Annotated in this window: 221 protein-coding genes, 6 tRNA genes and 2 pseudogenes (1 of these 229 cut by a window edge); 122 read left to right on the forward strand and 107 right to left on the reverse strand. The window is 62.7% G+C overall.

What is annotated here, in order from left to right:
• Nucleotides 1-142 precede the first annotated feature (142 nt).
• A complete protein-coding gene (locus tag P7F60_RS18995; RefSeq protein ID WP_277919255.1) occupies nucleotides 143-1333 on the forward strand; it encodes a cystathionine beta-lyase in 1191 nt (396 codons plus the stop codon).
• A 60-nt stretch (nucleotides 1334-1393) separates the two neighbouring features.
• On the opposite strand, the gene P7F60_RS19000 is transcribed toward P7F60_RS18995, so the two are convergent.
• The gene (locus tag P7F60_RS19000) at nucleotides 1394-2551 is read right to left on the reverse strand and encodes an FAD-dependent monooxygenase (protein ID WP_277919256.1); all 1158 of its coding nucleotides are present in this window, start codon (nucleotides 2549-2551) and stop codon (nucleotides 1394-1396) included.
• Nucleotides 2552-2564: 13 nt separating this feature from the next.
• Nucleotides 2565-2813 (reverse strand): zinc-finger domain-containing protein, encoded by a 249-nt coding sequence (locus tag P7F60_RS19005; RefSeq protein WP_277919257.1) that lies wholly within the window; start codon nucleotides 2811-2813, stop codon nucleotides 2565-2567.
• Nucleotides 2814-2981: 168 nt separating this feature from the next.
• Here P7F60_RS19005 and P7F60_RS19010 point away from each other — a divergent pair, with 168 nt between their 5' ends.
• From P7F60_RS19010 to P7F60_RS19045, 8 genes are all read left to right on the forward strand, one after another.
• Nucleotides 2982-3767, forward strand: coding sequence for an alpha/beta hydrolase (locus P7F60_RS19010; protein ID WP_277919258.1), 786 nt, complete (start codon nucleotides 2982-2984; stop codon nucleotides 3765-3767).
• A gap of 209 nt (nucleotides 3768-3976) precedes the next feature.
• Nucleotides 3977-4801, forward strand: coding sequence for a serine O-acetyltransferase (cysE, locus tag P7F60_RS19015; RefSeq protein ID WP_277919259.1), 825 nt, complete (start codon nucleotides 3977-3979; stop codon nucleotides 4799-4801).
• Nucleotides 4802-4969: 168 nt separating this feature from the next.
• Nucleotides 4970-5173, forward strand: coding sequence for a DUF3126 family protein (locus tag P7F60_RS19020; RefSeq protein WP_277919260.1), 204 nt, complete (start codon nucleotides 4970-4972; stop codon nucleotides 5171-5173).
• Nucleotides 5174-5545: 372 nt separating this feature from the next.
• Nucleotides 5546-5893 carry a phasin family protein gene (locus P7F60_RS19025; RefSeq protein ID WP_277919261.1) on the forward strand — a complete coding sequence of 116 codons (348 nt, stop codon included), beginning with the start codon at nucleotides 5546-5548 and terminating at the stop codon, nucleotides 5891-5893.
• A gap of 264 nt (nucleotides 5894-6157) precedes the next feature.
• Entirely contained in the window at nucleotides 6158-6511 is a 354-nt protein-coding gene (clpS, locus tag P7F60_RS19030; RefSeq protein ID WP_277919262.1) for an ATP-dependent Clp protease adapter ClpS, read from the forward strand.
• A gap of 10 nt (nucleotides 6512-6521) precedes the next feature.
• Nucleotides 6522-9050, forward strand: coding sequence for an ATP-dependent Clp protease ATP-binding subunit ClpA (gene clpA, locus P7F60_RS19035; protein WP_277919263.1), 2529 nt, complete (start codon nucleotides 6522-6524; stop codon nucleotides 9048-9050).
• A 65-nt stretch (nucleotides 9051-9115) separates the two neighbouring features.
• Nucleotides 9116-9865, forward strand: a complete 750-nt coding sequence (locus P7F60_RS19040; RefSeq protein WP_277919264.1) for an AzlC family ABC transporter permease — start codon at nucleotides 9116-9118, stop codon at nucleotides 9863-9865.
• Nucleotides 9862-10197 carry an AzlD domain-containing protein gene (locus tag P7F60_RS19045; RefSeq protein ID WP_277919265.1) on the forward strand — a complete coding sequence of 112 codons (336 nt, stop codon included), beginning with the start codon at nucleotides 9862-9864 and terminating at the stop codon, nucleotides 10195-10197. The genes P7F60_RS19040 and P7F60_RS19045 overlap by 4 nt, the downstream gene beginning before the upstream one ends.
• On the opposite strand, the gene P7F60_RS19050 is transcribed toward P7F60_RS19045, so the two are convergent.
• From P7F60_RS19050 to P7F60_RS19065, 4 genes are read right to left on the reverse strand one after another with little or no spacing between them, the layout of a single operon-like run.
• Nucleotides 10194-10613: an HIT family protein gene (locus tag P7F60_RS19050; RefSeq protein WP_277919266.1), complete on the reverse strand. Its 420-nt coding sequence runs from the start codon at nucleotides 10611-10613 to the stop codon at nucleotides 10194-10196. The two genes, P7F60_RS19045 and P7F60_RS19050, sit on opposite strands and share 4 nt — an antisense overlap.
• A gap of 20 nt (nucleotides 10614-10633) precedes the next feature.
• Nucleotides 10634-11815 (reverse strand): GNAT family N-acetyltransferase, encoded by a 1182-nt coding sequence (locus P7F60_RS19055; RefSeq protein ID WP_277919267.1) that lies wholly within the window; start codon nucleotides 11813-11815, stop codon nucleotides 10634-10636.
• The gene (locus P7F60_RS19060; protein ID WP_277919268.1) at nucleotides 11812-12543 is read right to left on the reverse strand and encodes a glycerophosphodiester phosphodiesterase; all 732 of its coding nucleotides are present in this window, start codon (nucleotides 12541-12543) and stop codon (nucleotides 11812-11814) included. Before P7F60_RS19060 ends, P7F60_RS19055 begins: the two co-directional genes overlap by 4 nt.
• Complete coding sequence (locus tag P7F60_RS19065; RefSeq protein WP_277919269.1) at nucleotides 12540-13010, reverse strand: RidA family protein; 471 nt, start codon at nucleotides 13008-13010, stop codon at nucleotides 12540-12542. Before P7F60_RS19065 ends, P7F60_RS19060 begins: the two co-directional genes overlap by 4 nt.
• 115 nt (nucleotides 13011-13125) lie before the next feature.
• Between P7F60_RS19065 and P7F60_RS19070 the strand changes: the two genes are divergently transcribed.
• From P7F60_RS19070 to P7F60_RS19140, 15 genes are all read left to right on the forward strand, one after another.
• Nucleotides 13126-13953, forward strand: coding sequence for a cell envelope integrity EipB family protein (locus tag P7F60_RS19070; protein ID WP_277919270.1), 828 nt, complete (start codon nucleotides 13126-13128; stop codon nucleotides 13951-13953).
• 192 nt (nucleotides 13954-14145) lie between these two features.
• Nucleotides 14146-14913, forward strand: coding sequence for a 30S ribosomal protein S2 (gene rpsB, locus P7F60_RS19075; protein ID WP_277919271.1), 768 nt, complete (start codon nucleotides 14146-14148; stop codon nucleotides 14911-14913).
• 324 nt (nucleotides 14914-15237) lie between these two features.
• Nucleotides 15238-16164 (forward strand): translation elongation factor Ts, encoded by a 927-nt coding sequence (tsf, locus tag P7F60_RS19080; RefSeq protein ID WP_277919272.1) that lies wholly within the window; start codon nucleotides 15238-15240, stop codon nucleotides 16162-16164.
• Between the two features lie 105 nt (nucleotides 16165-16269).
• Nucleotides 16270-16992, forward strand: a complete 723-nt coding sequence (pyrH, locus tag P7F60_RS19085) for a UMP kinase (RefSeq protein ID WP_277919273.1) — start codon at nucleotides 16270-16272, stop codon at nucleotides 16990-16992.
• Between the two features lie 60 nt (nucleotides 16993-17052).
• Nucleotides 17053-17613, forward strand: a complete 561-nt coding sequence (gene frr / locus P7F60_RS19090) for a ribosome recycling factor (RefSeq protein WP_277919274.1) — start codon at nucleotides 17053-17055, stop codon at nucleotides 17611-17613.
• Nucleotides 17614-17655: 42 nt separating this feature from the next.
• A complete protein-coding gene (locus tag P7F60_RS19095) occupies nucleotides 17656-18402 on the forward strand; it encodes an isoprenyl transferase (protein WP_277919275.1) in 747 nt (248 codons plus the stop codon).
• Nucleotides 18399-19235, forward strand: a complete 837-nt coding sequence (locus P7F60_RS19100; RefSeq protein ID WP_277919276.1) for a phosphatidate cytidylyltransferase — start codon at nucleotides 18399-18401, stop codon at nucleotides 19233-19235. The genes P7F60_RS19095 and P7F60_RS19100 overlap by 4 nt, the downstream gene beginning before the upstream one ends.
• A 33-nt stretch (nucleotides 19236-19268) precedes the next feature.
• Nucleotides 19269-20393 carry an RIP metalloprotease RseP gene (gene rseP, locus P7F60_RS19105; RefSeq protein WP_277919277.1) on the forward strand — a complete coding sequence of 375 codons (1125 nt, stop codon included), beginning with the start codon at nucleotides 19269-19271 and terminating at the stop codon, nucleotides 20391-20393.
• Nucleotides 20394-20599: 206 nt separating this feature from the next.
• On the forward strand, nucleotides 20600-22942 hold the full coding sequence (gene bamA / locus P7F60_RS19110; RefSeq protein WP_277919494.1) for an outer membrane protein assembly factor BamA: 2343 nt from the start codon (nucleotides 20600-20602) through the stop codon (nucleotides 22940-22942).
• A 50-nt stretch (nucleotides 22943-22992) separates the two neighbouring features.
• On the forward strand, nucleotides 22993-24054 hold the full coding sequence (gene lpxD / locus P7F60_RS19115) for a UDP-3-O-(3-hydroxymyristoyl)glucosamine N-acyltransferase (RefSeq protein WP_277919278.1): 1062 nt from the start codon (nucleotides 22993-22995) through the stop codon (nucleotides 24052-24054).
• Entirely contained in the window at nucleotides 24047-24514 is a 468-nt protein-coding gene (gene fabZ / locus P7F60_RS19120) for a 3-hydroxyacyl-ACP dehydratase FabZ (protein WP_277919279.1), read from the forward strand. Before lpxD ends, fabZ begins: the two co-directional genes overlap by 8 nt.
• Nucleotides 24511-25329 (forward strand): acyl-ACP--UDP-N-acetylglucosamine O-acyltransferase, encoded by an 819-nt coding sequence (gene lpxA, locus P7F60_RS19125; protein ID WP_277919280.1) that lies wholly within the window; start codon nucleotides 24511-24513, stop codon nucleotides 25327-25329. Before fabZ ends, lpxA begins: the two co-directional genes overlap by 4 nt.
• A gap of 5 nt (nucleotides 25330-25334) precedes the next feature.
• The gene (gene lpxI, locus P7F60_RS19130; protein ID WP_277919281.1) at nucleotides 25335-26213 is read left to right on the forward strand and encodes a UDP-2,3-diacylglucosamine diphosphatase LpxI; all 879 of its coding nucleotides are present in this window, start codon (nucleotides 25335-25337) and stop codon (nucleotides 26211-26213) included.
• A gap of 1 nt (nucleotide 26214) precedes the next feature.
• A complete protein-coding gene (gene lpxB / locus P7F60_RS19135) occupies nucleotides 26215-27372 on the forward strand; it encodes a lipid-A-disaccharide synthase (RefSeq protein WP_277919282.1) in 1158 nt (385 codons plus the stop codon).
• Nucleotides 27373-27420: 48 nt separating this feature from the next.
• Nucleotides 27421-27825 carry a YqaA family protein gene (locus tag P7F60_RS19140; protein ID WP_277919495.1) on the forward strand — a complete coding sequence of 135 codons (405 nt, stop codon included), beginning with the start codon at nucleotides 27421-27423 and terminating at the stop codon, nucleotides 27823-27825.
• 6 nt (nucleotides 27826-27831) lie between these two features.
• Here the strand turns inward: P7F60_RS19140 and P7F60_RS19145 are convergent, their stop codons facing one another.
• The 4 genes from P7F60_RS19145 to P7F60_RS19160 form a co-directional block, all read right to left on the reverse strand.
• Nucleotides 27832-28530, reverse strand: a complete 699-nt coding sequence (locus tag P7F60_RS19145; RefSeq protein ID WP_277919283.1) for a dimethylsulfonioproprionate lyase family protein — start codon at nucleotides 28528-28530, stop codon at nucleotides 27832-27834.
• Nucleotides 28531-28694: 164 nt separating this feature from the next.
• The gene (locus P7F60_RS19150; protein WP_277919284.1) at nucleotides 28695-29432 is read right to left on the reverse strand and encodes a FadR/GntR family transcriptional regulator; all 738 of its coding nucleotides are present in this window, start codon (nucleotides 29430-29432) and stop codon (nucleotides 28695-28697) included.
• 54 nt (nucleotides 29433-29486) lie between these two features.
• Nucleotides 29487-32537: an FAD-binding and (Fe-S)-binding domain-containing protein gene (locus P7F60_RS19155; RefSeq protein ID WP_277919285.1), complete on the reverse strand. Its 3051-nt coding sequence runs from the start codon at nucleotides 32535-32537 to the stop codon at nucleotides 29487-29489.
• Nucleotides 32538-32704: 167 nt separating this feature from the next.
• Nucleotides 32705-32780: transfer RNA gene (locus tag P7F60_RS19160), tRNA-Lys, on the reverse strand.
• Between the two features lie 187 nt (nucleotides 32781-32967).
• Between P7F60_RS19160 and P7F60_RS19165 the strand changes: the two genes are divergently transcribed.
• Together P7F60_RS19165 and P7F60_RS19170 are read left to right on the forward strand one after the other, a co-directional pair.
• Nucleotides 32968-33717 carry a cytochrome c biogenesis CcdA family protein gene (locus P7F60_RS19165; protein ID WP_277919286.1) on the forward strand — a complete coding sequence of 250 codons (750 nt, stop codon included), beginning with the start codon at nucleotides 32968-32970 and terminating at the stop codon, nucleotides 33715-33717.
• A gap of 38 nt (nucleotides 33718-33755) precedes the next feature.
• On the forward strand, nucleotides 33756-34718 hold the full coding sequence (locus P7F60_RS19170) for an AEC family transporter (RefSeq protein ID WP_277919287.1): 963 nt from the start codon (nucleotides 33756-33758) through the stop codon (nucleotides 34716-34718).
• Here the strand turns inward: P7F60_RS19170 and P7F60_RS19175 are convergent.
• The gene (locus tag P7F60_RS19175; protein ID WP_277919288.1) at nucleotides 34695-35897 is read right to left on the reverse strand and encodes a UbiH/UbiF family hydroxylase; all 1203 of its coding nucleotides are present in this window, start codon (nucleotides 35895-35897) and stop codon (nucleotides 34695-34697) included. The two genes, P7F60_RS19170 and P7F60_RS19175, sit on opposite strands and share 24 nt — an antisense overlap.
• 321 nt (nucleotides 35898-36218) lie before the next feature.
• Between P7F60_RS19175 and pcsA the strand changes: the two genes are divergently transcribed.
• Genes pcsA through P7F60_RS19205 form a run of 6 tightly spaced genes read left to right on the forward strand, consistent with a single transcriptional unit; the run spans nucleotide 36219 to nucleotide 42673 of the window.
• Nucleotides 36219-36947, forward strand: coding sequence for a phosphatidylcholine synthase (pcsA, locus tag P7F60_RS19180; protein WP_277919496.1), 729 nt, complete (start codon nucleotides 36219-36221; stop codon nucleotides 36945-36947).
• Nucleotides 36948-36951: 4 nt separating this feature from the next.
• Nucleotides 36952-37938, forward strand: coding sequence for a quinone oxidoreductase (locus P7F60_RS19185; RefSeq protein WP_277919289.1), 987 nt, complete (start codon nucleotides 36952-36954; stop codon nucleotides 37936-37938).
• Nucleotides 37939-37998: 60 nt separating this feature from the next.
• Nucleotides 37999-39555: an ABC transporter ATP-binding protein gene (locus P7F60_RS19190; protein ID WP_277919290.1), complete on the forward strand. Its 1557-nt coding sequence runs from the start codon at nucleotides 37999-38001 to the stop codon at nucleotides 39553-39555.
• Nucleotides 39545-40636 (forward strand): ABC transporter permease, encoded by a 1092-nt coding sequence (locus tag P7F60_RS19195; RefSeq protein ID WP_277919291.1) that lies wholly within the window; start codon nucleotides 39545-39547, stop codon nucleotides 40634-40636. Before P7F60_RS19190 ends, P7F60_RS19195 begins: the two co-directional genes overlap by 11 nt.
• 1 nt (nucleotide 40637) lies before the next feature.
• Nucleotides 40638-41555 carry an ABC transporter permease gene (locus tag P7F60_RS19200; protein ID WP_277919292.1) on the forward strand — a complete coding sequence of 306 codons (918 nt, stop codon included), beginning with the start codon at nucleotides 40638-40640 and terminating at the stop codon, nucleotides 41553-41555.
• A gap of 44 nt (nucleotides 41556-41599) precedes the next feature.
• Entirely contained in the window at nucleotides 41600-42673 is a 1074-nt protein-coding gene (locus P7F60_RS19205) for a BMP family ABC transporter substrate-binding protein (RefSeq protein ID WP_277919293.1), read from the forward strand.
• Between the two features lie 67 nt (nucleotides 42674-42740).
• On the opposite strand, the gene gph is transcribed toward P7F60_RS19205, so the two are convergent.
• Nucleotides 42741-43415: a phosphoglycolate phosphatase gene (gph, locus tag P7F60_RS19210; protein ID WP_277919294.1), complete on the reverse strand. Its 675-nt coding sequence runs from the start codon at nucleotides 43413-43415 to the stop codon at nucleotides 42741-42743.
• A gap of 189 nt (nucleotides 43416-43604) precedes the next feature.
• Here gph and rpiA point away from each other — a divergent pair, with 189 nt between their 5' ends.
• The 5 genes from rpiA (at nucleotide 43605) to P7F60_RS19235 (ending at nucleotide 48486) form a co-directional block, all read left to right on the forward strand.
• Complete coding sequence (rpiA, locus tag P7F60_RS19215) at nucleotides 43605-44303, forward strand: ribose-5-phosphate isomerase RpiA (protein ID WP_277919295.1); 699 nt, start codon at nucleotides 43605-43607, stop codon at nucleotides 44301-44303.
• Between the two features lie 14 nt (nucleotides 44304-44317).
• Nucleotides 44318-44872 (forward strand): DUF2059 domain-containing protein, encoded by a 555-nt coding sequence (locus tag P7F60_RS19220; protein ID WP_277919296.1) that lies wholly within the window; start codon nucleotides 44318-44320, stop codon nucleotides 44870-44872.
• A 111-nt stretch (nucleotides 44873-44983) separates the two neighbouring features.
• Nucleotides 44984-46369, forward strand: coding sequence for a glutathione-disulfide reductase (gor, locus tag P7F60_RS19225; protein WP_277919297.1), 1386 nt, complete (start codon nucleotides 44984-44986; stop codon nucleotides 46367-46369).
• Nucleotides 46370-46524: 155 nt separating this feature from the next.
• Nucleotides 46525-47901: a 3-deoxy-7-phosphoheptulonate synthase class II gene (locus P7F60_RS19230; protein ID WP_277919298.1), complete on the forward strand. Its 1377-nt coding sequence runs from the start codon at nucleotides 46525-46527 to the stop codon at nucleotides 47899-47901.
• 165 nt (nucleotides 47902-48066) lie between these two features.
• Nucleotides 48067-48486 carry a GFA family protein gene (locus tag P7F60_RS19235; protein ID WP_277919299.1) on the forward strand — a complete coding sequence of 140 codons (420 nt, stop codon included), beginning with the start codon at nucleotides 48067-48069 and terminating at the stop codon, nucleotides 48484-48486.
• 12 nt (nucleotides 48487-48498) lie between these two features.
• Here the strand turns inward: P7F60_RS19235 and P7F60_RS19240 are convergent, their stop codons facing one another.
• Both P7F60_RS19240 and P7F60_RS19245 read right to left on the reverse strand, forming a co-directional pair.
• On the reverse strand, nucleotides 48499-49473 hold the full coding sequence (locus P7F60_RS19240) for a hypothetical protein (RefSeq protein ID WP_277919300.1): 975 nt from the start codon (nucleotides 49471-49473) through the stop codon (nucleotides 48499-48501).
• Nucleotides 49474-49632: 159 nt separating this feature from the next.
• Nucleotides 49633-51474: an LTA synthase family protein gene (locus P7F60_RS19245; RefSeq protein WP_277919497.1), complete on the reverse strand. Its 1842-nt coding sequence runs from the start codon at nucleotides 51472-51474 to the stop codon at nucleotides 49633-49635.
• Between the two features lie 296 nt (nucleotides 51475-51770).
• On the opposite strand from P7F60_RS19245, the gene P7F60_RS19250 reads away from it, so the two are divergent.
• Together P7F60_RS19250 and P7F60_RS19255 are read left to right on the forward strand one after the other, a co-directional pair.
• The gene (locus P7F60_RS19250; protein WP_277919301.1) at nucleotides 51771-52595 is read left to right on the forward strand and encodes a hypothetical protein; all 825 of its coding nucleotides are present in this window, start codon (nucleotides 51771-51773) and stop codon (nucleotides 52593-52595) included.
• 118 nt (nucleotides 52596-52713) lie between these two features.
• Entirely contained in the window at nucleotides 52714-54222 is a 1509-nt protein-coding gene (locus tag P7F60_RS19255) for a GGDEF domain-containing protein (RefSeq protein ID WP_277919302.1), read from the forward strand.
• 184 nt (nucleotides 54223-54406) lie between these two features.
• Here P7F60_RS19255 and P7F60_RS19260 read toward each other — a convergent pair whose 3' ends face one another.
• Both P7F60_RS19260 and P7F60_RS19265 read right to left on the reverse strand, forming a co-directional pair.
• Nucleotides 54407-55570 carry a DUF2865 domain-containing protein gene (locus tag P7F60_RS19260; RefSeq protein ID WP_277919303.1) on the reverse strand — a complete coding sequence of 388 codons (1164 nt, stop codon included), beginning with the start codon at nucleotides 55568-55570 and terminating at the stop codon, nucleotides 54407-54409.
• Nucleotides 55571-55794: 224 nt separating this feature from the next.
• Entirely contained in the window at nucleotides 55795-58125 is a 2331-nt protein-coding gene (locus tag P7F60_RS19265) for an NADP-dependent malic enzyme (protein WP_277919304.1), read from the reverse strand.
• A gap of 216 nt (nucleotides 58126-58341) precedes the next feature.
• Here P7F60_RS19265 and P7F60_RS19270 point away from each other — a divergent pair, with 216 nt between their 5' ends.
• Entirely contained in the window at nucleotides 58342-59163 is an 822-nt protein-coding gene (locus tag P7F60_RS19270) for a UDP-2,3-diacylglucosamine diphosphatase (protein ID WP_277919305.1), read from the forward strand.
• A gap of 175 nt (nucleotides 59164-59338) precedes the next feature.
• Complete coding sequence (locus P7F60_RS19275; RefSeq protein ID WP_277919306.1) at nucleotides 59339-60529, forward strand: MFS transporter; 1191 nt, start codon at nucleotides 59339-59341, stop codon at nucleotides 60527-60529.
• On the opposite strand, the gene dgcA is transcribed toward P7F60_RS19275, so the two are convergent.
• A complete protein-coding gene (gene dgcA, locus P7F60_RS19280; RefSeq protein ID WP_277919307.1) occupies nucleotides 60499-61482 on the reverse strand; it encodes an N-acetyl-D-Glu racemase DgcA in 984 nt (327 codons plus the stop codon). The genes P7F60_RS19275 and dgcA overlap by 31 nt on opposite strands.
• A 188-nt stretch (nucleotides 61483-61670) precedes the next feature.
• Here dgcA and P7F60_RS19285 point away from each other — a divergent pair, with 188 nt between their 5' ends.
• From P7F60_RS19285 to P7F60_RS19300, 4 genes are all read left to right on the forward strand, one after another.
• The gene (locus P7F60_RS19285) at nucleotides 61671-62825 is read left to right on the forward strand and encodes an MlaE family lipid ABC transporter permease subunit (RefSeq protein ID WP_277919308.1); all 1155 of its coding nucleotides are present in this window, start codon (nucleotides 61671-61673) and stop codon (nucleotides 62823-62825) included.
• A gap of 8 nt (nucleotides 62826-62833) precedes the next feature.
• Nucleotides 62834-63685, forward strand: a complete 852-nt coding sequence (locus tag P7F60_RS19290; RefSeq protein ID WP_277919309.1) for an ABC transporter ATP-binding protein — start codon at nucleotides 62834-62836, stop codon at nucleotides 63683-63685.
• Between the two features lie 6 nt (nucleotides 63686-63691).
• On the forward strand, nucleotides 63692-65062 hold the full coding sequence (locus tag P7F60_RS19295) for an MlaD family protein (RefSeq protein WP_277919310.1): 1371 nt from the start codon (nucleotides 63692-63694) through the stop codon (nucleotides 65060-65062).
• 74 nt (nucleotides 65063-65136) lie between these two features.
• A complete protein-coding gene (locus tag P7F60_RS19300; protein WP_277919311.1) occupies nucleotides 65137-65745 on the forward strand; it encodes an ABC-type transport auxiliary lipoprotein family protein in 609 nt (202 codons plus the stop codon).
• A 68-nt stretch (nucleotides 65746-65813) separates the two neighbouring features.
• Here the strand turns inward: P7F60_RS19300 and P7F60_RS19305 are convergent, their stop codons facing one another.
• The 4 genes from P7F60_RS19305 to P7F60_RS19320 form a co-directional block, all read right to left on the reverse strand.
• Nucleotides 65814-66146: a hypothetical protein gene (locus P7F60_RS19305; RefSeq protein ID WP_277919312.1), complete on the reverse strand. Its 333-nt coding sequence runs from the start codon at nucleotides 66144-66146 to the stop codon at nucleotides 65814-65816.
• Nucleotides 66147-66362: 216 nt separating this feature from the next.
• The gene (locus tag P7F60_RS19310) at nucleotides 66363-66905 is read right to left on the reverse strand and encodes a hypothetical protein (protein ID WP_277919313.1); all 543 of its coding nucleotides are present in this window, start codon (nucleotides 66903-66905) and stop codon (nucleotides 66363-66365) included.
• A gap of 155 nt (nucleotides 66906-67060) precedes the next feature.
• The gene (locus tag P7F60_RS19315) at nucleotides 67061-68116 is read right to left on the reverse strand and encodes a TIGR01620 family protein (RefSeq protein ID WP_277919314.1); all 1056 of its coding nucleotides are present in this window, start codon (nucleotides 68114-68116) and stop codon (nucleotides 67061-67063) included.
• Nucleotides 68113-69582: a YcjX family protein gene (locus P7F60_RS19320; protein ID WP_277919315.1), complete on the reverse strand. Its 1470-nt coding sequence runs from the start codon at nucleotides 69580-69582 to the stop codon at nucleotides 68113-68115. The genes P7F60_RS19315 and P7F60_RS19320 overlap by 4 nt, the downstream gene beginning before the upstream one ends.
• Nucleotides 69583-69782: 200 nt before the next feature.
• Between P7F60_RS19320 and gyrA the strand changes: the two genes are divergently transcribed.
• Nucleotides 69783-72542 carry a DNA gyrase subunit A gene (gene gyrA, locus P7F60_RS19325; RefSeq protein ID WP_347276876.1) on the forward strand — a complete coding sequence of 920 codons (2760 nt, stop codon included), beginning with the start codon at nucleotides 69783-69785 and terminating at the stop codon, nucleotides 72540-72542.
• Between the two features lie 155 nt (nucleotides 72543-72697).
• Here gyrA and P7F60_RS19330 read toward each other — a convergent pair whose 3' ends face one another.
• From P7F60_RS19330 to P7F60_RS19340, 3 genes are all read right to left on the reverse strand, one after another.
• Complete coding sequence (locus P7F60_RS19330; RefSeq protein WP_277919316.1) at nucleotides 72698-72832, reverse strand: hypothetical protein; 135 nt, start codon at nucleotides 72830-72832, stop codon at nucleotides 72698-72700.
• A 49-nt stretch (nucleotides 72833-72881) separates the two neighbouring features.
• On the reverse strand, nucleotides 72882-73046 hold the full coding sequence (locus tag P7F60_RS19335) for a hypothetical protein (RefSeq protein ID WP_277919317.1): 165 nt from the start codon (nucleotides 73044-73046) through the stop codon (nucleotides 72882-72884).
• A gap of 166 nt (nucleotides 73047-73212) precedes the next feature.
• The gene (locus P7F60_RS19340; RefSeq protein WP_277919318.1) at nucleotides 73213-73383 is read right to left on the reverse strand and encodes a hypothetical protein; all 171 of its coding nucleotides are present in this window, start codon (nucleotides 73381-73383) and stop codon (nucleotides 73213-73215) included.
• 183 nt (nucleotides 73384-73566) lie between these two features.
• On the opposite strand from P7F60_RS19340, the gene coaD reads away from it, so the two are divergent.
• The 8 genes from coaD (at nucleotide 73567) to P7F60_RS19380 (ending at nucleotide 78724) form a co-directional block, all read left to right on the forward strand.
• On the forward strand, nucleotides 73567-74067 hold the full coding sequence (gene coaD, locus P7F60_RS19345; RefSeq protein ID WP_277919320.1) for a pantetheine-phosphate adenylyltransferase: 501 nt from the start codon (nucleotides 73567-73569) through the stop codon (nucleotides 74065-74067).
• A 46-nt stretch (nucleotides 74068-74113) separates the two neighbouring features.
• Nucleotides 74114-74686, forward strand: coding sequence for a peptidylprolyl isomerase (locus P7F60_RS19350; protein ID WP_277919321.1), 573 nt, complete (start codon nucleotides 74114-74116; stop codon nucleotides 74684-74686).
• Nucleotides 74687-74722: 36 nt separating this feature from the next.
• Nucleotides 74723-75238 carry a peptidylprolyl isomerase gene (locus P7F60_RS19355; RefSeq protein WP_277919322.1) on the forward strand — a complete coding sequence of 172 codons (516 nt, stop codon included), beginning with the start codon at nucleotides 74723-74725 and terminating at the stop codon, nucleotides 75236-75238.
• Nucleotides 75239-75337: 99 nt separating this feature from the next.
• Nucleotides 75338-75787 carry a DMT family transporter gene (locus P7F60_RS19360; protein ID WP_277919323.1) on the forward strand — a complete coding sequence of 150 codons (450 nt, stop codon included), beginning with the start codon at nucleotides 75338-75340 and terminating at the stop codon, nucleotides 75785-75787.
• Nucleotides 75788-75791: 4 nt separating this feature from the next.
• The gene (queA, locus tag P7F60_RS19365; RefSeq protein WP_277919324.1) at nucleotides 75792-76877 is read left to right on the forward strand and encodes a tRNA preQ1(34) S-adenosylmethionine ribosyltransferase-isomerase QueA; all 1086 of its coding nucleotides are present in this window, start codon (nucleotides 75792-75794) and stop codon (nucleotides 76875-76877) included.
• Nucleotides 76874-78004 (forward strand): tRNA guanosine(34) transglycosylase Tgt, encoded by a 1131-nt coding sequence (gene tgt / locus P7F60_RS19370; RefSeq protein WP_277919325.1) that lies wholly within the window; start codon nucleotides 76874-76876, stop codon nucleotides 78002-78004. Before queA ends, tgt begins: the two co-directional genes overlap by 4 nt.
• Nucleotides 78005-78140: 136 nt before the next feature.
• Entirely contained in the window at nucleotides 78141-78395 is a 255-nt protein-coding gene (locus tag P7F60_RS19375) for a hypothetical protein (protein ID WP_277919326.1), read from the forward strand.
• 11 nt (nucleotides 78396-78406) lie between these two features.
• Nucleotides 78407-78724 (forward strand): plasmid stabilization protein, encoded by a 318-nt coding sequence (locus tag P7F60_RS19380; RefSeq protein WP_277919327.1) that lies wholly within the window; start codon nucleotides 78407-78409, stop codon nucleotides 78722-78724.
• A 72-nt stretch (nucleotides 78725-78796) separates the two neighbouring features.
• Here P7F60_RS19380 and P7F60_RS19385 read toward each other — a convergent pair whose 3' ends face one another.
• A complete protein-coding gene (locus tag P7F60_RS19385) occupies nucleotides 78797-80011 on the reverse strand; it encodes an NADP-dependent isocitrate dehydrogenase (RefSeq protein ID WP_277919328.1) in 1215 nt (404 codons plus the stop codon).
• A 223-nt stretch (nucleotides 80012-80234) separates the two neighbouring features.
• Here P7F60_RS19385 and P7F60_RS19390 point away from each other — a divergent pair, with 223 nt between their 5' ends.
• The 4 genes from P7F60_RS19390 (at nucleotide 80235) to murI (ending at nucleotide 84487) form a co-directional block, all read left to right on the forward strand.
• The gene (locus tag P7F60_RS19390) at nucleotides 80235-80774 is read left to right on the forward strand and encodes a hypothetical protein (RefSeq protein WP_277919329.1); all 540 of its coding nucleotides are present in this window, start codon (nucleotides 80235-80237) and stop codon (nucleotides 80772-80774) included.
• On the forward strand, nucleotides 80774-82801 hold the full coding sequence (locus P7F60_RS19395; RefSeq protein ID WP_277919330.1) for an FUSC family protein: 2028 nt from the start codon (nucleotides 80774-80776) through the stop codon (nucleotides 82799-82801). Before P7F60_RS19390 ends, P7F60_RS19395 begins: the two co-directional genes overlap by 1 nt.
• 71 nt (nucleotides 82802-82872) lie before the next feature.
• On the forward strand, nucleotides 82873-83703 hold the full coding sequence (locus tag P7F60_RS19400) for an RNA methyltransferase (protein ID WP_277919331.1): 831 nt from the start codon (nucleotides 82873-82875) through the stop codon (nucleotides 83701-83703).
• A complete protein-coding gene (gene murI / locus P7F60_RS19405; RefSeq protein ID WP_277919332.1) occupies nucleotides 83672-84487 on the forward strand; it encodes a glutamate racemase in 816 nt (271 codons plus the stop codon). The genes P7F60_RS19400 and murI overlap by 32 nt, the downstream gene beginning before the upstream one ends.
• Here murI and P7F60_RS19410 read toward each other — a convergent pair.
• Complete coding sequence (locus tag P7F60_RS19410; RefSeq protein ID WP_277919333.1) at nucleotides 84484-85695, reverse strand: GNAT family N-acetyltransferase; 1212 nt, start codon at nucleotides 85693-85695, stop codon at nucleotides 84484-84486. The genes murI and P7F60_RS19410 overlap by 4 nt on opposite strands.
• A gap of 181 nt (nucleotides 85696-85876) precedes the next feature.
• Between P7F60_RS19410 and P7F60_RS19415 the strand changes: the two genes are divergently transcribed.
• The 7 genes from P7F60_RS19415 to P7F60_RS19445 all read left to right on the forward strand — a co-directional run bounded on the left by P7F60_RS19415 (nucleotide 85877) and on the right by P7F60_RS19445 (nucleotide 92132).
• Entirely contained in the window at nucleotides 85877-86512 is a 636-nt protein-coding gene (locus P7F60_RS19415; protein WP_277919334.1) for a LysE family translocator, read from the forward strand.
• 16 nt (nucleotides 86513-86528) lie between these two features.
• On the forward strand, nucleotides 86529-86900 hold the full coding sequence (locus tag P7F60_RS19420; RefSeq protein ID WP_277919335.1) for a GFA family protein: 372 nt from the start codon (nucleotides 86529-86531) through the stop codon (nucleotides 86898-86900).
• 94 nt (nucleotides 86901-86994) lie between these two features.
• Nucleotides 86995-88506, forward strand: coding sequence for an ATP-binding protein (locus P7F60_RS19425; RefSeq protein WP_277919336.1), 1512 nt, complete (start codon nucleotides 86995-86997; stop codon nucleotides 88504-88506).
• 205 nt (nucleotides 88507-88711) lie between these two features.
• Nucleotides 88712-89329 (forward strand): 30S ribosomal protein S4, encoded by a 618-nt coding sequence (rpsD, locus tag P7F60_RS19430; protein ID WP_277919337.1) that lies wholly within the window; start codon nucleotides 88712-88714, stop codon nucleotides 89327-89329.
• A 90-nt stretch (nucleotides 89330-89419) separates the two neighbouring features.
• Nucleotides 89420-90349: a glutaminase gene (locus P7F60_RS19435; protein ID WP_277919338.1), complete on the forward strand. Its 930-nt coding sequence runs from the start codon at nucleotides 89420-89422 to the stop codon at nucleotides 90347-90349.
• An 87-nt stretch (nucleotides 90350-90436) separates the two neighbouring features.
• On the forward strand, nucleotides 90437-91321 hold the full coding sequence (gene ttcA, locus P7F60_RS19440; RefSeq protein WP_277919339.1) for a tRNA 2-thiocytidine(32) synthetase TtcA: 885 nt from the start codon (nucleotides 90437-90439) through the stop codon (nucleotides 91319-91321).
• Nucleotides 91311-92132: an inositol monophosphatase gene (locus tag P7F60_RS19445; protein WP_277919340.1), complete on the forward strand. Its 822-nt coding sequence runs from the start codon at nucleotides 91311-91313 to the stop codon at nucleotides 92130-92132. Before ttcA ends, P7F60_RS19445 begins: the two co-directional genes overlap by 11 nt.
• 66 nt (nucleotides 92133-92198) lie before the next feature.
• Here P7F60_RS19445 and P7F60_RS19450 read toward each other — a convergent pair whose 3' ends face one another.
• The 7 genes from P7F60_RS19450 to P7F60_RS19480 form a co-directional block, all read right to left on the reverse strand.
• Nucleotides 92199-93404 (reverse strand): multidrug effflux MFS transporter, encoded by a 1206-nt coding sequence (locus P7F60_RS19450; RefSeq protein WP_277919498.1) that lies wholly within the window; start codon nucleotides 93402-93404, stop codon nucleotides 92199-92201.
• A 129-nt stretch (nucleotides 93405-93533) separates the two neighbouring features.
• Entirely contained in the window at nucleotides 93534-93869 is a 336-nt protein-coding gene (gene grxD, locus P7F60_RS19455) for a Grx4 family monothiol glutaredoxin (protein ID WP_277919341.1), read from the reverse strand.
• Nucleotides 93870-94014: 145 nt separating this feature from the next.
• On the reverse strand, nucleotides 94015-94572 hold the full coding sequence (locus P7F60_RS19460; protein ID WP_277919342.1) for a hypothetical protein: 558 nt from the start codon (nucleotides 94570-94572) through the stop codon (nucleotides 94015-94017).
• Between the two features lie 97 nt (nucleotides 94573-94669).
• Complete coding sequence (locus P7F60_RS19465) at nucleotides 94670-94903, reverse strand: BolA family transcriptional regulator (RefSeq protein WP_277919343.1); 234 nt, start codon at nucleotides 94901-94903, stop codon at nucleotides 94670-94672.
• 18 nt (nucleotides 94904-94921) lie between these two features.
• Entirely contained in the window at nucleotides 94922-97159 is a 2238-nt protein-coding gene (gene purL / locus P7F60_RS19470) for a phosphoribosylformylglycinamidine synthase subunit PurL (RefSeq protein WP_277919344.1), read from the reverse strand.
• A gap of 201 nt (nucleotides 97160-97360) precedes the next feature.
• A complete protein-coding gene (locus tag P7F60_RS19475; protein ID WP_277919345.1) occupies nucleotides 97361-97930 on the reverse strand; it encodes an acyloxyacyl hydrolase in 570 nt (189 codons plus the stop codon).
• A gap of 95 nt (nucleotides 97931-98025) precedes the next feature.
• Nucleotides 98026-99441 (reverse strand): PLP-dependent aminotransferase family protein, encoded by a 1416-nt coding sequence (locus P7F60_RS19480; RefSeq protein WP_277919346.1) that lies wholly within the window; start codon nucleotides 99439-99441, stop codon nucleotides 98026-98028.
• A gap of 94 nt (nucleotides 99442-99535) precedes the next feature.
• On the opposite strand from P7F60_RS19480, the gene P7F60_RS19485 reads away from it, so the two are divergent.
• Nucleotides 99536-99817 (forward strand): DUF1127 domain-containing protein, encoded by a 282-nt coding sequence (locus tag P7F60_RS19485; RefSeq protein ID WP_277919347.1) that lies wholly within the window; start codon nucleotides 99536-99538, stop codon nucleotides 99815-99817.
• A gap of 107 nt (nucleotides 99818-99924) precedes the next feature.
• On the opposite strand, the gene P7F60_RS19490 is transcribed toward P7F60_RS19485, so the two are convergent.
• The 5 genes and pseudogenes from P7F60_RS19490 to purC form a co-directional block, all read right to left on the reverse strand.
• Nucleotides 99925-100335, reverse strand: a complete 411-nt coding sequence (locus P7F60_RS19490; protein ID WP_277919348.1) for a hypothetical protein — start codon at nucleotides 100333-100335, stop codon at nucleotides 99925-99927.
• Between the two features lie 35 nt (nucleotides 100336-100370).
• On the reverse strand, nucleotides 100371-101042 hold the full coding sequence (gene purQ, locus P7F60_RS19495; RefSeq protein WP_277919349.1) for a phosphoribosylformylglycinamidine synthase subunit PurQ: 672 nt from the start codon (nucleotides 101040-101042) through the stop codon (nucleotides 100371-100373).
• A pseudogene (locus P7F60_RS19500) lies at nucleotides 101039-101295 on the reverse strand (hypothetical protein). The gene purQ and the pseudogene P7F60_RS19500 overlap by 4 nt, the downstream one beginning before the upstream one ends.
• Before the next feature lie 17 nt (nucleotides 101296-101312).
• Complete coding sequence (purS, locus tag P7F60_RS19505) at nucleotides 101313-101555, reverse strand: phosphoribosylformylglycinamidine synthase subunit PurS (RefSeq protein ID WP_277919350.1); 243 nt, start codon at nucleotides 101553-101555, stop codon at nucleotides 101313-101315.
• 17 nt (nucleotides 101556-101572) lie between these two features.
• Nucleotides 101573-102337 (reverse strand): phosphoribosylaminoimidazolesuccinocarboxamide synthase, encoded by a 765-nt coding sequence (gene purC / locus P7F60_RS19510; RefSeq protein WP_277919351.1) that lies wholly within the window; start codon nucleotides 102335-102337, stop codon nucleotides 101573-101575.
• Nucleotides 102338-102717: 380 nt separating this feature from the next.
• Between purC and P7F60_RS19515 the strand changes: the two genes are divergently transcribed.
• Nucleotides 102718-103032: a DUF1476 domain-containing protein gene (locus P7F60_RS19515; RefSeq protein WP_277919352.1), complete on the forward strand. Its 315-nt coding sequence runs from the start codon at nucleotides 102718-102720 to the stop codon at nucleotides 103030-103032.
• A gap of 47 nt (nucleotides 103033-103079) precedes the next feature.
• Here the strand turns inward: P7F60_RS19515 and P7F60_RS19520 are convergent, their stop codons facing one another.
• From P7F60_RS19520 to P7F60_RS19545, 6 genes are all read right to left on the reverse strand, one after another.
• The gene (locus P7F60_RS19520; RefSeq protein ID WP_277919499.1) at nucleotides 103080-105290 is read right to left on the reverse strand and encodes a GGDEF domain-containing phosphodiesterase; all 2211 of its coding nucleotides are present in this window, start codon (nucleotides 105288-105290) and stop codon (nucleotides 103080-103082) included.
• A gap of 454 nt (nucleotides 105291-105744) precedes the next feature.
• A complete protein-coding gene (locus P7F60_RS19525; RefSeq protein WP_277919353.1) occupies nucleotides 105745-106299 on the reverse strand; it encodes an alpha/beta hydrolase in 555 nt (184 codons plus the stop codon).
• A gap of 41 nt (nucleotides 106300-106340) precedes the next feature.
• On the reverse strand, nucleotides 106341-107645 hold the full coding sequence (gene purB / locus P7F60_RS19530) for an adenylosuccinate lyase (protein ID WP_277919354.1): 1305 nt from the start codon (nucleotides 107643-107645) through the stop codon (nucleotides 106341-106343).
• Nucleotides 107646-107721: 76 nt separating this feature from the next.
• Nucleotides 107722-108165, reverse strand: coding sequence for a hypothetical protein (locus P7F60_RS19535; protein ID WP_277919355.1), 444 nt, complete (start codon nucleotides 108163-108165; stop codon nucleotides 107722-107724).
• A gap of 56 nt (nucleotides 108166-108221) precedes the next feature.
• Nucleotides 108222-108899 (reverse strand): ribulose-phosphate 3-epimerase, encoded by a 678-nt coding sequence (gene rpe / locus P7F60_RS19540; RefSeq protein WP_277919356.1) that lies wholly within the window; start codon nucleotides 108897-108899, stop codon nucleotides 108222-108224.
• A 55-nt stretch (nucleotides 108900-108954) separates the two neighbouring features.
• Nucleotides 108955-110043 carry an ABC transporter substrate-binding protein gene (locus tag P7F60_RS19545; RefSeq protein ID WP_277919357.1) on the reverse strand — a complete coding sequence of 363 codons (1089 nt, stop codon included), beginning with the start codon at nucleotides 110041-110043 and terminating at the stop codon, nucleotides 108955-108957.
• A gap of 203 nt (nucleotides 110044-110246) precedes the next feature.
• Here P7F60_RS19545 and P7F60_RS19550 point away from each other — a divergent pair, with 203 nt between their 5' ends.
• The 7 genes from P7F60_RS19550 to P7F60_RS19580 are packed head-to-tail and all read left to right on the forward strand — an operon-like array spanning nucleotide 110247 to nucleotide 115931.
• The gene (locus tag P7F60_RS19550) at nucleotides 110247-110741 is read left to right on the forward strand and encodes a flavin reductase family protein (RefSeq protein ID WP_277919358.1); all 495 of its coding nucleotides are present in this window, start codon (nucleotides 110247-110249) and stop codon (nucleotides 110739-110741) included.
• A gap of 24 nt (nucleotides 110742-110765) precedes the next feature.
• A complete protein-coding gene (locus P7F60_RS19555; RefSeq protein WP_277919359.1) occupies nucleotides 110766-111686 on the forward strand; it encodes a MoxR family ATPase in 921 nt (306 codons plus the stop codon).
• A 7-nt stretch (nucleotides 111687-111693) separates the two neighbouring features.
• Complete coding sequence (locus P7F60_RS19560) at nucleotides 111694-112941, forward strand: VWA domain-containing protein (RefSeq protein ID WP_277919360.1); 1248 nt, start codon at nucleotides 111694-111696, stop codon at nucleotides 112939-112941.
• Between the two features lie 11 nt (nucleotides 112942-112952).
• Nucleotides 112953-113279 (forward strand): XdhC family protein, encoded by a 327-nt coding sequence (locus P7F60_RS19565; protein WP_277919361.1) that lies wholly within the window; start codon nucleotides 112953-112955, stop codon nucleotides 113277-113279.
• Nucleotides 113279-113980, forward strand: coding sequence for an XdhC family protein (locus P7F60_RS19570; RefSeq protein WP_277919362.1), 702 nt, complete (start codon nucleotides 113279-113281; stop codon nucleotides 113978-113980). Before P7F60_RS19565 ends, P7F60_RS19570 begins: the two co-directional genes overlap by 1 nt.
• Nucleotides 113977-115611, forward strand: a complete 1635-nt coding sequence (locus P7F60_RS19575) for a molybdopterin-binding/glycosyltransferase family 2 protein (RefSeq protein WP_277919363.1) — start codon at nucleotides 113977-113979, stop codon at nucleotides 115609-115611. The genes P7F60_RS19570 and P7F60_RS19575 overlap by 4 nt, the downstream gene beginning before the upstream one ends.
• Before the next feature lie 2 nt (nucleotides 115612-115613).
• On the forward strand, nucleotides 115614-115931 hold the full coding sequence (locus tag P7F60_RS19580) for a TfoX/Sxy family protein (RefSeq protein WP_277919364.1): 318 nt from the start codon (nucleotides 115614-115616) through the stop codon (nucleotides 115929-115931).
• 155 nt (nucleotides 115932-116086) lie between these two features.
• Here P7F60_RS19580 and P7F60_RS19585 read toward each other — a convergent pair whose 3' ends face one another.
• From P7F60_RS19585 to bcp, 5 genes are all read right to left on the reverse strand, one after another.
• A complete protein-coding gene (locus P7F60_RS19585; RefSeq protein WP_277919365.1) occupies nucleotides 116087-116506 on the reverse strand; it encodes an NUDIX domain-containing protein in 420 nt (139 codons plus the stop codon).
• 30 nt (nucleotides 116507-116536) lie between these two features.
• Nucleotides 116537-118036: a DEAD/DEAH box helicase gene (locus P7F60_RS19590; protein ID WP_277919366.1), complete on the reverse strand. Its 1500-nt coding sequence runs from the start codon at nucleotides 118034-118036 to the stop codon at nucleotides 116537-116539.
• Between the two features lie 229 nt (nucleotides 118037-118265).
• Nucleotides 118266-119558 (reverse strand): M23 family metallopeptidase, encoded by a 1293-nt coding sequence (locus tag P7F60_RS19595; protein ID WP_277919367.1) that lies wholly within the window; start codon nucleotides 119556-119558, stop codon nucleotides 118266-118268.
• Nucleotides 119559-119661: 103 nt separating this feature from the next.
• A complete protein-coding gene (locus P7F60_RS19600) occupies nucleotides 119662-120486 on the reverse strand; it encodes a ferritin-like domain-containing protein (protein WP_277919368.1) in 825 nt (274 codons plus the stop codon).
• The gene (gene bcp, locus P7F60_RS19605; RefSeq protein ID WP_277919369.1) at nucleotides 120483-120956 is read right to left on the reverse strand and encodes a thioredoxin-dependent thiol peroxidase; all 474 of its coding nucleotides are present in this window, start codon (nucleotides 120954-120956) and stop codon (nucleotides 120483-120485) included. The genes P7F60_RS19600 and bcp overlap by 4 nt, the downstream gene beginning before the upstream one ends.
• A 192-nt stretch (nucleotides 120957-121148) precedes the next feature.
• Between bcp and P7F60_RS19610 the strand changes: the two genes are divergently transcribed.
• Nucleotides 121149-124508 carry a DUF3971 domain-containing protein gene (locus P7F60_RS19610; RefSeq protein ID WP_277919370.1) on the forward strand — a complete coding sequence of 1120 codons (3360 nt, stop codon included), beginning with the start codon at nucleotides 121149-121151 and terminating at the stop codon, nucleotides 124506-124508.
• Nucleotides 124509-124571: 63 nt separating this feature from the next.
• Here P7F60_RS19610 and tyrS read toward each other — a convergent pair whose 3' ends face one another.
• A complete protein-coding gene (gene tyrS / locus P7F60_RS19615) occupies nucleotides 124572-125825 on the reverse strand; it encodes a tyrosine--tRNA ligase (protein ID WP_277919371.1) in 1254 nt (417 codons plus the stop codon).
• A 142-nt stretch (nucleotides 125826-125967) separates the two neighbouring features.
• On the opposite strand from tyrS, the gene P7F60_RS19620 reads away from it, so the two are divergent.
• Complete coding sequence (locus P7F60_RS19620) at nucleotides 125968-127179, forward strand: anhydro-N-acetylmuramic acid kinase (RefSeq protein ID WP_277919372.1); 1212 nt, start codon at nucleotides 125968-125970, stop codon at nucleotides 127177-127179.
• Nucleotides 127180-127303: 124 nt separating this feature from the next.
• Here the strand turns inward: P7F60_RS19620 and P7F60_RS19625 are convergent, their stop codons facing one another.
• Nucleotides 127304-127981 (reverse strand): alpha/beta hydrolase, encoded by a 678-nt coding sequence (locus P7F60_RS19625; RefSeq protein ID WP_277919373.1) that lies wholly within the window; start codon nucleotides 127979-127981, stop codon nucleotides 127304-127306.
• Between the two features lie 217 nt (nucleotides 127982-128198).
• On the opposite strand from P7F60_RS19625, the gene P7F60_RS19630 reads away from it, so the two are divergent.
• From P7F60_RS19630 to sufA, 9 genes are all read left to right on the forward strand, one after another.
• The gene (locus tag P7F60_RS19630) at nucleotides 128199-129365 is read left to right on the forward strand and encodes a cysteine desulfurase family protein (protein ID WP_277919374.1); all 1167 of its coding nucleotides are present in this window, start codon (nucleotides 128199-128201) and stop codon (nucleotides 129363-129365) included.
• Nucleotides 129366-129511: 146 nt separating this feature from the next.
• The gene (gene sufB / locus P7F60_RS19635) at nucleotides 129512-130981 is read left to right on the forward strand and encodes a Fe-S cluster assembly protein SufB (RefSeq protein WP_277919375.1); all 1470 of its coding nucleotides are present in this window, start codon (nucleotides 129512-129514) and stop codon (nucleotides 130979-130981) included.
• Nucleotides 130981-131361 (forward strand): nucleotidyltransferase domain-containing protein, encoded by a 381-nt coding sequence (locus tag P7F60_RS19640; protein WP_277919376.1) that lies wholly within the window; start codon nucleotides 130981-130983, stop codon nucleotides 131359-131361. The genes sufB and P7F60_RS19640 overlap by 1 nt, the downstream gene beginning before the upstream one ends.
• A complete protein-coding gene (locus tag P7F60_RS19645; protein WP_277919377.1) occupies nucleotides 131358-131777 on the forward strand; it encodes a HEPN domain-containing protein in 420 nt (139 codons plus the stop codon). The genes P7F60_RS19640 and P7F60_RS19645 overlap by 4 nt, the downstream gene beginning before the upstream one ends.
• Before the next feature lie 30 nt (nucleotides 131778-131807).
• Nucleotides 131808-132563: a Fe-S cluster assembly ATPase SufC gene (sufC, locus tag P7F60_RS19650; RefSeq protein ID WP_277919378.1), complete on the forward strand. Its 756-nt coding sequence runs from the start codon at nucleotides 131808-131810 to the stop codon at nucleotides 132561-132563.
• 25 nt (nucleotides 132564-132588) lie between these two features.
• Entirely contained in the window at nucleotides 132589-133863 is a 1275-nt protein-coding gene (gene sufD / locus P7F60_RS19655; protein WP_277919379.1) for a Fe-S cluster assembly protein SufD, read from the forward strand.
• Nucleotides 133864-133876: 13 nt separating this feature from the next.
• Nucleotides 133877-135118: a cysteine desulfurase gene (locus P7F60_RS19660; RefSeq protein ID WP_277919380.1), complete on the forward strand. Its 1242-nt coding sequence runs from the start codon at nucleotides 133877-133879 to the stop codon at nucleotides 135116-135118.
• A gap of 12 nt (nucleotides 135119-135130) precedes the next feature.
• Complete coding sequence (locus P7F60_RS19665; protein ID WP_277919381.1) at nucleotides 135131-135511, forward strand: SUF system Fe-S cluster assembly protein; 381 nt, start codon at nucleotides 135131-135133, stop codon at nucleotides 135509-135511.
• Between the two features lie 104 nt (nucleotides 135512-135615).
• Complete coding sequence (sufA, locus tag P7F60_RS19670) at nucleotides 135616-136002, forward strand: Fe-S cluster assembly scaffold SufA (protein WP_277919382.1); 387 nt, start codon at nucleotides 135616-135618, stop codon at nucleotides 136000-136002.
• 12 nt (nucleotides 136003-136014) lie between these two features.
• On the opposite strand, the gene P7F60_RS19675 is transcribed toward sufA, so the two are convergent.
• The 15 genes from P7F60_RS19675 to P7F60_RS19745 form a co-directional block, all read right to left on the reverse strand.
• The gene (locus P7F60_RS19675; protein ID WP_277919383.1) at nucleotides 136015-136638 is read right to left on the reverse strand and encodes a GntR family transcriptional regulator; all 624 of its coding nucleotides are present in this window, start codon (nucleotides 136636-136638) and stop codon (nucleotides 136015-136017) included.
• Between the two features lie 123 nt (nucleotides 136639-136761).
• Nucleotides 136762-137967 carry an ABC transporter permease gene (locus tag P7F60_RS19680; RefSeq protein ID WP_277919384.1) on the reverse strand — a complete coding sequence of 402 codons (1206 nt, stop codon included), beginning with the start codon at nucleotides 137965-137967 and terminating at the stop codon, nucleotides 136762-136764.
• Entirely contained in the window at nucleotides 137957-138691 is a 735-nt protein-coding gene (locus P7F60_RS19685) for an ABC transporter ATP-binding protein (RefSeq protein ID WP_277919385.1), read from the reverse strand. The genes P7F60_RS19680 and P7F60_RS19685 overlap by 11 nt, the downstream gene beginning before the upstream one ends.
• On the reverse strand, nucleotides 138688-139974 hold the full coding sequence (locus P7F60_RS19690) for an efflux RND transporter periplasmic adaptor subunit (protein WP_277919386.1): 1287 nt from the start codon (nucleotides 139972-139974) through the stop codon (nucleotides 138688-138690). The genes P7F60_RS19685 and P7F60_RS19690 overlap by 4 nt, the downstream gene beginning before the upstream one ends.
• Before the next feature lie 347 nt (nucleotides 139975-140321).
• Entirely contained in the window at nucleotides 140322-141155 is an 834-nt protein-coding gene (locus tag P7F60_RS19695; RefSeq protein WP_277919387.1) for an MBL fold metallo-hydrolase, read from the reverse strand.
• Nucleotides 141156-141159: 4 nt separating this feature from the next.
• Nucleotides 141160-141939, reverse strand: a complete 780-nt coding sequence (locus P7F60_RS19700; RefSeq protein WP_277919388.1) for a TatD family hydrolase — start codon at nucleotides 141937-141939, stop codon at nucleotides 141160-141162.
• Nucleotides 141940-141953: 14 nt separating this feature from the next.
• Nucleotides 141954-143510, reverse strand: coding sequence for a methionine--tRNA ligase (metG, locus tag P7F60_RS19705; RefSeq protein WP_277919389.1), 1557 nt, complete (start codon nucleotides 143508-143510; stop codon nucleotides 141954-141956).
• Between the two features lie 87 nt (nucleotides 143511-143597).
• A complete protein-coding gene (locus P7F60_RS19710; protein WP_277919390.1) occupies nucleotides 143598-144611 on the reverse strand; it encodes a DNA polymerase III subunit delta' in 1014 nt (337 codons plus the stop codon).
• Entirely contained in the window at nucleotides 144608-145294 is a 687-nt protein-coding gene (gene tmk, locus P7F60_RS19715) for a dTMP kinase (protein WP_277919391.1), read from the reverse strand. Before tmk ends, P7F60_RS19710 begins: the two co-directional genes overlap by 4 nt.
• A gap of 119 nt (nucleotides 145295-145413) precedes the next feature.
• On the reverse strand, nucleotides 145414-146571 hold the full coding sequence (locus tag P7F60_RS19720; RefSeq protein ID WP_277919392.1) for a D-alanyl-D-alanine carboxypeptidase family protein: 1158 nt from the start codon (nucleotides 146569-146571) through the stop codon (nucleotides 145414-145416).
• Between the two features lie 80 nt (nucleotides 146572-146651).
• Nucleotides 146652-147707: a septal ring lytic transglycosylase RlpA family protein gene (locus tag P7F60_RS19725; protein WP_277919393.1), complete on the reverse strand. Its 1056-nt coding sequence runs from the start codon at nucleotides 147705-147707 to the stop codon at nucleotides 146652-146654.
• 315 nt (nucleotides 147708-148022) lie between these two features.
• Nucleotides 148023-149510, reverse strand: a complete 1488-nt coding sequence (gene tig, locus P7F60_RS19730; protein WP_277919395.1) for a trigger factor — start codon at nucleotides 149508-149510, stop codon at nucleotides 148023-148025.
• A 188-nt stretch (nucleotides 149511-149698) separates the two neighbouring features.
• A tRNA-Leu gene (locus P7F60_RS19735) sits at nucleotides 149699-149783 on the reverse strand.
• Between the two features lie 114 nt (nucleotides 149784-149897).
• Nucleotides 149898-150467, reverse strand: coding sequence for a GDYXXLXY domain-containing protein (locus P7F60_RS19740; protein WP_277919396.1), 570 nt, complete (start codon nucleotides 150465-150467; stop codon nucleotides 149898-149900).
• Entirely contained in the window at nucleotides 150464-151567 is a 1104-nt protein-coding gene (locus P7F60_RS19745) for a DUF2157 domain-containing protein (RefSeq protein WP_277919397.1), read from the reverse strand. Before P7F60_RS19745 ends, P7F60_RS19740 begins: the two co-directional genes overlap by 4 nt.
• Before the next feature lie 753 nt (nucleotides 151568-152320).
• Here P7F60_RS19745 and P7F60_RS19750 point away from each other — a divergent pair.
• The 3 genes from P7F60_RS19750 (at nucleotide 152321) to P7F60_RS19760 (ending at nucleotide 153258) form a co-directional block, all read left to right on the forward strand.
• Complete coding sequence (locus P7F60_RS19750; RefSeq protein ID WP_277919398.1) at nucleotides 152321-152467, forward strand: DUF1127 domain-containing protein; 147 nt, start codon at nucleotides 152321-152323, stop codon at nucleotides 152465-152467.
• Nucleotides 152468-152772: 305 nt separating this feature from the next.
• On the forward strand, nucleotides 152773-152916 hold the full coding sequence (locus P7F60_RS19755) for a DUF1127 domain-containing protein (protein ID WP_277919400.1): 144 nt from the start codon (nucleotides 152773-152775) through the stop codon (nucleotides 152914-152916).
• A 144-nt stretch (nucleotides 152917-153060) separates the two neighbouring features.
• Entirely contained in the window at nucleotides 153061-153258 is a 198-nt protein-coding gene (locus tag P7F60_RS19760; RefSeq protein WP_277919401.1) for a hypothetical protein, read from the forward strand.
• Between the two features lie 66 nt (nucleotides 153259-153324).
• On the opposite strand, the gene P7F60_RS19765 is transcribed toward P7F60_RS19760, so the two are convergent.
• Nucleotides 153325-153522 (reverse strand): hypothetical protein, encoded by a 198-nt coding sequence (locus tag P7F60_RS19765; RefSeq protein ID WP_277919402.1) that lies wholly within the window; start codon nucleotides 153520-153522, stop codon nucleotides 153325-153327.
• Nucleotides 153523-153644: 122 nt separating this feature from the next.
• Between P7F60_RS19765 and trmFO the strand changes: the two genes are divergently transcribed.
• Complete coding sequence (trmFO, locus tag P7F60_RS19770; protein WP_277919404.1) at nucleotides 153645-155060, forward strand: methylenetetrahydrofolate--tRNA-(uracil(54)-C(5))-methyltransferase (FADH(2)-oxidizing) TrmFO; 1416 nt, start codon at nucleotides 153645-153647, stop codon at nucleotides 155058-155060.
• A gap of 4 nt (nucleotides 155061-155064) precedes the next feature.
• Here the strand turns inward: trmFO and P7F60_RS19775 are convergent, their stop codons facing one another.
• The 4 genes from P7F60_RS19775 to yajC all read right to left on the reverse strand — a co-directional run bounded on the left by P7F60_RS19775 (nucleotide 155065) and on the right by yajC (nucleotide 157217).
• The gene (locus P7F60_RS19775; RefSeq protein WP_277919405.1) at nucleotides 155065-155523 is read right to left on the reverse strand and encodes a hypothetical protein; all 459 of its coding nucleotides are present in this window, start codon (nucleotides 155521-155523) and stop codon (nucleotides 155065-155067) included.
• A gap of 69 nt (nucleotides 155524-155592) precedes the next feature.
• Complete coding sequence (locus tag P7F60_RS19780; RefSeq protein WP_277919406.1) at nucleotides 155593-156444, reverse strand: phytoene/squalene synthase family protein; 852 nt, start codon at nucleotides 156442-156444, stop codon at nucleotides 155593-155595.
• Nucleotides 156444-156830 (reverse strand): Mth938-like domain-containing protein, encoded by a 387-nt coding sequence (locus P7F60_RS19785; RefSeq protein WP_277919407.1) that lies wholly within the window; start codon nucleotides 156828-156830, stop codon nucleotides 156444-156446. The genes P7F60_RS19780 and P7F60_RS19785 overlap by 1 nt, the downstream gene beginning before the upstream one ends.
• Nucleotides 156831-156869: 39 nt before the next feature.
• Nucleotides 156870-157217, reverse strand: a complete 348-nt coding sequence (gene yajC / locus P7F60_RS19790; protein ID WP_277919408.1) for a preprotein translocase subunit YajC — start codon at nucleotides 157215-157217, stop codon at nucleotides 156870-156872.
• Nucleotides 157218-157438: 221 nt separating this feature from the next.
• Between yajC and P7F60_RS19795 the strand changes: the two genes are divergently transcribed.
• Nucleotides 157439-158305, forward strand: coding sequence for an ATP-binding protein (locus P7F60_RS19795; RefSeq protein ID WP_277919409.1), 867 nt, complete (start codon nucleotides 157439-157441; stop codon nucleotides 158303-158305).
• 124 nt (nucleotides 158306-158429) lie between these two features.
• Complete coding sequence (locus P7F60_RS19800) at nucleotides 158430-158765, forward strand: hypothetical protein (RefSeq protein WP_277919410.1); 336 nt, start codon at nucleotides 158430-158432, stop codon at nucleotides 158763-158765.
• Nucleotides 158766-158826: 61 nt separating this feature from the next.
• On the opposite strand, the gene P7F60_RS19805 is transcribed toward P7F60_RS19800, so the two are convergent.
• The 13 genes and pseudogenes from P7F60_RS19805 to P7F60_RS19865 form a co-directional block, all read right to left on the reverse strand.
• Nucleotides 158827-160458 carry a peptidoglycan DD-metalloendopeptidase family protein gene (locus P7F60_RS19805; RefSeq protein WP_277919411.1) on the reverse strand — a complete coding sequence of 544 codons (1632 nt, stop codon included), beginning with the start codon at nucleotides 160456-160458 and terminating at the stop codon, nucleotides 158827-158829.
• Between the two features lie 136 nt (nucleotides 160459-160594).
• Complete coding sequence (locus P7F60_RS19810; protein ID WP_277919412.1) at nucleotides 160595-161248, reverse strand: protein-L-isoaspartate(D-aspartate) O-methyltransferase; 654 nt, start codon at nucleotides 161246-161248, stop codon at nucleotides 160595-160597.
• Nucleotides 161245-162009, reverse strand: coding sequence for a 5'/3'-nucleotidase SurE (gene surE / locus P7F60_RS19815; RefSeq protein ID WP_277919413.1), 765 nt, complete (start codon nucleotides 162007-162009; stop codon nucleotides 161245-161247). Before surE ends, P7F60_RS19810 begins: the two co-directional genes overlap by 4 nt.
• Nucleotides 162010-162019: 10 nt before the next feature.
• Nucleotides 162020-163303, reverse strand: coding sequence for a serine--tRNA ligase (gene serS, locus P7F60_RS19820; RefSeq protein ID WP_277919414.1), 1284 nt, complete (start codon nucleotides 163301-163303; stop codon nucleotides 162020-162022).
• Between the two features lie 109 nt (nucleotides 163304-163412).
• Entirely contained in the window at nucleotides 163413-164234 is an 822-nt protein-coding gene (gene tatC, locus P7F60_RS19825) for a twin-arginine translocase subunit TatC (protein WP_277919415.1), read from the reverse strand.
• Nucleotides 164235-164425: 191 nt separating this feature from the next.
• A pseudogene (tatB, locus tag P7F60_RS19830) lies at nucleotides 164426-164710 on the reverse strand (Sec-independent protein translocase protein TatB); the annotation flags it as partial.
• A 57-nt stretch (nucleotides 164711-164767) separates the two neighbouring features.
• The gene (locus P7F60_RS19835; protein ID WP_277919416.1) at nucleotides 164768-164962 is read right to left on the reverse strand and encodes a twin-arginine translocase TatA/TatE family subunit; all 195 of its coding nucleotides are present in this window, start codon (nucleotides 164960-164962) and stop codon (nucleotides 164768-164770) included.
• 434 nt (nucleotides 164963-165396) lie between these two features.
• Nucleotides 165397-166113 carry an SMC-Scp complex subunit ScpB gene (scpB, locus tag P7F60_RS19840; RefSeq protein WP_277919417.1) on the reverse strand — a complete coding sequence of 239 codons (717 nt, stop codon included), beginning with the start codon at nucleotides 166111-166113 and terminating at the stop codon, nucleotides 165397-165399.
• A gap of 8 nt (nucleotides 166114-166121) precedes the next feature.
• Nucleotides 166122-166922, reverse strand: coding sequence for a ScpA family protein (locus tag P7F60_RS19845; protein WP_277919500.1), 801 nt, complete (start codon nucleotides 166920-166922; stop codon nucleotides 166122-166124).
• Nucleotides 166923-166987: 65 nt separating this feature from the next.
• Complete coding sequence (nagZ, locus tag P7F60_RS19850; protein WP_277919418.1) at nucleotides 166988-168001, reverse strand: beta-N-acetylhexosaminidase; 1014 nt, start codon at nucleotides 167999-168001, stop codon at nucleotides 166988-166990.
• 78 nt (nucleotides 168002-168079) lie between these two features.
• Entirely contained in the window at nucleotides 168080-170902 is a 2823-nt protein-coding gene (locus P7F60_RS19855) for an SPOR domain-containing protein (RefSeq protein ID WP_277919419.1), read from the reverse strand.
• Nucleotides 170903-171121: 219 nt separating this feature from the next.
• Nucleotides 171122-172882, reverse strand: coding sequence for an arginine--tRNA ligase (gene argS / locus P7F60_RS19860; RefSeq protein WP_277919420.1), 1761 nt, complete (start codon nucleotides 172880-172882; stop codon nucleotides 171122-171124).
• Nucleotides 172883-172949: 67 nt separating this feature from the next.
• Entirely contained in the window at nucleotides 172950-174167 is a 1218-nt protein-coding gene (locus P7F60_RS19865; protein WP_277919421.1) for a deoxyguanosinetriphosphate triphosphohydrolase, read from the reverse strand.
• Between the two features lie 206 nt (nucleotides 174168-174373).
• Between P7F60_RS19865 and erpA the strand changes: the two genes are divergently transcribed.
• Both erpA and xth read left to right on the forward strand, forming a co-directional pair.
• Nucleotides 174374-174709 (forward strand): iron-sulfur cluster insertion protein ErpA, encoded by a 336-nt coding sequence (gene erpA, locus P7F60_RS19870; protein WP_277919422.1) that lies wholly within the window; start codon nucleotides 174374-174376, stop codon nucleotides 174707-174709.
• Nucleotides 174710-174822: 113 nt separating this feature from the next.
• The gene (gene xth, locus P7F60_RS19875; protein ID WP_277919423.1) at nucleotides 174823-175614 is read left to right on the forward strand and encodes an exodeoxyribonuclease III; all 792 of its coding nucleotides are present in this window, start codon (nucleotides 174823-174825) and stop codon (nucleotides 175612-175614) included.
• 35 nt (nucleotides 175615-175649) lie between these two features.
• Here the strand turns inward: xth and exoR are convergent, their stop codons facing one another.
• Nucleotides 175650-176447 carry an exopolysaccharide production regulator ExoR gene (gene exoR, locus P7F60_RS19880; RefSeq protein ID WP_277919424.1) on the reverse strand — a complete coding sequence of 266 codons (798 nt, stop codon included), beginning with the start codon at nucleotides 176445-176447 and terminating at the stop codon, nucleotides 175650-175652.
• A 249-nt stretch (nucleotides 176448-176696) separates the two neighbouring features.
• On the opposite strand from exoR, the gene P7F60_RS19885 reads away from it, so the two are divergent.
• Nucleotides 176697-176894 carry a hypothetical protein gene (locus P7F60_RS19885; protein WP_277919425.1) on the forward strand — a complete coding sequence of 66 codons (198 nt, stop codon included), beginning with the start codon at nucleotides 176697-176699 and terminating at the stop codon, nucleotides 176892-176894.
• A gap of 125 nt (nucleotides 176895-177019) precedes the next feature.
• Here the strand turns inward: P7F60_RS19885 and P7F60_RS19890 are convergent, their stop codons facing one another.
• Nucleotides 177020-178168 (reverse strand): outer membrane protein transport protein, encoded by a 1149-nt coding sequence (locus P7F60_RS19890; RefSeq protein ID WP_277919426.1) that lies wholly within the window; start codon nucleotides 178166-178168, stop codon nucleotides 177020-177022.
• 96 nt (nucleotides 178169-178264) lie between these two features.
• Here P7F60_RS19890 and P7F60_RS19895 point away from each other — a divergent pair, with 96 nt between their 5' ends.
• Nucleotides 178265-178576 carry a hypothetical protein gene (locus P7F60_RS19895; protein WP_277919427.1) on the forward strand — a complete coding sequence of 104 codons (312 nt, stop codon included), beginning with the start codon at nucleotides 178265-178267 and terminating at the stop codon, nucleotides 178574-178576.
• Here the strand turns inward: P7F60_RS19895 and P7F60_RS19900 are convergent.
• The 5 genes from P7F60_RS19900 to P7F60_RS19920 all read right to left on the reverse strand — a co-directional run bounded on the left by P7F60_RS19900 (nucleotide 178573) and on the right by P7F60_RS19920 (nucleotide 183781).
• Complete coding sequence (locus tag P7F60_RS19900) at nucleotides 178573-181416, reverse strand: valine--tRNA ligase (protein WP_277919428.1); 2844 nt, start codon at nucleotides 181414-181416, stop codon at nucleotides 178573-178575. The two genes, P7F60_RS19895 and P7F60_RS19900, sit on opposite strands and share 4 nt — an antisense overlap.
• A gap of 138 nt (nucleotides 181417-181554) precedes the next feature.
• Complete coding sequence (locus P7F60_RS19905; protein ID WP_277919429.1) at nucleotides 181555-182445, reverse strand: DUF2497 domain-containing protein; 891 nt, start codon at nucleotides 182443-182445, stop codon at nucleotides 181555-181557.
• 200 nt (nucleotides 182446-182645) lie between these two features.
• Complete coding sequence (locus tag P7F60_RS19910; RefSeq protein WP_277919430.1) at nucleotides 182646-183314, reverse strand: protein-L-isoaspartate O-methyltransferase; 669 nt, start codon at nucleotides 183312-183314, stop codon at nucleotides 182646-182648.
• A 163-nt stretch (nucleotides 183315-183477) separates the two neighbouring features.
• Nucleotides 183478-183552, reverse strand: a tRNA-Asn gene (locus tag P7F60_RS19915).
• A gap of 154 nt (nucleotides 183553-183706) precedes the next feature.
• Nucleotides 183707-183781, reverse strand: a tRNA-Asn gene (locus P7F60_RS19920).
• A gap of 248 nt (nucleotides 183782-184029) precedes the next feature.
• On the opposite strand from P7F60_RS19920, the gene P7F60_RS19925 reads away from it, so the two are divergent.
• Nucleotides 184030-184230: a hypothetical protein gene (locus P7F60_RS19925; protein ID WP_277919501.1), complete on the forward strand. Its 201-nt coding sequence runs from the start codon at nucleotides 184030-184032 to the stop codon at nucleotides 184228-184230.
• 134 nt (nucleotides 184231-184364) lie between these two features.
• Nucleotides 184365-184438: transfer RNA gene (locus P7F60_RS19930), tRNA-Cys, on the forward strand.
• Nucleotides 184439-184553: 115 nt separating this feature from the next.
• On the opposite strand, the gene msrA is transcribed toward P7F60_RS19930, so the two are convergent.
• Nucleotides 184554-185081, reverse strand: a complete 528-nt coding sequence (gene msrA, locus P7F60_RS19935) for a peptide-methionine (S)-S-oxide reductase MsrA (RefSeq protein ID WP_277919431.1) — start codon at nucleotides 185079-185081, stop codon at nucleotides 184554-184556.
• A 185-nt stretch (nucleotides 185082-185266) separates the two neighbouring features.
• Between msrA and P7F60_RS19940 the strand changes: the two genes are divergently transcribed.
• The 8 genes from P7F60_RS19940 to P7F60_RS19975 all read left to right on the forward strand — a co-directional run bounded on the left by P7F60_RS19940 (nucleotide 185267) and on the right by P7F60_RS19975 (nucleotide 192156).
• Nucleotides 185267-185443: a hypothetical protein gene (locus tag P7F60_RS19940; protein ID WP_277919432.1), complete on the forward strand. Its 177-nt coding sequence runs from the start codon at nucleotides 185267-185269 to the stop codon at nucleotides 185441-185443.
• 225 nt (nucleotides 185444-185668) lie between these two features.
• Nucleotides 185669-185854 (forward strand): hypothetical protein, encoded by a 186-nt coding sequence (locus P7F60_RS19945; protein ID WP_277919433.1) that lies wholly within the window; start codon nucleotides 185669-185671, stop codon nucleotides 185852-185854.
• 90 nt (nucleotides 185855-185944) lie between these two features.
• Nucleotides 185945-187387 (forward strand): deoxyribodipyrimidine photo-lyase, encoded by a 1443-nt coding sequence (locus tag P7F60_RS19950; RefSeq protein WP_277919434.1) that lies wholly within the window; start codon nucleotides 185945-185947, stop codon nucleotides 187385-187387.
• Between the two features lie 135 nt (nucleotides 187388-187522).
• Entirely contained in the window at nucleotides 187523-188782 is a 1260-nt protein-coding gene (locus P7F60_RS19955; RefSeq protein ID WP_277919435.1) for a cyclopropane-fatty-acyl-phospholipid synthase family protein, read from the forward strand.
• Nucleotides 188783-188917: 135 nt separating this feature from the next.
• Complete coding sequence (locus tag P7F60_RS19960; RefSeq protein WP_277919436.1) at nucleotides 188918-189955, forward strand: cysteine synthase A; 1038 nt, start codon at nucleotides 188918-188920, stop codon at nucleotides 189953-189955.
• Between the two features lie 6 nt (nucleotides 189956-189961).
• On the forward strand, nucleotides 189962-190699 hold the full coding sequence (locus P7F60_RS19965) for an alanyl-tRNA editing protein (RefSeq protein ID WP_277919437.1): 738 nt from the start codon (nucleotides 189962-189964) through the stop codon (nucleotides 190697-190699).
• 36 nt (nucleotides 190700-190735) lie between these two features.
• Entirely contained in the window at nucleotides 190736-191602 is an 867-nt protein-coding gene (gene sseA / locus P7F60_RS19970) for a 3-mercaptopyruvate sulfurtransferase (RefSeq protein WP_277919438.1), read from the forward strand.
• Nucleotides 191599-192156 (forward strand): GNAT family N-acetyltransferase, encoded by a 558-nt coding sequence (locus P7F60_RS19975; RefSeq protein WP_277919439.1) that lies wholly within the window; start codon nucleotides 191599-191601, stop codon nucleotides 192154-192156. The genes sseA and P7F60_RS19975 overlap by 4 nt, the downstream gene beginning before the upstream one ends.
• On the opposite strand, the gene P7F60_RS19980 is transcribed toward P7F60_RS19975, so the two are convergent.
• Both P7F60_RS19980 and P7F60_RS19985 read right to left on the reverse strand, forming a co-directional pair.
• On the reverse strand, nucleotides 192157-192792 hold the full coding sequence (locus P7F60_RS19980; protein WP_277919440.1) for an exopolysaccharide biosynthesis protein: 636 nt from the start codon (nucleotides 192790-192792) through the stop codon (nucleotides 192157-192159).
• Nucleotides 192793-192924: 132 nt separating this feature from the next.
• The gene (locus P7F60_RS19985; protein ID WP_277919441.1) at nucleotides 192925-193188 is read right to left on the reverse strand and encodes a hypothetical protein; all 264 of its coding nucleotides are present in this window, start codon (nucleotides 193186-193188) and stop codon (nucleotides 192925-192927) included.
• A 199-nt stretch (nucleotides 193189-193387) separates the two neighbouring features.
• Between P7F60_RS19985 and P7F60_RS19990 the strand changes: the two genes are divergently transcribed.
• The 6 genes from P7F60_RS19990 to P7F60_RS20015 all read left to right on the forward strand — a co-directional run bounded on the left by P7F60_RS19990 (nucleotide 193388) and on the right by P7F60_RS20015 (nucleotide 200028).
• Nucleotides 193388-195280: a peptidylprolyl isomerase gene (locus P7F60_RS19990; protein ID WP_277919442.1), complete on the forward strand. Its 1893-nt coding sequence runs from the start codon at nucleotides 193388-193390 to the stop codon at nucleotides 195278-195280.
• 26 nt (nucleotides 195281-195306) lie between these two features.
• Nucleotides 195307-196323, forward strand: coding sequence for an anthranilate phosphoribosyltransferase (gene trpD / locus P7F60_RS19995; protein ID WP_277919443.1), 1017 nt, complete (start codon nucleotides 195307-195309; stop codon nucleotides 196321-196323).
• A 6-nt stretch (nucleotides 196324-196329) separates the two neighbouring features.
• Entirely contained in the window at nucleotides 196330-197145 is an 816-nt protein-coding gene (trpC, locus tag P7F60_RS20000) for an indole-3-glycerol phosphate synthase TrpC (RefSeq protein ID WP_277919444.1), read from the forward strand.
• A 2-nt stretch (nucleotides 197146-197147) separates the two neighbouring features.
• Nucleotides 197148-197642, forward strand: coding sequence for a cyclic pyranopterin monophosphate synthase MoaC (moaC, locus tag P7F60_RS20005; protein WP_277919445.1), 495 nt, complete (start codon nucleotides 197148-197150; stop codon nucleotides 197640-197642).
• On the forward strand, nucleotides 197639-198865 hold the full coding sequence (glp, locus tag P7F60_RS20010) for a gephyrin-like molybdotransferase Glp (RefSeq protein WP_277919446.1): 1227 nt from the start codon (nucleotides 197639-197641) through the stop codon (nucleotides 198863-198865). Before moaC ends, glp begins: the two co-directional genes overlap by 4 nt.
• Before the next feature lie 116 nt (nucleotides 198866-198981).
• A complete protein-coding gene (locus tag P7F60_RS20015) occupies nucleotides 198982-200028 on the forward strand; it encodes a restriction endonuclease (protein WP_277919447.1) in 1047 nt (348 codons plus the stop codon).
• Between the two features lie 248 nt (nucleotides 200029-200276).
• Here P7F60_RS20015 and P7F60_RS20020 read toward each other — a convergent pair whose 3' ends face one another.
• The 4 genes from P7F60_RS20020 to P7F60_RS20035 form a co-directional block, all read right to left on the reverse strand.
• A complete protein-coding gene (locus P7F60_RS20020; protein WP_277919502.1) occupies nucleotides 200277-201914 on the reverse strand; it encodes a CTP synthase in 1638 nt (545 codons plus the stop codon).
• Between the two features lie 140 nt (nucleotides 201915-202054).
• Nucleotides 202055-202474: a preprotein translocase subunit SecG gene (gene secG, locus P7F60_RS20025; RefSeq protein WP_277919449.1), complete on the reverse strand. Its 420-nt coding sequence runs from the start codon at nucleotides 202472-202474 to the stop codon at nucleotides 202055-202057.
• A gap of 98 nt (nucleotides 202475-202572) precedes the next feature.
• The gene (gene tpiA, locus P7F60_RS20030) at nucleotides 202573-203343 is read right to left on the reverse strand and encodes a triose-phosphate isomerase (RefSeq protein ID WP_277919450.1); all 771 of its coding nucleotides are present in this window, start codon (nucleotides 203341-203343) and stop codon (nucleotides 202573-202575) included.
• 331 nt (nucleotides 203344-203674) lie between these two features.
• Nucleotides 203675-204553: an alpha/beta hydrolase gene (locus P7F60_RS20035; protein WP_277919451.1), complete on the reverse strand. Its 879-nt coding sequence runs from the start codon at nucleotides 204551-204553 to the stop codon at nucleotides 203675-203677.
• A gap of 194 nt (nucleotides 204554-204747) precedes the next feature.
• Here P7F60_RS20035 and parE point away from each other — a divergent pair, with 194 nt between their 5' ends.
• A complete protein-coding gene (gene parE, locus P7F60_RS20040) occupies nucleotides 204748-206808 on the forward strand; it encodes a DNA topoisomerase IV subunit B (RefSeq protein ID WP_277919503.1) in 2061 nt (686 codons plus the stop codon).
• Between the two features lie 309 nt (nucleotides 206809-207117).
• Nucleotides 207118-208293, forward strand: a complete 1176-nt coding sequence (locus P7F60_RS20045) for an AI-2E family transporter (RefSeq protein WP_277919452.1) — start codon at nucleotides 207118-207120, stop codon at nucleotides 208291-208293.
• On the opposite strand, the gene P7F60_RS20050 is transcribed toward P7F60_RS20045, so the two are convergent.
• Nucleotides 208294-209409 (reverse strand): DUF2336 domain-containing protein, encoded by a 1116-nt coding sequence (locus P7F60_RS20050; RefSeq protein ID WP_277919453.1) that lies wholly within the window; start codon nucleotides 209407-209409, stop codon nucleotides 208294-208296.
• A 209-nt stretch (nucleotides 209410-209618) separates the two neighbouring features.
• On the opposite strand from P7F60_RS20050, the gene P7F60_RS20055 reads away from it, so the two are divergent.
• On the forward strand, nucleotides 209619-210506 hold the full coding sequence (locus P7F60_RS20055; protein WP_277919454.1) for an aldolase/citrate lyase family protein: 888 nt from the start codon (nucleotides 209619-209621) through the stop codon (nucleotides 210504-210506).
• Nucleotides 210507-210526: 20 nt separating this feature from the next.
• Here the strand turns inward: P7F60_RS20055 and P7F60_RS20060 are convergent, their stop codons facing one another.
• Nucleotides 210527-211111, reverse strand: a complete 585-nt coding sequence (locus tag P7F60_RS20060; protein WP_277919455.1) for a nitroreductase — start codon at nucleotides 211109-211111, stop codon at nucleotides 210527-210529.
• 101 nt (nucleotides 211112-211212) lie between these two features.
• Between P7F60_RS20060 and P7F60_RS20065 the strand changes: the two genes are divergently transcribed.
• Nucleotides 211213-212193 (forward strand): hypothetical protein, encoded by a 981-nt coding sequence (locus P7F60_RS20065; protein WP_277919456.1) that lies wholly within the window; start codon nucleotides 211213-211215, stop codon nucleotides 212191-212193.
• Nucleotides 212194-212228: 35 nt separating this feature from the next.
• On the opposite strand, the gene P7F60_RS20070 is transcribed toward P7F60_RS20065, so the two are convergent.
• Nucleotides 212229-213065, reverse strand: a complete 837-nt coding sequence (locus tag P7F60_RS20070) for a lysophospholipid acyltransferase family protein (RefSeq protein ID WP_277919457.1) — start codon at nucleotides 213063-213065, stop codon at nucleotides 212229-212231.
• 246 nt (nucleotides 213066-213311) lie between these two features.
• Complete coding sequence (thrS, locus tag P7F60_RS20075; protein WP_277919458.1) at nucleotides 213312-215312, reverse strand: threonine--tRNA ligase; 2001 nt, start codon at nucleotides 215310-215312, stop codon at nucleotides 213312-213314.
• 272 nt (nucleotides 215313-215584) lie between these two features.
• On the opposite strand from thrS, the gene P7F60_RS20080 reads away from it, so the two are divergent.
• A tRNA-Glu gene (locus P7F60_RS20080) sits at nucleotides 215585-215659 on the forward strand.
• Nucleotides 215660-215711: 52 nt separating this feature from the next.
• Here the strand turns inward: P7F60_RS20080 and yidD are convergent.
• The gene (yidD, locus tag P7F60_RS20085) at nucleotides 215712-216104 is read right to left on the reverse strand and encodes a membrane protein insertion efficiency factor YidD (protein ID WP_277919459.1); all 393 of its coding nucleotides are present in this window, start codon (nucleotides 216102-216104) and stop codon (nucleotides 215712-215714) included.
• 5 nt (nucleotides 216105-216109) lie between these two features.
• On the reverse strand, nucleotides 216110-216556 hold the full coding sequence (locus P7F60_RS20090) for an iron-sulfur cluster assembly scaffold protein (RefSeq protein WP_277919460.1): 447 nt from the start codon (nucleotides 216554-216556) through the stop codon (nucleotides 216110-216112).
• A 282-nt stretch (nucleotides 216557-216838) separates the two neighbouring features.
• On the opposite strand from P7F60_RS20090, the gene folE reads away from it, so the two are divergent.
• The 3 genes from folE to P7F60_RS20105 all read left to right on the forward strand — a co-directional run bounded on the left by folE (nucleotide 216839) and on the right by P7F60_RS20105 (nucleotide 219015).
• Nucleotides 216839-217453 carry a GTP cyclohydrolase I FolE gene (gene folE / locus P7F60_RS20095; protein ID WP_277919461.1) on the forward strand — a complete coding sequence of 205 codons (615 nt, stop codon included), beginning with the start codon at nucleotides 216839-216841 and terminating at the stop codon, nucleotides 217451-217453.
• A 36-nt stretch (nucleotides 217454-217489) separates the two neighbouring features.
• Nucleotides 217490-217954 carry a phosphoribosyl-AMP cyclohydrolase gene (gene hisI, locus P7F60_RS20100; protein WP_277919462.1) on the forward strand — a complete coding sequence of 155 codons (465 nt, stop codon included), beginning with the start codon at nucleotides 217490-217492 and terminating at the stop codon, nucleotides 217952-217954.
• 104 nt (nucleotides 217955-218058) lie between these two features.
• Nucleotides 218059-219015: a patatin-like phospholipase family protein gene (locus P7F60_RS20105; protein WP_277919463.1), complete on the forward strand. Its 957-nt coding sequence runs from the start codon at nucleotides 218059-218061 to the stop codon at nucleotides 219013-219015.
• A 52-nt stretch (nucleotides 219016-219067) separates the two neighbouring features.
• Here P7F60_RS20105 and P7F60_RS20110 read toward each other — a convergent pair whose 3' ends face one another.
• Nucleotides 219068-219502 (reverse strand): CBS domain-containing protein, encoded by a 435-nt coding sequence (locus P7F60_RS20110; protein ID WP_277919464.1) that lies wholly within the window; start codon nucleotides 219500-219502, stop codon nucleotides 219068-219070.
• A 227-nt stretch (nucleotides 219503-219729) separates the two neighbouring features.
• On the reverse strand, nucleotides 219730-220467 hold the full coding sequence (locus tag P7F60_RS20115; protein ID WP_277919465.1) for a rhomboid family intramembrane serine protease: 738 nt from the start codon (nucleotides 220465-220467) through the stop codon (nucleotides 219730-219732).
• A gap of 294 nt (nucleotides 220468-220761) precedes the next feature.
• Here P7F60_RS20115 and P7F60_RS20120 point away from each other — a divergent pair, with 294 nt between their 5' ends.
• Together P7F60_RS20120 and P7F60_RS20125 are read left to right on the forward strand one after the other, a co-directional pair.
• Nucleotides 220762-221376, forward strand: a complete 615-nt coding sequence (locus P7F60_RS20120; RefSeq protein ID WP_277919466.1) for a PAS domain-containing protein — start codon at nucleotides 220762-220764, stop codon at nucleotides 221374-221376.
• Between the two features lie 128 nt (nucleotides 221377-221504).
• Nucleotides 221505-222113, forward strand: a complete 609-nt coding sequence (locus P7F60_RS20125; protein ID WP_277919467.1) for a PilZ domain-containing protein — start codon at nucleotides 221505-221507, stop codon at nucleotides 222111-222113.
• A gap of 15 nt (nucleotides 222114-222128) precedes the next feature.
• Here P7F60_RS20125 and P7F60_RS20130 read toward each other — a convergent pair whose 3' ends face one another.
• Nucleotides 222129-222437: a hypothetical protein gene (locus tag P7F60_RS20130; protein ID WP_277919468.1), complete on the reverse strand. Its 309-nt coding sequence runs from the start codon at nucleotides 222435-222437 to the stop codon at nucleotides 222129-222131.
• Nucleotides 222438-222621: 184 nt separating this feature from the next.
• Here P7F60_RS20130 and P7F60_RS20135 point away from each other — a divergent pair, with 184 nt between their 5' ends.
• A protein-coding gene (locus P7F60_RS20135) for a transglutaminase-like cysteine peptidase (protein ID WP_277919469.1) crosses the window boundary here: on the forward strand, nucleotides 222622-222743 show its 5' portion. The gene runs 496 nt beyond the window's last position; 122 of the gene's 618 nt are visible here — the first part of the coding sequence; its start codon is at nucleotides 222622-222624; its stop codon lies beyond the right edge, outside the window.

Consider the following 222743-nt stretch of genomic DNA (forward strand, 5'->3'; position numbering starts at 1 on the left):
TGCCCTGCCTAGATCTCGCGCCTTTCGATGGAATAGCCAGCGGAGTTCGCAAAACGGACAGCGGCAAGAAGGGGTTGACCAGGCGGGGGCCGGGGCTCAAAGATGGCGGCGCAAGGCCCACACCAACAAGCAGATTTTATTGATGAACGATCATGACAGCGCCAAGCAGGACGCGGGAATCAATACGCGCCTGTCTCATATCGGCCCCAATCCGCGCGATTTCCACGGTTTCGTGAACCCGCCGGTGGTCCATGCCTCCACCGTGCTTTTCCCCGATGCCCGCACGATGGAAAACCGCGCCCAGAAATACACCTACGGCACGCGGGGCACGCCGACCACGGATGCGCTCTGCGAAGCGATCGACGAACTGGAAGGTTCTGCCGGAACGATCCTCGTGCCCTCGGGCCTTGCGGCGGTCACCGTTCCCTTTCTTGGCTTCCTGTCGGCTGGAGATCATGCGCTGGTCGTCGATTCGGTCTATTTTCCGACGCGGCATTTCTGCGACACGATGCTGGCGCGCCTCGGCGTCACCGTCGATTATTACGATCCGGAAATCGGCGCCGGTATCGAGGCGCTGATGCGGCCGAACACGAAGCTGGTTCACACAGAGGCGCCGGGTTCCAACACCTTTGAAATGCAGGATATCGGCGCCATCTGCGCGGTCGCTCACCGGCATGGCGCCGTCGTCAGCATGGATAATACCTGGGCGACACCGATCTATTTCAAACCGCTGGATTTCGGCGTCGACATTTCCATACACGCCGCAACGAAATATCCGTCTGGCCATTCGGATGTGCTGTTCGGCACGGTCTCTGCCAATGCCGCCCATTGGGAGCGGCTGCATGACACGCAGATCACGCTCGGCACCTGCGCCTCGCCGGATGATTCCTACCAGATCCTGCGTGGGCTGCGCACCATGGGCATCCGTCTGGAGCGCCATCAGCACAGCGCGTTGGAACTGGCCGCTTGGCTGGAAGGCCGCGACGATGTCGCCGCCGTGCTGCATCCGGGCCTGCCGAGTTTTCCGGGCCATGCCATCTGGAAGCGGGATTTCAAGGGCGCCAGCGGCATCTTTTCCATCGTGCTGGAAGGCGGCGCGCCGGATCGGCACAAGGCGAAGGCGCATGCCTTCCTCGATGCGCTGCGCTATTTCGGCCTCGGCTATTCCTGGGGCGGCTTCGAAAGTCTCGCCGTGCATGTCGGTCTTGGCGACCGCCGCATCCGTAAGGCGCCGGCGGAGGGACCGGTGCTGCGTCTGCAGATCGGCCTCGAAGATATCAAGGATCTAAAGGCGGATCTGGAGCGGGCATTGTCTGCCGCAGCGGCCGTCTGACGCATTTCCAGGAGAGTGGGAGGCGGTTTCCCGTCCGGGAAATGCGACGATACAGACGTGTCACCACTCGGCACGATACTCGTAGATCCAGTCGAGATCCGCCGCCACCTCGTGCGGCGGACGCAGCTTGAGGACGAGGTTGCGGCCAAGCGCCAGCGGGCCGCGCACATGATAGACGAAGCGGTTGAACGCGCCGCGCTTGCCGATTTTCTTGACGCGCGGCTTGCGTTTGGTGGCGAAGGCGCGGATGGCGTCGGCCGGCGCCTGCATGGCCAGTGCCAGCGCCAGTTCATAGGCGTCCTCGATCGCCATCGCCGCCCCTTGCGCCGCAAACGGGGTCACGGCATGGGCGGCGTCGCCGATCAGGATCGTGTCGCGGCTGTTGCTCCAAGCGCCCTCGGGCATTTCATAGAGCGGCCACAGGCGAGGCTGCTCGATTCCGTCGATCATCGCACGGATGCGCGGATGCCAAGCGCGAAACGCATGGCTGAGTTCGGTGCGGTTCACGACGCCATGATCCCAGCCCTTGCCGGGATCGCGGCCATGGGCGATGGCCACCAGATTGACATGGCCGCTGTCCTTCAACGGATAGGCGACCAGATGCGAGGCGGGGCCTAGAAACGCCGTGACTTTATCCCGTTCGATGAAGTCAGGCGCTTCCTCCTGTGGCAACAGCATCCGCCAGGCGATGTTTCCGGAAAAGCGGGCAGGTTCCGCCCCGGCGATCCGCTGCCGGACAACTGACCAGACGCCATCGGCGCCGATGACCACATCCGGGGCGCGGCCGCAGATCGCCTCGAACGCTTCCATTGAGGGCGAGTCGATCCGCTGTCCGGTAACGAGCCGGCAGAGCTGCTGCGCCGAGACGGCGGCCAGAAGCGTCTTTTGCAGGGTCGCGCGATGCAGCACGCCATAGGGAGCCTGCCAGCGCTCGCGGGCAAAGCTGCCGAGCGGAACCTCGGCAATCGAGGAAAGGCGGGTGCCGGAGCGCAGGCGGATACTCTCGGGCTCTAGCCAGACAGACTGCAACGCGCGCAGCACGCCAAGGCGTTCGAGAATCCGGGTGGCGTTCGGCGAGAGTTGCAGGCCCGCGCCGACCTCTGTCAGTTCCGCGGCTTGCTCGATGACGGTCGAAGCGATGCCGCGCTGCGCGAGGGCAAGCGCCACGGTGAGACCCGCGACACCCGCGCCGATGATGGCGACATGCTCGATCGACATGGCTCTTCGCGGATCAGGCTGCCTTGAACTGGAAAATGCAGCCGGCCGGAACCGTTTCCGTGGCCTTCAGAGAGGGGGTGTAGCGATACAGCGTTGAGCAATAGGAACAGACCTTTTCGACCTCGTCGCCCATGTCGATGAAGATATGCGGATGGTCGAAGGGAATGGATGCGCCCGTGCACATGAATTCCTTGACGCCCACTTCGATTGCGCGATAGCCGCCGTCATTCTGGAAGTGAGGAATTGCGTGTCCGCCCGCCATGATCAAGTCTCCAATGCAGTCGTTCGATTTGCGGCGGACCTTATCCGCCTTCGCGGCAAATGTGTAGCCGCATCTTGTCACTGGCGGGTGAGATTTGTGGGCGAGGCGGGGTTCACCGCCGCGGGGCGATCCCTTATGGTCGCGGCGCCGAAAAACAACGAGAGATCCATGAATATCGACCCGCCGCCGTTTTCGAGTTTCGTCCATGACGGGCTGAGCCTGTCCTTCTTCGACGCGGGCGATCCCGTCGGGCCGCCGGTGCTGCTCATCCACGGCTTCGCCTCCAGTGCCAGCGTCAACTGGGTCTATCCCGGCTGGCTGAAGACGCTGGGCGACGCCGGTTACCGGGTGATCGCCCTCGACAATCGTGGCCATGGCGGGAGTGACAAGCCGCATGACCCAGCCGCCTATCACGTACCGTTGATGGCCGGGGACGCGGCCGCGCTGCTCGATCATCTCGGCCTGCCGGATGCGCATGTCATGGGCTATTCGATGGGCGCGCGCATCTCCGCTTTCCTCGCGCTCGGCCATCCGCACCGGATCCGCTCGCTGGTATTCGGCGGCCTTGGCATCGGCATGGTCGACGGAGTGGGCGATTGGGATCCGATCGCCGACGCGCTGATGGCGCCCTCCATCGACAGCGTCGCCCATGACCGCGGCCGCATGTTCCGCGCCTTTGCCGACCAGACGAAGAGCGACCGGCTGGCGCTCGCCGCATGCATCCGCACCTCGCGCGACCTGATCACGCCGGAGGAAATCGCCCGCATCGACGTCCCCACCCTGATCGGCGTCGGCACGAAGGACGACATCGCCGGTTCGCCGCAAGAACTGGCGGCGCTGATGCGCGATGCCCGGGCGCTCGATATCCCCAATCGCGACCATATGCTGGCGGTCGGCGACCGGGTCTTCAAGAAGGCGGTGCTGGACTTCTATGCCGGATTGGAAGCAGCCTGAGGTGTTTCATGCTCGTAAACATCCGGTCCACGCCAAATTTGCGCGGCATCTGGCCTTGTGCGGGAAATGCCGTATATAATAAAGCCATTCCGGCACGCTGAGGCGGTCGATCGCCGGATTTGCGTGAAAACAAATGTAGGAGCAGGGAAGGTGACGGAAGTCTCACCGGAAACGCTTCGATGCCCCGACGGGAAACGAGGAGACCGATAATGGTCGCAGTCACCGATGCTCGCAAGAACGAGCAGGTCCAGCCCATGGATCCGATCTGGGACAGCCTGCGCTACGAGGCGCGCGCTGCCGCGGAAGAGGATCCGATCCTGGCCGCCTTCTTCCACGCCAGCGTGCTGAACCATCGCACGCTGGAAGACTGCGTCATCTATCGCATCTGTGACCGCCTCGGAAACGGCGAGGTGCAGGCGAGCCTGCTGCGCCGGGCCTTCCAGGACATGCTGGCCGACTGGCCGGAATGGGGCAATATCCTGCGCGTCGACATCCAGGCCGTTTACGATCGCGATCCTGCCTGCCTGCGCTTCATCGAGCCGGTGCTCTATTTCAAGGGTTTCCACGCCATCCAGACGCATCGCCTGGCGCACTGGCTACTCGGCCATGGCCGCCGCGATTTCGCGCTTTATCTGCAGAGCCGCTCGTCCAGCGTCTTCCAGACCGACATCAACCCGGCGGCGCGTATCGGCAAGGGCATCTTCCTCGATCACGCCACCGGTCTCGTCGTCGGCGAGACCGCCGTCATCGGTGATAACGTCTCGATCCTGCACGGCGTGACGCTCGGCGGCACCGGTAAGGAAGGCGCGGACCGCCACCCGAAGATCATGAACGGCGTGCTGATCGGCGCCGGCGCGAAAATCCTCGGCAACATCGAGATCGGCCATTGCTCACGCATCGCAGCCGGCTCGGTGGTGCTGAAGCCGGTTCCCCCGAAGAAGACGGTTGCCGGCGTGCCAGCCAGGATTGTCGGCGAAGCCGGCTGCTCCGAGCCGTCGCGCATCATGGACCAGATGCTCGCGACGCTCGATTGAACGAAAGACACCTGCATGACGGGGCGGCATGACCTGAGTTTGCCGCCCGTCAATCCCTTTCCCGCCGGACGCAAAAACGCTGCACAGCCTTGTGCAGCCTGTTTTGGGACTTTACACCTCAGGCTTTCCCATGCAGAACCGGCGCCGAACATCATATGGAGATGAAGCGTGAAGCCAGACGAACTGAAGAAGCTTGATGCCTATTTCAAGCGGACGCTCAACCCCGCCATCGTTGTGAAGGCGCGTCCGCGCAAGAACGATTCCGCCGAAGTCTATGTCGGCGACGAGTTCCTGGGCGTCATCTTCCGCGACGACGAAGACGGCGAGCTGTCCTATAATTTCTCCATGGCGATCCTCAGCGAAGATCTCTGATCGGCGCGAAAGAGGCATCGAAAGATCGTTGGAAGGCCGGTGCAGAACTTGCGCCGGCCTTTTTGCATTGCGGTGAAATCTTCCGCCTAGGTTGAATATCCTCACAAATCGGGTTGCGTCGAAGGATTTTTGAAAATGCCCTCCGCAGATACTAAATCAATGGTTTTACGAGGAGTTTCGCAGAAATTCTGAAGAAAATGAAAAATTTTGACGGATTTTTGGTTGTGATTGCCGTTAAGATCGCAGCTTTTCGCGCCAGCTGACTATTGTGGCGGTGCAATCTATGAGTTTCTTGCACTGCACAATTTTTCTTGACTTGCCTTTCCGGAACGCCATACTGCGCCCATCCAACCATAGGAAAAGGACGGTCAGATGTTCAACTTCGATGACGCCAGCAAGAAGGGCAAGGAGACGGTTGATACGATGCTGAAAGGTTATTCCGAGTTCACCAAGGGCTTCCAGGCGATCGCCGCCGAATCGGCCGAATATACCAAGAAGTCTTTCCAGGACGCCGTGTCCCACGCTGAAGCGCTCGCCGGCGTCAAAAGCGTCGAGTCGGCATTCGAACTGCAGTCGACCTACGTCAAGACTGCCTATGAATCCTTCGTGGCCGAAGCGACCAAGATCAACGAAATGTATGCTGATCTCGCCAAGTCGGTCTACAAGCCCTATGAATTCTCTCCGGTTCGCCCGTCGACGGCGCTGACGCCGGCTGCCTGATACAGGCTGCGCCATAAGGCTTTCGAACATTGAAAAGCCGGCTGCCGCGAACGCGGCGGCCGGCTTTTTGCGTCGCGGGGCCGAAAGCCTTGCACCGGTTTGGCATGGCATACCGAAAAATTACTGCGGGGGCGAAGACGAAACCCGTTGCAGTGTTCGACAGGGGGCTTAAAATCGGCGATCCGGAACCTAAATTATGGGTTCGGATGTTTAGTTTGCAGATGCCCTCGAATGTGCGGCGCCTTGGATTGGGAATGAACACAGATGATCGCCAGGCCGATCCGGATGCAGGACGATACGGGAAACGGTGGCGGAAACGCCAATCGCGGAACCTCCGTGATTACGCGGACGAAACCGAAGACAAAAAAACCGAGCCTGTATCGCGTCTTGCTTCTGAATGACGACTACACACCTATGGAGTTCGTCATTCATATCCTGGAGCGATTCTTCCAGAAGGATCTGGAGGCTGCGACCCGCATCATGTTGCACGTCCACAATCATGGGGTGGGCGAATGTGGTGTGTTTACATATGAAGTGGCTGAGACGAAGGTGAGCCAGGTCATGGACTTCGCCAAACAGCATCAGCATCCGCTGCAATGTGTTATGGAAAAAAAGTGAGGATCTGACCGTGCCAACATTTTCGCCTAGTCTTGAAAAGGCGCTGCATCAGGCACTGACCTACGCAAATGAGCGGCATCACGAATATGCCACGCTCGAACATTTGCTGCTGGCGCTGATTGACGATGCGGATGCCGCTGCGGTGATGGGTGCCTGCAATGTCAATCTCGATACGCTGCGCAAGACCGTCTCCGAATATGTCGACAATGAATTGTCGAACCTCGTCACCGGATATGACGAGGATTCCAAGCCGACTTCCGGCTTCCAGCGCGTTATCCAGCGCGCCGTCATTCATGTGCAGTCGTCCGGTCGCGAGGAAGTAACCGGGGCCAACGTGCTCGTCGCCATCTTCGCCGAGCGCGAAAGCCATGCCGCCTATTTCCTGCAGGAGCAGGAAATGACCCGCTACGACGCCGTCAACTATATCTCGCATGGCATCGGCAAGCGCCCCGGCGCAAGCCAGCCCCGGCCGCCGCGCGGCATCGAGGAGGGCGAATCCGAAGCCAAGCAGAGCCGCAGCGATCAGGAAGAGGGTGGCTCCAAGAAGCAGCAGGAGGCCCTGAAGGCCTATTGCGTCAACCTCAACGAAAAGGCCAAGAACGGCAAGATCGACCCGCTGATCGGCCGTCACGCCGAGGTGAATCGCACCATTCAGGTTCTTTGCCGCCGCTCGAAAAACAACCCGCTCTATGTCGGCGATCCCGGCGTCGGCAAGACCGCCATCGCCGAGGGGCTTGCCAAGCGCATCGTCGAAAAGAAGGTGCCGGAAGCGTTGCAGGATGCGACGATCTTCTCGCTCGACATGGGCACGCTGCTGGCCGGCACCCGCTATCGCGGCGATTTCGAAGAGCGCCTGAAGCAGGTCGTCAAGGAGCTGGAAGACTATCCGGGCGCGGTGTTGTTCATCGACGAAATCCACACCGTTATTGGTGCGGGTGCAACGTCGGGCGGCGCGATGGATGCCTCCAACCTGCTGAAGCCGGCGCTGTCCTCCGGCGCGATCCGCTGCATCGGCTCGACCACCTACAAGGAATACCGCCAGTTCTTTGAGAAGGACCGGGCGCTGGTGCGCCGTTTCCAGAAGATCGACGTCAACGAGCCCTCGGTCGAGGATGCCATCGAAATCATGAAGGGCCTGAAGCCCTATTTCGAGGACTATCATAAGCTGCGCTATTCCAACGAGGCGATCAAGTCGGCCGTCGAGCTTTCGGCCCGCTACATCTCCGACCGCAAGCTGCCGGACAAGGCGATTGACGTGATCGACGAAACCGGCGCGGCGCAGATGTTGTTGCCGGCCTCCAAGCGCCGCAAACTAATCACCGAGAAGGAAATCGAAGCGACCATCGCGACGATGGCCCGCATTCCGCCCAAAACCGTCTCCAAGGACGACGAGGTCGTTCTCGCCAATCTGGAGAAGGATCTGCGCTCGGTCGTCTACGGCCAGGATGCTGCCATTGAAGCGCTGGCAACCGCGATCAAGCTGGCGCGCGCCGGCCTGCGCGAGCCCAACAAGCCGATCGGCTCCTATGTCTTTTCCGGTCCGACCGGCGTCGGCAAGACGGAAGTCGCCAAGCAGCTGGCCGCCTCGCTCGGCGTCGAGCTGCTGCGCTTCGACATGTCGGAATATATGGAACGCCACACGGTCTCGCGGCTGCTCGGCGCTCCTCCCGGCTATGTCGGCTTCGACCAGGGCGGGCTGCTGACCGATGGCGTCGACCAGCATCCGCACAGTGTCGTGCTGCTCGACGAGATCGAGAAGGCGCATCCGGATATCTACAACATCCTGCTGCAGGTCATGGATCACGGCTCGCTGACCGATCACAACGGCAAGAAGATCGATTTCCGCAACGTCATCCTGATCATGACCACCAATGCCGGGGCATCGGAAATGGCCAAGGCCGCCATCGGCTTCGGTTCGTCCAAGCGCACCGGCGAGGATACCGAGGCGCTGAACAAGCTGTTCACGCCGGAGTTCCGCAACCGTCTCGACGCGACCATTGCATTCGCGCCGCTGCCGACCAAGGTCATCCACCAGGTCGTCCAGAAATTCGTCATGCAGTTGGAGACGCAGCTTTCCGAGCGCAACGTCACCTTCGACTTGGCAGAGGATGCCATCGCGTGGCTGGCCGAACGCGGTTATGACGAAAAGATGGGCGCCCGGCCGCTGTCGCGCGTCATCCAGGAGCATATCAAGAAGCCGCTCGCCAACGAAATCCTGTTCGGCAAGCTGAAGAAGGGCGGTGTCGTCAAGGTCACCGTCGGCGATCTGGAGGACGGCAAGAAGGGGCTGGTACTCGAATCCATTCCCGAAGAGCAACCGGTTAAACCCAAGCCGGAAGCCGAGGTCATCGAGCACGAGGCCCATCACGACGAGCCCGAAGTTTCGGAGGAGCGGCCGAAGTCGCGCAAGAAGGATCCGAAGCCGGAGGAGGTGAGCGCCGATGTCGTCAGCGCCGCGCTTTCCGACGAGGACGAGGAAAAGCCGGCCGAGACCCGCCGCAAGGGATCGACAGTTCCCAAGGTGCCGAAGAAAAAGTAAGAAAGCCTTATTGGCTGAAATGAAGTGCCGGGCCGAAAGCCCGGCACTTGGCTTTTGGAACCATTATGTCAAGCGATCGCATTTCCTCTTCCGGCCTCGGCTGGTTCCTGACCGGCGCCCGGGGCATTTTTTCCCTGCCGGCGCTCATTCTCATGACCTCCTTCGTCGGCTTCAGCGCCTTTGCGTTGGAATCGGGTATTTCCCGGGGCGAGGCGGTGTTCATGACGCTCAGCATCTGGGCGCTGCCGGCCAAGATGATCCTGATCGGCTCGATGACATCGGGCGCAGGCCTTGCCGCCTGCTTTATCGCCGTCACCCTGTCCTCGGTGCGGATGATGCCGATGGTCGCCTCGATCGTGCCGGAGATGCGCACCCAGCGCACGCCGGTCTGGCTGTTGCTTTTCCTGTCGCATTTCGTGGCGATCACCGCCTGGGTGTTCACCAACAACACCATCCATCATGTGCCGCGTGAGGCGCGGATCGCCTATTTCGCTGGCTTCGGCATCACGCTGACGCTGGTGAATACGGTGATCGTCGCCGTCTGCTACGGCCTCGTGGCGGCGTTTCCGCCGCTGGTCGCGGGCGTGCTGTTCTTCCTGACGCCGGTCTATTTCGTCGTCTCGATCTGGGCGACGGCGCGCCATGCGGTGGTGCGCATCGCCTTCGTCATCGGCGTCGTCGCCGGGCCGTTGTTTGCGATGATCGAGCCGGAATTCGATGTGCTCTATGCTGGGGTCGGCGGCGGCACGCTCGCCTATCTGATCGACCGCGCCTTGCGCAAACGGGCGCTGGCCGCGAAGGAGAAGGCGTCGTGATCGCCGAGCTGAAACCCTATCTGTTCATCGCGCTCGCCGGCTGGATCGCCACCGACATCTGGCGCTGGCTCGGCGTCCTCGCCGGCAATCGGCTTCGGGAGGATTCGGAGGCCCTGTACTGGGTGAGGGCGGTCGCCACCGCTCTGGTCATGGCGGTCACCGCCAAGCTGATCGTCTTCCCGACCGGAACGCTAGCCGCCTCGCCACTGTGGATCCGGCTGACAGCGGCCGGCGGCGGCTTCGCCGCCTTCCTGCTGGCCGGGCAACGCATTCCGGTCGGCGTCGTCACCGCCATCCTGCTGCTGGCCGGCCTGCTGGTGTTGATGCCTTAAAGAGCAGCCTTGATCTTCTCGGCATTGGCCTTCAGCACGTCGAAATTCTCCATGGTGCCGGAATGCGGCTTCAGGGGAACGCCCTCATGGCGGGGGATGACGTGGAAATGCAGGTGGAAGACGGTCTGTCCCGAAGCCGGCTCGTTGAACTGCGCCACATAGACGCCATCGGCATCGAACGCTTCCTTCACCGCCACGGCAATCTTCTGCACCACGACGATGGCGTTCTGCAGCACGACCGGATCGGCGTCGAGGATGTTGCGTGAACCCTGTCGCGGGATGACCAGCACATGGCCGGGCGCCTGAGGCATGACATCCATGAAGGCAATGGCGTGCTCGTCCTCGTAGACGCGGGTGGAGGGGATTTCGCCGCGCAGGATTTTCGCGAAGATGTTGTCGGTGTCGTAAGCGGTCATAATGTCTCCCTTGCTGTATGTCAGTCCTGGCGCTCGCCCTTGCGGAAGGGGCTGTGCTCGCTCAAAATCTCGCCCATCTGCTCGACATCCTGCCGTTCGCGGCTGAGATAGTCCTCGATGGCGCGGCGCAGGCCGGCATGGGCGATGTGATGCATGGAATGGGTGGTGACCGGCAGATAGCCGCGCGCCAGCTTGTGCTCGCCCTGCGCGCCGGCCTCGACCCGCGCCAGCTTTTTCTCCAGCGCGAAATCGATGGCCTGATGGTAGCAGACCTCGAAATGCAGGAAAGGGTGGTCCTCGACGCAGCCCCAGTGCCGGCCATACAGCGTGTCGCCGCCGATGAAGTTGATCGCGCCGGCGATGTAGCGCCCGTTGCGTTTTGCCATGACCAGAAGAATGTCGTCGGCCATCCGCTCGCCGATCAGCGAATAGAATTTCCGCGTCAGATAGGGCCGGCCCCATTTGCGGCTGCCGGTGTCCATGTAGAAGGCGAAGAACTGGTCCCAGATGGCTTCGGTGAGATTGCGCCCCGTCAGCCAGTCGATGCTGATTCCATCCTGCAGTGCCGTCCGCCTCTCCTTACGTAAATCCTTACGCTTACGGGAGGAGAGGGTTTCCAGAAACGCCTCGTGATCGGCATAGCCTTCATTGATAAAGTGAAATTGCTGGTCCGTCCGGTGCAGATAGGATTCCGCTTCGAAGACAGGCAGGTCGCTTTCCGCAACGAAAGTGACATGCGCCGAGGAAACCCCAAGCTCGCGCGTCACATCCTTCAGCCCGTGGGCAAGCGCCATGCGCACGAAATCCGCCTTGTCGTCCTCCAGCGCCAGAAGGCGCGGGCCGGTCGCCGGCGTAAAGGGGACGGAACATTGCAGCTTCGGATAATAACGGCCCCCGGCCCGTTCGAAAGCGTCGGCCCAGCCATGGTCGAAGACATATTCGCCCTGGCTGTGGTTCTTGAGGTAGCACGGCATGGCGCCGACCAGCCGCCCCGCTCCGTCTTCCATCAGCAGATGATGCCCCATCCACCCGCTCTTGGCCGTCGCCGAGCCGGATTCTTCCAGGGAGGAAAGAAATGCATGGGAAATGAAGGGGTTGTAGATCGTATTTAAATCTTTGGATGCACCGGAAAGCCGATTCCAGCTTTCCGGCGCGATGGCCGTGAGCGAATTTTCGATTCGGATCGTGTAGCCGCTACTCATGCCGTGAGGATCGGTTTTTCCCGTGGGTCGAAGCCTTCGAAGGTCATCTGGTCGGCATTGGCGAATGTGTGGCGGATGGCCTCGTCATTGCGCACCGTCCAGGTGATGACCGGGATACCACGCTGCCTTTGTGCCGTAATGAAGGCATTGGGCAGATGGTCCCAGGCATAGGAGATGAAATCCAGCCCGGCATGCATGGCGTCGTCATGGGCGAAGAATTTTTCCGGTTCCGTGCCCTCGGCCGTCAGACCGACCGGGTAGGGACTTCCAAGCTCCTTCAAATCCTTGAGCAGCCAGGTGTCGAAGCTCATCAGCGCCACCTTGCCCCGATAACCCTCCAGCGTTTCCAGCACGCTGGCGGCAAAACCGTCGTCGTCACCCTGCCGGCCCTTGAGCTCCAGCACCAGCGGCACGCGGCCGGCGCAGAGGTCGAGCAGTTTCTTCAGCGTGGGCACCTTGTCGGCGGTGCCCCCGATGGAGAGCAGCCCAAGTTCGGCGCTGGTTTTTTCGCGCACGTCGCCGCCGATATTGCACAGGCGCTTGAGATCGTCGTCATGGAAGACGACCGGCACGCCGTCCGAGGCGTATTGCAGGTCGCATTCGATGGCGAAACCGGCCTCGATGGCGCGGGAGAAGGCCGAGAGCGTGTTCTCCCAGACCTGATGGTTCATGTCGTGATAGCCGCGATGCGCTATCGCGCGCTCCGACAGCCAGGAGGCATCGGTCATGGCGCGATTTCCAGGATGGCGTCGATCTCGACGGCGGCGTTCAGCGGCAGCGACGCCATGCCGACGGCGGCGCGGGCGTGCTTGCCGGCTTCTCCAAGCACGTTGGCGAGCAGGTTAGAAGCGCCGTTGATCACCAAGTGCTGCTCGACGAAGCTCGGCATGGAGGCGACGAAGCCGTTCAGCTTGATGATTCGCACGATGCGGCCAAGATCGCCGCCAAGCGCGGCCTTCGCCTGGGCGAGGATATTGATGGCACAGAGCTCGGCGGCGCGCGCGCCGGTGGCGACATCGACGTCCTGGCCGAGCAGGCCAGTCACGGCGACCTTGCCGTTCTCGATCGGCAGTTGCCCGGAGAGATAGAGCAGGTTGCCGCTGATGACATAGGGAACGTAGTTTGCGGCCGGCGCTGCGGCCTGGGGCAGGGTGATCGCCAGTTCCTTCAGGCGGGCTTCGATTGCTTCGGACATTTCCTCTCCCACTTGTTGTCATTTCCCCAAAAATCCGTCATCCAATGCGCGGATGCCTCGTTTCGGTCGCAAGCGTTCTTATATCATTGCGGCCTGATTCAACAGGAGATATTGCATGCATCGCTCGCGTCGCGCCGCCGTTCTTGTCGCTGCTTCGGCCGCCACGTGCCTCAGCGCGTTCGGTGCGCAGGCAGCCGTGGCGAGCGGGCTGGTGCCCCACCGCGCCGTCTATGACTTGCGCCTCAAGGAGGCCTCGGAGCGTTCCGGCATCGCCGGCATGGTCGGCCGCATGGTCTATGAATTCATGGGCTCGGATTGCGCCGGCTACACCACCAATTTTCGCTTCGTCACCGAGGTCGATACCGGCGAGACCAAGCGCGTGACCGACCAGCAGACAACGACTTACGAGGATCTGGCCAAGGGCCGTTTCCGCTTCGAGACCAAATCCTTCACCGACGACCAGATGGACAAGCAGGTTTCCGGATCGGCCACCGACGGCAAGGACAAGCTGACGGTGGAACTCAGCGCTCCGGAACGGCGTGAGGTTCAACTCGCCGATGGCCGCTTTCCGACCGCGCACATGCTCGACGTCATCGACAATGCCAAGAGGGGCAACCGCTTCTTCGAGTCCCGCATCTTCGATGGCAGCGACAATGGCGACCAGACGCTGATGACCACCACCGTCGTCGGCAAGCAGGACCAGCCGCAGGGCGACGACAGCGACGCCAAGCCGGCCGGTCAATTTGCCAAATCCCCCTACTGGCCGGTGACCATCGCCTATTTTAACGACACCTCCAAGGGCGATTCGCTGCCGATCTACCGCATGTCGTTCAAGCTCTACGACAACGGCATCACCCGCGATCTGACCATGGACTACGGTGATTTCGTCCTGACGGGCCGTCTGTCGAAGCTGGAGATGCTCCAGCCGACCGCCTGCAAGTAACTGAGCGGCGCGCGCTGTCATAATTTCGAAGGCCGCGCTTGCATTTTCGGCAAATCGCCTGTAAGGCCACCCGCATTCCACACGGGAAGTTTGGGGTTGTCCGGGAGAAATCCGGTCCGCTCCGCCGGTGGCCGTTCCACAAGGACGGCTGTTTTGCTTCCCGAAGGTTCAACCGGAAAAGGAGAAAAAGGCATGGCATTGCCTGATTTCAGCATGCGCCAGCTTCTGGAAGCTGGTGTTCACTTCGGCCACCAGACCCATCGCTGGAACCCGAAGATGAAGCCCTACATCTTTGGCGATCGTAACAACATCCACATCATCGACCTGGCACAGACCGTGCCGATGCTGTCGCGCGCCCTGCAGGTCGTGTCCGACACCGTCGCCCGCGGCGGCCGCGTCCTGTTCGTCGGCACCAAGCGCCAGGCTTCGGAACTGATCGCCGATAGCGCCAAGCGTTCGGCCCAGTACTACGTCAATTCCCGCTGGCTCGGCGGCATGATGACCAACTGGAAGACCATTTCGAACTCGATCCAGCGTCTGCGCAAGCTCGACGAGATCCTGGCTTCGGAAGGCTCGGGCTACTCCAAGAAGGAACGCCTGAACCTGGAGCGCGAGCGCCAGAAGCTCGACAAGGCCCTCGGCGGTATCCGCGACATGGGCGGCGTTCCGGACCTGATGTTCATCATCGACACCAATAAGGAAAAGATCGCCATCGATGAAGCCAAGCGCCTGGGCATCCCGGTCGTCGCCATCATCGATTCGAATTGCGATCCGGACCAGATTGACTACGCCATTCCCGGCAACGACGACGCCTCGCGCGCCATCGCTCTCTACTGCGACCTGATCGCCCGCGCTGCCATCGACGGCATCGCCCGCCAGCAGGGTGCGGCCGGCCACGATATCGGCGCTTCCGTCGAGGCGCCGTCCGAGCCGACGCTCGAAGACGAAGCCGGCGCCTGATGCCGGTCAAGGGTGGGGCGCGGGAAGCGTTCCGCCCTTCATCATGAAGACCGGGCAGGGCCGTTTGTGACCATGGGTTCGAGCGGCCTTGCTTTTTTACCGCGCTGCGGCTGACCCTGTTCAGGGTCGTGAATGAGAAGCATTTCCAGGAAAAGTGGATACCGATTTTCCGTTCGGAAATGCGCCAGAACAAAACAGCGCGGCGAGCGTGGTGCAGCTTCATCACGCTGTCACATTTCCGGGTGCATTTCGTTCCCCAATCCGGGTGCTGCTTTCTGCCGGTGTTCCGGCGGTCGCATCCGACGAACCGATAAAGAGGCAAAGATGACCAACGTAACAGCGGCAATGGTGAAAGACCTGCGCGAAAAGACCGGCGCGGGCATGATGGACTGCAAGAAGGCGCTGGCCGAAACCAATGGCGACATGGAAGCCGCCATCGACTGGCTGCGCGCCAAGGGCATCGCCAAGGCCGACAAGAAGTCGGGCCGCACCGCTGCCGAAGGCTTGGTCGGCATCGCCAGCAATGGCACCAAGGCCGTCGTCGTCGAAGTCAACTCGGAAACCGACTTCGTTGCCCGTAACGACGCCTTCCAGGATCTGGTTCGCGGCATCGCCCAGGTTGCGCTTGGCACCGACGGTTCCGTCGAAGCCGTTGCCGCCGCCGCCTATCCGGCCAGCGGCAAGCCGGTCGGCGACACCATCAAGGACGCCGTCGCCACCATCGGCGAAAACATGAACCTGCGCCGTTCGGCCTCGCTCTCCGTCGAAGACGGCGTCGTCGCCACCTATATCCATAACGGCGTTGCCGATGGCCTCGGCAAGCTCGGCGTTCTCGTCGCGCTGAAGTCGACCGGCGACAAGGAAGCCCTGAACGCCATCGGCCGCCAGGTTGCCATGCACATCGCCGCCACCAACCCGCTGGCGCTGCGCGCCGAAGAAGTCGATGCCGCCGTCGCCGAGCGCGAGCGCAACGTCTTCATCGAACAGTCGCGCGCTTCCGGCAAGCCGGATGCGATCATCGAAAAGATGGTCGACGGCCGCATGCGCAAGTTCTTCGAAGAAGTCGCCCTGCTGTCGCAGGCCTTCGTCATCAACCCCGACCTGACCGTCGCGGCTGCCGTCAAGGAAGCCGAAAAGGCTGTCGGCGCGCCGATCGAAGTCACCGGCATGGCCCGCCTGCTGCTCGGCGAAGGCGTCGAGAAGGAAGAGACGGATTTCGCGGCTGAAGTCGCTGCCGCCGCCAAGGGCTGATCCAGCCTTCTCATTCTTGGGAAAAGATCGGGCATCGCGTGACAACGCGGTGCCCTTCGTGTATCCGGCATCCAGCAGCCGTTTCTTGCGTATGAAGGAGCCACCATGTCGCCGACCCCCCTGTATAAGCGTGTCCTTCTCAAGGCCTCCGGCGAGGCCCTCATGGGCAGCCAGGGCTTTGGCATCGACGTCGCCGTTGCGGACCGGATCGCGGCCGACATCGCCGAGGCCCGCGCCATGGGCGTCGAGGTCGGCGTCGTCGTCGGCGGCGGCAATATCTTTCGCGGCGTCGCGGTCGCGTCCAAGGGCGGCGACCGGGTGACCGGCGACCACATGGGCATGCTCGCCACCGTCATCAACGCGCTGGCGCTGGCGACCTCGCTGCGCAAGCTCGATATCGATACGGTCGTACTCTCGGCCATCGCCATGCCGGAAATCTGCGAAAGCTTCTCGCAGCGCGCCACGCTTCATCACCTCGGCCTCGGCCGCGTGGTGATCTTCGCCGGCGGCACCGGCAATCCCTTCTTCACCACCGACAGCGCCGCAGCGCTGCGCGCCGCCGAAATGGGCGCGGAAGCCATCTTCAAGGGCACCCAGGTGGACGGCATCTATTCCGCCGATCCGAAAAAGGATCCGACCGCCACCCGCTTCGACCACCTGACGCATAGCGAAGTGTTGGAAAAGGGCCTGGCGGTGATGGACGTCGCCGCCGTGGCGCTGGCGCGTGAAAATCATATTCCGATCATCGTGTTTTCCATTCATGAGAAGGGCGAGTTCGGTGAAATCTTGACCGGCGGTGGCCGCAAGACCATCGTGAAGGACAATTGACGGGATCGTTCGCGTGCAGTGTCGCGACGGACGGGCAGGGATAAGACGGGAGTTAGGAACATGAGTGCAGGTTTTGATCTGAAAGAACTGAAGCGCCGCATGGATGGCGCTATCAATGCGTTCAAGAGCGATATCGCCTCGCTGCGCACCGGCCGCGCCTCGGCCAACGTTCTCGATCCGGTGATGGTCGAAGCCTATGGTTCGCGCGTGCCGCTGAACCAGGTCGCCAATATCACCGTTCCCGAACCGCGCATGCTCGGCGTCTCCATCTGGGACAAGTCGATGGTCGGCGCCGTCGATCGCGCCATTCGCGAAGCCAATCTCGGCCTGAACCCGATCATCGACGGCCAGAACCTGCGCATTCCGCTGCCGGAACTCAACGAGGAGCGCCGCCGCTCGCTGGTCAAGGTCGCCCATGACTATGCCGAAAAGGCCAAGGTCGCCGTGCGCCACGTTCGCCGCGACGGCATGGATTCGCTGAAGAAATCCGAGAAGGACGGCGACATCGGCCAGGACGAAAGCCGCGCCACCTCCGACAAGGTGCAGAAGATGACGGACGAGACGATTTCGGAAATCGACCGCTTGCTCGCCGATAAGGAAAAGGAAATCATGCAGGTTTAACTGCTCTTGGCGATTCCCCTCTTGCGAGAAACCGGACCGGCGATGTCAGATCTTCACCTAGCGAGCGTGCCAGAGCATGTGGCCATCATCATGGATGGGAATGGCCGCTGGGCGAATCAGCGTGGCCTGCCGCGCACGATGGGGCATCGTAAAGGGGTGGAAGCCGTACGCGAGGTCGTGCGCGCCGCAGGCGATTGCGGCGTGCGCTTCCTGACGCTTTTTGCCTTCTCTTCTGAGAACTGGCGCCGCCCGGAAACCGAGGTCTCGGACCTCATGGGCCTGCTCAGGGCCTTCATCCGCCGCGATCTTGCAGAGCTGCACCGCGAAAATGTGCGCATCCGCGTCATCGGCGACCGCCAGAACCTGCGCAGCGACATTCTGCCACTGCTCCTGGAAGCGGAAGAAACCACACGCAACAATACGGCGCTGACGCTGGTGATCGCCTTCAACTACGGCGCCCGCGACGAGATCGCCCGCGCCGCCGCCAAACTGGCGCGCGAAGTGGCCGCCGGCACGCTGCGGCCGGAGGATATCGACGCGGAAATGCTGAACGGGCGCATGGACACCACAGACATTCCCGATCCCGACCTCATCATCCGCACCAGCGGCGAGGAGCGCCTGTCCAATTTCCTGCTCTGGCAGGCCGCCTATTCGGAACTGCTGTTCGTGCCGGAATATTGGCCGGATTTCACCCGCGAACAGTTTTACAAGGCGCTTGAAAGATATGCGGCGCGCGAGCGGCGATTCGGCGGGCTTTCCACGAAAACGCTCGCAGCGGGGGCGCCATGAGCCAGGAACTCAAGCTGCGCATCGTCTCCGCCATCGTTCTGGCGGTGATCGTGCTGGGCGCGACCTGGATGGGCGGGGCGGCTTTCCGCATCGTCTGCGCCGTCATCGGCCTTTTGATCTATTCCGAGTGGTCGACGATCACCGGTCTGGCGTCGCGCGTCGTCGGCGGCAATGCCTTCGGCTGGTTTGCGCTGGCCGTGATTGCCGGCAACACCGTGTTCGGCGCGGAGGATCTGGCGATCCCGCTGCTCGGCGGCTGTGTGTTCACGGCGGTTCTTCTGACCGTCTTCAACCGCTCCGGCACCTGGTGGCTGCCCGGCGGTATCCTTTATGCCGGCCTGTCCTGCGTGTCGCTGGCCGCGATTCGCGACGACGACCATATCGGCCTGGCGGCCATGCTGTTCGTTTTCGCCGTCGTCTGGGGCACCGATATCCTAGCCTATTTCGTCGGCCGCGCCATCGGCGGGCCGAAGCTTGCGCCGCGCATATCGCCCGGCAAGACCTGGTCGGGCGCTATCGGCGGTGCCTCCGCCGGAGTGATCGCCGGCGCGATCGCCTCCTATTCGGCCGCCGGCAGCGTCGGGCTGTGGACGGTGGCAATCGCCTTGATGCTGTCGGTATCCAGCCAGATCGGCGATCTCTTCGAATCCTTCATCAAGCGTCGTTTCGGCGTCAAGGATTCGGGACGCATCATTCCCGGTCATGGCGGGGTCATGGACCGGGTCGACGGACTTGTTTTCGCCTGCTTTGCCGCCTTCATTCTGGCGGTATGGTTTTCGGTGCTCGGTGACGGCAGCCTGTCGTCCGTCGGAGCGTTCCTTTTCAATCGGTGAAGGGTTAGACGGGGGTTCCCCGTTCAGCCCGAGATGACGGTCATGCTTTCTCTGATCCTTGGATATATCGTTCCGTTCATCCTCGTCCTGTCTCTGCTCGTCTTTGTGCATGAGATGGGCCATTACCTGGTCGGCCGCTGGTCGGGAATCGGTATCGTTGCCTTTTCCATCGGCTTCGGCCCGGAACTGGCCGGTTTCACCGACAAGCGCGGCACGCGCTGGAAGCTGTCGGCGATTCCGCTTGGCGGCTATGTCAAATTCCTCGGTGACGAGGATGCTTCCAGCAAGCCGGATCTGGCCCGCCTTGCCACCCTGAGCCCGACCGAACGCGAGCGCACATTTGCCGGCGCGAAGTTGTGGAAGCGGGCACTGACGGTCGCCGCCGGCCCGGTTGCCAATTTCCTGCTGGCGATTGCCATCTTCGCCGTGCTCTTCGGGATCTACGGCAAGCAGGTGGCCGATCCGGTCGTCGCCGAAGTGAAGCCCGAAAGTGCCGCCGCCGAGGCCGGTATCCAGCCGGGTGATCTGCTGCTTGCCATCGACGGCACCAGGGTCGTCACTTTTGACGATGTGCGCCGCTATGTCAGCGTCCGTCCGGACATGCCGATCGTCGTCACCGTCGAACGCGCCGGCGTGAAGCAGGATCTGAAGATGACGCCGAAGCGCGAGACCATCGAGGATCAGTTCGGCAACAAGGTCGAACTCGGCCTGATCGGCATCGTCACCAACCAGGAAAGCGGCAATTTCCGCACCCAGACGTTCACGCCGCTGCAGGCAGTCGGCGAGGGCGTCGTCCAGAGCTGGCATATCGTTACCGGCACGTTCGACTATATCGGCAACCTCTTCGCAGGCCGTATGAAGGCCGACCAGCTCGGCGGCCCGATCCGCGTGGCGCAAGCTTCGGGCCAGATGGCGACTTTAGGCGTGGCGGCGGTTCTTCAATTGGCGGCGATGCTGTCGGTGTCCATCGGCTTGCTCAATCTCATGCCGGTACCGGTGCTCGACGGCGGACATCTTGTATTTTATGCGGTGGAAGCAATCCGGGGAAAACCGGTCGGCGCCGCCGCTCAGGAAATTGCATTCCGGATCGGTTTGGCTATGGTGCTGACGCTCATGGTGTTCGCGACCTGGAACGACATCAGCTCGCTGATCGGTTAACTCTTCGCTCGGTTTTGGCAAGCCGTTTACGCACTGTTTACGATAATTCAAGGCGAACGTGGCGATTGGGCCACGCTTGCAAAGGAAGTAAACAGAAATTAACGCTCCGGCTTGCTTGTAGGGGAAAAGCGGGTAAAACGACACACGTGACCGGAGTCGGGGATAAAACCTTCTCGGGGACGACGAGAAAAAAGGTAAGAAGTGAAATGAAGGCTGGTTCAAAGTTCTTGAACGCAGTATCGGCAGTCGCGCTGTCTGCTGGTATTGTCGCTACGGGGTCAGGTGTCGTAACGCTTGCTTCTGTAACCGATGCTCAAGCCGCGGTCGTCAAGCGCATCGATGTTCGGGGTGCAAGCCGGATCGGCGCCGATGCCGTGCGGTCGAACATCACCATCGAACCGGGCAAGAATTTCTCGCCCGCAGATGTCGATGAATCCGTGCGCCAGCTTTATAGCACCGGCTATTTCTCTGATGTCCGCATCGGCGTTTCAGGCAGTTCGCTGGTTGTCACCGTATCCGAGAACCAGATCGTCAATCAGGTCGTCTTCAACGGCAACCATAAGATCAAGGACGACAAGCTGGCGGGTGTGGTTCAGACCCGTCCGCAGGGCGCGTTCAACGACGCCACGATCCAGGCAGATATCGATGCCATTAAGCAGGCTTATGCCGCCATCGGTCGTAGCGACGTCACTGTCACGACGCAGACCGCTGCCGTCGGCGAAGGCCGCGTGAACCTGGCTTTCGTCATCAACGAGGGCGAGCGCACCAAGATCTCCGCCATCAATTTCGTGGGCAACCAAGCCTACAGCAATGGCCGCCTTGCTGCCGTGATCAATACCAAGCGTTCGAATTTCCTGTCGTTCCTGACCCGCAAGGACGTCTATAGCGACGAGAAGCTGCGCGCGGACGAAGAAGCGCTGCGCCAGTTCTATTTCAATCACGGATATCCGGATTTCCGTGTGGTCTCGTCGGATGCGACGCTGAACCCGGAAACCAACGAATATCAGCTCACCTTCACGGTCGAGGAAGGCGCGCGCTACACCTTCGGCGACGTCAACGTCGAATCGACGGTCGACGGCATCAGCGGTGAAGAACTGAAAGGCCTGGTCGAGTCCCGTACGGGCGACACCTACAAGGCCAAGGACGTTCAAAAGACGATGGAGGCCATCTCCAAGCGCGTCGCCAATGCCGGTTATCCGTTCGCCCGCGTCACCCCGCGCGGCAACCGCAACTTCAGCAACAACACCATCGCCGTCGACTACCTGGTCGACCAAGGTGAGCGCGCCTATGTCGAGCGCATCGAAATCCGCGGCAACACCCGCACGCGCGATTACGTCATTCGCCGCGAATTCGACATGAGCGAAGGCGATGCGTTCAACCAGGAAATGATCACGCGCGCCAAGCGCCGCCTGGATGCGCTCGGCTATTTCTCGTCCGTGTCGATCTCGACCGCACCTGGCAGCGCCGCAGACCGTGTTGTCGTCATCGTCGACGTGCAGGATCAGCCGACCGGCTCGTTCGGCATCGGCGCCGGTTACGCGACCGGCAACAAGGGTGGCTTCATCCTCGAAGCTTCCGTCGAGGAAAAGAACTTCCTCGGCCGCGGCCAGTATATTCGCGTCGCCGCCGGTGGTGGTGCGGACAATGCGCGCAATTATAGCGTCTCGTTCACCGAGCCCTATTTCCTCGGTTATCGCTTGGCGGCCGGTTTCGATATCTATCGCAACACCACTTCGGGCGAAGATTACTACGACTATAGCGAAACCGGCTTCACGCTACGCGTGACGGCGCCGATCACCGAAGATCTGGCGACGACGTTCCGCTACAACTATCGTCGTTACGAATACGAAGGCCGCGGCGATTATACCGTAGGCGACAACCTGTCGGCACCTTATCGCGCGCTGGTCAACGGCAGTCCTTGGGCGAGCTCGTCGGTCTCGCAGACGTTGACCTACAACACGCTGGACGATGCGACGCTGCCGCATGAAGGCATCTTCGCCACGATCACGCATGAGTTTGCCGGTCTCGGCGGCGACTCCGAATTTTATAAGATCAGCGGGCGTGCTCGCGTGTTCTATACGGTCTCGGATGAAGCCGACATCATCGCATCGTTGGCTGTCGGCGGCGGTTACGTCGTCCCGACCAACGATACGCTGAACGTTTTCGATCAGTTCATGATCGGCGGCAAGCAGATCCGTGGCTTCAAGTCGACCGGTATCGGCCCCCGCATGGCCAATGGCGATCCGCTCGGTGGCACGACCTACTTCAACGCCTCGGCGGAAGCCAGCTTCCCGATGCCCGGCATTCCGCAAGATATCGGCCTGCGCGGCGCGGTCTTCGCCGATGCCGGCACGTTGTTCGGCAACAAGGTCGATCCGCTCGGCGGCGCCGTCAATGGTACGGATTCGACGCTGCGCGCCTCGGTCGGTGCCAGCATCATCTGGGCTTCGCCCTTCGGTCCGCTGCGGTTCGACTATGCCGTTCCGGTCGCCAAGGAAGACTTCGACGAGGAACAGCGCTTCCGCTTTGGCATCGCGAACCAGTTCTGATAGCTGCATTCCAGAACTGCAATCAAACGGACGTTCTGGAGTCTCGGCTGATGGAGCACAACCGATTCTTTCCGCCCCACGACGGCATTGCGCTTGGCGCTCTGGCTGAAAAAATTGGGGCGGAACTTGTCGATAAGGAATGGGCGAACCGGCCGATCCGGTCGGTTGCCCCGATCTCGCGCGCAGGGGAAGGGGATATCTGTTATATCCTCTCCCGTCGCAGCAAGGCCGAGCTGCAGAGTTGTGCAGCGTCCGCCATCCTGTGCGACAAGGCCCTGCAATCTGCAATTCCTTCCCATATTCCGGTCCTGCTGACCTCGGCGCCAAACACCGCCTTCGCGCGCGCCGGTGCGCTTTTGCATCCGCAGGCCATGCTGCCGCAGCCGATCGTGGTCAGCAGCGGCATCTCGCCGGCCGCCTTCGTTGATCCCTCCGCTCATATCGAGGACGGCGTGACGATCGAGCCCATGGCGGTGATCGGCGCGGATGCGGCGATCGGCGCCGGCAGCCATATCGGCCCGGGCGCGATTATTGGCCCGCATGTGAAGATCGGCCGCAATTGCGTGATCGCCGGCGGCGCCAGCATCCTCTGCGCCTATCTCGGCAACGACGTCATCATTCATAACGGGGCGCGCATCGGCCAGGACGGCTTCGGTTATGCGCCGGGACCGGGCGGCATGCTCAAGATCGTGCAGGTCGGGCGCGTCATCATCCAGGACAAGGTGGAAATCGGCGCCAACACGACCATCGATCGCGGCGCCATGGACGACACCGTCATCGGCGAGGGCACCAAGATCGACAACCTCGTGCAGGTCGGCCACAATGTGCGTATCGGCCGTCACTGCGGCATCGTCGCCAAGGTCGGCATCGCCGGCAGCACCCGCATCGGCGACGGCGTCATGATCGGCGGTGCTGCGGCGATCAACGGACATATTCATATCGGCGACGGGGCCCAGATCGCCGCGTTGAGCGGCGTCGTCGGCGACGTTCCGCCCGGCGAGCGCTATGGGGGCATCCCGGCGCGCCCGATGCGCGATTTCCTGCGCGACATGGCGGAAGTGGCGGCGCGGTCCGGCAGCCGCGCGAAAAAGACGGAGAAGGATAATGACTGAAACGACGAAGGCGCAGCTTTCCTCCGCGGAAATCCTGGAAATCATGGAGTTGCTGCCGCATCGTTATCCGTTCCTGCTGGTCGACAAGATCATCGAGATCGACGGTGACGAGTCGGCCATCGGCATCAAGAACGTGACGGCCAACGAGCCGCAATTCACCGGGCATTTCCCCGGCCAGCCAATCATGCCGGGCGTGTTGCTGGTCGAGGGCATGGCCCAGACCGCCGGCGCCATCTGCGCCCGCAAGCAGGGCCGCAGCGGCAATCTGGTCTACTTCATGACCATCGACAATGCCCGTTTCCGCAAGCCGGTCGTGCCGGGCGACCGTGTGGAATATCACGTCACCAAGCAGAAGCAGCGCGGCAATATCTGGAAATTCCACTGCGATGCCAAGGTGGACGGGGCACTGGTGGCTGAAGCGGATTTCGGCGCGATGATCGTGAATAAGGACGAAGCATGAGCGGCATTGCCTCCACGGCACGTATTCATCCGCTGGCGGTCGTCGAAGACGGCGCGACGATCGGCGAGAACGTCGTCGTCGGGCCGTTCTGTCATATCGGCGCGCGCGTCACGCTCGGCGACGATGTTGAAATCGTCTCCAATGCGGTGGTTTCCGGCCTGACAGAGATCGGCCGCGGCACGCGCATCTTCCCGATGGCGGTCGTCGGCGGCGTGTCGCAGAGCCTGCACGAGGCGGGCGAGGATTCGCGTCTGGTCGTCGGCGAGCGCTGCACCATCCGAGAAGGCGTGACCATGAATAGTGGCACGGTCGGCGGCGGCGGCATCACCAGCGTCGGCGACAACTGCCTGTTCCTCGCCAATTCGCATGTCGCGCATGATTGCCGGCTTGGTGACGATATCATCCTGTCGAACAATGTCATGCTGGCAGGCCATGTGCATGTCGGCGACCGCGCCATCCTCAGCGGCGGCTGCGCCGTGCATCAGTTTACCCGGATCGGCCGCCAGGCCTTCATCGGCGGCCTCTCGGCCGTCAATTACGATGTCATTCCCTATGGCATGCTGAACGGCAATCCCGGCATTCTCGGCGGATTGAACGTCGTCGGCATGACCCGTGCCGGCATCGAGAAATCGGTGATCCACACGGTTCGCCGCGCCTTCAAGCAGATCTTCGAAGCCGAAGGCGCCGTGCGCGCCAATGCGGCGGCGATACGCGACGAATATGTGGAGTGCAAGGAAGTGATCGAGATCCTCGATTTCATCGCTGCCGAAAGCGACCGCTCCTTCTCGTCGCCGCGTCGAGGGTCGAAAGGCTGAAGGTCATGCGCCGTCAGGCTCCGCCCGTTCCGGGACGCCTCGCGATCGTCGCCGGCAGTGGTTACCTGCCGGTCTATGTCGCGGAATCGGCGGTGCGCGCCGGCGAAAATCCTTTCATGATCGGCATTCTCGGTGAATCCAATGCCGATTTTTCCGGTTATGACCACGATCGCATCGGCGTCGGCGACATGCGCAAGCTGCAGGCGATCCTGAAAGGGCAGGGAATCGGCCGCGTCGTGCTGTCGGGCGCGATTGCGCGGCGGCCGGAGTGGCGGCAGGTGAGGACGACATTTCGCCATATCCTGCGCCTGCCCTCCGTTATCCGCACGCTGATGGCAGGCGGTGACGATACCGTCCTCAAGATGGTCATCAAGCTGATCGAAGCCAGCGGCGCCCGGGTGATCGGCGCCCATGAGATTGCGCCGGATCTGCTCGCGCACACCGGCAATTACGGTCGCCACGGCCCCGGCGCCGAGGATCGCTACGATATCGAACGCGCCGCCCGCGCCGCGATTGCGCTGGGTGAACTGGATGTCGGGCAGGGCGCGGTCAGCGTCGGCGGCCGGGTCGTGGCGCTGGAAGGCGTCGAGGGCACCGACCAGATGCTGGATCGCGTCAGGTCGCTACGCGAGGAGGGCCGGATTTCCCGCCGCCGCAAGGGTGTGCTGGTGAAGCTGTGCAAACCGCAGCAGGATGTGCGCGCCGATCTGCCGTCCATCGGCCTGTCGACGGTGGAAAATGCCCATGAGGCCGGCCTTGCCGGCATCGCCATCGAAGCCGGCCGTGCCCTGGTGCTCGACCGCGAGTCGATGATCGCGCGGGCCGACGAACTCGGTATGTTTGTCTGCGGTATCGACCGCGGCCTCGGCGACAGGTGGATGTGACATGGCATTCAAAGTGGCGGTCATTGCCGGGGAAGTATCGGGTGACCTGCTCGGCGGCGATCTCGTCGCCGCGCTCAAACGCATCGTTCCCGAGCCCATAGAACTGATCGGCGTCGGCGGCGAGGCCTTGCAGGCGCAGGGGTTGAAATCGCTGTTCGATTACAGCGAGTTGTCGATCATGGGCGTGACCCAGGTTCTGGCGCGGCTGCCGAAGCTCTTGTCGCGCATCCGCGAGACGGCGGATGCTATTATCCGCGCGCGTCCGGATGTGCTGGTCATCGTCGACAGCCCGGATTTCACCCATCGCGTCGCCCGCCGCGTGAAAAAGGCCCTGCCGGCCCTGCCGGTCGTCGATTATGTCTGCCCCAGCGTCTGGGCCTGGAAGGAATACCGGGCGCGAAAGATGCTGGCCTATGTCGATCATGTGCTGGCGGTGCTGCCGTTTGAACCGGCGGTGATGCGCCGCCTCGGCGGCCCGGAAACCAGCTTTGTCGGCCATCGTCTGACGGCGGACGAGAATATCCTCGCCGTGCGCCACAAGCGCGCCGAGCGTCTCGCATCCGGCGCCCCGGCTCCGAAACGCATCCTCTTGCTGCCCGGTTCGCGCGGCGGCGAGATCCGCGCGTTGCTGCCGGTGATGCTGGAAACGGCGCGAACCCTGCGCGAGCGCGGCGGTCCTTATGAATTCATCCTGCCCACCGTGCCGCGCCAGGAAGCGCTGGTGCGTTCGATGCTGGCGGCGGAAACAGATCCGCCGCGCCTGCTGGTCGGCCCGGCGGAAAAATGGGGCGCGCTGGCCGAGGCCGACGCCGCGCTGGCGGCGTCGGGTACCGTCATCCTCGAACTCGGCCTCTCGGGTGTCCCGACCGTCTCGATCTACAAGGCTGACTGGCTGATGCGTTTCCTCCGCAGCCGGCTTAAAATCTGGAGCGCGGCCCTGCCGAACATCATCATCGATTATCCACTGGTGCCGGAATATTTCGACGAGATGGTCCGCGCCGGCCGCCTGGCCCGCTGGATGGAGCGGCTGTCGAGCGATACCACCGAACGCCGGGCGGCTCTGGAAGGCTTCGAAACCCTGTGGCATACCCTGTCGACGCCCGTGGCGCCGGGCGAGGCGAGCGCGCGCATCGTCGCGTCCTACCTGAAGCGCGCCTGAGCGAGCCTGGGCGTGGTCGCGGAGGCGGGCGCCTATCTCGGCCTTCTTATGGCGGCCTTCGTCGCGGCGACGATCCTGCCTGCACAATCCGAATCCGTTCTCGTGCTGATGATCCTGGCCGGCAAGCAACCGGTGGCGGCGCTGGTCGCGGTTGCAAGCCTCGGTAATGTCCTCGGTTCGGTCGTCAATTGGTGGCTGGGCCGCTCGCTGGAACGTTTTGGCGCACGGCGCTGGTTTCCTGCTTCCGGCGAGGCGCTGGAGCGTGCCCGGCGTTGGTATGCGCGTTATGGCCGCTGGTCGCTGCTGGCGAGCTGGCTTCCGATCATCGGCGATCCTATCACCGTCGTCGCCGGCGTCCTGCGCGAGCCGCTGATGAGTTTCCTGCTGCTGGTGACGCTGGCAAAAACCGGCCGCTACATCGTGCTGGCGCTGGCGGCGGTCGGATTTACCTGAGTTTCATCAAAGACTTGCGTCTTCGATATGGCACCAGATGGCCAGCAACGGCTCGGCGGTGCAGCGCATGGCGAATTTGCGTCCGGCCTCGTTGAAGAACACGCTGCCGGCGGCCGCACGCTCCCAATTGCCGTCATCGATGCAGACTTCGCCATCCGAAAGCAGCAGGAAGGCGCGGGAATGGAACTGCACATGATCCGGAAAGCGGCTGTAGGGCGCCATGAGGATCAGGCCGAGGCGCACATCGCTGCGCTCCTCCATGCCGCCCGGCCCGACGATGACCGCATGCGCATGCGATTTTTCGAAATTGATGCTGGCGAACGGCCCGCTGCGGCCACCCTGCCAGGACAGGTGCCGCGTCAGTTCTTCCAACTGGCGCACGACAGGGGCGAAGCGACGCACCGATGTCTTGAGATTGGCGAGCGCCCGCTCCAGATGCGCGATGGTTTCCAGCCCGGCCGGCGATTCCTCACGCAGAACGCCACGCTTTTCCAGCCGCTGATAGACCTTGCCGGCGACATAACTCGCCATGACCGGTGCCTGCGGCGACAAAAGCACGTCGCCGGTGGCGTTCAGCACGTCCTGCAGGAAGGCAGGACGACGATCGCCGTGCACCGGCGAAACGCGTTTGCGCGCCGGCTCCTTGTCGTCGTTCAGCAGAAGATCTGCGCTTCGCTTGAGTGGGCCCGTCGATGCTTGCTGCATTCGCTGCTCCGCCATTCCTAACCGCTCCTGCCGCCACGAGGCGGTGTTTTCACGAGTCGCCGGGCTTTCGATTCTACCGCAGCCATCGCTCCTGAACAGGCTGTCCTCTGACGCATCCCGTTTCGGGAAACAAGAGGTTTCTGTGCCGAAAGCGCGGCGCTATCCTATTCAATCGTTTCGTGGCTTGCCGGCTCGTCCAGCAGGGCGCGATAACGGTTCAGACTTTCCTCCAGATGCTGCGTCAACGCCTGTTTCGCACCTTTGGCATCGCCCTTCGTGATGGCCGCAAGAATCGCCGCGTGCTCGCGGTTGATTTTCTTAAGATAGGCTTGGCGGGTGCTCAACGATTGCATCTGCCGATGCTTCAGCACCAGGTCGAAGCTGATCTCGCCCATCACCGCCTGCAGGAAGCGCGGGAAATGGGGATTGCGGGTGGCGCGGGCGATCGCCAGATGAAATTCGAAATCCGCTTGCGCCTCGACGACGACATCCTCCGTCTCCAGCGTTTCGAGATGGCCGTAAGTGCGGGCGATCTCAGCCAGCGCTTCCGGTGTGCGTCGCGTCGCAGCAAGGCCGGCCGCCTGGATTTCGACGCCGAATCGCAGTTCGAGGATCTGCATGGCCGAGCGGATGTCCTCGATACGGCTGATCTCGAAATTCAGCGTCTTGATATCCTTGTCGGTGACATAGACGCCGGCCCCCTGCCGGGCGATCACCCGGCCGGCGACACGCAGCGAGGTCAATGCCTCGCGGATCACCGTGCGGCTGACGCCGAATTCTTCGCAAAGCTGGGCGCTGGAGGGGATTTTTTCGCCCGGCGGATACAGGCCGGAATCGATTCGCTCGCTGAGTTGCGCCACCACGATTTCTGCAAGATTGCCCCGTTGCGTAATCAGCGCCACTTATCGGCTCCAAAGCTTTGCAATTGAAAGACAGCTTTTAGCACGCATCGCCACTCACGCCACCTTTCCGCGAACCGTTTTCATCTCCGCCGACAGCAGACGTAGCAGGATCTGCAGCGGATGCGGCAGTTCGGCGTCATCCAGAAGCTTCACCTGCGAGCGGCAGGAATAGCCCGTCACCATGACGATCTCGCCCGGCGTCGTCGCCTCGATCTCCTGGCTCCAGCTCAGGCCATAGATGGTGTCCGAAAGCGCGCGGTTGCGCACCTCATGGCCGAAAGTGCCGGCCATACCGCAGCAGCCGAGCGGCGGTTGTTGCAGTTTTACGCCGAGTCGCGCGAAAATCGCCGCCCACTGTCCCTGCGCTGCCGGCGCATTCGTCCGCTCCGTGCAATGCAACAGCAGCTTGAAGCGGCCGGAGGGAGCGCTTGCCGGTGCAATCCGGTCGAGATGCTGCGCCAGCCATTCCTGTGGCAACAATACATGCAGATCCCTCGCCTGCGGCACCGCCTTGGCATATTCGCTGCGGAAGGCAAGCGTCATCGAAGGGTCAATGCCGACCAGCGTTGCGCCGGTTTGTGCCAGCGCCCGCAGGCTATGGGTGGTCGCAGCAGCCGCCTTTTCGAAAGCGCCGAGATAGCCATGCACATGCAGCGCCTTGCCATTGACATGCGGCGGCGCGACAAAGGGCGTGAAGCCGAGCGCGCGCGCCAACTCAACCGCATCCAGCACCAGTTGCGGATTGAAATGCGCCGTAAACGCATCCGGCACGAAGACGACGGCGCTGGGCGAAAATTGCTTCAGCGCCGCGACGGTCGCGACCGCAACGCCGCACCGCTTCAGCTCGGCGGAAAGATCGAGCGCCGGCATGACGGGCAGGGCGGTAAGCCCCATCTGCCGCATGACCCATTTTCCCGGCTTCGAACGCACGGCGAAATTGTAGAAAGGCCGCAGCCGCGCCATCAGCGGCAACGTCGTCTCGATGCCGGCAATCAACGGATCCTTCAGTGGCCGCAGATAACGGCCGTGATACAGCTCCAGGAATTTCGAACGAAAGGCGGGAACGCTGACCTTCACCGGACATTGCCCGGCACAGGCCTTGCAGGCGAGGCAGGTGTCCATCGCGTGGCGCACCTCATGCGAAAAATCGGCGCGATTGGCGGGGCTGAGAGAATTCCACAGCCGCGACGGCCAGCGCAACAGGCCGAACGCCTCGCGCTGCCGCTCCGCTTCCCGGCGCGGATCGATATCGCGTCTTGCCAGCAGCCGCAGCCATTCGCGCATCAGCGAGGCGCGGCCCTTCGGCGAAAATCGCCGGTCTCGCGTACCCTTGTAGGAGGGGCACATCGGGCTTTTCTCGTCGAAATCGAAACAGGCGCCGTTGCCATTGCAATAGGCGGCATTGTCGAAGGCGGCGCGGATGTCGTTGCCGATCGCCCGGTCGAAATCGCCGCGCAGCGGCACCGCATCGATCTTCATCAACTCGTCGGCGCTGGGCGCCGCGATCTTGCCGGGATTGAGCTGGTGATGCGGATCGAACAGCCGTTTGATGTGCTGAAGGCTGGGATAGAGATCGCCGAAATAGTCCGGCACGTATTCGGAGCGCACGCCCTTTCCATGCTCGCCCCAGAGCACTCCGCCATATTTGCGCGTCAGCGCCACGACGCCGTCGCTGATGCGCTTGACCAGTGCCACATGCTCCGGTCGCGTCAGATCCAGCGCCGGGCGCACATGCAGCACACCGGCATCGACATGGCCGAACATGCCGTAGTCGAGGCCTTCGCCATCCAGCAACTGCCGGAACTCGCGGATATAGGGCGCCAGGTTTTCCGGCGGCACGGCGGTATCCTCGACGAAAGCGACAGGCCGCACCGGCCCCTCGACACTGCCGAGCAGCCCGACCGCCCGCTTGCGCATCGTCCATATTGCCTCGACCTGCGCATGGCCGGCCGCAACCGTATGCCCCAGGCGCCCCGACATCGGCCGCGCCGCAAGGCCCGTGACCACTGCCTCGATCTTGTCCGCCAGTTCCTCGCCGCTGTCGGCCAGTACTTCGACGATATTGATGCCATCGGCGCGCACGTCGGGATCATCCGGAAAAAACGGCGCGATCTCCGCCCAGATGATATCGCCTTTGGCAAGGCCGAGAACCTTCTCATCGACCGTCTCGACCGAGGCGACCTTGAGCGCGGCGAGATTGCGCGCATCCTCCAGCGCCGTGTTGAAATCGTCGTAACGGATATTGATCAGCGCCGCGAAGCCGGGCAGCGGCAGGACGTTCAACTCCGCCTCGGCGATCATCGCCAGCGTGCCCTCAGCGCCGCAGAGCACGGAATTGACGTTCAGGCCGCCATCCGGCGCGCGCAGATGCGCCAGGTCATATCCGGTCATGTAGCGGTTCAGAGGTGGAAAGACCGCCGCGATCCTCTCGCGCTGCTCCTTTTCGATCCGGTCGAGCGTGCGATAAATCTCGCCCACCTTGTCCGGTCGCTTTTTCAAGGCATGGAGCGCCTCGGCGTCCGCCGGCCGGAACCACCAGTCCTTGCCGCCGGCGAGGATGGCGCGCAGGCCCAGCACATGATTGCTGGTCTTGCCGTAAAGACAGGAACCTTGGCCACAGGCATCGGTATTGATCATCCCGCCGATAGTGGCGCGATTGGAGGTCGAAAGCTCCGGCGCGAAAAACAGCCCATAGGGCTTCAGCGCCCGATTGAGCTGGTCCTTGACCACGCCGGCCTCGACCCGAACCCGGCGCCGCTCCGGATCGATCTCCAGGATCCGCGTCATATGCCGCGAACAATCGACCACCACGCCTCGCGACAAGGCCTGCCCGTTCGTCCCCGTTCCCCCGCCGCGCAAGGCTATCGTCACCTGCCGAAACTCCGGCTCATCCAGCACGCGCGCCAGGATCGCCAGATCGTCGGCGCTACGCGGAAACACGATACCGCCGGGGAAAAGCTGATAAATGGAATTGTCCGTGGCGTAAACCGCCCGGCTTCCGTCCCCCAGCTCGATCTCCCCCGAAAACCCGGCCTCAACAAGTCGCCCGAGAAAACCTGGCTGGGCGAGAATTGTGTCGATCTGGCTTTCCAAACGGGGAATCATGGGGATCATCCGGAATGACGCGCAAAAGAAAGTTAGCACATAAGTGATAACATCTCCATCAATCAAAGCAACAGGAATCGCCTATTCGCCACCGCCACAAGAGTTGGCGGATCGTTTGCCGCCAACTCGGTGGGTTCGGCATGATTTTGCGATTTCAGGGATGAAAGTGGTGAGCGCGCAGGGATTCGAACCCTGGACCTACTGATTAAAAGTCAGTTGCTCTACCGGCTGAGCTACGCGCTCCCAGCGAGGCGCGACGCCTCGTTTGAAAGTGCGCGGAACATAGGCAGGCGGTCGGATGCGGTCAACTGGAAAAATGACGAAGTTCGATGTCGCGCAGCGATTTTTTTGTCCCTGGGCAAAAAGGTGATTGGCGGTGAAGGGTAAGCTCCCCTATGGAGGGCCGGCCGTTCCCTCATGGAGGTTCGTCTTGTCGATCGCCGAAATATCCCTGTTCAGCGCCCTGTTCGCCGGCGCGCTTTCCTTTCTCTCGCCCTGCGTCCTGCCGCTGGTGCCGCCCTATCTCTGCTATATGGCCGGCATTTCCGTAGACGAATTTCGTGGCGGCGGTAACGAGGGCGGTCGGCAGGATGCGCGGCGGTCGGTTCTGCTGGCCGCGCTGTTCTTCACGCTTGGCTTTTCCACGGTTTTCGTGGCGCTCGGCGCAGGCGCCTCGACCATCGGCACGATGCTGCGCCAGCATATGGATGTGCTTTCCAAGGTCGGCGGCGTCATCATCATCCTCATGGGATTGAATTTCCTTGGGTTTTTGCGCATCGGGCTTTTTTCGCGCGAGGCGCGGTTCCAATCGAGCGGCAAGCCGGCGACGATCACCGGCGCCTATCTGATGGGGCTTGCCTTCGCGTTCGGCTGGACGCCGTGCATCGGCCCGGTGCTGGGGGCGATTCTCGGCGTCGCGGCGTCGCGGGATACGGTTTCGGACGGCGCCTTCCTGCTTGCCGTCTATTCGCTTGGCCTTGCGGTCCCGTTCTGGATCGCGGCTCTCTTTTCCGGTTCATTCATGCGGTTTCTCACCCGTTTCCGGCGCCATCTCGGGATGGTTGAAAAGGTCATGGGCGGTTTCCTGGTGCTGACCGGTCTTGCCTTCATCTTCGGTTTCGTCAGCGATGCCGCGATCTGGTTCCAGCAAACCTTTCCAATCCTCATGCGCATCGGCTAATCAGCGCCTGACTTTTTGATCTCCGGACGCGAGACGACATGGGCGCGATTGCCGCATTGCTGATTCCCTTCTTTGGCCTGATCGTTATCGGTTATGCCGCCGCGCGCATCACGAAGCAGCCGGCCGAGGCACTTGGCTGGCTCAATACCTTCATTATCTATGCGGCGCTGCCGGCGCTGTTCTTCAAGCTGGTGTCGCGCACGCCGCTGGAGGAACTGACGCGCATCGACTTCATCGCCGCCGATGTCATCGCCACCTACAGCATCTTCGTGCTGATCTTCGCCGCCGGAAAGCTGCTGCGCGGCAACTCCACCGCCGACAGCACTATCCAGGGCTTTGCCGGCGCCTACGGCAATATCGGCTATATGGGGCCGGGGTTGGCGCTGCTGGCCTTTGGCGAAGCGGCCGCCGTGCCGGTGGCGCTGGTCGTCTGCTTCGAAAACGCCATGCATTTCATCGTCGCGCCGGCGATGATGGCGATTTCCGGCGGCGAGAAACGCGCCGCGCCGCAATTGGCGCTGGATATCCTACGCAAGGTGGCGCTGCATCCGTTCATTCTGTCCTGTGCGGCCGGTTTCGCGGTGGTCGCGGGCGGCATTCCGGTGCCGGTCTCGATGCAAAGGCTTGTCGATTACCTGGCGCAGGCGGCAGCGCCCTGCGCGCTGTTTGCCATGGGCGTGACGCTGGCGCTTCGGCCGTTGAGGCGTGTGCCGGCGGAGATGTTCTACATCGTGCCGGCCAAGCTGATCCTGCATCCGCTGGTCGTCTATCTGGTGCTGACTTCGGTCGGCACCTTTCCGCCGATCTGGATTGCTTCGTCCGTGCTGCTCGCCGCTCTGCCGACGGCCACCAATGTCTTCGTCATCGGGCAGCAATATGCGGTCTGGCAGGAGAGGGCGTCGGCGACCATCCTGATGACCACCATCTGTTCGGTGGTGACGGTGTCGATGACGCTCTATCTGTTGAAACTCAGCCCTTTAGCGGCGCAGCTTCCCCCGTAGGGCATCGCCGATGGCACTGAGCCCGCGCCCGGGCTCGATGCCCTCGCGCATGAAAATACCACGCAGCGGCGGGAGCGCCGAAAGCACGTGCAGGCCAGCGGCGCGCACCATCTGCGTCGGCAGGAAATCCGAAAGCAGTGACCGATTCAGCAGGTCCACCCCGGCGGTGCGAGTCATGACGTCGGCACGGCGGCGGCGATCGAAGCGATCGCCGATCGATTCCGGGATAGGCTCGCCCTTGAGATCGGAAATCAGGTCGTTCAGGTGGATGATGTCGCGCAGCGACAGGTTGAAGCCTTGCGCCCCGATCGGGGGGAAGACATGTCCAGCCTCGCCGGCCAGCACCAGCCGGCCCTTGCCGAAACGGTGCGCCATCATGCCGGAGAGCGGCCAGGCCTGCGCGTCCGGCTCGACGATCACCTTTCCGAGCATGGATTGCATCTGCTTCTCGACCCGCAGGCTCAGTTCCTCCGGCGACAGCGCCATCAGCACGTCGGCCTCCGTCGGCTTGCGCACCCAGACGAGACTGGAGCGGTTGCCAGGCAACGGAACCTGGGTGAAGGGGCCGGATTCGGTGTGGAATTCGGTGGAGATATTGCCGTGCGGCAGGTCGTGGCTGAAATTCAGCACGATGGCCGTCTGAGGATAGGACCAATGACGCATGCCGATACCGGCATTGTCGCGCATTTTCGACTTGCGCCCGTCGGCGGCGACGACAAGTTCGGCGGAAATCCGGCTGCCGTCCTGAAGCGCGATCTGTACGCCTTCAGCGAGCAAGTCCACATGCTCGGCCGCTTGGGGCAGAAGCGTGATATTGCCGTCATGCGTCACGGCTTCGCCAAGCACGGCCAGCAGCGCGGCATTGGGAATGTTGTAACCAAAGGCCTCAAGCCCGACTTCGGAGGAGCGGAAGGAGACGGTCGGCGCGCGGAGCAGCCGGTTCGTGCCGTCGATGATTCGCATGGTGGAGAGCGCGGCGGCTGAAGGCGCGATCCGGTCCCACAGCCCCAGCCGCTCCATGAAGCGGATGGACTGGTCCATCAGCGCCGTGGTGCGCTTGTCCTCGACAGCGGCCGGCGGGGCCAGAAGCGCGACGCGGCGTCCGAGCCGCGCCAGCGACAGAGCGGCGACCGAACCGGCCATGCCGCCGCCGACGACGGCGATGTCGAATGCGCTCATGAAAACCTCCAACGCTTGCAAACTCTCTTTCCCGCACAGGTTAGTCGTTTGACCTGTTGAAATCCATGGGATCCATTGGCGCAGAGGGTGAAAATGCCGAACCATGCGTTTACTGTCAGGTGAACGGAGACGATATCCTCTGGCAGGTTCGAACAGGAGATGCATATTCGTTGCTGATACGGCCGGGGGCGAGTGTCTCACAAGACCTTCATCTGCGATCCGTAAGAAAACAAGACGATAGGCTGTCTGCACGATTCGCGAGCAACGCAGGCGACCTGAATGAAGCGGCATATGCGCCGGCCGGTATCGGAAGCGGGGACCATGAAGATTTTCAACTACAAGCGCGTGCCGTATGCCGAGATGCGGGCCTTTTCGGTCCATATTCTCACGGCCTCGGGTTCGTTCCTCGCCTTTCTCGGCGTCGTCGCGGCGGCGGAACATCGCTTCGTCGACATGTTCTGGTGGCTGGGGCTGGCGCTGCTGGTCGATGGCATAGACGGGCCGATTGCCCGCAAGGTGCGGGTCAAGGAAGTGCTGCCCAACTGGTCGGGCGATACGCTCGACAACATCATCGATTACGTGACCTATGTGCTGCTGCCGGCCTTCGCGCTCTACCAGAGCGGCATGATCGGCGAACCCTGGTCGTTTGCCGCCGCCGGCATGATCGTGGTGTCGAGCGCCATCTATTATGCCGATATGGGCATGAAGACGGACGAATATTTCTTCTCGGGCTTCCCGGTGGTGTGGAACATGGTGGTCTTCACCCTGTTTGTCATCGATGCCAGCGCAACAACGGCGATGATCATCGTGACGCTGTCGGTCGTGCTCACCTTTCTGCCGATCAATTTCCTGCATCCGGTGCGCGTCGCGCGGCTTCGCCCGCTCAATCTGGCGGTTTTCGCTCTTTGGTCGGTGCTGGGCGGCGCTGCCTTGCTGATGCATTTCGATACGCCGCAATGGCTGAACATTCTCTTCTGCATCACAGGCCTGTATCTTTACGGCATCGGCGCGGTGCTGCAATTGATTCCCTCGCTCGGAAGGAAAGGCTGAACCCATGTCTGTCGTCACCACGGCTATCGTCCAGCGGTCCCTCGGCGGGCCGGAGGTTCTGAAGATCGAGGAAGTGCCTCTCCCCGCGCCGGGCGAAGGCGAGGTGCAGATCCGCCAAGCGGCCATCGGCCTGAATTTCATCGACGTCTATTTCCGCACCGGGCTCTACAAGGCGGCGAACGGGCTTCCCTTCGTGCCGGGCAAGGAAGGGGCTGGCACTGTGACGGCGGTCGGCGCCGGCGTCGAGGATTTTGCCGTGGGCGACCGGGTCGCCTATGCCGGCGCCGACGGCGCCTATAGCCGCGAGCGCAATGTCGCCACCCGCCATCTCGTCAAAGTGCCGGAAGGCATTTCGCTGGAAACGGCGGCGGCGATGATGCTGAAGGGCATGACCGCCGAATACCTGCTCAACCGCACCTACAAGGTCGGGCCGGGCACGACGCTGCTGTTCCATGCAGCTGCCGGCGGCGTCGGCCTCATCGCCGGCCAATGGGCCAAGGCGCTGGGCGCGACCGTCATCGGCACGGCCGGTTCGCCGGAAAAAATCGCGCTGGCGCTCGCCCATGGCTACGACCATGTCATCGATTACCGCAACGACGATTTTGTCGCCCGCGTCAAGGACATCACCGGCGGGGCCGGCGTCGATGTCGTCTATGATTCGGTCGGCAAGGACACGTTTCCGGGCTCGCTGGACTGCCTGAAACCGCGTGGATTGTGGGTCAGCTTCGGCAATTCCTCCGGCCCGGTTGAGGCCTTCAACATGGGAATTTTGTCGCAGAAAGGTTCACTTTATGCGACGCGGCCGACATTGTTCGCGTATATTTCCACACCGCAAGAGCTTAAGGATTGTGCAGGCTCGTTGTTTGCTGTTGTGTTGAGCAACAAAGTGCGTATCAATATCGCGCAAACCTATCCGTTGGCCGAAGCCGCCCAGGCCCATGCCGATCTGGAGCTAAGAAAAACACGTGGAACAACGCTGCTGATTCCCTGAGGCCGAACCGGGCGGAATGGGAACGTCACAATCCGAGGGGGCTCAGTGAAGCCGCACGACATGTCGCGACCCGACGCCTTGCTGTCGGTGCGCAAGCTGACGAAGCTGTTTGGCAGTTTTGCCGCCTGCGACGGCATCGACATCGAGATACAACCGGGTGAAATCCATGCGCTGCTGGGGGAAAACGGCGCCGGGAAATCGACCCTCGTCAAAATGCTGTTCGGCGTTCTCGCGCCGAGCGCCGGGCAGATCGTCTGGAAGGGCCAGCCGGTGCGAATCGGCTCGCCCGGCGAAGCGCGCAAGACCGGCATCGGCATGGTTTTCCAGCATTTTTCGCTGTTCGAAGCGCTGACGGTCGCCGAAAACATCGCGCTGTCGCTCGATCCCGGCATTTCGCTGGCGCGCATCTCCGACGAGGCGGCGGCGCTGTCGCATGCTTATGGCCTGCCGCTCGATCCCAAGGCGCATGTGGCCGATCTCTCGGTCGGCGAACGCCAACGCATCGAGATCGTGCGCGCCCTGCTGCAAAACCCGCAACTGATCATTTTGGACGAGCCGACCTCGGTGCTGACGCCGCAGGAGGCCGACCGCCTGTTCGAAACGCTGGCCAAGCTGAAGGCGGAGGGCCGTTCGGTCCTCTATATCAGCCATCGCCTGGAAGAGGTGCAGCGCATCTGCGACCGCGCCACCGTCCTGCGCCATGGCAAGGTGACCGGCGCCTGCGACCCGAAACGCGAAACGCCGGCTTCGCTGGCGCGCATGATGGTCGGCAACGAGGTTGCCACGGTCAGCGCCGCCGGCACGACGACGCGTGGGCCGGTTCTGCTGCAGGCCCGCAATCTCAATGTCCCGGCGCGCACGCCTTTTGCCGTGTCGCTGAAGAATCTTTCGCTGACGGTGCGCAGCGGCGAGGTTCTCGCCATTGCCGGTGTGGCCGGCAACGGTCAGAGCGAGCTGTTCGATGCGCTATCGGGCGAATATCCGGTTGCCGACAACGACGCCATCCGCATCCGCGACCACGCGGTCGGTGCGTCGGGAATTACGGCAAGGCGGCTGATCGGCGCAAGCTTCGTGCCGGAGGAGCGCCATGGCCACGCAGCCGTCACCGGCATGTCGCTGTCGGACAATCTGGTCCTTGCCCGCAACCAGTCGGACCGCAGGGCGTTCCTGACCGGCGGCCCGCTCGGCATCATTCGCCACGGCATCGTGCGCGAGGCGGCGAAACGCATTTCGGCCGCCATGGATGTGCGCAAGAGCGGCGAGGATCCGCCGGCCGGCTCGCTCTCCGGCGGCAACCTGCAAAAATTCATCGTCGGGCGCGAGCTGGATCGCCAGCCGAGCGTCATGATCGTCAACCAGCCGACCTGGGGCGTCGATGCGGGGGCGGCGAGCCGCATCCGCCAGGCGCTGGTCGACCTGGCGAAATCCGGCTCGGCCGTGCTGGTCATCAGCCAGGATCTGGACGAGATTTTCGAAGTCGCCACCGAAATCGCCGTCATCAACGAGGGGCGCTTGTCCAATGCCTATCCGGCGCAGGACATGACCCGCGAAAAGATCGGCCTGCTGATGGGCGGGGCGCACGACAAGGCCGGCGCGGAGGCGCAGCATGCGCATTGAACTTGAAAAACGTCCGGGCGGCTCGCGCCTGTTTTCCTTCGTGTCGCCGCTGCTGGCCCTGCTGCTGACGGTCGTCTGCGGCGGCGTCATGTTCGCGCTGCTCGGCAAGGATCCGGTTTCGGCGCTCTACAGCTTCTTCATCGAGCCGCTGCAGGAAGTCTGGTCGCTTCATGAGCTGGCGATCAAGGCCGGGCCGCTGATCCTGATCGCCGTCGGCCTGTCGGTCTGTTATCGCTCCAACAACTGGAACATCGGCGCCGAGGGCCAGTTCACCATGGGGGCGATTGCCGGTTCCTTCCTGCCGATCGTCTTCTACGAATGGCATTCGCCGCTCATCCTGCCGCTGATGCTGGTGATGGGCATGCTCGGCGGCGCGCTTTATGCCGGCATTCCGGCGCTCTTGAAGGCGCATTTCAACACCAACGAGATCCTCACCAGCCTGATGCTGGTCTATATCGCGCAACTGTTCCTCGACTGGCTGTCGCGCGGCATGTGGCGCGATCCGCAGGGCTATAATTTCCCGCAATCGCGCAATTTCGTGCCGGAAGCCATCCTGCCGGAGGTGCTGTCGTCGGGGCGGGCGCATTGGGGTTTCGTCTTCGCCATCGTCGCCGCCGTGCTGGTCTGGTTCATGATGCGTTTCACGCTGAAGGGGTTCCAGATCACCGTGCTCGGCCAGTCGGAACGGGCAGGGCGCTTTGCCGGCTTTTCCTCGCGCGGCATGATCTGGTTCTCGATGCTGTTTTCCGGCGCGCTCGCCGGTCTTGCCGGCATTTCGGAAGTCTCCGGCTCGATCAACCACCTGCAGCCGTCGATTTCGCCGGGCTACGGTTTTACCGCCATCATCGTCGCCTTCCTCGGCCGCCTCAATCCGCTCGGGATCATCGCCTCGGGGCTGGTGCTGGCGCTGACCTATCTCGGCGGCGAGGCCGTGCAGCTTTCTCTCGAAGTGTCCGACAAGGTGACGCGCGTCTTTCAGGGGCTGCTGCTGTTCTTCGTGCTCTCCTGCGATACCCTCATTCATTACCGTATCCGGCTGGTGTTCGACCGGCTGAAGGGCGAATCGGACGGAGCGGCCTGACATGATCCTCGAAGCCATCATCCTGACGGTCATCACGGCGGCGACGCCGCTCGTGGTCGCAGCGCTCGGCGAGCTGGTGACGGAGCGCTCCGGCGTCCTCAATCTCGGCGTCGAGGGCATGATGATCATGGGCGCGGTCGGCGCCTTCGCGGTCGCGCAGATGACCGGCAATCCCTATCTCGGCCTGCTGGCCGGCATCGGCGTCGGCGCGTTGTTTTCGCTGCTGTTCGGTTTCCTGACGCTGACGCTGGTCACCAACCAGGTGGCGACGGGCCTGGCGCTGACCATCCTCGGCCTCGGCGCCTCGGGCATGATCGGCGAAACCTGGGTCGGCGTGCCGGGCATCAAGCTGCAAGCAATTTATATTCCCGGCCTGTCGGACATCCCGGTGATCGGCCCGATCCTGTTCCACCAGGATATCGTCTTCTACCTGTCGATCGTGCTGCTGATCGGCGTCAACTGGTTCCTGTTCCGCAGCCGCACCGGCCTGATGCTGCGCGCCATCGGCGACAATCACGGCTCGGCCCATGCGCTCGGCATCGACGTGCTGCGCGTGCGCTATCTGAGCGTGATGTTCGGCGGCGCCTGCGCCGGCCTCGCCGGCGCGCAGCTGTCGCTGGTCTATACGCCGCAATGGGTGGAGGACATGTCGGCCGGGCGCGGCTGGATCGCGCTGGCGCTGGTCGTGTTCTCGTCCTGGCGCCCGTGGCGGGTGCTGGCTGGCGGCTATCTGTTCGGCGCCGTCACCATCGGCCAGTTGCACACGCAGGCGCTCGGCGTCAACGTGCCCTCGCAGTTCCTCTCGGCCTTGCCTTATGCGGCGACCGTCGTCGTCCTTGTCCTGATTTCCCGCAATCGGCGCACCACGCTGATCAACACGCCCGCGTCCCTTGGCAAGCCATTTGTGCCGGACCGGTGACACAACAAACAGAAGCCGAAGCTCAAAACCTGGAAGGGGTTACAATGAGAAAAATCGCTCTTGCACTTGCGGCCACCGCCGCCACCTTGATCGGCACGGCCGCCATTGCCCAGGCCGCCGACAAGACCAAGATCTGCTTTATCTATGTCGGTTCGAAGACCGATGGCGGCTATTCGGAAGGCCATGACCGCGGCCGCCAGGAACTGGAAAAGGCCCTCGGCGACAAGATCGAGACCGCCTACCTCGAAAAGGTTCCGGAAGGCCCGGATGCCGAGCGCGCCATCGAGCGCATGGCCCGCTCCGGCTGCTCGCTGGTGTTCACCACCTCGTTCGGCTTCATGGACGCCACCATCAAGGTCGCCCAGAAATTCCCGAAGGTGAAATTCGAGCACGCCACCGGCTTCAAGTCGGCCGAGAACGTCGGCACCTACAATGCGCGCTTCTACGAAGGCCGCTACATCCAGGGCGTCATCGCCGCCAAGATGTCGAAGACAGGCGTCGCCGGCTACATCGCCTCCTTCCCGATCCCCGAAGTGGTGATGGGCATCAACGCCTTCGTGCTCGGCGCGCAGTCGGTCAACCCGGATTTCAAGATCAAGGTCGTCTGGGCCAACACCTGGGCCGATCCGGGCAAGGAAGCCGATGCCGCCAAGGCGCTGGCCGACCAGGGCGTCGATATCCTGACGCAGCACACCGATACGACCGCGCCGATGCAGGTTGCCGCCGAACGCGGCATCCACGCCTTCGGCCAAGCCTCCGACATGATTGCGGCCGGCCCGAAGACGCAGCTGACCGCCATCGTCGATACCTGGGGCGCCTATTACATCAAGCGCACACAGGCGCTGCTCGACGGCACCTGGAAATCGGAGCAGATCTGGGACGGCCTGAAGGACGGCATCCTGACCATGGCGCCCTACACCAACATGCCAGACGACGTGAAGAAGCTGGCCGAGGAAACCGAAGCCAAGATCAAGTCCGGCGAGCTGCACCCCTTCACCGGCCCGGTGAAGAAGCAGGACGGTTCGGAATGGCTGAAGGCCGGCGAAAAGTCTGACGACGGCACGCTGCTCGGCATGAATTTCTACGTCGCCGGCGTTGACGACAAGCTGCCGCAGTAATAGCAGCCTTCGTTTTGAAGGAAGAACGCCCGCCGGATCGTCTCCGGCGGGCGTCTTTGTTTGGAGATCAGCGCTTGAGCAGCGTCTCGACCAGTTCCGGCGTCAGCTCGTCGAAATGCTGGATGACCCGGTCGGGATTGAGCGCCTCGATCGGCGCATCCGAATAGCCGAAGGGTACGCCGAGCACCGGCACGCCGGCATTGCGGGCAACGAGGCAATCGTTGAGGCTGTCGCCGACCATCAGCGTGGCGGCGATGTCGCCGCCGGCGCGCTCGACGGTGCCGGTCAGATGGGCGGCATCCGGCTTGCGCACCGTGAAGGTATCGCCGCCGGTGATCGCCGCGAAACGCTGGGTCATTCCCAGGCCTTGCAGCAGCCGCCGCGCCATCGCCTCCGGCTTGTTGGTGCAGACGGCGAGCATGAAGCCGGCATCGGCCAGGCGGTCGAGCGCGGCGTCGAGGCCGGGGTAAGGGCGGCTCTCGCCAGGCATGGTGTCGCCGTAATAGGTGAGGAACCGCTGCATCATCGGCGCCAGCCCCGCCTCGTCGAGCGAATGGCCGCGCAGCCGGAAGGCGCGCTCGATCATGGCGCGGGCACCATGGCCGACGAGATGGGTCAGATCCTCATAGCCGACGGGCGCCAGATCGGCGGCGGCGATGGTATGGTTGAGTGAGGCGATGAGATCGGGCGCGGTATCGACCAGCGTCCCGTCGAGATCGAAGACGACGAGGGGGGAAGGCAAGGTTTTCTAGCTCCGCTTGAATGTCGGTTGCCTGCCGGATTAGGCGATGGAGCGCGCGAATTCAATCACGTGTTTCGCCTTGGCCATCGAATGTTTTCGCAAGCCTGGCGATTTGTTCGAATGGCCCTTTCGTTCCGCCGTGCGGGCGTGTAAACAGCTTTCAACGTAATGGACCGGAGCTTTTGGCGCATGGACGCCCGCGAAATGAAGATCAAGGCCGCCGAGGCGGCGCTTCAGCATGTCGAGAACGGCATGCGGCTGGGGATCGGAACCGGGTCGACCGCTGAGGAATTTGTCCGGCTGCTGGCCGAGAAGGTCGCGGGCGGCCTGAAGGTCGAGGGCGTTCCCACTTCGGAGCGCACCGCGCGTCTTTGCGTCGAACTCGGCGTACCCCTGAAATCGCTGGACGAACTGCCGGAACTCGACCTCACCATCGACGGCGCCGATGAAGTCGATGCAGCGCTGCGGCTTATCAAGGGCGGCGGCGGCGCGCTGCTTCGCGAAAAGATCGTCGCCTGCGCCTCGCAGCGCATGATCGTCATCGCCGACGAGACCAAGGTGGTCGACACCCTCGGCGCCTTCCCGCTGCCGATCGAGATCAACGCCTTCGGCCAGATCGCCACTCGCATTGCGGTGGAAAAGGTGGCCTCGCGCCTCGGGATGTCAGGCGACTTGAAGCTGCGCTCCTCCGGCGACGGACTTTTCATGACCGATGGCGGACATCTTATTCTCGATGCATCATTTGGCCGTATTCCTGATGCAGAGGCGCTTTCAAGCCAGTTGAATTCAATCCCCGGTGTGGTGGAGCACGGGCTATTCATAAACATAGCATCGCTTGCCGTGATCGCAGGCCCTTCGGGCGCGAGGACACTGGAAGCGAAACAGTGACAGGAGCATCATTCATGAAGACTTTTGCGGCAACCTGCCGTCTTGCCGTCGGCGCCGTTCTTCTTTCCAGCGTAGCCCTTGTTTCGGCGGCGCGCGCGGATGATGTCAGCGAGGAGCAGATCGCGGCGGCGCGCGCGACCATCCAGTCGCTCAACCTGACGAACGCCTTCGACCGCATTCTGCCGAACCTGGCCGAGCAGCTCAAGGCGCAGCTCATCCAGGCATCGCCGAACTTTACCGACGTAATCACCGCGACGGTGGACGAGAAGGCGCTTTCGCTGGCCACCCGCCGCGGCGATCTGGAGCGCGAAGCCGCGCGCATCTATGCCAACACCTTCACGCTCGACGAGTTGAAGGCGATCTCGGCCTTCTACCAGTCCGACGTCGGCAAGAAGCTTTTGAAGGACGGCCCGGTCGCGACCCGCGAGATGATGAAGGCCGCCGATATCTGGGCTTCGGGCATTTCCCGCGACCTCGCCAAGGAGAGCGATGCGGCGCTGGAAAAGACCATCGGCTCACAGGCGCAGGCCGAAGGCGGCGCCAAGAAGCCGGCCCAGGCCCAGCAATAAGCCTGCCGACCCGAAAAATCTTCCAAGCCCGGATTTTCCGGGCTTTTCTTTTGCGCGATCCTCTTCCTATATCCGCTTAAATCCGTTTCGACTTTGCCAAAGGAGCATCCCATGCCGACTTACGATTACGATCTTTTTGTCATCGGCGGCGGCTCCGGCGGTGTGCGCAGCGGCCGCGTCGCGGCGTCCATGGGCAAGAGGGTCGGCATTGCCGAGGAATACCGCTACGGCGGCACCTGCGTCATCCGTGGCTGCGTTCCCAAAAAGCTGTTCGTCTATGCCTCGCAATTCCACGAGCAGTTCGAGGATTCCGCCGGTTTCGGTTGGACGGTCGGCGAGACCTCCTTCGACTGGGCCAAGCTGATCGCCGCCAAGGACAAGGAAATCGACCGCCTGGAGGGTCTCTATCGCAAGGGCCTCGAAAATGCCAAGGCCGATATCTTCGACAGTCGCGCCGAACTGGTCGACGCTCACACCGTGCGCCTTACCCGCACCGGACAGACCTTCACCGCCGAGCATATCGTGATTGCCACCGGCGGCACGCCGAACCCGCACGCGGACCTGCCCGGCCATGAATTGTGCATTTCCTCCAACGAGGCTTTCCATCTGGAAAAGCTGCCGAAATCGATCCTGATCGCCGGCGGCGGCTATATCGCGGTCGAGTTCGCCAACATCTTCCATGGCCTCGGCGTCGAGACGACGCTGATCTATCGCGGCAAGGAGATCCTCTCCCGCTTCGACGGCGACCTGCGGCGCGGCCTGCACAATGCAATGACCGCCAAGGGCATCCGCATCCTCTGCCAGGACATCATCACCCAGGTATCGCGCGACGGTGACACGCTGTCGGTCGAGACCAAGGAAAGCGGCATGCTTTCCTTCGATACCGTTATGCTGGCGCTCGGCCGCGATCCCCATACAAAGGGTCTCGGACTGGAGGCTGCCGGTGTGAAGACCGATGCGCGCGGCGCCATCGTCGTCGACGAATATTCGCGCACCAGCGTGCCGCATATCTTCGCGCTCGGCGACGTCACCGATCGCGTGCAACTGACGCCGGTCGCCATCCACGAAGCCATGTGCTTCATCGAGACCGTCTACAAGGACAATCCGACCAGGCCGGATCACGACCTGATCGCCACAGCCGTCTTCTCGCAGCCGGAAATCGGCACGGTCGGCCTGTCGGAGGAAGCGGCAGCCGCGAAGTACGCCGAGATCGAGGTCTATCGCGCCGAATTCCGGCCGATGAAAGCGACGCTGTCGGGCCGGCAGGAAAAGATGCTGATGAAGCTGATCGTCAATGCCGCCGACCGCAAGGTGATCGGCGCCCATATCCTCGGCCACGACGCCGGGGAAATGGCCCAGCTTCTCGGCATTACCCTCAAGGCCGGCTGCACCAAGGCGGATTTCGACCACACCATGGCCGTGCATCCGACGGCCGCGGAAGAGCTGGTGACGATGTACAATCCGAGCTATCGCATCGTCAACGGCGAGCGTGTGTGATCGCTGAAACCAGCGGGAAAGCAGCCGAAGGCGGCATCCGATTCGATGGCGGTTGCGGCTATGCAAGCGCTAATGAAAGGTTTATAAGCCCGCATCCAAATCATGGACGGGCAAGGATCTCTTCATAGAAGTATCCGTAAGAGCAGGTGAGTAACATGGCACAGAATTGGACCCCGAACAGCTGGCGGCAAAAACCCATCCAGCAGGTGCCGGATTATCCCGACCAGGCAGCGCTGCATGCAGCCGAAGATCAGCTCGCCACCTATCCGCCGCTCGTGTTCGCCGGCGAAGCCCGCCGCCTGACCAAGGCGCTCGCTAATGTCGCCGAAGGCCGCGGTTTCCTGCTGCAGGGCGGCGATTGCGCCGAAAGCTTTGCCGAGCATGGCGCCGACAACATTCGCGACTTCTTCCGCGCCTTCCTGCAGATGGCCGTCGTCCTGACCTTCGGCGCCCAGCAGCCGGTCGTCAAGGTCGGTCGCATCGCCGGCCAGTTCGCCAAGCCGCGCTCCTCCAACATCGAGAAGCATGGTGATCTCTCGCTGCCGAGCTATCGCGGCGACATCATCAACGGCATCGAATTCACCGAGGAAGCCCGCATTCCGCGCCCCGAGCGCCAGATCGAAGCTTATCGCCAGTCGGCCGCGACGCTCAACCTGCTGCGCGCCTTCGCCATGGGCGGCTATGCCAACCTCGAAAACGTGCATCAGTGGATGCTCGGCTTCGTCAAGGACAGCCCGCAGGGCGAGCGTTACCGCAAGCTGGCGGCGCGCATCACCGAGACCATGGACTTCATGAAGGCCATTGGCATCTCCTCGGACAACAATCCGAGCCTGCGCGAGACCGATTTCTTCACCAGCCATGAGGCGCTGCTGCTCGGCTACGAGCAGGCGCTGACTCGCGTCGATTCGACCTCGGGCGACTGGTATGCGACCTCCGGCCACATGATCTGGATCGGCGACCGTACCCGGCAGCCCGACCATGCCCATATCGAATACTGCCGCGGCATCCGCAATCCGCTCGGCCTGAAGTGCGGCCCGTCGCTGACCGCCGACGGCCTGCTGGAACTGATCGACATCCTCAATCCGGGCAACGATGCCGGCCGCCTGACGCTGATCTGCCGTTTCGGCTACGACAAGGTCGCAGAGCACCTGCCGCGCCTCATCCGTGCCGTCGAGCGCGAGGGCCGCAAGGTGGTCTGGTCCTGCGACCCGATGCACGGCAATACGATCACGCTCAACAACTACAAGACCCGTCCGTTCGAGCGTGTCCTGTCGGAAGTCGAGAGCTTCTTCCAGATCCACCGCGCCGAAGGCTCGCATCCGGGCGGCATCCATGTCGAGATGACCGGCAAGGACGTCACCGAATGCACCGGCGGCGCCCGCGCCGTTTCGGCCGAGGATCTGCAGGATCGCTACCACACCCATTGCGACCCGCGCCTCAACGCCGACCAAGCGCTCGAACTGGCCTTCCTGCTGGCCGAGCGCATGAAGGGCGCCATGGACGAGAAGAAGCTGGCGGTCGCCAGCGCCTGATCCGTCCCGCCTTCGGAAAAGATCGAAACCGGGCCCTCGCGGCCCGGTTTTTTTATGGCCGTTCCCATTCAACGGCATTGATGCTTTTCTTCAATGGAATGAAATTGATCTGACGGTTGGCGACGGCACAGTGCCGTTTGCAACAATCTATAAAGGGGAAAAGACATGGGTGAAATCCACGACGGCTCCTGCCTGTGTGGCGCGGTGCGTTTTCGCGCGCATGGCGCCCTCAGGGAAATCGTCGCCTGTCATTGCGCGCAATGCCGCAAGCAGACCGGCCTGTTCTACGCGGCCACCAACGTGAAGCGAACCGACCTCACGATCGAAGGCGAGGAAGCGATGACGTGGTATGCGGCCAGCAACTTCGCCCGGCGTGGCTTCTGCGCCACCTGCGGCTCGGCTATGTTCTGGCAGGAGAATGACGGCGCATGGATCTCGATCCTCGCGGGCTCCTTCGATACGCCTCTGGAAGGCAAGATCGGCCGCCACATCTTCTGCGAGGGCAGGGCGCAATTCTACGATATCGAGGACGGCGCGCCGCAATATCAGAAGGGTTCGCCGGGGCTGTCGGTCGCCCCGGCCTGAGCGATATCCGCCTCAGGCGGATGTCGCCATGCGCGGATTGCAATCCGCTACCGGCGTGACGCCGCTTCCAAGCTTCCCCGACGCATCCAGTCGTTCGGCGGCCCAATGCACCGCTTCGTCGAGAGCGGCGAACTTTGTCGCCTGCCAGGCGAAATAATCGTCCATAAAACCGCGGGAAAACCACAACCGCCCTTTGCGGCGCGGCTTTTCCCAGCCCGCATGGCCGTTATCCTCGGTCGGATTGAACATGCGCTTCAGGTTGGTCACCGAGATCGTATATTTGCGCGCAAGCTCGGCGATGCCGACTTCGCCGATATAGACGCGCTCGGCCTCGAAACATTCGACAGTCAGTCGGCTGACCAGCTCATGCAGGATCATGCCGCCGGATTCCGACCAGATGAACGAACCGATCGTTTCGGGCAGTTCCCGCCAACTGGGATCGTCCATCAGAGCGCGGGCCGCGCGCGGCTGCGACATCGCGAAGAGCTGCGGTGTGCTTTCGCTGAGCGCCAGCCGATTGCCGCCGTCGAGTTCGTCGAGACAGGCCATATGGCCGTTGAACCAGCTCAGCATCGCCGTATCGGCGATTTCGGTTGTCTCGTAGACATGCATGCGCCGATCCTGCAGATTTGGAATCTTGCGCAGGAAGCGATAGACCTGCATTTCGGAGAGCAGGCTGGCAGCCGTGTTGCGGCTGGCGATGCCGTATCTTGCCACCGCCTCGTAAAGCCGGCTGGGAGTTAGGCCGGACTGCGCTTCGCTTTCATCCCGCTCAAGCTGCAGCGCGAAAAGCATCTGCGTCAGGAACCACTTTTGATGCGAAGCTTTCAGCCGCGCCAGCCGTGGCGATTTTTCGTGGATGCTGACGAGATGGCGCGCGATGCGCACTTCGATTTCCAGAAAGCGAGGGCTTGAGGCGATATCCTCCAAAGTCAGGAGGGGCGTCTCCAGCGCGCGCCGGCCATTTTGATCCTGCGTGTGAAACATGGTCTTCCGGGTCGGATATCGACGATGGGATAACGAATGCTGTAGAGGCTTCCTTTGCGATTGCAAATAAAGAATCTCTACACATTGCGACTTTCGTCGATGTGATCTCGGAAGTCTGTTCCCTGCGGAACCGCAGCCGGTATGTTTTCGTGCGCTGTCTCAGCTTGCCGGTTGCGCGATCCAGGCGTGACTTGGAAACATGCGATCGACGCTGTATTCCTTGCCGAACATCATGTCGTGCTGGATATAACGATAATCGCGGATCAGCGGGTCGATCGTCTGGCCCTTCATCGACCAGTCCGCCTTGGCTTCGCCGTCGCGCGAAACCAGCATGTAACGATCGACGACGGGATACTTCTTTTCCACCTCGCCGAGAAACTCGGTGTAATAAGGATGCTTGAAGCCGGCGAGGCTGACCACATGGCGCGAGATGAAGGCCGGGCTGATCGTGCCGACATCCTGCTTGCCGCTACGGCTGGACCAGATCATCAGCGGCGTTTCGTGTTCGCGCTTCATCACATCCAGCGGCGCCTTGCGGGTCGCGACCTGCGCGCCCATGTAGCCGGAGCTGACATAAGCCTTGCCGAGCGGCGGCAGATGGTCGCCGAAGACGACGATGATGGTTTCGCGTTCGCGCTTCTCTGCCCAATCCATCAGCATTTTCAGGCTGTCGTCGGCTTCCTTGACGCCCTGCGCATAGGTTGCCAGCGTCTGGCGCTCGTCTTCGGCCAGGTTTCCTTTCACGTCGATGGTGTTGCGGACATAGCGGTTCGGCTCATAGGGTCCATGGCCCTGCAGCGTCACCGAGAAGAAGAAGAACGGACGATCCATGCCATCGGCTTCACGCATGATCTCCTTGAACAGCGCATCGTCGGAGGCGAAGAAACCGCGCTTGTCGAGGGCCGGCAGGTTTTCCTCTGAAAGAAAATCCTCGAAACCGAAGGCCTTGTAGACCTCGCCTCGGTTCCAGAACCAACTCTGATAGGGATGGATGGCGCGCGCGGCATAACCTTCGGCGCGGAAAAAGGTCGCCAGCGACGGCAGTGGACGGCGCACATATTGCTGATAAGGAATGCTGCCATAGGGCAGGAAGGCATTCGAGAATCCGGTCAACGCTTCGAATTCGACATTGGCGGTCATGCCGCCGAATTCCGGCGAGAAGGAATTGCCCGACGCATTCTCACGCATCACCGGCATGGGATCCGCCGAGAAATTCACATTGTTCATCCGGGTCGGATCCCAAAGCGATTCGCTCATCAGCACGATGACGTCAGGATGGTCGCCGCCGCCGGCGGCGAAGGGAATGTCGGCGGCCGGGATCTTCGCCATCGCATCGCCGCCATAACCGGCAGGTGCGGCGACATTGGCCATCGGCAGGTTGAAGGCGAAGGCGAGAAGGAAGCCATTGTGACGATAGTTTTCCTTCTGGTCATACATCATCGGGATGACTTGCAGCCGGTCGCGCAGCCAGGAAAATTGCGAATAATCCATCATGGAGCCGAAGCCGACCAGGATCGGCAGCGTCATCGCCACAGTGATCCAGCGGCGGCGCCACGCGATGGCCGGAAACCGTTTCCAGGCATGGGTCAACAGATAGACGATGGCAACCACGCCCGCGACGACCCCGACGAACAGCGCCACCGCCGTCCACGGCCGCTGGCTGACCATCACCGGCAGCAGTTCCACGATCTGGCGCGCAAACAGGAAATCGGTTGGATAGAGCGGATCGGAGAGAAAAAGCTGCTTCTGGTTCGACACGAAGGCCGGAATGAGCGTCAGCGGCACAATGATGAGCAGCGACTGGTATCGGCGGCCAAGCAGCGCATCGAGACACAGGATGGAAAGCGCCAGCAGCGCCACGGTGGTCTTGCCGGGACGCGAGGCCGAGAGCAGGAAATTGCCGACATCGGTCGTGGCGCCACGCGCCACCCATTCCACCGCAATCGTCAGCAACAGGGCGATGATGACGGCCTTGGCGACAGGGAGGGCAAGCGCCGCCAGTCGACCCGCGCCATCCGCAGACGAGATAGGGAAGGACCGGTCGATGAACGTAACCCTATCCGTCGCCTTTGACCTGAACTCGACCAACCCTACCTCCACGCAATCCGCAACATAAACGTCATAAAACCTTCACCGTACTGTCACACGTCCGTCCTGAACGCTAGATGAACCGTTAACGTTCAACAGTCCGCGCGGTCTTTTCCAGATGGAAAACGGTCGTCGAGTTTATTTTGCGGGAAAACTGGCGCCGGCGGCCGCGTCTACGCTAAGGAAAACGACGGGAGGAGGGAGGAGCCATGCGCAGTTCAGTCGAGATCTACGATATCGCAACGGGGCGGAACAGGGTCGTTTGGCAGACGGCCAGTCTGATGGAAGCGCCGAATTTCGCGCCGGATGGCCGCCATCTCCTGATCAATGGTGAAGGCCGCCTCTATCGCCTGCCGCTGGACGGTGGCGCGCCTGTACCGGTGGACACCGGTTTCGCCGAGCGCTGCAACAACGACCACGGCGTCTCGCCGGACGGGCGCTGGCTGGCGATCACCGACAAGACGGAATTCGGCAAGTCTGCCATCTATATCCTGCCGATCGAGGGTGGAACGCCGCGCCTTTTGACGCAGAAGCTGCCGTCCTACTGGCACGGCTGGTCACCGGATGGCGCGCATGTCTGCTATTGCGGCATTCGTGGCGATGTCTTCGACATCTACACCATCGCCGTCGAGGGCGGCGAGGAAACCCGGTTGACCTTCGGCGAGGGGCGCAACGACGGTCCCGATTATTCACCGGACGGTCAATGGATTTACTTCAACTCCAGCCGCAGCGGCCTGATGCAGATCTGGCGCATTCACCCGGATGGCAGCGGACTGGAGCGGGTGACAGACGAACCCCATGGCAACTGGTTTCCGCATCCGTCGCCTGCCGGCGACAGGGTGCTCTATCTCGCCTATGCGCCCGATATCGTCGATCATCCGCGCGACCTCGATGTCCATCTGCGAATCATGGGCATGGATGGCTCCAACCCGCGCACGCTAATGTCGCTTTTCGGCGGGCAGGGCACGATCAATGTCCCAAACTGGTCGGCGGATGGCGGTTCCTTCGCCTATGTCCGTTATGCTCCGGCTTGAAACCGGCCCCGATTAAGCCTTTCGTTACCAAGCCGTTTAAGCGTCTCTTTCGGCCCTTGTGCTAGCGTCCACACCAATACACTTGGGCGTTCCAGTCCACGAGGAAACAATGACGGCGATGACGGCGCGACTCTTTGCAAAAACCTCCAACTGGATGGTGCATGGCATACACACCGCCTGCGCGCTGCTGGTCGTCGTCTTCGCGGCCAGCGTTTTCCTTGTGCTCGATGCCTCGGTCGAGCAAGCCAACAAGTTCGGCCAGGCGACGGAGCGCAAGCTCGTGCAGCAGGAGTTCCAGCACCTGATCGACGAGATCGTCAAATACCAGGCGGCGGTCTCAATCTGGGATGCGACGGTCGCGCAAATCCGTTCGTCCGAGTTCAGCCATTATTTCGTCGAGCGCCAGCTTCGCACTCGCCTGTGGTCGGAATTCGGCTTTTCGTGGACGGTTTTCGCGCCGTCGGGCAAGCAGGCGGTCGTTGCCGTCAATCGCGGCGAGGAGGTCTCTCCCGACAAGGCCGACGCGCTGCTGTTCTGGATCGACGACCTCGTTTACGAGGCGACGCAGAAATACTGGGCGGCGCTGAAGAAAAGCGATGGCGGTTTCGTCGTCCGCAGGCCGGCGCCCGATCCCGACAAGCTGTCACCGGAATTGCCCTTCATCCATGCCGCCGACATGCGCATGGTCGATGGCCGTCTCAGCATCGTCGTCGTCCAGGCGGTGCTGCCGCGCTCGCTGTTTATCCCCGCCGGCTTCGAGCAGCCGACGCTCATGGTCAGCGTCAAGCCGATCTCGGACAAGATGCTGGCGACGATGAGCGAACGGCTCGGCATCGGCGGCCTGCATGTGGTCAAGGAAGATGAGCTCAAGGAGCGCCCGACGGCCTACACGCCGGTCGGCAAGGGTTTTACCGATGGCCCGTTCCTCGTCGCGTGGCAGCCGAACGCGCCCGGCCCGACCATCTGGAAGGCGGTCATGCCCAAGGTGGCGTTGCTTTCGGCACTCGCGGCGATTGCCATGGGCTTCATCGCCTGGCGTTTCGGGATGCTGGTGCGGGCCCTGCAGCGCAGCGAGGCGAGCAACCGCTTCCTTGCCAAGCATGACGGCCTTACCGGCCTTGCCAACCGCATCGGTTTTCAGGAAGCGCTCGAAGCTTTCACCGGCACCGTCCGCGACGGCCAGCTTGCGATCATCGCCGCCGACCTCGACAAGTTCAAGATGGTCAACGACCGCTTCGGCCATGCCGCCGGCGATGCCGTGCTGCGCACCATCGCCCAGCGTTTTCGCGATCGAGTGGGCGATCGCGGCATCGTCGCCCGCCTCGGTGGCGATGAATTCATGGTGATCCTGCGCGATGTCGCCGATCACGACGAGGTGCTCGCCGTCGCCAACGGCATGGTCATCGATGCGCAGATTCCCATCCCCTACAACAATCTGCCGCTCCAGGTCGGCAGCAGCGCCGGCATCGCCTTCTATCCCCAGCATGGCCGCAACCTGCGCAACCTGGTGCATTCCGCCGATATGGCGCTGTACCAAGCCAAGAATTGCGGCCGCGGCCGATCGGTGATCTTCGAAAACGACCAGCCGGAATCAGTTCCGGAAGAAACGCAGATTGCCGCAGCCTGATGCGACGCTCGCCGGTCGTGCCGCGTTGCATTCCGCTACGTCATGCTCAAGCGTCTCCGGAGCATGTAAACACGCCCGAAATCCAGTGCCGTCAATCAATTGGAGCCGTTGGCAGACATACGGGGCGAGCCCGAGGATGACGTCTTGGGCGCGTTGAAAGGTTTGCCTAACGCGTTGTGCCGCATCACTGTTGCGGCTGAACCATCGAACCCTGAGGGTTTTTCAGATCTATCCCGGCGCTGTCGCTGCCGAGGAATTGTGGGCCGACTTGGCGGATTTTCGATTTCGAGGGGTCATATGGCCGCTCTTCAGGCAGGGTGATCTTCGCCGAACTTCCCGCTTCCGGGTTGGCGGGCGGGGTTATGCCGGGCTCTGTCGCCTCGGTGCCGGTCGGGATCCGGGTCACGGATCTTTCCGCCTCGGCTTCCGGCTTCCGGCTTGGCATGGGCACGACGCCGCTGTCCTGCTTCTTCAGCGCGTCCTGGTAATAGGCGTTGAGATTGCAGGAGCAGGTGGAGCTTTTCGTGTCCTTTCGGTTGCGATAGGCAAAGGCGGTGGAGAGTTCCTTGTAGGGCTGACCGGTCGCCGTCGAGATCATGTCCGACGTCTCCTGGTCGAGCATGGAATGGTAATAAAGCTCCGTCTGGGTTCCCGGGCACATCCTGGCGCAGATGGCGGCATCGCGGGAAAAATCTGCAGGCGTCGCATTCGAGGAGATCGGGAAGAAGCCGCCATCGCAGGTGCGCACGCAAAGCGTCCGCAGGTTGCCGACCATCGGCTCCGGGCCTTTCAACTGGCCGTCGAGGCGCAGCATGTCGTCGGGCTGGCGCTCGATGGCTCCGAAATCGCGCATGCCATAGCCGCGATCGTCCTCGATCTCGCTGTCGCGCGAGGCCATGATGTCGTCGGGCATCGGGGCGGGCGGCTCCTGGCCGGCCATGTCCTCATCCATGCAGCCGTTTCGGCGCAGCGCCGCGAGGATGTCGCCGCGATCGCCCGAATCGAGACTGGCGCGGCGCTCCAGCATACCGCGCTTGGTCATTTCCGCCTGATGGAGATCGTCCTCGGCCGCCGCGCAGAAAGCTTCGTTATCGCCGCCATAGACGGTGATGCTGCCCGACGAGCAGCCGGCGCGGCGCAGGTCGCTGCGAATCTGGCGGATATCGCGGTTGAGCTGGTTGATGGTCTCGGCGAAGCGGCGCGATTGCCGGTTGGAGGCGATTGTCACGCTGCTCGAACTCAACGCCTGGCGCAGTTGCTCGCAGACCGCGCGCGCTTCGGCGCCGACGGGCAACAGGGCAGCCGTGGCGATCAGCAAAGCCGGAAACACCCGTCCCGTCTGGCGCATGGGGACCATCTCCTTACCGAACCGAAAGCAATTCCAGCAAAAGTAGGGAACGCAGTTTTGCGTCCGGAATTGCGCAAAGCAAAGAGTTAGAGTGTTTTCGCTTTTCCAAGAAAAGCGGAAACGCTCCAACGACGAACCGGCGGTCGTGCCGCCGGCGCACATATCATGCGAGACTCGCCGGGATGCGGCAAGGAAGAGCCCCGGGCCGCGTCCCGGTTCTTCGTTCACGCTTGCGTGACGGCCGGCTGCGATGCCTGCACCACCGCGAAGGCCGCCATGTTGACGACACCACGCGAGGTTACCGACGACGACAGGATATGCGCCGGCATCGCCGCGCCGAGCAGAATCGGTCCGACATGCAATGCATCCATCATCGTACGGACGATTCCGAGCGAAATATTGGCAGCATCGAGATTGGGGAAGACAAGCAGATTGGCTTCGCCGGTCAGGGTGCTGTTCGGCATCGCGCGGCGGCGCAGGCTTTCGGTCAGCGCCGAACCGCCCTGCATTTCGCCGTCGACCTCCAGTTCCGGTGCGCGCCGGCGGATCAGCTCCAGCGCCTCGCGCATCTTGTGGGCGCTTTCCGAGTGGCGCGAGCCGAAATTCGAATGCGACAGCAGCGCCGCCTTGGGCGTTATTCCGAAACGGTGGATTTCCTGCGCCGCGAGGATCGTGGTCTCGGCGATCTCGTCGGCTGTCGGATTGTAGTTGACGAAGGTGTCGGTGAAGAAGATCGCGCCGCGCTGCGAAATCAGCAGGCTGAGGCCGGCAAAGGAATGGGCATCCTTGCGCTTGCCGATGATCTGGTTGACGTCGCGCACATGCCGGTCGTAACGGCCTTCGACGCCGCAGATCAGCGCGTCCGCCTCGCCGCGGCGAACCGCCAGCGCGCCGATGACGGTGTTGTTGGTGCGCACGATGGTGCGCGCCGCTTCCGGGTTGATGCCGGCGCGGCCGACCAGCGCGAAATAGTCGTCGACGTAGTCGCGATAGCGTGGATCGTCCTGCGGGTTGACCACCTGGAAATCCGAGTCCGGACGGATGCGCAGGCCGAAACGCTTGAGGCGCGTCTCGATGATCTGCGGACGGCCGATCAGGATCGGCTCGCCGGTCTTTTCCTCGATCAGCACCTGGGCGGCGCGCAGCACGCGCTCGTCTTCGCCCTCGGCGAAGATGACGCGCTTTGAACCGCTGGCGGCATGTTTCGCCATGGTGAAGATCGGCTTCATGATGAAACCGGAGCGGAAGACGAAACGGTTGAGCTGATCGAGATAGGCCTCGTAATCGGCGATCGGCCGCGCAGCGACGCCGCTTTCCTCGGCCGCGCGGGCAACGGCCGGCGCAATGCGCAGGATGAGCCGCGGATCGAAGGGCGAGGGGATCAGATAGTTCGGGCCGAAGGTCGGCGTCTCCTCGGAATAGGCCTTGGCGGCGACTTCCGAAACCTCCTCGCGGGCAAGCGCTGCGATGGCGCGCACGGCGGCCATCTTCATTTCCTCATTGATCGTCCGCGCGCCGCAATCCAGCGCGCCGCGGAAAATATAGGGGAAGCAGAGGACATTGTTGACCTGGTTGGGGAAATCCGAGCGGCCGGTGCAGATCATCGCATCCGGGCGGGCGGTGCGGGCAAGATCCGGCATGATTTCCGGTGTCGGATTGGCGAGCGCCATGATCAGCGGTCGCTCGGCCATGCGTGCCAGCAATTCCGGCTTGAGCACGCCGGCCGCCGACAGGCCGAGGAAGACGTCGGCGCCATCGATGCTTTCGTCGAGGCGGCGCTTGTCGCTGTTCTGGGCATAGACGGATTTCCAGGGATCCATCAGCTCGGTGCGACCTTCATAGACCAGGCCCTCAATGTCGTGGACCCAGATGTTTTCGCGCCGCGCACCCAGCGTCACCAGGAGGTTGAGGCAGGCAAGGGCGGCCGCGCCCGCGCCGGAGGCGACGATCTTGACGTCCTCGATCTTCTTGCCGGCCAGCTCCAATCCGTTGAGGATGGCGGCGGCGACGATGATGGCGGTGCCGTGCTGGTCGTCATGGAAGACCGGGATGTTCATCGTCTCGCGCAGCTGGCGCTCGACCTCGAAACATTCCGGTGCCTTGATGTCCTCGAGATTGATGCCGCCGAAGGTGGGCTCCAGCGCCGAGATGGTGCTGACCATGCGCGCGACGTCGGCGGCGTCGATCTCGATGTCGAACACGTCGATGCCGGCGAACTTCTTGAACAGGACAGCCTTGCCCTCCATGACCGGCTTCGAGGCGAGCGGCCCGATATTGCCGAGGCCGAGAACGGCGGTGCCGTTGGAAATGACGGCGACGAGGTTGGCGCGCGCGGTGTAGTCGGCGGCGGTTTCCGGATTGTCGCGGATGGCGAGGCAGGGGGCGGCAACACCCGGCGAATAGGCGAGCGCCAGGTCGCGCTGGTTGCCGAGCGCCTTGGTCGCATGGATCTCCAGCTTGCCCGGGCGCGGATAGCGGTGGAAGAACAGCGCCTGCTGGTCGAGGTCGCCCGTCACCGGAACCCCGTCATTTCTCGGTTTGCCTGAGGTATCCATGGTTGGCGCACTCCTCTTCTCGATATGGCTGCATGCCGGTGTCATACATCAATGCGCTTGGCAATGAACAGCATGGAATTCCGGCGGAAGCCTCGTTCCCTGTTCACATTTCGCGTCATCGTCCGATACCCGTATCACCAGCGGATGTCATCATGCTGAAACATGAGTCTGTTTCTACAGGAATGGATGAAAGGTGTAGCGGAAGGGGTGGCGATCGTGACGGAACAACAGGATATCAAACGATTCAGGACGCTGTTCCTGTCGGACGTTCATCTGGGTTCGAAGGCGGCCAAGGCGGATTTCCTCCTCGATTTCCTTCGTTACCACGATGCGGACACCATCGTGCTCGTCGGCGACATCATCGATGGCTGGCGGCTGAAACGCAACTGGTATTGGCCGCAATCCTGCAACGACGTGGTGCAGAAGCTGTTGCGCAAGGCGCGCAAGGGCACGCGCATCGTCTACATCCCCGGCAATCACGACGAATTCCTGCGCGATTTTCCCGGCACCCATTTCGGTGGCATCGAGGTCGCCGAGCGCATGATCCATCGTGGCGCCGACGGGCGCCGCTATCTCGTCATCCATGGCGATGAATTCGACGTGGTGGTGCGCAATGCCCGCCTGCTGGCCTATCTCGGCGACTGGGCCTATGATACGGCGATCGCCATCAATGTGGCGCTGGCCGCCGTGCGCCGCTTCTGCGGCCTGCCTTACTGGTCGTTTTCCGCTTGGGCAAAGCTGCAGGTCAAGCATGCGGTGAATTTCATCGGCGAATTCCAGCGGGTGGTCGCCGACGAAGCGCGCCGTCACGAGGCGGACGGCGTCATCTGCGGCCATATCCACCATGCCGTCATCGAAGACATGGACGGCATCCGCTACATGAACACCGGCGACTGGGTTGAAAGCTGCACCGCGATCGCCGAGCATGAGGACGGCACCTTCGAATTGCTGACCTGGCGCGAGATCGTCGGCACCGCCGACGAGCCGCAGCTTCCCACAATCCCGGTGGAAGCGCCGCTGCGCATTCGCGCGGCGTAAGCCCCGGTATCTCCAGAACACATGCATAGCGGCTTCGCGGCCGGAGATGTGAGAAGGGATGGAGATATGAGACGGAATATAGGGAATCCTTGATTTTCAGGGAGCGATTTCTGGCCCTATCCGGCATGCGTGACGCGTGATAGGAGATGCCGGTCTTTCCCAAGCAGGCATCTCCATGAGTCTCGTCAGTCAGGCCCCGGACCGCGGCGCCGCGCCGCGCTGGTTTTCGCAGCGCAGCGCGCTGGTCTGTTCCGCGCCGATGATCGTCAACGGCACGGTTCTTCCCTTCTTCCCGGTCTGGCTCGGCACCCATGCGCTCGGCGATTTCGAAATCGGCGTAATTCTCGCCGTGCCGCTCCTGATGCGCGTCATCTTCGCGCCGCTCCTCACGATGCTGGCCGACAGGCTGGAGGAACGCACCTCGATCCTGCTCTGGTCCGGCCTTCTGTGCCTCGCGACCGCGATTGCGCTGATCTGGTCGAAAAGCTTCTGGCCGATCGTCATCGTCTATGCGCTGCAGGGCGCGTTCCTGTCGCCCTATGTGCCGGTCGTGGAGGCGATGCTGATCACTGGCGTGCGCCGCTGGGGCTATGATTACGGCGCGATCCGCCTCTGGGGGTCGCTCGCCTTCATCTTCGCCACATTGCTCGGTGGTTTCCTGATCGGGCACTACAGCGGCTCCATCGTGCTGCCGCTGATGATCTGCGGCTTCATCGTCATGAGCCTGATGGGATTGGTGGCGCCGAAAATCGGCAATGCGCGGATCGCGAAAACCGTGCGCCGCGCCGGAGGATCGCTGCGCCGTCTCGACCTGCATCTGGTGATGATCGGCTCCTCGGTGGTGCAGGCGAGCCATGCGCTGCTCTATGCTTTCTCGGCCATTTACTGGCGCGAGCTCGGTTATTCCGGCACCTCCATCGGCATCCTCTGGAGCGCCGGGGTCATGGCGGAAGTCATCGCCTTCTATTTCGCCCGCCAGCTCAACCGCAGTTTTGGCGCCTGGACGATGATCCGCTTCGGCGCGACCGTCGCCGTCTGCCGCTGGCTGCTATTTCCGCTCGACATGGGTTATGTCGGCTATCTAACGCTGCAATGCCTGCATGCCTTCACCTTCGCCTTCTGCCATATCGGCATCCAGCGCCGCATCGTCGATGCCGTGCGCGAGGATCAGGAAGCCTCGGCGCAAGGGGCCTATTATTTCTACAACAGCATCTTCATGGCCGCCGCGACGCTCGGCTCCGGCTATATCTACAGCGGCCTTGGCCTGCATGCCTATTACGTCATGTCGCTGGTGGCGCTGACCGGCCTCGGCTGCGTCATCATCGCCTATTACCGTCAGCCCCAGAGCGAGGCTTCCGGCGGATAGACGAGCGATCCTTCGTAATTCAGGCCGGGGTGCCGGTCTTCCGCCAGCAGCAGCGGCCCGTCGAGATCGACGAAATCCGCATCCTGCGCCACGAGCAGGGCAGGCGCCATGGCCAGCGACGATCCGACCATGCAGCCGACCATGATCCGGAAGCCGAGGCGCTTGGCCTCCTGCCGCATCGCCCAGGCCTCGGTCAGCCCGCCGGTCTTGTCGAGCTTGATGTTGATGGCGTCGTAGCGGTCGCGCAAGGCGGCGAGATCGGCGGTCAGATGCACGCTCTCGTCGGCGCAGACCGGAACCGGGCGCTCGATCGTGGCAAGAATCGCATCGCGCCCCGCCGGCAATGGCTGTTCGATGACGGCGATGCGCGCTTGCCTGGCGATGGCGAGGTGGTGGCGGATCGTCTCGTCGCTCCAGCCCTCGTTGGCGTCGAGAATGATCTCGCTTTCGGGAGCGGCGGCCCGCACGGCGCGGATACGGCTTTCGTCGTCGCCAGTGCCGACCTTGACCTTCAAGAGCCGGCGATGGGCGACCTTTCGCGCCTGCTCGGCCATGACCTCCGGCTCGCCGAGCGAAATCGTATAGGCTGTCACCAGCGGCCTCATCGGCGGCAGGCCGAGAACGGCGGCGACGCTGCGCTTGTCAAGCTTCGCCTCCAGATCCCACAGCGCGCAATCGACGGCATTGCGCGCAGCACCCGCCGGCATCGCGCTCTGCAGCCCGATCCGGTCGAGCCCGGCCTCGATGGCAGGCGCGATCTCGGCGATCTGCGCCGCGACGCTGTCGATGCTTTCGCCATAGCGACCGTAGGGCACGCATTCGCCGCGCCCAGTGTCACCGCCATCGCGAATCACGCAGGCGACGACCTGCGCCTGCGTTTTGGAACCTCTTGAAATGGTGAACGTTCCGGCGATCGGAAAGGTATCGATTGTTGTTTCGAGGTGACGTGCCATGGGATTTACGCGTTCCATCGACCAATTTCGTTAACGAATGGCTTTATTTACCCGTGATGCGGTGACACGACTAGGGGCAAGCCGCTAAGAGAGTCGGGACTGCCGACGTTTGCCAGGGAAAATCGTAAACGGGTTTTCCAGGAGGCGAATGGAAGCGAAACGTCCCCTGCCGGAAAGATGTGACTGAGTTGAATTTGGATTCGTCGTCCGCCGCGCGTATCTCCATCGAAGCCCTGCCGTCCGAGGCCGGGCATCGCCTGACGCTGTCCGGCAACTGGACCAATACCGGCATTCCACCGGTGATCGATGATCTGCGCAAGGTCGCCCATGAACGCAACGCCGGCAAACTGACGCTCGATCTCTCCCAGGTCGAACAGATGGACGTCGCCGGCGCCTGGCTGGTGCGCCGTCTGCAAAGCGATGTCGACGAGGCCGGCGGGACGGTGGCGCTGGAAGGCGCCAGCAACCGCATCGCCGATCTCATCGAGGCGCTGCCGGATGCCTTGCCGGAACCGGATGCGTCGGATGGGTCGAAAGGCACGCTGTTTCAGCGGCTGTTTGCGCCGATCGGCGAGCGTACATATCGCATGTGGTCGGACATCCTGTTCGCCATGCACATCCTTGGCTCGGCCGTGCGCGGCGCGCAGTTGAAGCTCGGACGCTCCAGCGGCGTCTCGCCGGCCTCGGTCGTCAATCAGGTCGACCAGATGGGCGTCAAGGCGGTGCCGATCATCCTGCTGATGTCCTTCCTGATCGGCGCGATCATTGCCCAGCAGGGGGCCTTCCAGCTTCGCTATTTCGGCGCGGAAGTCTTCGTCGTCGATCTCGTCGGCATCCTTCAACTGCGCGAAATCGGCGTGCTGCTCACTGCAATCATGATCGCCGGCCGCTCCGGCAGCGCCATCACCGCCGAAATCGGTTCGATGAAGATGCGCGAGGAAATCGACGCGCTGGTGGTCATGGGCCTCAACCCCGTCGGTGTGTTGATCTTCCCGCGTCTGGTCGCGCTGACGGTGGCGTTGCCGCTGCTGACCATCGTTGCCAATTTCGCGGCGCTGGCGGGGGCCGCCCTCGTCGCCTGGGCTTATTCCGGCATCACCTTGGAGGTGTTTCTCACGCGCCTGCATGAATCCGTCGATATTTCCACCGTCCTCGCCGGCCTGATCAAGGCGCCGTTCATGGCGCTGATCATCGGCGTCGTCTCTGCGGTCGAGGGCATGAAGGTCGGCGGCTCCGCGGAATCGCTTGGCCTGCATGTCACCTCGGCGGTGGTCAAGTCGATCTTCGTCGTCATCCTCGTAGACGGGCTGTTTGCCATGTTCTACGCGGCAATCAATTTCTGAGGGTTGCCGTGGCTGACAACGCATCCATCGAACGCGCGGAAAAATCGGGTGAGGAGAAAGACGTCATCCTTTCGGTGCGCGACCTGACGGTCGCCTTCGGCCCGAAGGTGGTTCTCGACAAGCTCAATCTCGATGTCTACCGCGGCGAAATTCTCGGATTCGTCGGCGCCTCCGGCACAGGCAAGTCGGTGCTGATGCGCACGGTGCTGAAGCTTTTGCCGCGCCAGTCCGGCAGCATTCGCATTCTCGGACAGGATTACGATTCGCTTGACGATGCCGAACGCATCAAGATCGATATGCATCTCGGCGTGTTGTTCCAGCACGGTGCGCTGTTTTCTGCCTTGACGGTCAAGGAGAATATCCAGCTTCCGATGCGCGAATATCTCGACCTTCCGAAGTCGCTGATGGACGAACTGGCGCGGCTGAAGATCGAGATGGTCGGGCTTGCCCCGGACGCTGCAGACAAATACCCCTCCGAGCTTTCCGGCGGCATGGTCAAGCGCGCGGGCCTTGCGCGTGCGCTGGCGCTTGATCCGGCTCTTGTCTTTCTCGACGAGCCGACCTCCGGCCTCGACCCTATCGGGGCCGCCGAATTCGACGAACTGATCGCCCATCTGCGCGACACGCTGGGCCTCACCGTCTACATGGTAACCCACGATCTCGACAGCCTGTTTTCGGTTTGCGACCGTATTGCGGTTCTTGGCCAAAAACGAGTATTGGTGGAAGGTACCATCGAGGACATGCTGGAATTTGACGATCCGTGGGTGCAGTCCTATTTCCGCGGCAAGCGTGCCCGCTCCATCGTGCATCGGGACGATGACAAGGCCGACGTACTGCCGAAACAGCCGTCACAGCGATAGGAACTCATGGAAACCAAAGCCAACTACGCCATTGTCGGGTTCTTCACCATTCTGGTGATCGCCGCCGCTTTCGGCTTTGTCTACTGGATGGCCCAGTATGGCCGCGGCGGGCCGATGGCCGATCTGATCATCCGCATTCCCGGTTCCGCCAACGGCCTCAGCGTCGGCTCGCCGGTGCGTTTCAACGGCATCACCATCGGCTCGGTGCGCAGCCTGTCGATCGATGGCAAGGATCCGAATTTCTCCATCGCCTTCACCGAAGTGAAGGAGAACGCGCCGATCTACAGCTCCACCAAGGCGATCCTGGAAATCCAGGGACTGACCGGCGCCGCCTATATCGAGCTCTCCGGCGGCAAGACCGGAGACACCAATCTCATGCAGGCCGCGCGTGAAACCGGTGAGGCGCCGGTACTGACCGCCGACCAGTCAAGCGTCACCAACCTGCTGGCGACCGCCGACAAGATCATGGGCAAGGCCGACGACACCATCGACGATATCCAGGGCTTCGTGCGCGACGCCCGCACGCCGTTGACCAACACGGTGCGCAATGCCGAATCCTTCACCAAGTCGCTGAGCGACAATTCCAAGGGCATCGATGAGTTCCTGAAGAGCGTCGCGTCGCTTTCCGAGACGGTGACCAAGATCTCCGGCCGGCTGGATTCGGCCATCGAGACGGTCGACCGTATCGTCAAGGCCGTTGATCCGCAGAAGGTCGACCGCATCGTCGCCAATGCGGAGAAGGTCAGCAACGATATCGCCGCCTCCAGCGGCGACCTCTCCGAAACCATCAAGAGCTTCCGCCAGACGGCCGAAACCTACAATCGTTTCGGCGAAGAAGCGGAAAAGGCGTTGAAGAAGGTCGAGGATCTCGTCGCCGCCGTCGATGCCGCCAAGATCCGCTCCTCCGTGGACAATGCGTCCGCGACCATGGCGGATGCGCGCGCCGCCGCCGCGTCGATACGCGGCGTCACCGACGACATCCAGGCACGTCGCAAACAGATCGACGACGCCATCGCCAATGCGTCTGAAATCACTCAAAAGCTGAACAAGGCATCGAACCGCGTTGACGGCATTCTGGTGAAGGTCGACAAGCTGCTTGGTTCCGATGACGCCAATTCGCTGTTTGCGGAAGCGCGCAGGACGCTGGAATCGTTCAAGAGCGTCGCCGACAACATCAATGCTCGCGTCGGGCCGATTGCCGACAATCTCAGCCGCTTCTCCTCGACGGGCCTGCGCGACGTGCAGACGCTGGTCGGCGAAACGCGGCGCACCGTGCAAAGCCTGAACGACGCCATCGGCAATTTCGATCGTGATCCGCAGCGCCTGCTGTTCGGTGGCGACAACGTCAAGACCTATAACGGCCGCAACCGGCATTAAGAGCATTCCAGCAAGGATGCGACGCGGTTTTCCGAGCGGAAATGGGCAAAGGTAGAGGGAAGAGAGTGGGCAGCATGATCGTTTCGGATGGCCGCATTCAACGTGGGGGAGGCCTCGCGGTCGTGTTTTTCGTGGTCGCGACGCTACTGACGGCCTGCGGCGGCGGCGCGAGCAACGATACGTTCGACCTGAGGGCGGCGGTCAGCGCCGATGGTCCTTCCGCCCGCAACCGCCAGATTCTCGTTCCCGAGCCGTCGGCGCTGAAGGCGCTGGACAGCGAACAGATTCTGGTGCGTGTCGGCGGCGCCGAAGTGCAGTATCTCTCGAAATCGCAATGGAGCGACAAGCTGCCGCGTATGGTGCAGGCCAAGCTGGTGCAGGCCTTCGAGAACACCGGAAAACTCGGCGGCGTCGGCAAGCCGGGGCAGGGGCTGGCGATCGATTATCAGATTGTCACGGAAATCCGTGCCTTCGAGATCGACACGGTATCGCGCCGCGCCAAGGTCGAAATCTCGGTGAAGATCCTCAACGATAAGAACGGCGAGGTAAGGACGCAAAAGGTATTTGCCGCCGCTTCGCCCGTCAGCTCGGGCGCGACCAACCCCGCCTTCATCAAAGCCCTCGATGCCGCCTTCACCGCCGTCGCGGCCGAGATCGTTGATTGGACGCTACGCTCCATTTGAGCGGCGACAAGAAAAATGCCCGGTCTTTCGGCCGGGCATCGAGACATCAGCGGCTCTCGCCAACGTGATTATTCATGAATGGTGTAGGCGCCGAGTTCGCAGAGATCCTGCGTGTCTTCGGTGGTGTCGAGATTGCTGTCTTCCGAGAATTCGAAGCGCATGTCATATTTGCAGACGGAACGGCCGTCGGCGATGGTGATGTCGATCGACTCGCCGGGCTCCAGAACGTCCTTGCCGAAAACGTCGTCTTCCCAATCATTGACGCCGACGGGCGAAGTATAGAAGCGCGTCAGCGTCGACTTCGTGCCGTTCTTTAGCGTGAACTTCAGGTCCTCGGCATGCGACACACCTGCCAGCAGCAGGGTCGTTGCCGCAGCAAGCGCGAATTGCGTGAATCTCATGATTATCCCCCAAGGGCATTTCCTGGAAAAGCGGATACAGGCCTTCCATTCTGGAAATGCGATAAACGATCGCCCAGGATCGGGCGACGCATTTATAGGGGAGGTTTATTGATAATTTCGAGTGGCTGTCGCGGTGCGATCAAAAAAAGTCACATCGCTTCTTCGGTCGTTGTTATCAACGGAAATCCGCCTCACAATGTGGTGGAAATGCGCCGGTCACTCGATGGAGCCGACCTTCATATCATCCACCTGCTGGCGGTTGAGAGTGACTCCGATGACCGGGACCATACGGTCCTCGACCTTGACCGAGATCGTCACCTTCATCGCATTGTCGTCCTCGAGGCGGGCGATCATCGCACCGTTCAGCTTGGCGCGGTTGATGCCGAGCACGACCTTATTGCCGTTGACGGCGCCGGAGATCACGTCGAGGCCCTTGCCGGTGGCGCCGTCCAGGAACTTGCCCTTGTAGGAGCTGCCGGCCTGGGAGATGATCGCGGACATAGGCTGGCTGAAGACGCCGACCCGGCAGGTGCCTTCCAGCTTCAGGCCGGCCTTGCCGCCATCCTGCGGCTCGCCCGTCAGGTTGCAGGAAAATTTCGTGCCCTTGTATTTCCCGGCGACGATTTCGCCCGGACCCTTCCAGCTTCCGGCGACGGACTGGAAGAATTGCTTGTCATTTTCGGCAGCGGAAGCGCCGGAAACAGCGCCCGTCGCCGCAAGGACGATGCCGGCGAAAAGGGAAATGCAGCGCGGATACATGAGACATTCCTTGGAGAGGACAACGGCCAAATCTGAGGGCGAGTTTTGCCCGATATTGGTTAATGCATGGTTGCCTGAGCGCAGAAAAGGCCATGCACGGGTAACCTTAAGGAAGCCTTAGCGATGCATTTATCCCTTTGAAAAATTGCCAAAAATCAGGGAGCCGGCCCGCCGCGCAGGTCGCCGGCGAAATCGCCTATTCCGGGACGTTTGAGCGCCCGGAAGGGCAGCGGCCGGCAATAATCCATCGCCGCAATGCCGATTCGGGCGGTCATCAGCCCGTTGACGACGCCTTCGCCGAGCCGGGCCGAAAGCTTCGAGGCCAGCCCGTGGCCGATCACCTGCTGGATCAGGCTGTCGCCGACCGCAATCGAGCCGGTGACCGCCAGGTGCGCCAGCACATCGCGCAGCAGCCGCAACAGGCCGAGCGTGCCCGGCCGGCCGCCGTAAAGCTCCGCCATGGCCCGCACCAGCCGCGCCGCTTCATACAGCACATAGGCGAGATCGACGATGGCCCGCGGGCTGACGGCGGTGACCACCGAGACGCGCTTCGAGGCGCCGAGAATGAGTTGCCGCGCCTTGCGGTCGAGCGGCTCCAGAAGCTCGCGTTCGGCAAGGTCGATCAGATGGGCGCTGTCAATGATGTCGCCCTCGGTCGCCGCCAGCCTTTCGCGGCCGCGCGCCGTCTCGACCCGTCCCGCCGCCAGCGCCGTCAGGCGCGCGACGACGGCGCGGGCGCGTTTGGGCCGGGCGTCGGCAATCGCCGCTTCCGCCTCGGCCTTCAGCGCCTGCACGGCGGCGATGCGATGCAGGCCGAAAAGCTCGCGGGTGACGATGGCGAGCAGCGCCGCAAGCCCGACCGCGACCGCGCCGATGGCGACGTAACCCAGCCAGTCGGAACGCGAAAACAGGTCGCGGATCACCCGGTCGGCCCACAGGCCGAAGCCGAGCGACAGGAAAATGCCGAAGGCACCGGCAGCGATGCCGCCGAGCGAAAACCGCCGGCGGGCCGGGGGCGGCGGTTGCAGGGCCTGCGCATAGAGCGCTGAGATATCAGACAGGAACGGATCGTCGTCATCCTCGATCAACGAGACGCCGCTGTCGAAACGCCCCGGCCGTCGCGGTGTTTCACGCGGGGCGTCGGCGGGGCGGTCCTCATCGATATGGAAGGCGGCGGGGCGGCGGGGCGGAGGCGTATCGGACGAGTTCATGCCAGGCGGTCTCCGACGAGGAATTGCAGGGCGCGGTCGAGGCGGATATGCGGCAGCGAAGCGCCGCCCTTGCGGCTGCTTTCGATAGCCGGCGGCCGGAAGCGGACGATATTGACCTGCGGCGCGGAAAGCGTCCCGTCCGCCTCGACATCGAACAGGATTTCCGTCTTTTCCGGCAGGTCGCCAGGAAAGATCGCGGTCTTGGTTGCGCCGTCGAAACGGTGGCCCTCGATGGTCTCGCCTTCCATCGGCGTGCCGACGATGACCGGCAGGACATGGCCGTCGCGCTCGACGGTGGCCTCGCGCGTGGCGCGAACCGAGGCCAGCGCCAGCGTCTCAATGCCGGCGCCGCTCATGCCGATCGAGCGGATGGCGCGCTCCACCAGACGCCGCGTGATCGCTTCCAGCCGATCGTGGCTTTCGTGGTGCAAATGGTCCGCCTTGGTCGCGGCCACCAGCACCTTGTCGATGCGGCGGGTGACGAAGGAGGAGAAGAAGCTGTTATGCCCCGGCCGGAAGCAGGCGAGCACATCCGCCAGCGCCCGTTCGAGATCGGCGACCGCCTCCGGCCCGCGATTGACCGCCTGCAACGCATCGACCAGCACGATCTGGCGGTCGAGCCGGGCGAAATGCTCGCGGAAGAAGGGTTTGACCACCACGGTCTTGTAGGCCTCGTAGCGCCGCTCCATCATCGCCCGGAACGAGCCCTTCGGAGCCGGCGTTTCCGGCAGATCGGGCAGGGGCGCAAAGGTCAGGGCCGGCGAGCCGTCGAGATCGCCGGGCATCAGGAAGCGCCCCGGCGGCAAAGTCGAAAGCGACCGCTCGTCCGCCTTGCAGGCGCGCAGATAGGCGGTGAAGGCGAGGTGCAACGCGCGGGCGCGCATCTCGTCGGCAGGGCCGTCGAGATCGATGGAGCGGGCAAGCCCAAGCCATTGCTGGGAAAGCTCGGCGCGGATGCCGGTTTGCGCCAGTTCTACCGTCTGCCGGCTGAACTGATAAAAGTCCTGCCGCAGCAGCGGCAGATCCAGCAGCCATTCGCCGGGATAATCGACGATGTCGATGGAGAGTTTCCCGGGCGCAAACAGCCGGTTCCAACTGCTGGCGCTGCGAAAAGTGAAAGTCAGGCGCAACTCCGAGATCGCCCGCGTCGAGTCCGGCCAGATGCGGTCGTCGACAAGCGCGCGCACATGATCCTCGTATTGAAAGCGCGGCACGGCGTCGTCCGGCTGCTCATCCAATGTTACCGCTGTCACACGCCCCGCGCGCATCGGCTCGAACAGCGGCAGGCGGCCGCCATGCAGCAGGTTATGCACCAGCGAGGAGATGAACACCGTCTTGCCGGCTCGGGAAAGCCCGGTGACACCCAGCCGCACAGTCGGGTGGACCATATGGGCGGCGCGGTCGGCGAGGTTGTCGAGCGCGATCAGCGCATCGTCCTTGAAGGTTGTGAGCGAGGGCGGTTTCAAGAGGGCTCCGGGCAAAGATGGTCGCTTCGCATATAGGCGCTGCAGGCTTTGGCGAAAAGAAGCGGAGCATGCGAATTTTGTTGGGGATTTGCCATGTTTTGGACGCCGAAACCTGCGCAGGACAGTGCACGAAATTGGCGTTGACGCAGCGTTTCCGCTATAAAAGCGTATCTGATTCCGAACAAAGATCGTGATTCAATTTGACTGAGCACTCTGCACCCGGTGGCGGCAAACTACCGCCAGGCATCGAACCCATTTCCATCATGGAGGAAATGCAGCGGTCGTACCTCGATTACGCGATGAGCGTGATCGTATCCCGCGCGCTTCCTGACGTCCGCGACGGATTGAAGCCTGTTCACCGGCGTATCCTGTACGGCATGTCGGAACTGGGCATCGACTGGAACAAGAAATATGTCAAATGCGCCCGCGTGACCGGCGACGTGATGGGTAAATTCCATCCGCATGGTAACGCCGCGATCTATGACGCGTTGGCGCGCATGGCCCAGGACTGGTCGCTGCGCCTGCCGCTGATCGACGGCCAGGGCAATTTCGGCTCCATCGACGGCGACCCGCCGGCGGCCGAACGCTACACCGAATGCCGCTTGCAGAAGTCGGCGCATTCGCTGCTCGACGACCTCGACAAGGAAACGGTCGATTTTCGCGACAACTATGACGGTACGCTTTCCGAGCCCGCCGTCCTGCCGGCGAAATTCCCCAACCTGCTGGTCAACGGCGCCGGCGGCATCGCCGTCGGCATGGCGACCAACATTCCGCCGCACAATCTTGCCGAAGTCATCGACGGCTGCATCGCGCTGATGGACAATCCGGCGATGGAACTGCCGGACCTGATGCAGATCATTCCCGGTCCGGATTTCCCGACCGGCGCGATGATCCTCGGCCGCGCCGGCATCCGCTCTGCCTACGAGACCGGGCGCGGCTCGGTCATCATGCGCGGCGTCGCCGCCATCGAGCCGATGCGCGGCGACCGCGAGCAGATCATCATCACCGAAATTCCCTATCAGGTGAACAAGGCGACGATGATCGAGAAGATGGCCGAACTGGTGCGCGAAAAGCGCATCGAGGGCATCTCGGATCTGCGCGACGAATCCGACCGCCAGGGCTATCGCGTCGTCGTTGAGCTGAAGCGCGACGCCAATGCCGAGGTCATCCTCAACCAGCTCTATCGCTACACGCCGCTGCAGACCTCCTTCGGCTGCAACATGGTGGCGCTGAACGGCGGCAAGCCGGAGCAAATGACGCTGCTCGACATGCTGCGTGCCTTCGTCTCCTTCCGCGAGGAGGTGATCAGCCGCCGCACGAAATACCTGCTGCGCAAGGCGCGTGACCGGGCGCATGTCTTGGTCGGCCTCGCCATTGCCGTCGCCAATATCGACGAGGTCATCCGCGTCATCCGCGAGGCGCCCGATCCGCAGACGGCGCGCGAAATCCTGATGGAGCGCCGCTGGCCGGCGGCCGACGTCGAGCCGCTGATCCGCCTGATCGACGACCCGCGCCATCGCATCAACGAAGACCTGACCTACAACCTCTCCGAGGAGCAGGCTCGTTCGATCCTCGAATTGCGCTTGGCCCGCCTGACGGCGCTCGGCCGCGACGAAATCGGCGACGAGCTGAACAAGATCGGCGAGGAGATCAAGGATTACCTCGATATCCTGTCGTCGCGCCTGCGCATCCAGACCATCGTCAAGGAGGAGATGAAGGCGATCCGCGATGAATTCGGAACGCCGCGCCGCACCCAGATCGTCGACGGCGGCCTCGAAATGGACGACGAGGATCTGATCGCCCGCGAGGACATGGTCGTCACCGTCTCGCATCTCGGCTATATCAAGCGCGTGCCGCTCGCCACCTATCGCGCCCAGCGGCGCGGCGGCAAGGGCCGCTCGGGCATGGCGACCCGCGACGAGGATTTCGTCACCCGCCTGTTCGTGGCCAACACGCATACGCCGGTGCTGTTCTTCTCCTCGCGCGGCATCGTCTACAAGGAAAAGGTCTGGCGCCTGCCGATCGGCACGCCGCAATCCAAGGGCAAGGCGCTGATCAACATGCTGCCGCTGGAGCCCGGCGAACGCATCACCACGATCATGCCGCTGCCCGAGGACGAGGCGAGCTGGGATAATCTCGACGTGATGTTCTCGACGACGCGCGGCACCGTTCGCCGCAACAAGTTGTCGGATTTCGTCCAGGTGAACCGCAACGGCAAGATTGCGATGAAGCTGGAGGAAGAGGGCGACTCGATCCTGTCGGTCGAGACCTGCACCGATCGCGACGACGTGCTTTTGACCACGGCGCTCGGCCAATGCATCCGCTTCCCCGTCGATGACGTCCGCGTCTTCGCCGGCCGCAACTCCATCGGCGTGCGCGGCATTTCGCTGGCCGATGGCGACCGGCTGATCTCGATGACGATCATCGGCCATGTCGATGCCGAGCCGTGGGAGCGCGCCGCCTACCTCAAGCGTTCGGCCACCGAGCGCCGTGCCAGCGGCATCGATGAGGAGGATATCGCGCTGGTCGGCGAGGAGGTTTCCGAAGAGGGCCAGCTTGCGGACGACCGCTACGAGGAACTCAAGGGGCAGGAGCAGTTCGTCCTGACCGTCTCGGTAAAGGGTTTCGGCAAGCGCTCGTCCTCCTACGACTTCCGCACCTCCGGCCGCGGCGGCAAGGGTATCCGCGCCACCGATACCTCGAAGACGACGGAAATCGGCGAACTGGTCGCTGCCTTCCCGGTCGAAGACGGCGACCAGATCATGCTGGTCTCGGATGGCGGCCAGTTGATCCGCGTGCCGGTCGGCGGCATCCGCATCGCCAGCCGCGCCACCAAGGGCGTCACCATCTTCTCGACCGCCAAGGATGAGAAGGTCGTCTCGGTGGAGCGCATCAGCGAGCCGGAAGGCGATGACGAGACCGGCGACGAGCCGGCGGGCGAAGCCGAAACGCAGGCCTGATAAACAGACAAAAGGGCGGTCCATCGGGCCGCCTTTTTTGATTTCGCCTGGGAAATATGGACAAAAATAAACCGGACGGTGAGGGAAACCATCCGGTTCGAGATGCTGCGACAAGAGGGAGGGAGGTGTCGCAGAGCTATTTCGGAACAGATCCGTTAGAAGGCGCGGTGGCGACGACCCAACTCCTTGAGGTCTTCGCTTTCGCGGCGCAATTCTGAAAGGCTGGTCACCACGGACGCAACGAACATGCTGCTGATGAGGGCGGCGAGTACGGTCAGGGTCAGGAACATGGAAACCACCTTTCTGTCGTGAACGGATCGTGTTCCGTTATGCTTTCCCTCAGTATTGGCTGAGGTGGTAAGCGCGAGATGTCACTTCGGTAACGCGGGCCTTTGCGGAAGAAGAAGCATTGGCTTGATGATCGTAAAGGGTGATGGTTGCTGTCAGCATCGCCCCGACCATCACCATCCAGGCGAAACTGATCATCGTGATCTTGTCGAGCATAAGCTTTTTCCTTGGTTGCGTTGCCGCATTGCTGCTTGGCGAACGGTTAATGCATAAGGTTAAAATTGGTTCCAGACAGAAGGTGAGATCGATTTAGATGAACGGTGCTGAAGCATCCTTGAATGTCCCGTTCATCTGCCGTTCATCTTCCTAAATCGATTGAGATTCAGTTGAGCGCTGTCCAGCCGCGCATCCGGGCGGCGCGGGCGCGCCTGTCGATCGCCTTGCGGCCGGCATCGACAGGCCACTCGATCTCGATGTTTTCCTTGACGATATGAAAGACCCATTCCACCAGCAGGGAGAGGGCGATCAGGCTGAGGGCGACGAAGATGAGCATGGCGGGCGACCCCTGTATGCGTCCGGTGGGTTTCGATTGATGCCATTCAACCATCCTGCGCCTGAAACCACCTTGAATGATGCGTTCATCGACTATTCATGGTGGTGAAACAGGACGGTAAAGCGCTTGCGGCGTCGGGCCATCCGTGACAAAAGCCAATTGACTTCAAAGAGTCGGGCGACGATGACGACAGCTTTTTATCCCGGATCATTCGATCCGATGACGAACGGACATCTGGATGTTCTCCTGCAGGCTTTGAACATGGCCGGGCATGTGGTCGTCGGCATCGGTGTCAATTCCTCCAAGACGCCGCTCTTTTCCTTCGATGAACGCGCCGAGTTGATCCGCCTTTGCCTGAAGGACGTGCTGCCGGATAGCGCCGAGCGCCTGTCTGTGGTCGCTTTTTCCGGTTTGGTGGTCGATTCCGCGCGCGAGCATGGCGCGTGCCTGTTGGTGCGCGGCCTGCGCGACGGCACCGATCTCGATTTCGAGATGCAGATGGCCGGCATGAACCGTCAGATGGCGCCGGACGTACAGACGGTTTTCGTGCCGGCCGAACCGGTCTCGCGACCCATAACCGCCACATTGGTGCGCCAGATCGCCCAGATGGGCGGCGATGTCAGCGCTTTCGTCCCCGCCGCCGTGCTGGAAGCGCTGCGCGGCAAATTCAGTTCGAAGGGCTGAGCCTCGAAAAGGCCGGCCCCAAGCATCTTCCCCGATTGGAGATCGCATGAAGTATTATTTCACCCTGGCGTTTGCCGCGACACTTTATGTCGCCTCCTTCGCCGGCGAAGTCATCGCCCAGCAGGCCAAGCATCTGATGACCATCCAACTCAAGGACGGCCCCGTCGTCATCGAGCTGGATCCAAAGGCCGCGCCCAAGCACGTCGCCCAGATCGAGACGCTGGCAAGCAAGGGCGAATATGACGGCGTCGCCTTCCACCGCGTCATCGACGGCTTCATGGCCCAGACCGGCGATGTCGAACACGGCAAGGTTGGCAAGAATTACGATGCGGGCCTCGCCGGCACCGGCGGCTCGAAGCTGCCCGACATCCCGGCCGAGTTTTCCGACATTCCGTTCAAACGCGGCACGGTCGGCATGGCCCGCTCGCAGGATCCGAATTCCGCCAACTCGCAGTTCTTCATCATGTTCGATGACGGCTCCTTCCTGAACGGCCAGTACACGGTTGTCGGCAAGGTCGTCTCCGGCATGGAATTCGTCGACAAGATCAAACGCGGCCAGGGCCAGAACGGCGAAGTCAGCGATCCCGACAAGATGGTCAAGGTCACCGTCGGCAAGTAATCGAAAACGGCGTTGCGCCGAGCAAGGAGAGAAACCATGGCCGAAATCAAAGACCCGGAAAACACCGTCATCCTCGAAACGACGAAGGGCAGGGTCGTCATCCAGCTTCTGCCGGAAGTCGCGCCCGAGCATGTCGCCCGCATCAAGGAACTGGCGCGCGAAAAGGCCTATGACGGCGTTGTTTTCCACCGCGTCATCGAGGACTTCATGGCCCAGACCGGCGACGTCCAGTACGGCAAGCAGGGCGGCGAGCACTTCAATCCGGCCCGCGCCGGCATGGGCGGCTCCTCCAAGCCGGACCTGAAGGCGGAATTCTCCGCCACCTCGCATGTGCGCGGCACCTGCTCCATGGCCCGTTCGCAGAACCCGAACTCGGCCAACTCGCAGTTCTTCATCTGCTTCACCGATGCACCCTGGCTGAACAAGCAGTATTCCGTCTGGGGCCAGGTCATCGAAGGCATGGATGTCGTCGACAAGATCAAGCGCGGCGAGCCGGTGCGCGATCCCGACAGCATCACCACCATGCGGGTTGCGGCAGACGCCGCCGCTTGATAATGAGTGCGTGAGATTTTCGACCGCCTCGGCAAGGCCGGGGCGGTTTTGCGTTTGCGGAACGTTGTTTTTGCATCTGCCGTGAAAGGATTGCCCAAGGTGATTGCACTTTTCTGGACGCTGATCGGCGTTGCCGCCGGGGCATGCGTCGCGTTTCAGGCGCCGATCAATGCGCAGCTCGCCAAGGGCCTTGGCATGCCGGTCGCCGCAGCCGCCATCTCGTTTTTCGCCGGAGCGGTGGTTCTCGCCTTCATCACCTTTCTATCCTCGAAGGCGCAAGGCGTCACGCCGGACTGGCGCGCGCCGGACAACTGGCTGTATGTGGCCGGTGGCTGCCTCGGGGCCACCTTCGTCACCGCCTCGGTGCTGCTGACGCCGCGCATCGGCACGGCGGCCGTAATGGCCACCTTCATCGCCGGCCAGCTTTGCGCCGGCATTCTCATCGATCGCTTCGGGCTGCTCGGCGTCGCCGTGCGCGAACTCAGCCTCGGGCGCATTGCCGGCGCGCTGCTGCTTTGCTGCGGCGTCGTCATGATCCGGATGTTCTAAGACCATGCGCGTCGATCTGTTCGATTTCGATCTGCCGGAGGAAAACATCGCGCTACGCCCGGCCGAACCGCGCGAAAGCGCGAAGCTGCTTGTCGTCGATCCCCAGGGCGAAACCGTCCTGACCGATCGCAACGTCGCCGATCTGCCATCCTTCCTGCGTCCGGGCGATGCGCTCATCTTCAACGACACCAAGGTCATTCCCGCCCAGCTCGAAGGCATCCGTCATCGCGAGGGCGCTGGCGGCCAACAGGTTTCGGCCACGCTGCATATGCGCATCGCGCCGCACCAGTGGAAAGCCTTCGCCAAGCCGGGCAAACGCATCAAGGTCGGCGACCGCATCACCTTCGGCGACACCGGCGAGGCCTGCTATCTCGCCACATTGAATGCGACGGTGACCGAAAAAGGCGAGGGCGGCGAGGTAACGCTGAGCTTCGATCTGTCCGGCCCGGCGCTGGACGAAGCCATCGCCGCCGTTGGCCATGTGCCGCTGCCGCCGTATATCGCCGCCAAGCGGCCGGACGACGAGCAGGACCGGCGCGACTATCAGACGATTTATGCCCGCGAAGAAGGCGCCGTCGCCGCCCCGACCGCCGGCCTGCATTTTACGCCCGCTTTGTTCGAGGCATTGGACGAGCTCGGCGTCGAGCGCCATTTCGTCACCCTGCATGTCGGCGCCGGCACTTTCCTGCCGGTCAAGGCGGATGATACCGCCGACCACAAGATGCACCAGGAAATCGGCTCCATCGATGCCGCGACGGCGGCGAAGCTGAATGCCGTGCGCGCCCGGGGCGGCCGACTCGTCTGCGTCGGCACCACGTCGCTGCGCCTGATCGAATCGGCCGCGCGCGAGGACGGGAGCATCGCTCCTTGGTCGGGACCGACCGGCATTTTCATCACGCCCGGCTATCGCTTCAAGGCGGTGGACGTGCTGATGACCAATTTCCACCTGCCGCGCTCGACGCTGTTCATGCTGGTTTCCGCCTTCGCCGGGCTGGAGACCATGCGCGCCGCCTACGACCATGCGATCGCCGAAGGCTACCGCTTTTATTCCTATGGCGATGCCAGCCTGCTTTTCCGGAAGACGAGATGACCGAAACTTTTCAATTCACCCTTAAGAAGACCGACGGCAAGGCGCGCCTTGGCGAAGTCTCCATGCCGCGCGGCACGATCCGCACGCCGGCCTTCATGCCGGTCGGCACCGTCGGCACCGTCAAGGCGATGTATCTCGACCAGGTGCGCGAGACCGGCGCCGATATCATCCTCGGCAACACCTATCACCTGATGCTGCGCCCCGGCGCGGAGCGGGTGGCGCGGCTCGGCGGTCTGCACAATCTCATCCGCTGGCAGCATCCGATCCTCACCGACAGCGGCGGCTTCCAGGTCATGTCGCTGTCCGGCCTGCGCAAGCTCGACGAACAGGGCGTGACCTTCAAGAGCCATGTTGACGGCAGCCTGCATCATATGTCGCCGGAACGCTCCATCGAGATCCAGGGCCTGCTCGGCAGCGATATCCAGATGCAGCTCGACGAATGCGTGGCGCTGCCGGCCGATCACAAGGAAATCGAGCGCGCCATGGAAATGTCGCTGCGCTGGGCCGAACGCTGCCGCGTCGCCTTCGGCGAGCAGCCGGGCAAGGCGATGTTCGGCATTGTGCAGGGCGGCGACGTGCCGGCCTTGCGCATCCGCTCGGCGGAAGGGCTGAAGCAACTCGATCTCAAGGGCTATTCGGTCGGCGGCCTCGCCGTCGGCGAACCGCAGCACGTCATGCTGGAGATCCTCAACGAAACCCTGCCGGTGATGCCGTCCGAAAAGCCGCGCTATCTGATGGGTGTCGGCACGCCGGACGATATCCTGAAATCCGTGGCGCGCGGCATCGACATGTTCGACTGCGTGATGCCGACCCGCTCCGGCCGCCATGGCCTCGCCTTTACCCGCCGCGGCAAGGTCAACATCCGCAACGCCCGTCATGCCGAGGATCTGCGCCCGCTCGACGACCAGTCGAACTGCCCGGCCGCGCGCGATTACTCCCGCGCCTACCTCCACCATCTGGTGCGTGCCAACGAGGCGCTGGGCGGCATGCTGCTCTCCTGGAACAACCTCGCCTATTATCAGGAACTGATGCAGGGCATCCGCAAATCCATCGAGGAAGGCCGCTTCCAGGATTTCTACGAGGAAACTATCGAGAACTGGACCCGGGGCGATATCGACCCGGTCTGATAATAGCGCTCCGTCGCCGGTCAGCACCCGCCGCGATCCGTTCGCGGCGGGTTTTCTGTTTCTCGTCGCCTCCCGGAACCAATTCGACAATGCCGTTGTTCTTTGACCAATGGTTCATGCGAACCCGGAGGAAGCCATGTTCAGACGTGCCGTTGTTCCGCTTTGTGTCGCCTTCGCATTGCCGCTTGCCGCGCCCGCTTTCGCCTCGCTTGAAGGCGATGTGGAGTTTTCGCCTCTGCCCGAAGTGGCCGTGGCGATGAACGAGACCACCGGAAGCGTCCGCAACACCGCTTCCTGTTCGACCACCGCAGCCAAACCCATCGTGATCTACGACAATGCCGGCGCGGTGGTAGCGCTTGTCTATGTCACGGCGGAAAACGAGGACTGTTGAGGAGAAGAGCCATGCCCCAAGGCGACAAATCGAAATATACCGACAAGCAGAAGCGCAAGGCCGAACATATCGAGGAAGGTTATGAGGATCGCGGCGTTTCCACCAAGGAAGCCGAGCGCCGCGCTTGGGCGACCGTGAACAAGGAAAGCGGCGGCGGCAACAAATCCGGCTCCGGCCGCGGCAAACCCGATACGCACGAAGCATCGGAAAAAGGCGGCAAGAAGGGCGGGGAAGCATCCGCCAATCGTAGTGCGGCTGAACGCTCGGCTTCCGCCAAGAAAGCGGCCGCGACGCGCAAGCGCAACGCCCAGTCCCACGCCCATCATTGATCGAGCGACGGGCCAATGAAAACGGCGGGGAACGAGGCCCCGCCGTTTTCATATTCGAGAACCGGTGGACGCTTAAACGGCCATGGCTTTCCTGAGGTTTTCGTCGATCTTGTCGAGGAAGGCGGTGGTCGACAGCCACGGCTGGTCGGGACCGATCAGCAGCGCCAGATCCTTGGTCATGAAGCCGGATTCGACGGTTTCGACGCAGACCCGTTCTAGCGTCGAGGCGAACCTGGCGAGATCGGCATTGTCGTCCAGCTTGGCGCGATGCGCGAGACCGCGCGTCCAGGCGAAGATCGAGGCGATCGAGTTGGTCGAGGTTTCCTGGCCCTTCTGGTGCTGGCGATAGTGGCGCGTCACCGTGCCGTGCGCAGCTTCCGCTTCGACCGTCTTGCCATCCGGCGTCAACAGAACCGAGGTCATCAGGCCGAGCGAGCCGAAGCCTTGAGCCACGGTGTCGGACTGCACGTCGCCGTCATAGTTCTTGCAGGCCCAGACGTAACCGCCGGACCACTTCAGCGCCGAGGCGACCATGTCGTCGATCAGGCGGTGCTCGTAGGTGATGCCGGCTTCGTCGAACTGCGCCTTGAATTCGGTCTGGTAGACCTCTTCGAAGATATCCTTGAAGCGGCCGTCATAGGCCTTGAGGATGGTGTTCTTGGTCGAGAGATAGACCGGCCACTTGCGCATCAGGCCGTACATCATCGAGGCGCGGGCGAATTCGCGGATCGATTCGTCGAGGTTGTACATCGCCATGGCGACGCCCGAACCCGGCGCGTTGAAGACGTCCTTCTCGATGACCTGACCGTCTTCGCCGACGAATTTGATCGTCAGCTTGCCCTTGCCGGGGAAGCGGAAGTCGGTGGCGCGATACTGGTCGCCGAAGGCATGGCGGCCGACGACGATCGGCTTGGTCCAGCCCGGAACCAGGCGCGGAACGTTCTTGCAGATGATCGGCTCGCGGAAGATGACGCCGCCGAGGATGTTGCGGATCGTGCCGTTCGGGCTCTTCCACATTTCCTTCAGGCCGAATTCCTTGACACGGTCTTCGTCCGGGGTGATCGTCGCGCACTTGATGCCGACGCCATGCTTCTTGATGGCGTTGGCGGCATCGACGGTCACCTGATCGTTGGTCGCGTCGCGGTTCTGGACCGACAGGTCGTAATAATCGATGTCGAGGTCCAGATAGGGCAGGATCAGCTTGTCCTTGATGAACTGCCAGATGATACGGGTCATCTCGTCGCCGTCGAGATCGACGACCGGATTAGCAACCTTGATCTTTTGCATGGAAATTGCCTCTTGAGCGGTTTGGGAAAACCCCGGAAAAGTGAAAACCAGTCCGGAGCCGCTATACCATTGTCATCCCGGAACGCAAAGCCGGCATTGGCCCAAACTTGGCCGGTCGCAAGACCGGTCCTTCGCCTTGCTGGCACCGCAATCCCGATTGTCAAATGGATGCTATTGGCTACTCTCGCGACGATTCGCCTCCCGGTGTAAAGGACCACCTGCCATGCGCGCCCTTCTTCTCGCCTCCGTCTTTAGTCTGAGCGCCCTCGCGGCCAGCCTGCCGGCGCGGGCCGCCGATGTCACCGCCCCGGTGAAAAACATCATCGACGCCACCGTCAAGAACTGGGCGGAGGGCGAAAACGACTATCAGGACATTTTCGACGAGACCCGGCTGACCAGCGTCTACAGCAAGGATTTCGCCGACAAGTTCCGCGCCGCCGCCAAGTTCCCGGCCTTCGACGAGGGCACGACGCCCTTCGACTACGATGTCATCACCGGCGGCCAGGACGGCTGCCCGCTGCAGGACGTCAAGATCGAGGCCAAGGGACAGAAGGGCAATGCCACCGAAGTCGACGCCTCCTTCAAGAACATGGCCTGCTTCGGCACCGACGCCCAGTACCAGCAGGCCGCGACCGTCCAGTTCCTCGTCATCGAGGAGGGCGGCAAACCCGTCATCGACGACATCCTGACCCAGGGCGGCGATGATGCCGGCTTCGTATCGCTGAAGGCGACGATGAGCGAAATCGGCAAGCAGGGAGGCTGATGCCTATCCCAGGAGCGCAAACGAATCCGACGCGACCGTTCCTTGCCGAACGGTTTTCGCTGCGGGACTGGCTGCTGGCCAGGGATCCCGCCTATTCGCGGATACGCATGGGCGGGCGGGTGACGCTCTCCATCGTCCTGGCCGTTGCGATCCTCATTCTCATCCACCGGTTGGTCCTGCCACTGCCAGCGGCGGCCTACGGCATCGCAGCCACGCTCGCCATCCAGAGCGGACTGACGGTGCGCGATCCTTCCGCCGCCGCGCAACTGACCACCCGTCTGATCGGCTGCGCCGGCGCGGTCGCCATGATCGGGCTCGCCGCGCTGTTGGAGCCGTGGCGCAGCGTTTCCGACATCGCCTTTCTCGCCGTCATCTTCATGGCCGCCTATGCGCGCCGCTTCGGAACGCGCTGGGCGGCGGTCGGTATGTTCTGCTTCATGTCCTATTTCATCGGCGCTTATCTTCATCCGCCGCTGGCGCAACTGCCGGAGGTGGCGGTTGGCGCGCTGGTCGCGGCGCTGTCGGCGCATGTGGTGCGCACCTGGGTGTTGCCGGACGACTGGCAGCGGGACTTCCTGCGCGCCATGGTCAGCGTGCTCGGCCGCGTCGATCATATCGTCGAGGCGTTGCGGGCGATCGCCGTGCGCGGGATGTGGACCGCCGAGGACCGGCAGGCGCTCAACCGGCTGGAAAACCGGCTGAAGGAGGCGGTGCTGATGGCTGACGGCCTCGTTCCCGTCAGCCGCCGCGAGGCGCTGCCGGAGGAGAACGAGCCGGCCGCCGATATCGGCCTTGCCCTGTTCGACCTGCATCTGGCCGCCGAAAGCCTGATCGTGCTGTCGCGCCAGTCGCTGCCCGAGCCGGAGCTTCTTTCTGCCTTCCTCGCCTCTCACCAGGTCGCTCCCCCATCCGAGCTCGAAATGCTGGGGAAGGCGGTGGCGGCATCCGCCGAAACACGTCGCGCCCTCAACTGGCTGGGGGAAGCGCGCCGCGCCGCCGTCGATGCGGTCGAACGCCTGCGCGCCGAGCGCTTCACCGGCTTCAATCGCCCGCAGGCGGCCGCACCCGCCCCGAAGGCGGCGCAAGGCCGGTGGCTCAACGATCCCGCCTTGCGCACGGCCCTGCAGATCACGCTTGCCGCCGGCCTTGCGATGATCGGCGGGCTGGCATTGTCGCGCGACCGCTGGTTCTGGGCGGTATTGTCGGCCTTCCTCGTCTTCACCAACACCAATTCGCGCGGCGATACCGCCATCAAGGCGATGCAGCGTTCCGGCGGCACGCTGATCGGCATCGTCTGCGGCATGGGGCTTTCGGCGTTGCTGAGCGGTTTTCCGTGGCTCGCCGGCGCGGTCGCCATCCTCGCGGTCTTCCTCGCCTTTTTCAGCCTGCAGGCCTCCTATACGGCGATGACCTTTTTCATATCGATCGTCATCTGCATCGTCTATGGCCTGACGGGAACGCTGACGCTCGACCTGTTGCGCCTCCGGCTGGAGGAAACGGTCATCGGCGCGGTGGCAGGCATGGCCGTCGCCTTCTTCGTGCTGCCGACCCGCACCCAGACGACACTCGGCGATGCCCTCGCAAAATGGTTCGATGCCGCGCAACGCCTGTTGGAAGCGGCGGCGGAAGAGAAAAACGGCGCCGAACTCATCACGCTCTCGAAGGCGCTCGACGCCGCCTATCGCGACGTCACCCAGGCGGCGCGGCCGCTCGGCGTCTCCTGGCAACTGGTGACGCGGCCCGGCCATATCCGCCAGACGCTCGCCATCATGATGGCCGCAACCTACTGGTCGCGCATCTTCGCCCGCCGCGTCGCCTTTGCCCGCGCCGCCGAAATGGACGCCATCCGCCCGGCCATCCGCGATGCGTTGACCGGGCTGGAACGGGTACGGGCCAAGGGAACGGGCATCTTTTTCGTCAATCGCAAGCCGCCGCAACTGCAATCGCGGCATCTGCCGATCGCCCATGACGGCTCCCGCCTCGGCATCGAAATGATCGCCGCGACCCTCGACAGGCTTTATCCATAGGTTGGAAACGCTTGCCGAGTGGGCGCGGTATGAGTATTCCACCCCGAAACGGCAAACGGAAAGACTTCTCGATGGCAGGCACCAACAGCGAACGCGTTCTTCTGACCGGCGGGCCGGCCATCGTGCTGGTCGAACCGCAACTCGGCGAGAATATCGGCATGGTCGCCCGCGCCATGGCCAATTTCGGCCTCTCGGAATTGCGCCTGGTCAATCCGCGCGACGGCTGGCCGAGCGAGAAGGCGCGCGCTGCCGCCTCCAAGGCCGATCACGTCATCGACGCAACAAAGGTTTTCGACACGCTGGAAGAGGCGATCGCCGACCTCAATTTCGTCTATGCGACGACGGCGCGCCAGCGCGACGGCTTCAAGCCGGTGCGCTCGCCGGTCGCTGCCGCCATGACCCTGCGCCAGCGGGAGCGGGCAGGCGAGGCGGTCGGCATCCTTTTCGGGCGCGAGCGCTGGGGCCTGTCGAACGAGGAAGTGGCGCTGGCCGACGAGATCGTTACCTTCCCGGTCAATCCCGCCTTCGCCTCGCTGAACATCGCCCAGGCCGTGCTGCTGATGTCCTATGAATGGATGAAATCCGGCATGGATGACCTGGAGGAGGTGCCCTTCCAGCCGAACGAGCAGCGCATGGCGACCAAGGACGAACTGTTCGGCCTGTTCGATCACATCGAGGAAGCGCTGGATGCGCGCGGCTATTTCCGCCCGGTCGCCAAAAAGCCGAAAATGATGGACAACTTACGCGCAGTCCTTTCCCGGCGCGCCTTCACCGCGCCGGAAATTCATATTCTCCGGGGCGTGATTTCATCGCTCGACCGTTTTTCCAGGCTCTCGCCGCGCGGCGCAGCGCACAAGACAGAGGTACAGAATGGCGACGACGACCGAGCCGCAGACGAATGACCTGAAGCCCGTTCTCGTCTTCGATTCCGGCATTGGCGGCCTCACCGTCCTGCGCGAGGCGCGGGTGCTGATGCCCGACCGACGCTTTCTCTATATCGCCGACGATGCCGGTTTTCCCTATGGCGGCTGGGACGAGCAGGCGCTGAAGGAGCGCGTCATCCGCCTGTTCGGCGAATTGCTGCGTGAGCACGATCCGGTGCTCTGCGTCATCGCCTGCAACACCGCTTTCACGCTGGTCGGCGCCGACCTGCGCTCGGCCTTTCCGCACATGACCTTCGTCGGCACCGTGCCGGCGATCAAGCCGGCGGCGGAACGCACCCGCACCGGCCTCGTTTCTGTTCTGGCGACGCCCGGCACGGTGCGCCGCGCCTATACGCGCGATCTCATCCAGTCCTTCGCCTCGCAATGCCATGTGCGGCTGGTCGGCTCGGAAAACCTGGCGCGCATGGCCGAGGCCTATATTCGCGGCGAGCCGATCTCCGACGAGGCGGTGATGTCGGAAATCGCGCAATGCTTCGTCGACAAGGACGGCTTGCGCACCGATATCGTCGTGCTGGCCTGCACCCATTATCCGTTCATGGCCAATGTCTTCCGCCGGCTGGCGCCCTGGCCGGTCGACTGGCTGGATCCGGCCGAAGCCATCGCGCGCCGCGCCCGCAGCTTGCTGCCGCTCGCCATCGATACGCTGCATCCGGCCGAGGACGATATCGCCCGCTTCACCAGCGGCAATCCGGATTTCGCCACGCGGCGTCTGATGAACGGTTTTGGCCTGAAAGTCTCTTAAAACGCGCTGAGCGTCGAATAGGTCGCGCCCTGCACGACGGGATTATCGAACACGATCGTCATGGTCGCCACGGTCCTGTAGCGCATCGCCTTGAGCTGGGTGCGCAGCCGTTGCACCGGCGCCCGCAGAGTAGGGTAGGCCTGCACCCCGAACCTGACGCGCCGGCGGATGGAAGCCTCCGCAAGGCCGAGACGACCGCGCAACGACAGCGCCTCATGGCGCTCGTAGAGCGGCACGGCCCGCGCATTCAGCCGCTTCTTGTAGGCGAATTCGCCGACGCCGAGATCGTATTGGCTGAGGCCCCGCTCCGCACATGCGTCCAGCATCAGCACATGCGCGACCGTGCCCGGCGAAAACCGCCGCATCGTGCCGCTGGTCATCGAGGTCAGCACGCCGTGATGGGTATCACCATCGACCAGCCCGAGATCGGTGGCGATGCATTCGCCGCCCGCATACAACGCCCCGAACATCACGTCGCCATTCGCGATCCCGTCCGCAAACAGACCGCGATAGAAGCGCTGCACATGCGCCAGCAGCAACGGGTCGTCGCGGCCAAGGTCGACGGCGCGTGTTGCGCGCTGGGCGATCAGCGCATCGAACTGCCGGTTCGCCTCCGGCACCGTCGCTGCGATATGAAACCGCACATCGTCATGCGCAGCCGTCAGCCGCCGCAAATGCCGCTGCCCCTCCTTGTAATAGCCGGTGCGCCGGTAGGGGCGGTCGCCATCGTCGTCGGTGAGGGCGAAGACCTGCGTATGGATACCCATGTCGAGCGCGCCGGGGAGGCGCGCCAGCGGGTTGGGCGTGCCCGGCCGGATCTCCGGCGGCATCTTCTTGAAGCTGACGACATCGGCCTGCGGCAAGGCCTTCAGGATCGCCGCCCACATCGCATCGGCTTCCGCGGGATCGTCGCTGAGATCCTCGGCCACCAGCGGCGCGACATAATCCGCCAGCCCCAGATCCGCCGCCTCGATGCGCCGCAAGCCCGCCTGCCGGTGCATGACCAGCGGCAGCGCCATAACCACGCGCTGCAGCCGGTGATCGAACAGGCTGACGACGATCTCCTCGCAATGGCCGGGTTTTTCGCGATAGAAACTGGCGAGGAACGCCGGATGCTGGAACGCGGTGCGGCGAAAGCGGCCGCTTTGCTGCCGCGCGTGCCAGCCCGCCCAGTCATGAAGCGTAGCGCTATAGCGTTCCCTCTGCAAATTCCCGATCCCCGATAGTGCCGACCGGGGAGGAATACCACGCCGGCGCGAAGCGGCGCCAATGTTTACCCGTAAATTGCCCCGTCCGGCGCGATTCTCGGTTAACGCGCCCCGCTGCGATCGGCGCTTGCAAAGCGTCGTCTTTGGTGGCTTGCTTCGTCATAAAAGGGAGGCCGGACTCATGTCGTTCGAACACTGGATTGCCTTCGTCGCCGCCTCCGCCGTGCTGCTTGCCATACCCGGCCCGACCATCCTGCTCGTCATTTCCTATGCGCTCGGCCATGGGCGAAAATCCGCTTCCGCCACGGTCGCCGGCGTCGCGCTCGGCGATTTCACCGCCATGACCGCCTCGATGCTCGGCCTCGGCGCGCTGCTTGCGGCCTCAGCTGCCTTGTTCACGGTACTGAAGTGGATCGGCGCGGCCTATCTGATCTATCTCGGCGTAAAACTGTGGCGCGCACCCGTCGCCGACCGCACGGTCGCGGAAGAGGAAGCGCCGGTGGAGCGGCCGCTGCGCATCTTCCTGCACACCTATGTCGTCACCGCGCTCAATCCGAAGAGCATTCTCTTTTTCGTGGCCTTCCTGCCGCAATTCCTCGATCTCGCCCGGCCGCTCTTGCCGCAGATGATGATCTTCGAAACCACCTTCCTAATTCTGGCAACGCTGAATGCAGCGACCTACGCCCTGATGGCCTCCATGGCCCGCAAGACCATCCGCCGGCCCGCCGTGCAACGCGCCGTCAACCGCACCGGCGGCACGCTGATGATCGGGGCAGGGCTGCTCGCCTTCGGCTGGAAGCGCGCGGCTGCGGCTTGAACAAGGAGGATGAACCATGCTGACCGGACGTTGCCATTGCGGCGAAACCACCTTCGAGATCCATGGCGACGTGCCGCAGGCGTTGACACGCTGCACCTGCACGCTCTGCTCCAAGCGCGGCCACCTCTTCGCCTATTACGATCCGAAAAGCGTCCGGGTGCATACGCATCCGGAAACCGACCGGGTCTATCGTTGGCAGACGAAGATGGTCGCCCATCATTTCTGCGGCACCTGCGGCTGCGCCACCTATAGCGACAGCCCGGATTTCCAGCCGGACGGCACATGGGACGGAAAAACCCGCCGCATCGCCGTCAATGCGCGCCTGCTCGATCATTTCGACGCCGAGGAGTGGCCGCATACGGTCATCGACGGCCGCAATCTCTGGTGATCGCAAAGCCTGTGCATTTCCATCATCTCCGGGCGAAACCGCGCCCGCTTTCTGCTATCGACACGGCGGGACAGATCCTCGGAAAGGAAACGAAGTGCAGGTCGGCATCGATATGGGCGTGGCTTCCGGTGGCAGCGCCGCCAGGCTGGACATAGAGGAGCTGCTGGCGACCCGCCTTCTGGTTCAGGGCAATTCCGGCTCCGGCAAGTCGCATCTGCTGCGCCGGCTGCTGGAGCAATCGGCGCAATGGGTGCAGCAGGTGGTGATCGATCCCGAAGGGGATTTCGTCACGCTGTCGGACAAGTTCGGCCATGTCGTCGTTGATGGCGAGCGCAGCGAGGCGGAGCTGATCGGCATCGCCACCCGCATCCGCCAGCACCGCGTCTCCTGCGTATTGACGCTGGAGGGGCTTGAAATCGACCAGCAGATGCGCGCAGCTTCCATCTTCCTCAATGCGCTGTTCGATGCCGACCGCGATTTCTGGTTCCCGGTGCTGGTCGTCGTCGACGAAGCCCAGATGTTCGCCCCGGCTGCCGCCGGCGAAGTCTCCGACGACGCGCGCAAAATGTCGCTGGGCGCGATGACCAACCTGATGTGCCGTGGGCGAAAGCGCGGGCTCGCCGGCGTCATCGCCACGCAGCGCCTCGCCAAGCTCGCCAAGAACGTCGCCGCCGAAGCCTCCAACTTCCTGATGGGCCGCACCTTCCTCGATATCGACATGGCGCGCGCCGCCGACCTGCTCGGAATGGACCGGCGGCAGGCGGAAATGTTCCGCGACCTGAAGCGCGGCAATTTCGTAGCACTCGGTCCGGCCCTGTCGCGCCGGCCGCTTCCCATCGTCATCGGCGCGGTGGAAACCTCGGCGCGCTCCTCCAGCCCCAAGCTGATGCCGATGCCGGAAGCGCCGGCCGATGTCGAAGACCTGATCTTCACACCCGACCCGGAAGAGTTCAACCGCCCGCCGCCGCGCCGCGCCACACCCGCACCGCGACCGACCACGGATATCCTCGCCGAGCTTTCCCGCACGCCGCCGGCGCTCGCCACCCCCGTGCAGGACAACAAGCCGTCCGCGCCTGACATGAGCGAGGAGGAGCGCGAGGAGCGCATCACCGCCGTTCTCTCGGAAATTTTGGGCGATCCCGAATCCGCTTTCCGCACCAATTCGGTCCTCTATCAGGACTTTCTGGTGCGCGCCCGCATGCGCCGCATCGTCGGCTCGCCGATGACGCTGCAACAATTCCGCCGCCGCGTCGCCGTCACCCGCGCCGATATCGACGAGGAGACCGCCGCCTCCGAACAGTGGCGGCAGGCATTGGATCTGTCCGACCGGGTCTCGGACGACCTGCAGGGCGTGTTCCTCGTGCTCGCCAAATCGGCGATCAAGGCCGAGCCTTGCCCCTCGGATGCCCGTCTCGCCCGCGCCTATGGCACGCATTCCGCCCGCCGCGCCCGCCGGCTGCTCGGCTATTTCGAGGAGCAGGGCGCCATCGTCGTCCACACCGATTTTTCCGGCAAGCGCATCGTCGCCTTTCCCGAGATCGGCGCAGAAACGGCGCCGGGCGATGCCAATGCGCCGGATGGCGAAAACCCGTTGGCGGCAGAGTAATATCCGGTCTTGACTTTTCGGGCTCCGCCCCATAAAGACCGGCCCAGCACCGGATAGCGATATCCGGTGTTTTATTTGGCATGTCCCGTGGCTTCTCCGTTCGCTGATGTGAGAAACCTGTCGGAGCCTGAGATGGCTCAAAGGAGGGCGTGTTTCCTTAAAGCCGGGGGTTTTCCTCCGCATAAGAAACAAGAAAGGAAATGCGATGAGCAAGCGCGCTGCATCGAAGTACAAAATCGACCGCCGCATGGGCGAAAACATCTGGGGTCGCCCGAAGTCTCCGGTCAACCGCCGCGAATATGGCCCGGGCCAGCATGGCCAGCGCCGCAAGGGCAAGCTCTCGGACTTCGGCGTTCAGCTCCGCGCCAAGCAGAAGCTGAAGGGCTACTATGGCGACCTGCGTGAAAAGCAGTTCCGCGCCACCTACGAAGAAGCCAACCGCCGCAAGGGCGACACTTCGGAAAACCTGATCGGTCTGCTCGAATCGCGTCTGGACGCCATCGTCTATCGCGCCAAGTTCGTTCCGACGGTTTTCGCATCCCGTCAGTTCATCAACCATGGCCACGTCACGGTCAACGGCGTCCGCGTCAACATCGGTTCCTACCGTTGCAAGCCGGGCGACGTGATCGAAGTTCGTCAGAAGTCCAAGCAGCTCGTTTCCGTTCTGGAATCGGTTGCTCTGGCCGAGCGTGACGTTCCGGACTACATCGAAGTCGACCACAACAAGATGGTTGCCACTTTCGCCCGCGTACCGGCTCTCTCGGATGTGCCCTACGCCGTCGTCATGGAACCGCATCTGGTCGTCGAATTCTACTCGCGTTAATTTTAACGCGGGACGGATCGAAAGATGGACAAGGCCGCTCCCCAGAGCGGCCTTTTTCTTGAGGTGATTTCCCGGGGGCGAGAGGCAATTATGGCCGACTTGCAGGCCATCGTTGACGATATACATGCAGCTTTGCTGCCGCGGCTGGGCGAGGGCGCCGTCGCCGACTATATCCCCCAACTTGCCAAGGTGGACCCGAAACAGCTTGGCCTTGCCATCGTCACCACGGATGGCGACATCAACATCGCGGGCGATGCCGGAACGCAATTTTCCATCCAGAGCATCTCCAAGGTCTTCATGCTGACGCTGGCGCTTGGCAAGGTCGGCGAGCAGCTGTGGAACCGGGTGGGGCGCGAACCCTCCGGCTCGGCCTTCAACTCCATCGTCCAGCTCGAACACGAGCACGGTATCCCGCGCAATCCCTTCATCAATGCCGGCGCCATCGCCGTCAGCGATGTCGTGCTGTCGGGCCACCAGCCGCGCGAGGCCATCGGCGAATTGCTGCAATTCGTGCGTTACGTCGCCGATGACGAGACGATCAGCATCGACGAATCGGTGGCGCGCTCGGAGACGTCGACCGGCTACCGCAATTTCGCGCTCGCCAATTTCATGCGCGCTTTCGGCAACCTGCATCACCCGGTCGAGCATGTGCTCGGCGTCTATTTCCATCAATGCGCCGTGTCGATGAATTGCGTGCAGCTAGCCAAGGCGGGGCTCTATCTTGCCGCACGCGGCACCAATCCGCTGACCGGCCACAGCGTCGTCTCGCCGAAACGCGCCCGGCGCATCAATGCGCTGATGCTGACCTGCGGCCATTATGACGGTTCCGGCGATTTCGCCTATCGCGTCGGCCTGCCCGGAAAAAGCGGCGTCGGCGGCGGCATCCTGGCGGTGGCGCCGGGCATCGCCTCCATCGCCGTCTGGTCGCCGGGGCTGAACAAGGTCGGAAATTCGCTGCTCGGCTCGGCGGCCCTCGAAATGCTGGCGGCCCGCACCGGCTGGTCCGTCTTCGATATGTAATCAGGCTCGTTTAGTTTCCTGCCGCCCTTGAACTCGGGCCGGGAAACGGGCATTGCCATCCCATGCCCATCAACCGGTGGAAAAGCCATGAACATCGCCCTGCCATCCCTCGACGATACCGCCTCGACCGAGATCGAGGACGGCGGCGCGCATCCGCTGTTTGCCGATGCGCCGCGCTCGGTCTCCTTCAACAAGCTGCGCAAGCGGCTGCTCAGGCAGGTCCGGCAAGCGATTGAAGATTTTGGGATGCTGAACGGCCAGAAGCGTTGGCTGATCGGGCTGTCCGGCGGCAAGGACAGCTATGGTCTGCTGGCGCTTCTGCTCGATCTGAAATGGCGCGGGCTGCTGCCGGTAGAGCTCATCGCCTGCAATCTCGATCAGGGCCAGCCGAATTTTCCCAAGCATATCCTGCCGGACTATCTCGCCGGCATCGGCGTCGCCCACCGCATCGAGTATCGCGACACCTATTCCATCGTGAAGGAAAAGGTGCCGGAGGGCGCGACCTATTGCTCGCTCTGTTCGCGGCTTCGGCGCGGCAATCTCTATCGCATCGCCCGCGAAGAGGGCTGCGATGCGCTGGTGCTCGGCCATCACCGCGAGGATATCCTCGAAACCTTCTTCATGAATTTCTTCCATGGCGGCCGTCTGGCCGGCATGCCGGCCAAGCTTCTGAACGACGAGGGCGACCTGATGGTGCTGCGCCCGCTGGCCTATGCCGCTGAGGACGATCTGGCGAAGTTCGCCGCCGCCATGCAGTTCCCGATCATCCCCTGCGATCTCTGCGGCTCGCAGGACGGCCTGCAGCGCAACGCCATGAAGGCGATGCTGGCGGATATCGAAAAGCGCATGCCGGGCCGCAAGGACACCATGCTGCGGGCGCTCTCGCATGTGAACCCCTCGCACCTGCTCGATCCAAAACTCTTCGATTTTGCGGGCCTGACCGCCCAGGAAAGGATGACCGATGACCGTTGACGTTTCCGCCCTTGCCGACCTGCTGCGCGAGGCTGCCAAGGCCGAGATCCTGCCGCGCTTTCGCCGCCTCGGCACCGGCCAGATCCACACCAAGACGGATGCGACCGATCTCGTGACCGAAGCCGACGAGGCCGCCGAACGCTTCATCAAGGCGCGGCTGGCCGAGACCGCGCCTGGGGTCGTGTTCATCGGCGAGGAAAGCGTCGCCGCCGATCCGGCGCTGCTGCCGAAACTGGCCGAGGCGGAGACGGCCATCGTCGTCGATCCGATCGACGGCACCTTCAATTTCGCCGCCGGCGTGCCGGCCTTCGGGGTGATGGCCTCCGTCGTCCATCGCGGCGAGGCCGTCGCCGGCATCATCTACGATCCCATGGGGGACGACTGGGTGATGGCGGAAAAGGGTTCTGGCGCCTGGCTGAAGCGGCCGGATGGCGAGGCGGTGCGCCTCAAGGCGGCCCCGCCGGTGGCGCTCGGCGACATGGTCGGCATGGCCTCGACCAGCTTCATTCCAAAACCGATTCGCGCCGAGGTCATGGGCAATATGGCCAAGCTGCGCATCGTCGGCTGCTATCGCTGCGCTTGCCATGAATACCGCGCCTTCGCCGCCGGCTACCTGCATTACCTGATGTACAACAAGCTGATGCCCTGGGACCATCTGGCGGGCGCGCTGATCACACAAGAGACCGGTGCTTATGTCGCCCGTTTCGACGGGTCGCCCTATCGCCCGGAGCATCTCGACGGCGGCCTGCTGGTGGCCTCCGACCGCGATAGCTGGGAGACGCTGCGCCGCGAGGTCTTCGCCCTGCTCTAAGTGGAAAAGCCTTCGGAATCAAAACGGGCGCCTCATGGGCGCCCGTTTTGTTTTTGCCGCTTCCGCTCAAATCTTGGGATTGTGCGGATGGAAAAGCTGGCCCCGCTCGGCGATTAATACAAAAATGCAGCCGATGACCGAGACGGCGAAGAAGCCGGCCACCATCGGCGTTGCCGTACCGTCGAAGGCCTGGCCGATCAGCGCACCGATAATCGCGCCACCGACGGTGCTGAGGAAACCCAGCACCGAGGAAGCAGTGCCGGCGACATGGCCGAGCGGCTCCATCGCCAGCGAGTTGAAGTTGGCGCCGATCCAGCCGAACAGAAACATGGCGACGCCGAAAAAGCCGATGAACAGCATGAAGGGCATCGGGTGAGCCATGCTGATCTGCACGACCAGCCACATCAGCGTCACCGCCATGAAGCCGACCAGCGCCCCATGCGACAGGCGGCGCATGCCGACACGGCCAACGAGCTGCGCATTCAGGAACGAGGCCAACGACATGAACAGCGCCACGGCCGCAAACGCCACCGGGAACAGCGAGCCCAGCTCATAGATGCCGACATAAATCTGCTGCGCCGAATTGATGAAGCCGAACAGCGCCCCAAAGATAAAGGTGCTGGCAATGGTATAACAGAGGGCGATGCGGTTGGTGAGCACGATCTTGAAGCCGCCGAGGATCGAGGTGACGGTAAACGGCCTCACATCATCCGGATGCAGCGTTTCCGGAAGGCGCAGATAAGCCCAGGCGCCGACGACAGTGGCGATCACGGCGATGAACAGGAAGATCAGGTGCCAGTTACCGAACAGCATCACCGTCTGGCCGATGCCGGGCGCCACGACCGGCACCACCATGAACACCATCATGATCAGCGACATGACCTCCGCCATGCGCCGGCCGCCAAATGCATCACGCACGATGGAAACTGTAACGACCCGTGTCGCCGCCGAGCCGATACCCTGGATGAAACGCAGGACGAGCAGGGCGGTGAAACTCGGCACCAGCACGATGACGAGCGCGGAAATCACATAGATGACGATACCGACCAGCATCGGCACACGGCGGCCGAAACGGTCCGACAGCGGGCCGTAGAGCAGTTGCGCGATGCCAAGGCCGATCAGATAGGCGGAGACGACATATTGACGATGATTTTCGTTTTCTACGCCGAGACTGGCGCCGATCTCCTGCAGGCCCGGCAACATGATGTCGATGGCAAGGGCGTTGATCGCCATCAGAAAAGCCATCAGGACAATGAATTCGACTTTGCTCATGCCCTTCAACTGGGCAGGCATCGCTTCCGAAGCAGTTGTCACGGTGAATATCCTAAAAAATGATAAGGCGCTGTTATTACCAGCGCCTTGACGGATCGCAAATGAATTCCGATGACGTTGAGCGAACGCTCAGGCAGCGCCGCGAACGGTAACGCCCTGCTGCTGCAGATGCGATTGCAATTCGCCGGCCTGGAACATCTCGCGGATGATATCGCAACCGCCGACGAATTCGCCCTTCACGTAGAGCTGCGGAATGGTCGGCCAGTTGGAGTAATCCTTGATGCCCTGGCGGATTTCCTGGTCGGCCAGCACGTTGACGCCCTTGTAGTCGACGCCGAGATAATCGAGGATCTGCACGACCTGGCCGGAGAAACCACATTGCGGGAACTGCGGCGTCCCCTTCATGAAGAGCACGACATCGTTGCTCTTGACTTCGTTGTCGATGAATTCATGGATGCCGCTCATGGGCCTGTTCCTTTCACGCGCGGCTTCAAGGACCGCTGTTTGATGCATCGCTTTAAATAGCAATGACGGCAAGGGAATTCCAGCCGATTCGGCCGGATTTGTTGCCGCAGTCTGGAACAATTCCAGCCTGCGATATGGCGCTTGCTTATTGCGTCGCCTCGCAGCGCTGCTGCCCCTTGTCGGTCAGCTTGCCGCTGTGCAGGTCGAGCACCTTCAACTGCGTGATGGCGGAGCCGAGACCGTTTGCCTGATGTTCGGCGAATTCGGGGCAGGTGGCGGCGGTCGCCTCGCCGGTGCGCTGCCAGAAGGAGAGCTCGCCCTTCTTCACCTCGTAGCTGTCGGAAGGCACGTCGAGCACCGCCTTGCGGCTGGCAAGATCATAGACGACGAGATCGCCCTGCGGCCCGGTCGAGCGCGTCAGGATCAGCCATTTGCCGTCGAGCGCGCCGAACCACAGGGGATCGCCGGGGCGGCCAATGACGAAATCCTTCTTCGACGGAGTGAAGCGGCAATTCTTCGCCGTCTTCGGGTCGGTCAACGCGCGGACGGCGAACTGCGCGCCGGCGCCTTCGTCATATTCCTTCTCGGCAACAGCGAAATATCTGTTGGCGTGGCATTTGGCGCTGCTCGCCGCCACCGGCGCGGTGAGACTGGCCGCGGCCAGAAGAACGGCAAGACCGGAAACAAGCGGCAAGCGACGCATCGAAACTCCGTCGATAAAAAATGGGATTGAAATTCCGTCGGATACAGAAAAGCCCGGCGAACGGGCGCCGGGCCGGGATTTGGGGCGAAAAGCGCCGTCAGTCCGGCGCGCTGGTCTGCAGGGCGAGCGCATGCAGCACGCCGCCCATCTTTCCCTCCAAGGCATTGTAGACCATCTGGTGCTGCTGCACGCGCGACTTGCCGCGAAATGCCTCGGCCACGACTTCCGCGGCATAGTGGTCCCCGTCGCCGGCAAGATCCCTGATAACGACCTTCGCGCCGGGAATGCCGGCCTTGATGAGGTCTTCGATGTCTCCGGGTTTCATCGGCATGGGTCGTGCTCCTTCCACTTATTCGGCGGCGGCCCGAGAACCGTCGCCATCCATGAAGGCAGGGAACCATGATTCATGGGCGGAGCGCAATTGCTCAATTGAAACAGGACGGGCGCTGCCCAGCGTAACCCACGAGCCTCCGGTGCGGCCGATCCACGGGCAGAAGACATCCGCCGCCTCGGCACGTTCCTGCACCTTGGAGAGGTTGCTTTCCTTGACGGTGACGACATAGCGGCCCTGGTCCTCGCCGAAGAAGACCGGAATCGGATCCTGTTCGGCGATCTGGTTCAGATGTGCGCCGATACCGGATGCAATCGCCATTTCGGCGACGGCGAGCGCCAGGCCGCCGGTGGAGCAATCGTGAACGGCGGTCGCCAAACCATCCTGGATGAGGCCGCGCACGAAATCGCCGACCTTCTTTTCATGCGCAAGATCGACCGGCGGCGGTGGGCCGTCGGTGCGGCCATGGATGTCGCGCATGTAGACCGACTGCGCCAGATGCGTGCCCCAGCTTGCCGGCGCGCCGGCGAGCAGGATCGCCTGGCCCTGTTCGGCAAAGCGGATGCGCGCCATCTTGGCCCAATCCTTGATGAGGCCGACGCCGGCAATGGTCGGGGTCGGCAGGATCGCCTGGCCGTTGGTCTCGTTGTAGAGCGAGACGTTGCCCGAGACGATCGGGAAGTCCAGCGCCGTGCAGGCCTCGCCGATGCCCTTGATGGCATGGACGAACTGACTCATGGTTTCCGGGCGCTCGGGATTGCCGAAATTCAGATTGTCGGTCGCCGCCAAGGGCAGGGCGCCGGTCGCGGTGATGTTGCGCCAGCATTCGGCCACCGCCTGCTTGCCGCCTTCGAAGGCATCGGCCTCGACATAACGTGGCGTCACGTCGGAGGAGAAGGCCAGCGCCTTCTTGGCATGGCCTTCGACGCGGACGACACCGGCATCGCCGCCCGGCAATTGCAGCGAATTGCCCTGGATCAGCGTGTCATACTGCTCGTAGACCCAGCGGCGCGAGGAATTGTTGGCCGAGCCGATGAGGCTGAGCAGCGCATCGGCGACATCGCCTTGCGGGATATCGTTGCTTTCGAGCGGGGCCGGGGTCTTGGCCGGCGTCCACGGGCGGTCGTATTCCGGCGCCTCGTCGCCCAGCTCCTTGATCGGCAGGTTGGCGACTTCCTCGCCCTGGTGGATGACGCGGAAACGCAGGTCGTCCGTGGTCTTGCCGACAATGGCGAAATCGAGGCCCCATTTGACGAAGATCGCCTTGGCTTCCTCTTCCTGCTCGGGGCGAAGGACCATGAGCATGCGCTCCTGGCTTTCCGAGAGCATCATTTCGTAAGCCGTCATGTTCTCTTCACGCACCGGCACCTTGTCGAGCAGCAATTCGATGCCGAGATCGCCCTTTGCGCCCATTTCGACGGCGGAGCAGGTGAGGCCGGCCGCACCCATGTCCTGAATGGCGATGACCGCACCGGTCTTCATCAGTTCGAGGCAGGCTTCCAGCAGGCATTTCTCGGTGAAGGGATCGCCGACCTGCACGGTCGGGCGCTTCTCCTCGATCGACTCGTCGAATTCGGCCGACGCCATCGTCGCGCCGCCGACGCCGTCGCGGCCGGTCTTAGCGCCGAGATAGACGACGGGCAGGCCGACGCCCTCGGCCTTGGAATAGAAGATCGCATCCGACTTGGCGAGGCCGGCGGCAAACGCGTTGACGAGGATGTTGCCGTTGTAGCGGGCATCGAACTCGACTTCGCCGCCGACGGTCGGCACGCCGAAGGAGTTGCCATAACCGCCGACGCCGGCAACGACGCCGGAGACCAGATGACGGGTCTTGGGATGATCCGGCTCACCAAAGCGCAGCGCGTTCATGGCAGCGATCGGACGCGCTCCCATGGTGAAGACGTCGCGCAGGATGCCGCCGACGCCGGTTGCAGCACCCTGGTAGGGCTCGATATAGGAGGGGTGGTTGTGGCTCTCCATCTTGAAGACCACGCAATCGCCGTCATCGATATCGACGACGCCGGCATTTTCGCCCGGCCCCTGGATGACGCGCGGCCCCTTGGTTGGCAGGGTGCGCAGCCACTTCTTCGAGGACTTGTATGAGCAGTGCTCGTTCCACATCGCCGAGAAGATGCCGAGTTCGGTAAAGGTCGGCTCGCGACCGATCAACGACAGGATGCGTTCGTATTCGTCAGGCTTGAGGCCGTGGGCGGCGATCAGTTCCGGCGTAATCGGACGGGTGTTGGAAACGGTCATGGTGTCGGGCATCCATTCGCTAGAGCATGTTGCGCAAAAGTGTGCAGCGGTTTTGCGCGGATGACATGCGATAAAACAAATAGCCAAAGCGCAACAGGCTACGCTCCGGGAATTTGCGGTCTCTTTAGCGCAAGCTTGCCGGAGGCGCGACAGAAAAATCAAGCGGGGGAATGCATTGTTCGACGAATATTGTGTTCAGACTCAGAACTTGTAGCCGATCTGGATGCCGGCGCGGGTCAGGCCATTGTTGGGACGGCCGCATAGGTTTGCATGCGAGGAATGTTCGATCTGGGCGAGAACGCGCCAGTTCGCGGTCACATCGTAGCCGACGGCGGCATATTCGCGAAACAGCGCCCGGCAGCCCAGATAGGGTCCCGATTCCGCATAGTCCTCCAGATTGCCATTATGAATCATGCCGCCGAAGCCGGCTTCGACGAACAACTTTTCGGTGACCTTGGCATCCCAGGCAAAGCCGCCGAAGATCATGCTGGCGTCTTCGCTATGGCCGGCGACGGTGCCGCCGAGGAAGACGCGCGGCCGCAACAGCTTTTCCTTCCAGCCATGGGCAAGTTCGCTTTCGAAGGGATCGAAGAACATCGTCACCTGGTAATAGCTGCCATCCTCCTTGTCGGAGGCTGACACCTGAGCTCCGAAGCGCAATTCGTCGAAGAAGGGTTCATCCGCCGCTGCCGTTGCGATCGAGGTCGTCAGGCCGGCTGCCACCGATGCGATGGCCAGCGCGGCGCGCAGGCTGTTGTTGCGAATTGCCATTCTGCCCATCCCCTCGAATCACGCATTCGCAGTTGCGAAGTGTCAAAAAGATAACAGTATGGTTAACAAAGGGTAAAGTTGCGCTCCGGCAACAGTCACGCATAACTGTCGTAGCCGGCGCCACCGTTCTCCAGCACGCGCCGAAGGATCTGGAAACCGCGCTCTGCCTCGGATGCCTCCTGGGTCGAAAAACCGATGCGGACGCGATGATAGGCCCGGTCCGAACGGCCTGCTTTGAACTCGTCCTCATCGTCGATCAGCACACCCTCGCGGAAGGCGGCGTTCTTGAAGATGCCGGACAGCCAGGGATCGGGCAGCTTCAACCAGAAGAAGGGCACGCCAGGACGAGAGGCCAGCTCGTATCCCTCGAAGACGCGCCGGACCATCGCCTCGCGGCGGCTGATCTCGGCAATCGCCTGGCGGCGGATATCGTCGGCTTCGCCGGTCATTGCCAGCCGGGCGCAGAGTTCGCCGAGCATGAACGGCATGCCGCCGGTAACCATCTTGTGGGCATTGCTGACGCGCTGGCTGAAATGCGCCGGGCAACTGACCCAGCCGCCGCGAATGCCGGCCGCCACGGATTTCGAAAAGCCGCCGACGACGAAGGTGCGCTCCGGCGCGAATTCGGCCAGCAGCGGCGTTTCGTCGTCGGTCATCGCGCCATAGAGATCGTCCTCGATGAGCGTCACATTATATTTGCGCGCCACCTCGGCAACCGCCTTGCGCCGCTCGTAGGACAGCGACACGACGGAAGGATTGTGCGCGGTCGGCATCAGGAAGGCGAGCTTGGGGTGCTGCTGCGCGCAGAGCCGCTCGAAATCCTCGGGGATGAGGCCCTCGGCATCGGCCTCGGTGAGGATCGTGCGGCGGCCGATCAGGCTGGCGCTGCGGCTGATGCGCGAATAGGTCAGGTGCTCGAAAACGATCTTGTCGCCCGGCGCGGTGATCGCCGCAATGACCGCCATGATCGCGGCATGGGCGCCGAGCGCCGGCACGATGGATTCGGGCGAGGGGCGCCAGTTACCGCGCGCCAGCCAGCGGGCGCCCGCCTCGAACCAGTGCGGTGGGAAAATGCGGGTATAGCTGGTCATGTCGAGCGGATGCTCGTGCATGATCGCCGACATCGTGTCGGAAATCGCCTCGGCCTGGCCGACATCGGGCGCCGCCGTGGTGTCGAAACGCAGGATGCCGGGCTCGGCATCCGGCAGTTTCGAGCGCGACCAGGAGGTGCGGATCGGATCGGCGGGCATCGCCGAATTCGCCTGCGACGGCGGCAGCACATAGGTGCCGCGCCCGACCTCGCCGCTGACCAGCCCGCGCTCATGCACCAGCGAATAGGCGCGGCCGACCGTGCCGATGGTCACGCCGATATCATAGGCGAGATTGCGCTGCGGCGGCAGCTTCGCGCCGGCAACGAGAGTGCCGTCGGAGATCGCCGACTCGATCTGGTCCGCAAGCCGCACATAGATCGGGCCGGTGCCCGTCGAAACATCGGGAAGCCAATTTGTCATGGTGTCAATTTCTACATTGTAGGCGCATCCGTGTCAATTGTATTGGATAGTTGCTGCCATTGATTGGGCGGCGCTTCCAAAGAGCAGGTGAAAAATGGCCAATATCGATCGATACATTGAGACAATCGATACAATCTATCCGGATGGCTACGCCCGCGAGTCCCTGTTTCGTAGCGCCGGCGAGATGCTGAGCCCCGGCCCGGCTGCGTCCGCGCGAACATGGTTCGGACGCCTCATCGTGACGATGCAGACCTGGCATTCCAAACGCAACACGCGCGCCGCGCTGCGTGAGCTGACCGACGACGAGTTGCGCGACATCGGCGTCACACCGGCCGAAGCGCGGCGCGAAGTCGCCAAATCCTGGTTCTGGGATTGAGTGGAACGGTTCCCCGCCTGTAGCGCATCGTGCCGCCGATGCGGCGTCCGCCGCCGCGTCAGGACGCGGCGCGATGCGCTACTCTTTTCCGGTTTGGGGAAGGCGGGTCAGCAACCCTTGCCGCCGGCGGCCCAGCGGTTGACGTCTTTGGCGATGCGAGACGACAGGCTTTCGTTCATCAGCGGCCCGAAGGCATCGAGCTTCGCCGGATTGCCTTCCGCCTGCACGACGAGAAGCGGACGCGATTCCGGGCTGTGGCTATGCACGAGAAGGATGCGCGGCCGGCCGGAGAAGGAATTCAGCTCCGGCGCCAGCCGATAGGGCTTGAAAGCAGCATCGCCCGATTTGAACCAGCAGGCATTGGCGCCGAGCGCCACGCGCTCCATCATCGGCAGCGCCGCGCGGCTGGCGCTGACCGGCGGCGGGGCCGGGCGCGACTGGCAGGCCGCAAGCGCAAGAGCCGCAACCGCAAGGCCGGCGGTATTCAGGGCGGAAAGGCGATGATTTTTGGCGCGCATGACGGTTCTCGCTGGCGAATTCTGGGGCGCGAAGGTCACGCGGCGATGACGTCGAGCGCCGAAGCGAAGATGCCGCGCCCGTCCGAACCACCATGGGCGGCTTCGATCAGATTTTCCGGATGCGGCATCATGCCGAGCACGTTACCGGCCTTGTTCATGACGCCGGCAATGTCGTCGATGGAGCCGTTGGGGTTGGTGCCCTCGGCATATTTGAAGACGATCTGGCCGTTGCCCTGAAGGGCGGCCAACGCCTCGGCATCGGCGAAATAATTGCCGTCGTGATGGGCGACGGGGCTGCGGATCACCTGCCCTTGCGCATAGGCGCGGGTGAAATCGGTATCGGCATTGACCACCTGCAGCTTGATTTCCTTGCAGACGAACTTCAGCGAGGCATTGCGCATCAGCGCGCCCGGCAGCAGGCCGGCCTCGAGCAGGATCTGGAAGCCGTTGCAGACGCCGAGAACCTTGACGCCCTTTTCCGCCTTCTCACGGATCGCCTGCATCACCGGCATCCGCGCCGCAATCGCCCCGCAGCGCAGATAATCGCCATAGGAGAAGCCACCGGGAATGACGATCAGGTCGACATCGGGGATATCCGTCTCCGTCTGCCAGACGGTGACCGGCGCCTTGCCGGAGATCTTCGTGAGCGCGGCGATCATGTCGCGATCGCGGTTGAGACCGGGGAGTTGTACGACGGCGGACTTCATGGGTGCGGTTCAAACCTTGCTTGTGCTTCTGCCAATTCGCGGAGTTCAAGGCGGCTTTCGATGCGGTCCAGCCGCTGCGCATGCCGGGCAAGAACGCCGTAGGTGTTGTGGATGTCCTGATGATCGAGATCATGGTCCCGCGTATGCTCTGGAGTTCGCTCTTGATTTCTCCAAGCGAGGTATCCACGCGGTCGATACGCTGATGCGTCCTCTTGAGGAGTTCATACATCAATTCGTTCGTGATCTCGGCCATCGCCCACTCCGCAACGCTCAGTCGAGGGCGATAGTATAGTTCTCGATGACGGTATTGGCGAGCAGCTTTTCGCACATGGCCTTCAGGTCGGCCTCGGCCTTGGCGCGATCCTGACCTTCGAGGGCGAGATCGAAGACCTTGCCCTGGCGCACCGCGCCGACGCCGGAAAAACCAAGCGCGCCAAGCGCGCCTTCGATAGCCTTGCCCTGCGGATCGAGAACGCCGTTCTTCAACGTGACTGTCACGCGTGCCTTGATCACAACTCTACCCCTTGAGATTACTTGACCAGAACCGGACCGGTGCCGCGCACCGGCTCGTTTTCGTTGATGATGCCGAGACGGCGCGCCACTTCCTGATAGGCTTCGAGCAGGCCGCCCAGATCCTGGCGGAAGCGATCCTTGTCCAGCTTCTGGCGGGTTTCGATATCCCAGAGGCGGCAGCTATCCGGCGAAATCTCGTCGGCGAGGATGATGCGCATCATGTCGCCTTCGAACAGGCGGCCGCATTCGATCTTGAAATCGATGAGCTGGATGCCGACGCCGAGGAACAGGCCGGTGAGGAAGTCGTTGACGCGGATGGCGAGCGCCATGATGTCGTCGAGTTCGGCCGGATTGGCCCAGCCGAAGGCGGTGATGTGCTCTTCCGATACCATCGGGTCGTCGAGCGCATCCGACTTGTAGTAGAATTCGATGATCGAGCGCGGCAGCACGATGCCTTCCTCGATGCCAAGGCGGGTTGCGAGAGAACCGGCGGCGACGTTGCGCACCACGATCTCCAGCGGGATCATCTCCACTTCCTTGATCAACTGCTCGCGCATGTTCAGCCTGCGCAGGAAATGCGTCGGGATGCCGATCTTGTTCAGATGGGTGAAGAGATATTCGGAAATGCGGTTGTTGAGCACGCCCTTGCCATCGATGACATCGTGCTTCTTCTTGTTGAAGGCTGTCGCATCGTCCTTGAAGAATTGGATCAACGTGCCCGGCTCCGGTCCTTCGTAGAGGATCTTGGCCTTGCCTTCGTAAACGCGACGGCGACGGTTCATGGTGTTTTCTCTGTTGTTGGCGCTCTTGGGAAAGCGCGTGGTACGTTCTTATTGCGGTCCCATAAAGGAAAAGCGCGCAATTCACAATGCCGGGCGGGCAGGCTTGTTCTGCAAAACCTGGGCCAGCCCCGGCCGGACACGGGAATCGCGCCGGCCACATCTGCATTCTTCTTCGCGATTTTTACCTGTCAAAGACTCTTCCTGTGCAAAACGCCGATTCCGTGACGGGCCGTCGCCCTGACTTGACCCAGATTATACCGTAAAGCCTGTGCGACGCTGGGCAAGGCCGGCTGCTTTCGCCCAAACTTCGGATTGCACTTTCGGCAGCGATTTGAATAATGGGATGAAACGCCCATCATGGGACACGGGAGAACCAAGGCATGACCAGCATGAACGATCGCGAAAAGGCTTTTGAAAACAAGTTTGCTCTCGATCAGGAGATGAAATTCAAGGCGGAAGCCCGCCGCAACAAGCTGCTGGGCCTGTGGGCTGCCGAGTTGCTCGGGCGCACGGATGCAGACGCGTATGCCCGTGACGTCGTTGCCGCCGATTTCATGGAGGCCGGCGACGAGGATGTGTTCCGCAAGATTCGCTCCGATCTCGACGAGGCCGGCATCGCCCTCAGCGATATCGATATCCGCTCGAAGATGGCCGAGCTGTTGGCGGTCGCCATCGACCAGATCCAGAAAGGCTGACGCGTTTCAAGCGCAAACGTGGATGCAGTCGTCAGGCGCGCGGCGGGCTACGTTGCGCGCCTGACGCGATTCTGCAGGTCCTTGACGGCATTGGTGCCGGCCCGCCAGCTTTCGGCGCGCAGAAACCCTTCGATTTCGGCAAACGGCATGGGCCGGGCTAGGCCGTAACCTTGCAGGATATCGCAACCTGTCTCGCGTAATACGCGGATATGGTCTGTCGTTTCCACACCCTCGGCCGCGACCTGGATGTTGAGCGCGCGCCCCATCTCGACGATCGCGCCGACCAGCTTGCGCTGTTCGGCGGAACGATGCACGGAATTGATGATCTGCCGGTCGATCTTCAGCGTGTTGGGACTGATGCGCATCAGGCTGACGATCGAGGCATGGCCGGTGCCGAAATCGTCGATCTCGATGCCGATGCCGAGCTTCCGCAGCCGCTCCAGGTTGGAGATGACGCCTGAATCGCAATTGTCGAGGAAGATCGTTTCCAGAAGCTCGAAGGACACGGTTCCCGGCCGGATTTTCAAGCGCTTCAGCTTGGTCATCAGGGCGGGGTCGTTCAGGCGCCGTGTGGAGACGTTGACCGAGACCTTCGGCACCAAAAGCCCACGGCTTTCCCAGATTTGCAGAGCCTTCAGCGCCTTTTCCAGCACCATGGCGTCGATGGTCGAGACCACGTCGAGATCGTCCGCAATGGCGAGGAAGTTATCCGGCGTAAGAATGCCGCGCTCGGGATGGCGCCAACGCACCAGAGTCTCCACACCGGCGACGTCGAGCGTACGGGCGTTGAACTGGAGCTGGTAATAGGGAACGAACTGATCCTGCTCCAGCGCCTGCAGGATCTCGTCGGCGATCTGCTTGTGGCGGATGATCTGGTTCTGTGTGTCCTGCGAGAAGAATTCATGGCGGTTGCGTCCGCGATTCTTGGCGCGGTAGAGAGCGATATCGGCGTTCAGCAGCACCTGCTTGGCATCGGCGTCGGCGCCGCCGCCCACGGCGATGCCGATGCTGGCGCCAAAACGAATCATATGCCCCTCGAAAGCGACCGGTTTGCACAATTCCCGGATGATCCGGTCGGCAAACAGCGCCAGCTTGCGCTGGGAACCGTCGCCGCGGGTCAGCACGACGAATTCATCGCCGCCGATGCGGGCGACGAAATCCTCCTCGCGGATGTTTGCCCGCAACACGGCCGCGGCATGCTGCAGCATCATGTCGCCTGCCAGATGCCCCAGCGTGTCATTGATCTGCTTGAAGCGGTCGAGATCGATGTGCAGCACGGCGATGCTGGCGCCGGTCACATGGCATTCGGCCGCGCGCATTTCCAGCATTTCGTCCATGTAACGCCGGTTCGGCAGGCCGGTGAGATAGTCGTGCAGCGCATTGTGCTCGATGCGGGCGCGGGTGACCTCAAGCTCGCGGTACCGCGTTTCGGCCAGGGTCTTGGCGTTGAGCAACTCATGGCGCAGGTTGACGTCGGCGGTCACGTCCCAATTGGCGCCGAGCATATACCGCCGGCCGGCATTGTCGGTGAAGACGACGTTGCGCGAGCGAATATGGCGCACGCAGCCCTCGCCAAGCAACACGCGGTAATCGTTCTCGAATTCGCCATCATGCTCAATATGCATGGAGACGCGGCGCAGCGTCGCTGCACGGTCGTCGGGATGGATGAGCGATTCCCAAAGCGATTCCGGCTTGGTGTTGGATGTGCCCTCCATGCCGAACATTTTCAGAAGGCCGTCGTCCCAATGAACAGTCTGGCTCTGCAGGTCGACTTCGAAGACACCGATCTTGGAGATCGACAAAGCCAGCTTCAGCCGGCGCGACATGCCAGCCAGCAATTCCTCGGCAAGCTTGCGGGCCGTGATGTCGGTATCGGTGCCGACGACACGCAGCGGATTACCGTCATCATCCCACTCGACGGCCGCACCGCGGCATTCGATCCAGACCCAGCCGCCCACGCGGTTGCGCTCGCGATATTGGAAGACGGCGAAATCCGGATCGCCGCGGTTCTGGCGGTGGATAGCGTCAATGACGAATGCGCGGTCGTCGGGATGGACCAGCAGGATCCAGTCGTCCATGCCTTCGTTCAGGGTCTCGTCCGGGCCGATGCCGCGGATGGCGCGCCAGGTATCGGAATAATACATGACGCCGGCGCCATAATTCTGGTCCCAGACGCCGAGTCCGGAATTAGTCAACGCATCATGCCAGCGCCGCTCACGCATGGCGAGGTCTTGGACCTCACGCTTGAGCTGGGTAATATCCGTGAGAGCGAGGAGACGGGCAGTCTCGTCATCGGCCGGGGACACCGAGGCCGAAACCCAGAATGAGCCCCCCGCAAGTCGAAATTCCGCCGTTTCACCCGAAATTCCGTCTTTGAGCCAGGCAAACAGTCGATCGCGATCTTCTGGAAAAACCAGTTCGGCCAGACCGGAAGCATTCGCCGCGCGACCATCGGCAAGCCTGAAAAATCCGGTATTGGCCCGCAGGATGTCACCTTCCAGGGTGACGAGCGCCAGTGGAACGGGCGCAGAGTCCAGCAGATCGAATCCGTCTTCCGTAGAGCCGGAACCGTTTTTCCCTGCTGCGCCGATGTCAGATCGGGATGGTTGCACGTCCATTCTCGCCTCGCTTGCATACAAGTCTGAGGCGATCGCCTTAAATTTTGATGAATCCCAAACTGATTCCGGTCCGCATTTGCGAAACGGTAAACGGTCAGGTTTCCAGTCGGGCGAGGAAACGGGCGAACACCATCGAACCCTCGGGCCACGGGCCGTGACCGGAGGCCGCGTCAATGGCGCCGGATTCTCCGGCATCGACGGTCAGCGAGCCCCAGGCGCTGGCGACGTCTTCGGCATGTTCATAGGAACCGAAGGGATCGTTGCGACTGGCGACCGTGATCGATGGGAAAATCAGCGGCGCACGCGGGTAGGGACCAAAGGCGGCGATTTCCGGCGCCAGCGTCATGTCGCCGGAGAGATCCGGGGGCGTGACGAAAAAGCCGCCGGCGACGCCTTCGGTCATTTCCTGCGCCGCATGAACGGCGGCGGCGACGCCCAGCCCATGGGCGACGAGAACGACCGGCCGGCTCGCCAACCGCGTTTCGGCGACGATACGCTCGACCCAGGCGTGACGATCCGGGTTCATCCAGTCGAGCCCGTCGATCAGGCGGGCGGTGCTGAGCTTTTCGGCCCAGCGGCTGTACCAGTCGCCCGGTGCCGCGCCGCCGCGCCCGGGAACGATCAGGATATCGGCTTCAGACGCTTTCATGATGGCTCCCTTCTGCTGCGATGCGGGCCGGCTGACGGCGATTATTCACCGAACACGCGCTTGAAGATCGTATCGACATGCTTGGTGTGGTAGCCGAGATCGAATTTCTCGCGGATGTCGGCTTCGGAAAGGGCGGCGCGCACTTCGCTGTCGGCCAGCAGTTCCTCCAGGAAATCCTTGCCCTGTTCCCAGACCTTCATGGCGTTGCGCTGCACGAGGCGATAGGCATCCTCGCGCGACACACCGGCCTGGGTCAGCGCCAAGAGCACGCGCTGCGAATGCACGAGGCCGCGGAACTTGTCGAGGTTGCGCATCATGTTATCGGGATAGACGACCAGCTTTTCGATGACGCCGGCCAGACGGTTCAGCGCGAAATCGAGAGTGATCGTCGTATCGGGGCCAATGCCGCGCTCGACGCTCGAATGGCTGATATCGCGCTCATGCCAAAGGGCGACGTTTTCCATGGCAGGCGTCACTGCCATGCGCACGAGGCGAGCAAGACCGGTCAGGTTTTCGGTCAGCACCGGGTTGCGCTTGTGCGGCATGGCCGATGAGCCTTTCTGGCCGGGCGAGAAGAATTCCTCCGCCTCCAGGACTTCCGTGCGCTGCATGTGACGGATTTCAATCGCCACGTTTTCGATCGAGGAAGCGATGACGCCGAGGGTCGCGAAGAACATCGCATGGCGGTCGCGCGGAATGACCTGCGTCGAGATTGGTTCAGCCACGAGGCCGAGCTTGGCGCAGACATGCTCCTCGACGCGCGGATCGATATTGGCGAAGGTGCCGACGGCGCCGGAGATCGCGCCGGTGGCGATTTCGGCGCGCGCCGCAACGAGGCGGGCGCGGTTGCGATCCATCTCGGCATAGAAACGGGCGAGCGTCAGGCCCATCGTCGTCGGCTCGGCGTGGATGCCGTGGCTGCGGCCGATGCGGATAGTGTTCTTGTGCTCGTAGGCGCGCGTCTTGAGCGCCGCCAGCACGCGGTCCATGTCGGAAAGCAGGATATCGGCGGCGCGCACGAGCTGGATGTTGAAGGTGGTGTCGAGCACATCCGACGAGGTCATGCCCTGATGCACGAAGCGGCTGTCCGGGCCGACGAATTCGGCAAGATGCGTCAGGAAGGCGATGACGTCATGCTTGGTGACGGCCTCGATCTCGTCGATGCGGGCGACGTCGAAAGTGGCCGCGCCGCCCTTTTCCCAGATGGTTTCCGCCGCCGACTTCGGAATGACGCCGATCTCGGCGAGCGCGTCGCAGGCATGGGCCTCGATCTCGAACCAGATGCGGAACTTGGTCTCGGGAGACCAGATGGCGACCATTTCCGGGCGGGAATAACGCGGGATCATCTCTTCATCGCTTTCATGTTTCGGCAGTTTGCGCCCGCTTTATCAAACCGGGCCGCCAATCTCAATGCATGAGGGTTCAATGCATCCGCTTCGCCAGGTAAAAGCTGGCGCAGACAAGAAGTATAAACCCGAACGGCAGATAAAGCCGCAGTCCCAGCACCAGAAACTGATAGGCAGCCGAGACGCTGGTGAACACGAACTGGAAAGCCCAGATGCGCGTCCCGAAAGGCGCATGCCATTGCGCGTAGAAGCTGCGATAATCCAGCGCGAAAAACCCGGCGGTGACGAGGACGGTCGCTACCGTCAGCGCCAGGAACATCGCCGCGAAACGGCGCTCGATCAGCCTGTGCCCCATGAACGGCCGGGCAAGCGGCAGGGCGACAATCCACGCGACGAGCCCGCCGGAGAAATAGAGGAAAAGCAGTTCAGAAAGATTCGAGGTTTCCAGCCGGAAGCGCAGGAAAAGCCCCGCCCAGGCCGAAAATGCCATGGCCGTGCCCCAGACGAGGGCGCCGACCATCCAAAGTCGCGTGGGAAAAGCGGGGCGTGTCGGAAGCGCGCAGAGCGGCTGTGGCTTCACCCGCGCCCTTCCTCGGCCTTGCGGCGCAGGCCGTCGATGGTCTTGCGGTAATCCTCGACGCCATCGCCCTTGAATACGGCGGAACCGGCGACGAAGACATTGGCCCCGGCGCGCCTCGCATCGGCGATCGTATCGACGGTGATGCCGCCATCGACCTGTAATTCGATCGGCCGGTCGCCGATCATCGCCTTGGCGGCGCGGATCTTGTCATACATGGCCGGAATGAATTTCTGGCCGCCAAAGCCCGGATTGACGCTCATGATCAGGATGAGGTCGACATCGTCGAGCACGTTTTCGATGACCGAAAGCGGCGTCGCCGGATTGAGCGTCACACCGACGCGCTTGCCGAGCGCACGGACGGTCTGCAGCGAGCGATGCAGATGGACGCCGGCCTCGGCATGGACCGTGATGCTGTCGCAGCCGGCCTTGGCAAAGGCCTCCAGATAGGGATCGGCCGGCGCGATCATCAGGTGGCAATCGAACATACGGTCGGAATAGGAGCGCAGCGCCTTGATGACGTCGGGGCCGAAGGAAATATTGGGCACGAAGTGGCCGTCCATCACATCGAGATGGATCCAGTCGGCGCCGGCCGCCGTCACATCGGCGACTTCCTGCCCCAGTCTGGCGAAATCGGCGGCGAGGATGGAAGGGGCGATGCGGATCGGCAGGGTCATGATGGTCTTTCCGGAAAGGCAGGGAAATGGAAGGATCGGCCGGGACCTGGCCCGGTCAATCGGTTTTCGGCGCCGGCGTGACGAAGCGGTCGCCGCGCCATTCCAGCACCTTGTAGGGATTTTCGGTCAGTTCGTGCCGGTCGGTGAACCGCACCGGCCCGACCGTGGTGTCGAATGCCTTCATGGTCAGCGCCTCGATCAACGGCCTGTTTTCGCCGGCGGCAAGGCCGAGCGCGGCATTTGCGATGGTCGCGGCGGCATAGCCGGGCATGACATAGCCTTCCGGCTCGACATTGGCGTTGCGGAATGCCTTGACCAGCTCGGTATTGCGCGGATCGGCCGACCAGTCGGGCAGGGTGACGGCGCGCACGCCATCCGCCAGTGGCAACGGCTGGTTGGCGGCATTCATGGCATCGCCGCCGAGCAGGTCGAGGTCGATGCCTTCCGCCCTGGCATCGCGTGCGATGATCGCCACGTCCGAACGGTCGCCGCCGACGAAGACGCGGGTCACGCCGGCCTTGGACAAGCGCCGCACCAGCCCGATCTGCTGTTCCTGTCCCGGCCGGTAGGTATCGATGAAGGCCGGCTTCAGTCCTTTATCCTCCAGCGCGTTGCGGATCGCCTCCGTCAATTCGCGCCCATGGATGGTGCCGTCTTCGATCAGGCCGAGCGGCTGCCCGGACCATTCGCTGAGGATGAAATCGATGATGCGCGCCGCTTCCGCATTGTCCGACGGCGCCAGCCGAAACAGCGGCCAGCCGTTCTTCAGGGCATCCTCCATCAGGATGGTGGCGCGCACGGACACGGTGATCGCCGGCACGCCGGCTTCCTTCAAGGCAGGAAGCGTCGCCTCCAGCGTCTCGCTGCACAGGAAACCGATGGCGACAGCGGCCTTTGCCTGAGCAATCTGGGCCTGCACTGCGGCATTGTCGCCTTCGGCAGAGCAGGGCTCGTTGACGATGATAGGCGTGTTGCCATCGGCATTGATCTTCGCCACCGCCCCCTCGCGGATCTGCTGGCCGAGCGCGGCGAACGGCCCGTCCGTCGGCGCGACCACGGCAATCGGCACGCCGGCCGCATCGGCTGCGGCGACACAGGTCAGGGCAAAGGCAAGGGTCAGCGGCAAGCGCAGCGTCGCAGACATGACGTTCCAGCAAGGCTCCGGCAATTGATCTCGTCCCGTCCCTTATTGTCCGCAAGCGCCTTCCCGTCAAAGGAAAACCGGGCCGGGCGACGGTGAAACTTCGCCTTGCCCTCGAAAAACAGATGCAACGAATCCATATTTTGGGCAGAACACGGCTTACGTGCCCTCATGGGCCAAGGAGACGAAACGTTTTGGATCATCTCATGTCAAAGATGGCGGTCGTGGAGCCGGTGGTTTATCGTGAAGCCATGAGCCGTTATGCCGGCCACGTCCAGATCGTCACCACGGCGCTGGACGGTGTACGCCGGGGCGTGACGATCACCGCCGCCTGCTCGGTCTCCGACAATCCGGCCATGGTGCTCGTCTGCCTCAACAACGGCAATCCCAACAATCGCATCTTCTTCGAAGCCGGCCGTTTCGCGCTGAATACGCTGGCGCATGACCAGATGGCGCTGGCGGACGCCTTCTCCGGCCGTCTGGCGTTGGAGAGCGAGGCCCGCTTTGCGCTTGGCCAATGGCTGGAACTGGCCACCGGCGCGCCGGTGCTCGAAAACGCGCTCGCCGCCTTCGATTGCCGCACTGTCGATGTGAAGGTGACGCAGACGCATACCGTGCTGTTCGGGGCCGTCGAGGCCATCCATTTCGGCGACAGACGGGAATCGCTCATCTATCTGGACCGCGCCTATCACGCGTTATAAGCTCTCCTTCCTGTTGGAGGAGCCATGTCCGATCATCCTATGCCGGCCTCTATCGACGAGACGATCACGCTGCTCGGCGATCACGATTACATCGCCGGCCGCGCGCTGGCGACGGTGCTGTTCCTGGCGCTGAAGATGAAGCGGCCGCTGTTCCTCGAAGGCGAGGCCGGCGTCGGCAAGACAGAGATTGCCAAGGTTCTGTCGAAGGCGCTCGCCCGCCCGCTCATCCGCCTGCAATGCTACGAAGGGCTGGACGTCGCCTCCGCCGTCTACGAATGGAACTATCCGGCTCAGATGCTGGAGATCCGCCTTTCCGAAGCCGCCGGCACCACCGACCGCACCCGCATCGAATCCGACATTTTTTCGCAACGCTACCTCATCCGCCGTCCCGTGCTGCAAGCCATGGCGCAGGAGGGAGCGCGCGCGCCCGTCTTCCTCATCGACGAGTTGGACCGCACGGACGAGGCTTTCGAAGCCTTCCTGCTCGAAGTGCTCTCCGATTTTCAGGTGACGATCCCCGAACTCGGGACAATCCGCGCCAGCGAGCCGCCGATCGTCATCATCACCACCAATCGTACCCGCGAAATCCATGACGCGCTGAAGCGCCGCTGCCTCTATCACTGGCTCGATTATCCCGACGCCGCGCAGGAGCTGTCGATCATCCGCCGCAAGGTGCCGGGCTGCAACGAAGACCTGTCGCGGCAGATCGTCGCCTACGTCCAGAAGCTGCGCACCCTCGACCTGTTCAAGAACCCCGGCGTTGCCGAGACCATCGACTGGGCGACGGCGCTGACCGAACTCGACCGTCTGGCCCTCGACCCGGAAACCATCTCCGATACGCTCGGCGCCCTGCTCAAATATCAGGACGACATCGCCCGCATCCAGGGTGGCGAGGGCGCCAAGGCTTTGGCCGAGGTGAAGGCTGAGCTGCTTGTCGCGGGATGAGCCGGCCATGAGCGTCGAGGTATCGAGCGATGGCATGATCCTGCCGGCCTTGCCGCCAGGCGACGGGCGGCTGGCCGACAACATCGCCTTTTTCGGCCGCGCCTTGCGCAAGGCCGGGCTGAAGATCGGGCCAGGGGCGATTGCCGATGCGGTCCTCGCCGTCGACGCCATCGGCATCGGCTCGCGCGAAGAGTTTCGCGCAGCACTTGCCGCCGTTTTCGTCAAGCGGCAGGAGGATCTGGCGGTGTTCGACGAGGCTTTCCGCCTGTTCTGGCGCTCACGCAATCTGGTCGAGAAGATGATCGCGATGATGTCGCCGGTGGTGCGCGATACCAGCGAGCGCGAGCGTGTCAAACCCGGTTCCGCCCGCGTCTCCGACGCCCTGTTCGCCGAGCGCGAAAAACAGGCGCCGGTGCGCGAGGAGCCGGATATCGAGGTCGATGCCCGCTTCACTGCCTCGCAGCGGGAGATCTTTCGCCGCATGGATTTCGCCCAGATGTCCGCCGCCGAGATCGCCGCAGCCAAGCTGGAACTGTCGCGGCTGACGCTACCCTTCGACGAGGTGGCAACCCGGCGTTTCGAGCGCTCCGCCCGCCACCGCCAGTTCGATCCGCGTGCGACGATGCGGGCCAGCCTGCGCTCCGGCGGCGGGCTGGTGCTGCCGCGTTATCGACAGCCGAAGTTTATCCATCCGCCGCTGGTGATTCTGGCCGATATCTCCGGCTCGATGAGCCAGTACACCCGTATCTTCCTGCATTTCATGCATGTGCTGACTGAAAAGCGCCGGCGGGTGCATACCTTCCTGTTCGGCACGCAGCTCACCAACGTCACCCGCCAGCTTCGCCACAAGGATCCCGACGAGGCGTTCGAGGATTGTGCGCGAAAAGTGCGCGACTGGTCCGGCGGCACGCGCATCGGCGAGACGCTGCACGAGTTCAACCGCTTGTGGTCGCGCCGGGTGCTTGGGCAGGGCGCGGTGGTGCTGCTGATCACCGACGGGTTGGAGCGGGACGGCACCGAACAGCTCGAAACCGAGATGGACCGGCTGCACCGCTCCTGCCGGCGGCTGATCTGGCTCAATCCGCTGCTGCGCTTCGATGGCTTCGAGGCGCGGGCGCGCGGCGTGCGTGCGATGCTGCCCCATGTGGACGAATTCCGTTCGGTGCACAATCTTATATCGCTCAGCGATCTCGCCCAGGCGCTGAGTGGCACGCGCAGTCGGGATGCCGATCCGCGCCGCTTTCTCGAACGATGAAGGGGATGAGCATGGACGAACTGGCCAGAACCGACCCGTTGACAGTCGCCGAACGCTGGAAAGGCGAGGGCCGGCCGGTGGCCATCGCCACCGTCATCGAAACATGGGGTTCGGCCCCGCGCCCGGTCGGTAGCCATCTGGTGGTCGATGCGGAGGGCAATTTTCATGGCTCCGTCTCAGGCGGCTGCGTCGAGGGCGCCGTCATCACCGAAGCGCTCGATATCATCGGTAGCGGCAGCCCGCGCATCCTCGAATTCGGCGTCGCCGACGAGACCGCCTGGCGCGTCGGCCTGTCCTGCGGCGGTCGCATCCGCGTGTTTGTCGAAAGGCTGGATTGATGCGCCTCGACCATCTGAAAATCCTCAACGCCGCCCGCGCCGAGCGCCGCGCCATCGCCCTCGTCTCCGATCTGGCGGATGGAACCGACCGACTGTTTACCGAGCGTGATGCGGTGGAAGGCGCGCTGGGCGATGCCATGCGCGCCGCCTTCCTCTCCGGCAAATCCGCCGCCGTGGACGCCGATGGCCGCAGTCTCTTCATCAACGTCCATGTGCCGCCGCCGCGCATCGTGGTGATCGGCGCGGTGCATATCAGCCAATCGCTGGCGGTGATGGCCAAGCTCGCCGGCTTCGATCTCACGATCATCGATCCCCGCACCGCTTTTGCCACGCCGGAACGTTTTGCCGATGTCAACCTGATCGCCGAATGGCCCACGGATGCGCTGAAGGACTGTCCGCTCGACGCCTTCACAGCGCTGGTCGCCGTCACCCATGATCCGAAGATCGACGACATGCCGCTTTCCGAAGCCCTGAAAACAGGCTGTTTCTACGTCGGAGCGCTCGGCAACCGGAAAACCCATGCCAAACGGCTGGAACGCCTTGGCGCCGAAGGGTTTTCGCAAGGTCAACTCGCCCGCATCTCTGCCCCCATCGGCCTCGATATCGGCGCGGCGACGCCGGCGGAAATCGCCGTCGCCATCCTCGCCGAAATCATCCAGTCCCTGCGCCGCCGCGCGTTGGATCGGAGCACCGCCGCATGAAATACGGCTCTATCGATGTCGAGAACGCCGAAGGCGCCATCCTCGGCCATTCCGTTGCGCTGAGCGAAGGGCGACTGTCGAAGGGCCATATGCTCAGCGCCGGCGATCTCGAAAGGCTGCGCGCCGCGAACATAGGTTCGGTCCTCGCCGTGCGGCTGCAGCCCGGCGACCTGCGCGAGGACGATGCCGCCCGCCACCTTGCCACAGCCATTGCCCCGGATCACCTGCGCGTCACCGAGGCGACCACCGGCCGCGTCAACGTCCATGCCAGCGTCAACGGCCTGTTCGTCGCCGACAAAGATGTGGTCGATCGCTTCAACCGCATCGATCCGGCAATCACGCTCGCCTGTCTGGCCGATCATGTCCCGGTACGAACAGGGGAAATGGTGGCGACCATCAAGATCATTCCGCTGGCGGTTTCCGCCACTGCCGTCGCGGCTGCGCGACAGGAGATCGAAGCGGCCAGGCCCTTCGAGGTGAAGCCGTTTTCACCGCGCGAGGTGATACTGATTGCGACCACCCTGCCATCTCTAAAGCCCTCGGTCATGGATAAGACGCGCCGCGTTCTCGCCGAGCGCCTATCCCTGTCGCAAAGCCGCATCGTCTCGGAAATCCGTACGCCGCATCGGCCCGACGATGTTAAGGAAGCGATCGCCAAAGCCTTGCAGGCCAAGCAAGGCGATGCGCCGATGCTGCTGATCTTCGGCGCCTCCGCCATGGCCGATTTCGACGACGTCATTCCTGCCGCCATCCGCGCCGCCGGCGGAAGGGTCGAACATGCGGGCATGCCCGTCGATCCCGGCAACCTGCTGGTGCTCGGTTGGATCGGCGACGTGCCGGTCATCGGCGCGCCTGGCTGCGCGCGCTCGCCTAAGGAAAACGGCTTTGATTGGATCCTCAATCGCATCCTCGCCGGAGAAACACCGACATCTCGCGATATCACAGGCATGGGCGTCGGCGGACTGCTGATGGAAATCCCGACCCGGCCGCAGCCGCGCGAAAACGCCCAGCACGATCCCGCCGAAATCGACATCGGCATCGTCCTGCTTGCTGCCGGTCGCGCCAGCCGCATGGGCGCCGATGGCCCTCACAAACTGCTTGCGGAATTTGCCGGTCGGCCGCTGGTGCGGCGCGTGGCGGAAACAGCGCTTGCCGCCCGCCCGGCGCAACTCGTCACTGTCACTGGCCATCGCGCGGCGGAGATCGAGGCGGCGCTGAATGGGCTTGCGCTCCAAACCGTCCATAACCCGGCTTTCGCCGGCGGCATGGCGAGTTCGCTGGTTGCAGGTCTTGCTGCCGAGGGCATGATGGAGCATGACGGGCTGATGGTGCTGCTCGCCGACATGCCCGGCGTCACCGCCGATGATCTGACGACGTTGGCAGAGGCCTTTCGCGCCGCGCAGGGCCAGGCCATCGTCCGCGCCGTGTCCAACGGCAAGCGCGGCAATCCAGTCATCCTGCCGCGCGCCACTTATTCGGCAATCCTGAAATTGCAGGGCGATATCGGCGCCCGTCATATCATCGAAACCAGCGGCCTCGCGGTCATCGATATCGAGATCGGCGCGGCGGCGCATCTGGATGTGGATACGCCCGAAGCCGTCATCGCCGCCGGCGGCATTCTGAAAGGTTAGGCATGGACAGGGACGCCATCGAGGAGATGTTCCAGGCGCTCGGCGAAATCACCATCCGCCGCATGTTCGGCGGCAAGGGCATCTACCACCTCGGTCGCATCGTCGCCATCGAGTTGCGCGGCGAAATCATGCTCAAGGGCGATGCCGAGACGGCGGAAGCGGTGGAGGAGGCCGGCGGCCGGCGCTGGACCTATGACGGCCGCAAAGGCAAACCGGTCGCCATGCCCTACTGGACGATCCCGGATGGCGCTTATGACGATCCGGACGAGATGGCCAAATGGGTGCGGCTGGCCTACGAAGCAACGCTGAGGGCGGGCTGATAGAGCGGCAGCTGTAGAGATCGAAATCCACGATCAGTCCGTCTTGCCCAGGCTTGTCCGAGCATCCAGTCACGCTCGAAATAGCCATTGACATCAACAGCCTGGTAGATGCGGACACATCCTCGGGACAAACCCGAGGATGACGATTTTGGGCTCTAGGCGAGATCGGCCGCAAGGTGCTCGACAGCCTTCGCAGCAAAGCGCGACAAAGGCTCCGGCAGGCTGTCGAGATCGAACCATCCGAATTCGGTGAGCTTATCGGGTTCGGTAAGGCGCGGCTTGCCGGAAAAATCGCTGGTCGCGTAGATCAGCGAAATCCAGTGATGGCCGTCGAACGGTGTAACGACCTCGGCATTGCAGAGGAAATCGACGCGGCCGAATGTCAGGCCGGTTTCTTCTTCAGCCTCGCGGCGGGCAGCGTCAATGGCGGCCTCGCCATGGTCGATCTTACCGCCGACAATGTTCCAGTAACCGGCTTCCGGCGCCTTGACGCGCCGGTAGAGCAGAAGCTTTCGATCACGGAAAACAGCGAGGCCAACGCCGACGCCGGGAAAATCGATTCCGGGGACGGACATTGGCCTGCACTCGCTTTTCTGGAAATGACCTCAGGCCTTGGCGTTGGCCACGATCAGCATGAAAGCGGGGATGTCGTCGCCGAAGCCGACCGGAGTCGGGCCGTCGTCCTGGTCGCGATAGCGGTTTCGGCGGTCGCGGTTGTCGTCATTGGCCGGGTAGGGCCGCGCGTGACGCGGGCTATTGCTATGCTTGTTGTCCGCTTTGCGCTCTGTCTTCACGCTCTCGACCTTCTTCTCTGCCTTCACGACGTCATCCGTTTCAACCGTATCATCGTTGTTTTTGATGTCGGATTTATGATTGCCGCGTCCGCGACGGCCGCGATCACGATCCCGGTCGCGTTCCTTGTCCTTCTTGCGGCCGCGGCCGCTGTCGTGGCTTTCCATCGGCGCCGGAAGGGCGGAGAGATCGCCGTTGAGCCATTCGATCTGCTGACCGATCAGTTTCTCGATGGCGTCCAGATATTTGGTGTCGCTTTTGGTCACCAGCGTGAAAGCGCGGCCAGAACGGCCGGCGCGTCCGGTGCGGCCAATGCGGTGGACATAGTCCTCGGCGTGGATCGGCACATCGAAATTGAAGACGTGACCGACATCTGGCAGGTCGAGACCGCGCGCGGCGACGTCGGAGGCGACCAGAAGCTGGATATTGCCGTCGCGGAAGTTCTGCAGCATCGTCGTGCGCGAACGCTGGTCCATATCGCCATGCAGTGCTCCGACGGAGAAGCCATGGCGCTCGAGCGAGCGGAACAGATCGGCGACATCGCGCTTGCGATTGCAGAAGATGATCGCGTTCTTGAGGTCGTCCTGCGCGCGGATGAGATCGCGCAGCACGGCGCGTTTCTCATAATCCTTGTTGTGGGAAGCGACGAGGCGCTGCGTGACGGTCGCAGCGGTGGAGGAGGGCTTGGCCACCTCGATGCGCTCCGGATTCTGCAGGAACCGGTCGGCCAGCTTCTGGATTTCCGGCGGCATGGTGGCCGAGAAGAACAGCGTCTGGCGGGTGAACGGAATCATCTTGGCGATGCGCTCGATATCGGGAATGAACCCCATGTCGAGCATCCGGTCGGCCTCGTCGATGACGAGAATTTCGACACCGGTCATCAGCAGCTTGCCGCGCTCGCAATGATCGAGCAGGCGGCCGGGGGTGCAGATCAGCACGTCGGCGCCGCGTTCCAGCTTGCGATCCTGCTCGTCAAAGGACACGCCGCCGATCAGCAGAGCGACGTTCAGCTTGTGATTCTTGCCGTACTTCTCGAAGTTTTCCGCCACCTGGGCGGCCAGCTCACGGGTCGGCTCCAGAATGAGCGTGCGCGGCATGCGCGCGCGGGCACGGCCCTTTTCCAGAAGCGTCAGCATCGGCAGCACGAAGGACGCCGTCTTGCCGGTGCCCGTCTGCGCGATGCCGCAGATGTCACGCCGCTGCAGGGCGTGTGGAATCGCCCCCATCTGGATGGGAGTGGGCGTGGTGTATCCGGCGTCGGTGACAGCGGAAAGGACTTTCTGGCTCAAGCCAAGATCAGCAAAACTGGTCAAAGGGGATTCTGTATCCGGTCAGTTGGGAACAACTTGGTGGAATCGTCACGATTTCCATGCATTTGCTGGGCGGCATAGTCCCAAAATGCCGGCAAGTCAAGGAAAGCAGCCGATTTGGCGGCTCCCAGGGTTAAAGGCGAGGGTAAACGCGCCGTTTTGACTGGATCGAAACGAAACAGGGGTGAAAAACCGTTCTGACACGGGGCGAAACGCCGCCGCCGAAAACGTCTCACAAATAGGCAAGCAGCCGCCGGCCGGCATTGAGGAAGGCCATGGGATCGAGCGCCTGGCCGTTGCGGCGCACCTCGTAATGAAGATGCGTGCCGGTGGAGCGGCCCGTGCTGCCGGCGAGCCCGACGACATCGCCCGGATCGACCTTGTCGCCGACCTTGACGAGGATGCGCTGCATATGGCCGTAGCGGGTCGCAAGCCCGTTGCCGTGATCGACTTCGACCATGTTGCCGTAGCCGCCGGAGGGGCCGGCGACGGTCACCACGCCGCCGCCGCTGCAATGCACGCGCTCGCCGCTTTCGAAGCGGAAATCGATGCCGGAATGCATGGCGAGCCGGCCGAGGAACGGGTCGGTTCGATTGCCGAAACGGCTGGTTATGATCTTCTGCGGCGCGGGATTGGCGAAAGGCAGAACCGTGGCGATGCCGCGCGCAGCATCGAGCCGCTTCAGGGCGACGTCGAGATCGTCGATCGACGCTTCGAATCGGTCGGTCGGCTGCGGCTCGATGAACGGGCCGCCAACGGCATCTTCCGTCTCCGTCGCCGTGGCCATCTGCGTCTTTTCCGCCGATTCGACGTTGACGCCGCTGCCACGCAGAATGTCCTCGATGGCGCCAGCCTTGTCGTCGGCCGCCGAGGTCAGTTGCTGCAATTGCGTCATCTGTTCGCGCTCAATGGTCTTCAAGGACAGGGTTACCTTGGAAAACATGCGGTCGGCGCGGTCGGCAACGGTTTCATCGGCCGGCGCATAGGCGAGGGCGGAGGGTTGCGCTTCGCCAGCCTTGCCGCCGGTCATCAGGCTTTCGATGGCTTTTATGCCGCCCTTAGCATCGGCCTTGCGTTCGGGATTGAAGGCAGGCACGGGAACGTCGGCGCCCTGCAGGCCCTGTTCCTCGGCCTTGTCAAGCAAGGTGCCGATTCGGCTGTGGCGCGAGGTCAGCGCCATCTGCTGCTCCATGAGTTTATCGACCTTTTCCTCCACCACCTGCTGGTCGAGAAGCTGGCGGGAGGTGACGCGGTCCACCTGGGCACGCAGCGCCGCAATCCGGTCCTCGTATTCATGCTGCATGCGCGCCTGGCGGGCCATGGTGGCGCCGATCAGGTCGTCTCGCAGCACCAGATAGGAGGTGGCAAGCAGATAGCCGATGGTAACGGCCCCGGCAACGCAGGCGCCGAGCGCGATCATCCACGGCCGCACGGTCATATGCCGCACCCGGTCGCCGCTGGCGAGGATGAGGATATGCTGCTCGGCGCGCTTTCCGAATACGCGATTGTCCGGCCGGTTGGTCACGGGGTGCTCTCCCACGGGCGGCGCCTGTTGCGCCGGTCGAGGACGATTACACACCGTTAAGGTTAACGAAGGGTTAAATTTGCTCTTGCGAGGCTGCTCTGGCTCAACTGCTGGTCGAAGTCAGCGCGCGGTAGAAAGTCGGCGTCAGCCCGGCCTCGGCACGGGCGATATCGTTGAACGGCGCCTTCAGCGAGCCGCGGAAATTGGCGCGCACAAGTTGCTGGAAGGCGGCGGCCGGATCCTTGCGTTCTCGCGCGCAGAGAAAACGGAACCACTTCGCCCCGACCGCCACATGGCCTTTTTCGTCGTTATAGATGACATCCAGAATCGCGGCGCTTTCCATGTCGCCGGTCTCGACCATCTTCGCCTGCAGCGAGGGCGTGACGTCGAGTCCGCGCGCTTCGAGGATCAGCGGCACGACGGCAAGCCTTGCGGTGAGATCGTTGCGGGTAGAATGGGCCGCCTGCCAGAGGCCGTCATGGGCCGGCAGGTCGCCATAATCCGCGCCGAGCTGGCGCAGCCGGTCGCGCACCATGCGGAAATGCTTGGCTTCCTCATAGGCCACCTGCATCCAGCCGTCGAAGAAGGACTGCGGCACGCGCTCGCTGGCGAAACGCGCGACGATATCCAACGCCAGATCGACGGCGTTCAGCTCGATATGAGCGATGGCGTGCAGCAGGGCGATGCGGCCCTTCAATGTGTGCAACGAGCGCTTTTCCATATGCCTGGGCGGCACGAGATCGGGCTTTTCCGGCCGGCCGGGACGCTCCGGCAGGGGCGGATCGAGCGGCGAGCGCAAGGACAGCCGCCGCTCGAACCAGCGCGTCGCGGTCTCCTGCGCCAGCTCGGTCTTGCTGTCCAGATCGGCGGCGAGGATCGCCAGCGTCGCGCCGCCGCGCAGCGAAGTCAGGCGCGGGGCCTCACTCATGCGGCAAGCTGCCGGATGGCGGCGAGCACCTCTTCGGCATGGCCCTTGACCTTCACCTTCGGCCAGATCTGCGCCACCTTGCCGTCCTTGTCGATCAGGAAGGTGCTGCGCACGACGCCCATATAGCTGCGGCCATACATGCTCTTTTCCTGCCAGACGCCGAAGGCCTCGATCGCTTGCCGCTCGACATCGGCAGCCAAGGGTATGGCAAGCGCATGCTTGCCGACGAACTTGTCATGGCTCTTTACCGAGTCGGGAGAAATGCCGATCACCACCGCGCCCGCCGCCTCGAAAGCGCTGGCAAGACCTGAAAAGTCTACCGCCTCGGTGGTGCAGCCCGACGTATCGTCCTTCGGATAGAAATAGACGACCACCGGCCGGCCGCGAAACTGCGAGAGCGAAATCGTGCCGCCGCCATCGCGGGGCAGGGTGAAATCCGGTGCTTGATCGCCGATCCGCAATTCCGCCATGGGGAAACCTTTCTTATGCCGATTTTTTGAAGGACGAATGCTGTGTTCCATATATAGTCACGCTCGCATCAGGCCAATCCGCCTGCCAGATTTATTCAGCACTTACGGGAGATCGTCATAGGCACGGCAGAACGCGGCAGGCAGATGTCCGGAAAGGAGGCCGGCGAATCGGCGCCGCCGGTTGAAATTCCGATGACGGAGGCGAAACCGCGCCCGGCGCGCAAGTCACGCCGGCGTTTTCCCGTGCTGCGGCGCCTCGGGCAGCTGTTCTCGGGGCTGGTGATGCTGGGGCTGCTGATCTTCGGCGGCGCGATCGCTGCCATCGAGACAGGCCTGTTCGATGCCATGCTCAACGAGCGTGCGCAAGCCGCGCTCAACGATGCGCTCGGGCCACGCTTCATGGCCAAGGTCGGCTCGACGGCGATTCGCCTGACGGCGGACGGAAAGCTGGCGCTGGAAGCCCGGCATGTGGACACCATCGACCTCGCCACCGGCCAGCACATGTCGCAAGCCGCCTCGATTCGCCTCGCGGTCGATCCGAAGGCATTGTTCTCAGGCGAAATCGCCGTCAACCACATCGAGGCCGACGACGTCGAGGTCGACGCGACGCTGCTGCCCTCCGGCAAGCCGCTCGATCTCAAGGCACTGCGCGTCGACCAGGTGCCCGCGGCTCTGGAAAGCCTGTTCCTGCAACTGGATACGCTGGGCGGCGTCGTCACGCGGGCTCATACCGACAGTGTCAGCATTTCCTCGATATCGCTCATCGTGCCGGCCGGCGGCGACGAGCCGCTGTCCATCGCGCTGCAGGAACTCGACCTGAAGCGCAATGCCGAAGGCAGCATCGCCCTTGACGGCAAGCTGACCATCGACGATGTCACCTCCATGATCTCGGGGCGACTGGAAACGCAAGACGGCATGACGCGCGGCTTCCAGGCAACGATCACTGAAGTGCCGCTCACCCGCTTCCTCCTCACCTACGACAGCGACGGCGATCCGCATATGGGGCTGGACGGCCGGGCGCGGCTGGATCTGTCAGCGACGCGTGCCGTCGAGGATACGCCGCCGGCGCTGTCGCTGAAGGCGAGTATCGACAACGCCACCTTCTATGCCGATTCCATCGACCAGAGCCTCGACAGGGCGGATATCAACGCTGTCTACGATTTCGCCAAGAATTCCATCGAAGTCCTGCCCTCGCGATTGCAGTTCGGTGGAACCGCCATTCCGTTCACCGCCGGGCTGATCGATCTCGACCGCCTCAACCCGCAGGCCGCGCAGGGATTCGGCATCGACCTGCTGGTCAACGACGGCGTCTCTGCTCCGGCCGGAACGGGTGTCGGTCCGCTCGCTTTCGGCGCCCGCGTCACCGGCCGCTACGTCACCGGCATCAAGGAAATCCAGCTCGAGCAAATGGCGGCCTCGACACCTATCGGCACTCTGGCCGGCTCGATGGTGATCCGCTTCAAGGGCGCCGGCTCGCCGGAAATCAGTTTTGGCGCGCAATCGCCGAAACTGCAGACCGAGGCGGTCAAGCAGATGTGGCCTTTCTGGATGGGTGCCAAGGCGCGCACCTGGGCGCTGGCCAATATCTATGGCGGCACGATCACCAATGCCGCGATCTCCGTCTTCATCCCGCAGGGGCGTTTCCCCAAGGGCGGCGGGCCGCTGCATCTCGACGAGAACGAGCTGAACATCGGCTTCGACATGAATGACGGCCGCGTCAACATCACCGGCGACATTCCGCCGCTGCGCGACGTCAACGGCCGCTTCGATCTGATCGGCCCGCATCTCAACGTGACGGTGGACAATGCCGAATCCTATTTTCCCTCGGGCAAATCGGTCAAGGTCCTGAGCGGTAGCCGCTTCTCCATCCCGCAGACCTACGACAAGCCGCTGATGGCCGAGGCCGAACTGTCGCTGGCAGCCGGAGCCGATGCGGCGACCGAGTTGGTGACCTTCAAGCCGATCGCCGTGCTCGACCGCACCGGCTTTCAACCCTCCGACTTTTCCGGCGACGTCAAGGCGACGGTGAAGGCCCGCTTCGGCATCATCCGCGACCAGAATCCGCCGCCCCCGGACTGGAAGGTGCATCTCGACCTCGACGACGTCGATCTCGGCAAGCCGGTCGAAGGCCGCAAGATCACCGGTCTGGAAGGCACGCTCGATCTCGATCCGCAGCGTGCCGTGCTGGAAGCGGACGGCAAGATCGATGCCGTACCGGCGTCGATCCATATGGTCGAGCCGATCGTCAAAGGCTCCGGGGTCAAGCGCGAGCAGCAGATTTCCGCCACCATCGGCGAGGACCAGGCGCGCAAGCTGACGCCCGGCCTCGACGATATCCTCAAAGGCACGACCAAGGTGGAGGTATCGCTGCTCGACGACGGTCGCCGCGCGGTCAAGGCCGATCTCACCCGCGCCACGCTATCGGTGCCGTGGATCGGCTGGACGAAAGGCAGCGGCATCCCGGCCAGCGCCGCCTTCCAGCTGAATTCCGGCGCCGGCGAACAGGTTTCCATCGACGATTTCGACATCAGCGGCGACGGCTTCGGCGTCAGCGGCAAGATGAGCTTCAACAAGACGGGCCTGACCTCGGCCGCCTTCGATCGCGTCAAGCTGGCGGCCGCTGACGACTATGCGCTCTCGGTCAAGCGCGGCAAGGGCGGCGCCTATGCGATCAACATTTCCGGCCGCTCGGCCGATATCCGCCCGGTTATCGCCCGGCTGCGCGCCGGCACCACCGGCGGCAAGGGCGACAAATCGGGCAGGAGCGGCGATCTCGGCAGCGCCAGCGTCCGCGCCGATCTCGACAATGTCATCGGCTACAACAACGAGAAGATCAGCGACGTCAAGCTGGACTATTCCGCCCGCGGCTCGAAGATCGGCGGCGTCAATTTCTCCGGCGTTACCGATAGCGGCCAGGCTGTCGTCAGCGAGCTTCTCGGCAACGGCGAGGGCAACACCGTCCGCCTGACCACCGGCGACGCCGGCTCGGTCGTGCGCTTCCTCGATCTTTACAAGCGCATGCAGGGCGGGCTTCTCAATCTGCAGATGCGCTCCTCGGCCGATGGCAGCGCCTGGGCCGGCAATATCGACCTGCGCAATTTCAGGCTGGCGAACGAAGAAAAGCTGCAATCCATCGTCTCGACTCCGGTCGGCAATGACGGGCGCAGCCTCAATCGGGCCGTGCGCAAGGATATCGATGTCAGCTCGGAAAAGTTTTCGCGCGGCTTTGCCAGGATCATCCTGCGCGGCGGCAGCATCGGTATCGAAAACGGCATCCTGCGCGGAACCCAGGTGGGCGCCACTTTCCAGGGTACTTTCCGTGACGCGCGCGGAAACATGGACATGACCGGCACCTTCATGCCGGCCTATGGACTCAACCGCCTGTTCGCCGAACTGCCGCTGGTCGGCGTCATCCTCGGCAACGGCCGCGACCGCGGCCTGCTCGGCATCACCTTCCGCCTGCAGGGCAGGTTCGACGAGCCGAAGCTGGCCATCAATCCGCTGTCGATCATTGCCCCCGGCGTTTTCCGTCAGATCTTCGAGTTTCAATAAAACAAACGAAAGCGCCCGCTTCCGGCCAGGGAAGCGGGCGTTTTCGTTGCGCAATGCCGACACTCAGGCCGGACGGACGAGGATATGCTTCTTCTTGCCGAGCGACAGCTTGATGACGCCGTCGCTGGTGATCTCGCTCGAGCCAATGAGTTGGCGCTCGTCGGAAACCGCCTTGTCGTTGATCTTCACAGCTCCGCCCTGCACATGCCGGCGGGCTTCGCCGTTGGAGGCGGCAAGGCCGGCGCGAACCATCAGGGCCAGCAGGCCGAGGCCGGCTTCCAGCTCTCCGGCCGGGATATCGACGCTTGGCAGGTTGTCCGAAAGCGCGCCTTCCTCGAAGGTCTTGCGGGCTGTCTCTTCCGCCTGCTCGGCGGCGGCGCGACCATGCAGGATGGCGGTGACTTCCGTCGCCAGGATCTTCTTCACGGCATTGATTTCCGAGCCGCCGGCAGCGGACAGCTTTGCGATCTCGGCCATCGGCAGCGTCGTATAGAGCTTCAGGAAGCGGCCGACATCGGCATCCTCTGTGTTGCGCCAGTATTGCCAGAAATCATACGCAGAAAGCATGTCGGCGTTCAGCCAGACGGCGCCGTTGACCGACTTGCCCATCTTGGCGCCCGATGCCGTGGTGAGCAGCGGCGAGGTCAGCGCGAAAAGCTGCGGCGTGCCCATGCGGTGGCCGAGGTCGATGCCGTTGACGATATTGCCCCACTGATCCGAACCGCCCATCTGCAGCCGGCAGCCATACCGCTTCGACAGTTCGACGAAGTCGTAGGCTTGCAGGATCATGTAGTTGAATTCGAGGAAGGACAGCGACTGCTCACGGTCGAGGCGCGTCTTGACGCTGTCGAAGGACAGCATGCGGTTGACCGAGAAGTGGCGACCGACATCGCGCAGGAATTCGAGATAGTTGAGACTGCGCAGCCATTCGGCATTGTTGATCATCAACGCATCCTTCGGCCCGTCGCCATATGCGAGGTAGCTCGAGAAGACGCGCTTGATCGAGGCGATATTGTCCTCGATGGTGTCGACGGTCATCAACTGGCGGGCATCGTCCTTGAAAGAGGGGTCGCCGACCATGCCCGTGCCGCCGCCCATCAGCGAGATCGGCCGATGGCCGGTCTGCTGCATCCAGTGCAGCATCATGATCTGGATCAGGCCACCGGCATGCAGGCTGGGCGCGGTGGGATCGAAGCCGATATAGGCCGTCACGGTTTCCTTGGCGAACAGATCATCCAGACCGGGTTCGTCCGAAATCTGGTGGATGAAGCCGCGCTCATCAAGGGTGTGAAGGAAATCGGATTTGAACTTCGACATGGCCTGTCTCTCTTTGCACGCTGCCGCGTATCGTTTTCGACATTTGAAAATCGTCGCGCTTTAGCATTGTTTTTTGAAAAGTGCATCCGTTTCGGCCATGAATGTTGAAAAGCGATTCTGGGAAATCGGGCAGGGCGGACGCGTGGACAGGCTTTACACGGCAATCGGATTGATGAGCGGCACCTCGATGGACGGCATCGACGTGGCGCTGCTGCGCACGGATGGCGACCGCACGGTCGAGCGCGGCCCCTTCCTCGGCATCCCCTATCCGCCCTCCTTCCGCCAGCGGATGAAACAAGCGCTCGACATCGCCAAGCCGATGACGGACCGCGATGCCCGCCCCGGCGATCTCGCCGACATCGAGCGCGAGCTGACCTTGCGTCATGCGGATGCCGTTACGGAATTCCTCTCGCGCAACGGGCTGACGACCAGCGAGATCGACCTGATCGGTTTTCACGGCCAGACGGTGCTGCACCGGCCGGATCAGGCGCTGACCGTCCAGATCGGCGATGGCCCGCTGCTCGCCGAAAAGACCGGCATCGACGTGGTCTACGACATGCGCGCCGAGGACATGCGCCATGGTGGGCAAGGTGCGCCGCTGGTGCCGGCCTATCATGCGGCGCTGGCCGATGGACTGGTAGAAGCGGGCCAGACCGTCTGTTTCGTCAATATAGGCGGCATTTCCAATCTGACCGCGATCGGCCCGGACGGCGCGATTTTCGCCTATGACAGCGGGCCGGGCAACACGCTGATCGACCAATGGGTCGAGACGCAGGCCGGCATTCCCTTCGACCAGGGCGGTATGATCGCCTCCGAGGGCAGGGTGATCGATGCGCTCGCCGCCCGCTATCTCGACAATTCCTTCTTTACGGCAAGTGTGCGGCGCTCGCTCGACCGCAACGATTTCAGCCCGCCGGAGCCGCATGAGGCGGAGCTTTCGGACGGGGCGCGCACGCTCGCCCACGTCGCCGCCGCCGCAATCCTCAAATCGGCGAGACATCTGCCGGCGAGCCCCAGCCTGTTCGTCATCTGCGGCGGCGGGCGACTCAACCGGACGATCATGGCGGATCTGGCAGACCTTGCCGGCCGGCAGGGCGGCAGGGTCGTCTCGGCGGAAGAGGCGGGGTTCGATGGCGATGCAATGGAGGCTGAGGCCTGGGCCTATCTTGCGGTGCGCTCGCGGCGCGGTCTGCCGCTGACCTTTCCCGGCACCACCGGCGTCAAGGCACCGGTTTCGGGTGGTGTATTCGCCCCGGCAAGGGAGAAACGCACCGCCAGACCTGGGGAAGAAAGCCTGTCACAAGACCTCCATCCGTCATCCTCGGGCTTGTCCCGAGGATCTGCCAATGCCTGATAAGCAGTTGATGTGAATGGCTATTTCTGACGTGCTCAGATCTTCGGGACAAGCCCGAGGATGACGAAAGAAGCGTTTGCGGGCAGTTCGGCGCACCGCCTGACGGCGATGCGCGATATCGGTCTCAGCGGATGCGCTTGGCGGCCGGCTCGGGCGTCAGTTCGCCCGCGAGGCGGCGTTCGAGATAGTCCTCGCATTCGCCCATCAGCGTGTCCACCTGGCCGTTGAAGAAGTGGTTGGCGCCCGACACCACCTTGTGGGTGATGAGAATGCCCTTCTGGGTCTTGAGCTTTTCGACCAGATTGTTGACGTCCTTCTCCGGCGCCACCTTGTCGCTGTCGCCGTTGATGATCAGGCCGGAGGACGGGCAGGGGGCGAGGAAGGAGAAGTCATAGGTATTCGGCTGCGGCGCGACCGAAATGAACCCTTCGATTTCCGGGCGGCGCATCAGAAGCTGCATGCCGATCCAGGCGCCGAAGGAATAACCGGCCACCCAGCAGCTCTTGGAATCGGGATGCAGGCTCTGCACCCAGTCCAATGCCGAGGCGGCATCCGACAATTCGCCGGCGCCATGGTCGAATTCACCCTGGCTGCGGCCGATAGAGCGAAAATTGAACCGCAGTGTCGTAAAACCGCGCTTCTGGAACATGTAGAAGAGCTGGTAGACGATCTGGTTGTTCATCGTGCCGCCGAACTGCGGATGCGGATGAAGGATCAGAGCGATGGGAGCGCTCTTTTCTTTGGACGGCTGGTAGCGGCCTTCGAGGCGGCCGGCGGGGCCGTTGAAAATGACTTCGGGCATCTTTACTCCGGGTTGGCGATCTCTAAGGGCTCAAAAACGCATTCGTCGGCCTGGCCTGACTTGACAAGAACCGTCAAGTTTTCTAAAACACAGTTTAGAACCATTCGAAACTTTGTGTGCTTATCACACGATGTGAAGGTGTCATAAGGCAAGCGGCTCGGGAATTTCAAGAAAAATGAGACCGGGCGAGATGATGGCACCGACGACGGACGATTGAATGACCCATGTGCGCACATATCTGGATTGGAATGCCACGGCGCCGTTGCACCCCGCCGCCCGCGACGCCTTCCTGCGCGCGCTCGACCTGACCGGCAATCCTTCGTCGGTACATGGCGAAGGCCGCGCCGCCAAGGCGGCGATGGAAAACGCCCGCCGCCAGGTCGCAGCCCTGTTCCATGCCGAAGCCAGCCATGTGACCTTCACCAGCGGCGCGACGGAAGCGGCCAATCTGGCGCTGACCCCGGATTTCCGCATGGGCCGCACGCCGCTTGCCATCGGCCATCTCTATGTCTCGGCCATCGAACACCCGGCCGTGCGCGAGGGCGGGCGATTCCCGAAGGACCGGGTCAGCGAAATTCCGGTGACATCGGACGGCATCGTCGATCTCGACGCGCTGTCGGCGGCACTGGCCGCCCATGATGCCGGCGCCGGCCTGCCGATGGTCGCCATCATGCTCGCCAACAACGAGACCGGCATCGTGCAACCGGTCAAGGAAGCCGCGCGCATCGTCCACGCCAAAGGCGGGATCATGGTCGTCGACGCCGTACAGGCCGCCGCGCGCCTCGATATCGATATCGCCGCGCTCGATGCGGATTTCCTGATCGTCTCCTCCCACAAGATCGGCGGCCCGCGCGGCGTCGGCGCGCTCGTCTCGCGCGGCGAAATCCTGATGCCGAAGCCGCTGATCCATGGCGGCGGCCAGGAGAAGGGCCATCGTTCCGGCACGGAGAATCTCGCGGCGATCATCGGCTTCGGCGCGGCGGCCGAGACTGCGCGCAACGACATGACCGAACGCCGCGCCCGCATCGGCGCGCTGCGCGACCGGCTGGAAAGCGGCATGCGCACTGCGGCGGATGATGTCGTCATCCACGGCGCGGGCATCGAGCGCATCTGCAATACCGTCTTCTTCACCCTGCCGGGGCTAAAGGCCGAGACCGGGCAGATCGCCTTCGATCTCGAAGGCGTGGCGCTGTCGGCGGGGGCCGCCTGCTCCTCGGGCAAGGTCGGCGAAAGCCATGTGTTGACCGCCATGGGCCGCGATCCGCGTCTCGGCGCGTTGCGCATCTCGCTGGGGCCGGCAACGACGGAGGCCGATATAGACCACGCGCTCGCGGCCTTCACGAAAATCGCCGGGCGGCGCAAACCGGCTGGACAAGCGGCCTGAAAGCCGGCCAAAAAGTTGCGGAAACACAAGATTCCGCTTGCCAAGAGGTGTGAAAACGCGCCTCTGGCGCCTACATGAGGGCGGACACTTCCGCACGAATTGAAGAAAACGTCGGTCCCTTGATACCGGCGCGAATGGAGAAAAACATGCCTGCTGTACAGGAAACGGTTGAGCAGGTCCGCCAGATCGACGTGGACCAGTACAAATACGGCTTCGAGACCGAAATCGAGGTCGACAAGGCGCCGAAAGGCCTTTCGGAAGACATTATCCGCTTCATTTCCGAAAAGAAGCAGGAGCCCGAATGGATGCTCGAATGGCGCCTGGAGGCCTATCGCCGCTGGCTGACGCTGGAAGAGCCGACCTGGGCGCGCGTCTCCTATCCGAAGATCGATTTCAACGACATCCACTACTATGCCGCGCCGAAGAACGTCACCGGCCCGAAGTCGCTGGACGAGGTCGACCCGGAACTGCTGAAGGTCTATGAAAAGCTCGGCATTCCCTTGCGCGAGCAGGAGATCCTGGCCGGTGTCGAAAGGCCGAAGATCGCGGTCGATGCCGTCTTCGACTCGGTTTCCGTCGTCACCACCTTCAAGGAAGAGCTGAAGAAGGCCGGCGTGATCTTCATGTCGATCTCCGAAGCCATCCGCGAGCATCCGGAACTGGTCAAGAAGTATCTCGGCTCCGTCGTGCCGACGAGCGACAATTATTACGCGACGCTGAACTCGGCGGTCTTCACCGACGGCTCCTTCGTCTACGTGCCCAAGGGCGTGCGTTGCCCGATGGAACTGTCGACCTATTTCCGCATCAACGAGAAGAACACCGGCCAGTTCGAGCGCACGCTGATCATCGCCGACGAGGGTGCCTTCGTTTCCTATCTGGAAGGCTGCACCGCGCCGCAGCGCGACGAGAACCAGCTTCACGCCGCCGTGGTCGAACTCGTTGCCATGGACGATGCCGAAATCAAATACTCGACCGTCCAGAACTGGTATCCCGGCGACAAGCAGGGCAAGGGCGGCATCTACAACTTCGTCACCAAGCGCGGCGATTGCCGCGGCGCCAATTCGAAGATTTCGTGGACGCAGGTGGAAACCGGCTCGGCCATCACCTGGAAATACCCGTCCTGCATCCTGCGCGGCGACAATTCGCGCGGCGAATTCTATTCGATTGCCGTCTCCAACGGTCACCAGCAGATCGACAGCGGCACCAAGATGATCCATCTCGGCAAGAACACGTCGAGCCGCATCATCTCCAAGGGTATCTCCGCCGGCGTGTCGAACAACACCTATCGCGGCCAGGTGTCGATGCACCGCAAGGCGGAAAACGCCCGCAACTTCACCAACTGCGACTCGCTGCTGATCGGCGACACCTGCGGCGCGCACACCGTGCCCTATATCGAGGTGAAGAACTCGACGGCCAAGGTGGAGCACGAGGCGACGACCTCGAAGATCTCCGAGGACCAGAAGTTCTACGCCATGCAGCGCGGCATTCCCGAGGAAGAAGCCATCGCCCTGATCGTCAACGGTTTCGTCCGCGACGTCATCCAGCAACTGCCGATGGAATTCGCCGTCGAAGCGCAGAAGCTGATCAATATCTCGCTGGAAGGCTCGGTGGGCTGATGGAACAGGCCGTTGCACGCAGGATCGATGCCGTTCGCCCGAATCTCGGCGCGTTCGACGACGAGTCCGGCGTGCTGGCCGAAATCGTTCGCCGGCTGGTCGCAGCGCTCGATCCGGCCATGATCTGGCTGTTCGGCAGCCGCGCCCGGCAGGATGCCCGTCCCGACAGCGATTTCGACATTCTCGTCGTCGCCAGGGACGGCGCTGGAGACGGCGCGGATGACTACGATATGGTCTATGCGCCGCTAAAAGGTCTGGCGGTCGGCGTGGATGTCGTTCCCTGCGATCGCGAAACCTATCTGGCGTCGCTGGAATTGCGCACCTCCTTCGTCCGCAGGGTCGTGGACGAGGGGAGATTGCTCTACGAGGCAAGGTCATGAAAGCGGAAGAACTGCGCGCCCGGCGCATTCTCGCCTTTCGCGACCTTGCGGCGCAAGAGCTTGACGCGGCACGGTTGCTGGCGGAAGGACATGGCGCACAGGCCGCCTATTTCCTCCAGCAATCGGTCGAGAAGCTGGCGCGCGGACTGCTGGAAATGCTGGATATCCCCGTGGGTCCGACCCACAACATCCAGCAACTGGCGCGGATGATGGACGGCAGGCCGGAATGGACGGAGCGTTTCGCGGCTCTCGACGAGCTTTCGGTCGCCTCGACGCGGTACCGCTATCCGGGACCGAAGGGCAATATCAGCACCGTCGATCCGAAGCGGTTGGGCGAACTGATCGTGGCGGTCACGGCCCTCCATGAAGAATTTGCGGCGGTCCTGACCGCCTTTACAAGGAAAAATGGGGGCTGACGCCCCGACACTGAAGGATTGGAATTCGTCATGCTTGAGATCAAGAACCTCCATGCCCGCATCGCCGAAGACGGCACCGAGATCATCCGCGGTTTGAACCTGACCGTGAAGCCGGGCGAAGTCGCCGCCATCATGGGACCGAACGGCTCGGGCAAGTCGACGCTGTCCTATATTCTCTCCGGCCGTGACGACTACGAAGTCACCGAGGGCGATATCCTCTACAACGGCGAGAGCATTCTCGACCTCGATCCGGCCGAGCGCGCCGCCAAGGGTATTTTCCTGGCCTTCCAGTATCCGGTGGAAATCCCCGGCGTCGCCACCATGCAGTTCCTGAAGGTGGCGATGAACGAGCAGCGCAAGGCGCGCGGCGAGGACGAGCTGAAGACCCCGGACTTCATGCGCCTGGTCAAGGACGCCGCCGCCAAGCTGCAGATCAACACCGACATGCTGAAGCGTCCGCTCAACGTCGGTTTCTCCGGCGGTGAGAAGAAGCGCGCCGAGATCCTGCAGATGGCGCTCCTGGAGCCGAGCCTGTGCATTCTCGACGAGACGGATTCCGGCCTTGACATCGACGCGCTGAAGATCGTCGCCGACGGCGTCAACGCGCTGAAGTCGCCGGATCGCGCCACGATCGTCATCACCCATTACCAGCGCCTGCTTGACTACATCGTGCCGGACACCGTGCATGTTCTCTACAAGGGCCAGATCATCAAGTCCGGCGACAAGGAACTGGCGCTGGAGCTGGAAGCCAACGGTTACGCCGACATCATCGGGGAAGCAGCCTGATCGGCGGGCGGAAAGGATCCTGTCCATGAACATCCAGACCACCAACCGCCTGACGGCGGCCGAATCCGCTCTGATCGAGGCCTATAACGCCCAACTCGGCGATTTGCCCGGGGATGGCGACGTCCTCGTTGCCCGCGACCGCCTGCTGGACGAGCTGAAAAAGGCCGGCCTGCCGACTCGCCGCATCGAATCCTGGCACTATACCGACCTGCGTAACCTGTTGCGCGCCGTGCCGGCCGCGCAAGCCGCGCCGACGCTCGACCTGCTTGCGCCCATCGTTGCCGGCTCGGACGTGCTGCCGGTTCTGCAGGGCATCGCCTCGGCCGCCCGCGCGCCTGATGGCGTGACGCTGCGCCGCTTCGCCGAAAGCCTGCTCGACGGCAGCGCCGCCGCCAGCCTGACGGCGACCGGCGAGGACGACGCCATCGGCCGCATCAACGGCAGCTTCGTGCGCGACGGTTTCGCGCTTGTCATCGCCGACAATGCCGAGCTGGAACGCCCGCTGGAAATCCAGGCGCAGCATGGGGCAGGGCAGGTGCATACCCGCTTCCCCGTCACCTTCGGCGCCCATTCCAAGGCGACCGTGATCGAGCGCCACGCCTCGGCCTCGGCCGACGGCGCGCTGGTCTCGACCATCAGCGAGCTGACGCTGAACGACGGCGCCGAAATCACCTGGATCGTGCTGCAGCAGCAGGGCGCGGCCGACAGCCATCTCGGCCAGATGCGCATCAATCTCGGCGCCAATGCCAGGCTGCGCCTGTTCGTCATCAATGCCGGCGGCAAGCTGGTGCGCCAGGAGCTGCGCGTCGAAGTGACCGGCGAGGGCGCGGATCTGACGCTGCGCGGCGTCAACCTGCTCGGCGGCGATACCCATACCGACGTGACGCTGGTGCTCGGCCACAACGTGCCGCACACCGCCTCGACGGAAATCATCCGCAACGTCATCTTCGACCGTGCCCGTGGCGTCTTCCAGGGCATGATCCGCGTCGCCCAAGCGGCGCAGAAGACCGATGCGCGCATGGCCTGCAACACGCTGCTGCTTTCCGACGAGGCCGATTTCTCGGTCAAGCCGGAGCTGGAGATCTTTGCCGACGACGTCCTCTGCGGCCACGGCGCCACCGTTGCCGATATCGACCGCAACCACCTCTATTACATGCTGTCGCGCGGTATTCCGCAGAACAAGGCCCGGGCCATGCTGGTCTATGCCTTCGTTGCGGAAATCGTCGAGGAGCTGGAAGACGAGGTACTGGTCGAGGCGCTGGAAAACATCATCTCCGCCTGGCTCGAAAAGCACGCCTGATTGGATTGGGACCATGGACAGACACACAGCGGCCGCCCCTTACGACGTCGAAGCCATCCGGCGGGATTTCCCGATCCTGTCGAAGACGGTCTATGGCAAGCCGCTGGTCTATCTCGATAGCGGCGCCTCGGCCCAGAAGCCGCAGGTCGTCATCGATGCCGTCTCCCATGCCTATTCCGACGAATATGCCAATGTCCATCGCGGCCTGCATTTCCTGTCGAATGCCGCGACGGACGCCTATGAAGGGGCGCGCGAAAAGGTGCGCCGCTTCCTGAATGCCGGTTCGGTGGACGAAATCGTCTTCACCAAATCCTCGACCGAGGCGATCAACACCGTCGCTTACGGTTGGGGCATGCCGAAGATCGGCGAGGGCGACGAGATCGTCGTCACCATCATGGAGCACCATTCCAATATCGTGCCCTGGCATTTCATCCGCGAGCGGCAGGGCGCGAAATTGGTCTGGGTGCCGGTGGACGACGAGGGCGCCTTCCATATCGAGGATTTCGAAAAGAGCCTCACCGAGCGCACCAAACTGGTGGCGATCACCCATATGTCGAATGCGCTGGGGACGGTCGTGCCGGTCAAGGAAGTCTGCCGCATCGCCCATGAGCGCGGCATTCCGGTGCTGGTCGATGGCAGCCAGGGCGCGGTGCATATGCCGGTCGATGTCCGCGACATCGATTGCGACTGGTATGTGATGACCGGCCACAAGCTCTACGGACCCTCCGGCATCGGCGTGCTCTATGGCAAGATGGATCGCCTGAAGGAAATGCGACCCTTCATGGGTGGCGGCGAGATGATCGTCGAGGTCAGCGAAGATGTCGTCACCTATAACGACCCGCCGCATCGTTTCGAGGCCGGCACGCCGCCGATCGTGCAGGCCATCGGCCTCGGCTATGCGCTGGATTACATGGAAAAGATCGGCCGCGCGGCCATCGCCGAGCATGAGGCGGGGCTTGCGGCCTATGCCGCGGAGCGGCTGCGGGCTGTGAACTCGCTGCGCATCATCGGCAATGCGCCGGGCAAGGGAGGCATATTCTCCTTTGAGCTTGCCGGAATCCATGCCCACGACGTGTCTATGGTCATCGACAGGCAGGGCATTGCGGTGCGCGCCGGCACCCATTGCGCCATGCCGCTCTTGAAACGCTTCGGCGTCACCTCCACATGCCGTGCATCGTTCGGCATGTATACGACGCGTGCCGAAATCGATGCGCTGGCGGATGCGCTCGATCATGCGCGCAAGTTCTTTGCCTGAGGAGTAACGCGAATGAGCGTCAACGCAACCGAAGAAAAGATCGATGTTCGCGACGGCATTGTCCAGTCGAGCATCCCGGCCGACGAACTGGCGCGCCTCAGCGACGACATCATCGCCGCGCTGAAGACCGTCTACGACCCGGAAATTCCGGCCGATATCTTCGAACTCGGACTGATCTACAAGATCGACATCGAGGACGACCGCCTGGTCAAGATCGTCATGACGCTGACGGCGCCGGGTTGCCCGGTCGCGGGCGAAATGCCGGGCTGGGTGGAAAACGCCGTCGGCTCCGTCGAGGGTATCTCCGGCGTCGAGGTCTCCATGACCTTCGATCCGCCGTGGACTCCGGACCGCATGTCCGAAGAAGCGCAGGTCGCCGTCGGCTGGTATTGATGCCCTGCCTCTGCCGGGCATCTTGATACCGAGCACCGGGAAGACTAGATTCTGAATCGTGAACCATCAGGCCTTGAACCTGAATGGCGAAGGAGAAACGAGCCATGGCCTTTGCAATCATGACACTGACGGAAGCGGCGGCGGCGCGTGTCAACGCCATTATCGCCAATTCCGGGCCAGAGGCGAAAGGCATTCGCGTCGGCATCAAGAAGGGCGGTTGCGCCGGCATGGAATATACCATCGACCTGGTGACCGAGCCCAATGCCAAGGACGACCTGATCACGCGCGATGGCGCGAGCGTCTGGGTCGAACCCTCCGCCGTGCTTTACCTGCTCGGCACCCAGATGGATTTCGAAACCACGACGCTGCGCTCCGGCTTCACCTTCACCAACCCGAACCAGACCTCGGCCTGCGGCTGCGGCGAATCGGTGGAACTGAAACAGGCCGATCTCGCAGCGCTTGCCGCCCAGCGCGAAATGCAGGGCGCCTGAAACTCCCAGCCGCTACCCGGCGCTGATCCCGTCGACCAGCGCCGCCATGTTCGATGTCGCGCCCTCCGCATCCGCCTGCCGGATGGCGCGGATGACGGCGACATGCAGGGCGATGGACCGATCCATCCGCTCCAGCGATGCCCCGGAAAACCAGATGCGCCGGTAATGCGTCTGCACCGGCGCTAAGGCCGCCGTCAGGAAGGCATTGGGGCAGGCGGCCTCCATGATCTCGTCGAACACCTTGTCGGCCGTCAGGAAGGCGCCGATTTCGCCGCTGACCGCGCAGGCGGTCATCGCCTGCGCGCAGTCGAGCAGCGCCGCGCGTTGGCCGTCATCGGCGTGGCGCGCCGTCAGCGCCGCCGCCTCCGGCTCCAGCTTGCGCCGGATGGTCAGGATATGCTCCCGGTCCCGGAGCCCGATCTCCGCGATCTGCAACCCCACCCGTGGCCGCACGAGGATGAGGCCTTGCCAGGCCAGCTTCTGGATCGCCTCGCGCACCGGCGTGCGCCCGAGCCCGGCAAGATCGATCAACTGCTTTTCAGTAACCAGCGCGCCGGGCGCCAGCTCCAGCGTCACGATCCGCCGCTCCAGCGCGAGATAGGCTAGGTGGCTCTGGGAGGAGGGGGATTCGGTCACGCGCGCTTCCTTCTGATATATCAGAACGTCTCACAACCCGATCCCAAAGGCAAGTTCGGCCTGATATATCAATGCGCAGAGGATATTGATATATCAGGCATCCATTCCATCAACCGTGATGGCTCATTCATGCCGCAGGGCATCGATGGGATTGAGGTGCGCGGCGCGGCGGGCCGGGAAATAGCCGAAAATCATGCCGATGGCGGCGGAGAACAGGAAGGCGACGGCGACGATGGTCGGGCTCGGCACGAAGGGCACATGCAGGAAACCGACCGCCACATAGGCAAGGCCGAGACCGATGGCGATGCCGGCAATGCCGCCGAAGATCGACAGCGTCACCGCCTCGACCAGGAACTGCATCAGCACCTGTCGCTCCAGCGCGCCGATCGCCAGCCGTGTGCCGATCTCGCGGGTGCGCTCGGTGACCGAGACCAGCATGATGTTCATGATGCCGATGCCGCCGACCAGCAGGCTGACCGCGGCGACCGCGCCGAGCAGGCCGGTCAGCAGCGTCGTTGTGCCGGTCATCGCCTGGGTGATCTGCGTCATGTCGTTGACGTTGAAATCGTTCTCGCGGCCCTCGGCTATCTTGCGCCGCTCGCGCAGCAGCCGCTCGACATCGCTTTGTATCTTGGTGGTGGAAACGCCGTCGCGCGCCGACATCATGATCGTCGAAATATCCGTCGTGCCGCCGATGCGGCGCTGGAAGGTTTTCAGCGGCATCAGGATCGTGTCGTCCTGATCGCTGCCCATGCCGGACTGGCCCTTTTTCTCCAGCACGCCGATGACCGTACAGGAGAGCTTGCCGACGCGGATGATCTGGTTTTCGGCGGCAGCGGCGCCGAACAGCTCGCTGCGCACGGTCTCGCCGAGAATGCAGGCCGACTGGCCGCCGCGCTCCTCCGAGGGCAGGAAGGCGCGGCCGCTCGCCAGATCCCAGCTCTGCGCCACCAGATAATCGCTGGTGATGCCGGCGACGCTGGTCGAGTGGTTCTGGCCGCCGGCAATCGCCACCGCCGTCGACTGGTTGATCGGCGCCACCGCCCGCAAGCCGCCGATCTGCGTGCGGATCGCCTCGACGTCGCGCTCGGTAAAACGTTTCGGCTCGGTAGCGCTGCGGCGCGGGCCGAACTGGCCGGGGCGCGCGAACAGCATGTTGGTGCCGAGGCGAGAAAGATCGGCCGTCACCTGCGCCGTCGTGCCGTTGCCGATGGTGACCATGGCAATAACCGCCGCGACGCCGATGACGATGCCGAGCACGGTGAGGAAGGAGCGCAGCGCATTGCGGCTGATGGCGCGCAGCGCCAGGCGCAGGGTTTCAAGGAACATCGGCCCGCTCCCGGTTCGGTTCGTCGGCTTCCAGATGACCGTCGACGAAACGCAGGATGCGTTTCGCATAAGCGGCGATATCCGGCTCGTGGGTGACCATGATGACGGTGATCTTCCGGTCGCGATTGAGCCCGGTGATCAGGTCCATGATCTCGGCGCTGGTGCGCGTATCGAGATTGCCGGTCGGCTCGTCGGCGAGCAGCACCGCCGGCTCGGTGACGATGGCGCGGGCAATGGCGACGCGCTGCTGCTGTCCGCCGGAAAGCTGCTGCGCCGTGTGATGTTCGCGTCCCGCCAGCCCGACGCGCGCCAGCGCCTGGGCCGCGCGCTCACGCCGTTCCTTGCCCGGGATGCCGCGATAGACCAGCGGCAGCTCGACATTTTCCAGCGCCGAGGTGCGGGGCAGCAGGTTGAAGCCCTGGAAGACGAAACCCAGCATATGCCGGCGCAGCAGGGTGAATTGCGTCCGGTCGAAACCGGAGGTCGGGATGCCCTGGAACAGGTATTCGCCTTCGCTCGCCACATCGAGGCAGCCGATGATGTTCATCGCCGTCGATTTGCCAGAGCCGGAAGGGCCCATGATCGCCACGAATTCCCGCTCGCGGATCGTCAGGTCGATGCGGTCGAGGGCGCGCAGCCGCGCCTCGCCGCTGCCGTAGATCTTGGTGACCTTGCGGAATTCGATCAGCGGCGGCTTGGGGCGAGGGGTCGGTTCGGCATTCATCGGCCACCCGCCGTCGCATCGGTGATCAGCTCATCGCCCTCGCTGACACCGCCGGAGACGAGTTCGGTGAACTGGCCGTCGGTGGCGCCGATTTCGATGGCGACCGGCTGCGGCCGACCATTGCGCATTGCCCAGACCGTGCGCTTCGAGCCGGCCTGGGTGGACGCTGGCGAAAACGAACGCATGCGGGGCGGGCGGAACAGGTTGAAGATGCTGCTGCGGCTTTCGCGCGCCGCCGGCGGAGAATAGCGCAGCGCCGCGTTCGGGATCAGCAATTGCCCCTTCAGCGACTTGACGGTGATGTCGGCCGTCGCCGTCATGCCGGGACGCAGCAGCATGTCGTTGTTTTCGACCGTCAGCACCGCCATGTAGGTCACGACATTGGAGATCGTCTCGGACGCATAGCGGATATTGCGGATCTCGGCCGGGAATTTCCGGTTCGGAAAGGCATCGACGGAAAAGCTAGCCGACTGACCAACCGCGACCTGACCGACATCGGCCTCGTCGACATCCACCTGCAATTCCATGCGCCGAAGGTCGCCGGCGATGGTGAACAGAACCGGAGCGGAGAGGGAGGCCGCGACCGTCGCGCCGGGATCGACCGATCGGGTCAGCACGATGCCGTCGATGGGCGAGACGATGCGCGCCTTGGCGAGGTTGACTTCCGCCAGTTTCAAGTCGGCCTTGCTGGCGAGCACGTCGGCTTCGTTGATGTTCTTGGCGGCGGCGGCGGCATCGAACTTGTATTGCGCGGCATCCAGATCCTGTTGCGACGAGACGCGGTTCTGGACGAGAGATTGCAGCCGGTCGAAGCTGTTCCTGGCAGCCTTCATCTCGGCATCCGCCTTCAGTACATTGGCCTCGGAGGAATTGACCTTGGCCTTGGCGCTCTGCACGTCGGCTTCCAGCTTGTTGGTATCGAGCACCGCCAGGATGTCACCCTTCTTGACGGCGCTGTTATAGTCGACATTGACGCTGCGCACCGTGCCCGACAACTCGCTCGATACGTCAACCTTTTCGGTCGGCTCGACAGAGCCGGTAGCCGTCACCAGCACGGTGAGATCGCCGCGCTTGGCCGGTTGCGTGGTATAGACATATTGCGTCTCGCCATGACCGAAATAGAGGTAAGCGCTGACGCCGCCGCAGATCAGGACCACAAGCACGAAAAGCCGCAAAAGCCAGCGCGGCCCGCGACGCCGCTTGCCGGCGCCGGCCAGCACGCTCGCCAGATCGGGCGCCGCCTCGCGGCTGTCCTGCTGCCTGTCTTCCGTCTTGTTCGCCATCCTGACCTTCCTGAAACCTTTTGCCGAGAATCCATATCGATGCGTGTCGTCAAATGTCACATAGGTTGCGCAACAGGAAAGTGAAATCTTGGTAATGCGACTCCGATTTAAATATGGTGAGGGGTGCACCACTAGCCGTTTCCGCAAGCGGCCATGCCACAGGTCCAAGGCCCAGCCGCCGACAACGTACCGATGGGAATTCAAAGGTCCAAGGCGGGCGAGGAGTTCATCCGGCGACCAGGCGTATCACGCGCCTTCGGAAAGTTGCTGCTTCCTTGAACCGCTTCTCGCGGTCAAATCGAATCACATAAGACAGATTATGGAACAATAGTATTAGTGCTGAGAGATCAGCGGATATCCGGCAGCCCGGCGAGTTCCACCTCGAACCGCATCATATCGTAGCCCGGAACGACGTGCTCCGGCGTTTCGCGCATCACCGTGTCATAATCGAGCGGTGTGTGCATATGCGTAAGGATCGCGCGTTTCGGCTGGAAGCGTTCGATCCAGCGCAGCGATTGCTCCAGCGACAGATGGCTGGGATGGAAGGAGTATTGCAGCGTGTCGATGATCAACATGTCGAGGCGGGCGAGTTTGCCGATGCTGTCCTCGGGAAAATCGCTGACGTCGCTGCAATAGGCCACGTCGCCGATGCGGAAGCCGAGCGACAGGATGTCGCCATGCACCTGCAGGTGCGGATGAAACGGAATCGGCCCGCCGTCGCCATCGATGACGATCGGCTCGTCAAGATCCTCTATCAGGTGCGGTTCGACGATCGGCGGATAATTGCTGCCCGGCGGTGTTTCGAGGCAGTAGCCAAAACCCTGGCGGATGCGCTGCATGGTGAACGGATCGGCGTATATCGGCACGCGCCGGCGCTTGCCGATATAGAAGCCGCGCAGGTCATCGATGCCGTGCAGATGGTCCGCATGAGCATGTGTGTAGAGAACGGCATCGACATGGGTAACGCCGGCGGAAATCATCTGCTGGCGAAAATCCGGGCCGGTATCGATGGCGACGACGGTCGAGCCGCCCGGGCCGAACTGCTCGACCAGAAAGGCGGCGCGCATGCGTCGGTTCTTCGGATTGGCGGGATCGCAGGCGCCCCAGTCACCGTTGATGCGCGGCACGCCTGGAGACGAACCGCATCCGAGAAGCGTGAACCGCCGCCGATACGCCGACATCGGTCTAGACCCTCGGCAGCATGGAAAAGATGCGGTAGGTATTTTCGGTGGCGATGCGGCTCATCTCTTCGTAGGAAACCCCGGCGCATTCGGCCAGAACCTCGGCGGTGTTCACCACATAGGACGGCTCGTTGCGCTTGCCGCGCCATTTCTTCGGCGCCAGATAGGGCGCGTCGGTCTCGACCAGCAACCGGTCATGAGGGATCGTTTTGGCGATCTCGCGCAGTTCCTCAGACTTGGGGAAGGTGAGGATGCCGGAAAAGGAGACGTAGCCGCCAAGCGCGACGCCGATCCGCGCCAACTCAGGCCCGGCGGAGAAGCAATGCAGGATGAAGGGGAAGGCCCCCTTCCCCGTTTCCTCGGTCAGGATCGCCGCCATGTCCTCATCGGCGCTGCGGCTGTGGATCACCAGCGGCAGGCCGGTCTGGCGCGCCGCTGCGATATGCTGCAAAAGCCCGGTCTTCTGGTCCTCGGGCTTCTGCGTGTCGTAGAAATAATCCAGACCCGCCTCGCCGATCGCCACAACCTTCGGATGCTGCGACAATCGGATCAGGTCGTCGGCGGTGATGTCCAGCTCCTCGTCGGCATTGTTGGGATGCGTGCCGACAGAACAGAAAACGGAATCGTAGCGCTCGGCGATATCGAGCAGCGTCTGCAATTTGCGCACCCGCGTCGAGATCGTGACGATCTGGCGCACGCCGGCGGCGTGGGCGCGGGCGATGATCTCGTCGCGCTCCTCGGCGAAATCCGGAAAATCCAGATGGCAATGGCTATCGATCAACATGGGCAGGCGCTCGATCAGGCTGTCGCTTCCGGCGCGACATAGCGCGGGAAGACGGGTTTGGGCGCTTCCAACGGCGTGCCGGAAACGAGGCGGCCCGCCTCCCCCAGCGCCGCGAAATCGCGTTTATCGGCCGGTGCGGCCACCAGATCGAGCAGCTTTTCCGCCGAGGCCGGCATGAAGGGCTGCAAGAGGATGGCGATTTGGCGCACGACTTCCGCCGTGACATAGAGCACCGTGCCCATGCGCACCGGATCGGTCTTCTTCAGCGCCCACGGCTCCTGGCCGGCGAAATAGCGGTCGGTCTCGGAAACGACGGCGATGATCGAGGCCAGCGCCCGGTGGATGAGCTGCTTGCCCATATCCTCGCGCGCCGAGGCCAGCAGCCCGTCGACGGAAGCGAGCATGGCGGCATCCGCCTCGTTCAGTTCTCCGCATTCAGGGATCTTGCCGTCGCAATTCTTGACGATCATCGATAGCGAGCGGCTGGCGAGATTGCCGATGCCATTGGCGAGATCGGAATTGATGCGCGTGCCGATCGCCTCTTCGCTGTAGCTGCCATCCTGGCCGAAGGAGACTTCGCGCAGGAAGAAGAAGCGCACCGGATCGAGGCCGAAATGATTGACGAGGTTGACCGGGTCGACGACGTTGCCGAGCGACTTCGACATCTTCTCGCCCTTGTTGAGCAGGAAGCCATGGGCGAAGACGCGCTTGGGCAGCGGCAGGCCCGCCGACATCAGGAAGACCGGCCAGTAAACAGCGTGGAACCGGATGATGTCCTTGCCGATGATATGCACATCCGCCGGCCAGTATTTGGCGCGCGGGCCTTTCGGATCTTCGAGATAGCCTGTGGCGGTGAGATAGTTCGTCAGCGCATCGACCCAGACGTACATGACATGGCGCGGATCGTTAGGCACCTTGATGCCCCAGTCGAAGGTCGTGCGCGACACCGACAGATCCTTGAGGCCGGACTTGACGAAGGAGATCACCTCGTTGCGGCGCTCGGCCGGACCGATGAAATCGGGATTGTCCTCGTAATGCTTCAGCAGCTTGTCCTGATATTGCGAGAGGCGGAAGAAATAGCTCTCCTCCTCTACCCATTCGACAGGCGTGCCCTGCGGTCCATAGCGCACGCCGTCGGCGCGCAGCTCGGTCTCGTCTTCCTGGTAATAAGCTTCGTCACGCACCGAATACCAGCCGGCATAGCTGTCCTTGTAGATGTCGCCATTGTCGGCCATCCGGTTCCAGATATTCTGCGAGGTGACGTGGTGGCGCGGCTCTGTCGTGCGGATGAAATCGTCGTTTGAGGCATTGAGCATGACCGCCATCGCCTGGAACTCGGCCGAGTTGCGATCAGCCAGTTCCTGCGCCGAAATGCCTTCGTTGCGCGCCGTCTGCTGCATCTTCTGGCCATGCTCGTCGGTGCCTGTCAGAAAGAAGACGTCGCGGCCGTCGAGACGCTGGAAACGCGCCATGGCATCGGTGGCGATCAGCTCGTAGGCATGGCCGATATGCGGCTTGCCGTTCGGATAGGAAATCGCTGTCGTGATGTAGAAGGGCGTCTTGGTCGTCATGATCGGGCTTCTTGGCTGTTTTATCTTTTCACCGCTGCTCTTAACCCATGTCCGGCGCAAGCGAAACAACAAGTTTCGGTGAAGGCCTCAGGCCGTCATGTCCTCAAGGATCGACAGCACCGTCTGCTTGCGGTCGAGATTGTAGCCGAGCGAGATGGCGACACGTTCGCCGAGGTTGGCCGACAGGCGGGCGAGGCGGTCGGCGGTGTTCAGGTCGCCGGCAAGAGCTGCTGCCCTCGCCCGGTCGGTGATGTGCTCGCCGATATGGGAGAGGAAAAAGGCGTAGATCGTCTCGCTGTCGCGGCCGGACAGCACGTCCGCCAGCTTGTGCATCGCCTTGCGCGCCGCGGGCCCACGCGCCGAAAGCACGTCGTCGAAGGCGGCGATGATGTCCATGCCGCCGTAGTTGACGAGTTTCAGCGCCTGCGAGACGCTGCCCCGCGCCGAGGCGATCAGTTTCTCGGTGGCTTCGAGGCCGAGATGGGTAAGCGCCGCCCGCATCGCGGCATCATCCAGCGCTTCCAGTTTCAGCGGCAGGCAGCGGGAGCGAATCGTCGGCAGGAGTTTGCCGGGCGCATGCGAAAGCACCAGGAACAGCGAGCGCTTCGGCGGCTCCTCCAGAATCTTCAGGATGGCATTCGCGGCACTACGATTGAGATCGTCGGCGGGATCGACGATGACGATGCGCCAGTTGCCGGTGCCGGAGGTCTGGGCAAAAAACTTGCCGGCCCGACGCACCTCGTCCACGGTGATCGCCTGCTTCACCCGGCCCGTCTTCTCATCGACCGGCCGCGTCAGGTGCAAGAGATTGTGCGAGGCGCCGGAGGCGATCTGACGGCTGACCGGCGAGGCCGGATCGGGATCGGCAATCGTTTCCGGCGCCGTTGCCGGATCAGGATGGCCAAGGATATGGTTGGCGAAACGGAAGGCGAGCGTCGCCTTTCCGATGCCCTCCGGCCCCTCGATCAGGATGGCGTGATGCACCTTGCCGGAACGATAGGCATGGGCCAGGAAAGCTTCGGCATCCGCATGGCCGAAAAGGCGGGTGTTTTCGGACGGCGCGATGGCGCCGTCGAGCAGGCCGGGGGTGATGTCGGTCATTGCGCGGCTTCCGTCTCCGCATGGCGATCGGCCGGAACGCGCTCCAAGAGCGGCTCGACGCAATCGAGGATTTGCGCGGCGATGTCCTCCTGCGCTTGCAGGGCATCGATCACGACGCAACGCTCCGGCTCGGCGGCGGCGATATCGAGAAAGGCCTCGCGGCGCTTCTCATGAGTTTCGGTCTTTTCGCGCTCGAAACGATCTGGCGCGATCGATTGCCCCTCGCCCCGTCCCTTGGCGCGGGCAAGCCCGAACTCGGCGGGGATATCGAGAATGACGGTGCGATCCGGCACGGTGCCGTCGATCGCCACGCGCACCAGCGCCTCGATGAAATCGGCATCGAGATTGCCGGTGACGCCCTGGTAGACGCGCGAGGAATCCATGAAGCGGTCGCAGAGCACGATCATGCCCTTGGCGAGCGCCGGGCGAATGACTTCCTCGACGTGATCGGCACGCGCCGCGGCAAACAGGATGGCCTCCATGCGCGTGCCGAATTCTTCCGCGGCGCCGGAGAGCAGCACATGGCGCACAGCCTCGGCGCCGGGCGAGCCACCGGGTTCGCGGGTCACCAGAACCTCATGACCGCGCCGCCGCAGCGCCTCGGCGAGAAGGCGAATCTGGGTCGATTTCCCGGCCCCCTCGCCGCCTTCGAATGTCACGAATAGTCCGGATGTTTCCGTCAAAGCCAACGTCCCGAATGCTTTCGATCACAAGATCGCAACGACCTGTTTACCGCAACTCAAAAGGCGGTGAAACCGCATCGCAGCCAATTCATCGAGGATATATATGGGGCATGTCGAAATTATAGCCAGAAGAACATCAGTTCCATGGCCGCATCCAAGGCGCGGCTGGCCAGCGACCCGCGCTCGACCGCTTCGACCGTATACAGCGGCACTTCGCGCAGCACCTTCTCGCCGACGGAGATTTTCAGCGAGCCGACCTGCCTGTCGGCCTCGATCGGCGCTACGAGCGGCCAGCGATAGACGATGCGCGCCGCCAATCGTTCGGGATTGTTGGTCGGCAGGAAGACGTCGACCGGAACCTTTGCCGCGAGATCGACGCTGGAGCGCGCACCGCCATAGACGCTGATCGCACCGATGACTTCACCCTGCTTGAACAATGTACGGCTGGCAAACGAGGTCATCGCCCAATCCACCACCCGGCGCGATTCCTCAAAACGTTCCTTGTCGCTCTGCAGCCCGCCCATAGCGAGGAAGATGCGCTTGCCGTCGCGCATCGCCGACAGCACCACCGAAAAGCCCTCGCCATCGGCAAAGCCGGTCGCCAGCCCGTCAACGCCGATATTGGCGGTCACCAGCGGGTTCTTGTTGCGCTGCTTGATCCTGTTCCACTCATATTCCGGCTGGGCGTAATAACGGTAATAGTCGGGATATTCGACCTGCAGATGCTGCGCCAGCGTCACCAGATCGCGCATGCTGGTGCGGTTGCCGGGATCCGGCAGGCCGGTGGGATTGGAGAACCTGCTCATGGTCAGGCCGAGTTCTTCGGCCCGCTTGGTCATCCGTTGCGCAAAGGCGGCCTCCGAGCCATTCATGCCTTCGGCAAGAATAATGCAGGCATCGTTGGCGAGCTGCACCGTCACGCCCTGCACGAGGTCGAGCACCGGCACGCTGGATTTCAGCGCCGCGAACATGGTCGAGGTGCGCGAGGGCGCGCCGCCGGTGCGCCAAGCATGTTCTGAAACCGGATAGGCGGTCGTCGGCGTAATCTCGCCCTTCTTCAGGGCATCGAAGACAACCTCCATGGTCATCAGCTTGGCGAGCGAGGCGGGCGAGACCGGCTCGTTCTCATCCTTGGAGATCAGCACCGTGCCGGTCGACGCCTCGATCATGTAGATCTGCTTGGCTTTGGTTTCGAAGCCGGCAGGCGTCACCGACGCCGCAAACGCCGTCCAGGCTGGAAACAGACTGAAAACCAGAACCTGAACAATACGCCGCATCCGTTTTTCCCGTCCTCGCATCCTGTTCCGATTTAGAACATGCCGGGCCGGGTGCCAAGCATCGGCGGCGCGCTTTGCTGTTAACGGGAGGCCGATACGCCCTGCCGCCGCTCAACGGATTTCAGGATCGACTCACGGGTCAGGCCATCATTGCGGGTCATGACCGCATCGAAGGCAAGCTCGACGGTCACGGTCGGTTCCTCCGCATAGGCCGCGGCATAGGAAGAGCCGACCTTGAAGTTATATTGTGGTCGCTCCATCGGCAGCGGACCGATATCCGGCAACATGACTGTCGCCTGGTCAAAGGCAGCGAAGGCAGCAGGCTTCGCGGTCGGGGCCGCTGCCTGCGGCTCGTAGGAACCGCTCGGCGTGTCGCCGGCAAGGCTCGTCTGGATTGCGCTGCCGCCGGCATCGTCCATGCCGCGCACCTGGTCGCGCATCGACTGGTTGGACGCGACCATGACGCCGGTGGCGATCTGTCCTTCCGGCGCAAAGCGCGGCAGGCGCGCCCCCTTGGGCACATAGGACGCCATCAGATAAGGCATGTCATGGCCGTCCATACGGGCCCGGCCGACATATTGCACACGCACCTTGCCGGTGCCGCTGTGCTTGAGGTCGAGCATGTCGGCGGTCTTGCTCGACACGTCGATCAGGCGGCCGGGATGGAACGGGCCGCGATCGTTGACGCGCACGATGATCGAGGAGCCGTTCTCGACATTGGTGACGCGGGCATAGCTCGGCAGCGGGAACGTCGGATGGGCGGCGGAGAGATGATCGAGATCGTAAACCTCGCCGTTCGCCGTCAGGCGGCCATGGAAGGCCGAGCCGTACCAGGAGGCAACGCCGACCTTGTTGTAGCTGAAATCTTCCTTGGGCACATAGGTCTTGCCCTTGACCACATAGGGGTCGCCAACCATGTAGCGACCACCCCCCTTGGGGATGTTCTTGCCGTAGGCGACGCGCGGGCTCGCCTTGACGCCGTATTCCTTCTCGGAAAAATATTCCTTGCTGCGCGGCTTCGCCTTTTTCGGCGCGACGGACGTGGTGCCACAAGAAGCGACGCCGAAACACATCATCGAAACCGTCAGAACCCGCCAGCCCAACGAAATCTTTGCCGCACCCAAGGTTATTTTCATCTGTCCCAACCGCTACGCAATACTCGAACCGCCGGCAAGCCCCTCATCGACCGCCGCGCTTCCTCGTGTCATCCGTCATTTAACACGCCTCTAAGAAGGACACGAACCATGGCGAAATTGCGTGGGAAATGCGGCGCACGAAAGCTAAACTTTTCGACATAGTTAATGAAAATTGAAGCAAACGGCTCCACGATTTTCATGCAATGTATCGGGATTTCACGATAAGCCATTGAAAAACAAAAACCCCGCCGGTTGGGCGGGGTTCATGAATTTCAGCTTCGCGCGAGCAGGGCTCCCGCGCCTTGGCCGCGCCGATTACTCGGCGCTGTCGTCGGCGGCCTTCTTCTTGGAAGCGGCCTTCTTCTTCGGAGCGGCCTCTTCACCTTCGCCCTCGGCTTCAGCTTCGGCCTTGGCGGCCTTCTTCTTGGGCGCAGCCTTCTTGGCAGCCGGCTTGTCTTCGCCGTCTTCCTCGTCATCAGCCATCAGCTCTTCCTTGCTGACGACCTTGTCGGTGACGTCGATCTGGCCGAGCAGATGATCGACGACCTTCTCTTCGAACAGCGGGGCGCGCAGCGAGGCGGCCGCACCCGGGGTGTTGCGGAAGAATTCGATGATCTGCTTTTCCTGGCCCGGGAACTGGCGAAGCTGCTCGAACAGGGCGCGCTGCATCTCGTCTTCACTGACGGTCACGCCAGCCTTCTCGCCGATTTCGGAGAGAACGAGGCCGAGGCGAACGCGGCGCTCTGCCAGCGTGCGGTATTCCTCACGGGCCTTCTCTTCCGTCGTGCCTTCGTCTTCGAAGGTCTTGCCGGACTGATCGAGATCGGTGCTGATCTGGCGCCAGATGTTTTCGAACTCGGCGTCGACGAGGCGCGACGGGGTTTCGAACTTGTAGAGACCATCGAGCTGGTCGAGGATCTGGCGCTTGACCTTCTGGCGGGTGAAGGAGCTGAACTGGCCTTCGATCTGGCCGCGAACGACTTCCTTCAGCTTGTCGGCCGATTCGAGGCCGAGCTTGCTCGCCAGTTCGTCATTGATCTCGACGGCGCCGGGAGCAGCGATTTCCTTGACCTTGATGTCGAAGGTGGCGTCCTTGCCGGCAAGGTTCGCAGCCGGGTAATCGGCCGGGAAGGTGACGGTGATGACCTTCTCGTCACCGGCCTTCAGGCCGACGATCTGCTCTTCGAAGCCGGGGATGAAGCGGCCCGAGCCAAGAACCAGCTGGGCGTCTTCGTCCTTGCCGCCGTCGAAGGGCTCGCCGTCGAGCTTGCCGAGGTAGTCGATGGTGGCGCGGTCGCCGTTTTCGGCAGCGCCGTCCTTGGTCTCGTAGGAGCGGGCGCTTTCGGCGATCTTGAGGATCTGCTCGTTGACTTCGTCTTCGGAGACTTCGACGACTTCGCGGGTCACCTTGATGCCGTCGGTCGACTTCAGCTCGATCGCCGGGATGATTTCGTAGGAAACGGTGAATTCCAGGTCGGCTTCGCCGGCGAGGATCTTTTCAGCCTCGTCCTGGTCCTCGGTCATGGCGATTTCCGGCTGGGTCGCCGACTTTTCGCCGCGTTCGGACAGGATGGCGGTCGGCTGCTCGCGCACGAGCTCGTTGACAACCTCGGCCATGATCGACTTGCCGTACATCTTCTTGAGATGCGCGAACGGCACCTTGCCCGGACGGAAGCCGTTGATCTTGATCTTGTCCTTGGCGTCGGCCAGGCGCTCGTTCATGCGAGCCTGCATGTCGGTGGCCGGAACCACCACCTTGATTTCGCGCTTCAGCCCTTCAGCGAGCGTTTCGATAACCTGCATCTTCTTACCTTTTATTTCAGGGCGGCCGTGCTCAGACAGCCGTTGGTTTCAATGAGCACGACGCCGGAATTCAGTCTTCCCGGGCGCGGCACCTAAGCAATCCACTGGCATTCCGACGAACAAAACGGCGCGGCCGGTCCACCTCCGAACCAGCCGACTGCCTCTCTCTTCGCCGCCACGGCATATTTTGGTGCGGGTAGAGAGACTTGAACTCCCACGCCTTGCGGCACCAGAACCTAAATCTGGCGTGTCTACCAATTTCACCATACCCGCGCCTGCCCGCCTTGAAGAGCTGGCGTATAAGGCCGTCCGGAGCGCGGCGTCTCTATAACACCCGTTTTCCCCGGAGCAAAGGAAAAATGAACGCCCGATGACAGGCCTTGAGGTTCAGAACAGCGGCTCCTCGTAGACCATGGTTCCATCACGGTAGAGGGCGCGCAATTGCGCCGTGCCGTCGCCGCCGACGCTGACGGCAACCGTCAGCGTTTCGGAATCGCGCGCCGTCTCCAGCGCCCGCCCCTCGCCTTCCGGCACATAATACCGCTCGATGCCATAGGACACGCGCTGGTCGGACTTGGTATCGGAGGGCCAGTAGTCGAAAGGCAGGCTCTTGGCGACGACGCTGCCGGCCAACACCGGCAGCGGCTGAAAGGCGGCCTCGGAAACCGTCGACACCCCGTCCGCACCCTTCACCAGCCGCACCCACAGGCTCTGCCGTCCCTCCTCCTTCGGCCATGCGCCGGAAATCGCCGAAGCCGGCACGGTGGAAACGTCATAGCTCAGAATCACATAGTCGCCGCGCAACAGGTCGCGCGGATCGACCGGCGCGGTGCGCAGCATCACCGTCTCGCCGCTTCTTAAAATGGCAGCGCGGCCGAGCACCATATAGGCAAGCGCCGCCGTCTGGGCGAGGCAGACGAGGAGTGCGGCGAGCGCAAAACGCAAGCTTGGCTTCATTGGACACCTCCCGACGTCACCGCCGCCATGCGCCGTTCCAGCGCGATTACCACCCAGGCCGCCAGCGCCACCACGAGGCCGGAGACCAGGAAAAGGCCCGAGGTGCCGAGGATCGAGCCGACCGTCTCCGCAGCGAGATAGAGGATCTCAAGCGCGAAAGCGATATAGGCGAGATAGCGCACCGCGCCATTGTCACGCCCCGCGAGCACGATCGCCCCAACGCTGGCCGCCATGGTCGCGACGCCGATGCCAAGTCGTCCACCGGCATCGTCGAATTCCATATGCAGCCCGCCAATGCCGATCAGGAAGGCGACGAAAGCGTAAAAGGCGGGCGCCGCTCCCGCCCGCTTTGCCACGGCAGACAGCGGCGAGGCCGGCAACGTGCAGAGCAGGAAACCGATGGCCCCGACCACCGCGAGAAGCGCGGCGGCGCGGGTGCTCTCCTCCACCGCCAGACTCCAGACGATCCAGCCGAGCAACAGCAAATAGGCGAGATGCCGCAGCCGCGCCGCGCCCGTATAATAGACGAGCCCGATCAGCACCGCCGCCATGCCCGGCACGACGACGCCCGGCAGCGACGACCAATCGAATGGCGTATCCGAAACCAGGTCGATGAAATAGGCCCAGGCGAGGAAGCCGCAAAGGAAACTCGCCGCGCCCGAGCGAAACGCGACCGCCGTCAGAACCGTGAACGCGAACCAGACGACGAGCATATCGGCAAGGTCGCCGGAGAGATGATACATCTGCCCAATCAGCGACAACGACGCGCCGAAACTGGCGGTACCCAGCATCAGCGCCGCCTGCGCCAGCCCGCGCCGACCCTTGGCCAGCAGCCAAGCAGCGGCGCCATGGAACAGCCAGATCGAAGCGAGCAATAGCACGACGCGCATCAGGCGCGGAATCGCCTCCCAGTTCGAGGCGACCAACAGCAGCAGCGCCGCCGCGATCAGGCAGGCGGCGATCATCATCAAAACGCGGCCGACGCTGAAGCTCGATTCGCGCCCGTCATATTCCGCCAGCAGCGCATCCGCCTGCGGTCTTCCAATCAGCCCCTTGCCGACCCAGATCGCCAGATCCCGCTCCAGCCTGCCACGATACATCGTCACCCCCTCATCTATCCGGCGCTGCCGGCCTATATCGCCAGAGTAGAACGAGGCGGGCCGAAAGGAAATCGATGCGCGCAGACTCATGCGGACATCACCGCTTTGCCTGGAAATCCCATGCGCATGGCGCATGACTTGCATGTTTATATTGCATTGCACAATTCCACAGAAACGGCCTATGTTGAGATCACTGAAGACGGCGGGTCGAGCTTCTCTCCGCACCGGTCTTTAACGAAATATTAAGGCAACCATGAGAGGTTGTCTCAGACGAAGACAATCGGATGACGATCTTCCACCCGCAATATTCGGGGCGCGCACTCCTCCTCCCAGTGCGCTCCGATCAGGCCGGCAACCACTCCTCCTCCCAGGTTGTTGGCCACTGACAATGGCGCCCACCGGATCCTCCTCCCCCGGTGGGCGTTATTCGTTTCGCGCTCTGCGTTTGTTTTCCGCCTCGTCCCTGTCGGTTCCGGCCAACATGCTGCAAGTGCGAACAAGTCTTGGCAAAGCACCAGACAAAATGGCTTTGAACGCCGTGCTAGAGTAGGCATACAACTCCGCCAGACCATGCAAATGATTAATATTTATTCACTCCTGAGGCCGATTGGAGGCAGTGGCCTGCATATTTGCATGGGTGGCATGCCCAATCGGCTCTGTTTGTTCTTCGCAATGCAACATATATTGCTTTCAACAGATTGCAGTCAGCGCCGCGGATGGCAGGCTGGCAAAACACCGAAGAGGATCAAGACCATGAACATCGCACGTACCCTGAACAATTGGCGCAAGTATCGTCAGACCGTCAGCGAACTGGATCGCATGAGCAATCGCGGCTTGAGCGACCTCGGCATTGACCGTTCGGACATCCGTCGCCTCGCCCGCCAGGCAAGCGGCTTCTAATTCTGCCGCACGACGCTTAAAGCGCCGCACGGAATTTCGAAAACGCCTCCGGTTACAAACCGGGGGCGTTTTTTATTGTGCGGATACTTCCATACACTTTAACGCCTATGGCGGAAGCATGACGCAAAAATCCCGGATTGTGACGCATCTTTCATCATCGCACTGCACAAATGCATAGCAGTCGCTCGTTTTTTGCACTGCAGTTCTTTGTTTTACAGATGTATAAAGCGGCCAATCGCTGAGGCGGACGAAACGAACCGCCGGACAGCCGCAAAATTCGAGATTACGTACGAAGGAAGAAGATCATGAACCCGATTCGCATTGCCAAGAACTGGATCAGCTATCGCCGCACGCTCAACGAACTGGGCAACCTGTCGAACCAGGCCCTGAGCGATATCGGCATCACCCGCTTCGATATTCGCAACATCGCATCGCGTTCGTTCCGCTGATATCAGCGGCGAACGCCAGCATTGAGAATTGCCCAAACGGCGCCGCTCGGCGCCGTTTTCGTTTTCAGGCTCGGGTTTTCTGCCGCCGCTTTTCGGAACCTTCTCCATTCGGGCACGTTGCCTTTGAAGACAAGGAGACGTTCCATGCCAAATCGCGAACCGATACCCAGCCCTATCGACGAACAGCCACGTGGCCCCTCGCGTGACGGTCCTCTGCCGGACCGCTCGACAGAAAATCCGCCGGCACCGCCGATCATCAATCCCGGCGACACCAAGAATCCGAACGACCCGCCCCTGGAACCCGCTCTGTTGCCGATCGGCGACCCCGCCGGCATGGCCTGACAAAAAAAGCGCCATACGGCGCTTCGCTGTCGGATTGTTATGATGGCTGAATGCCGCCCGCCTGCGTCAGTGGGCGGCAAGTTGTCGCAGGGCGCTCTGCTGGTGGCGCGAGAGCGTCAACAGGGCTTCGATCTCCCAGTTCTCGCCGAAACGCAGGGCCACGGAAAGCGCCTTCATCGCATCACAAGCCGGACCGTCGGACTCACGCATGTAGACCATGTCGTCGAGATTGGCTTCAAGGGTCGCTGCATCGATCGTCGTCATCCTGTCATCCGTCCGCTTTTAAAGTGTGACGGTTTTAAGGCGCGAAGCTTGCGCAACGCTGTGGCAATGCGATCCGGCGGCGAACGATTGGAACCGGCGCGTCATCGTGATAAGCAGCGCGCATGACACAGACAGCACCCCTTTCACCCATCCACGTCGTCGGCGGCGGGCTTGCCGGCTCCGAGGCCGCCTGGCAGATAGCGCAAGCCGGTATCCCTGTCGTCCTGCATGAAATGCGCGGCACACGCGGCACGGATGCCCACAAGACGGATTCGCTGGCCGAACTCGTCTGCTCGAATTCCTTCCGCTCAGACGATGCGTCCGCCAATGCCGTCGGCGTCATCCATGCCGAGATGCGGCTTGCCAATTCGTTGATCATGACCTGTGCCGACAGGCATCAGGTGCCCGCCGGTAGCGCGCTCGCCGTCGATCGCGACGGTTTTTCGCAAGCCGTGACCGCCGCCATCGAAGCCCATCCGCTGATCACCGTCCGTCGCGAGGAAATCCGGGGCCTGCCGCCGGCGGACTGGGATCTGGCGATCCTCGCCACCGGCCCGCTGACCTCGCCGGCGCTGGCCGACGCCATCCGGGCCGAGACCGGCGCGAATGCGCTCGCATTCTTCGACGCAATCGCCCCAATCGTCCATCGCGATACCATCAATATGGATGTCTGCTGGTATCAGTCGCGCTACGACAAGGTCGGCCCCGGCGGGACCGGCAAGGACTACATCAACTGCCCGATGACGCAGGATGAGTACAACGCCTTCATCGACGCTCTGATCGCCGGTGATACGGTCGGCTTCAAGGAATGGGAAGGAACGCCTTATTTCGACGGCTGCCTGCCAATCGAGGTCATGGCCGAGCGCGGCCGCGAGACCCTGCGCCACGGCCCGATGAAACCCATGGGCCTGACCAACGCCCATAACCCGACCGTGAAACCCTATGCCATCGTCCAGCTACGCCAGGACAATGCGCTGGGCACGCTCTACAATATGGTCGGTTTCCAGACGAAGCTGAAATACGGAAGCCAGGCCGAGATCTTCCGGATGATTCCCGGTCTGGAAAACGCCGAATTCGCTCGCCTCGGCGGCCTGCACCGCAACACCTACATCAACTCGCCAGTTCTGCTCGATCGTTCGCTGACGTTGAAATCGCGCCCTGGCCTGCGTTTCGCCGGCCAGATCACCGGCTGCGAAGGTTATGTGGAAAGTGCCGCCGTCGGCCTGCTCGCCGGGCGTTTTGCGGCTGCGGAACGGAAGGGCAGCACCCTCGCCCCGCCGCCGGCCACGACGGCGCTGGGCTCACTGCTCGGCCACATCACGGGCGGGCATATCGTCCATAACGAGGAGCCGGGCAAACGCTCGTTCCAGCCGATGAACATCAATTTCGGCCTGTTCCCGGAGTTGGAGCCGGGCTCCATCGTCAGGCCCGAGGGCGTCAAGCGCTTTCGCGGCAAGGACAAGGCACTGGTGAAGAAGCAGCTCATCTCCGCCCGCGCATTGAAGGATTGCGCCGACTGGCTGACGCGATCGCAATAGTCGATCAGGAGGTCTGCTGCGCGTTATCCGTGACGCGCGGCGGCGCCACCATTGCCAGGCTGCCGAGCAACCACAACGACACTTCGGCGGCATCGCCGACAGACTTGAACTCGAACTTGCCGCTATGGGCCGGCATGTCGTTGAAGGTGATTTCCAGCCCCTTGCCGTTCGGCAACGGATTGACGCGCGCCATGCCCGGCTCGATCAAATGGCAGGCATAATGGCCACGCATGCTGCGCATGAAGCCGGCCTTGTTGTCATGCAGGCGGACGAAGACGACATTGCCGTCCGTCGTTGCATGCAGGTCGCGGATCGCTTCATTGGGAAAGGCACGGCCGAATTCCATCAGCGCCACGCCCATGTCGTGCAGCCCGTCCTCATCCTGGCGTGCGGCAAGCCGCGTCGCCCAGAAGGCCAGAAAGACCACCGCACAGACGAGGATTACCCAGATCACCAAATTCAACGCCGCTCTCCGATTCTGACCCGCTTGTGGTTCGAAATAGCCGGAGAGGCTTGCGCGAACGTTATCCCCTCAAAAGCGACGGGTAAACCCTGATAGCGCCATGCGCCACTGTCGCCGCCACTGCGGTTCGATCAGCGAGGTGTCGAACAGCCGTGCCCCCGCTGCCTTCGCCTTGCGCAGCACCGGCCCGGCCAGCGCCACCGGTAAAAAGGCAGGGAAGACGCTTGTCGCAATCCGGCCAAGTCCGCCACGCGCCTGCGCCAGATGATCGAGGCCAAGACCGGCAAAGGCTTCGATGGCGGCGGAAATCTGCGTCCCCGCCTTGCCGGCGAGAAAGGTGTCGCGATCGAGACCGGTCGCGGAAAGAATTTCCGTGGGAATGTAGAGCTGGCCGCGATGGCGATGCTGCGGCATGAGCAGGAGCAGGCCTGCAATCGCCTGCGCCACGCCGGCATGCCCGGCGACATCGGCCGAATCGGCCGCCTTGTCGGCATCGAGGACGAGGCTGGCGATCTGGATTAGCGCCGAGGCGGTTTCGCCGGCATAGCCTTCCAGCACTGTGCGGCTTTCCATCGGGTCGTCATAGAGATCGAAAATACGCGCCTCGGTCATGTCGATCAGTGTCTGGCGCGGCAGGCGATAGGTCTCAATGGTTTCCAGAAGCGCGGCGGCCAGTGGATTGGCTTCGCTGGAACCATGCGGCTTGCCCTCCAGCAAGTCGCGCCAATATTGCAGGCGCACCTCGCCGGGCAGAGCATCACGCACCAGATCGCGAATGCGCGCCAGTTCCGCATTGAAGGCATAGAGAGCTGCCAATGCCCCCCGCTTTTCCGGCGGCGCCAGCAGGCAGGCGAGATAACGGTCGCGATCGGTGTCGCGCAGCGTCGACAAGGCGATGTCGAAATGGGAGGTTTCCGGCATCAGACGGCAATCAGGGCGGCGGCGACGGCGCGCGATTCCGACAGCATGATGTTGAAGGTGCGCACGGCAGCGCCCGTGCTCATCGGGTCGGAGCTGATGCCTTTGGCTTTCAGTGCCGTTTTCAACGCCGCCGGCAAGGGCCGCAGATTGGGACCGGTGCCCACCAGCAGCACCTCGATATCGGCGGCCTGATCCAGAACCATCTGGAAATGCGCGACATCGAGCGGCGTTTCCACCGTCATATCCCAGCCGTGAATACCCGAGGGAAGGCACAGGATCGATCCGCGATGCGACATGTCGGCGAAACGGAAGCCGCCATTGCCATAGGCATCGATCGGCGCCCGGCCGGGAAAATGTGCGGAACGGATTTCTATGCCCTTGGCCATGAAAATACGAGCGGCGCCTTTCCAGCGCCGCTTTCCTTCTTACTTCGCCTCTTCGGCCTTGACCGGTTCGCCCTTGACGCGAACATCGGTCACATAGGCGCGAACGACGCGGACGCGGATGCCCTCGGCGATTTCAACTTCCACTTCGCGTTCGTCGACGACCTTGGTCACCTTGCCGACGATGCCTCCAGCGACGATCTGGTCGCCACGGCGAATGTTCTTCAGCGTCTCTTCCCGCTTCTTGGCCTGGGCGCGCTGCGGACGGATCAGCAGGAAATACCAGACGACCATGAGCGGCACGAACAGAAAGATCATTTCCAGACCGGAACCGAGCGGAGAAGCCGCTGCGCCACTCGCTGCCTGGGCGTATGCCTCGGTGATGAACATCGAAAACTCCTTAAACTCGGCAAAAGATAAAAAGGTCGGATCGGTCGTCCGCGCTTTGGTGGCCGGAATATAGTGGCGCACCATATGAATGCAACAAAAAGCCGGCGCGGATCGTACCGATTTGCCGCCTCTTAACCTTTCCGCTCCCAAGACGCCATGGTACCGCCGGTCAAATCCGGTGCGAAACCGGCCCGAAACGGTAAAACAGCGAGGTGGCCCGCATGGACAACGATAGATACGACATTCTCATCACAGAGATTCGCAAGCTGAATACGGCGCTGGAACGCCTTGCCGGCCCGGCGCCCATCGAAAGCGACTGGACATCGGCCGATTGTTTCGTCTGGGCGCCGGGCCGGCTCTATCTGCAGCCGGTGCCGAAGCCGAACCGCGTGGCGCTGACGCTGATCCGCGGCGTCGACCGGGTGCGCGACATCCTGCATGAAAACACCCAGCGTTTCGCGGAGGGATTTCCGGCCAACAACGTGCTGCTCTGGGGCGCGCGCGGCATGGGAAAGTCCTCGCTGGTGAAGGCGGTGCATGAGGATGTGCGCGCCGCCAGCGGCGTGTCTTTGAAGCTGGTGGAAGTGCATCGCGAGGATATCTCGACGCTGCCGGTGTTGCTCGACCTCGTGCGCGACACCCCGCATCGCGTCATCGTCTTCTGCGACGACCTGTCCTTCGACCATGACGACACCGCTTACAAGTCGCTGAAGGCGGCGCTGGACGGCGGCGTCGAGGGCCGGCCGGAAAACGTGGTGTTCTACGCCACCTCCAACCGCCGCCATCTGCTGCCGCGCCACATGATGGAAAACGAGCAATCGACCGCGATCAATCCCTCGGAAGCCGTGGAGGAAAAGGTCTCGCTCTCAGATCGCTTCGGCCTGTGGCTCGGCTTCCACAAATGTAGCCAGGACGATTATCTCGCGATGATCGACGGCTATGCCGCCCATTATGACCTCGGCCTGCCGCAAGACAAGCTCCACGCCGACGCCCTCGAATGGGCGACGACGCGCGGCGGCCGCAGCGGTCGTGTCGCCTGGCAGTATATCCAGGATCTCGCGGGACGGCTGCGCAGGAAGGTGCAGTAAACACAGAGCCTGAGGTTGGCAGGCGCGCGAATTATGCACCCATAAGTTTTACACAAGTCCAGCGTGCGATTGTCTTTCGCACGCAACGGATTTTGCGCAGGACAGGCTTCAGACAGGAATTATTATGGGTAGCGAAAACCTCATTGGCCGGATTTCCAACGCGGCGACGGCAATCAACAACCGTTTCCCGAAGGGTAAGCAGAGCGGCCAGCAATTCGACTTCACGGACACGACCCGAAACGCAGTTGCTGACAAGGCCGCGAGGATGATCAACGAAGGTAGCATGACATCGTCTGAAGCGGTTGCCGCCACGTCTATGCCGGCAGGCACGAAAAACTATATCCTCGGCGTGCAGGAAGCAGCTCATTTCGCGGAACGGACAGGCGATACGGAGTCCGCGCAACTCAATCGAGACACGCTTGCCGCGATGCTTCGTTACCAGAGCCCGGGAAAATGGTGATTGTCATACAGAAAAAGCGCCCTCGGGCGCCTTTTCCTTATGGGTTGGAAATATCCGCCGCTTACTGCAGATAGGTCATCGGGTTGACCGGCGTTGCATCCTTGCGCACTTCGAAGTGCAGCTTCGGCGAGGTGGCGTTGCCGCTCATGCCGGAGGAAGCGATGGTCTGACCGCGCTGGACCTTCTGACCGCGGGTGACATTCAGCGCATCCGCATGGCCGTAGACGGTGACGGTGCCGTCGTCATGGCGCACCAGAACGGTGTTGCCGAGTTCCTTGAGGCCGTTTCCGGCATAGATGACCACGCCGTTTTCCGCCGCCTTGACCGGCGTGCCCGAGGGGACGGAAATGTCGATGCCGTCATTGCGGCTGCCGGCGACATTGGCGCCGTAACCGGCGACGACCGCGCCGCGGACCGGCCAACGATATTTGCCGATGCCGGTGGCGTCGGGTGCTTCTTCGCCGCCATCGTTCTTCTTGGCGACGTCATCGACGGACTGCTTGGCGACAGGCGGCTTGTATTCCTGCGGCTTGCCGGTGGAAGCGACCTGCTTCTCCTCGGCGGCCGGCTTCTGCTCGCCCTTCTTGGACGGAATGGAGGCGGTCTTGACCTCGTCGCCGGCCGGTGCGGCGCTCGCCGCCGGAACGGTCAGCGTCTGGCCGATGCGCAGCGACGCCGTGGTCATGCCGTTGGCTGCCTTCAGCGCCTCGACGCTGACGCCATTGGTCTTGGCGATCTTGGCCAGCGAATCGCCGGGCTTGACGACATAGCCGCCGGCGGGCGCGGTTTCCTTGCCGGCCTTGGCATTCTTTTCCGGCTTGCCGCCATCGGCGGGCGCCAATTTGTTGCCCTGGGCATCAAGGCCAGTCTGCGATTTGTCGCGCAGCGTATTGCCGTTCGGCAGCACAGCGACCTTGTCCGGCGTCTTCGAGGGTGTCGGCAGACCGCCATCCGGCAGTTCACCGGCCTGCGCACTCGCCTTGGCAAGGTTGCGCGGCTGGCCATAGGTCGGAATGACCAACGTCTGGCCGGGCTTCACGGCAGCCGGCGACTTCAAGCCATTGGCGTTCAGGATTTCCTTTTCCGGCACGCCATAACGCTTCGACAGCGTCGCGACCGATTCGCCGGGCTTCAGCCGTACGTTCGGCGCGTTGAAGGTGGTCCAGCCGGTGGATTTCGGGGTGTTGCCGGTGATGATCGCATCGGCCTTGGGCAACTCGCGAATCTCGTTGCGCTTCGGCGGCATCGGCTGCGCCAGCGCGACGTTGCGCTCGGCCCGGGCTGACGACGAGGCCGTGGTCGGATCGGCGAGCTCGGTGCGTTGCACGGCAATCGGGCGGCTCGCCATGCGCGCGCCCGAACCGCCGACGGTGGCGGTGTTGACCGGGTCGTAGGACACGGACGGCTTTTCCGGGAACGGCTGGTTCAGTGCCTCTTCGCGGGCCGACATCATCGGCCGCATCGGCTGGCGCTGCCCCTGCGCGATATCCTGGCTCGGGATCGGCGCCTCGCCGTTCAGGCCGGTGATCGGCCGCCGTGGAATGGAGTTGGTGGTGATGTTCTCGGTGCGGTCGAAGAACCCGCCAAATCGCGAGACATCGGAGCTGCAGCCGGTGGCGGCGCTCGCGAGAAACGCTGCCACGGCAACACGCAGGGCAGACTTTCCGATATATGGCGATACATTGATACGCATGAAAACGACCCACTCAACACGCAACTGAACGATGCCCATTAAAGCGTGTTAGTGTTACCAGCCGGTTAAGCCGGGGGTCTCGAAGCGCACATCATGGCAATTTGATAACCATAAGATGCTGCGCCATGGCTGCACCTCAGAGAAAAGCCGCCAGTTTCGGCACGATCGGCATATAGGGCGCCTCGAACAGCTCCTCGCGATCGAAGCGGCTGCCAGTTTTCGACAGGCGCACCATCATGCAGCGGTCTTCCGCCACCATCAGCGGCGCGATCATAGAGCCGCCGGAAACGAGTTGTTCCGCATAAAATCGCGGCATTGCCGGAAACGCCGCCGTCACCAGGATGCGGTCGAAGGTGCCCTCGCCCTGCAGACCGGCGCTACCGTCCGCATGACGGACGATGACGTTGCGCAAGCCAAGCACGTCCATGCGCTTGTGAGCGGCGTCGGTGAGCGTGCGATACCGGTCGATGGTCAGGACGCGCTCGGCGATGCGACCGATCACGGCGGCGGTAAAACCGCTGCCCGTGCCGATTTCGAGCACGCGCTGGCCGGGCTTGATCTTCAATCGATCGAGAAGCCGCACGGCAAAATCCGCGCCTTCCATGAAAGACCCGCAGTCGATGGGCAGGGTACGGCTGGAGTAGGCGCTTTCGGCAAACAGCGGCGGCACGAACTGGCTGCGCGGCGTCTGCTCGACGGCGGTCAGGAGATCGATGTCGGAAATACCCTCCGAGCGCAGCCGCAACACCAGCGCGGCAAAGCCTTCCTTCTCGATCATCCGCGATGTCACTCGGCAGCTCCCAATGCCTGCGCCAACCGGTCCTGCACGGCATAATCGGTGAGATCCAGCTTGAGCGGCGTCACCGAGATCTTGCCGTTCTGCAGGGCATTGATATCCGTTCCCTCCCGAAAACGGCCGACACGCTCGTTGAAACGCAGCCAATAATAGGGAAAGCCGCGCCCATCGGCGCGCTCTTCGACGCCGAGCGCGAAATCCGTCCTGCCTTGCGCGGTCACCGCGATGCCCTGCACTTCATCCGGCCGGCAATTCGGGAAGTTGAGATTGAGGAAAGTGCCGTCCGGCAGTTCCACATCCAGCATCTGCCGCAGGAGTTTCGGCGCATAGGCCTCGACAACTTCCCACGGCACGACGCGGCCGCCTTCAAGGCGATAGGCCTGGCTGAGCGCCATGGAGCGCACGCCCTGCAGCGTGCCTTCTATGGCGCCGGCCACGGTGCCGGAATAGGTGACGTCGTCGGCAAGGTTAGAGCCGGCATTGACGCCGGAAAGAATCAGGTCCGGCTTGCGGTCCATCACTTCGCGAATACCCATGATCACGCAATCGGTCGGCGTGCCGCGCAAGGCGAAATGCTTGTCCGAGATCTTGCGCAGCCGCAGCGGTTCCGACAGCGTCAGCGAATGGGCAAGGCCGCTCTGGTCGGTTTCCGGTGCGACGATCCAGACATCGTCCGAAAGGCTGCGCGCGATCCGTTCCAGAACCGCGAGCCCCTCGGCATGAATGCCGTCGTCATTGGTCAGCAGGATTCGCAATCGACACTCCTTACAACGCTTTCTCGATGCGCGTCACGCCGCCCATATAGGGCAGCAGCACATCGGGAACACTCACCGAGCCGTCTTCATTGAGGTAGTTTTCGAGCACCGCGATCAGCGCGCGGCCGACGGCGATGCCGGAGCCGTTCAGCGTGTGAACGAACTTCGTGCCCTTGTCGTCCTTGCCGCGATAGCGTGCATTCATGCGTCGCGCCTGGAAATCGCCGCAGACCGAGCAGGACGAGATTTCGCGATAGGTATCCTGGCCCGGCAGCCAGACCTCGATGTCATAGGTCTTGCGCGCGCCAAAACCCATGTCGCCGGTGCACAGCGTCATGGTGCGGAAATGCAGGCCGAGCAACTTCAGCACCTTCTCGGCGCATTCGGTCATGCGCTCATGCTCGGCGATCGCGCTTTCGGCGTCGGTGATCGACACCAGCTCGCATTTCCAGAATTGGTGCTGGCGCAGCATGCCGCGCGTATCGCGGCCGGCGGAACCGGCTTCCGAGCGGAAGGACGGTGTCAGCGCCGTGAAGCGCAGCGGAAGCTTTTCCTGCTCGAGAATTTCGCCGGAGACGAGATTGGTGAGCGTCACCTCGGCGGTCGGGATCAGCCAGCGGCCATCGGTGGTGCGGAACAGATCCTCGGCGAATTTCGGCAATTGCCCGGTGCCGAACATCGCCTCGTCGCGCACCATCAGCGGCGAGCTCACTTCGGTATAGCCGTGTTCGCGGGTATGCAGGTCGAGCATGAACTGGCCGAGCGCCCGCTCCAGCTTTGCGAGCTGGCCGGTGAGCACGGTGAAGCGCGAGCCGGATAGCTTCGCGGCGCGGTCGAAGTCCATCAGGCCAAGGCCTTCGCCGATTTCGAAATGCTCGCGTGCCGGATGGTTCCAGCCGGGCTTGTGCCCGACGACATGGCGCACGACATTGTCGTGCTCGTCCTTGCCAACCGGCACGTCGTCGAGCGGAATGTTGGGAATACGCACCAGATGGTCGTTCAGCTCGCCGCTGACGACACGCTCTTCCTCTTCCGCCGCCGGCAGTGTGGTCTTCAGTTCGGCAACCTCGGCCTTCAGCTTTTCCGCCAGTTCCGAATTCTTCTGCGCCATGGCGGCGCCGATGTCCTTGGAGGCGGCGTTGCGGCGCGATTGCATCTCCTGAACCTTCAGGATGATGGCGCGGCGTTTTTCATCGAGCGCGATCAGGGTTTGCGCCAGCGGCTCCAAGCCGCGCTTGGCCAGCGCGGCGTCGAAAGCTTCGGCATTGTCACGGATCCATTTGATATCGAGCATCGTCGTTCCCGGTCGTCAGATCATTTCCAGCCGGGAGAGCCCTGACAAAAGCATCCCGCCGGCACGCGCTTACGGTCACGACGCGCCCACGGGACGGATGCAGGCAGTGTCAGGCATCGCCGGTTTCGGCGACATCCGTGGAAGCCGGCGCATCGCTCAAAGCCTGGCGGTTGCGTTCTATGACTCGGGCGCAATAGATGGAAATCTCGTAGAGAAGGATCGCCGGCAGCGCAAGACCGATCTGGGACATCGGATCGGGCGGCGTCAGCACGGCAGCGACCACGAAGGCGGCTACGATCGCATATTTCCGCTTCGACGCCAGGCCATCGGCCGTGACGAAACCGACGCGTGCCAGTAGCGACGTGATCACCGGCAGCTGGAACACGAGGCCGAAAGAGAACACCAACGTCATGATCAGGCTGAGATATTCCGACACCTTCGGCATCAGCGAAATCGCAACTTCCCCCTCGCCCGGCTTCTGCTGCATGGCCAGGAAGAACCACATTACCATTGGCGTGAAGAAGAAATAGACAAGCGCAGCACCCAGCAGGAACAGGATCGGCGAAGCGATCAGGAACGGCAGGAAAGCCGAGCGTTCGTTCTTGTAGAGGCCGGGAGCCACGAACTTGTAGACCTGCGCGGCAATCACCGGAAAGGCGATGACCATGGCGCCGAACATAGCCACCTTCACCTGCGTGAAGAAAAATTCCTGCGGCGCGGTGTAAATCAGTTCCGACTTGGCCAAGTCCAGACCGGCCCAGAGCACGGCCCACTTATAGGGAATGACCAGGTAGTTGAACAAATGCTTGGCGAAGGCGAAACAGGCGATGAAGGCAACGAAGAAGGCGCCGATCGACCAGATAAGGCGGGTGCGCAGCTCGATCAGGTGCTCGATAAGCGGCTGTGGCTTGTCGTCGATATCGTTGCTCATGCCTCGTCCTTCTTGGCAGAGTCTGCTTTACGGCCAGCCGCGCTCCATGGGAAAGCAGGCGCTTGCTGCGGTCGTTCGGCCAGCTGAGGCGTAATGACCGGTTCCGGCGCCGCCACCGGAGGCAACGGATCAACGGTCGTCGAGGTCACGCTTGGCGCGGGCTGGGCGGGCGTCGATACAGCGCTCTGGAAATCGGAACGAATCTCGTTCGCCGTCTGCCGCAAAGGACTCATAGCATCCCGCAGCGAATTCACGGGATTGAGGCGTTGCGCGTCGTTGATGGTCTTGCGCACATCGTCCAAATCCGCTTCGCGAAGCGCGTCATCGAACTGCGCCCGGAATTCTCCGGCCATGGAGCGCAAGCGGGTCGTCATTTTCCCGAAGGCGCGAAGCATCGGCGGCAGGTCCTTTGGACCAACGACGACAATAAGAACGACTGCGATGACAAGCAGCTCGCTCCAGCCAACATCCAACATACTCAGGCTCCTCCAGCCGCTCGGCGACCGTTTGCAACGGACGCGCCGGACCGGACCTTAAGACTTGCTCTCGTCGACCTTGTGATCGACAGTCTTGGACTGAGTGGCGTTGTCTTCGTCGCTCATACCCTTTTTGAAATTCTTGATGCCCTTGGCGACATCACCCATCAGTTCCGGAATCTTGCCACGGCCGAACAGCAGCAGGACGATCGCCAGAACGATAAGCCAATGCCACATGCTGAAAGAACCCATCAACGCTACTCCCTGTTTTCGTTTCAAATGATCTAAGATGTTTAGCCAGCTTTTTCAAACACCAAAATGACCCGGGAACGGGCGATATCGCCGATGTCGCAAATCCGCTGTGGACGATGGACGGCATTCTGCGGCGAAAAACGCCTGCCCTTTTTAGCGAATCGCAACAAGCCGCAACGCCAACTCCCTGACATTGCAGGGAAATGGACCGGAGCAACATGCACCGGATCAACCCGAGCCGGCGACATCGGAGGCACCGTCGCGACTACCATTCCGCTCAAGGCCGGCGCGTCGAGCTTTCCAGCGGCGTTTCGACGCGCCTTTGCAAAACGTAATCTCGTGGAGCTTGCCGATGCATCGAGCCGGATTCGTTCGACGATAGGTGACCTATCCGCCCGAATTGTGTCCTTCCGAAGCGAATTGCGCGCAATGCGCTATTCTTCGTCCGATCCGCCGGGCGTCAACAGGCCCAATTCCTCGATATCGGAGGCGGTCATCGGATCCTCGTCCTCAGCCAACTCGTCGTCGGCGGGCGGCAACGGCATGCGGAAGCCGGGAGGAATGCGTCCCGACAGCAGGCCGGCGCCCTTCAATTCCTCCAGCCCTGGCAGGTCGCGCAGGGTTTCCAACCCGAAATGATCGAGAAAATCGCGGGTGGTGCCGAAAGTGACCGGGCGACCCGGCGACCGCCGGCGGCCGCGAAACCGCACCCAGCCCGCCTCCATCAGCACGTCGACCGTGCCTTTCGAAGTCTGGACGCCGCGAATCTCCTCGATTTCAGCGCGTGTCACCGGCTGGTGATAGGCGATGATGGCGAGCACCTCCAATGCGGCGCGCGATAGCTTTCGCGCTTCCGTTTCGCCGCTGCGCAACACGAAAGAGAGATCGGCAGCGGTGCGAAACGCCCAGTGATCCTCGACCTGCACCAGATTCACGCCGCGCGGCGCATAGGCCGCCTTGAGCCGCGCCAGCACCGCACGAGCATCGATCCCGGCCGGCAGGCGCTCGGCGATGGAACGTTCGGAAACCGGCTGGGCCGAGGCAAAGATCAACGCTTCGGCAATGCGCTCGGCCTCGACGAAGGCGCTCTCCACAGCGCCCTGCTCCGCCTCGATCAGGTCGTCTTCCGGTTCGATTTCCACGGCGGCCATCAGACGCCTCACTGTCCGTCGCGCGGCAGAGGTGTCTTCCCGCGGCGCATGAAGATCGGTTCGAAGGCGCCGTCCTGACGGAGCTCCACCTGGCCCTCGCGCGCCAGTTCCAGCGAGGCGGCGAAGGCGCTGGCAATCGCCGTGGCGCGGTCGGCGGGCGCCACGAGATAACGCAGAAGAAAACGGTCGAGCGCATGCCAGTCTTCGCCGATCTCGCCGATCATGCGCATCAGGATGTCGCGAGCATCGGAAAGCGACCAGACCTGCCGCTTCTCGATGGTCACCTGCGTCACCGCCTGCCGCTGGCGCAGATTGGCATAAGCGGAGAGCAGGTCGTAAAGCGTCGCTTCGAACACGGATTTGCGGTCGTCGGCGATATGTTCCGGCGCACCGCGCGCGAAGACGTCGCGGCCGAGGCGGTTGCGGTTGACGAGACGGGTGGCGGCATCACGCATCGCCTCCAGCCGTTTTAGGCGGAAGGCAAGCGTCGCCGCCATCTCCTCGCCCGATGGTCCCTCGTCCTTGGCCTGCTGCGGAATGAGAAGCCGCGATTTCAGATAGGCGAGCCAGGCGGCCATGACGAGGTAATCGGCGGCCAACTCGATGCGCACTTGCCGGGCGGTATCGACGAATTCGAGATATTGCTCGGCCAGCGCCAGAATGGAGATGCGGGCGAGATCGACCTTCTGGGCACGCGCCAGATGCAGCAGAAGATCGAGCGGGCCTTCGAAGCCGCCGACATCGATGACCAGCGCCGGCTCGCCCTCGGCACGCTCCGGCCGCCCGTGCTCCTGCCAGAGCGGGTCCATCGGCGCGGCGCCGTCGGCGGTCGTCGTCTTGCCCTTGGTCACTCAGTCTCCCCTGCTCGTCGCCTTCAAACCATCGGCAGCAATGCGGCAAATTCGGCGCGCAGCGCCGCCTCGTCGGCGGCCTTGGCCTTGCCGAGCGCGGCCTCCACCGCCCTGGCGCGCTGCAGCGCGCGCCCGGCCAGCGGATAGGCTTCGGCCACCACCTGCTTCATTTCATCCATCAGGCCGTTGCAATGCAAGACGATATCGCAGCCGCCGGCGGCAATATTCGCCGCGCGTTCGCCGAGTGTGCCCTTCAGCGCGTTCATCGAGGAATCGTCGGAGATCAGCAACCCTTCGAAACCGATATGCCCGCGAATGATCTCCTCGATCACCTTGCGCGAGGTCGTCGCCGGCCTCTCGGGATCGATTGCGGTATACACGATGTGGCAGGTCATCGCCATGAGCTCGTCCTTAAGGGCGATGAAGGGCGGGAAGTCATGCGCCTCCAGCTCTGCCCGGCTGGCATGCACGACCGGCAGCTCATGATGGGAATCGGCCATGCCGCGCCCATGGCCCGGCATATGCTTCATCACCGGCAGCACGCCACCGGCCTTCAATCCCTCGGCCGCCGCCCGCCCCATGTCGGCGACGACGGCGGGGTCGAAGGCATAGGCGCGGTCGCCGATGACATTGCTGCTACCCTCCACCGGCACGTCCAGCACCGGAAGGCAATCGACATCGATGCCGAAGCGGCTGAGATCGAAGGCATGTAGCCGCGACATCAGCCAGGCGGCACGGCGGCCCTTTTCACGGTCTTCGCGATAGATTGCGCCAAGCAATTGTGCGGATGGGTACTTGTCGAGGATCGGCGGGCGGATGCGCTGCACGCGTCCGCCTTCCTGGTCGATGAACACCGGCGCCCTGCGGCCGACACTGTCGCGCATCTGCGCCACCAGATCGGCGATCTGCGCGGGCTCGCCGATATTGCGGCCGAAGAGGATGAAACCCCAGGGCTGCTCGTTTCGATAGAGCGAAATTTCGTCGGCGGTCAGGGTCAGGCCGCTGCATCCCAGGATCATCGCCTTTGCGTCAGTCATGGATCACTCGTCGTTGGGGGGGACGGACAAACGAAAGCGGCGGCCAGGGACCGCCGCTTCCATCAATTCAAGCAGAACTTACTTGGAGACCAGGCAGGTGCCGCCGGCCGCGCGATATTTGACGCAGAGGGCCGCCGCCGCATCCTTCGAGCCGACCGGGACACGCACGCGGTAGAATGTGCCCTTCCCGGAAATCTCGGCTTTCTTGATTTCGTAGCCACGACCGCCGATCAGGCTGCCAAACTTCGAGGACAGACTGGAATAGGACTTCTTGGCTTCCGCTTCAGACGGCAGCGACGCAATCTGCATGACGTAACCGCCGGGCGCTGCCGCCGATGCAACCTGCTGCTCGGCGGCAGCGGGCTGTTCCTCGGCCGGCTTGCGCACCGTCCCGCGCTCCGTGACCGTGCCGACGACGTTGACCGGCTGGTCGGCCGGGCGGCTGGCGGGAACGGGGGCGGCGGATGCTGACGGCGCCTCGACCTTCGTCGTGCGCACGGTGCGCAGCGGCGGATCGGCCTGGTTTGTCGCGCCCGACTGGTCATCGGACGACGAATCGATGACGGAGGCGATATCCGCCAGCTTCTGCGCGTCCGCAGCAGGTGTCGCCAGCGCCGGCTTCATCTCGGTCGGCGCGGCGGAGGCTTGTGCCGGCTCGGTGGTTTCGCGGGCGACCAGCGTGCCATCGGCCTTGACGACCATGGTGCGGACCTTGCGCGGCGAGACGGCCGCGCCGGAGCCGTCGGCGGTCGGCTTGTCGGTCTTGGCCGCCGCCGGCTGGTCGTCGGCAAGCAGGCGGGCATCCTCGGTCTCGCCGACCGGTGTCTGCATGTTGGCGATCGCATCCTCGCCGCTATCCATCGGCAGGGATTCAGGACCGAGCGTACGCTGCACGACATCGACCGGCTCTTCCGTCGAAGACAGCAGCGAATCCTGCTTCGGCTGTTCCGTGGCATTGCCGGCGACGCGGTCATAGACCGCCTTGTCCTGGTTCGGCACGGTCTTGCCGCCGGGATTTTCCGGCACGACCTTGATCGGATCCGTGTCGGCGGCGATGACGCGCGGACCGGTGGACGATGATCCGGCCGAACCGCCGCCCGGCGCGAAGAACAACGTATAGGCGCCGGCCAGGCCGGCCATGCCGATCACCGCGGCAGCAACGCCAACGATGAGTCCACGCGACAACCGGCGCGGACGCGCCGTTTCCGGCGCGGCATAGCTCATGCCCGGGCCGAGAATCATCGGCTGAGCATGGTCGCCTTCAGCCATTGGCTCGCCCATGGCGCGGCGGAAATCCTCCTCCAGCGCCCGTTCGAACTCGTCGAATTCATCGATGGCCGCCTTGCCGTTTTCGAAACGCTGCGGATCCTTGGTGTCGAGAGCCACCGCAGACGCCGCAACCGGTTCGCTCTCGACCGACTTGATCGGCGCGAAAAGGTTGGCCATCTCGGCATCGATGTCGAGATCGTATTCCGGCTCCGGCGCGATCGTTTCTTCCGGCTCGACAGCCGGCAGCGACGGCACGTCCAGATGCGGCACGACTTCCAGATGCTCCTCGGCATCGGCGATCAGCGCGGGATCGAAAGGCAGTTCGCCATCGTCGGGCATTGCTGCCGGCGCCGCCTTCACAGATGCAGCCGCGACAACAGGAGCCGCCGGTGCCGGAGCGACCGGGGCCACGGGCGCGGAAACGACCGGCGCCTGCATGACCAGTGGCGGAACGAAGCTGGCACGCGCCGGCTGTGGCGCGGCCGGTTCCGGCGCACGGGTCGGCTTGGGCTCCGGCGCTACCGGCGGCGGCTCGTCGAAATTCATGTCGGCGAGTTCAAGCTCGATATTGTCGAAATCGAACTCGAAGGCCGGATCGATCGTGGCGGCCGCCTGCGGCTCGATCACGGGCTTTTCAAAACGGGTTGCGGCGGATTTGGGCTCGGCCATCACATCCGGCATCAGCGACGCCGAAGGCGCGACGGCCGGGCTTTCCGGAACCGGAAAACGGGAGACGTCGTCCAGCAACGCGTCGGAGCTTATGTCCTTGGCGGAGCGGAGACCGCCCTGGGGCATCTGCGGCGCATCCGGCTCGCTGATCACGCTGGTCAATTCTTCCGCCAGACGATCCCACTCGATGGCGGGCTCGTCGAAATGCGGCTCGCGCTGGGCAGAGGCCCGTGCGCTTTCCTCCCGCACATTGCGGGCGATCGGTTCGATGACCGGTGCGGCGGGCACTGGCGCAGCCGCCTCCGGCCGCGCGACCGGTTCGACGGCTACGGCCGGCTGCAGGTTCGAACGCTGGATATTGAAATTCGTGGCAAGAGACCGGAAGCGCGGCGCTGGCGGCGCGACGGGTTCGGCAGCGACCGGTTCTTCGATCACGGGCGCCGTTGCCGGCTCGGTATCGACCGAGTGGCCGACCGCCATTTCCAGCTCGCTGGCGAGATCGAATTCGAAGGCATCGACAGCCGGCGCGGCTTCGGCAGCGGGCTGCTCGGCCGGCACATCCAGCTCGAACGGGGGATCGAAGCTGTAGGAACGGGCGGCAAAGGCCGGCGCCTGGCGGGCCTCGATCGGCTCGGGCTCGACAGACACGGTTTCCGGCTCGATCGCCTCGATGAAGGATGACGCCTCGGCAAAGACTTCGGCCTGCGGCAACTCAGCCGGCTGCTGCTGATCGTCCAGCGTCAGCTCCGGCTCGCGGCGCTCGGCAACAGACGGCTCAGGCCGTGCATCGGCCATTTCCGGCGCGACATTGAGGCGGGCCTCGTCCCGCTCCGGCGCAGTATTGTCGTTGCGCGGCGAATCGAACATCTCGAATTCGCGCAGCAACTCGTCTTCGAGATTGAAGATCGGATGCTGCGGCCGGGGTGCAGCCGCCTCAAGTTCCGGCTCGCGGAGCTTTTCCACGGGCCGAATGTTGACGAAGGAAGGATCTCGCCTCTGAGTGTTCGCGGCAACCGGCTTCGGTTCAAAACCAACGATGCGGGCGAGTTCAGCCAACGGGTCGTCGTCCGCAAATACATCCGGACCCTTCGCCCCACTACGCGCAAATTGTTTCTCTGCCATTACGCTCCACTCACACTGACACGAACCTGTTGCCAGCGCATTGTGGGGAAATGGTGACGTTTAGCGCATCTCGTCCGGTGCATCCGTCCCGGTAATACCAAGACCGGACTTCAAAACCGACGCGACCGCATTCACCAACCCAAGTCTGGCAATGCTCAATTCTCTGTCGTTATCGTTAATAAACCGTAACTCTGGCATATCCTTACCCTTATTCCAGTGTCCGTGGAAGGCGCTGGCCAGATCATACAGGTAAAACGCGATGCGATGCGGCTCCTGCGCGACCGAGGCGGCCTCGACCACGCGCGGATATTCGGCGAGCTTGGCGATGAGCTGCAGCTCGTTCGGATCGCCGATTCGGCCACGCACCGCGGAGGCGAGATCGAGCGACGCGGTATCGAGATCCGGAAACGCCTCGCGGGCTTGGCGGAACACCGACATGCAGCGCGCATGCGCATACTGCACGTAGAATACCGGATTATCCTTGGAGTGCTCGGTCACCTTGGCGAAGTCGAAATCGAGCGGCTCGGAGCTTTTCCGGTAGAGCATCATGAAGCGCACCGCATCGCGGCCGACTTCCTCGACCACCTCGCGCAGCGTCACGAAGTCGCCGGAGCGCTTCGACATCTTCACCGGCTCGCCGTCACGGAACAGTTTTACCAGTTGGCACAGCAGAACCGTCAGCTTCGCCTTGCCGCCCGAAACGGCGCGCGCCACGGCTTCCAGCCGCTTGACGTAGCCGCCATGGTCGGCGCCGAGCACATAGATCATCTCATCGAAGCCACGGTCGTACTTGTCCTTGAAGTAGGCGACGTCGCCGGCGAAATAGGTATAGCTGCCGTCCGACTTGATCAGCGGCCGGTCGATGTCATCACCGACTTCGGTCGAGCGGAACAGCGTCTGCTCGCGGTCTTCCCAGTCTTCCGGCGGCTGGCCCTTCGGCGGCGGCAGAGCGCCCTTGTAGACGTGGCCCTTGAAGGTCAGGTCGTTGATCGCCGACAGGATCGGGCCGCCATTGCCGGCATGCAGGGTGCGCTCGGAGAAGAACACGTCGTGATGGACGTTCAGCGCTTCGAGATCGGAGCGGATCATCGCCATCATCGCGTCGATGGCGCGGTCCTTGACCAGCGGCAGCCACTTGTCTTCCGGCATGGCGCGCAGCGACGAGCCGAATTCCTGCACCAACGCCTGCCCCACGGGCACGAGGTAGTCCCCTGGATAAAGACCGGCCGGGATCTCGCCCACCTGCTCGCCCAGCGCCTCGCGATAGCGCAGGAACACCGAGCGGGCCAGCACGTCGACCTGCGAGCCGGCGTCGTTGATGTAATATTCCTTGGTCACGGTATAGCCGGCGAAGGCCATGAGGTTGGCCAGCGCATCGCCGACGACGGCGCCGCGGCAATGGCCGACATGCATCGGGCCGGTCGGGTTGGCTGAGACGTATTCGACGTTCACCTTGCGGCCCTTGCCCATCGGCGAGCGGCCGAAATCGACGCCGCCGGCGATGATCGCGGCCAGCACGTCCTGCCAATAGCCGACGCCGAGGCGGATGTTGATGAAACCGGGGCCGGCGACGGAAACGTCCGCCACATCCGGGTCGCGCTTCAACTCCGCGGCGATGATATCGGCCAGCGCCCGCGGGTTGGTGCCGAGCGGCTTGGCCAGAACCATGGCCGCATTGGTTGCGACGTCGCCATGGCTCGGGTCGCGAGGCGCTTCCACCGTGATGCGTCCGAAATCGAGTTCAGATCGCTTTTCCTTCACGATGTCAATCGCTTCCAAAGCGGCCTTAATTCTCTTCTCGAAATCGGTAAACAGGTTCATGATCTTGTCCACTTGCAATTGACGCATCGTGACGGCAGGCTGGGCTGCCTGCAATTCCCGGGGCTGCCTATCGCAAATCGGGTGTATGGTCAAACAGGCGGGTATGGGTGTTGATCGCATAAGTGTCGGTCATGCCCGCCAGATAGTCACCGACATGGCGCGCGCGCGCCGCCGGGCCGAGTTGCGGAATGCAATCCACCCAGTAATGCCCCTGCATCAATTGCGGGTCTTCCATATAGGCATGGAACAGATCCGTGACGATCCGGGCGGCATTGGCGCGGATGCGCATGATATCGGGATGGCGATAGATGCGCTTGAACAGCATCGCCTTGATCTGCCGGTCGGTCTCGGCCATCTTTTCCGAGAAGGTGGCGATTGCCCGGTCGGCACTGCGGATATCCTGTGCCGATTGCGGATCGATCTCCTTGAGCCGCTCCTGCGAAACAGCGATGACATCCTCGACCATGCGTGTGATCTGCCGGCGCATGATCTCATGGGTGAAGCGGCTGTCCTCCAGATACGGATAACGCGCCCGCACCTCGGCCATCAGCCCGGCGAGGAAGGGAATTTCCTCCAACATCTCGAAGGTCAGGTAGCCGGAGCGCAACCCGTCGTCGATGTCATGGGTGTTGTAGGCGATGTCGTCGGCAATCGCCGCCACCTGAGCCTCCAGGCTGGCGAAGCTCGCCAGTTCCAGATCGTGGATCTCGCAATAATCGAGGATCGGCTGCGGCACCGGCCCGCGCGTGCCCTCTCCATCCGCCGTCAGCAGCGGACCGTTGTGCTTGACTAGGCCTTCGAGGCTTTCCCAGGTGAGGTTCAGCCCGTCGAATTCTGCATAACGCCGCTCCAACTTGGTGACGATGCGCAGCGACTGGGCGTTGTGGTCGAAGCCACCGTAGTCCTTGAGCATGTCATGCAGCGCGTCCTCGCCGGTATGGCCGAAGGGCGTGTGGCCGAAATCATGGACCAGCGCCACACCTTCGGCCAGATCCTCATCCACCTTCAGGGCACGCGCCAAGGCGCGGGCGATCTGCGCCACCTCGATGGTGTGGGTCAGCCGGGTGCGATAATGGTCGCCGTCGGGGCCGATGAACACCTGCGTCTTGTGTTTCAGGCGGCGGAAGGCAGTCGTATGAACGATGCGGTCGCGGTCGCGCTGGAAATCGGATCGCGTCAGGCTGCCCGTTTCCGGATAGAGCCGTCCCCGGCTGGTCCATGGATCGGCCGCATAGACCGCCCGCGCACCTGCCCCGAACCCCAGTGCATGTTCATCGATCGTCATCGTTCTTCCTGTCCGGGCCTTGCCGCCCATTGACGTCCGCGCGCCCTGTTCATACCTATACCATCGAGAGCGGCAGGCGCGGACCCATTTCGCTGTCGTCAGCGGCGCCGGACACGGCACGGTTGACGAAGAGAATATATAGGTCGGCGGCTTGCGCGAACCAAGACAGATCATCTCTCCGGACCTTGACCCCGGCAGGAGGCAAAATGAGCACCGAAACCGTTACCCTTTCCGACTCCGCGGCGAAGCGAATCGCCGCCATCCTGACCACCGAGGCCGGCAAGAACGCCATGCGCGTCTCCGTCGAGGGCGGCGGCTGTTCGGGTTTTTCCTACAAGTTCGACCTGATCGACACGCCCGCCGCCGATGACGATCTCGTCATCGAGAAGAACGCTGCCACCGTGTTCATCGACAGCATGTCGCTGATCTACATGGCCGGCTCCGAGATCGATTTCGTCGACAACCTGCTGGGCCAGTCCTTCCAGATCAAGAACCCGAACGCGGTGGCAAGCTGCGGCTGCGGCACCAGTTTTTCCGTCTGACGCCATCCCGTCATCCCCAGCCAATCGGGCCGTAGCACACCGCTGCGGCCGTTTTCTTATGGCAAAGCGACCTGCTTCGGCTATGAAAGGAAAAAGCTTGAGGATTGGTCGCCATGAAGATTGCCACCTGGAACATCAACGGCGTACGCGCCCGCATCGACAATCTCTGCGCCTGGCTGCAAACCTCCAATCCCGACATCGCCTGCCTGCAGGAAATCAAGACCGTCGACGAGGGTTTTCCGCGCGAGTCGATCGAGGCGCTCGGCTATCATGTCGAGACCCATGGCCAGAAGGGTTTCAACGGCGTGGCGCTGCTCTCGAAGATCCGCCCGGACGAGGTCAATCGCGGCCTGCCGGGCGATGACGCCGACGAGCAGTCGCGTTTCATCGAGGGCGTGTTTTCCGTGCCGACCGGCGTCGTCCGTGTCGTCTCGCTCTACCTGCCGAACGGCAATCCGCCCGACGATCCGGTGAAATACCCCTACAAGCTCGCCTGGATGGAACGGCTGCAGGCCTATGCCGTCGAGCGGCTGGCGCTGGAGGAGCCGCTGATTCTCGCCGGCGACTACAACGTCATCCCTGAGCCGCATGATTGCCACGACCCCGCCGTCTGGGCCGGCGACGCCCTGTTCCTGCCGCAGACTCGGGCTGCCTTCCGGCGGCTGGAAAACATCGGCCTGCTCGACGCCGTGCGCGCCACGACGGACGCCACCAAGCTCTACACCTTCTGGGACTACCAGGCTGGCGCCTGGCAGAAAAACAACGGCATCCGCATCGATCACCTGATGCTGTCGCCGGAGGCGGCCAACCGTCTGCTCTCGACCTCGATCGAAAAGCATGTACGCGCCTGGGAAAAGCCATCCGACCATGTTCCGGTCGTCGGCCACTTCGATTTCACGGCTTGATTATTCGATAAGCCGCTCGCGACGGGCGGCTGACCTCACTCGACCTCGGCGGAGGCGAGATTATGGGCGCGCTGGATGGCACCGCGGCGATCCTTTTCGGTCGCCATCGAGAAGGCTTCTTCCTGTAAAGACTGCATCCAGGCGCAATCTTCCGGATGACACTTATCGAGCGCGGCGGTCATGAAGGCAAGGCCACGCACCGACTGCCCCTCCTGGAACAGGATGTTGCCAAATACGGCCATGGCGCCGGCATGGCCATTCTTGCGCGCCGCGTTCAGCCATTTCTTGGCCTGCTGCACATTCGGCTTGCCGCCATCGCCTTCGAGAATCATCTTGGCGAGTTGGAACTGGGCTTCAGCGACGCCAAAGGTGGAGGCCGCCTGAAAATAGAGCTGGCGCGCCTGTGACAGGTCGACCTGCACCGGGCTGCCGGGAATGCCGAACTGGTAATAATGCGCCAGCGCCATCAGCGCGTTGATGAAGAAGCCGGTGTCTTCCGAGCCCGGCTCGACACCCTGGTTGGCGATCTCGCTGTAGATCTTGAAGGCTTCGAAATCGTTGCGCGCCACGCCGTCGCCGTCGGCATACATGTTGGCCAGCGCCCAGCGCGAGCCGGTATGTCCCTTCTCGGCGGCATAACGATAGGCCTCGATGGCCTCCTGCTTCTGGCCGTTCTTGTAGGCCTTGAAGCCGAACTTGAAGAGGTCGAACGGACCGGAATCCTTGTTGACCTCGGTCTTGATGTCGAAGGCATGGCCCTGGCTGGTTCCCGCCAGGGCAATCGCCAGCCCCATCATGACGGCTCTTACGGATCGATACTCAAACATCAGCATGACGGCACTGTTCTTTCGCTCCGCTCGCCAGACAGTCCGTTGAAGCGGACGGGGTTCGAGCCGGTATATAAGTGGGGGGAACGATCGGTCGCCATCGGCGCTTTTGCCGGAATGACGCCTCGTTCCGAACTGTAAAGACAAGCATAGAAGCGCATTTGGACGACACTGAGGCCCGCACCCGCGGCACGCGATTTCCCGCTCCGGAAATCTGCCCCACCCTCAAACACATCAACGTGAGTGGATAAGGTCATGGCGGAAAAGAAAGCCGCATTCCGCCCGAAATGGTTAACGGGCATGCTCCGCCGCGTCCGCCTTGGATGGAAAGAATTCGACTGCCTTTTTATCATTTTGCCCAAAAATGCATCTGCCCGCTTGAAACTGTCCCCATCGCTGCGCTCAGTTTGTGGCGGGAAATGGACAGAATTACCCCCTGCCTCTGATACATGATCTCTTGAAAAATACTGTTGCGGAATCATCACAGAACCGTGATGCCCATCCGCCGCCGCCGTTTGGCATGGCTTAACGGAGCGTTGCTGCGGAGAGGCTATCCGCAGCAATATTCATTGTCAGGATTAAAACTTTATTGCATAGGACGTAGTGACTCCGAGGCCCCAATCTCCGCCTACGGTTGCATCGAGTGTAGCGCTACGCGCGATACTCTGCATGCCCGCCGTCATATAGGACAAACCGGCGCCGATCTGAAAGTTTCCGATATCGGTCTTGAGTTGTGCGCCCGCCCCCAGCGTCCATGTGTCGGTCAACACATCCGCACCTGTGCTGACGCCCCTGTCCCAGGTGAGGCTGACGAGGCCGGCAAGCTTTTCGGTGAAGCTATGGGCCAGACCGCCCTGGATGGTCCACCCGTCCCGAAAATTGAAATCCCGGTGCTGCGGCCCGAAACCGGTAACGACATAGTCCAACGACGGCAGCACGCTCCAGTCAGTCCACTTGACCGAGCCGAAAGCGAGCCAGTCCTCGGCGACGCCGCTGCGCAAGCTGATCTCCAGCGATTGCGGCAACGTTCCACCGCCATGGGCGAAGACGGTATAGCCGGCCGGCACGCCATATCGCGCCGCCGCCAGTGGCGAGGCCGTGAACGTGCCGTCGCCTTCGTGATCGACGGCCGAGCGGTAGAGAAGCTGCGCCCGCAACGCGTAGTCGGGAATCTCATAGGCCGCGCCAAGGCGATAGCCATAGGCCTCGTCATCGCCGAGGTGTAGCGTGCCGAGCAGCGACTGGTCCTTGTAATCGATGCTTTGCAGGAAGACGCCGCCGACAAGCACGAGATTGCCCGGCCCGGCCGGCAGCTTGACGGCACAGGTGGCGCCGTATTCGTCCGACCTCAGATGCGAGGCGATCGAGCCATCGCGGCCGGCAAGAAGCTGCGCCCGCTGGGTCTGCGCCCCGGTTTCCAGCGATGCGCCGTAAGGCTCGGTATAAGTTAGCGCGCAGGAGGAGGCATCATTGATGCCGATCTTCACCGCGAGACCCGGCACCCAGTAACTGCCGGTCATGCTGCCATCCGAAACCGGACGGCCGGACACAGTCTCATAGGCACGCGACGGCGCCACATAGGTCGATCCACCCTGCAGCACCACCCGGCCATCCTCATAAAGAATATCGGTATTCGCCGTGCCACGCGAAAAACCGCCGGCATGCGCCGCTCCCGCCGCGGCTATCGTCAAGACGATGGCGGCCCAACCCTTGAATGTCATATGCATTTTAAACCGTTCCCCGTTTCAGGCGCCCGCCAGCGCCAATCGATCACGACGGCCGGTTAGACAGACGTGAATCGTCAGGCTACCTAAGCGCCTGACTTGACGAGAGGCAAATGGCGGCTGGGAAAAATATTCGGTTTGCCTTATCGTTTCCGTCGCACCTTACGCAACGCGATTGCCTCAAGACCGCCTTGCTCGCAATCTCATTTCAATACACAAGCCGAAATTGCCGAAAAGGCGCAAAAACTTTGCGCGTTTGGCGAGGGTGTGGCCGATCCACGCTATCCACAGGAATTCGCGCGAACGAAAAGGCCGCCGGCCTGTCGGCCGGCGGCCCCTGTCAAAATCGATGCCGATCCGCTGAAAGCATCTTTCGCCCAAACGATCCCGCTTGGGCTGGAGATGTTTTAACCGGCTTCGGTAACGCGTTGCAGAGCGGTGGTGAGGCTGGCGCGCTGGCCCTCCAGCTCGGCCAGGCGCTCGCGCTCGGCGGCAACGACGTCCGGGTTGGCATTGGCGACGAATTTTTCGTTCGACAGCTTGCCGACGATACGGGCGATTTCCTGGTCGGACTTGGCGATCGCCTTTTCCAGCCGCGTCTTTTCGGCAACCAGATCGATCAGCGTGCCGAGCGGCAGGCAGACGGTCGCCTCGCCGACGACGATCTGTGCGGCACCCTTCGGCGCGCTGTCGCCCAGCGAGACGGCGTCCACACGCGCCAGCCGCTTGATCGCGGCATCATGGCGGGCCAGCCGCGCTTCGGTCATGCCGTTGGCGCCGATGACCACCAGCGGCGCAACGGCCGATGGCGGCACGTTCATCTCGGCCCGTACGGAACGAATGCCGGAAACCAGATCGATCAGCCAGTTGATTTCATCCGCCGCCGCATCGTCCGCATAGGACGGGCTCGACCAGTCGGCATGGCAAAGCAGGCCGTCGCGCGCCTGGCCTTCGCCGGCCGTATGTGCCCACAGCTCTTCCGTCATGAACGGCATGAACGGGTGCAGCAGCTTGTAGATCTCGTCGAGGACATAGGCGACGCAGGCCTGCGCTTCCTTGCGCGCGACTTCGTCCTCGCCGGCGAAGATCGGCTTGAGAAGTTCCAGATACCAGTCGCAGACCTGGTTCCAGACGAAGCGATAAAGGCTGCCGGCCGCATCGTTGAAGCGGTAGTTCTCGATCGCCTCGGTGACTTCGCCCTGCGTGCGCGCAAGCTCGGTCAGGATCCAGCGGTTGACGGTCAGCGACGCCGCTTCCGGCACAAAATGCGGATCGCGCCGGACACCGTTCATTTCGGCAAAGCGGGTGGCGTTCCAGAGCTTGGTGCCGAAGTTGCGGTAGCCGGCGATGCGAGCCGGATCGAGCTTCACGTCGCGCCCCTGCGCCGCCATGATCGCCAGCGTGAAACGCAGCGCGTCGGCGCCGTATTCCTTGATCAGTTCCAGGGGATCGATGACGTTGCCCTTCGACTTCGACATCTTCTGGCCGTTCTTATCGCGAACCAGCGCATGGATATACACCGTGTGGAACGGCTCGATCGGATTGCCGTCCTCGTCCTTCATGAAATGCAGGCCCATCTGCATCATTCGCACGACCCAGAACGGGATGATGTCGAAACCGGTCACCAGCACATTGGTCGGATAATAACGGGCAAGCTCCGGCGTCTTTTCCGGCCAGCCGAGCGTCGAGAACGGCCACAGCGCGGACGAGAACCATGTGTCGAGGACGTCCTCGTCACGGACGAGGATCGCGCCCGGTTCGAAGTTTTCGAGCTTCTCCTCAACCCATGCCTTCCACGGGCCTTCATGGGCGAGATAATGCTGGATGGCAGCCTGGAGGGCCTCCTCCTCGCTCTTTTCGACGAAGACCTGGCCGTCAGGGCCGTACCAGGCGGGGATCTGGTGTCCCCACCAGAGCTGGCGCGAGATGCACCAGGGCTGGATGTTCTCCATCCACTGGAAATAGGTGTTTTCCCAGTTCTTCGGCACGAAATTGGTCCGGCCTTCGCGAACCGATGCGATCGCCGGCTGGGCCAACGTCTTGTTGTCGACCCACCACTGGTCGGTCAGGCGCGGCTCGATCGGCACGCCGCCACGGTCGCCATGCGGCACCATATGCTTGTGGGCTTCGACCTTGTCGAGCAGACCGGCCTCTTCAAAGATGCGGACGATGATCTTCCGGGCTTCGAAACGGTCCTTGCCTTCCAGTTCGTCCCAGGCTCCATGCAGGGCGGCGGGATGATCGAGGCCTTCGAGGAAATCCTCGTTCTCCTTGATGGAAATGGTCGCGTCGATATTCATGATGTTGATGACGCGCAGCCCCGTCCGTTTGCCGACCTCGAAGTCGTTGAAATCATGGGCCGGGGTGATCTTGACGGCGCCGGTTCCGGCGGCCGGATCGGCATAATCGTCAGCGACGATTGGCACCCTGCGGCCGACGATCGGCAGGATGACATGCTTGCCGACGATCGCCTTGTAACGCGCGTCTTCCGGATTGACCGCAATCCCGGTATCGCCGAGCATGGTTTCCGGACGGGTCGTCGCAACGACGATATAGTCGCGGGTTTCGAATTCGGTCGGCTTGCCCTCGTCGTCGAAAGCGATCGGATACTGATAGGTCACGCCTTTTTCGAGCGGATAGCGCAGATGCCAGAGATTGCCGGCAATCTCGACCTGCTCGACTTCCATGTCGGAAATCGCCGTCAGCAGCTTCGGATCCCAGTTGACCAGGCGCTTGTCCTTGTAGATCAGGCCTTCCTTGTAAAGCGTGACGAAAACTTCGAGAACCGCGTCCGACAGCCCCTCGTCCATGGTGAAGCGCTCACGCGACCAGTCGCAGGAAGCACCGAGGCGCTTCAACTGGTTGAAGATCAAGCCGCCCGATTCGTCCTTCCACTCCCAGATCTTCTCGACAAAGGCCTCGCGGCCCATCTCGCGGCGCCCCGGCAGGCCCTTCTGCGCCAGCTGCCGCTCGACGACCATCTGCGTCGCGATGCCGGCATGGTCCATGCCCGGCTGCCACAGCACATCCTTGCCACGCATCCGCTCGAAGCGGACCATGATGTCCTGCAGCGTGTTGTTCAGGGCATGGCCCATATGCAGCGAGCCGGTGACATTCGGCGGCGGGATGACGATGGTGAACGTTTCCGCGCCCGGCTTGGCGTTGGCGCCGGCGCGAAAGGCATCAGCCTCTTCCCAAGCCTGGGCGATCTTCGGTTCGACGGCGGCGGAATCGTAGGTTTTGTCGAGCATTTTCTGGCCAAACTTCGATTTCTGATAATGGACTTTGTAAATAGGATGGTATCGGCAGTGTCAATGACAAAGCCGCCCCGGCGATCCGGCGCGGCTTTGTCGGCTTGGCTCTCGGCCTATCCTGTGGTGATCGACCGGTCAGCGGCGCGGGCCGCGCGCCACACGCTCGATTTCCTCGCGCACCAGCCGCTCCACCAGCGTCGGCAGGTTGTCGTCCAGCCAGTCCTTGAGCATCGGGCGCAACAGCTCCTCGGCGATTTCGTCGAGCGAGCGTCGCGAACTGGCATCGAATGCCGCGGCAAGATCGTCGAAGGAGCGCGCGACACGCTCGCCGGCATCGGAGGAAATGAGTGCGTTCGCCTCGTCCAGAACCGGCTGTTCCAACTGTGAGGCCGGCAATTCCGGCTCGCTCTGGAAAATATCGCGCAGCGGCGCCGGCGCAGGCTCAACGGCGCGGGCCGGTTGCGACATCGGCTGGATGACCCGGCTGAGGGCAGCTAGAGGCTCTTCCTCGACATGAGTCGTCGCCGAGATCGGCGAAACGGATGGCCCGGACATCGGCACGAAATCATCATGAGCGGGGCGCAACTCCAGCGGACGCGGGGCGGCAGCCTGCGGCGGACTCATCGGCGGCTCGGCGCGGACCGGCTCGGCTTCCGCACGCCGCTGGGCGCTCTGACGATCGGAAGCAGCGCGCACGCGGGCTGCGACATCCGCCAGCGAAATCGACCGGCGCTCCTCGATGGAACGGACATTGTCGGCGACCGGACGCTGCGCCGGCTCGGCGCGTGGCAGCTCGGGCGCATTATAGGCGCTTTCGGCGGGCGATTCGTCGGCAAAAGCGTTGTCGTTGTCGACCGTCAGGTGAATTTCGCCAGCATCGCCCTCGTCGTCTTCTTCGGCATAAACAGGCGGCAGCGAAGCGGAGATCGACTGTCCCGCACCGGGATCGTTGCTCTCGATAATCCGGCGGATGGACGCCAGAATCTCCTCCATAGACGGTTCACGCACTACATTCGGCTGAGCCATTTTCATCCCCGCAGTCTGATGGGAGTCACGGAACCGCAATCCACGTTTCCGAATCATGGGATCAGTCTAGGATACTCCAACGGGCGAAAAAATCACTTTGAATCAATATTGAAGCGCGATGCACAGCTTATTGGCCGCCACTATTGCAGCCGAAACACAGGCGGCGCCGCGTAAAATACAAACCGGAGCCCCCTGGCTCTTCAGAAGACGAATTCCTTCGCCTTGCGGAAGCCCGGCAACGGCTTGACGGCGGTGTTGAAATAATAAGCCTCGGAAAAGGCGCCGCGCTCGCGGGTGACCACGACGGCGCGCGAAGCATTGCCATAGCCTTCGACGGCGACCAAGCGGCCACGCTCGGCAAGCTGGTCGAGCAGCGCGGACGGGATTTCCTCGACCGCGCCGTTGACGAAGATCAGGTCGTAGGGCGCACCGGCGCGGTTGCCTTGCTCCAGATCGCCCCGCACGACGGAGACGTTGGCATAGCCGAGCGAAGCCAGCGTCTGCGCCGAATGGGCGGCCAGCGCCTCGTCGCTTTCCAACGCCACGACCGAACCGGCGACGAGCGAAAGAACGGCAGCCGCATAGCCTTCGGCACTGCCGACAACGAGAACGCTATCGTCCCTGGTCACGCCGGCAAGTTGCAGCAGCTTGGCAAGCGGCGAAGCCTGCATCACGTAACGCGGCGGCTGGCCGGAAGCGGCCGGAAGCACTTCCATGTCGGTGTCGATATAGGCGAGCGGCTTCAGGCGATCGGGAACGAAAGCCTCGCGCGGAACCGACAGGAAGGCCGTCAAAATAGAGTGGGAGGTGACATCCGTCGTGCGGATCTGGTTGTCCACCATTTTGGTGCGTGCTGTCTCGAAATCCATCTTTTCCTCGTCCGAGCCATTGAGACCGGGTTATTCTGATCGTGTCTTAATTGCGGACTGCAAGGCTTTCAAGCGGGCTTGCGCGACATCGGGCCATTTGAGCGGAATTTGCCGCGGCAAAAATGAAAAGGGCCGCGGCTTTGTGCCGCAGCCCTCCGGAAACTGGCTCCCCGGGCCGGATTCGAACCGGCGACCTGTCGATTAACAGTCGAATGCTCTACCGCTGAGCTACCAGGGATCATCCGCTCACCGCAGATGTGAGGCGGCTTCTACAAATGCTTTTCCGATTTGCCAAGAGGCTTTTTTGGAAATTCACACGCCACTGCTTTTCGAAAGCAGTGTGCCAGAAAGCAAGGAAGGCCGCAACTTTCGTTGCAGCCTTCCTTTGAAACTGGCTCCCCGGGCCGGATTCGAACCGGCGACCTGTCGATTAACAGTCGAATGCTCTACCGCTGAGCTACCAGGGATCATCCGCTCGCCGCAGATGTGAGGCGGCTTCTACAAATGCTTTCCCGGTTTGCCAAGGGGGTATTTCAAAAAAAATGCGTTTCTCCATGTCTTATCTTGATTTCCCCTCGTCAATTCCCATTTCCGCTTTCGTAAGCACGTCCCCGGATGACAAGGACAGGACACGTTGCCAGAAGCGAAACAGCAGAGCGGATTCGGTTTCGATGCCGCGACGGGCAAGCTGAGGCTGGGCAGATGGCGTATCGCCATGCCGCAATCGCGCCCGGCTCGCATTGCCATCGGCGGCGGCCTGGTCTGCGGCGGCATTCTTGGTTTCCTGCCGATTCTCGGTTTTTGGATGGTGCCGCTCGGTGTTCTCGTGCTCTCCCAGGATATCGCCATCGCCCGCCGCCTGCGTCGCCGCTTCTCCGTCTGGTGGGCCCGCCGCCGCAACGGCGGAAATTCATGACCCCGGCAAGGTGACGGCATCTCCTGTGGAAATCCGGATCCGCCGAGAAAAATCGCCCGAGCTGGAATAATCCGCTTGCGCTCTCACTGGATTCGTTCTAAACGCCCGTCACCACACGCTTTTAAGCATCGGATGGCCTCGTGGCGGAGTGGTGACGCAGAGGACTGCAAATCCTTGTACCCCGGTTCAATTCCGGGCGAGGCCTCCATCCCTTCCGATTTACAATCGCGATTTTTCGCGCGCGGCGCGACGCTGCAAGGCTTTCGCGGGAGTGCAAACGCCCGGGATTCAGGGAACCGGGCGTTTCAAGAGCTTTTCGAGATTTATTCGGCGGCGCTCAGCTTGTCATTGCGTTTCGGCAGCTTCCAGTTCGGGCGCGGGAAGTGGCACGTGTAGCCGTTCGGGTAGCGCAGGAGGTAATCCTGATGCTCCGGCTCGGCCTCCCAGAAATCGGAGACGGCTTCGACTTCGGTCACCACTTTGCCTGGCCACAGGCCGGACGCATCCACATCGGCGATCGTTTCTTCGGCGATGCGCTTCTGCTCGTCGTTCACATAATAGATGGCGGAGCGGTAGCTCGGCCCGCGATCGTTGCCCTGGCGATCCTTTGTCGTCGGATCGTGAATCTGGAAGAAGAATTCCAGGAGATCGCGGTAGCTGGTCTTGGCAGGATCATAGTTGATCTCGATCGCCTCGGCATGATTGCCGTGGTTACGATAAGTGGCGTTCGCCACATCGCCGCCGCTATAACCGACGCGGGTGGAGACGACACCCGGGAGACGGCGAATCAAATCCTGCATTCCCCAGAAGCACCCTCCGGCGAGAACCGCGCGTTCCGTCGCAATGCTCATGACATCCTCCATCTGGCTGGTTTGTCTGCCGCAAAGATGGGCGCGGACAGGCTCGAAATCAATGCACGCCGGGATCACATCTCGCATGCCTGTTCGGAAAGAGGAATTTCCTGCCGGCCAGCCCTTTCCCGACTCCGCGCCTGCCCTATTTCACAAGTTATTCCAGCGACGGAACGGAGAAAGACATGACCCCGAAAAAGATTCGCGGGGCAGCGTGCACGCTTGCCCAGTTCGCGGCTCGATATGGCATGAAGGAAGACGAGGCGGCAGCCATCTACGAAAAATTCGGGCCTTCGAGCGTGGACCTCGAGATTCTCATGCGCGCCAAAGGCCGCGAGCCGGTCGCCGCCATGGCGGATTGAAACGTTTTTACCAATGTAACCGGGATGTGGCCGGATAGCATTCCGGCCATTGTTGCTTCTTCCCCTGGGAAACAAATTAAATCGATTAATAAAATTCTTGCCCATTTCAAAGGAAAACAAACCGATAGTGCAAAAGGCCTAAAATTCTTCAGGTGAATTTAAATTTTCCGTGGAACACTTCTTTCATTTCCGCATTTGACGTCCAACTGATTTATGGGGCCTATCATGCAGCATGTGGAATTCGATGACGTCGTCACCAATACATTGATGGAAGTTCTGAGTGTGCGCGATTTCGCGAAGCGCTATCGGCTGACGGCGCAGGAGGAGGAGCGGCTGGTGTCACTGTTCGGCGGCTTCGCCACGCGTGCCGAACTGCTGGCAAACGCCCGACGCGCGCCGCTGTTCCGGTAAAGGCTTTGTCCGCCCAGGGGCTTGGCAATCCCTTGAGGCGCCCTAACTGGCGAGAAAATTTCCGATTTCCCTGCCAGTCGAGATTTTCCCTTGGCCTCTGCTCCTCCCATCCTCCTGTGGTTCCGCAAGGATCTGCGTCTCGACGACAATCTGGCCCTGACGGCGGCCGTCGAAACCGGCCGGCCGGTGATCCCTGTCTATATCCTCGACGAGTCCGATGCGACAATCGCACCGCTTGGCGCCGCCCAACGCTGGTGGCTGCATCATTCTTTGAAAAGCCTGCGAAAATCCCTGCGCGCCACCGGCAATGATCTCCTCCTGCGACGCGGCCCATCGGAAAAAATCCTGCAGGAACTGATCGACGCCACCGGCGCCGATACGATCTTCGCCAACCGCATCCATGAGCCGCAGCGGCTCGACCGGGAACGCGTCTTCGCGGAAGCGCAAAAACAACGCGGCCTGCGCTTCACCGCCTTTGCCGGGCAATTGCTGCACGATCCGCAGAGGCTGGCGACCGGCAGCGGCGGCGCCTTCCGGGTTTACACACCCTTCTGGAACGCCTTCCAGCGCCAGCACGAACCGCGCCCGCCGGTGGAGGCGCCTTCGTCGATCCCTGCTTTCCGTGCGCCGCCTGAGACGGACGATCTCGACGCCTGGAACTGCGTGCCTGCGAAACCGGACTGGGCCGCGCATTTTCCGCAAAGCTGGACGCCCGGCGAGGCCGCCGCCATCGATAAACTGGGACAGTTCCTCGATGGCCCATTGGACCGCTACAAGACGGATCGCGATTTTCCGGCGCGTCCGGCGACTTCACGTCTCTCCCCGCATCTGGCTCTCGGCGAAATCTCTCCCTTCCGTATCTGGGACGCCACGCGCGGCCTGGGCGATATCCCGCGCGAAGACCTGATCCATTTCCGCAAGGAACTGGTCTGGCGCGAATTCTGCCATCACCTGCTGTTCCATTTTCCCGATCTTGCCGAAAAAAACTGGAATGCGCGTTTCGACGCGCTGACCTGGCAGGAGGACTCCCGGCGCTTCCGGGCATGGACCCGCGGGATGACCGGCTATCCCATCGTCGATGCCGGCATGCGCCAGCTCTGGCGCGACGGCATCATGCACAACCGGGTGCGGATGATCGTCGGCTCCTTCCTCGTCAAGGATCTGCTGATCGACTGGCGACAGGGCGAACGCTGGTTCCGCGACACGCTGGTGGATGCCGACCCCGCCTCCAACCCCGCCAACTGGCAATGGGTGGCGGGCACCGGCGCCGATGCCTCGCCTTTCTTCCGGGTGTTCAACCCGATACTCCAAGGCGAGAAATTCGATGCATCGGGGGACTACGTGCGTAGCTTCGTGGCGGAAATCGCCGGCCTGCCGGACAAGTTCATCCACCGTCCTTTCGAAGCGCCGGCCGAGGTGCTGCGCAAGGCCGGCATCGAATTGGGCGTCACCTACCCTCGCCCGATCGTCGATCATGCGCAGGCGCGTCAACGGGCGCTGGGAGCCTATGAGGCAGTCAAACGGACAGCGTGATCCGCGCCGGAAACAACAAAAGGGCGCTCGGAAAATACGGCAAAATTGTGTCAGATATAGCCTAAACCCTTGACGGCCATGAAGACCGTGCAATTATTAGCGCATATGAAGGCAATGACTGCTGGAGATTATTTCATGACGAATTCGCCTGTCTGGGACTCGCTCGCCAGCAATGCCGAAAGCCTGTCTCCCGAAAACATTTCCCGCCTTCTCAAGGGCCTGCCGCTGAAGGCGCAGATGGTGATGCGCAAGTTGGCGCATCTGGAAAACGGTTCTCTCGCGCTGCAGCTTCCCGATGGCCGCCGGCTGCTGGTCAAGGGCAAGGCGGGCGGCCCGGCCGCAGCCATAAAGCTCAACAACTGGAACCTGCCGCAGCGGGCGCTGACCGGCGGCACGATCGGCGTCGCCGAAAGCTATATGGACGGCGACTGGGAAAGCCCGGACGCAGGCGCCTTCATGGAACTCTTCCTCGTCAACGAGAAGATGGGATCGAGCATTCCCAACGGCGCCAAGGGCCTGTTGCGGCTCATCGAGCGTTTCCGCCACTGGCGCAACGAGAACACCCGCGCCGGCTCGCGCCGCAACATCGCCGCCCATTACGATCTCGGCAACGAATTCTACAAGCAGTGGCTGGACCCGACGATGACCTATTCGTCGGCGATCTATTCCACCGGCGCCGGCGACCTCACGGCAGCGCAGACCGCCAAGTATCGCAGCCTTGCGGAAAGCGCGGGCCTGCGCGCCGGCGATCATGTGCTGGAAATCGGCTGCGGCTGGGGCGGTTTCGCCGAATTCGCCGCCCGCGAGGTCGGCTGCAAGGTCACAGGCCTGACGATCAGCCGCGAACAACTCGCCTATGCGCGGGAGCGCATGCACAAGGCGGGGCTCAACGAACGCGTCAATCTCAAATTCCAGGACTACCGCGACGAGACAGACACTTATGACGGTATCGTTTCCATCGAGATGTTCGAGGCGGTCGGCGAAAAATACTGGCCGACCTATTTCGCCAAGCTTGACCAATGTTTGAAGCCTGGCGGCCGGGCCGGCCTGCAGATCATCACCATCAAGCCGGAATCCTATCAGGAGTATCACGACAACCCGGATTTCATCCAGAAATACGTCTTCCCCGGCGGCATGCTGCCGACACGCGAGCATCTCGTCTCGCTCGGTCGCGCCGCCAATCTCGCCATGGTCAAGGATTTCGGCTTCGGGCTGGATTATGCCCGCACGCTGGGCGAATGGCGCGAGCGCTTCTGGTCGGTCTGGGACCGGGTGCGGCCGCTCGGTTTCGACGAGCGTTTCCGCCGGTTGTGGGAGTTCTACTTCTTCTACTGCGAAGCCGGTTTCCGCGCCCGCAACATCGATGTGCGGCAGGTGGTTTTCGCCAAGGGCTGAACGCCGCCTCACACCATGACGAAAGATGAATTTTGCGGGCCGCCTTCCCGTGAAGGAACAGAATTTCTTGATCTATCGGCCTTGTGAACCGAAAACAGGGCACCTATCCTATTCCTCAACGAGAAGGCATGAGTCATGGCGTTTCACCCGTCTGTCCTGGAAGCAATCGGCAATACGCCGCTGATTCGCTTGAACGGCGCATCGCAAGCGACAGGCTGCACCATTCTGGGCAAGGCGGAATTTCTCAATCCCGGCCAGTCGGTCAAGGATCGCGCGGCGCTGTTCATCATCCGCGATGCCGAGAAGAAGGGCTTGTTGCGCCCGGGCGGCGTGATCGTCGAGGGCACCGCCGGCAATACCGGCATCGGCCTGACGCTGGTCGCCAAGGCGCTCGGCTATCGCACGGTGATCGTCATCCCGGAAACCCAGAGCCAGGAAAAGAAGGACGCGCTGCGCCTGCTCGGCGCCGAACTGGTCGAAGTGCCGGCCGTGCCCTACAAGAACCCGAACAACTACGTGAAGGTCTCCGGGCGCCTCGCCGAGCAACTGGCAAAGACCGAGCCGAACGGCGCCATCTGGGCCAACCAGTTCGACAACGTCGCCAACCGTCAGGCTCATATCGATACTACCGCGCCGGAAATCTGGCGCGATACCGATGGCAAGGTCGATGGCTTCGTCGCGTCCGTCGGCTCGGGCGGCACGCTGGCGGGTGTGGCGGCAGGCCTGCGCGGCTTCAGCGACAAGGTCAAGATCGCCATTGCCGATCCTCTGGGGGCGGCGCTTTATGAATATTACAAGCATGGGGAGTTGAAGAGCGAGGGTTCTTCGATCACCGAAGGCATCGGCCAAGGCCGCATCACGGCCAATCTCGAAGGCTTCACGCCCGATTACGCCTACCAGATCCCGGATGCGGAAGCGCTCGACGTCGTCTTCGACCTGGTGGAAAACGAGGGCCTCTGCCTCGGCGGCTCCAGCGGCATCAACATCGCCGGCGCCATTCGCCTGGCGCGCGATCTCGGCCCCGGCCACACCATCGTCACCATTCTCTGCGACTACGGCAACCGCTACCAGTCGAAGATGTTCAACCCGGAATTCCTCTCCTCCAAGGGCCTGCCGGTGCCGGCCTGGATGGAGAAAAACCCCGATATTTCCATCCCTTACGAGGCTGCTTGAACTCCGATGCCTGTGAATGCGCTGTTCCGTGACGATTTCTATCTTTCCACCTGCGAAGCCACGGTAACAGCGGTTCACGAGGACGGCGGCATCGAGTTAGACCAGACCTGCTTTTACGCCACCTCCGGCGGCCAGCCGGGGGATAGCGGCTTTCTGGAGCGCGAGGACGGCTCGCGCATCCTGCTCGGCCCGGCGAAAACCGGCGCCACCAAGGACGTCATCATCCATGTGCCGCTTGAAGGACAGCCCTTGCCTTCTGTCGGCGAAAAGCTGGTGCTGCATATCGACTGGCAACGCCGCTACAAGCTGATGCGCATGCACACTGCCTGCCATATCCTTTCCGTCGTCTGCCCCTATCCGATCACGGGCGCGGCCGTCGGCGAGGAGGAAAGCCGCGTCGATATCGACATGGGCGAACTGGCCGACAAGGACGTGGTGACCGCGAAGATGATGGAACTGGTGACCCAGAACCATCCCGTCTACGTGCAATGGATCACCGACGAGGAACTGGCGGCCAATCCCGGCATCGTCAAATCGAAGAATGTCCGCCCGCCGGTCGGGCTCGGCCGTGTCAGCCTCGTCTGCATCGGTGAGAACGCCGCCATCGACAGCCAGCCCTGCGGCGGCACGCATGTTTCCGAGACGCAGGAAGTCGGCCCGATCTACATCTCGAAGATCGAGAAGAAGGGCAAGGAAAACAGGCGCTTCCGCATTCGTTTCGGAACGCCGGACGCCGTGGCCTGAGCCAAAAGCACATACGATAAAGCAGGAGTCCTTTTGATGAGCGATACCGCAAGCCGTTTCGTCGTATCCGCAGACTGGTTGCAGCAGCGGCTTGCCGATCCCGCCATCCGCATCCTCGACGCCTCCTTCTACCTGCCGGCGCACAAGCGCGATGCCGAGGCCGAATATGCCGCCGGGCACATTCCCGGCGCGATCCGCTTCGATCAGGACAGGATCGCCGATCATTCGACGCCACTGCCGCATATGGTGCCGACGCCGGAGATCTTTGCCGAGGAAGTCGGTCGGCTCGGCATCTCCGATCGCCACATCATCGTCGTCTATGACGGCATAGGCCTGTTCGCATCGCCGCGCGTCTGGTGGCTGTTCCGCATCATGGGCGCGAAGAATGTCTTCGTGCTCGATGGCGGGCTGGACGGCTGGAAGGCCGAGGGCCGACCACTGACCACGGCGCTACCCGATTTCGCCCCCGAAACCTTCCACGCGAGTTTCGACGCCAGCCGCGTCGTCGATTTCGAGACCATGCGCCGGATCGTCGACACTCACGCGATGCAGATTGCCGATGCGCGCGGCCCCGGTCGTTTCAACGGCACGGAGCCCGAACCGCGCGCCGGCATGCGCTCCGGCCATATGCCGGGCGCCGTCAACCTGCCCTCCGGCGTCTTCGCCGAAAAGGGCCGCTTCAAATCGCTGCCAGAATTGGAGCGCATCGTCACCGGCGCCGGTATCGATCTTTCGAAACCGGTAGTCACCACTTGCGGCTCCGGCATTACGGCGGCAATCATCACGCTGGCCCTCGAATCGCTGGGGCATGGCGACAACAAGTTGTATGACGGCTCATGGACGGAATGGGGCGCCCGCCCAGATACCGCCGTGACGACGGGCAAGGTCATGGATAAGGAATGAGAATGTCGGCGGAACTTCCGGTTCACATCACGAAGCTGGAGATGGCGGCGCCACCGAAGGCCAGCCTTCCGGTTCCGGTGAACATTCAGACCGCCATCATGCGTGCGCCGGAGATTCCGCTGCCGTTCTACCGTTATCTCTATCGCCAGGTCGGCGCCCGCTGGCATTGGGTCGACCGTCTGCGCATGGAAGACGATGCGCTCGCCGCGACCGTCCATGCACCGCAGAACACGGTGACCGTCCTTTACGTCAATGGCGCTCCGGCCGGGTTCTTCGAGCTTTTGAAGATCGAGGACGATATCGTCGAACTCACCCATTTCGGCCTGATCGAACATGCGCTCGGCCTCGGCATCGGCAAGTGGTTCCTGCTGCAGGCTCTCTATGCCGCCTGGCAGGACAGTCCGAAGAAGGTGGTCACCACCACCAACAATTTCGATCATCCCCGTGCGCTGCAACTCTACCAGATGTTCGGCTTCTCACCGGTCTCGACAAGCAGCGCCACGCTGACGCCGATCGCCGAGGCGGAATGGCGCGATCTCGCCGCCCGCTTCTGATCAGACGAAAAAGCCCGAAAGCCCTTGTCCGGCGCTATAGGCCGCATAGGCGAGCGCGGTGAAATAGGCTGTCGTTGCCGCGAGGAAGGCATAGCCTGCAATCACCATAACACCGTCGCGTTGCAACATGCCAGTCGCCACCAGCAGGATGGCGACACCCGGCAGCGTGTTGGAAAAGGGAATGAGACCGATCGGAAACATCAGCAGGATGCCGCCATAGAGTATCGCCGCTCCGTTCAGGCGGTTGACCAGGGCCGTGCCGGTAACGGCGGAGAGGCGCGGACGCACGAAACGATCGAGCCGGGCGATGAGATCGACACCTTTTCGCAAGGCGGGAATCAATTTTTCGGTCTCGATATGCCGCTCGCTGATTTTCGACGGCAGCCAGGGCATGCGGTTCAGCATGATAGCCAGGCTGATCAGAATGATCGCCGCCCCGAAGACGGTGCTGACGCCGGGAATTGAGACGGGAATCAGGAAAGGCACGCAAAGCAGGATGCAGAGCAGCAGCAGCCCCTGCTCACCCATGGCCCCCATCAATTGCCGCAGCGTCACCGTCTCTCCCTCGATGGACGCGATCGTCCGCCGAAGAGTGTCGCCCATCTTTTCCCTGGTATCCGAAAATTCGATGCTCACGCGATCCGTTCCTGTTTGCCGACGCAGATTAGGCCAGGCACGCACCCAAGGGAAACGGGTTACGGTAACGCAACGGCGGGCCGCCCCGCTTGCGCAAGGCGACCCGCCGATAAAGATGACCGCGAATTGTTCCTAGCGCCGGGCCAGCAGGCCAAGGACATAGGCGATGCCAGCGGTGGCGGCCAGCATGAATAGCGGCTCCTCGCGCACGCGCTCGCGGGCGCGCTCGACGATCAGATTGGCCTCTTCCGCCGCCAGATTCTTGGCGCCGCTGCCGAGCGCCGAAACGCTTTCCGTCAGCTTGGCGAGATCGGCACGCAAATTTGCGATCTGCGCAGAAATGTCGTCTGCAGCCGCCTCGGTTTCGAGCTTGGCGGTGCTTTTCGGATCGACCATGGGGAACCTCCATTCGGGACTGTGTCGCCCCATCAACGCATGACGGGTACCTCGGTTCCCTCCCCGCCCGATTTTAGTCGCGAATGCGCCGATATGGGCCTTTTCTGACGACACAGCTTCATTTCCATGAAACTTTCATTTAAGTAACGGCGATTGTTTCGCCGCATGGGGCGATAAGTAAGACGAGGTTTGCATTCCGATGCTTGAAACGTTGCGAGTTGCCGCAAAGACCTGGGTTGCCAAAGGCCTGCTTCTGCTTCTGGTCGCGTCCTTCGCGATCTGGGGCGTCTCGCGGACGATCATGCACGACATGTCGAACAGCGTGATCACGGTCGGCGACCAGAACGTCACCGCCGGTGAGTTCCGCCTCGCCTACCAGCGGCAGGTCGCCAATATCAGCCGCCAGTTCGGCACGCAGCTCACGCCCGACCAGGCCCGCGCCTTCGGCATCGACCAGCAGGTCTTCGCCCAGCTTGTCGCTGGCGCAGCACTCGATCAGCTGTCGCAGGACATGCATCTCGGCCTTTCCGAGGATCGCCTGGCGCAGCTCATCGCCGAAGACCCGGCCTTCCATGCCGTCAACGGTCAGTTCGATCGCCAGCTGTTCACCACGCGCCTGCGCAACGCCAACCTGAACGAAAACGACTATATCAAGGAACGCAGCAAGGTTGCCGTGCGCGCCCAGATCGTCGATGCCGTTTCGGATGGCTTCACACCACCGGCAACGCTGGTCGATGCCCTGAAGCATTACCGCAACGAAAGCCGCGGCATCGATTACCTGCTGCTTTCCTCCGCCAATATCGACCCCGTGAAAGCCCCGACTGACGAGGTACTCACCGCCTGGTTCGACACGGTGAAAAGCCGCTACCGCGCGCCCGAATACCGCAAGTTCACCTATGTCAAGCTGGAGCCGGCCGATATCGCCAATCCCGCAGGGATCACCGACGACGAGATCAAGGCCGATTTCGAGAAGCGCAAGGACAGCTACAAGACGCCGGAAACCCGCACCGTCGAGCAGCTCACCTTCCCGAACAAGGAAATGGCCGATGGCGCGGCGAATGCGCTGCGCAACGGCACGACCTTCGACCAGCTGGTCACCGACCAGGGCAAGACCTCGGCCGACGTGCTGCTCGGCGATTTCACCAAGGATGCTATGGTCGACCAGAAAGTCGCCGATGCCGCCTTCGCGGTGAAGGCCGCCGGTGGCACGACGCCGGTCGTCGAAGGCGCCTTCGGCCCGGTCATCGTCCGCATCACCAATATCCGCCCGGAAACCACCAAGACACTGGACGAGGTCAAGGAAGAGATTCGCAAGGATCTGGCCGTCGCCAATGCCAGCAGCGAAATTCTCAACGTCCATGACCGCTTCGAAGACGCCCGCGCCAATGGCGCCAGCCTCGCCGATGCCGCCAAGGAGCAGAAGCTCAACGCCGTTACCGTTCCCGCCGTCGATGCCAGCGGCAACGACCAGCAGGGCAATCCGGTCAAGGATATCCCCGGCGCCGGTGCGCTGCTGACCGAAGTCTTCAAATCGGATGTCGGCGCCGAGACCACCCCGGTTTCGCTCGGCAATGACGGCTATGCGTGGTTCGAAGTGCAGGACATTATCGCCGAACACGACCGCCCGCTGGCCGAAGTCAAGGACAAGGTCGTTGCCGACTGGACGGCCGAACAGCAGAAGCAGGCGCTTGCCGCCCGCGCCGCAGCCCTTAAGGACGAAGTCGCCAAAGGCAAGCCGCTGGAAGAGGTCGCCACCGCGCTCGGCCTCGCCGTCGAGAAGAAGGCCGGCCTGCGCCGCAACACCGACGATCCGGTTCTCGGCCGCGCCGCCGTTGCCGCCGCCTTCGGTGGCCCGCTCGGCACCGTCGCCAATGCCGTTTCCGCCGATGGCGACGGGCAGGTGCTGCTCAAGGTCACCGAGGTCAACGAGCAGCCGACGACCGACGTCCTCGACCGCAACGACGACCAGGTGACGCAGATCGCCAAGACCGCCGGCGACGACATTCTCGACCAGATGGTCAGCGAGTTGCAGACCGCATACGGTGTGTCGATCAACCGCGCACTCGCCGACCAGGCGATGAACGTCCGCTAAACGCGGCCGACGAGGGAGGCATAGGCATGAGCCAGTTGAAACCCCTGCTCGCAAAGGCCGCGTCGCGGGAGCCCCTGACGCGCGCCGAATCGCGGGAAGCCTTCGAGATCCTGATGTCGGGCGAAGCCACGCCCTCGCAGATCGGCGGTCTGCTGATGGCGCTGCGCGTGCGCGGCGAGACGGTCGACGAGATCGTCGGCGCCGTCGAAACCATGCGCTCCAAGATGCTGCGGGTCGCTGCGCCTGCCGATGCCGTCGACATCGTCGGCACCGGCGGCGACGGCATCGGCACCTACAATATCTCGACGCTGGCGGCGCTGATCGTCGCCGGCTGCGGCGTTCCGGTCGCCAAGCATGGTAACAAGGCGCTCAGTTCCAAATCCGGCACGGCGGACGCGCTGACCGCGCTCGGCGTCAACCTGGATATCAGCCCCGAGCATATCAGCCGCTGCATCAGCGATGCCGGCATCGGCTTCATGTTCGCGCAACTGCATCATTCCGCCATGCGCCATGTCGGCCCGAGCCGCGTCGAGCTTGGCACGCGCACCATCTTCAACCTGCTCGGGCCCCTCTCCAGCCCGGCCGGCGTCCGTCGCCAACTGCTCGGCGTCTTCGCCCTGCAATGGGTCGAGCCGTTGGCCGAAGTGCTGCGCGATCTCGGCTCGGAAACGGTCTGGGTCGTGCATGGCGAAGGCATGGACGAAATCACCACCACCGGCGTCACCAAGGTCGCGGCGCTGGAGAACGGCAAGATCCGCACCTTCGAACTGACCCCGCGCGATTTCGGCGTCGAGCCGGCGCGGCTGGACGACCTCAAGGGCGGCGACGGCCAAGTCAACGCCGCCGCGCTGCGCGCCGTCATGTCCGGCGCCCGCAATGCCTATCGCGACATCGCGCTCTGCAATGCCGCCGCCGCCCTCGTCGTCGCCGGCAAGGCGGAGACCATTGCCGACGCCATGCGGCTTGCGGCACAATCGCTCGACAGCGGTTCGGCTGCCGCGGCGCTGGACCGTCTCGTCGCCGTCTCCAACGAGAAGGACTGATCGGCCATGACGGACATCCTGCGCAAGATCGAGACCTACAAGCGCGAGGAAATCGCCGCCGCGAAGGCGCGCACCTCGCTTGCCGACCTCAAGGCGATGGCCGCCGGCCAGTCCGCCCCGCGCGGCTTCTATAGGGCGTTGCGGGCCAAGCAGGCCGATGGTCTTTTCGGCCTGATCGCCGAGATCAAGAAGGCCAGCCCCTCCAAGGGCCTGATCCGTCCGGATTTCGATCCCCCGGCGCTTGCCAAGGCTTACGAAGCCGGCGGCGCGGCCTGCCTTTCGGTGCTGACGGATACGCCGAGCTTCCAAGGCGCGCCCGAATTCCTGGCCGCCGCCCGCGACGCCTGCGCCCTGCCGGCGCTACGCAAGGATTTCATGTTCGAGACCTATCAGGTGCATGAAGCCCGCGCCTGGGGCGCGGATTGCATCCTGCTGATCATGGCAAGCCTCAGCGACGACGACGCCAAACGGCTGGAAGACGAAGCCTTCTCGCTCGGCATGGACGTGCTGGTGGAGGTGCATGACGCCGAAGAGATGGAGCGGGCGCTGAAACTCGCCTCGCCGCTGGTCGGTATCAACAACCGCAACCTGCGCACCTTCGAGGTCAGCCTCACGGTATCGGAAGAGCTGGCCGGCATGGTCCCGGCCGACCGGCTGCTGGTCGGCGAAAGCGGCATCTTCACCCATGCCGATTGCGAACGGCTGAAGGCAAGCGGCATCTCCACCTTCCTCGTCGGCGAAAGCCTGATGCGGAAGGACGACGTGACCGCCGCCACCCGGACGCTTCTGACCGGCGACGCCGGCATTCTCGCGGCGGAATGACCATGAGCGGCCCGCGCCTGACCCATATCGACGCGGCCGGTGAGGCGCATATGGTCGATGTCGGCGACAAGGCCGAAACGACCCGCATCGCCACCGCCGAAGGCCGGGTGCGCATGGCGCCGGAAACGCTGAAGCTGATCCTTGAGGGCAACGCCAAGAAGGGCGACGTCATCGGCACGGCGCGGCTGGCCGGCATCATGGCCGCCAAGCAGACCGCCAGCCTCATCCCGCTCTGCCATCCGCTGATGCTGACCAAGGTCGGCGTCGAGATCGAGCCGGATCATGCCCTGCCGGGCCTGAGGATCGTGGCGACCGCGAAACTCACCGGCCGCACCGGCGTCGAGATGGAAGCGCTCACCGCCGTCTCCGTCGCGGCGCTGACCATCTACGACATGGCCAAGGCCGCCGACAAGGCCATGGAAATCACCGGCATCCGCCTTCTGGAAAAGACCGGCGGCAAATCCGGCGATTACCGCCGCGACGAGACAAAGCCATGAGCCTGCTCCCCGTCTCCACCGCCCTGCAGCGCCTGCTCGACAAGGCCGCGCCGACGACGGCGACCGAAACCATCGCCCTTCACGACGCCAATGGCCGCGTGCTGGCGACGGACCTCGCCGCCGGCCTGACGCAACCGCCCTTCGACGCCTCTGCCATGGACGGCTATGCGCTGCGCGCCGAGGACGCCGTATCGATCGGCACGGAGCTTATCGTTATCGGCGAATCGGCTGCCGGCCGCAGTTTTGCCGGAACGGTCGGCGCGGGCGAGGCGGTGCGCATCTTCACCGGCGCCCCGGTTCCCTCCGGCGCCGATACCGTGCTCATCCAGGAGGATGCCGAGCGGCTCAACGGCAACCGCATCCGCACCGGTTTCGTCTCCCTCAAGGGCCGCCATATCCGCCCGCGCGGGCAGGATTTTGCCGAAGGCGAAGTGGTGCTCAATGCCGGTACCCGGCTTGACTACACGACGCTGACGGTCGCCGCAGCGATGAACCATGCGGCCGTGAGCGTCTATCGCAAGCCGCTGGTCGCTATCCTCGCCACCGGCGATGAGCTGGTGACGCCGGGCGCCCCGCGCGGCCCGGACCAGATCGTCGCTTCCAACACATACGGCATCGCCACGCTGGCCCGCGATTGCGGCGCCGATATCCTCGACCTCGGCATCGTGCCCGACGACCGCGCCGCGATCACCGCCGCAATCGGCCGGGCGATTGCCGCTCATGCCGATGTGCTGGTGACGCTCGGCGGCGCTTCCGTCGGCGATCACGATCTCGTGCAATCGACGCTGATTGCCGCCGGCATGGAGCTGGATTTCTGGCGCATCGCCATGCGGCCGGGCAAGCCACTGATGGTCGGCAATCTTGGCCCTATGCAGGTGCTCGGCCTGCCCGGCAATCCCGTCTCGACGCTGGTTTGCGGTCTCCTGTTCATGGAGCCGCTGCTCTCGGCGCTCGCGCGCCAGCCGCAGCCGAACCGCGCCACGACCGCGCTGACGGCCATGGCCCTGCCCGCCAACGACCAGCGCCAGGACCATCTGCGCGCCCGGCTGTCACGGGATAGTGAGGGCCAGTTGTGGGTGGAAAGTTTCGGCAAGCAGGATTCGTCGATGATGAAAATCTTCGCCCATTCCGATTGCCTGATCGTGCGCCGCCCGCATGCGCCGGAATTGCCGGCAGGCGCGCCCTGCCCGATCCTGCTTTTGCGTCCTTTTCGCGACGGCTGAAAACATATCCCCGTAATTCCACATGTTTCGCACAAGTTTCGTTGGACCCGCCCGGCGAGGCCGCACTAACTGTTTAACAAATGACGAATCAGCCGGACCATAGGGACTATCGCGTTATGCTCGAACGGACGCCGAGGCAGCGGGAACTGCATGTCGGTTTCAAGATGCTCTGCGAAAAGCTGCTGACGCGCGACGGCTACATGATCATGGAATCCGGCTGGAAACAGAAGGTCGCCCGCGCCCCGGTCCAGGCCGCAGACCTCCTGATCAAGCGCCCCAGCGATCCCGACACCACCGTCGTCGAATCGAAATTCTACCGCTCGCGCCGCATCGATCCCGTGCTGCTGCGCAATGCGCTGGACGAGTTGAAGCGCCATCGCGAGACGAAGAAGAGCAAATCGGCGCTGCTGATCGTCTCGGCCCAGACCACCCCCGCCATGCGGCAGGAGGCGGAAAAACTCGGTGTCACGCTGTGGGGCTTTGCCGAACTGTTGCAGATGACGGCGAAAACGCCGTCGCTGGCCGACAATCTCGCCGATCTCCTGCGCGACGGCGATCCCTCGACCGGCGACGTCTTTGCCGCCGAACTTGCCGTGCTGGAGGAACAATCCGGCCGCCAGCGCCCGCGCGGCGAAGGTGCCAAGATCGCCGCCGATCTCGACCTCGTCAAACCGATGCGCGACGGCAACAAGCGATTCGCCCAGCTTTGCGACCGGGCGATCCGTTATCTCTTCTCGGAGCAATTCCATCGCTGGGCGCCGCAGAACAATCCGGAAGACGGGTTGTTCCGCCCCGACCTGATCGCCCGCCTCGCCGCCGGCCATGATTTCTGGAGCGCGCTTTCGGGCGATTTCGACGGGCGCTACGGCCTGTTCCTGTTTCCCAACCAGGCCGAACCGCTCGGCCATGGCGCTATCCTCTCCGCCGAACGCTTCCTCTCTCGCCCGGCCCTGCGCCCCATGCTGCTGGTCGTCAGCCGCGCCGGCCTCGACGCCGGTGGCCGCCGCGCCGTGCAGGAAGCCCTGCGCCAGCGCGGCCACCTGATCCTGTCGCTGACGCTCGCCGAATTGAAGGACATGCTGACGGCCCGGGATCTCGGCGACGAATTCCACGACGTCTTGATCGACCGGATGTCGGAAATGTTGACCGACCTATCGATCTGATCTCTAAGAACGAAAAACCGGCCACATGGACCGGGGTCGGACTGGTGACAAACCTTGCCCCGCACTCTGTCGTCATCCTTGGGCTTGTCCCAAGGATCTGCTCACGCTCACCAAACATTGGCGGTAATAGATTTATTTTGCGTGCTTGGATGCTCGGCACAAGGCCGAGCATGACGGTGGAGGGATTTTGTCATTAGCCTGACCCCGGCCGCATGGACCGGGGTTTTTGGTTGTTGGAATGGGCCGCCTCAGACGAGGCGGCTCTGTTCCAGCGCGGCCTCGATGAAGCTCGCAAACAGCGGATGCGGATCGAACGGTCTGCTCTTCAGTTCCGGGTGATACTGGACGCCGATGAACCACGGGTGATCGGGATATTCCACCGTTTCCGGCAGCACACCATCCGGCGACATGCCGGAGAATACCAGGCCGCAGGACTCCAGCCGATCCTTGTAATCGACATTGACCTCGTAGCGGTGGCGATGGCGCTCGGAAATATCCGTCGAGCCGTAGATATCGGCGATCTTCGTGCCCTTCTTCAGCGCCGCCTTATAGGCGCCGAGACGCATGGTGCCGCCGAGATCGCCGGCAGCGACCCGCTTTTCAAGCTGGTTGCCCTTGATCCATTCAGTCATCAGGCCGACGACCGGCTCGCTGGTCGGGCCGAATTCGGTGGAGGAGGCCTCCTCGACGCCGGCGAGATTGCGCGCCGCCTCGATGACCGCCATCTGCATGCCGAAGCAGATGCCGAAATACGGCACCTTGCGCTCACGCGCGAAGCGGGCCGCCAGGATCTTGCCTTCCGAACCGCGCTCGCCAAAACCGCCGGGAACGAGGATGCCATGCACCTTTTCCAGATAGGGCGTCGGGTCTTCCTTCTCGAAGACTTCCGATTCGATCCATTCCAGCTTGACGCGGGCGCGGTTGGCGATGCCGCCGTGATACAGCGCCTCGATCAGCGACTTATAGGCATCCTTGAGGCCGGTATACTTGCCGACGATGGCGATGGTCACCTCGCCCTCCGGCGTGCGGATGCGGTTGCAGACCTCTTCCCACTGCTCTAGGCGTGGCTTGGGCGCCGGCTCGATGCCGAAGGCGGCCAGAACCTCGTTGTCGAGGCCTTCCTTGTGATAGGCCATCGGCACGTCATAGATGTGCGCCACGTCCAGCGCCTGGATGACGGCGGAGGGACGCACGTTGCAGAACAGCGACAGCTTGCGGCGTTCGGCTTCCGGGATTTCCCGGTCGGCGCGCACCAGCAGGATGTCGGGATGGATGCCCAGCGCCTGCAGCTCCTTGACGGAATGCTGCGTCGGCTTGGTCTTGAGTTCGCCGGCCGCCGGGATATAGGGCATCAGGGTCAGGTGGACATAGATCGCCGTGCCGCGCGGCAGGTCGTTGCCGAGCTGGCGGATCGCCTCCATGAACGGCATCGCCTCGATATCGCCGACCGTGCCGCCGATTTCGCAGATGACGAAGTCGTAATCGTCATTGCCTTCGGTGACGAAGTCCTTGATCTCGTTGGTGACGTGCGGGATGACCTGCACGGTCGCGCCGAGATAGTCGCCGCGGCGTTCCTTGTCGATGATGTTCTTGTAGATGCGACCGGTGGTGATGTTGTCGGTCTTGGTGGCCGAACGCCCGGTAAAGCGCTCATAGTGGCCGAGATCGAGATCCGTCTCCGCGCCGTCGTCGGTGACGAACACTTCCCCGTGTTGGGTCGGGCTCATCGTGCCGGGATCGACGTTGAGATAGGGGTCAAGTTTCCGCAGGCGCACGCGATATCCGCGCGCCTGAAGCAAAGCTCCGAGTGCGGCTGCCGCAATTCCTTTTCCGAGGGAAGAAACCACGCCGCCTGTGATGAATACATATCGCGCCATGGGAGTCACCGGATACCTTTTCACAAACGATTCCGCCAGCCCTAAAAGACATCGTCACGATGTTTCCTGGGGACAGGCGGCGGATATTGAACAAAAGAAAACCGGCAGGTCTTGCGAACCTGCCGGGATGGGATCGAGGCGGGGACGGGTTATTGCCCCGTCGGAACGCCCGTATTGGTGGCCGGAGCCGCCGGGGCCGGCGTCGTGGCCGCGCCATCGGTCGGAACTGCCGTGCCTTCGCCCGGAGCCGGCGTGCCGGTGCCCTGAGCCGGGCCGAGCTGGTCGAGAACGCCGCTGCCCTGGCCGGCCGTGCCCTGCTGGATACGGTCGAGGATATCGGTCGGGCGCGATTCGAAGCGCGACAGGATGCCGAGGCCGAGCGAGGTCGCGAAGAACAGCGCCGCCAGGATTGCAGTGGTGCGCGTCAGCGCATTGGCCGTGCCGCGCGCCGACATGAAGCCGGAGCCGCCGCCGATGCCGAGCCCGCCGCCTTCCGAACGCTGGATCAGCACGACGCCCACCAGGGCGAGCACGATCATGAGATGAATGACGATCAATACGGTCTGCATGGGTTTCCAGTCCTGCCCTGAACCAGGGCAAAGTCAAAACGCGTTTGGCGGCTCTTTACATGAGGCCGCGGCCTATTCCAAGCCCCTGCGTGGTTTTCTCAATCCAGCAATTCTTTATACGCACCATAAATGGCGAGGAAATCCGCCGCTTTCAAGCTGGCGCCGCCGACCAGCGCGCCGTCGACATTGGCAATGCCCATCAGCTCGACCGCGTTGGAAGGCTTGACCGAGCCGCCGTAAAGAATGCGCATCACCTTGCCGGCGGCGCCGAAACGGGCGACCAGCTCGGCGCGCATGAAGGCATGGGCCTCCTCGACATCCGCCGCCGTCGGCGTCAGGCCGGTGCCGATCGCCCAGACCGGCTCATACGCGATGACGGTGTTTTCCGCCGTCGCACCGTCCGGCACTGAACCAGCAAGCTGGCGCTTGAGGATGTCCAGCGTCTGTCCGTTCTTGCGCTCGTCCGCCGTCTCGCCGATGCAGACGATGGCGGTGAGATCGGCATCATGGGCGGCTTCGGCCTTGGCGCGCACCAGATGGTCGGTCTCGGCGTGGTCGGTGCGGCGCTCGGAATGGCCGACGATGACATAGGTGCCGAAGCAATCGGCGATCATGGCGGCGGAAATATCGCCGGTATGGGCGCCGGAGACGTTCTGGTGGCAATCCTGCGCGCCGATGGCCAGCGGGCTGTCGGTGCAGAGCGCGGTCGCGACATAGAGCAGCGTCGAGGGCGGGCAGATCAGCGCCTCGACCTTGGCGGCCATCGGGCCGCTGACGCCGGCGGCAATCGCCTTGATCTGGTCCAGCGAGTCGCGGGTGCCGTTCATCTTCCAGTTTCCCGCCACCAGCGGACGCACGTCAGGGGTCATTCTCGTCGTTCCTTGCTTGTCGTGTGCGGGAAATACCTGCCCTGCCGTCAGCCGACTTACGCTACGGCAAGGCGCTCTTCCCTTGAAATTCCTCGGTCTCTGTCTTAACCGGACTTTCCGCATAATCAACGGGATTTGCGGCCGCCCGCCGCAAGTCCGCCCGATTCAGCCGCAGAAGATCGCCGGAACTTTCGATTTCGCGTCTGCGTTTCTACGAGAGGGAAAGGATCACGAGATATGAGCGACCTTCTTGTTCATTACGCGGTGATCGGCGCCATTGCGACGGTCATCACCAGCGCCCTGTACGTCGCCTTGCACGGCTGACCGCAGATCAACGCGAAAGCAGCCAGTTCAGAACCTCGCGCCAGTCGGTCATGCGCACCGGCGTTCCATGCGAACCTGTTTCGAAAAGGGTGAAACGCACCGGATAACCCGCCTTGTGCAGCCGGTCGTAGAGGGCGATCTGGTCGGTCGCGGCATAGACCTTGTCGGCGCTGCCATGGGTGAAGAAAACAGGCTTTTTCGCCTTGTGGAATGCGCTCTTGGAAAAGTCCGGATCGGTCGCCCCACCCAGAACCGCCATGCCGGACAAGGCCGCAACGGCCTTCGCATCGCGCGAAACACCCCAGCAGATGAAACTGCCCATCGAGGCGCAGGTGAGGATCACCGGCCGGCCGGGCGCCTGCGCTGCCGTATGGGCGATGAGATCGGCAATCGCCGTTGCACCGGCGCTGTCGAAGCTTTTGACGCTCGGGGCGTAATAGACGCCGCCGTTTTCCACCGCGAGGTTCTTCAGCCGGTTGAAATTACCGCCGAACGTATAGTCGTTGGCCCCCAGCCGGCGATCACCCCCGCGCCCGTGGATGAAGATGACGGTGAAGGCCGCCCCTGTCGCCTGGCCGGCGCGAAAGACATCCAGCGGGCCGGAGGGCAGCGCCAGCGTCTCGTTCGCCTGCGCCTTGCGGACGCCGAGCGAGACATAGGCGGATTTGACCCGCTTTTCGGGGATCTGGTCGCGGCCGTTGATGTCGCGCATTTCCTGGTAATCGACATGGCGGAAATCGCCGCCGTCGCGCTGGTCGAGGAGAATCTGTGCCGAAAACAGCTCGTCCTTGAACGGTTTCAGCGCCCCCGCAGCCTGCGACAAAGCCGGCGAAACCAGCGAAAATGCCGCCGCCAAGGCCAGAAAACGGAAATGAACTGTGGACATGTGGCCGCTTACCTGTTGTGGATAAGGATGAGCCTTGCCATCGCGGACGGCTCGACGCAATCCTTGTTGCCAAATATGTTCCCGATATGTTTACGGGAATCACGCCCGATTCGCCGGGCATCAGGATTGAAGGACGCGGCATGCGCCGAAACGTTGCGCGACATGCGCCTGAGGAAGCCGATCTGAAAAGCTCGATGGACGACAAGAACGATCTCTTTTCCACGCTGGCCCCGGCCCCCAAACCCGAGGGGCGCCCGGCCGATACGATCAAACCGGCGGCTTCGCCGGCACCGGCGCCAGCGCGCCCTGCCCCGCCGGCCGCCAACGCCGATACCTACGACGCCTCGGCCATTCGCGTTCTCGAAGGGCTGGAGCCGGTACGCATGCGTCCCGGCATGTATATCGGCGGCACCGACGAGAAGGCGCTGCACCATCTCTTCGCCGAAGTCATCGACAACTCGATGGACGAGGCCGTCGCGGGACACGCGAACTTCATAGAAGTGCATATGGACACGCAAGGCTTCCTGACGGTCAGCGACAACGGCCGCGGCATTCCGGTGGAAAACCATCCGCAGGTGCCGGGCAAATCGACCCTCGAAGTCATCATGACCAAGCTGCATGCCGGCGGCAAGTTCGACGGCAAGGCCTACGAGACCTCCGGCGGCCTGCACGGCGTCGGCGTTTCCGTGGTTAACGCGCTGTCGGATGTGCTGGAAGTCGAGGTGGCGCGCAACCGCAAGCTCTATCGCCAGCGCTTTTCGCGCGGCATTCCGCAAGGCGGGCTGGAGGAACTGGGCGACGTCCATAACCGGCGCGGCACCCGAGTGCGTTTCCATCCCGATCCGCAGATTTTTGGCGACCACGCCCATTTCGATGCCGGCCGCGTCTTCCGCATGGCCCGCTCGAAGGCCTATCTGTTCGGCGGCGTCGAAATCCGCTGGAGCTGCGATCCGGGCGTGCTGCCGGAAGGTTCGGACATTCCCGAAAAGGCCGTCTTCCACTTCCCCGGCGGCCTGAAGGACTATCTGCAGGCGACGCTCGGCAAGGATTTCACCGTCACCCGTGAAATTTTCGCCGGCCGCACGGAAAAGACCGGCGGTCATGGCGCGCTGGAATGGGCCGTCACCTGGTATGGCGGCGACCAGCAGGTCCATTCCTATTGCAACACCATCCCGACCCCGGAAGGCGGCACGCATGAAGCCGGTCTGCGCCTTGCGCTGACCAAGGGCCTGAAGAACTACGCCGACATGACGCAGAACAAGCGTGCCAAGGACATCACCACGGACGACGTGATGATTTCGGCGGCCGGCATGCTGTCGATCTTCATCCGCGAGCCGGAATTCGTCGGCCAGACCAAGGACCGGCTCGCGACCGTCGAGGCACAGCGCATCGTCGAAAACGCGCTGCGCGACCCCTTCGATCATTATCTGACCGGCAATCCGCAGGAAGCGGCCAAGCTGCTGGAATGGGTGATCGAGCGCGCCGAGGAGCGCCTGCGCCGCCGCAAGGAAAAGGAAGTCAACCGCAAGACCGCGGTGCGCAAGCTGCGCCTGCCCGGCAAGCTCGCCGATTGCGCCCAGAACACCGCCGAAGGCGCCGAACTGTTCATCGTCGAGGGCGACTCGGCCGGCGGCTCGGCCAAGCAGGCGCGCAACCGCGCCAACCAGGCAATCCTGCCGCTGCGCGGCAAGATCCTCAACGTCGCCAGCGCCGGCCGCGACAAGTTGTCCGCAAACCAGCAGATCGCCGATCTCATCCAGGCGCTCGGCTGCGGCACGCGCACCAAGTATCGCGAAGAGGATCTGCGCTACGAGCGCGTGATCATCATGACCGATGCCGACGTCGACGGCGCTCACATCGCCTCGCTGCTCATCACCCTGTTCTATCAGGAGATGCCGGAATTGATCCGTGGCGGACATCTGTTCCTCGCCGTGCCGCCACTCTATCGCATGAGCCATGGCGGCAAGACACTTTATGCTCGCGACGACGACCATCGCCAGAAGCTCCTCTCCACCGTCTTCAAGGGCAAGAAGGTCGAGATCGGCCGCTTCAAGGGCCTCGGCGAGATGATGGCGCAGCAATTGAAGGAAACCACCATGGATCCCGCCAACCGCACCCTGTTGCGGGTGGCGATCGACGAGGTGGATTTCGAGGGCACGCGCGAGGCGGTGGATGCACTGATGGGCACCAAGGCCGATGCCCGTTTCCGCTTCATCCAGGAGCGGGCCGCCTTCGCCGAAAACCTGGATATCTGAGCGTGCTCTCGGATCGACAATCGTTCCGGTGCCGTAAATCGCCGCCATACGGCGATTTACGGTTAAGCCTTCCTTAAGTCGCAATTTCCTGCTCAAGGCAGGCTGCGCGCCGGGTTCGGCGGGCGCAAACTGCGGGGTGCGAAGCTGTTAACGCAGCTTCGCCATATTGTCTTAGCCATTGCCTGCCACAATAGCCGCGGTTGATCGCCCGAAAGATGCGGTTGCGCCGCCTTGCAACATCGGCATCGATCTCCCATAGTTTGAAGACCTGAAACCGCGAAGATACTGACTTTGAGCTCCTTGGAACCGATGAGACACCGAAACGAACAGCGCTGGCTCGGCCCCGCGACGCCGCCGCGCACGGCGCTGGTGTCCTCAGTCTCGGCCGCGCGCTGGCTGCTGGTGCTGATCGTCGCCGCGGGCATCTATTTCTTCTACGGTTTCGTCGTTCCGGTGCTGGCCGCCCTCGTCATCGGCTTTGCAAGCTGGCCGCTGTTCAAGCGTCTGCAGCGCCATGTCGGCGGCAGTTCCACCATCGCAGCCTCCCTCGCCATCGCGCTGATTCTCACCTTCCTGGTCGTGCCGCTGACGATCGCCGTGCTCTACACGATCGACGAAGTGCGGCAATGGGTGATGTGGGTGATCGAGGCCAACCGCGAAGGCTCGACCGCGCCGGACTGGATGCTGGCATTGCCGGTCGTCGGCGACTGGATCGGCGACATGTGGGCGAAACATATCGGCAGCCCCGGCGCCATCGGCGCACTGATCCAGATGGCGAGCGGCGCCAATATCGGCAATATCTACCGCGCCGTGCTGGCCGCCGGCGGCGGCGCCTTCCACCTTTTCCTGACGTTGCTGTTCATGATGATCGCGTTGTTTTTCGTCTATCGCAACGGCGCTGATTTTTCCCGCCAGGTCGACCTGATCGGCGAACGCATCCTGCCGACCCGCTGGGAGCGCATTTCCCGGGTCGTGCCGGCGACCATCAGTTCCACCGTCACCGGCATGACCCTGATCGCCATCGGCGAGGGCATCGTGCTCGGCACCGCCTATTGGGTGGCGGGCGTGCCCTCGCCCGTGACGCTCGGCGTCATCACCGGATTCATGGCGCTGGTGCCGGGCGGCGCACCGCTGTCCTTCACGCTGATTTCGCTCTATCTCATTGCCAGCGGCAACCCGGTATCCGGCATCGGCCTGTTCCTCTGGGGCTCGATCGAACTGTTCATCGTCGACAAGACCTTGCGCCCTCGCCTCGTTGGCGGACCGATCAAGCTGCCTTTCCTGCCGACGTTCTTCGGGTTGATCGGCGGTGTCAAGACGATGGGTTTCCTCGGTCTGTTCATCGGCCCCGTTCTGATGGCCCTGCTGGTCGCCATCTGGCGCGAATGGCTGCGCGAGGCGGAACTGACCGCCGTCGACGAGCAGGAGGCCAGCATGCCGCCGCCGAAACCGGCGCCGGTTTCCAAGACGCAGGAAGCCGTCTGATCAGGCGGCCAGTGTTGCGCTGGCGCGCGCCGCCTGCCGTTCCTCGGCGATCCGCAATTTCTCGACCATGGCCAGCAATTCGCCGATCGCAGGCGTTCCTGCGTGACGAAAGCGGCCAAGCAATTCCTCGGCCACGTCGTGAACCCCGGAGGCGACGGCATGGGCGCCGCGCCATATCAGCGTCGCCTCGACGAAGACCGGGCTGATCTCGCGCGACAGGCCCGCCGATTCGTAGAGCGCCCGGATGGCATGCGCGCGACCGCCGGCGACGATGGCGCGCACCCGCCGCTCCTCCAGCCCCGACAGCGACACCAGTGCGGCGGCGATGAAATCCACCTTGCCGGAACATAGCGCATGCATCAGGAAGGCCGGTGTCAGCCGCCCTTCGCGGCGCAGGTGTTCGACGAGCGCCGGCAGTTCGCCCGCCTCAACTGCGCCGATCATCGCCACCGTCGCGACCTCCTTGGCCTCATGGACGATACGCTCCACCCGCTGTTCGCCGACCAGCGCCTGCACCAGCCCGAATCCGACAAGCGCCCGCCCGACATGCTGCATCAGGCTGTGGCGGGCATTGGCCGGCAGATCGTCGCGCTCCAGCAGAACTGTGCGCACGCCGCAATCATGGCCGTGGCGCTGGGCGATACGCTCCAGCGTGCCACGTCCGAGTTTCACGTCGGGATTGTCGAGCAGCACGGCGACTTCCATCGCCTCGCCGACTTCGACGATCGCCGCAGCGACACCGCGCGACAGCTTCGGCCTGGCGGCGATCAGTGCCCGGTTGGTGGCCGATCCGCGCCCGATCAGGTCGACGAGATCGTCATCGGTAAGCGCCGGCGAGTTGATGAGGATGGTGGCGGCAATTTCCGGCTGGTCTTCGGCAAGCGACAGCACGACGGTGCGCGGCGCGGCCGCACTGACGCACAGGGATTCGGCCAAAGCCAGCCGCACCACCGGCGATGGATCGTCGAGCAGGTAATTCAAGGCCATGGCCGCCGCGTCGCGTTCACGCGACGTGATGCGCTCCATCAGGAAAGCCCGTGCCAAAGCCCTGGCGGCACGCGCCCTGTCGGAGGTTTTCGCCCCTTCAACCCAGCGAAGAAATGCCTGAACGATCACCGTGACCTCGAAGACTGCGTATGAATCGGAAACACGAAAACACAGTAACCGGCAATGGTTTAAGATTTCTTCACCATGTTTCTTAACGCGAACCCCCGCGAATGCCATCCTGCCCCGCCAAGGCGGTTGAAAGCGCTGTCCCGGCCATTTAAGGATCTGTTCAGGCCGCATGTGCGGCGGCAATCGGTCACCTCTCGCGAGACGGAAGCATGATGAAGCGATCCTGGCTTCTGGTCCCGGGACTGGACAAAACCCTTCTGGGGGACAGCCGCCAAAGCGGCGCCGACGTGCTGGTCGCCGATCTCGCCAGCGTCGTGCCGCCGCTGAAGGCGCAGGCGCGCGAGGCAACCCAGCAATTCCTCAGCGACCGCCCCGCCATCCGCGAGCGCGAGGCGCGCTGCTTCGTGCTGATCCATCCTCATGCCTCGGGCCTGATGGAAAAGGATCTGGATGCGGCGATGCGCGGACGGGCGGACGGCATCGTGCTTCCGGGCGTGCGGGCGGCGGCCGATATCCAGCGGCTCGACGCCATGCTGTCGGCCCGCGAGGCGATCTTCGGCATCTATCCGGGCATGACGCGCATCGTTGCGCTCTGCGGCGACAATGCGCTCGGCATTCTCAACACCGGCGAGAACATGGGCCGCGCCTCGCCGCGCCTGGATGCGCTGGGCTGGTCGATGCCGGCGCTGGCCGGAAGCCTCGGCGCCTGCCGCACCCATGAGGATGACGGACGCCTGAGCGATGCCCTGCGGCTTGCCCGCGCCGCCGTGCTGACGGCTGCGGCAGCGGCCGGCATCGGCGCCATCGACTCCGCCTCCGGCCTGTTCGGCAGCGACCGCCTGGCACGCGATTGCCGTGAGGCCAAGGCCGATGGCTTCACCGGAAAATTCGCCCTGCACAAGACGCAACTGCCCATCGTCAACGCCCTCTTCACCCCGGACCGCAACGAGATTGCCCGCGCCCGCGCCATTGTCGATCTCTTCGAAACCGCCGACCGCGGTACCTGCTTTGCTCCCGATGGCCGCGCGCTCGGCGAAGTCGATCTGCGTCGCGCCCGCCGCCTTCTCGAACATGCCGGGCCGGAGGCCGAAGCTTGAGGCGTCTTCGGCCGCCTATTTCACTCGGCCTCGCCGACCCAGGTGACGATATCGGCAAGCTCCGGACGGGGGCGCTCGACGGCGGGAAAATCGCTGGATCCGATATGAATGAAGCCGGCAACCTTTTCATTGTCGCCGATCCCCAGCAGCGGATAGGCGCGGTTATCATAGGCAAACCATTCGGTCAGCCAGTTGGCCACGTATCCATGGGCGTTGGCTGAGACCAGCAGGTTCATGCACAGCGCCCCGGCGGACATGATCTGTTCCCATTCCGGAATTTTCACATGCGGCGCGGCGCGGCTGACGACGGCGATGACAACCGGGGCACGGGTGAAGCGGCTGCGCTCGACCTCGATCAGTTCGGCCGAAAGCTCGGGCTCGATAGCAAGCCGCAGCTTGAGCAATTCCTCGCCGATTCGGGCACGCTCGGCGCCGCGATAGACGACCAATCGCCATGGCGCCAACTTGCCGTGATCGGGCACTCGCACAGCCAAACGCAGGATCTCCTCCAGCTCCGCTTTGGAAGGACCGGGGTCGCGCATCTGGAAGGCAGGGATGGAGCGGCGTACCGCGAGATAGTCGCGAAGTGAAATGTTCTGGGTCATTGGCAATCGCTTTCGATCGAATTGTCTGGATAAGAGCCTTGAATTTGCCACCGGCTTGGTCTTCAAGTGAAGGCAGCAGTCATAGAAGTCAACGGGTCGAGATGTCGCCACGCTCCACTGCCGCACGCATCGGCTTGCTTTTTCTTGCAATCGTTTCAGCCACAGCGCCGATCCGCGCCGAAGACGATCCGTTCGCAAACTTCAAGCAACTCGATACAACGGCGAAAATGCCGAAGCTGAACGCCTTTTCGGCGACGGGCCTCGCCAACCAGCCGGCGGCGGACCTGCGCGAAATTTCCATGGAAGCCAAGCTGACCTCGGAAGGGCAGCCGATGGAAGAAGGCCTCTCCTGGCGCGTCTTCAGCCCCATTCCCGGTGCCGATGGCAAGCTGCCGCTGGTTGCCTCCGCCGAGGGCGGCTCGGCGCGGTTCCAGCTGGCGCCCGGCGATTATTTCGTCAATGTCGCCTTCGGCCGCGCCGGCGCCACGAAAAAACTGTTCGTGCCGCAAGCCGGCGACGTCAACAAGCAGGTACTGGTGCTCGATGCCGGCGGTATCGTGCTGAACGCCGTTTCCGGTCCGGATGTGCGCATCCCGCCGAAGGAACTCAGCTTCAGCATCTATTCGGCGGAAGTGCGCGATGACGGCGAGCGCGGCCTGGTCATGGCCGATGTCGATCCCGGCACCGTCGTGCGGCTCAATGCCGGCACCTATCACGTCGTTTCCGAATATGGCGACGTCAATGCGGTCATCCGCGCCGATATCCAGGTGGAGGCCGGCAAGCTCACCGAAGCGACGATCCAGCACCGCGCCGCAAAGATCACCCTCAAGCTGGTCGCCGATACCGGCGGCGAAGCGCTGGCCGACACCGCATGGTCGATCCTCGCCAGCTCGGGCGATATCGTCGGCGAAAGCGTCAGCGCCTTTCCGACCATGGTTCTCGCCGAAGGCACTTATACCGCCATCGCCAAGAACAAGGACAAGATCTATCAGCGCGACTTCACCGTCGAGGCCGGCCACAACACCGAAGTCGAAGTATTGATGAAGGCGCCGAAGGCCGCCGAAGACGTCGAGGCAGATTGAAACAGCATCCCGGTCGCGGCTTTGCTGACATCGAATCAGCCGGCCCGGCGCAAGAATGCCCGGCGCGGCGGCGCCATCGAAAACACGGCGTCGTAAAGCCGCGTCAGCAGGTTCTTGCGGTCGCCATTGTCGAGTTCTTCCCAGCGCATCACCTGGCCGACGCGGGCGGCGATGGTCGAACCCGACAGGCGGCGGAACTCGCGGATCAGCAGCGAAATGCGCAGCGTCAGCGAAATCCTACTGGCGAGATGGAACAGCCGCCCGTTCTGGCCCTCGAAATAGACCGGGATGACGCTCGCCTTGGCCGACTGGATGAGTTTTGCGGGAAACATCTTCCACGGCAGATCCTCGGCGCGCCCAAAGCCCTTCTTCGCGGTGGCGACGCCGCCGGCCGGGAAGACGATAACCGTCGTGCCATCCTTCAAGAGCTTCACCGCGTCGTTGCGGGTCTTCATGTTGAGCGCGAGCGCTTCCTTGGTCTCCTCGAAGGAGATCGGCAGCGAATAGGGCGCCATTTCCGGCACCTTGAGAAGCTCGTTGTTGATCAGAACCTTGAAGGGGCGGCCAAGCTGCTCGGCCAGCGCCAGAATGGCGATGCCGTCGCCGATGCCGAAGGGATGGTTGGCGACGATGACAACCGGCGTCTCCGGCAGGTTTTTCGGCGGCCATTCGCCGCGCACCGACAGGCGCACGTCGATGAGATCGAGCATCCGGGCGAAAACCCCTTCGGTCTTGCCCGCTACATCACGCGCCCAGGCCTCGTAGAGGCGGGCATAACGATTGCGCCCGGAAAGACCCTCGATGGAGCGGATGAACCAGCGCTTCAGCCGCGGATCGTTTGCGTTGGCATAGGAAAGCTTGTCGAAATTCAAATTTTTCAGCCGGGTTTCCCCGCCCCTTCAGTCCCACGGGAACCGTTTTGCCAAGCCGGTACCGATCCGTTATCCCTCGATCGGTCCTTTCGCATTTCCGCAATTCCGGACGCAAAACCACCACGCACTTTTGCTGGAATTGTTTTAGCAAAAAGGCCGGCGAACCGGCCTTTCCAATCGTGTATATAACACACAGATGACGAAATTCTGACAGCGCCGAATGCCGGCGCCACCAGAACCTTCGTATCAGGCCTGCTTGCGCCTGGCGGCGCGGCGCTTGACGTCCGGCGGAGTCGCCTCGTCGGAAAGCGCGGCGATGGCCTCGTCGAGGGTCATCGCGGTCTGCGCCTGGCTGCCGAGGCGGCGGATGTTCACGGAACGCTCTTCCGCTTCCTTCTTGCCGCAAACGATGATGACCGGAACCTTGGTCACCGAATGCTCGCGGACCTTGTAGTTGATCTTCTCGTTGCGAAAGTCGGTCTCGACGGAAAGACCGGCATCGCGCAGCGCCTCGGCTACTTCCTGGCCGTAGGCATCCGCCTCGGAGGTGATCGTCGCCACCACCACCTGCACCGGAGCGACCCAGAGCGGCATGTGGCCGGCGAAGTTCTCGATAAGGATGCCGAGGAAACGCTCCATCGAGCCGCAAATGGCGCGATGGATCATCACCGGCTGGCGCTTTTCCGAGTTGTGGTCGATGTAGAAGGCGCCAAAGCGTTCCGGCAGGTTGAAGTCGACCTGCGTCGTGCCGCATTGCCATTCGCGGCCGATGGCATCCTTCAGCGTGTATTCGAACTTCGGCCCGTAGAAAGCGCCCTCGCCCGGCAGGATGTCGGTCTTGATACGGCCGCCGGACTGTTCCTCGATCGACTTCAGCACCTCGGTCATGATCGCTTCGGCGCGGTCCCAGGACTCGTCGGAGCCGACGCGCTTTTCCGGGCGGGTGGAGAGTTTTACCACCACCTCGTTGAAGCCGAAATCCTCATAGACCGAGAGGATCAGGTCGTTGATCTTCAGGCATTCGGCCGCCATCTGCTCTTCGGTGCAGAAGATATGGGCGTCGTCCTGCGTAAAGCCGCGCACGCGCATCAGCCCATGCAGCGCGCCCGAGGGCTCGTAGCGATGCACGTTTCCGAATTCCGCAAGGCGGATCGGCAGTTCGCGGTAAGACTTCAGGCCATGCTTGAAGATCTGGATATGGCCGGGGCAGTTCATCGGCTTCAGGGCAAAGATGCGGTTGTCCGCTTCCTTGTCTTCCGGATGCGTCAGGGCATGCGCGGATTTCACCGCGAACATGTTTTCCTGATACCAGCCCCAGTGGCCGGAGGTTTCCCACAGCGAGGCGTCGAGCACCTGCGGCGCGTTGACTTCCTGATAATCGCCGGCAAGCCGGCGGCGCATGTAGGAGACCAGCGTCTGGAAGATGCGCCAGCCCTTGCCATGCCAGAAGACCACGCCCGGGCCTTCTTCCTGGAAGTGGAACAGGTCCATCTCGCGGCCCAGCTTGCGGTGGTCGCGCTTTTCCGCTTCCGCCAGCATGTGCAGGTAGTTGTCGAGATCGGCCTGCTCGGCCCAGGCCGTGCCGTAGATGCGGGTCAGCATCGGATTGTTGCTGTCGCCGCGCCAATAGGCGCCGGCCACCTTCATCAGCTTGAAGGCAGTGCCGATCTGGCCGGTGGAGGCCATATGCGGGCCGCGACACAGATCGAACCACTCGCCCTGATGATAGATCTTGACGTCCTGATCCTCAGGAATCGCATCGACCAACTCGACCTTGTAGGTCTCGCCCTTGGCGGCAAACACTTCCTTGGCCTTGTTGCGCGACCAGACCTGGCGCGTAAACGGCGCGTTGCGGCCGATGATTTCCTTCATCTTCTTTTCGATCTTCGGCAGATCGTCGGGCGTGAAGGGCTCGTTCTTGGCGAAATCGTAATAGAAGCCGTTCTCGATCACCGGGCCGATGGTGACCTGCGTGCCGGGCCACAGCTCCTGCACGGCCTCGGCCATGACGTGGGCGGCATCGTGGCGGATCAGTTCCAGCGCGCGCTGATCGGTGCGCGTGACGATTTCGATGCGGCCTTCGGTGACCGGCTCGGAAAGATCGCGCACTTCGCCGTCAATGGCGATGGCGATGGCCTTCTTGGCCAGCGACTTGGAAATGGATTCGGCGACATCGCGACCGGTGGCGCCAGCGTCGTAGGCGCGCACATTGCCATCGGGGAATGTCAGGGAAACGGATTGGGACATCAAATTCTCCTGTCGTCCAGTCCCGCCAACGAATGCGGGTGGTGTTATGTCGCCCGGGTCACCCGAGCGTGAACGGCCGGGATATAGAGCGGAAACGCGTCAAATGGAAGGGTTTTTCACCTTTGCGAGCGCGTCGTACGCGCTCGTGCGCGCCGTGCCGACCCTATTTTTCTTCTCCTAAACCGACCATTTGAAAAATTTTCGCTGACGATTCCGATTTTCCGCTTGCGGGCGCGAGATTCGCCGATTATGAGGGCGCCTACCAATGACACGCGCCCTTCGTCTATCGGTTAGGACGTCAGATTTTCATTCTGAAAAGAGGGGTTCGACTCCCCTAGGGCGTGCCACTTTCCTTCATAAACCAAAGAATTAGCTCAAGCGGCCATCCGCCGCATGGCATCATGCCGTTCGCCTTGACCAGTGACGCCAAGGCGCCCACCAACGCGTCGTCGGTTCGAGTGTTTCGGGTACGGGATCGAAACCGCTGCTGCCACCCGGGCCGCAGCGGGCGACGCGAAACAGCGTCATCCAGCCGCCGGACCAGAAGCCGTGCCGGGCAATCGCCTCGTAGCCGTATTCGGAACAGGTCGGCAGGTGCCGGCAGGAATTGCCGATCAGGCTCGACAAAGTAAGTTGGTAAAGCCGGATGAAACCCATGCCCAGCAGCCGCCCCGGCGTCTTGCGAAACGGGCCGCCATAATTGCGCGAGGGTTTGACGGGCTTGGCGATTGGGCCTGCTGCTGCGCCGCCCTCATCCTCGTCGTCATCCTGCATCAGGCGAAACTGGCACATCCTGCCTACGCCTCCACCGCTGCGCCGCGTTTCGCTTCGATCTGGCCGATGGCATCGACCACGGCGTCGAAGGTCAGCATGGTGGAAGCATGGCGCGCTTTGTAGTCGCGCACCGGCTTCAGGCAGCGCATGTCCTCGAAACGGCCGCCAGGCCCGTCGCCGCCCTCCTTCAGCATGGCGAGCATGTCCCTCCGCGCCTGACGCAGCTCTTCGGCGGTAGCGCCGATCACATGCCGGGCCATGATCGAGGACGAGGCCTGACCAAGCGCGCAGGCCTTCACCTCATGCGAAAAATCCGCCACCCGGTCGCCGTCCATCCTCAGATAGACCTTCACCTTCGAGCCGCACAGCTTGGAATGGGCCTGCGCGCTCGCATCGGCATCGGCGAGGATACCGGTCAGGGGAATGTTGCCGGCATATTCGAGAATACGGGAATTGTAGATGTCGTCCATGGCCTTAGTCATCCCGGCGGCGGGCGCCTGTCTGCAAAAAGAAAACACAGCGTGTCGCAATCGGGCACTTTGCGACAGTGCTTTGGATATTATATGTTATGTTGTATCGAGGTCATAGAAAAGCAATGGCCTTGACCTTTCGTAAGCGGACCACACATAAGAGGCCCGTTGCCGGCCATGGCCGGGCGGCGATCGGTATGGGGCGGCTTTTCTCCAAGCGAGCGGCCGAACTGCAAGCGTGATGTCACGGTCCCCGTTGTGGGATCAGGAGGCTGCATTAGTATGGATGCAATTGTAAAGAATTTCCCGCGTACCGGTCAGGAGTCCAGCCGTCCGTCCCAGCAGGAGGCTGAGGACGCCGTCCGCGTTCTCCTGCGCTGGGCGGGTGACGATCCGGCCCGCGAAGGCCTGCTCGATACGCCCAAGCGCGTCGCCAAGGCCTATCGCGAATTGTTTGCAGGCTACGACCAGTCGCCCGAGGATGTGCTCGGCCGCACCTTCGAGGAGGTCGCCGGCTATGACGACATGGTGCTGGTGCGCGACATCCCGTTCTTCTCTCATTGCGAACATCATATGGTGCCGATCATCGGCAAGGCGCATGTCGCCTATATTCCGGACGGGCGCGTGCTCGGCCTGTCGAAGATAGCCCGCGTCGTCGAGATTTTCGGCCGCCGCCTGCAGACGCAGGAAACCATGACTGCCCAGATCGCCGATGCCATCGATTCCAGCCTGCGACCGCGCGGCGTCGCCGTAATGATCGAGGCCGAGCATATGTGCATGGCGATGCGCGGCGTCCAGAAACAGGGTTCTACGACACTCACATCCACCTTTACCGGCACCTTCAAGACAGAGCCCGCCGAACAGGTGCGTTTCATGACCATGATCCGGAGCCGCTAAAGCCGGCTTCCCAGTACCTGAGTATCGAGTGCCGCCATGACTGTCGCCTTTGCACCCCCCGCCACCGACAAATCCGTTCTTGAGGACGCCGGCGCCTTCACGCCGAAATTCGACGAGAAGGGGCTGGTGACGGCCGTGGTCACCGATGCGCGCGACGGCGAACTGCTGATGGTCGCCTTCATGAACGCCGAGGCCCTGGCGCTGACGCTTGAAACCGGTATCGCCCATTATTACAGCCGCTCGCGCGACAAAATCTGGAAGAAGGGCGAGACATCCGGCAATTTGCAGAGCGTTCAGGAAATGCGCGTGGATTGCGACCAGGACGCCCTCTGGCTGAAGGTGTCGGTCGCCGGCCACGACGCGACCTGCCACACCGGCCGCCGTTCCTGCTTCTATCGAACCGCCAGCCTGTCGAACGGAAATGCGGTTCTCAGCGTTAACGATGAGCACCGTCACTTCGATCCACAAGACGTCTACGCACACGATCTGAACAGGAAATAGACAACCTGCCTTAATTCTGTTCACCGCGGGCAGTGATAACCAAATTGAAAGACGGCGAGGCGTCTAATGTCGGCGTGAATGTTCGGCGGAAAGGACGGCGTGCAATGCTGAACTGGGCCCTTAGTCGAAATGCGCAATCCGGAACGACCATCGATTCCGGCACACCTCCTGTCGATGACATTCCAGCCACTCAGCCGAAGCGGACGCGCATCGCCTTGGCGCTCGGCGGCGGCGCGGCGCGCGGTTGGGCCCATATCGGCGTGCTGCGCGCTCTCGACGAGGCCGGAATCGAAGTCGGCATGATTGCCGGCACCTCCATCGGCGCCCTGGTCGGCGGCTGCTATCTTGCCGGCAAGCTAGACGAGCTCGAAACTTTCGCCCGGTCTCTCACCATGCGCCGCATTGCCGGCCTGCTCGATTTCACCATTGGCGGCGGTGGGCTTTTCGGCGGGATGCGGCTCACGAAACGCATGCAGGAACATCTGGAAGGCCTCTCCATCGAGGATCTGGATCGGCCCTTCGTGTCGGTGGCGACCGAGGTCAACAGCGGCCACGAGGTCTGGCTGACCAGCGGCTCGCTGATCACCGCCATCCGCGCCTCCTACGCCCTGCCCGGCATTTTCGAGCCGATCCGCTGCAACAACCGCACCCTGATCGACGGCGCGCTGGTCAATCCGGTTCCGGTTTCCGTCTGCCGGGCCTATGAACAGCCGCTGGTGGTCGCCGTCAACCTGAACTACGACCTCTACGGCCGCGCCGCAGTGGTCAAGCATAGCGCGAGTCTCCAGCCGCAGGCTGAGACCCAACGCGCGCCTGACAACATCAAGGAAGCGCATCTCGGCCTGACGGCGGTGATGGTGCAGGCCTTCAACATCATCCAGGATCGCATCTCACGCGCGCGTCTCGCCGGCGATCCGCCGGACCTGGCGCTGCTGCCTCGGCTTGGCGATATCGGATTGTCGGAGTTCCACCGTGCCGGCGAAGCCATCGAGCGCGGCTATGAGGAAGCGCGCGCCAAGCTCGGCGAATTGAAGCGGATGCAGGAAACGTTCATCCGTTGAACGGAGACATTCGCTCTGGCGGCAGTCGATCCACCGCCAGAACACGGAAAGATCAGCTGGCGATATAGGCCTTGATCGCGGCTGCTTCCTGCTCGACCTCGCTGATGCGCGACTTGACGACGTCGCCGATCGAAACGATGCCGCCCAGCTTTCCGCCATGCTCAACGGGCAGATGGCGGAAACGCCCGGCGGTCATCAGTTCCATCAATTCGTTGACCCGCGTTTCCTCGGAGCAGCGCTGCACGGCCGCCGTCATGATCGAAGACAACGGTTGCGACAGACAGGCTGCGCCCGATTTCGCCACGGCGCGCACCAGATCACGCTCGGTGAAGATGCCGGCGATCCCTCCATCGGCGCCGGTCACCACAATGGCACCGATCCTGTGCTCATTGAGCGTCGTGGCCGCTTCGCCGATGCTTGCCTGCGGGGCGAGCGTGACGACTTCGCGGCCTTTCCGGTCCAGAATGGCTTTGACTGTTTCCGACATGAACTCCTCCTTGTTCAGGGTCTCCCGGCAGGAAAAGGCTTATCAGTGCCCCCACCGGAGCCTGATCCCGCCGCTGGTGGAATGGTGCCTGTCCCGAAAGGCGATTGCAAGACGACGGCGCACAAATCCTGTGACCGCAATCGATTTAAGGAAAAAAATTATGAAGGAGATTCAAAACGCTATCGCAGGGCAGCAAATTCACGCCCTGCGAGCGGCACCGTAAACCGTCAAAAACGCGCGCGGCGGCGGCGCAATGGATCGAACAGCGGAAACAGGAAAAAACCGAAGACGAATCCGCCGATATGCGCTTCCCAGGCGACCGCGCCGATATCGCCAAGCAGTGGGATGCCGAGCGCGAAAATCAGGTTGCCGACGAACCACATCAGGATAAAGACCCGCACCGTGCCGCTGCGCAATGCCTCGGTGACGGAAAGCAGCGGCAGAAGATGCACCGGCCCGCCGATACGCCCTTCTTCCGGCGGAAAGGCGAAACGACAGGCCGAGCCCATCAGCGCCGAAATCACGCCCGAGGCGCCGATCAGCAACGATACCTCGCCCCAATGCAGCACGAGAAACAGAAGGGCTGAGGCAATGGACGAGACCAGCCAATAGACCAGGAAGCGCAAGGCGCCGATGCGACGCACCACCGGCGCGCCGAAGGCGGCCAGCCACAGGCAATTGAAGCCGAGATGCTCGATGCCGCCATGCAGCAACGAGTAGGTGACAGGGCTGGTGAACCATTCCAGCCCCTGCTCCGACAGCGGATAGATATACCGCGCCGGCACGAATGCGCCGAACATGAACACCTTTTCGCGCAACTCGTCGCTGAGAACATAGACCTGGACGACATAGATGGCGATCAGCAACAGGATCGATGCGGTGAGGATCCCCGGCAGGTTGAAGACCGGCTGCCGCCCTTGCCCGCCTTGTGGAAACTCGGGGGCCGGGCCTGCGGAATCATTCATTAAAACGGTCCTCATCGATGCTGACCGTCACGTCATATAGAAGAAGCGGAAAAAAAAGAAGCCGTCGGGATCGATCCGACGGCCTTGCGCGAATGGAGGTCTGCCGCGCCTTGCAATGTCTATGCTCAACAAGCATCGCCCTAGCGATGGTTCACCCTCGCATGAAACACCCCGAGGGGCAATGGAAACCGATCGTTAACCTTAACGGCCCGGTCGTGGCACGCTATTCGCTAGGGTTACTGCAAAGGGCGAATTCCGTCTCCGCCTGTCCCGAACCGGAACATGTGAACTGCCATGCATACAAAGACCTGCCTCGATATCCACACCTATTGGGATCGCATTCGCGGCGCTGAAGCCGGCCCGCTGCGCAGCGACATCCAGCCCGGCGATGTCAGGCACATTCTTCCGGAACTGTTCATCCTTGAACTCGACGAGGCCGGAAATCCCGTCTTCCGGCTGGCGGGCACCCGCATCTGCACCTTTTTCGGCCGCGAATTGCGCAGCTGGGAATTCTCCAGCCTCTGGGCACCCGGCGACGCCGCCGCCGCCAAGCGTATCGCTCGCACCGCGATGCAGGACCGCAAACCGATTCTGCTGTCCGTCAGCGGCGTCAATCGCTATCAGGACGAGGTGATGCTGGAGATGGTCTTGCTGCCGATCCGTTCGGCCGACCAGCGCTTCGACCGGCTGCTCGGGGCACTGTCGCCGGTCACGCCGCTACGCTGGTCGTTGGATTATGCGTTGCAGGAATTGAAAATCGAGCGATGCGGCGCGATCGGCGGCGGCGCCGATAGCCCGGTTTCGCGAGCTCTTCCCGCCAGCCGCTACGGCGCGATCGAACGGCAGGTGCATGACCTGATCCGCGGCATTCGACGCTTGGGGTTGCGCCATCACGATCCGTCCCTGTGAGATCACGGCCTCCGGTCGTCCGGCAACGATACATCGCTAAAATGCCTGCGATCGGCGGAACCCTATCTTAAGAGCTGTGTCATAGGGTGTTCGCAACAAGAGAAATTCAGCCCGGTAACGGTGACGACATGTATTCTTTCCAACGCGTCGAGAATCCGCGCACGCAACGCCTAGAACAGAGCGCCTTCCAAAGCGTATCGGTAAACGTGCACGGTCGTCTGATGTTGGCGAATTATGAGGAATATGATTGTATCGCTGCCGAGATGTCGCCCGGCGACGTCAAGATTTCCTGCTTCGGCCGTCCCCGGACCGGCGAACGCATCATCGCCTATCTTGAACATGTCGGTCGTATCGAGGGCAATGTCCTGCGCCTCGTCGAAGACGGTTTCGTAATGTCGATCAACGCCACCGAGCGCAAGCGCGAGAAGCTTGCGGCGCAATTGATCTGGCTCGCCAATAAGCATGAACTGGGTCTGCCGGAAGATCGCCGTCACGACCGCCTGATGCCACGCAACACCGCTTCGCAACTCATGCTCGAGGACGGCGCCATTCTGCCTTGCCGCATCATGGACCTGTCCTTCTCCGGCGCCGCCGTGGATGTCGACGGACGTCCGCAACTCGGCTCGGCCGTGCGCCTCGGCAGCCTGCAGGGCCGCATCGTGCGCCACTTCATGGAAGGCGTCGCCATCGAGTTCAACCGTGTGCAAACGCGCGAAACCCTGCGCGAATTCCTCTAGTCGGCACTCGAAATCTCAAGTCGCAAAGGCTCGTGGTATTCCACGGGCCTTTTTTGCATGTTGTGCTGTTTCAGCACGGACGATGAGCCCTTCGTCACTGCGCCACCCGGCAATGATGATTTTTTTCAAAAAAAGTTTGACGCTTGCCCCAGGATTTCCGCCGGAATCCCGCTTCGGAACAGGCATGGAGCAGTCCGCGCCGTCGCCTCCGCCGACAACGTTTGGACGCCTCCCCGCTGCTTCATTTCGAAACATCGTTGCAAGCGAATTCGCAGGATGAGAATTTTCCGTTTTAGAACAAACGCTTGCAGCGATATCAGTCATCCACATCCAGGCGAATTTGACGAAAATTTGTACTAATTCCTCAGAAAAATTGATGTGAATTCGATGCGCATTCTATTCGTATTCGAATCGTGTTTTATTATACTAAGCCATTATTTTTATTGGCAAATTTTGCGTGGAATAAAATTCTCCGTGTCATTGTCTCCTCACAACGGGGAGACAAGAAATGACAGCAAAAAACGCATGGAAGAATGCCTTTCTGGCCCTGACTTTTCTGGGCGCCGCGACAAGCCAGGCCGCAGCATCGCCGCCGCCGAACATGGCGATCAGCGGCAAGGCCAATCCGCC

The sequence above is a fragment of the Rhizobium sp. YJ-22 genome (assembly GCF_029601685.1).
Taxonomy (GTDB): Bacteria; Pseudomonadota; Alphaproteobacteria; order Rhizobiales; family Rhizobiaceae; genus Metarhizobium.

What these genes read in the sequence shown, in the direction of transcription:
- P7F60_RS18995 (WP_277919255.1), top strand. Translation starts at nt 143, where the DNA reads ATGAACGATCATGACAGCGCCAAGCAGGACGCGGGAATCAATACGCGC.
- P7F60_RS19000 (WP_277919256.1), bottom strand. Translation starts at nt 2,551, where the DNA reads ATGTCGATCGAGCATGTCGCCATCATCGGCGCGGGTGTCGCGGGTCTC.
- P7F60_RS19005 (WP_277919257.1), bottom strand. Translation starts at nt 2,813, where the DNA reads ATGGCGGGCGGACACGCAATTCCTCACTTCCAGAATGACGGCGGCTAT.
- P7F60_RS19010 (WP_277919258.1), top strand. Translation starts at nt 2,982, where the DNA reads ATGAATATCGACCCGCCGCCGTTTTCGAGTTTCGTCCATGACGGGCTG.
- cysE (WP_277919259.1), top strand. Translation starts at nt 3,977, where the DNA reads ATGGTCGCAGTCACCGATGCTCGCAAGAACGAGCAGGTCCAGCCCATG.
- P7F60_RS19025 (WP_277919261.1), top strand. Translation starts at nt 5,546, where the DNA reads ATGTTCAACTTCGATGACGCCAGCAAGAAGGGCAAGGAGACGGTTGAT.
- clpS (WP_277919262.1), top strand. Translation starts at nt 6,158, where the DNA reads ATGATCGCCAGGCCGATCCGGATGCAGGACGATACGGGAAACGGTGGC.
- P7F60_RS19040 (WP_277919264.1), top strand. Translation starts at nt 9,116, where the DNA reads ATGTCAAGCGATCGCATTTCCTCTTCCGGCCTCGGCTGGTTCCTGACC.
- P7F60_RS19050 (WP_277919266.1), bottom strand. Translation starts at nt 10,613, where the DNA reads ATGACCGCTTACGACACCGACAACATCTTCGCGAAAATCCTGCGCGGC.
- P7F60_RS19055 (WP_277919267.1), bottom strand. Translation starts at nt 11,815, where the DNA reads ATGAGTAGCGGCTACACGATCCGAATCGAAAATTCGCTCACGGCCATC.
- P7F60_RS19060 (WP_277919268.1), bottom strand. Translation starts at nt 12,543, where the DNA reads ATGACCGATGCCTCCTGGCTGTCGGAGCGCGCGATAGCGCATCGCGGC.
- P7F60_RS19065 (WP_277919269.1), bottom strand. Translation starts at nt 13,010, where the DNA reads ATGTCCGAAGCAATCGAAGCCCGCCTGAAGGAACTGGCGATCACCCTG.
- P7F60_RS19070 (WP_277919270.1), top strand. Translation starts at nt 13,126, where the DNA reads ATGCATCGCTCGCGTCGCGCCGCCGTTCTTGTCGCTGCTTCGGCCGCC.
- rpsB (WP_277919271.1), top strand. Translation starts at nt 14,146, where the DNA reads ATGGCATTGCCTGATTTCAGCATGCGCCAGCTTCTGGAAGCTGGTGTT.
- tsf (WP_277919272.1), top strand. Translation starts at nt 15,238, where the DNA reads ATGACCAACGTAACAGCGGCAATGGTGAAAGACCTGCGCGAAAAGACC.
- pyrH (WP_277919273.1), top strand. Translation starts at nt 16,270, where the DNA reads ATGTCGCCGACCCCCCTGTATAAGCGTGTCCTTCTCAAGGCCTCCGGC.
- frr (WP_277919274.1), top strand. Translation starts at nt 17,053, where the DNA reads ATGAGTGCAGGTTTTGATCTGAAAGAACTGAAGCGCCGCATGGATGGC.
- P7F60_RS19095 (WP_277919275.1), top strand. Translation starts at nt 17,656, where the DNA reads ATGTCAGATCTTCACCTAGCGAGCGTGCCAGAGCATGTGGCCATCATC.
- P7F60_RS19100 (WP_277919276.1), top strand. Translation starts at nt 18,399, where the DNA reads ATGAGCCAGGAACTCAAGCTGCGCATCGTCTCCGCCATCGTTCTGGCG.
- rseP (WP_277919277.1), top strand. Translation starts at nt 19,269, where the DNA reads ATGACGGTCATGCTTTCTCTGATCCTTGGATATATCGTTCCGTTCATC.
- bamA (WP_277919494.1), top strand. Translation starts at nt 20,600, where the DNA reads ATGAAGGCTGGTTCAAAGTTCTTGAACGCAGTATCGGCAGTCGCGCTG.
- lpxD (WP_277919278.1), top strand. Translation starts at nt 22,993, where the DNA reads ATGGAGCACAACCGATTCTTTCCGCCCCACGACGGCATTGCGCTTGGC.
- fabZ (WP_277919279.1), top strand. Translation starts at nt 24,047, where the DNA reads ATGACTGAAACGACGAAGGCGCAGCTTTCCTCCGCGGAAATCCTGGAA.
- lpxA (WP_277919280.1), top strand. Translation starts at nt 24,511, where the DNA reads ATGAGCGGCATTGCCTCCACGGCACGTATTCATCCGCTGGCGGTCGTC.
- lpxI (WP_277919281.1), top strand. Translation starts at nt 25,335, where the DNA reads ATGCGCCGTCAGGCTCCGCCCGTTCCGGGACGCCTCGCGATCGTCGCC.
- lpxB (WP_277919282.1), top strand. Translation starts at nt 26,215, where the DNA reads ATGGCATTCAAAGTGGCGGTCATTGCCGGGGAAGTATCGGGTGACCTG.
- P7F60_RS19140 (WP_277919495.1), top strand. Translation starts at nt 27,421, where the DNA reads ATGGCGGCCTTCGTCGCGGCGACGATCCTGCCTGCACAATCCGAATCC.
- P7F60_RS19145 (WP_277919283.1), bottom strand. Translation starts at nt 28,530, where the DNA reads ATGCAGCAAGCATCGACGGGCCCACTCAAGCGAAGCGCAGATCTTCTG.
- P7F60_RS19155 (WP_277919285.1), bottom strand. Translation starts at nt 32,537, where the DNA reads ATGATTCCCCGTTTGGAAAGCCAGATCGACACAATTCTCGCCCAGCCA.
- P7F60_RS19170 (WP_277919287.1), top strand. Translation starts at nt 33,756, where the DNA reads ATGGGCGCGATTGCCGCATTGCTGATTCCCTTCTTTGGCCTGATCGTT.
- P7F60_RS19175 (WP_277919288.1), bottom strand. Translation starts at nt 35,897, where the DNA reads ATGAGCGCATTCGACATCGCCGTCGTCGGCGGCGGCATGGCCGGTTCG.
- pcsA (WP_277919496.1), top strand. Translation starts at nt 36,219, where the DNA reads ATGAAGATTTTCAACTACAAGCGCGTGCCGTATGCCGAGATGCGGGCC.
- P7F60_RS19185 (WP_277919289.1), top strand. Translation starts at nt 36,952, where the DNA reads ATGTCTGTCGTCACCACGGCTATCGTCCAGCGGTCCCTCGGCGGGCCG.
- P7F60_RS19190 (WP_277919290.1), top strand. Translation starts at nt 37,999, where the DNA reads ATGTCGCGACCCGACGCCTTGCTGTCGGTGCGCAAGCTGACGAAGCTG.
- P7F60_RS19195 (WP_277919291.1), top strand. Translation starts at nt 39,545, where the DNA reads ATGCGCATTGAACTTGAAAAACGTCCGGGCGGCTCGCGCCTGTTTTCC.
- P7F60_RS19200 (WP_277919292.1), top strand. Translation starts at nt 40,638, where the DNA reads ATGATCCTCGAAGCCATCATCCTGACGGTCATCACGGCGGCGACGCCG.
- P7F60_RS19205 (WP_277919293.1), top strand. Translation starts at nt 41,600, where the DNA reads ATGAGAAAAATCGCTCTTGCACTTGCGGCCACCGCCGCCACCTTGATC.
- rpiA (WP_277919295.1), top strand. Translation starts at nt 43,605, where the DNA reads ATGGACGCCCGCGAAATGAAGATCAAGGCCGCCGAGGCGGCGCTTCAG.
- P7F60_RS19220 (WP_277919296.1), top strand. Translation starts at nt 44,318, where the DNA reads ATGAAGACTTTTGCGGCAACCTGCCGTCTTGCCGTCGGCGCCGTTCTT.
- gor (WP_277919297.1), top strand. Translation starts at nt 44,984, where the DNA reads ATGCCGACTTACGATTACGATCTTTTTGTCATCGGCGGCGGCTCCGGC.
- P7F60_RS19230 (WP_277919298.1), top strand. Translation starts at nt 46,525, where the DNA reads ATGGCACAGAATTGGACCCCGAACAGCTGGCGGCAAAAACCCATCCAG.
- P7F60_RS19235 (WP_277919299.1), top strand. Translation starts at nt 48,067, where the DNA reads ATGGGTGAAATCCACGACGGCTCCTGCCTGTGTGGCGCGGTGCGTTTT.
- P7F60_RS19240 (WP_277919300.1), bottom strand. Translation starts at nt 49,473, where the DNA reads ATGTTTCACACGCAGGATCAAAATGGCCGGCGCGCGCTGGAGACGCCC.
- P7F60_RS19250 (WP_277919301.1), top strand. Translation starts at nt 51,771, where the DNA reads ATGCGCAGTTCAGTCGAGATCTACGATATCGCAACGGGGCGGAACAGG.
- P7F60_RS19255 (WP_277919302.1), top strand. Translation starts at nt 52,714, where the DNA reads ATGACGGCGCGACTCTTTGCAAAAACCTCCAACTGGATGGTGCATGGC.
- P7F60_RS19260 (WP_277919303.1), bottom strand. Translation starts at nt 55,570, where the DNA reads ATGCGCCAGACGGGACGGGTGTTTCCGGCTTTGCTGATCGCCACGGCT.
- P7F60_RS19265 (WP_277919304.1), bottom strand. Translation starts at nt 58,125, where the DNA reads ATGGATACCTCAGGCAAACCGAGAAATGACGGGGTTCCGGTGACGGGC.
- P7F60_RS19275 (WP_277919306.1), top strand. Translation starts at nt 59,339, where the DNA reads ATGAGTCTCGTCAGTCAGGCCCCGGACCGCGGCGCCGCGCCGCGCTGG.
- dgcA (WP_277919307.1), bottom strand. Translation starts at nt 61,482, where the DNA reads ATGGCACGTCACCTCGAAACAACAATCGATACCTTTCCGATCGCCGGA.
- P7F60_RS19295 (WP_277919310.1), top strand. Translation starts at nt 63,692, where the DNA reads ATGGAAACCAAAGCCAACTACGCCATTGTCGGGTTCTTCACCATTCTG.
- P7F60_RS19300 (WP_277919311.1), top strand. Translation starts at nt 65,137, where the DNA reads ATGATCGTTTCGGATGGCCGCATTCAACGTGGGGGAGGCCTCGCGGTC.
- P7F60_RS19305 (WP_277919312.1), bottom strand. Translation starts at nt 66,146, where the DNA reads ATGAGATTCACGCAATTCGCGCTTGCTGCGGCAACGACCCTGCTGCTG.
- P7F60_RS19310 (WP_277919313.1), bottom strand. Translation starts at nt 66,905, where the DNA reads ATGTATCCGCGCTGCATTTCCCTTTTCGCCGGCATCGTCCTTGCGGCG.
- P7F60_RS19315 (WP_277919314.1), bottom strand. Translation starts at nt 68,116, where the DNA reads ATGAACTCGTCCGATACGCCTCCGCCCCGCCGCCCCGCCGCCTTCCAT.
- P7F60_RS19330 (WP_277919316.1), bottom strand. Translation starts at nt 72,832, where the DNA reads ATGTTCCTGACCCTGACCGTACTCGCCGCCCTCATCAGCAGCATGTTC.
- P7F60_RS19335 (WP_277919317.1), bottom strand. Translation starts at nt 73,046, where the DNA reads ATGCTCGACAAGATCACGATGATCAGTTTCGCCTGGATGGTGATGGTC.
- P7F60_RS19340 (WP_277919318.1), bottom strand. Translation starts at nt 73,383, where the DNA reads ATGCTCATCTTCGTCGCCCTCAGCCTGATCGCCCTCTCCCTGCTGGTG.
- coaD (WP_277919320.1), top strand. Translation starts at nt 73,567, where the DNA reads ATGACGACAGCTTTTTATCCCGGATCATTCGATCCGATGACGAACGGA.
- P7F60_RS19350 (WP_277919321.1), top strand. Translation starts at nt 74,114, where the DNA reads ATGAAGTATTATTTCACCCTGGCGTTTGCCGCGACACTTTATGTCGCC.
- P7F60_RS19355 (WP_277919322.1), top strand. Translation starts at nt 74,723, where the DNA reads ATGGCCGAAATCAAAGACCCGGAAAACACCGTCATCCTCGAAACGACG.
- queA (WP_277919324.1), top strand. Translation starts at nt 75,792, where the DNA reads ATGCGCGTCGATCTGTTCGATTTCGATCTGCCGGAGGAAAACATCGCG.
- tgt (WP_277919325.1), top strand. Translation starts at nt 76,874, where the DNA reads ATGACCGAAACTTTTCAATTCACCCTTAAGAAGACCGACGGCAAGGCG.
- P7F60_RS19375 (WP_277919326.1), top strand. Translation starts at nt 78,141, where the DNA reads ATGTTCAGACGTGCCGTTGTTCCGCTTTGTGTCGCCTTCGCATTGCCG.
- P7F60_RS19380 (WP_277919327.1), top strand. Translation starts at nt 78,407, where the DNA reads ATGCCCCAAGGCGACAAATCGAAATATACCGACAAGCAGAAGCGCAAG.
- P7F60_RS19385 (WP_277919328.1), bottom strand. Translation starts at nt 80,011, where the DNA reads ATGCAAAAGATCAAGGTTGCTAATCCGGTCGTCGATCTCGACGGCGAC.
- P7F60_RS19390 (WP_277919329.1), top strand. Translation starts at nt 80,235, where the DNA reads ATGCGCGCCCTTCTTCTCGCCTCCGTCTTTAGTCTGAGCGCCCTCGCG.
- P7F60_RS19395 (WP_277919330.1), top strand. Translation starts at nt 80,774, where the DNA reads ATGCCTATCCCAGGAGCGCAAACGAATCCGACGCGACCGTTCCTTGCC.
- P7F60_RS19400 (WP_277919331.1), top strand. Translation starts at nt 82,873, where the DNA reads ATGGCAGGCACCAACAGCGAACGCGTTCTTCTGACCGGCGGGCCGGCC.
- murI (WP_277919332.1), top strand. Translation starts at nt 83,672, where the DNA reads ATGGCGACGACGACCGAGCCGCAGACGAATGACCTGAAGCCCGTTCTC.
- P7F60_RS19415 (WP_277919334.1), top strand. Translation starts at nt 85,877, where the DNA reads ATGTCGTTCGAACACTGGATTGCCTTCGTCGCCGCCTCCGCCGTGCTG.
- P7F60_RS19420 (WP_277919335.1), top strand. Translation starts at nt 86,529, where the DNA reads ATGCTGACCGGACGTTGCCATTGCGGCGAAACCACCTTCGAGATCCAT.
- rpsD (WP_277919337.1), top strand. Translation starts at nt 88,712, where the DNA reads ATGAGCAAGCGCGCTGCATCGAAGTACAAAATCGACCGCCGCATGGGC.
- P7F60_RS19435 (WP_277919338.1), top strand. Translation starts at nt 89,420, where the DNA reads ATGGCCGACTTGCAGGCCATCGTTGACGATATACATGCAGCTTTGCTG.
- ttcA (WP_277919339.1), top strand. Translation starts at nt 90,437, where the DNA reads ATGAACATCGCCCTGCCATCCCTCGACGATACCGCCTCGACCGAGATC.
- P7F60_RS19445 (WP_277919340.1), top strand. Translation starts at nt 91,311, where the DNA reads ATGACCGTTGACGTTTCCGCCCTTGCCGACCTGCTGCGCGAGGCTGCC.
- P7F60_RS19450 (WP_277919498.1), bottom strand. Translation starts at nt 93,404, where the DNA reads ATGAGCAAAGTCGAATTCATTGTCCTGATGGCTTTTCTGATGGCGATC.
- grxD (WP_277919341.1), bottom strand. Translation starts at nt 93,869, where the DNA reads ATGAGCGGCATCCATGAATTCATCGACAACGAAGTCAAGAGCAACGAT.
- P7F60_RS19460 (WP_277919342.1), bottom strand. Translation starts at nt 94,572, where the DNA reads ATGCGTCGCTTGCCGCTTGTTTCCGGTCTTGCCGTTCTTCTGGCCGCG.
- P7F60_RS19465 (WP_277919343.1), bottom strand. Translation starts at nt 94,903, where the DNA reads ATGCCGATGAAACCCGGAGACATCGAAGACCTCATCAAGGCCGGCATT.
- purL (WP_277919344.1), bottom strand. Translation starts at nt 97,159, where the DNA reads ATGACCGTTTCCAACACCCGTCCGATTACGCCGGAACTGATCGCCGCC.
- P7F60_RS19475 (WP_277919345.1), bottom strand. Translation starts at nt 97,930, where the DNA reads ATGGCAATTCGCAACAACAGCCTGCGCGCCGCGCTGGCCATCGCATCG.
- P7F60_RS19480 (WP_277919346.1), bottom strand. Translation starts at nt 99,441, where the DNA reads ATGACAAATTGGCTTCCCGATGTTTCGACGGGCACCGGCCCGATCTAT.
- P7F60_RS19485 (WP_277919347.1), top strand. Translation starts at nt 99,536, where the DNA reads ATGGCCAATATCGATCGATACATTGAGACAATCGATACAATCTATCCG.
- P7F60_RS19490 (WP_277919348.1), bottom strand. Translation starts at nt 100,335, where the DNA reads ATGCGCGCCAAAAATCATCGCCTTTCCGCCCTGAATACCGCCGGCCTT.
- purQ (WP_277919349.1), bottom strand. Translation starts at nt 101,042, where the DNA reads ATGAAGTCCGCCGTCGTACAACTCCCCGGTCTCAACCGCGATCGCGAC.
- purC (WP_277919351.1), bottom strand. Translation starts at nt 102,337, where the DNA reads ATGAACCGTCGCCGTCGCGTTTACGAAGGCAAGGCCAAGATCCTCTAC.
- P7F60_RS19515 (WP_277919352.1), top strand. Translation starts at nt 102,718, where the DNA reads ATGACCAGCATGAACGATCGCGAAAAGGCTTTTGAAAACAAGTTTGCT.
- P7F60_RS19525 (WP_277919353.1), bottom strand. Translation starts at nt 106,299, where the DNA reads ATGAAAGCGTCTGAAGCCGATATCCTGATCGTTCCCGGGCGCGGCGGC.
- purB (WP_277919354.1), bottom strand. Translation starts at nt 107,645, where the DNA reads ATGATCCCGCGTTATTCCCGCCCGGAAATGGTCGCCATCTGGTCTCCC.
- P7F60_RS19535 (WP_277919355.1), bottom strand. Translation starts at nt 108,165, where the DNA reads ATGGTCGGCGCCCTCGTCTGGGGCACGGCCATGGCATTTTCGGCCTGG.
- rpe (WP_277919356.1), bottom strand. Translation starts at nt 108,899, where the DNA reads ATGACCCTGCCGATCCGCATCGCCCCTTCCATCCTCGCCGCCGATTTC.
- P7F60_RS19545 (WP_277919357.1), bottom strand. Translation starts at nt 110,043, where the DNA reads ATGTCTGCGACGCTGCGCTTGCCGCTGACCCTTGCCTTTGCCCTGACC.
- P7F60_RS19550 (WP_277919358.1), top strand. Translation starts at nt 110,247, where the DNA reads ATGTCAAAGATGGCGGTCGTGGAGCCGGTGGTTTATCGTGAAGCCATG.
- P7F60_RS19555 (WP_277919359.1), top strand. Translation starts at nt 110,766, where the DNA reads ATGTCCGATCATCCTATGCCGGCCTCTATCGACGAGACGATCACGCTG.
- P7F60_RS19560 (WP_277919360.1), top strand. Translation starts at nt 111,694, where the DNA reads ATGAGCGTCGAGGTATCGAGCGATGGCATGATCCTGCCGGCCTTGCCG.
- P7F60_RS19565 (WP_277919361.1), top strand. Translation starts at nt 112,953, where the DNA reads ATGGACGAACTGGCCAGAACCGACCCGTTGACAGTCGCCGAACGCTGG.
- P7F60_RS19570 (WP_277919362.1), top strand. Translation starts at nt 113,279, where the DNA reads ATGCGCCTCGACCATCTGAAAATCCTCAACGCCGCCCGCGCCGAGCGC.
- P7F60_RS19575 (WP_277919363.1), top strand. Translation starts at nt 113,977, where the DNA reads ATGAAATACGGCTCTATCGATGTCGAGAACGCCGAAGGCGCCATCCTC.
- P7F60_RS19580 (WP_277919364.1), top strand. Translation starts at nt 115,614, where the DNA reads ATGGACAGGGACGCCATCGAGGAGATGTTCCAGGCGCTCGGCGAAATC.
- P7F60_RS19585 (WP_277919365.1), bottom strand. Translation starts at nt 116,506, where the DNA reads ATGTCCGTCCCCGGAATCGATTTTCCCGGCGTCGGCGTTGGCCTCGCT.
- P7F60_RS19600 (WP_277919368.1), bottom strand. Translation starts at nt 120,486, where the DNA reads ATGAGTGAGGCCCCGCGCCTGACTTCGCTGCGCGGCGGCGCGACGCTG.
- bcp (WP_277919369.1), bottom strand. Translation starts at nt 120,956, where the DNA reads ATGGCGGAATTGCGGATCGGCGATCAAGCACCGGATTTCACCCTGCCC.
- P7F60_RS19610 (WP_277919370.1), top strand. Translation starts at nt 121,149, where the DNA reads ATGACGGAGGCGAAACCGCGCCCGGCGCGCAAGTCACGCCGGCGTTTT.
- tyrS (WP_277919371.1), bottom strand. Translation starts at nt 125,825, where the DNA reads ATGTCGAAGTTCAAATCCGATTTCCTTCACACCCTTGATGAGCGCGGC.
- P7F60_RS19625 (WP_277919373.1), bottom strand. Translation starts at nt 127,981, where the DNA reads ATGCCCGAAGTCATTTTCAACGGCCCCGCCGGCCGCCTCGAAGGCCGC.
- P7F60_RS19630 (WP_277919374.1), top strand. Translation starts at nt 128,199, where the DNA reads ATGACCCATGTGCGCACATATCTGGATTGGAATGCCACGGCGCCGTTG.
- sufB (WP_277919375.1), top strand. Translation starts at nt 129,512, where the DNA reads ATGCCTGCTGTACAGGAAACGGTTGAGCAGGTCCGCCAGATCGACGTG.
- P7F60_RS19640 (WP_277919376.1), top strand. Translation starts at nt 130,981, where the DNA reads ATGGAACAGGCCGTTGCACGCAGGATCGATGCCGTTCGCCCGAATCTC.
- P7F60_RS19645 (WP_277919377.1), top strand. Translation starts at nt 131,358, where the DNA reads ATGAAAGCGGAAGAACTGCGCGCCCGGCGCATTCTCGCCTTTCGCGAC.
- sufC (WP_277919378.1), top strand. Translation starts at nt 131,808, where the DNA reads ATGCTTGAGATCAAGAACCTCCATGCCCGCATCGCCGAAGACGGCACC.
- sufD (WP_277919379.1), top strand. Translation starts at nt 132,589, where the DNA reads ATGAACATCCAGACCACCAACCGCCTGACGGCGGCCGAATCCGCTCTG.
- P7F60_RS19660 (WP_277919380.1), top strand. Translation starts at nt 133,877, where the DNA reads ATGGACAGACACACAGCGGCCGCCCCTTACGACGTCGAAGCCATCCGG.
- P7F60_RS19665 (WP_277919381.1), top strand. Translation starts at nt 135,131, where the DNA reads ATGAGCGTCAACGCAACCGAAGAAAAGATCGATGTTCGCGACGGCATT.
- sufA (WP_277919382.1), top strand. Translation starts at nt 135,616, where the DNA reads ATGGCCTTTGCAATCATGACACTGACGGAAGCGGCGGCGGCGCGTGTC.
- P7F60_RS19680 (WP_277919384.1), bottom strand. Translation starts at nt 137,967, where the DNA reads ATGTTCCTTGAAACCCTGCGCCTGGCGCTGCGCGCCATCAGCCGCAAT.
- P7F60_RS19685 (WP_277919385.1), bottom strand. Translation starts at nt 138,691, where the DNA reads ATGAATGCCGAACCGACCCCTCGCCCCAAGCCGCCGCTGATCGAATTC.
- P7F60_RS19690 (WP_277919386.1), bottom strand. Translation starts at nt 139,974, where the DNA reads ATGGCGAACAAGACGGAAGACAGGCAGCAGGACAGCCGCGAGGCGGCG.
- P7F60_RS19695 (WP_277919387.1), bottom strand. Translation starts at nt 141,155, where the DNA reads ATGTCGGCGTATCGGCGGCGGTTCACGCTTCTCGGATGCGGTTCGTCT.
- P7F60_RS19700 (WP_277919388.1), bottom strand. Translation starts at nt 141,939, where the DNA reads ATGTTGATCGATAGCCATTGCCATCTGGATTTTCCGGATTTCGCCGAG.
- metG (WP_277919389.1), bottom strand. Translation starts at nt 143,510, where the DNA reads ATGACGACCAAGACGCCCTTCTACATCACGACAGCGATTTCCTATCCG.
- P7F60_RS19710 (WP_277919390.1), bottom strand. Translation starts at nt 144,611, where the DNA reads ATGACCGACATCACCCCCGGCCTGCTCGACGGCGCCATCGCGCCGTCC.
- P7F60_RS19720 (WP_277919392.1), bottom strand. Translation starts at nt 146,571, where the DNA reads ATGCGGCGTATTGTTCAGGTTCTGGTTTTCAGTCTGTTTCCAGCCTGG.
- P7F60_RS19725 (WP_277919393.1), bottom strand. Translation starts at nt 147,707, where the DNA reads ATGAAAATAACCTTGGGTGCGGCAAAGATTTCGTTGGGCTGGCGGGTT.
- tig (WP_277919395.1), bottom strand. Translation starts at nt 149,510, where the DNA reads ATGCAGGTTATCGAAACGCTCGCTGAAGGGCTGAAGCGCGAAATCAAG.
- P7F60_RS19740 (WP_277919396.1), bottom strand. Translation starts at nt 150,467, where the DNA reads ATGAAGCCAAGCTTGCGTTTTGCGCTCGCCGCACTCCTCGTCTGCCTC.
- P7F60_RS19745 (WP_277919397.1), bottom strand. Translation starts at nt 151,567, where the DNA reads ATGTATCGTGGCAGGCTGGAGCGGGATCTGGCGATCTGGGTCGGCAAG.
- P7F60_RS19750 (WP_277919398.1), top strand. Translation starts at nt 152,321, where the DNA reads ATGAACATCGCACGTACCCTGAACAATTGGCGCAAGTATCGTCAGACC.
- P7F60_RS19755 (WP_277919400.1), top strand. Translation starts at nt 152,773, where the DNA reads ATGAACCCGATTCGCATTGCCAAGAACTGGATCAGCTATCGCCGCACG.
- P7F60_RS19760 (WP_277919401.1), top strand. Translation starts at nt 153,061, where the DNA reads ATGCCAAATCGCGAACCGATACCCAGCCCTATCGACGAACAGCCACGT.
- P7F60_RS19765 (WP_277919402.1), bottom strand. Translation starts at nt 153,522, where the DNA reads ATGACGACGATCGATGCAGCGACCCTTGAAGCCAATCTCGACGACATG.
- trmFO (WP_277919404.1), top strand. Translation starts at nt 153,645, where the DNA reads ATGACACAGACAGCACCCCTTTCACCCATCCACGTCGTCGGCGGCGGG.
- P7F60_RS19780 (WP_277919406.1), bottom strand. Translation starts at nt 156,444, where the DNA reads ATGCCGGAAACCTCCCATTTCGACATCGCCTTGTCGACGCTGCGCGAC.
- P7F60_RS19785 (WP_277919407.1), bottom strand. Translation starts at nt 156,830, where the DNA reads ATGGCCAAGGGCATAGAAATCCGTTCCGCACATTTTCCCGGCCGGGCG.
- yajC (WP_277919408.1), bottom strand. Translation starts at nt 157,217, where the DNA reads ATGTTCATCACCGAGGCATACGCCCAGGCAGCGAGTGGCGCAGCGGCT.
- P7F60_RS19795 (WP_277919409.1), top strand. Translation starts at nt 157,439, where the DNA reads ATGGACAACGATAGATACGACATTCTCATCACAGAGATTCGCAAGCTG.
- P7F60_RS19800 (WP_277919410.1), top strand. Translation starts at nt 158,430, where the DNA reads ATGGGTAGCGAAAACCTCATTGGCCGGATTTCCAACGCGGCGACGGCA.
- P7F60_RS19805 (WP_277919411.1), bottom strand. Translation starts at nt 160,458, where the DNA reads ATGCGTATCAATGTATCGCCATATATCGGAAAGTCTGCCCTGCGTGTT.
- serS (WP_277919414.1), bottom strand. Translation starts at nt 163,303, where the DNA reads ATGCTCGATATCAAATGGATCCGTGACAATGCCGAAGCTTTCGACGCC.
- tatC (WP_277919415.1), bottom strand. Translation starts at nt 164,234, where the DNA reads ATGAGCAACGATATCGACGACAAGCCACAGCCGCTTATCGAGCACCTG.
- P7F60_RS19835 (WP_277919416.1), bottom strand. Translation starts at nt 164,962, where the DNA reads ATGGGTTCTTTCAGCATGTGGCATTGGCTTATCGTTCTGGCGATCGTC.
- scpB (WP_277919417.1), bottom strand. Translation starts at nt 166,113, where the DNA reads ATGGCCGCCGTGGAAATCGAACCGGAAGACGACCTGATCGAGGCGGAG.
- P7F60_RS19845 (WP_277919500.1), bottom strand. Translation starts at nt 166,922, where the DNA reads ATGGACCCGCTCTGGCAGGAGCACGGGCGGCCGGAGCGTGCCGAGGGC.
- nagZ (WP_277919418.1), bottom strand. Translation starts at nt 168,001, where the DNA reads ATGACTGACGCAAAGGCGATGATCCTGGGATGCAGCGGCCTGACCCTG.
- argS (WP_277919420.1), bottom strand. Translation starts at nt 172,882, where the DNA reads ATGAACCTGTTTACCGATTTCGAGAAGAGAATTAAGGCCGCTTTGGAA.
- P7F60_RS19865 (WP_277919421.1), bottom strand. Translation starts at nt 174,167, where the DNA reads ATGACGATCGATGAACATGCACTGGGGTTCGGGGCAGGTGCGCGGGCG.
- erpA (WP_277919422.1), top strand. Translation starts at nt 174,374, where the DNA reads ATGAGCACCGAAACCGTTACCCTTTCCGACTCCGCGGCGAAGCGAATC.
- xth (WP_277919423.1), top strand. Translation starts at nt 174,823, where the DNA reads ATGAAGATTGCCACCTGGAACATCAACGGCGTACGCGCCCGCATCGAC.
- exoR (WP_277919424.1), bottom strand. Translation starts at nt 176,447, where the DNA reads ATGCTGATGTTTGAGTATCGATCCGTAAGAGCCGTCATGATGGGGCTG.
- P7F60_RS19885 (WP_277919425.1), top strand. Translation starts at nt 176,697, where the DNA reads ATGGCGGAAAAGAAAGCCGCATTCCGCCCGAAATGGTTAACGGGCATG.
- P7F60_RS19890 (WP_277919426.1), bottom strand. Translation starts at nt 178,168, where the DNA reads ATGCATATGACATTCAAGGGTTGGGCCGCCATCGTCTTGACGATAGCC.
- P7F60_RS19900 (WP_277919428.1), bottom strand. Translation starts at nt 181,416, where the DNA reads ATGCTCGACAAAACCTACGATTCCGCCGCCGTCGAACCGAAGATCGCC.
- P7F60_RS19905 (WP_277919429.1), bottom strand. Translation starts at nt 182,445, where the DNA reads ATGGCTCAGCCGAATGTAGTGCGTGAACCGTCTATGGAGGAGATTCTG.
- P7F60_RS19910 (WP_277919430.1), bottom strand. Translation starts at nt 183,314, where the DNA reads ATGGATTTCGAGACAGCACGCACCAAAATGGTGGACAACCAGATCCGC.
- P7F60_RS19925 (WP_277919501.1), top strand. Translation starts at nt 184,030, where the DNA reads ATGCCGCAATCGCGCCCGGCTCGCATTGCCATCGGCGGCGGCCTGGTC.
- msrA (WP_277919431.1), bottom strand. Translation starts at nt 185,081, where the DNA reads ATGAGCATTGCGACGGAACGCGCGGTTCTCGCCGGAGGGTGCTTCTGG.
- P7F60_RS19940 (WP_277919432.1), top strand. Translation starts at nt 185,267, where the DNA reads ATGACCCCGAAAAAGATTCGCGGGGCAGCGTGCACGCTTGCCCAGTTC.
- P7F60_RS19945 (WP_277919433.1), top strand. Translation starts at nt 185,669, where the DNA reads ATGCAGCATGTGGAATTCGATGACGTCGTCACCAATACATTGATGGAA.
- P7F60_RS19955 (WP_277919435.1), top strand. Translation starts at nt 187,523, where the DNA reads ATGACGAATTCGCCTGTCTGGGACTCGCTCGCCAGCAATGCCGAAAGC.
- P7F60_RS19960 (WP_277919436.1), top strand. Translation starts at nt 188,918, where the DNA reads ATGGCGTTTCACCCGTCTGTCCTGGAAGCAATCGGCAATACGCCGCTG.
- P7F60_RS19965 (WP_277919437.1), top strand. Translation starts at nt 189,962, where the DNA reads ATGCCTGTGAATGCGCTGTTCCGTGACGATTTCTATCTTTCCACCTGC.
- sseA (WP_277919438.1), top strand. Translation starts at nt 190,736, where the DNA reads ATGAGCGATACCGCAAGCCGTTTCGTCGTATCCGCAGACTGGTTGCAG.
- P7F60_RS19975 (WP_277919439.1), top strand. Translation starts at nt 191,599, where the DNA reads ATGAGAATGTCGGCGGAACTTCCGGTTCACATCACGAAGCTGGAGATG.
- P7F60_RS19985 (WP_277919441.1), bottom strand. Translation starts at nt 193,188, where the DNA reads ATGGTCGATCCGAAAAGCACCGCCAAGCTCGAAACCGAGGCGGCTGCA.
- P7F60_RS19990 (WP_277919442.1), top strand. Translation starts at nt 193,388, where the DNA reads ATGCTTGAAACGTTGCGAGTTGCCGCAAAGACCTGGGTTGCCAAAGGC.
- trpD (WP_277919443.1), top strand. Translation starts at nt 195,307, where the DNA reads ATGAGCCAGTTGAAACCCCTGCTCGCAAAGGCCGCGTCGCGGGAGCCC.
- trpC (WP_277919444.1), top strand. Translation starts at nt 196,330, where the DNA reads ATGACGGACATCCTGCGCAAGATCGAGACCTACAAGCGCGAGGAAATC.
- moaC (WP_277919445.1), top strand. Translation starts at nt 197,148, where the DNA reads ATGAGCGGCCCGCGCCTGACCCATATCGACGCGGCCGGTGAGGCGCAT.
- glp (WP_277919446.1), top strand. Translation starts at nt 197,639, where the DNA reads ATGAGCCTGCTCCCCGTCTCCACCGCCCTGCAGCGCCTGCTCGACAAG.
- P7F60_RS20015 (WP_277919447.1), top strand. Translation starts at nt 198,982, where the DNA reads ATGCTCGAACGGACGCCGAGGCAGCGGGAACTGCATGTCGGTTTCAAG.
- secG (WP_277919449.1), bottom strand. Translation starts at nt 202,474, where the DNA reads ATGCAGACCGTATTGATCGTCATTCATCTCATGATCGTGCTCGCCCTG.
- tpiA (WP_277919450.1), bottom strand. Translation starts at nt 203,343, where the DNA reads ATGACCCCTGACGTGCGTCCGCTGGTGGCGGGAAACTGGAAGATGAAC.
- P7F60_RS20035 (WP_277919451.1), bottom strand. Translation starts at nt 204,553, where the DNA reads ATGTCCACAGTTCATTTCCGTTTTCTGGCCTTGGCGGCGGCATTTTCG.
- parE (WP_277919503.1), top strand. Translation starts at nt 204,748, where the DNA reads ATGGACGACAAGAACGATCTCTTTTCCACGCTGGCCCCGGCCCCCAAA.
- P7F60_RS20045 (WP_277919452.1), top strand. Translation starts at nt 207,118, where the DNA reads ATGAGACACCGAAACGAACAGCGCTGGCTCGGCCCCGCGACGCCGCCG.
- P7F60_RS20055 (WP_277919454.1), top strand. Translation starts at nt 209,619, where the DNA reads ATGATGAAGCGATCCTGGCTTCTGGTCCCGGGACTGGACAAAACCCTT.
- P7F60_RS20060 (WP_277919455.1), bottom strand. Translation starts at nt 211,111, where the DNA reads ATGACCCAGAACATTTCACTTCGCGACTATCTCGCGGTACGCCGCTCC.
- P7F60_RS20065 (WP_277919456.1), top strand. Translation starts at nt 211,213, where the DNA reads ATGTCGCCACGCTCCACTGCCGCACGCATCGGCTTGCTTTTTCTTGCA.
- thrS (WP_277919458.1), bottom strand. Translation starts at nt 215,312, where the DNA reads ATGTCCCAATCCGTTTCCCTGACATTCCCCGATGGCAATGTGCGCGCC.
- yidD (WP_277919459.1), bottom strand. Translation starts at nt 216,104, where the DNA reads ATGTGCCAGTTTCGCCTGATGCAGGATGACGACGAGGATGAGGGCGGC.
- P7F60_RS20090 (WP_277919460.1), bottom strand. Translation starts at nt 216,556, where the DNA reads ATGGACGACATCTACAATTCCCGTATTCTCGAATATGCCGGCAACATT.
- folE (WP_277919461.1), top strand. Translation starts at nt 216,839, where the DNA reads ATGGATGCAATTGTAAAGAATTTCCCGCGTACCGGTCAGGAGTCCAGC.
- hisI (WP_277919462.1), top strand. Translation starts at nt 217,490, where the DNA reads ATGACTGTCGCCTTTGCACCCCCCGCCACCGACAAATCCGTTCTTGAG.
- P7F60_RS20105 (WP_277919463.1), top strand. Translation starts at nt 218,059, where the DNA reads ATGCTGAACTGGGCCCTTAGTCGAAATGCGCAATCCGGAACGACCATC.
- P7F60_RS20110 (WP_277919464.1), bottom strand. Translation starts at nt 219,502, where the DNA reads ATGTCGGAAACAGTCAAAGCCATTCTGGACCGGAAAGGCCGCGAAGTC.
- P7F60_RS20115 (WP_277919465.1), bottom strand. Translation starts at nt 220,467, where the DNA reads ATGAATGATTCCGCAGGCCCGGCCCCCGAGTTTCCACAAGGCGGGCAA.
- P7F60_RS20120 (WP_277919466.1), top strand. Translation starts at nt 220,762, where the DNA reads ATGCATACAAAGACCTGCCTCGATATCCACACCTATTGGGATCGCATT.
- P7F60_RS20125 (WP_277919467.1), top strand. Translation starts at nt 221,505, where the DNA reads ATGTATTCTTTCCAACGCGTCGAGAATCCGCGCACGCAACGCCTAGAA.
- P7F60_RS20130 (WP_277919468.1), bottom strand. Translation starts at nt 222,437, where the DNA reads ATGACTGATATCGCTGCAAGCGTTTGTTCTAAAACGGAAAATTCTCAT.